This is a genomic window from Actinosynnema sp. NPDC037264, from assembly GCF_055603705.1.
This window is the reverse complement of record NZ_JBVJVK010000001.1, coordinates 56,150-243,856: the sequence shown is the minus strand read 5'-3', so window position 1 is coordinate 243,856 and position 187,707 is coordinate 56,150. Positions and strand designations below refer to the sequence as shown.

At 71.8% G+C, this 187,707-nt stretch carries 180 protein-coding genes, 4 tRNA genes and 1 pseudogene; 112 read left to right on the top strand and 73 right to left on the bottom strand.

All coding sequences use genetic code 11. The annotated features are described in order from the left end of the window. The first annotated feature begins 237 nt into the window (after nucleotides 1-237). From ACZ7GX_RS01195 to ACZ7GX_RS01185, 3 genes are all read left to right on the top strand, one after another. Complete coding sequence (locus ACZ7GX_RS01195) at nucleotides 238-510, top strand: hypothetical protein (protein WP_498771480.1); 273 nt, start codon at nucleotides 238-240, stop codon at nucleotides 508-510. Between the two features lie 64 nt (nucleotides 511-574). Further along, nucleotides 575-1,756 (top strand): hypothetical protein, encoded by a 1,182-nt coding sequence (locus ACZ7GX_RS01190; protein ID WP_498771478.1) that lies wholly within the window; start codon nucleotides 575-577, stop codon nucleotides 1,754-1,756. Between the two features lie 90 nt (nucleotides 1,757-1,846). Further along, entirely contained in the window at nucleotides 1,847-3,442 is a 1,596-nt protein-coding gene (locus ACZ7GX_RS01185) for a glycosyltransferase family 87 protein (protein WP_498771476.1), read from the top strand. 1 nt (nucleotide 3,443) lies between these two features. Here ACZ7GX_RS01185 and ACZ7GX_RS01180 read toward each other — a convergent pair whose 3' ends face one another. Both ACZ7GX_RS01180 and ACZ7GX_RS01175 read right to left on the bottom strand, forming a co-directional pair. Beyond that, nucleotides 3,444-4,826: a glycosyltransferase family 87 protein gene (locus tag ACZ7GX_RS01180; protein WP_498771474.1), complete on the bottom strand. Its 1,383-nt coding sequence runs from the start codon at nucleotides 4,824-4,826 to the stop codon at nucleotides 3,444-3,446. A 23-nt stretch (nucleotides 4,827-4,849) separates the two neighbouring features. Continuing rightward, nucleotides 4,850-5,620, bottom strand: a complete 771-nt coding sequence (locus ACZ7GX_RS01175; protein ID WP_498771472.1) for a deoxyribonuclease IV — start codon at nucleotides 5,618-5,620, stop codon at nucleotides 4,850-4,852. Between the two features lie 156 nt (nucleotides 5,621-5,776). Between ACZ7GX_RS01175 and ACZ7GX_RS01170 the strand changes: the two genes are divergently transcribed. The 12 genes from ACZ7GX_RS01170 to ACZ7GX_RS01115 all read left to right on the top strand — a co-directional run bounded on the left by ACZ7GX_RS01170 (nucleotide 5,777) and on the right by ACZ7GX_RS01115 (nucleotide 16,000). Further along, entirely contained in the window at nucleotides 5,777-6,784 is a 1,008-nt protein-coding gene (locus ACZ7GX_RS01170) for a hypothetical protein (RefSeq protein WP_498771470.1), read from the top strand. 84 nt (nucleotides 6,785-6,868) lie between these two features. Then, nucleotides 6,869-7,804, top strand: a complete 936-nt coding sequence (locus ACZ7GX_RS01165; protein ID WP_498771468.1) for a trypsin-like serine peptidase — start codon at nucleotides 6,869-6,871, stop codon at nucleotides 7,802-7,804. Between the two features lie 127 nt (nucleotides 7,805-7,931). Further along, nucleotides 7,932-8,273, top strand: a complete 342-nt coding sequence (rpsF, locus tag ACZ7GX_RS01160) for a 30S ribosomal protein S6 (protein ID WP_123748234.1) — start codon at nucleotides 7,932-7,934, stop codon at nucleotides 8,271-8,273. A 12-nt stretch (nucleotides 8,274-8,285) separates the two neighbouring features. Next, the gene (locus tag ACZ7GX_RS01155) at nucleotides 8,286-8,783 is read left to right on the top strand and encodes a single-stranded DNA-binding protein (RefSeq protein ID WP_498771465.1); all 498 of its coding nucleotides are present in this window, start codon (nucleotides 8,286-8,288) and stop codon (nucleotides 8,781-8,783) included. 51 nt (nucleotides 8,784-8,834) lie between these two features. Next, on the top strand, nucleotides 8,835-9,074 hold the full coding sequence (gene rpsR / locus ACZ7GX_RS01150; RefSeq protein WP_015805710.1) for a 30S ribosomal protein S18: 240 nt from the start codon (nucleotides 8,835-8,837) through the stop codon (nucleotides 9,072-9,074). Nucleotides 9,075-9,087: 13 nt separating this feature from the next. Continuing rightward, entirely contained in the window at nucleotides 9,088-9,546 is a 459-nt protein-coding gene (gene rplI / locus ACZ7GX_RS01145; protein ID WP_498771960.1) for a 50S ribosomal protein L9, read from the top strand. Nucleotides 9,547-9,959: 413 nt separating this feature from the next. Then, entirely contained in the window at nucleotides 9,960-11,321 is a 1,362-nt protein-coding gene (gene dnaB / locus ACZ7GX_RS01140; protein WP_073897890.1) for a replicative DNA helicase, read from the top strand. Between the two features lie 112 nt (nucleotides 11,322-11,433). Beyond that, nucleotides 11,434-11,844 (top strand): VOC family protein, encoded by a 411-nt coding sequence (locus tag ACZ7GX_RS01135; RefSeq protein WP_498771462.1) that lies wholly within the window; start codon nucleotides 11,434-11,436, stop codon nucleotides 11,842-11,844. A 16-nt stretch (nucleotides 11,845-11,860) separates the two neighbouring features. Beyond that, entirely contained in the window at nucleotides 11,861-12,241 is a 381-nt protein-coding gene (locus tag ACZ7GX_RS01130) for a helix-turn-helix transcriptional regulator (protein ID WP_498771460.1), read from the top strand. 1,442 nt (nucleotides 12,242-13,683) lie between these two features. Beyond that, nucleotides 13,684-14,241 carry a TetR/AcrR family transcriptional regulator gene (locus tag ACZ7GX_RS01125; protein WP_498771458.1) on the top strand — a complete coding sequence of 186 codons (558 nt, stop codon included), beginning with the start codon at nucleotides 13,684-13,686 and terminating at the stop codon, nucleotides 14,239-14,241. A gap of 25 nt (nucleotides 14,242-14,266) precedes the next feature. After that, nucleotides 14,267-15,151: an exonuclease domain-containing protein gene (locus ACZ7GX_RS01120; protein ID WP_498771456.1), complete on the top strand. Its 885-nt coding sequence runs from the start codon at nucleotides 14,267-14,269 to the stop codon at nucleotides 15,149-15,151. Between the two features lie 66 nt (nucleotides 15,152-15,217). Continuing rightward, a complete protein-coding gene (locus tag ACZ7GX_RS01115; RefSeq protein ID WP_498771454.1) occupies nucleotides 15,218-16,000 on the top strand; it encodes a GGDEF domain-containing protein in 783 nt (260 codons plus the stop codon). Nucleotides 16,001-16,078: 78 nt separating this feature from the next. On the opposite strand, the gene ACZ7GX_RS01110 is transcribed toward ACZ7GX_RS01115, so the two are convergent. The 3 genes from ACZ7GX_RS01110 to ACZ7GX_RS01100 form a co-directional block, all read right to left on the bottom strand. Beyond that, nucleotides 16,079-19,510 carry a beta strand repeat-containing protein gene (locus ACZ7GX_RS01110; protein ID WP_498771452.1) on the bottom strand — a complete coding sequence of 1,144 codons (3,432 nt, stop codon included), beginning with the start codon at nucleotides 19,508-19,510 and terminating at the stop codon, nucleotides 16,079-16,081. Nucleotides 19,511-19,709: 199 nt separating this feature from the next. After that, nucleotides 19,710-20,507, bottom strand: coding sequence for a hypothetical protein (locus ACZ7GX_RS01105; protein WP_498771450.1), 798 nt, complete (start codon nucleotides 20,505-20,507; stop codon nucleotides 19,710-19,712). 169 nt (nucleotides 20,508-20,676) lie between these two features. Next, entirely contained in the window at nucleotides 20,677-22,872 is a 2,196-nt protein-coding gene (locus ACZ7GX_RS01100) for a hypothetical protein (protein ID WP_498771448.1), read from the bottom strand. A gap of 170 nt (nucleotides 22,873-23,042) precedes the next feature. Between ACZ7GX_RS01100 and ACZ7GX_RS01095 the strand changes: the two genes are divergently transcribed. Then, a complete protein-coding gene (locus ACZ7GX_RS01095; RefSeq protein WP_498771958.1) occupies nucleotides 23,043-24,224 on the top strand; it encodes an AI-2E family transporter in 1,182 nt (393 codons plus the stop codon). Here ACZ7GX_RS01095 and ACZ7GX_RS01090 read toward each other — a convergent pair whose 3' ends face one another. Beyond that, nucleotides 24,225-25,421, bottom strand: a complete 1,197-nt coding sequence (locus ACZ7GX_RS01090; RefSeq protein ID WP_498771446.1) for a GGDEF domain-containing protein — start codon at nucleotides 25,419-25,421, stop codon at nucleotides 24,225-24,227. Nucleotides 25,422-25,644: 223 nt separating this feature from the next. Between ACZ7GX_RS01090 and macS the strand changes: the two genes are divergently transcribed. The 6 genes from macS to ACZ7GX_RS01060 are packed head-to-tail and all read left to right on the top strand — an operon-like array spanning nucleotide 25,645 to nucleotide 31,726. Next, on the top strand, nucleotides 25,645-26,751 hold the full coding sequence (macS, locus tag ACZ7GX_RS01085; protein ID WP_498771444.1) for a MacS family sensor histidine kinase: 1,107 nt from the start codon (nucleotides 25,645-25,647) through the stop codon (nucleotides 26,749-26,751). Then, the gene (locus tag ACZ7GX_RS01080; protein ID WP_498771442.1) at nucleotides 26,748-27,398 is read left to right on the top strand and encodes a response regulator; all 651 of its coding nucleotides are present in this window, start codon (nucleotides 26,748-26,750) and stop codon (nucleotides 27,396-27,398) included. Before macS ends, ACZ7GX_RS01080 begins: the two co-directional genes overlap by 4 nt. Before the next feature lie 3 nt (nucleotides 27,399-27,401). Then, nucleotides 27,402-27,971 carry a DUF1707 SHOCT-like domain-containing protein gene (locus tag ACZ7GX_RS01075; RefSeq protein ID WP_498771440.1) on the top strand — a complete coding sequence of 190 codons (570 nt, stop codon included), beginning with the start codon at nucleotides 27,402-27,404 and terminating at the stop codon, nucleotides 27,969-27,971. A gap of 42 nt (nucleotides 27,972-28,013) precedes the next feature. Beyond that, nucleotides 28,014-29,477: an SDR family oxidoreductase gene (locus ACZ7GX_RS01070; RefSeq protein WP_498771438.1), complete on the top strand. Its 1,464-nt coding sequence runs from the start codon at nucleotides 28,014-28,016 to the stop codon at nucleotides 29,475-29,477. A 36-nt stretch (nucleotides 29,478-29,513) separates the two neighbouring features. Beyond that, nucleotides 29,514-30,548, top strand: coding sequence for an L-threonine 3-dehydrogenase (tdh, locus tag ACZ7GX_RS01065; RefSeq protein ID WP_498771436.1), 1,035 nt, complete (start codon nucleotides 29,514-29,516; stop codon nucleotides 30,546-30,548). Continuing rightward, the gene (locus ACZ7GX_RS01060; RefSeq protein ID WP_498771434.1) at nucleotides 30,548-31,726 is read left to right on the top strand and encodes a glycine C-acetyltransferase; all 1,179 of its coding nucleotides are present in this window, start codon (nucleotides 30,548-30,550) and stop codon (nucleotides 31,724-31,726) included. Before tdh ends, ACZ7GX_RS01060 begins: the two co-directional genes overlap by 1 nt. Before the next feature lie 4 nt (nucleotides 31,727-31,730). On the opposite strand, the gene ACZ7GX_RS01055 is transcribed toward ACZ7GX_RS01060, so the two are convergent. Beyond that, on the bottom strand, nucleotides 31,731-31,925 hold the full coding sequence (locus ACZ7GX_RS01055; protein ID WP_498771432.1) for a hypothetical protein: 195 nt from the start codon (nucleotides 31,923-31,925) through the stop codon (nucleotides 31,731-31,733). A gap of 51 nt (nucleotides 31,926-31,976) precedes the next feature. On the opposite strand from ACZ7GX_RS01055, the gene ACZ7GX_RS01050 reads away from it, so the two are divergent. After that, complete coding sequence (locus ACZ7GX_RS01050) at nucleotides 31,977-32,849, top strand: LysR family transcriptional regulator (RefSeq protein WP_498771430.1); 873 nt, start codon at nucleotides 31,977-31,979, stop codon at nucleotides 32,847-32,849. Here ACZ7GX_RS01050 and ptsP read toward each other — a convergent pair. Next, nucleotides 32,843-34,474, bottom strand: a complete 1,632-nt coding sequence (ptsP, locus tag ACZ7GX_RS01045) for a phosphoenolpyruvate--protein phosphotransferase (RefSeq protein WP_498771428.1) — start codon at nucleotides 34,472-34,474, stop codon at nucleotides 32,843-32,845. The genes ACZ7GX_RS01050 and ptsP overlap by 7 nt on opposite strands. A gap of 277 nt (nucleotides 34,475-34,751) precedes the next feature. After that, on the bottom strand, nucleotides 34,752-35,612 hold the full coding sequence (locus tag ACZ7GX_RS01040) for a ribokinase (RefSeq protein WP_498771426.1): 861 nt from the start codon (nucleotides 35,610-35,612) through the stop codon (nucleotides 34,752-34,754). Nucleotides 35,613-35,708: 96 nt separating this feature from the next. On the opposite strand from ACZ7GX_RS01040, the gene ACZ7GX_RS01035 reads away from it, so the two are divergent. Both ACZ7GX_RS01035 and ACZ7GX_RS01030 read left to right on the top strand, forming a co-directional pair. Continuing rightward, nucleotides 35,709-37,751, top strand: a complete 2,043-nt coding sequence (locus ACZ7GX_RS01035) for a DUF2339 domain-containing protein (protein ID WP_498771424.1) — start codon at nucleotides 35,709-35,711, stop codon at nucleotides 37,749-37,751. A 297-nt stretch (nucleotides 37,752-38,048) separates the two neighbouring features. Continuing rightward, nucleotides 38,049-39,035: an outer membrane protein assembly factor BamB family protein gene (locus ACZ7GX_RS01030; protein WP_498771422.1), complete on the top strand. Its 987-nt coding sequence runs from the start codon at nucleotides 38,049-38,051 to the stop codon at nucleotides 39,033-39,035. A gap of 16 nt (nucleotides 39,036-39,051) precedes the next feature. Here the strand turns inward: ACZ7GX_RS01030 and ACZ7GX_RS01025 are convergent, their stop codons facing one another. Then, nucleotides 39,052-41,181, bottom strand: a complete 2,130-nt coding sequence (locus ACZ7GX_RS01025; protein WP_498771420.1) for an MMPL family transporter — start codon at nucleotides 41,179-41,181, stop codon at nucleotides 39,052-39,054. Between the two features lie 122 nt (nucleotides 41,182-41,303). Here ACZ7GX_RS01025 and ACZ7GX_RS01020 point away from each other — a divergent pair, with 122 nt between their 5' ends. Continuing rightward, nucleotides 41,304-42,053, top strand: coding sequence for a TetR/AcrR family transcriptional regulator (locus tag ACZ7GX_RS01020; protein WP_498771418.1), 750 nt, complete (start codon nucleotides 41,304-41,306; stop codon nucleotides 42,051-42,053). A gap of 164 nt (nucleotides 42,054-42,217) precedes the next feature. Next, nucleotides 42,218-42,823, top strand: coding sequence for a hypothetical protein (locus tag ACZ7GX_RS01015; protein WP_498771415.1), 606 nt, complete (start codon nucleotides 42,218-42,220; stop codon nucleotides 42,821-42,823). A 21-nt stretch (nucleotides 42,824-42,844) separates the two neighbouring features. Here the strand turns inward: ACZ7GX_RS01015 and leuS are convergent, their stop codons facing one another. Then, nucleotides 42,845-45,646, bottom strand: a complete 2,802-nt coding sequence (gene leuS, locus ACZ7GX_RS01010; protein WP_498771413.1) for a leucine--tRNA ligase — start codon at nucleotides 45,644-45,646, stop codon at nucleotides 42,845-42,847. Nucleotides 45,647-45,896: 250 nt separating this feature from the next. Here leuS and ACZ7GX_RS01005 point away from each other — a divergent pair, with 250 nt between their 5' ends. After that, on the top strand, nucleotides 45,897-46,301 hold the full coding sequence (locus ACZ7GX_RS01005) for an SdpI family protein (protein ID WP_498771411.1): 405 nt from the start codon (nucleotides 45,897-45,899) through the stop codon (nucleotides 46,299-46,301). On the opposite strand, the gene ACZ7GX_RS01000 is transcribed toward ACZ7GX_RS01005, so the two are convergent. After that, nucleotides 46,298-46,879: a YqgE/AlgH family protein gene (locus ACZ7GX_RS01000; protein ID WP_498771409.1), complete on the bottom strand. Its 582-nt coding sequence runs from the start codon at nucleotides 46,877-46,879 to the stop codon at nucleotides 46,298-46,300. The genes ACZ7GX_RS01005 and ACZ7GX_RS01000 overlap by 4 nt on opposite strands. A gap of 283 nt (nucleotides 46,880-47,162) precedes the next feature. On the opposite strand from ACZ7GX_RS01000, the gene ACZ7GX_RS00995 reads away from it, so the two are divergent. Next, nucleotides 47,163-48,470, top strand: a complete 1,308-nt coding sequence (locus ACZ7GX_RS00995; protein ID WP_498771407.1) for an MFS transporter — start codon at nucleotides 47,163-47,165, stop codon at nucleotides 48,468-48,470. Between the two features lie 33 nt (nucleotides 48,471-48,503). Here the strand turns inward: ACZ7GX_RS00995 and ACZ7GX_RS00990 are convergent, their stop codons facing one another. Together ACZ7GX_RS00990 and ACZ7GX_RS00985 are read right to left on the bottom strand one after the other, a co-directional pair. Further along, entirely contained in the window at nucleotides 48,504-48,764 is a 261-nt protein-coding gene (locus ACZ7GX_RS00990) for a response regulator transcription factor (RefSeq protein WP_123744844.1), read from the bottom strand. Nucleotides 48,765-48,861: 97 nt separating this feature from the next. Further along, nucleotides 48,862-50,319 carry a CCA tRNA nucleotidyltransferase gene (locus ACZ7GX_RS00985; RefSeq protein ID WP_498771404.1) on the bottom strand — a complete coding sequence of 486 codons (1,458 nt, stop codon included), beginning with the start codon at nucleotides 50,317-50,319 and terminating at the stop codon, nucleotides 48,862-48,864. A gap of 117 nt (nucleotides 50,320-50,436) precedes the next feature. On the opposite strand from ACZ7GX_RS00985, the gene ACZ7GX_RS00980 reads away from it, so the two are divergent. The 4 genes from ACZ7GX_RS00980 to ACZ7GX_RS00965 are packed head-to-tail and all read left to right on the top strand — an operon-like array spanning nucleotide 50,437 to nucleotide 56,411. Beyond that, entirely contained in the window at nucleotides 50,437-50,955 is a 519-nt protein-coding gene (locus tag ACZ7GX_RS00980) for an NUDIX hydrolase (RefSeq protein ID WP_123744843.1), read from the top strand. After that, nucleotides 50,952-53,216, top strand: a complete 2,265-nt coding sequence (locus ACZ7GX_RS00975) for a DUF6049 family protein (RefSeq protein ID WP_498771402.1) — start codon at nucleotides 50,952-50,954, stop codon at nucleotides 53,214-53,216. Before ACZ7GX_RS00980 ends, ACZ7GX_RS00975 begins: the two co-directional genes overlap by 4 nt. A 14-nt stretch (nucleotides 53,217-53,230) precedes the next feature. Further along, complete coding sequence (murJ, locus tag ACZ7GX_RS00970) at nucleotides 53,231-54,844, top strand: murein biosynthesis integral membrane protein MurJ (protein WP_498771400.1); 1,614 nt, start codon at nucleotides 53,231-53,233, stop codon at nucleotides 54,842-54,844. 37 nt (nucleotides 54,845-54,881) lie between these two features. Beyond that, nucleotides 54,882-56,411, top strand: a complete 1,530-nt coding sequence (locus ACZ7GX_RS00965) for a protein kinase family protein (RefSeq protein WP_498771398.1) — start codon at nucleotides 54,882-54,884, stop codon at nucleotides 56,409-56,411. Between the two features lie 3 nt (nucleotides 56,412-56,414). Here ACZ7GX_RS00965 and ACZ7GX_RS00960 read toward each other — a convergent pair whose 3' ends face one another. Next, nucleotides 56,415-57,053, bottom strand: coding sequence for a TetR/AcrR family transcriptional regulator (locus ACZ7GX_RS00960; RefSeq protein ID WP_498771396.1), 639 nt, complete (start codon nucleotides 57,051-57,053; stop codon nucleotides 56,415-56,417). Nucleotides 57,054-57,309: 256 nt separating this feature from the next. Here ACZ7GX_RS00960 and ACZ7GX_RS00955 point away from each other — a divergent pair, with 256 nt between their 5' ends. The 7 genes from ACZ7GX_RS00955 to ACZ7GX_RS00925 all read left to right on the top strand — a co-directional run bounded on the left by ACZ7GX_RS00955 (nucleotide 57,310) and on the right by ACZ7GX_RS00925 (nucleotide 62,138). Beyond that, entirely contained in the window at nucleotides 57,310-57,684 is a 375-nt protein-coding gene (locus tag ACZ7GX_RS00955; RefSeq protein WP_498771394.1) for a VOC family protein, read from the top strand. 92 nt (nucleotides 57,685-57,776) lie between these two features. Beyond that, nucleotides 57,777-58,394, top strand: a complete 618-nt coding sequence (sigM, locus tag ACZ7GX_RS00950; RefSeq protein ID WP_053714533.1) for an RNA polymerase sigma factor SigM — start codon at nucleotides 57,777-57,779, stop codon at nucleotides 58,392-58,394. Further along, nucleotides 58,391-59,149 carry an RsmA family anti-sigma factor gene (locus ACZ7GX_RS00945; protein WP_498771392.1) on the top strand — a complete coding sequence of 253 codons (759 nt, stop codon included), beginning with the start codon at nucleotides 58,391-58,393 and terminating at the stop codon, nucleotides 59,147-59,149. Before sigM ends, ACZ7GX_RS00945 begins: the two co-directional genes overlap by 4 nt. Before the next feature lie 116 nt (nucleotides 59,150-59,265). Next, nucleotides 59,266-60,264, top strand: coding sequence for a thioredoxin-disulfide reductase (trxB, locus tag ACZ7GX_RS00940; protein ID WP_498771390.1), 999 nt, complete (start codon nucleotides 59,266-59,268; stop codon nucleotides 60,262-60,264). 29 nt (nucleotides 60,265-60,293) lie between these two features. Then, entirely contained in the window at nucleotides 60,294-60,620 is a 327-nt protein-coding gene (gene trxA / locus ACZ7GX_RS00935; RefSeq protein WP_498771388.1) for a thioredoxin, read from the top strand. A gap of 170 nt (nucleotides 60,621-60,790) precedes the next feature. Then, nucleotides 60,791-61,933 (top strand): N-acetylmuramoyl-L-alanine amidase, encoded by a 1,143-nt coding sequence (locus ACZ7GX_RS00930; protein WP_498771386.1) that lies wholly within the window; start codon nucleotides 60,791-60,793, stop codon nucleotides 61,931-61,933. 25 nt (nucleotides 61,934-61,958) lie between these two features. Continuing rightward, nucleotides 61,959-62,138, top strand: a complete 180-nt coding sequence (locus ACZ7GX_RS00925; RefSeq protein WP_498771384.1) for a hypothetical protein — start codon at nucleotides 61,959-61,961, stop codon at nucleotides 62,136-62,138. Between the two features lie 289 nt (nucleotides 62,139-62,427). On the opposite strand, the gene ACZ7GX_RS00920 is transcribed toward ACZ7GX_RS00925, so the two are convergent. Beyond that, nucleotides 62,428-62,652 (bottom strand): hypothetical protein, encoded by a 225-nt coding sequence (locus ACZ7GX_RS00920; protein ID WP_230569500.1) that lies wholly within the window; start codon nucleotides 62,650-62,652, stop codon nucleotides 62,428-62,430. Nucleotides 62,653-62,692: 40 nt separating this feature from the next. Between ACZ7GX_RS00920 and ACZ7GX_RS00915 the strand changes: the two genes are divergently transcribed. Next, nucleotides 62,693-63,112 (top strand): hypothetical protein, encoded by a 420-nt coding sequence (locus ACZ7GX_RS00915; protein WP_498771382.1) that lies wholly within the window; start codon nucleotides 62,693-62,695, stop codon nucleotides 63,110-63,112. Here ACZ7GX_RS00915 and ACZ7GX_RS00910 read toward each other — a convergent pair. Together ACZ7GX_RS00910 and ACZ7GX_RS00905 are read right to left on the bottom strand one after the other, a co-directional pair. After that, entirely contained in the window at nucleotides 63,109-63,861 is a 753-nt protein-coding gene (locus tag ACZ7GX_RS00910) for an ArsR/SmtB family transcription factor (RefSeq protein ID WP_498771380.1), read from the bottom strand. The genes ACZ7GX_RS00915 and ACZ7GX_RS00910 overlap by 4 nt on opposite strands. Nucleotides 63,862-63,930: 69 nt before the next feature. Continuing rightward, the gene (locus ACZ7GX_RS00905; protein WP_498771378.1) at nucleotides 63,931-64,569 is read right to left on the bottom strand and encodes a GNAT family N-acetyltransferase; all 639 of its coding nucleotides are present in this window, start codon (nucleotides 64,567-64,569) and stop codon (nucleotides 63,931-63,933) included. Nucleotides 64,570-64,738: 169 nt separating this feature from the next. Between ACZ7GX_RS00905 and ACZ7GX_RS00900 the strand changes: the two genes are divergently transcribed. Further along, nucleotides 64,739-66,031: an aminotransferase-like domain-containing protein gene (locus ACZ7GX_RS00900; protein ID WP_230569496.1), complete on the top strand. Its 1,293-nt coding sequence runs from the start codon at nucleotides 64,739-64,741 to the stop codon at nucleotides 66,029-66,031. Nucleotides 66,032-66,044: 13 nt separating this feature from the next. Beyond that, nucleotides 66,045-66,989: a D-alanine--D-alanine ligase family protein gene (locus ACZ7GX_RS00895; RefSeq protein WP_498771375.1), complete on the top strand. Its 945-nt coding sequence runs from the start codon at nucleotides 66,045-66,047 to the stop codon at nucleotides 66,987-66,989. 401 nt (nucleotides 66,990-67,390) lie between these two features. On the opposite strand, the gene ACZ7GX_RS00890 is transcribed toward ACZ7GX_RS00895, so the two are convergent. The 4 genes from ACZ7GX_RS00890 to ACZ7GX_RS00875 form a co-directional block, all read right to left on the bottom strand. Beyond that, nucleotides 67,391-68,401 carry a ParB/RepB/Spo0J family partition protein gene (locus ACZ7GX_RS00890; protein ID WP_498771373.1) on the bottom strand — a complete coding sequence of 337 codons (1,011 nt, stop codon included), beginning with the start codon at nucleotides 68,399-68,401 and terminating at the stop codon, nucleotides 67,391-67,393. After that, on the bottom strand, nucleotides 68,398-69,294 hold the full coding sequence (locus ACZ7GX_RS00885) for a ParA family protein (protein WP_170185177.1): 897 nt from the start codon (nucleotides 69,292-69,294) through the stop codon (nucleotides 68,398-68,400). The genes ACZ7GX_RS00890 and ACZ7GX_RS00885 overlap by 4 nt, the downstream gene beginning before the upstream one ends. Nucleotides 69,295-69,422: 128 nt before the next feature. Next, nucleotides 69,423-70,100, bottom strand: a complete 678-nt coding sequence (gene rsmG / locus ACZ7GX_RS00880; protein ID WP_498771371.1) for a 16S rRNA (guanine(527)-N(7))-methyltransferase RsmG — start codon at nucleotides 70,098-70,100, stop codon at nucleotides 69,423-69,425. 164 nt (nucleotides 70,101-70,264) lie between these two features. Continuing rightward, nucleotides 70,265-70,723 carry an NUDIX domain-containing protein gene (locus tag ACZ7GX_RS00875; RefSeq protein ID WP_498771369.1) on the bottom strand — a complete coding sequence of 153 codons (459 nt, stop codon included), beginning with the start codon at nucleotides 70,721-70,723 and terminating at the stop codon, nucleotides 70,265-70,267. 45 nt (nucleotides 70,724-70,768) lie between these two features. Between ACZ7GX_RS00875 and ACZ7GX_RS00870 the strand changes: the two genes are divergently transcribed. Then, complete coding sequence (locus ACZ7GX_RS00870) at nucleotides 70,769-71,758, top strand: methyltransferase domain-containing protein (protein WP_498771367.1); 990 nt, start codon at nucleotides 70,769-70,771, stop codon at nucleotides 71,756-71,758. 88 nt (nucleotides 71,759-71,846) lie between these two features. On the opposite strand, the gene ACZ7GX_RS00865 is transcribed toward ACZ7GX_RS00870, so the two are convergent. Genes ACZ7GX_RS00865 through rpmH form a run of 5 tightly spaced genes read right to left on the bottom strand, consistent with a single transcriptional unit; the run spans nucleotide 71,847 to nucleotide 74,222 of the window. Continuing rightward, nucleotides 71,847-72,389, bottom strand: a complete 543-nt coding sequence (locus ACZ7GX_RS00865; protein WP_498771365.1) for a Jag family protein — start codon at nucleotides 72,387-72,389, stop codon at nucleotides 71,847-71,849. Nucleotides 72,390-72,407: 18 nt separating this feature from the next. Beyond that, nucleotides 72,408-73,451 (bottom strand): membrane protein insertase YidC, encoded by a 1,044-nt coding sequence (gene yidC / locus ACZ7GX_RS00860; protein WP_498771363.1) that lies wholly within the window; start codon nucleotides 73,449-73,451, stop codon nucleotides 72,408-72,410. A 3-nt stretch (nucleotides 73,452-73,454) separates the two neighbouring features. After that, a complete protein-coding gene (yidD, locus tag ACZ7GX_RS00855; RefSeq protein WP_230569489.1) occupies nucleotides 73,455-73,727 on the bottom strand; it encodes a membrane protein insertion efficiency factor YidD in 273 nt (90 codons plus the stop codon). After that, nucleotides 73,724-74,065 (bottom strand): ribonuclease P protein component, encoded by a 342-nt coding sequence (gene rnpA / locus ACZ7GX_RS00850; RefSeq protein WP_230569488.1) that lies wholly within the window; start codon nucleotides 74,063-74,065, stop codon nucleotides 73,724-73,726. Before rnpA ends, yidD begins: the two co-directional genes overlap by 4 nt. 13 nt (nucleotides 74,066-74,078) lie before the next feature. Continuing rightward, nucleotides 74,079-74,222, bottom strand: coding sequence for a 50S ribosomal protein L34 (gene rpmH / locus ACZ7GX_RS00845; RefSeq protein WP_073897783.1), 144 nt, complete (start codon nucleotides 74,220-74,222; stop codon nucleotides 74,079-74,081). 465 nt (nucleotides 74,223-74,687) lie between these two features. Here rpmH and dnaA point away from each other — a divergent pair, with 465 nt between their 5' ends. The 11 genes and pseudogenes from dnaA (at nucleotide 74,688) to ACZ7GX_RS00790 (ending at nucleotide 88,676) form a co-directional block, all read left to right on the top strand. Next, nucleotides 74,688-76,247, top strand: coding sequence for a chromosomal replication initiator protein DnaA (gene dnaA / locus ACZ7GX_RS00840; protein ID WP_498771360.1), 1,560 nt, complete (start codon nucleotides 74,688-74,690; stop codon nucleotides 76,245-76,247). A gap of 1,193 nt (nucleotides 76,248-77,440) precedes the next feature. After that, nucleotides 77,441-78,577, top strand: a complete 1,137-nt coding sequence (gene dnaN / locus ACZ7GX_RS00835) for a DNA polymerase III subunit beta (RefSeq protein ID WP_498771358.1) — start codon at nucleotides 77,441-77,443, stop codon at nucleotides 78,575-78,577. Between the two features lie 41 nt (nucleotides 78,578-78,618). Then, nucleotides 78,619-79,533, top strand: a complete 915-nt coding sequence (gnd, locus tag ACZ7GX_RS00830) for a phosphogluconate dehydrogenase (NAD(+)-dependent, decarboxylating) (protein ID WP_498771356.1) — start codon at nucleotides 78,619-78,621, stop codon at nucleotides 79,531-79,533. 4 nt (nucleotides 79,534-79,537) lie between these two features. Continuing rightward, nucleotides 79,538-80,653, top strand: a complete 1,116-nt coding sequence (recF, locus tag ACZ7GX_RS00825) for a DNA replication/repair protein RecF (RefSeq protein ID WP_498771354.1) — start codon at nucleotides 79,538-79,540, stop codon at nucleotides 80,651-80,653. Between the two features lie 58 nt (nucleotides 80,654-80,711). Next, complete coding sequence (locus ACZ7GX_RS00820) at nucleotides 80,712-81,272, top strand: DciA family protein (RefSeq protein WP_498771956.1); 561 nt, start codon at nucleotides 80,712-80,714, stop codon at nucleotides 81,270-81,272. 236 nt (nucleotides 81,273-81,508) lie between these two features. Continuing rightward, entirely contained in the window at nucleotides 81,509-83,479 is a 1,971-nt protein-coding gene (gene gyrB, locus ACZ7GX_RS00815; RefSeq protein ID WP_498771352.1) for a DNA topoisomerase (ATP-hydrolyzing) subunit B, read from the top strand. Nucleotides 83,480-83,528: 49 nt separating this feature from the next. Further along, nucleotides 83,529-87,383 carry an intein-containing DNA gyrase subunit A gene (gene gyrA / locus ACZ7GX_RS00810; RefSeq protein WP_498771350.1) on the top strand — a complete coding sequence of 1,285 codons (3,855 nt, stop codon included), beginning with the start codon at nucleotides 83,529-83,531 and terminating at the stop codon, nucleotides 87,381-87,383. A gap of 26 nt (nucleotides 87,384-87,409) precedes the next feature. Continuing rightward, nucleotides 87,410-88,279 (top strand): DUF3566 domain-containing protein, encoded by an 870-nt coding sequence (locus ACZ7GX_RS00805; RefSeq protein WP_498771348.1) that lies wholly within the window; start codon nucleotides 87,410-87,412, stop codon nucleotides 88,277-88,279. A gap of 63 nt (nucleotides 88,280-88,342) precedes the next feature. Then, nucleotides 88,343-88,416: transfer RNA gene (locus ACZ7GX_RS00800), tRNA-Ile, on the top strand. Between the two features lie 35 nt (nucleotides 88,417-88,451). Further along, nucleotides 88,452-88,568, top strand: a pseudogene (locus ACZ7GX_RS00795) (DLW-39 family protein); the annotation flags it as partial. Nucleotides 88,569-88,603: 35 nt separating this feature from the next. Further along, nucleotides 88,604-88,676 (top strand) — tRNA-Ala (locus ACZ7GX_RS00790). Nucleotides 88,677-89,030: 354 nt separating this feature from the next. Here ACZ7GX_RS00790 and ACZ7GX_RS00785 read toward each other — a convergent pair. Continuing rightward, a complete protein-coding gene (locus ACZ7GX_RS00785) occupies nucleotides 89,031-89,408 on the bottom strand; it encodes a DoxX family protein (RefSeq protein ID WP_498771346.1) in 378 nt (125 codons plus the stop codon). 165 nt (nucleotides 89,409-89,573) lie between these two features. Between ACZ7GX_RS00785 and ACZ7GX_RS00780 the strand changes: the two genes are divergently transcribed. After that, entirely contained in the window at nucleotides 89,574-90,125 is a 552-nt protein-coding gene (locus tag ACZ7GX_RS00780; RefSeq protein WP_498771344.1) for a DUF2020 domain-containing protein, read from the top strand. A 60-nt stretch (nucleotides 90,126-90,185) separates the two neighbouring features. Here ACZ7GX_RS00780 and ACZ7GX_RS00775 read toward each other — a convergent pair whose 3' ends face one another. Then, nucleotides 90,186-90,791, bottom strand: coding sequence for a hypothetical protein (locus ACZ7GX_RS00775; RefSeq protein WP_498771342.1), 606 nt, complete (start codon nucleotides 90,789-90,791; stop codon nucleotides 90,186-90,188). Between the two features lie 96 nt (nucleotides 90,792-90,887). Between ACZ7GX_RS00775 and ACZ7GX_RS00770 the strand changes: the two genes are divergently transcribed. From ACZ7GX_RS00770 to ACZ7GX_RS00760, 3 genes are read left to right on the top strand one after another with little or no spacing between them, the layout of a single operon-like run. Then, entirely contained in the window at nucleotides 90,888-91,436 is a 549-nt protein-coding gene (locus ACZ7GX_RS00770; protein WP_498771340.1) for a peptidylprolyl isomerase, read from the top strand. Then, on the top strand, nucleotides 91,437-92,321 hold the full coding sequence (locus ACZ7GX_RS00765; protein ID WP_498771338.1) for a rhomboid family intramembrane serine protease: 885 nt from the start codon (nucleotides 91,437-91,439) through the stop codon (nucleotides 92,319-92,321). 2 nt (nucleotides 92,322-92,323) lie between these two features. Next, nucleotides 92,324-93,043 (top strand): MBL fold metallo-hydrolase, encoded by a 720-nt coding sequence (locus ACZ7GX_RS00760; protein ID WP_498771336.1) that lies wholly within the window; start codon nucleotides 92,324-92,326, stop codon nucleotides 93,041-93,043. 7 nt (nucleotides 93,044-93,050) lie between these two features. Here ACZ7GX_RS00760 and ACZ7GX_RS00755 read toward each other — a convergent pair whose 3' ends face one another. Then, nucleotides 93,051-93,464 (bottom strand): PH domain-containing protein, encoded by a 414-nt coding sequence (locus ACZ7GX_RS00755; protein ID WP_498771334.1) that lies wholly within the window; start codon nucleotides 93,462-93,464, stop codon nucleotides 93,051-93,053. A 216-nt stretch (nucleotides 93,465-93,680) separates the two neighbouring features. Next, entirely contained in the window at nucleotides 93,681-93,947 is a 267-nt protein-coding gene (gene crgA / locus ACZ7GX_RS00750) for a cell division protein CrgA (RefSeq protein ID WP_053714567.1), read from the bottom strand. A 509-nt stretch (nucleotides 93,948-94,456) separates the two neighbouring features. Between crgA and ACZ7GX_RS00745 the strand changes: the two genes are divergently transcribed. Continuing rightward, nucleotides 94,457-96,238 (top strand): class E sortase, encoded by a 1,782-nt coding sequence (locus ACZ7GX_RS00745; RefSeq protein ID WP_498771332.1) that lies wholly within the window; start codon nucleotides 94,457-94,459, stop codon nucleotides 96,236-96,238. Continuing rightward, the gene (locus tag ACZ7GX_RS00740; RefSeq protein WP_170185175.1) at nucleotides 96,238-96,396 is read left to right on the top strand and encodes a hypothetical protein; all 159 of its coding nucleotides are present in this window, start codon (nucleotides 96,238-96,240) and stop codon (nucleotides 96,394-96,396) included. The genes ACZ7GX_RS00745 and ACZ7GX_RS00740 overlap by 1 nt, the downstream gene beginning before the upstream one ends. A 2-nt stretch (nucleotides 96,397-96,398) precedes the next feature. On the opposite strand, the gene ACZ7GX_RS00735 is transcribed toward ACZ7GX_RS00740, so the two are convergent. Beyond that, on the bottom strand, nucleotides 96,399-97,754 hold the full coding sequence (locus tag ACZ7GX_RS00735) for an FAD-dependent oxidoreductase (protein ID WP_498771330.1): 1,356 nt from the start codon (nucleotides 97,752-97,754) through the stop codon (nucleotides 96,399-96,401). Between the two features lie 65 nt (nucleotides 97,755-97,819). On the opposite strand from ACZ7GX_RS00735, the gene ACZ7GX_RS00730 reads away from it, so the two are divergent. Next, a complete protein-coding gene (locus tag ACZ7GX_RS00730; protein ID WP_498771328.1) occupies nucleotides 97,820-98,464 on the top strand; it encodes an aminodeoxychorismate/anthranilate synthase component II in 645 nt (214 codons plus the stop codon). Between the two features lie 64 nt (nucleotides 98,465-98,528). Here the strand turns inward: ACZ7GX_RS00730 and pknB are convergent, their stop codons facing one another. The 7 genes from pknB to ACZ7GX_RS00695 form a co-directional block, all read right to left on the bottom strand. Further along, on the bottom strand, nucleotides 98,529-100,532 hold the full coding sequence (pknB, locus tag ACZ7GX_RS00725; protein WP_498771326.1) for a Stk1 family PASTA domain-containing Ser/Thr kinase: 2,004 nt from the start codon (nucleotides 100,530-100,532) through the stop codon (nucleotides 98,529-98,531). A gap of 72 nt (nucleotides 100,533-100,604) precedes the next feature. Next, complete coding sequence (locus tag ACZ7GX_RS00720; RefSeq protein WP_498771324.1) at nucleotides 100,605-102,050, bottom strand: serine/threonine-protein kinase; 1,446 nt, start codon at nucleotides 102,048-102,050, stop codon at nucleotides 100,605-100,607. Beyond that, nucleotides 102,050-103,513 (bottom strand): peptidoglycan D,D-transpeptidase FtsI family protein, encoded by a 1,464-nt coding sequence (locus tag ACZ7GX_RS00715; protein WP_498771322.1) that lies wholly within the window; start codon nucleotides 103,511-103,513, stop codon nucleotides 102,050-102,052. Before ACZ7GX_RS00715 ends, ACZ7GX_RS00720 begins: the two co-directional genes overlap by 1 nt. Continuing rightward, nucleotides 103,510-104,973, bottom strand: a complete 1,464-nt coding sequence (locus tag ACZ7GX_RS00710) for an FtsW/RodA/SpoVE family cell cycle protein (protein ID WP_498771320.1) — start codon at nucleotides 104,971-104,973, stop codon at nucleotides 103,510-103,512. Before ACZ7GX_RS00710 ends, ACZ7GX_RS00715 begins: the two co-directional genes overlap by 4 nt. 4 nt (nucleotides 104,974-104,977) lie before the next feature. After that, a complete protein-coding gene (locus ACZ7GX_RS00705) occupies nucleotides 104,978-106,363 on the bottom strand; it encodes a PP2C family protein-serine/threonine phosphatase (RefSeq protein ID WP_498771318.1) in 1,386 nt (461 codons plus the stop codon). Continuing rightward, nucleotides 106,360-106,821 carry an FHA domain-containing protein FhaB/FipA gene (locus ACZ7GX_RS00700; RefSeq protein ID WP_498771316.1) on the bottom strand — a complete coding sequence of 154 codons (462 nt, stop codon included), beginning with the start codon at nucleotides 106,819-106,821 and terminating at the stop codon, nucleotides 106,360-106,362. Before ACZ7GX_RS00700 ends, ACZ7GX_RS00705 begins: the two co-directional genes overlap by 4 nt. Nucleotides 106,822-106,876: 55 nt before the next feature. Next, nucleotides 106,877-108,061 carry an FHA domain-containing protein gene (locus ACZ7GX_RS00695; RefSeq protein ID WP_498771314.1) on the bottom strand — a complete coding sequence of 395 codons (1,185 nt, stop codon included), beginning with the start codon at nucleotides 108,059-108,061 and terminating at the stop codon, nucleotides 106,877-106,879. A gap of 116 nt (nucleotides 108,062-108,177) precedes the next feature. Between ACZ7GX_RS00695 and ACZ7GX_RS00690 the strand changes: the two genes are divergently transcribed. The 3 genes from ACZ7GX_RS00690 (at nucleotide 108,178) to ACZ7GX_RS00680 (ending at nucleotide 109,975) form a co-directional block, all read left to right on the top strand. Next, a tRNA-Leu gene (locus ACZ7GX_RS00690) sits at nucleotides 108,178-108,263 on the top strand. Nucleotides 108,264-108,710: 447 nt separating this feature from the next. Next, complete coding sequence (locus tag ACZ7GX_RS00685) at nucleotides 108,711-109,328, top strand: hypothetical protein (RefSeq protein WP_498771311.1); 618 nt, start codon at nucleotides 108,711-108,713, stop codon at nucleotides 109,326-109,328. Between the two features lie 14 nt (nucleotides 109,329-109,342). Next, entirely contained in the window at nucleotides 109,343-109,975 is a 633-nt protein-coding gene (locus tag ACZ7GX_RS00680) for an SDR family oxidoreductase (RefSeq protein ID WP_498771309.1), read from the top strand. 354 nt (nucleotides 109,976-110,329) lie between these two features. Here ACZ7GX_RS00680 and ACZ7GX_RS00675 read toward each other — a convergent pair whose 3' ends face one another. After that, nucleotides 110,330-111,616, bottom strand: a complete 1,287-nt coding sequence (locus ACZ7GX_RS00675) for a D-arabinono-1,4-lactone oxidase (protein ID WP_498771307.1) — start codon at nucleotides 111,614-111,616, stop codon at nucleotides 110,330-110,332. A 73-nt stretch (nucleotides 111,617-111,689) separates the two neighbouring features. Between ACZ7GX_RS00675 and ACZ7GX_RS00670 the strand changes: the two genes are divergently transcribed. Beyond that, nucleotides 111,690-112,877 (top strand): amino acid deaminase/aldolase, encoded by a 1,188-nt coding sequence (locus ACZ7GX_RS00670; protein ID WP_498771305.1) that lies wholly within the window; start codon nucleotides 111,690-111,692, stop codon nucleotides 112,875-112,877. 119 nt (nucleotides 112,878-112,996) lie between these two features. Here the strand turns inward: ACZ7GX_RS00670 and ACZ7GX_RS00665 are convergent, their stop codons facing one another. After that, entirely contained in the window at nucleotides 112,997-113,611 is a 615-nt protein-coding gene (locus ACZ7GX_RS00665) for a TetR/AcrR family transcriptional regulator (protein WP_498771303.1), read from the bottom strand. A gap of 119 nt (nucleotides 113,612-113,730) precedes the next feature. On the opposite strand from ACZ7GX_RS00665, the gene ACZ7GX_RS00660 reads away from it, so the two are divergent. Genes ACZ7GX_RS00660 through ACZ7GX_RS00650 form a run of 3 tightly spaced genes read left to right on the top strand, consistent with a single transcriptional unit; the run spans nucleotide 113,731 to nucleotide 116,979 of the window. Next, entirely contained in the window at nucleotides 113,731-114,957 is a 1,227-nt protein-coding gene (locus ACZ7GX_RS00660; RefSeq protein WP_498771301.1) for a glycoside hydrolase family 1 protein, read from the top strand. Between the two features lie 47 nt (nucleotides 114,958-115,004). Further along, entirely contained in the window at nucleotides 115,005-116,177 is a 1,173-nt protein-coding gene (locus ACZ7GX_RS00655; protein ID WP_498771954.1) for an MFS transporter, read from the top strand. Between the two features lie 16 nt (nucleotides 116,178-116,193). Then, nucleotides 116,194-116,979 (top strand): SDR family NAD(P)-dependent oxidoreductase, encoded by a 786-nt coding sequence (locus ACZ7GX_RS00650; protein ID WP_498771299.1) that lies wholly within the window; start codon nucleotides 116,194-116,196, stop codon nucleotides 116,977-116,979. Nucleotides 116,980-117,374: 395 nt separating this feature from the next. Here ACZ7GX_RS00650 and ACZ7GX_RS00645 read toward each other — a convergent pair whose 3' ends face one another. Together ACZ7GX_RS00645 and ACZ7GX_RS00640 are read right to left on the bottom strand one after the other, a co-directional pair. Continuing rightward, a complete protein-coding gene (locus tag ACZ7GX_RS00645) occupies nucleotides 117,375-117,737 on the bottom strand; it encodes a hypothetical protein (protein ID WP_053714584.1) in 363 nt (120 codons plus the stop codon). 13 nt (nucleotides 117,738-117,750) lie between these two features. Next, a complete protein-coding gene (locus tag ACZ7GX_RS00640; protein ID WP_498771297.1) occupies nucleotides 117,751-118,074 on the bottom strand; it encodes a hypothetical protein in 324 nt (107 codons plus the stop codon). A 275-nt stretch (nucleotides 118,075-118,349) separates the two neighbouring features. Between ACZ7GX_RS00640 and ACZ7GX_RS00635 the strand changes: the two genes are divergently transcribed. From ACZ7GX_RS00635 to ACZ7GX_RS00625, 3 genes are all read left to right on the top strand, one after another. Beyond that, nucleotides 118,350-119,672 carry an NsdA family TPR-like regulatory protein gene (locus ACZ7GX_RS00635; protein WP_498771295.1) on the top strand — a complete coding sequence of 441 codons (1,323 nt, stop codon included), beginning with the start codon at nucleotides 118,350-118,352 and terminating at the stop codon, nucleotides 119,670-119,672. Nucleotides 119,673-119,691: 19 nt separating this feature from the next. Next, on the top strand, nucleotides 119,692-120,582 hold the full coding sequence (locus ACZ7GX_RS00630; protein WP_498771952.1) for an aminoglycoside phosphotransferase family protein: 891 nt from the start codon (nucleotides 119,692-119,694) through the stop codon (nucleotides 120,580-120,582). A 96-nt stretch (nucleotides 120,583-120,678) separates the two neighbouring features. Then, nucleotides 120,679-120,963: a hypothetical protein gene (locus ACZ7GX_RS00625; protein ID WP_498771293.1), complete on the top strand. Its 285-nt coding sequence runs from the start codon at nucleotides 120,679-120,681 to the stop codon at nucleotides 120,961-120,963. Nucleotides 120,964-121,009: 46 nt separating this feature from the next. Here ACZ7GX_RS00625 and ACZ7GX_RS00620 read toward each other — a convergent pair whose 3' ends face one another. From ACZ7GX_RS00620 to ACZ7GX_RS00600, 5 genes are read right to left on the bottom strand one after another with little or no spacing between them, the layout of a single operon-like run. Next, nucleotides 121,010-121,804 carry an NAD(P)H-binding protein gene (locus tag ACZ7GX_RS00620; protein ID WP_498771291.1) on the bottom strand — a complete coding sequence of 265 codons (795 nt, stop codon included), beginning with the start codon at nucleotides 121,802-121,804 and terminating at the stop codon, nucleotides 121,010-121,012. Between the two features lie 58 nt (nucleotides 121,805-121,862). After that, complete coding sequence (locus ACZ7GX_RS00615; RefSeq protein WP_498771289.1) at nucleotides 121,863-122,885, bottom strand: CopD family protein; 1,023 nt, start codon at nucleotides 122,883-122,885, stop codon at nucleotides 121,863-121,865. After that, nucleotides 122,882-123,445, bottom strand: a complete 564-nt coding sequence (locus ACZ7GX_RS00610; RefSeq protein WP_498771287.1) for a copper resistance CopC family protein — start codon at nucleotides 123,443-123,445, stop codon at nucleotides 122,882-122,884. Before ACZ7GX_RS00610 ends, ACZ7GX_RS00615 begins: the two co-directional genes overlap by 4 nt. Further along, entirely contained in the window at nucleotides 123,442-124,200 is a 759-nt protein-coding gene (locus ACZ7GX_RS00605) for a YcnI family copper-binding membrane protein (protein ID WP_498771285.1), read from the bottom strand. The genes ACZ7GX_RS00610 and ACZ7GX_RS00605 overlap by 4 nt, the downstream gene beginning before the upstream one ends. A 48-nt stretch (nucleotides 124,201-124,248) precedes the next feature. Further along, a complete protein-coding gene (locus ACZ7GX_RS00600) occupies nucleotides 124,249-124,773 on the bottom strand; it encodes a hypothetical protein (protein ID WP_498771283.1) in 525 nt (174 codons plus the stop codon). Nucleotides 124,774-124,898: 125 nt separating this feature from the next. On the opposite strand from ACZ7GX_RS00600, the gene ACZ7GX_RS00595 reads away from it, so the two are divergent. Continuing rightward, nucleotides 124,899-126,548, top strand: coding sequence for a BCCT family transporter (locus tag ACZ7GX_RS00595; RefSeq protein WP_498771281.1), 1,650 nt, complete (start codon nucleotides 124,899-124,901; stop codon nucleotides 126,546-126,548). Here the strand turns inward: ACZ7GX_RS00595 and ACZ7GX_RS00590 are convergent. After that, entirely contained in the window at nucleotides 126,529-126,960 is a 432-nt protein-coding gene (locus ACZ7GX_RS00590; protein WP_498771279.1) for a DUF6474 family protein, read from the bottom strand. The two genes, ACZ7GX_RS00595 and ACZ7GX_RS00590, sit on opposite strands and share 20 nt — an antisense overlap. A gap of 105 nt (nucleotides 126,961-127,065) precedes the next feature. Here ACZ7GX_RS00590 and ACZ7GX_RS00585 point away from each other — a divergent pair, with 105 nt between their 5' ends. Beyond that, a complete protein-coding gene (locus tag ACZ7GX_RS00585) occupies nucleotides 127,066-128,700 on the top strand; it encodes a TM0106 family RecB-like putative nuclease (protein WP_498771277.1) in 1,635 nt (544 codons plus the stop codon). A 173-nt stretch (nucleotides 128,701-128,873) separates the two neighbouring features. On the opposite strand, the gene ACZ7GX_RS00580 is transcribed toward ACZ7GX_RS00585, so the two are convergent. Then, nucleotides 128,874-129,626: an SDR family NAD(P)-dependent oxidoreductase gene (locus ACZ7GX_RS00580; RefSeq protein ID WP_498771274.1), complete on the bottom strand. Its 753-nt coding sequence runs from the start codon at nucleotides 129,624-129,626 to the stop codon at nucleotides 128,874-128,876. 281 nt (nucleotides 129,627-129,907) lie between these two features. Here ACZ7GX_RS00580 and ACZ7GX_RS00575 point away from each other — a divergent pair, with 281 nt between their 5' ends. Next, nucleotides 129,908-131,206 carry a UDP-glucose dehydrogenase family protein gene (locus tag ACZ7GX_RS00575; protein ID WP_498771272.1) on the top strand — a complete coding sequence of 433 codons (1,299 nt, stop codon included), beginning with the start codon at nucleotides 129,908-129,910 and terminating at the stop codon, nucleotides 131,204-131,206. Nucleotides 131,207-131,291: 85 nt separating this feature from the next. Next, on the top strand, nucleotides 131,292-133,088 hold the full coding sequence (locus ACZ7GX_RS00570; protein WP_498771270.1) for a gamma-glutamyltransferase family protein: 1,797 nt from the start codon (nucleotides 131,292-131,294) through the stop codon (nucleotides 133,086-133,088). Nucleotides 133,089-133,191: 103 nt separating this feature from the next. Here ACZ7GX_RS00570 and ACZ7GX_RS00565 read toward each other — a convergent pair whose 3' ends face one another. Both ACZ7GX_RS00565 and ACZ7GX_RS00560 read right to left on the bottom strand, forming a co-directional pair. After that, on the bottom strand, nucleotides 133,192-133,461 hold the full coding sequence (locus tag ACZ7GX_RS00565; RefSeq protein WP_498771268.1) for a hypothetical protein: 270 nt from the start codon (nucleotides 133,459-133,461) through the stop codon (nucleotides 133,192-133,194). A gap of 65 nt (nucleotides 133,462-133,526) precedes the next feature. Further along, nucleotides 133,527-133,799, bottom strand: coding sequence for a hypothetical protein (locus ACZ7GX_RS00560; protein WP_498771266.1), 273 nt, complete (start codon nucleotides 133,797-133,799; stop codon nucleotides 133,527-133,529). A gap of 111 nt (nucleotides 133,800-133,910) precedes the next feature. On the opposite strand from ACZ7GX_RS00560, the gene ACZ7GX_RS00555 reads away from it, so the two are divergent. The 4 genes from ACZ7GX_RS00555 to ACZ7GX_RS00540 all read left to right on the top strand — a co-directional run bounded on the left by ACZ7GX_RS00555 (nucleotide 133,911) and on the right by ACZ7GX_RS00540 (nucleotide 136,474). After that, nucleotides 133,911-134,729: a helix-turn-helix domain-containing protein gene (locus tag ACZ7GX_RS00555; RefSeq protein WP_498771264.1), complete on the top strand. Its 819-nt coding sequence runs from the start codon at nucleotides 133,911-133,913 to the stop codon at nucleotides 134,727-134,729. A gap of 16 nt (nucleotides 134,730-134,745) precedes the next feature. Then, on the top strand, nucleotides 134,746-134,922 hold the full coding sequence (locus tag ACZ7GX_RS00550) for a DUF397 domain-containing protein (protein ID WP_498771262.1): 177 nt from the start codon (nucleotides 134,746-134,748) through the stop codon (nucleotides 134,920-134,922). A 93-nt stretch (nucleotides 134,923-135,015) separates the two neighbouring features. After that, nucleotides 135,016-135,918 carry a sensor histidine kinase gene (locus ACZ7GX_RS00545; RefSeq protein WP_498771260.1) on the top strand — a complete coding sequence of 301 codons (903 nt, stop codon included), beginning with the start codon at nucleotides 135,016-135,018 and terminating at the stop codon, nucleotides 135,916-135,918. Beyond that, the gene (locus ACZ7GX_RS00540) at nucleotides 135,815-136,474 is read left to right on the top strand and encodes a response regulator transcription factor (RefSeq protein WP_498771258.1); all 660 of its coding nucleotides are present in this window, start codon (nucleotides 135,815-135,817) and stop codon (nucleotides 136,472-136,474) included. Before ACZ7GX_RS00545 ends, ACZ7GX_RS00540 begins: the two co-directional genes overlap by 104 nt. 142 nt (nucleotides 136,475-136,616) lie before the next feature. Here the strand turns inward: ACZ7GX_RS00540 and ACZ7GX_RS00535 are convergent, their stop codons facing one another. Beyond that, a complete protein-coding gene (locus ACZ7GX_RS00535) occupies nucleotides 136,617-136,991 on the bottom strand; it encodes a hypothetical protein (RefSeq protein ID WP_141979792.1) in 375 nt (124 codons plus the stop codon). A gap of 363 nt (nucleotides 136,992-137,354) precedes the next feature. Here ACZ7GX_RS00535 and ACZ7GX_RS00530 point away from each other — a divergent pair, with 363 nt between their 5' ends. Further along, nucleotides 137,355-138,632, top strand: a complete 1,278-nt coding sequence (locus ACZ7GX_RS00530; protein WP_498771256.1) for an alginate O-acetyltransferase AlgX-related protein — start codon at nucleotides 137,355-137,357, stop codon at nucleotides 138,630-138,632. Here ACZ7GX_RS00530 and ACZ7GX_RS00525 read toward each other — a convergent pair. The 6 genes from ACZ7GX_RS00525 to ACZ7GX_RS00500 form a co-directional block, all read right to left on the bottom strand. Continuing rightward, on the bottom strand, nucleotides 138,629-140,671 hold the full coding sequence (locus ACZ7GX_RS00525; RefSeq protein ID WP_498771254.1) for an acyltransferase family protein: 2,043 nt from the start codon (nucleotides 140,669-140,671) through the stop codon (nucleotides 138,629-138,631). The two genes, ACZ7GX_RS00530 and ACZ7GX_RS00525, sit on opposite strands and share 4 nt — an antisense overlap. Beyond that, nucleotides 140,632-141,747 (bottom strand): acyltransferase family protein, encoded by a 1,116-nt coding sequence (locus ACZ7GX_RS00520; RefSeq protein ID WP_498771252.1) that lies wholly within the window; start codon nucleotides 141,745-141,747, stop codon nucleotides 140,632-140,634. Before ACZ7GX_RS00520 ends, ACZ7GX_RS00525 begins: the two co-directional genes overlap by 40 nt. Continuing rightward, a complete protein-coding gene (locus ACZ7GX_RS00515; protein ID WP_498771250.1) occupies nucleotides 141,744-142,712 on the bottom strand; it encodes a hypothetical protein in 969 nt (322 codons plus the stop codon). Before ACZ7GX_RS00515 ends, ACZ7GX_RS00520 begins: the two co-directional genes overlap by 4 nt. Further along, nucleotides 142,705-143,343, bottom strand: coding sequence for a hypothetical protein (locus ACZ7GX_RS00510; RefSeq protein ID WP_498771248.1), 639 nt, complete (start codon nucleotides 143,341-143,343; stop codon nucleotides 142,705-142,707). The genes ACZ7GX_RS00515 and ACZ7GX_RS00510 overlap by 8 nt, the downstream gene beginning before the upstream one ends. Before the next feature lie 95 nt (nucleotides 143,344-143,438). After that, a complete protein-coding gene (locus ACZ7GX_RS00505) occupies nucleotides 143,439-147,146 on the bottom strand; it encodes an FkbM family methyltransferase (protein WP_498771246.1) in 3,708 nt (1,235 codons plus the stop codon). After that, on the bottom strand, nucleotides 147,139-148,263 hold the full coding sequence (locus ACZ7GX_RS00500; RefSeq protein ID WP_498771244.1) for a hypothetical protein: 1,125 nt from the start codon (nucleotides 148,261-148,263) through the stop codon (nucleotides 147,139-147,141). The genes ACZ7GX_RS00505 and ACZ7GX_RS00500 overlap by 8 nt, the downstream gene beginning before the upstream one ends. 371 nt (nucleotides 148,264-148,634) lie before the next feature. Between ACZ7GX_RS00500 and ACZ7GX_RS00495 the strand changes: the two genes are divergently transcribed. Together ACZ7GX_RS00495 and ACZ7GX_RS00490 are read left to right on the top strand one after the other, a co-directional pair. Further along, complete coding sequence (locus tag ACZ7GX_RS00495; protein WP_498771242.1) at nucleotides 148,635-149,576, top strand: glycoside hydrolase family 6 protein; 942 nt, start codon at nucleotides 148,635-148,637, stop codon at nucleotides 149,574-149,576. A 140-nt stretch (nucleotides 149,577-149,716) separates the two neighbouring features. Further along, the gene (locus ACZ7GX_RS00490; RefSeq protein WP_498771240.1) at nucleotides 149,717-151,468 is read left to right on the top strand and encodes an ABC transporter ATP-binding protein; all 1,752 of its coding nucleotides are present in this window, start codon (nucleotides 149,717-149,719) and stop codon (nucleotides 151,466-151,468) included. Between the two features lie 59 nt (nucleotides 151,469-151,527). On the opposite strand, the gene ACZ7GX_RS00485 is transcribed toward ACZ7GX_RS00490, so the two are convergent. Then, nucleotides 151,528-152,253, bottom strand: coding sequence for a hypothetical protein (locus ACZ7GX_RS00485; protein WP_498771237.1), 726 nt, complete (start codon nucleotides 152,251-152,253; stop codon nucleotides 151,528-151,530). 34 nt (nucleotides 152,254-152,287) lie between these two features. On the opposite strand from ACZ7GX_RS00485, the gene ACZ7GX_RS00480 reads away from it, so the two are divergent. Then, on the top strand, nucleotides 152,288-152,776 hold the full coding sequence (locus ACZ7GX_RS00480) for a hypothetical protein (RefSeq protein WP_498771234.1): 489 nt from the start codon (nucleotides 152,288-152,290) through the stop codon (nucleotides 152,774-152,776). 47 nt (nucleotides 152,777-152,823) lie between these two features. Here ACZ7GX_RS00480 and ACZ7GX_RS00475 read toward each other — a convergent pair whose 3' ends face one another. From ACZ7GX_RS00475 to ACZ7GX_RS00465, 3 genes are all read right to left on the bottom strand, one after another. Beyond that, nucleotides 152,824-153,252, bottom strand: a complete 429-nt coding sequence (locus ACZ7GX_RS00475) for an OsmC family peroxiredoxin (RefSeq protein ID WP_498771232.1) — start codon at nucleotides 153,250-153,252, stop codon at nucleotides 152,824-152,826. Between the two features lie 116 nt (nucleotides 153,253-153,368). Continuing rightward, nucleotides 153,369-153,441: transfer RNA gene (locus ACZ7GX_RS00470), tRNA-Gly, on the bottom strand. Between the two features lie 26 nt (nucleotides 153,442-153,467). Continuing rightward, a complete protein-coding gene (locus ACZ7GX_RS00465) occupies nucleotides 153,468-153,866 on the bottom strand; it encodes a DUF7674 family protein (protein WP_498771230.1) in 399 nt (132 codons plus the stop codon). A gap of 249 nt (nucleotides 153,867-154,115) precedes the next feature. Here ACZ7GX_RS00465 and ACZ7GX_RS00460 point away from each other — a divergent pair, with 249 nt between their 5' ends. The 5 genes from ACZ7GX_RS00460 to ACZ7GX_RS00440 all read left to right on the top strand — a co-directional run bounded on the left by ACZ7GX_RS00460 (nucleotide 154,116) and on the right by ACZ7GX_RS00440 (nucleotide 158,742). After that, nucleotides 154,116-155,516 carry an RNA polymerase sigma factor gene (locus tag ACZ7GX_RS00460; RefSeq protein WP_498771228.1) on the top strand — a complete coding sequence of 467 codons (1,401 nt, stop codon included), beginning with the start codon at nucleotides 154,116-154,118 and terminating at the stop codon, nucleotides 155,514-155,516. A gap of 86 nt (nucleotides 155,517-155,602) precedes the next feature. Next, complete coding sequence (locus tag ACZ7GX_RS00455) at nucleotides 155,603-156,037, top strand: DUF983 domain-containing protein (RefSeq protein ID WP_498771226.1); 435 nt, start codon at nucleotides 155,603-155,605, stop codon at nucleotides 156,035-156,037. A gap of 27 nt (nucleotides 156,038-156,064) precedes the next feature. Next, on the top strand, nucleotides 156,065-156,928 hold the full coding sequence (locus tag ACZ7GX_RS00450) for an Fpg/Nei family DNA glycosylase (RefSeq protein ID WP_498771224.1): 864 nt from the start codon (nucleotides 156,065-156,067) through the stop codon (nucleotides 156,926-156,928). 92 nt (nucleotides 156,929-157,020) lie between these two features. After that, a complete protein-coding gene (locus ACZ7GX_RS00445) occupies nucleotides 157,021-157,299 on the top strand; it encodes a hypothetical protein (RefSeq protein ID WP_498771222.1) in 279 nt (92 codons plus the stop codon). Nucleotides 157,300-157,482: 183 nt separating this feature from the next. Then, nucleotides 157,483-158,742 carry a histidine kinase gene (locus tag ACZ7GX_RS00440; RefSeq protein WP_498771220.1) on the top strand — a complete coding sequence of 420 codons (1,260 nt, stop codon included), beginning with the start codon at nucleotides 157,483-157,485 and terminating at the stop codon, nucleotides 158,740-158,742. A gap of 5 nt (nucleotides 158,743-158,747) precedes the next feature. On the opposite strand, the gene ACZ7GX_RS00435 is transcribed toward ACZ7GX_RS00440, so the two are convergent. Then, nucleotides 158,748-158,915 (bottom strand): hypothetical protein, encoded by a 168-nt coding sequence (locus ACZ7GX_RS00435; RefSeq protein WP_498771219.1) that lies wholly within the window; start codon nucleotides 158,913-158,915, stop codon nucleotides 158,748-158,750. Nucleotides 158,916-158,968: 53 nt separating this feature from the next. On the opposite strand from ACZ7GX_RS00435, the gene ACZ7GX_RS00430 reads away from it, so the two are divergent. The 8 genes from ACZ7GX_RS00430 (at nucleotide 158,969) to ACZ7GX_RS00395 (ending at nucleotide 166,644) form a co-directional block, all read left to right on the top strand. Next, a complete protein-coding gene (locus tag ACZ7GX_RS00430) occupies nucleotides 158,969-159,835 on the top strand; it encodes a S49 family peptidase (RefSeq protein ID WP_230569419.1) in 867 nt (288 codons plus the stop codon). 61 nt (nucleotides 159,836-159,896) lie between these two features. Then, on the top strand, nucleotides 159,897-160,757 hold the full coding sequence (locus tag ACZ7GX_RS00425) for a LytR/AlgR family response regulator transcription factor (protein ID WP_498771217.1): 861 nt from the start codon (nucleotides 159,897-159,899) through the stop codon (nucleotides 160,755-160,757). Beyond that, entirely contained in the window at nucleotides 160,754-161,194 is a 441-nt protein-coding gene (locus ACZ7GX_RS00420; protein ID WP_498771215.1) for a hypothetical protein, read from the top strand. Before ACZ7GX_RS00425 ends, ACZ7GX_RS00420 begins: the two co-directional genes overlap by 4 nt. A gap of 35 nt (nucleotides 161,195-161,229) precedes the next feature. Then, nucleotides 161,230-162,987: a sodium/solute symporter gene (locus tag ACZ7GX_RS00415; RefSeq protein ID WP_498771950.1), complete on the top strand. Its 1,758-nt coding sequence runs from the start codon at nucleotides 161,230-161,232 to the stop codon at nucleotides 162,985-162,987. 379 nt (nucleotides 162,988-163,366) lie between these two features. Further along, complete coding sequence (locus ACZ7GX_RS00410; protein ID WP_498771213.1) at nucleotides 163,367-163,714, top strand: DUF485 domain-containing protein; 348 nt, start codon at nucleotides 163,367-163,369, stop codon at nucleotides 163,712-163,714. Then, nucleotides 163,711-165,297, top strand: a complete 1,587-nt coding sequence (locus ACZ7GX_RS00405) for a monocarboxylic acid transporter (RefSeq protein WP_498771211.1) — start codon at nucleotides 163,711-163,713, stop codon at nucleotides 165,295-165,297. The genes ACZ7GX_RS00410 and ACZ7GX_RS00405 overlap by 4 nt, the downstream gene beginning before the upstream one ends. A 101-nt stretch (nucleotides 165,298-165,398) precedes the next feature. Then, nucleotides 165,399-165,737: a rhodanese-like domain-containing protein gene (locus ACZ7GX_RS00400; RefSeq protein WP_498771209.1), complete on the top strand. Its 339-nt coding sequence runs from the start codon at nucleotides 165,399-165,401 to the stop codon at nucleotides 165,735-165,737. Nucleotide 165,738: 1 nt separating this feature from the next. Further along, nucleotides 165,739-166,644 carry a DUF4328 domain-containing protein gene (locus ACZ7GX_RS00395; RefSeq protein ID WP_498771207.1) on the top strand — a complete coding sequence of 302 codons (906 nt, stop codon included), beginning with the start codon at nucleotides 165,739-165,741 and terminating at the stop codon, nucleotides 166,642-166,644. A gap of 121 nt (nucleotides 166,645-166,765) precedes the next feature. On the opposite strand, the gene ACZ7GX_RS00390 is transcribed toward ACZ7GX_RS00395, so the two are convergent. Further along, nucleotides 166,766-167,530: an SDR family oxidoreductase gene (locus ACZ7GX_RS00390; RefSeq protein ID WP_498771205.1), complete on the bottom strand. Its 765-nt coding sequence runs from the start codon at nucleotides 167,528-167,530 to the stop codon at nucleotides 166,766-166,768. A 65-nt stretch (nucleotides 167,531-167,595) separates the two neighbouring features. On the opposite strand from ACZ7GX_RS00390, the gene sigJ reads away from it, so the two are divergent. The 4 genes from sigJ (at nucleotide 167,596) to ACZ7GX_RS00370 (ending at nucleotide 170,862) form a co-directional block, all read left to right on the top strand. Next, nucleotides 167,596-168,510 (top strand): RNA polymerase sigma factor SigJ, encoded by a 915-nt coding sequence (gene sigJ, locus ACZ7GX_RS00385; protein WP_498771203.1) that lies wholly within the window; start codon nucleotides 167,596-167,598, stop codon nucleotides 168,508-168,510. Nucleotides 168,511-168,760: 250 nt separating this feature from the next. Continuing rightward, nucleotides 168,761-169,588, top strand: coding sequence for a helix-turn-helix domain-containing protein (locus ACZ7GX_RS00380; RefSeq protein ID WP_498771201.1), 828 nt, complete (start codon nucleotides 168,761-168,763; stop codon nucleotides 169,586-169,588). Between the two features lie 14 nt (nucleotides 169,589-169,602). Then, on the top strand, nucleotides 169,603-169,797 hold the full coding sequence (locus tag ACZ7GX_RS00375) for a DUF397 domain-containing protein (protein WP_498771199.1): 195 nt from the start codon (nucleotides 169,603-169,605) through the stop codon (nucleotides 169,795-169,797). Nucleotides 169,798-169,821: 24 nt separating this feature from the next. Further along, on the top strand, nucleotides 169,822-170,862 hold the full coding sequence (locus ACZ7GX_RS00370) for a glycerophosphodiester phosphodiesterase (protein WP_498771197.1): 1,041 nt from the start codon (nucleotides 169,822-169,824) through the stop codon (nucleotides 170,860-170,862). Here the strand turns inward: ACZ7GX_RS00370 and ACZ7GX_RS00365 are convergent. Next, a complete protein-coding gene (locus ACZ7GX_RS00365; protein ID WP_498771195.1) occupies nucleotides 170,852-171,529 on the bottom strand; it encodes a hypothetical protein in 678 nt (225 codons plus the stop codon). The two genes, ACZ7GX_RS00370 and ACZ7GX_RS00365, sit on opposite strands and share 11 nt — an antisense overlap. Nucleotides 171,530-171,585: 56 nt before the next feature. Further along, nucleotides 171,586-172,818 (bottom strand): cytochrome P450, encoded by a 1,233-nt coding sequence (locus ACZ7GX_RS00360; RefSeq protein WP_498771193.1) that lies wholly within the window; start codon nucleotides 172,816-172,818, stop codon nucleotides 171,586-171,588. A gap of 92 nt (nucleotides 172,819-172,910) precedes the next feature. On the opposite strand from ACZ7GX_RS00360, the gene ACZ7GX_RS00355 reads away from it, so the two are divergent. The 7 genes from ACZ7GX_RS00355 (at nucleotide 172,911) to ACZ7GX_RS00325 (ending at nucleotide 177,493) form a co-directional block, all read left to right on the top strand. Then, nucleotides 172,911-173,618, top strand: coding sequence for a glycerophosphodiester phosphodiesterase family protein (locus ACZ7GX_RS00355; RefSeq protein ID WP_498771191.1), 708 nt, complete (start codon nucleotides 172,911-172,913; stop codon nucleotides 173,616-173,618). A 15-nt stretch (nucleotides 173,619-173,633) separates the two neighbouring features. Continuing rightward, entirely contained in the window at nucleotides 173,634-174,584 is a 951-nt protein-coding gene (locus ACZ7GX_RS00350) for a DUF5926 family protein (RefSeq protein ID WP_498771189.1), read from the top strand. A gap of 61 nt (nucleotides 174,585-174,645) precedes the next feature. After that, nucleotides 174,646-174,969, top strand: a complete 324-nt coding sequence (locus tag ACZ7GX_RS00345) for a DUF952 domain-containing protein (protein ID WP_498771187.1) — start codon at nucleotides 174,646-174,648, stop codon at nucleotides 174,967-174,969. Between the two features lie 86 nt (nucleotides 174,970-175,055). Further along, on the top strand, nucleotides 175,056-175,577 hold the full coding sequence (locus ACZ7GX_RS00340) for a SigE family RNA polymerase sigma factor (protein WP_498771185.1): 522 nt from the start codon (nucleotides 175,056-175,058) through the stop codon (nucleotides 175,575-175,577). Beyond that, nucleotides 175,574-176,314 carry a hypothetical protein gene (locus tag ACZ7GX_RS00335; RefSeq protein WP_498771184.1) on the top strand — a complete coding sequence of 247 codons (741 nt, stop codon included), beginning with the start codon at nucleotides 175,574-175,576 and terminating at the stop codon, nucleotides 176,312-176,314. Before ACZ7GX_RS00340 ends, ACZ7GX_RS00335 begins: the two co-directional genes overlap by 4 nt. Continuing rightward, nucleotides 176,311-176,949 carry a hypothetical protein gene (locus ACZ7GX_RS00330; protein WP_498771182.1) on the top strand — a complete coding sequence of 213 codons (639 nt, stop codon included), beginning with the start codon at nucleotides 176,311-176,313 and terminating at the stop codon, nucleotides 176,947-176,949. Before ACZ7GX_RS00335 ends, ACZ7GX_RS00330 begins: the two co-directional genes overlap by 4 nt. Before the next feature lie 37 nt (nucleotides 176,950-176,986). After that, the gene (locus tag ACZ7GX_RS00325; RefSeq protein WP_498771180.1) at nucleotides 176,987-177,493 is read left to right on the top strand and encodes a hypothetical protein; all 507 of its coding nucleotides are present in this window, start codon (nucleotides 176,987-176,989) and stop codon (nucleotides 177,491-177,493) included. Nucleotides 177,494-177,563: 70 nt separating this feature from the next. Here ACZ7GX_RS00325 and ACZ7GX_RS00320 read toward each other — a convergent pair whose 3' ends face one another. Together ACZ7GX_RS00320 and ACZ7GX_RS00315 are read right to left on the bottom strand one after the other, a co-directional pair. Further along, nucleotides 177,564-178,124: a ferritin gene (locus ACZ7GX_RS00320; protein WP_498771178.1), complete on the bottom strand. Its 561-nt coding sequence runs from the start codon at nucleotides 178,122-178,124 to the stop codon at nucleotides 177,564-177,566. A gap of 105 nt (nucleotides 178,125-178,229) precedes the next feature. After that, entirely contained in the window at nucleotides 178,230-179,477 is a 1,248-nt protein-coding gene (locus ACZ7GX_RS00315; protein WP_498771176.1) for an arginine deiminase, read from the bottom strand. 199 nt (nucleotides 179,478-179,676) lie between these two features. On the opposite strand from ACZ7GX_RS00315, the gene ACZ7GX_RS00310 reads away from it, so the two are divergent. Then, nucleotides 179,677-180,036: a hypothetical protein gene (locus ACZ7GX_RS00310; protein ID WP_498771174.1), complete on the top strand. Its 360-nt coding sequence runs from the start codon at nucleotides 179,677-179,679 to the stop codon at nucleotides 180,034-180,036. Between the two features lies 1 nt (nucleotide 180,037). Continuing rightward, nucleotides 180,038-182,101, top strand: a complete 2,064-nt coding sequence (locus ACZ7GX_RS00305) for a caspase, EACC1-associated type (RefSeq protein WP_498771172.1) — start codon at nucleotides 180,038-180,040, stop codon at nucleotides 182,099-182,101. Nucleotides 182,102-182,115: 14 nt separating this feature from the next. On the opposite strand, the gene ACZ7GX_RS00300 is transcribed toward ACZ7GX_RS00305, so the two are convergent. The 3 genes from ACZ7GX_RS00300 to ACZ7GX_RS00290 all read right to left on the bottom strand — a co-directional run bounded on the left by ACZ7GX_RS00300 (nucleotide 182,116) and on the right by ACZ7GX_RS00290 (nucleotide 184,985). Further along, nucleotides 182,116-183,339 carry an alpha/beta hydrolase family protein gene (locus ACZ7GX_RS00300; RefSeq protein WP_498771170.1) on the bottom strand — a complete coding sequence of 408 codons (1,224 nt, stop codon included), beginning with the start codon at nucleotides 183,337-183,339 and terminating at the stop codon, nucleotides 182,116-182,118. 98 nt (nucleotides 183,340-183,437) lie between these two features. Then, nucleotides 183,438-184,202 (bottom strand): CPBP family intramembrane glutamic endopeptidase, encoded by a 765-nt coding sequence (locus ACZ7GX_RS00295; RefSeq protein ID WP_498771168.1) that lies wholly within the window; start codon nucleotides 184,200-184,202, stop codon nucleotides 183,438-183,440. Between the two features lie 24 nt (nucleotides 184,203-184,226). Further along, on the bottom strand, nucleotides 184,227-184,985 hold the full coding sequence (locus tag ACZ7GX_RS00290; protein WP_498771166.1) for a DUF2470 domain-containing protein: 759 nt from the start codon (nucleotides 184,983-184,985) through the stop codon (nucleotides 184,227-184,229). Between the two features lie 261 nt (nucleotides 184,986-185,246). Between ACZ7GX_RS00290 and ACZ7GX_RS00285 the strand changes: the two genes are divergently transcribed. Together ACZ7GX_RS00285 and ACZ7GX_RS00280 are read left to right on the top strand one after the other, a co-directional pair. Then, on the top strand, nucleotides 185,247-185,720 hold the full coding sequence (locus ACZ7GX_RS00285; RefSeq protein ID WP_498771164.1) for a hypothetical protein: 474 nt from the start codon (nucleotides 185,247-185,249) through the stop codon (nucleotides 185,718-185,720). Nucleotides 185,721-185,780: 60 nt separating this feature from the next. Further along, a complete protein-coding gene (locus tag ACZ7GX_RS00280) occupies nucleotides 185,781-186,245 on the top strand; it encodes a hypothetical protein (protein WP_498771162.1) in 465 nt (154 codons plus the stop codon). 3 nt (nucleotides 186,246-186,248) lie between these two features. On the opposite strand, the gene ACZ7GX_RS00275 is transcribed toward ACZ7GX_RS00280, so the two are convergent. Beyond that, nucleotides 186,249-187,439: a VWA domain-containing protein gene (locus ACZ7GX_RS00275; protein ID WP_498771160.1), complete on the bottom strand. Its 1,191-nt coding sequence runs from the start codon at nucleotides 187,437-187,439 to the stop codon at nucleotides 186,249-186,251. Nucleotides 187,440-187,707 lie beyond the last annotated feature (268 nt).

Here is a 187,707-nt window from a genome sequence, read left to right as displayed (position 1 = left end):
GGCGCGTCTCCCCCCCCCAGCCCCCCCCCCCCCCCCCCCTCCCCCCCCCCCCCCCCCCCCCCCCCCCCCCCCCCCCCCCCCCCCCCCCCCCCCCCCCCCCCCACCGCCGGCTGTGCCTCCGAGGCCGACCAGGCGTTCGACTACGCCACCCGCCACGCCCGCGACGACGCGGAACGCGGTCGGGATCGGGTCGAGGGAACCGTCCGCAGGACGCGGGGCCAGGGCCCCGGGGCGGCGTTGGCGGAAGCCGTGGCCGGCGACCCGGATCGGGTTTTCGGCAGCCGCACCACGCCGACCGGGTTCGAGTTGGACGTCGTGTACTACGGCCAGGGCCAGGCGGGCGGCGGGTGGACCGCCGAAAGCCGATCGGTGCGACTGTGCGTCCGGTTCACCGCACGCCTGGACCCGGAACCGGTGGTAGAGGCCGCGGACGTGGAGTGCGCCGCTTCGCTGCCGTCGGCGGCGCCGGGGTTCGGCACGTTCGACCGAACCGTCCGACTCACCGATTAGTCGTCGCCGTCCCGCGGTGGGACGGCGCGCTTTCACCGAACGAACGACAGTAGGGGGATTTGGCGTGCGCAAGAACAGGGTCTTCGTGGCGGGAGTGCTCGCTGCGGCAGGGGTCGCGCTGCTGGGTGTCCAACCCGCCGGCGCCGACACGACCGGGCCGATCGACCTGGGCACTTTGCCCGGCGGAACGGAGAGCAAGGCGGTCGACATCAGCGAGACCGGTGTGATCGTGGGTGAGGCGACCACGGCCGGTGGCCAGACGCACGCCGTGCGCTGGGGCGCCGACCACACCATCAGTCAGCTCGGGACGTTGGCGGGCAGCACGTGGAGCACCGCCGTCGACATCAACGACACGGGCACCGCGATCATCGGCGTCGCACGGTTGTCGGGTCAGCGGCGGCCGGTCCGGTGGGACGGGAACGGCGCGATCACCGCGCTGTCGCTGCTGCCCGGCGGTATCACGGGCGAAGTGTCGGAAGTCAACGCGTCCGGGGTCGCGGTCGGCCACTCGTTCGCCGCGGACGGCCGGTCACACGCGGTGAAGTGGGCGGCCGACGGCACGGTGACCGACCTGGGCGTGCTTCCCGGCGGCCCGTTCGTGCCGGGAGGTTTGCCGATCATCTCCGATCGAGCGACGTCGATCAATGACGCCGGCGTCATCGTCGGCACGGTGTTCACGCCCGACTCCGACAACCACGCGGTGCGGTGGGATGCGAGCGGGACGATCAGCGAGCTCGGCGCACCGGGCGGTGAACTCGCCTGGACGGACTCCGTGAACGAGGCAGGCGTTGTGGTCGGTTCGATCCTGACGAACACGGGGCTGGTGCCGGTGCTGTGGACCGGCGCCGGCGCCGGCACGCTGAACACGGCGGGCAGGAACTTCGCCGGCGTGACGGGGCTGAACGAGGCAGGCGTGGTCGTGGGCAACGCCGTGGTCGGCAGCTGGCGCTACCTGGCGATGTCCTGGGACGCGGCCGGGCAACTGACCGAACTGCCCCCGCTGGCGGAGGACGTGTCGAGCCGTGCCGTGGCGGTCGCCGAGGACGGCTCCATCGTCGGCAACTCCGGCTCGGCCGGTGAGACCGACCGCCCGGTGCGCTGGACCGCCGGCGTCGCCCAGGACCTCGGCGCACCGTCCGGTGCGACCTCGGCCAGCGTGTACGGGGCGAACGACGGCGGCACCGCGGTCGGCCTCGCGGTCATGCCCGGGTTCGTGGCGCACGCCGTGCTCTGGCCTGCGAGCTGACCCGCGGGCCCGCCACGACCTCGGGGATTCGTGGCGGGCCCACCCCGACCTCACAACGCCCGTTGACCCCTGCCCGTAGCATCCGTCACCGTGGCCAGCCCTTCGCAGCACTCGCAGGCGACCCCCGACGGCTCGCAGGCGAACGCCGACGACACCGACTCGCTCAGCCCCGACGAGCGGGTCAACCCGACGTGGACCGAGCCGCTGGCGCGCGCGGCGAGCAAGCCGCTGGGCGGACCGGTCGGTCGGCACGCGTCGGTCGGGCGGCAGTGGTTCTGGACGCCGCTGCGGGTCGTGCTGCTGTTCGCGGTGGTGACGCTGGCGCTGGCGTGGTTCCAGAAGTCGCCGTGCGTGCAGCAGTACGTCGACGACAACGGCGTGGTGCAACTGGACTGGCGCGGCAGCAAGCAGTTCACCGCGATGTGCTACTCCGACACGGTGCCGCTGTACACCGCGGAGCGGTTGGACAAGCCGGACACGTTCCCCTACAAGACCTCGTGGGTGGACGACGAGGGCAAGCCGACGGCGCACGTGCGGTACATGGAGTACCCCGTGCTGACGGGCATGTTCCAGCTGCTCAACGCGCGCATGGCGCAGGGCTGGACGGTGATCGCCTCGTCCGGGTGGCTGCCGAACCCGATGACCGTGATCGTGTACTTCAACATCACCGCGCTGTGGCTGGCGCTGGCGTGGCTGGTGACCGCCTTCGCGGTGGCGCAACTGGCCAGGCGACGGCCGTACGACGCGGTGCTGGTGGCGGTGTCGCCGCTGGTGGTCGTGCACGCGTTCACCAACTTCGACACGCTCGCCACGGCGTTCGCGACGGCGGGCATGCTCGCGTGGGCGCGCAAGAAGCCGGTGCTGGCGGGCGTGCTGCTCGGGCTGGGCGGCGCGGCGAAGCTGTACCCGCTGTTCCTGCTCGGACCGTTGCTGCTGTTGTGCTGGCGGGCTGGCAAACTGCGGGCCGGGTGGACCACGCTCGGCGCGACCCTGGCCACCTGGGGCCTGGTGAACGCGCCGATCGCGTGGCTCTACCCGGACGGCTGGCGCGAGTTCTTCCGGCTGAACACCGAGCGCGGCGTCGACCCCGACTCGCTCTACAACGTGGTCGCGCAGTGGACCGGGTGGCAGGGCTTCGACCCCGGTCTGCTGCACGGGCAGGCGCCCGAGGTGTTGAACACGGTCAGCGCGGTGCTGTTCCTGGTGTGCTGCGCGGCGGTCGGGTTCGTGGCGATGTCCGCGCCGCGGCGGCCGAGGTTCGCGCAGCTGGCGTTCCTCGTGGTGGCCGCGTTCCTGCTGACGAACAAGGTGTGGAGCCCGCAGTACTCGCTGTGGCTCGTGCCGCTGGCCGTGCTGGCGCTGCCGCGGTGGAAGCTGCTGCTGGTGTGGATGACGGTGGACGCACTGGTCTGGGTGCCCCGGATGTTCTTCTACCTGGGCGTGGACAACAAGGGCCTGCCGATCGACTGGTTCCTCGGCGCGGTGGTGGCGCGCGACGTCGCGGTGATCGTGCTGTGCGGGTTCATCGTGCGCGAGATCTACCGGCCCGCCCTGGACAAGGTGCGCCAGGCCGGCGACGACGACCCGTGCGGCGGCTTCATCGACGGCGCGCCGGACCGGTTCGCGCTGCGGTTCGGCCGGCGCCGCCGGGACGACGCGCCGGTGCCCGCCGGCGTGGGCGGCTGACCTACGCGGGGGTCCTGGGCGCCGGACGTCGGCGGGTGGGCAGGAGGTGGTCGGTGAAGGTGACCTCGGAGCGCAGGAAGACGAAGAACAACGCCACCAGCAGCGCCGCCCGGCCCCACACCCCGATCACCACGGCCTGCGCCGAGAACCCGTCGTAGATCCCGGACGGCTCGCCGAACTCGATCGCGTAGAACCAGCGGAAGATGCCGACGCCCATGGCGAGGTCCGCCACGAAGTACGCCGCCACCCAGCCCCAGTCCACCCGCAGCAGCACGAACATCGGCACCAGCCACAACGTGTACTGCGGCGAGTGCACCTTGTGCAGCAACAGGAAACCGCACAGCATCGCCGCCGACACGGGCACCCACGGGTAGCTGCCCTCGCTCAGGTACCGCCGCCACCCGAGCCCGCACGCCAGCGCGAACGACAGCAGGATCCCGACCGGCGACAGCACTGCCACCAGCGACTGCATGACGCCGTCGGACAGGAACGGCCGCATCGACCAGAACCAGATCGAGTTCGTGGTGATGTCGACCCGCCGCAGGCCCTGGAACGCGAACGACGCCTTCCAGCCCTCCAGCCCGGCCACCGCGAACGGCAGGTTGACCAGCACCACCGTCACCACGGACGCCAGCGCCACCTTCACCGCGCCGGCGAGGTCGTACCGGGCGCCGCGCGGCAGCCACCGGCCGCCGGGACCGCCGGTCAGCACGTACAGGCACAGCGGCAGCACGAAGATCGCCGGGTAGATCTTGAACGCGAACCCGAGGCCCAGCAGCACGGACGCGGCCACCGCGCGGTCGACCAGCGGGCGCTCGCGCCGCCCCCAGCCCCGGTGCACCACGTACACCGCCGCCACCGCGCAGAGCACGACCGGCAGGTCCCAGTTGTGGAACGCGTAGAGCACCATCGGCGGGCCGAGCGCCCAGATCAGCGCGCGCCACCGGCTCAGCTTCCCCAGCAACCACCCGGTGGCCAACCCGAACGGCGCCATCAGCAGCGCCGAGAACAGCAGGAACGCGGCGTCGTCGTCCGCGAGGATCGCGCCCGCCCAGATCGTCAGCCCGGTCAGCACCGGGTACTCGACCACGCCGCCGACCAGCACGCCCTTGCTGTTGATGCCCCCGTTCACGTACGGGAAGACGTGCCGGTCGATGTCACGGCCGATCCACAGGTGCTGGATGTCGGAGTAGCAGACCTCGGCCTTGTTGCGCCGCTCGTAGTCCGGCGCGCTGCGGCCCCACTGGTCGAACTCCGGTCCGGTGCAGCGGTCCTTGTTGAGGAAGCCGGCGAACATCGTCAGCCCGCACAGGAGGACGACCGCGGCCAGCGCCACCCGGCCGAACCGCGGCGGGGACGACCCGGCGTCCGCGCGTTCCGCCACGGCCACCACCTCCCGGGTCACGCTCAGCCGCCCAAGTGCTCGCGGAGGAACGCGATGTCCGCCGCCTGCCCTTCGTCCGGTGTCTCGACCAGCACCGGCGACCCGGCGGCGGCGGCCACCGCGACCAGCTGCTCGGGCTCGATGGTGCCGGACGCGATGTTGGCGTGCCGGTCCCGCGAGGAGCCGAACTCGTCGCGGGAGCTGTTGAGGTGGACCAGGTCGATGCGCCCGGTGATGGCCTTCACCCGGTCCACGATGCCGACCAGGTCCTCGCCCGAGGCGAACGCGTGGCAGGTGTCCAGGCAGAACCCCGCGCCGAACTCGCCGACCGCGTCCCACAGCCTGCCGAGCATGTCGAACGTCCGCGCCATGGCGTTCTCGCCGCCCGCGGTGTTCTCGATCAGGATCGGGACCGCGAAGCCACCGCTGTCGGCCTGGCGCTCGAACATCTTGCGCCAGTTGGCGATGCCGTCGCCCGGGTCCTCGCCCTTGGCGACGTGCCCGCCGTGCACGATCAGGCCCTTCGCGCCGACCTCGGCCGCGCCCTCGGCGTGCTGGAGCACCATCTTCCGCGACGGGATGCGGATGCGGTTGTTGAGCGACGCGACGTTGGCCAGGTACGGCGCGTGGATGAAGACGTCCAGGTCGGAGGCCAGCAGCCCCTCGGTCTGGGGGTGCGGCTTCGGCGCCTTCCACCCCTGGGGATCGGCCAGGAAGAACTGCACGACGTCGGCGCCGCGGTCGACGGCGGCGCCGAGCGGGTCGTCGTCGCGGACGTGGGCCCCGATTCGCATGGGTGTGGAGGGTAGTCGGGCGCCGAAACGCACCGCCGCCCGCCGCCGATACCAAATTTGTCGTCGAGGGGGATGGCCCGCGTCACCACGAGCACCTACGCTCGTTACTTGCAAGTAGGAAACGAGAAGCGCAGCCGCCACGCCAGGAGGCCAGACATGCGGATCCGGCTCATTCGGCTGGTGAGCGCGGCGGCCGTCGTGCTCGCGGTCGGCACGGCCGGCGCCGCGGCCGGTTCCGGTTCGGCCGTGGCCGCCGAACCCGTCGTGGTGGGCAGCTGCGCGACCACCGTGCAGGGCGAGCCGGGCACACCGGTGGCGCTGAGCCCGACCGCGGTCCTCGACCCGATCGTGCAGCTGATCCGCGCGATCCCGCTGCTCGGCCCGCCGCTCGCGGAGCCGTTCCGCCAGGCGTTCTCGGCGCTGCCGCCCATCGCGATCGGCGCGATCCCCACCGGCTCGGGCGTCATCACCGGCGGCGACATCGCGAACAAGGTCAACGCGGAGCTGATCAAGCTGCCGCTGCTCGGGCCGATCATCGTCACGCTCTCCAACGGGGTGCGCGCCGAGCTGACCAAGCTGTGCGGCGTCACCGTGCAGGGCGTCAACGCCGCCGCCGCGCCCGTCCAGGACGGGTCCAAGGCGCTCGCGGACGCCTCCCAGCAGGCCACCGGCCAGCTTCCCGGGCTGCCCGGGACCAAGCCGACGCCGAACCAGCCACCGCAGACCGGCCGGCCGGGCGCGAACCCCGGCACCTCGAACCCCGGCGCCACCCCGAACGGCCAGGCGCCGGCGAACAGCCCGGTCGGCGGCGTCGGCGGGCTCGACGTGCCGCTGTACGGCTCGAACCCGTGGGGCGGCAACTTCGGCCGCGTGCCGCTGTTCAGCTACGGCTCCCTGCCGTTCGCCGTGCCCGGTCAGTACGCGCCGTCACCGGGCGTGCGCTACGGCGGCGGCGTGAGCGGCTACCGGCCCGGCTACGGCGTGCCGGGCGGGGACGACTCCGACGGCGTGCAGACCGCCGGCCGGGCGCAGGCGCTGCCCGGCTCGGGTCGGATGGGCGGCGGCGTGGCGGCTCCCGTGCTGCTGGCCGTGCTGCTGCTGTCGTGCGTGACGGGCGCTCTCGTGCGCACCTGGGTGCTGCGCCGGGCCGTCGCCTCCGCGTAAGGCCCCAGAAGGACCAACCGGACGCCCGTTCTTCGTGCGTCTGCTCGCTGTCCAGCGGCCTCGGGTGCTGGGAGCGTTCCCAGCATGATGATCACGAGAACCGTGCCCGCGCTCGCCGCCTTGTGCCTGACCCTGACCCTCGCCTCGGCCCCGACCTCGGTCGCCGCGCCCGCCCTCGACCCGAACACGCCGGTCTCCGCCGACGGCCGCGTGGGTCCGGCGATCAAACGGATACCCGCGGGCGAGCTCGGCACGAGCGACGGGTTCACCGGCACCGGCGACCTGTCCGACGCCAAGGGCGTGCGCCGGGTGGCCGGGCCGGAGCCCGCGACGGTGAACCCCGACGAGTTCTCCGTCCAGTCGATCATCGCCCCGGACGAGCGCGTCCAGGCCACCTACACCTTCGACTACCCGGCCCGCGCCACGGTCCGCTTCACCTACACCAAGCCCACCGGCACGACGAGCTGGTGCACGGGGTGGCTGTACGAGGCGGACGCGGTGGCGACCGCGGCCCACTGCGTCTACAACCTCGACGCGGCCGCGTGGAACACCGACTTCACCGTGTACCCCGGCCGCAACGGCGACTCGTCGCCGTACGGGAGCTGCGGCGTGTCCAACGCCTACACCGTCACCGGGTGGACCCAGGACCGGAACACCGAGTACGACTACGCCACCCTCAAGCTCACCTGCACCATCGGCGACACCACCGGCTGGTTCGGCCTGAGCACGTCCACCGCCTCGCTCGACGGCACCACGGTCACCACCCGGGGCTACCCGCAGGACAAGCCCTACGCCACGCAGTGGTACACCTCGAACACCGTGACCGCCACCAACGCCCGCCAGCTCCACTACTTGCTGGACACCATCGGCGGGCAGAGCGGCTCGCCCGTCTACAACTACGACAGCGGTTGCTCCGCGGCCTGCGCGGTGGCCATCCACGCCTACGGCTACACCAGCCACAACCGGGGCACCCGGATCATCGAGGAGGTCCGCCAGAACCTCCTCAGCTGGGGCCTCTGACCTGCGTGAACAGGCCGCCGGGAAGCACCGCCCGGCGGCCTGTTACCCTTCACGGGTTGCTGACGCGACGACCCTCCTGCCACGGAACGTCCGTGGCCGCCGAGTCCACAGGAGGTGAGTGGTCTTCATGCGTCATTACGAAGTGATGGTCATCCTCGACCCCAGTCTCGACGAGCGCACGATCGCGCCGTCCCTTGACACGTTCCTCAACGTCATCCGCACCACGGGTGGCAACGTGGAGAAGGTCGAGGTGTGGGGCAAGCGCCGGCTGAGCTTCGAGATCAACAAGAGCGCCGAGGGCATCTACGCCGTCCTCGACCTGATCTCGACCCCCGACGCGGTGAAGGAGCTGGACCGCCAGCTCGGCCTGCAGGAGACGGTGCTCCGGACGAAGGTCATCCGGCGCGATCCCGCCAAGGCCGCGAAGACCGCGGCTCGGATCGCCGCCAAGGCCGCGGCCAAGGCCTAGGAGCGCCGAGACATGGCAGGCGAGACGACGATCACGGTGGTCGGGAACCTGACCGCCGATCCCGAACTCCGCTTCACCCAGTCCGGCGCCGCGGTGGCGAGCTTCACCGTGGCCTCCACCCCCCGCACGTTCGACAAGGCGAGCGGCGAGTGGAAGGACGGCGAAGCGCTGTTCCTGCGGTGCAACGTGTGGCGGCAGGTCGCGGAGAACGTGGCCGAGTCCCTCACCCGCGGTTCGCGCGTGCTCGTGTCCGGGCGGCTGCGCCAGCGCTCCTTCGAGACGAAGGAAGGCGAGAAGCGCACCGTCATCGAGCTTGAGGTCGACGAGATCGGCCCCTCGCTGCGCTACGCGACCGCGAAGGTCAACAAGGTCAGCCGTGGAGACGGCGGCGGCGGCTTCGGCGGCGGCGGTCAGTCTCGCGGTGGCGGCGGCGGCGCACCGGCCGACGACCCGTGGGGCTCCGCGCCCCCGGCCAGCTCCGGTGGCTTCGCCGACGAGCCCCCCTTCTAGACCGGCACCGGTCCACTCCACACTTCACTGCGTAATACCAGGAGTCCACACATGGCCAAGCCGCCTGTGCGCAAGCCCAAGAAGAAGGTCTGCGCGTTCTGCAAGGACAAGAACGCCAACCTGATCGACTACAAGGACACCACCCTGCTCCGGAAGTACATCTCGGACCGGGGCAAGATCCGCGCCCGCCGGGTCACCGGCAACTGCTCCCAGCACCAGCGCGACGTCGCGGTCGCCGTCAAGAACGCCCGCGAGATGGCGCTGCTGCCCTACACCTCGACCGCTCGCTGAGAAAGGGGACGGCATCGTGAAGCTCATCCTCACCGCTGACGTGACCGGCCTCGGTGGCCCCGGCGACATCGTCGAGGTCAAGGACGGCTACGGCCGCAACTACCTGCTGCCCCGCGGCCTGGCGATCATGGCCACCAAGGGCGCGACCAAGCAGGTCGAGGTCATCCGCCGGGCGCAGGACACCCGCCGGGTGCGCGACCTGGACCACGCCAAGGAGATCAAGGCCACGCTCGAGGGCCTCGGCTCCGTGACGCTGAAGGCCAAGTCCGCGGCCGGCTCGAAGAAGCTGTTCGGCTCCGTCACCTCGTCCGACGTCGTGTCGGCCGTGCGCGCGGCCGGCGGCCCGACGCTGGACAAGCGGTCCGTCGAGATCGCGGGCCACATCAAGACCCTCGGCAAGCACTCGGTGAACGTCCGGCTCCACCCGGAGGTCACCGTGTCGCTCTCGGTCGAGGTCGCGAGCGCGGTCTGACGTTTTTCCCCGGAAGCGCCGTTCGACCAGGTGTTCTGGTCGGGCGGCGCTTTCGCACGTCCGGCTGTGGACAACTCTTGTGACACGTTGTGCGCGACACGCCGTGCCGGCGGTTACACGCGACACGCCGAAGGTGTGACGCACTACTTTTCCACAAACTTATCCACAGGACTTGACCAGGCCAAACTTTTGTCTGGGCCTGAGTTGTACCCAGGTTGTCCACAGGTTTCCCCAGCCCTGTGGTCAGCTGGGCGCGACCATCCCCAAGCTGTCCACCGAGTTGTCCACAGGTGGGTTTGCCTACGCCATCCAGGTGGCTCTAGCGTCGCTGGACCACGGGGCGTGGCGCGGCGGACTTTGTCGGACCCACGAGGTACAACATCCGCACGGCAGCAGATTGGGGTGAGCTCACGGTGGCGCTGGTGGACGACCGGGGCATGGCCGAGCCCGGCTTCGAACGGCAGCCGCCGCAGGACCTCGCCGCCGAGCAGTCGGTGCTGGGCGGGATGCTGCTGAGCAAGGACGCGATCGCCGACGTGGTCGAGGTCCTGGCCCCCAACGACTTCTACCGGCCCGCGCACCAGGCCGTGTACGACTGCATCCTCGACCTGTACGGGCGCGGCGAGCCGGCCGACCCGATCACGGTGTCCGCCGAGCTGGAACGCCGGGGCGAGCTGCTGCGCGTCGGCGGCGCGCCGTACCTGCACACCCTGATCGCCACCGTGCCGACGGCGGCCAACGCCTCCTACTACGCCGAGATCGTGGCGGAGAAGGCCGTGCTGCGGCGGTTGGTGGAGGCGGGCACGAGGATCGTGCAGCTCGGCTACAACGGCGCCGAGGGCGCGGACGTGGACGAGGTGGTCGACCGGGCGCAGGCGGCGATCTACGAGGTCACCGAGCGCCGCACCACCGAGGACTACGTGGTGCTGGAGGAGCTGCTCCAGCCGACCATGGACGAGATCGACGCCATCGCCTCGCGCGGCGGCTCGTCGCTCGGCATCCCCACCGGCTTCGCGGACCTGGACGAGCTGACCAACGGCCTGCACCCGGGCCAGATGATCATCGTCGCGGCCAGGCCCGGTGTCGGCAAGTCGACGCTGGGCCTGGACTTCGCCAGGTCGTGCTCGGTGAAGCACGGCTTGACCAGCGCGATCTTCTCGCTGGAGATGTCGCGCACGGAGATCGTCATGCGCATGCTCTCCGCCGAGGCGCGCATCCGGCTCGGCGACATGCGCGGTGGGCGGATGAGCGACGACGACTGGACCCGGTTGGCGCGGCGGATGAGCGAGATCAGCGAGGCGCCGCTGTTCGTCGACGACTCGCCGAACCTGACCATGATGGAGATCCGGGCCAAGGCGCGGCGGTTGAAGCAGCGCCACGACCTGCGGCTGGTGGTGGTCGACTACCTCCAGCTGATGTCGTCGGGCAAGCGCACCGAGTCGCGTCAGCAGGAGGTCTCGGAGTTCTCCCGGAACCTGAAGCTGATCGCCAAGGAGCTCGAGGTGCCGGTGATCGCGATCAGCCAGCTCAACCGCGGCCCGGAACAGCGCACCGACAAGCGCCCCCAGCTGTCCGACCTGCGTGAGTCCGGCTCGCTGGAGCAGGACGCCGACATGGTGATCCTGATCAACCGCCCGGACGCCTGGGAACGCGACGACCCGCGCGCCGGCGAGGCGGACCTGATCATCGCCAAGCACCGCGCCGGCCCGACGGCCACCATCACCGTCGCCCACCAGCTCCACTACAGCCGCTTCGCCGACCTGGCCCAGGGCTGACGCCCGGCGGCGGCGGTCGGCGGGTCGGGTGGACGGGTTGGGCCGCTGACCCGACCCGTGAGCGATCACGAATCGAGAAGCGCAGGTCAAGAGGCGTGCTTAGGCTGAACGCATGGACCTCACGATCAACACCAGCTTCCTCCCGCACGACGACCCGGAGGCGTCCCTCGCCTTCTACCGCGACACCCTCGGCTTCGAGGTCCGCAGCGACGTCGGCCAGGGTCGGATGCGCTGGATCACGGTCGGTCCCGTCGGCCGGCCCGACACGTCCATCCTCCTCGCGCCGCCCGCCGCCGACCCCAACGTCACCGAGGACGAGCGCCGCACCATCACCGAGATGATGGCCAAGGGCACCTACGGCTGGATCCTGCTGGCCACCCGGGACCTCGACGCGACGTTCGAGAAGGTGCAGGCGGGCGACGCGGAGGTGGTCCAGGAGCCGACCGTGCAGCCGTACGGCGTGCGCGACTGCGCCTTCCGCGACCCCGCGGGCAACCTGATCCGCATCCAAGAGCTCCGCTGAACGGGGAGGTCCCGCCATGTGCCACCCCGCGTGGGCGCGCGCACGCGCCGAGGCGAAGCGACTCGAAGACCTGGCGCGGTTGCGCCGGGTGCGCGACCGGATCGACCGCGAGCACGCACGGCCGCTGGACGTCCTGGCGCTCGCCCGCGCCGCGGGCCTGCCCGCCGGACTCCTCAGCCGCGAGTTCCGCAACGCGTACGGCAAGTCCCCGCACGCGTACCTGGTGGCGCGGCGCGCCGAGCGGGCGGCGGCCGCTCTTCGTCAGCCGCCGATCGCGGTCAGGACGGTCACCAGGTCCGCGACCAGGGCCTCCTCGGGCGGTGCGACCAGGTCACGGCCCTTCTTGACCCGGCTGGTGACCTTGACCACGACGTGCGTCGTGCCGTCGACCACGTAACCGGCCTGCACGTAACCCGAGCTGCTGCCCCCGCCACCCTTCAGGGTGTAGTAGACGGCGTACCCGGTGTCTCCCACCGGGAGCTCGCACACCTTCCCGAACTCGTACTTATCGTCGGAGGTCCGTCCCAGCAGGCTCCTCAGCTCCCTCGCCAGCTCTTCCTCGGCGGGGGTGTTGGAGTCCTTCTCCTCCACTCCGACGGCGATCTCGACGGTGCGGTGCACGGAACCTTCGCCGTACGACGCGCCGTCCGGCGGGTCGTACACGCAACCACCGCGGTTGGGCACGGCGGCGACACCGAGTTGCCCGGCCGCCGCGTCGAACTTCGCGCACACGTCCTTGGTCGTGGTGCCACCGGCAACCGGCTTCGCCTTGGTCGCGGCCAGGGTCGGCTGCTGCGCCAGTTCCGGCTTGGTGATCCGCGGCGCGCCCGGCTGCCCCTCGCCGCTGAGCGACTTGACGATGTCGGAGATCTCCCCGTAGGTGACCTCCTCGGTGAGCGGGTCGGCCAGGACGCGCTCGCCGCCCTTGGCCGCGCGGTGCACGTTGCCCCAGAGCGCGACCCACATGAGGTCCTCACCCGACCGGAACACCGCCTCGGTGTCGGTCCGCGCGCCGGTGGCGCCGACCGCCTTCGTCTCCCGGTGGAAGACGTACCCCCCGTCGCCGGCGGGGAAGTGCTCGATCTTGCTCGACGCGTAGCCGGGGTTCTTCAGCTGCGCGTCCCGCTGCCGCACGGCCAGGTCGTAGAAGCGCTGGTAGCGGTCGTCCGCGTCGCCTCGCCAGGTGGCGACGTCGGAGCTCATCATGAGCGCGCCGTCGGTCAACAAGGACAGCCCGGGCGTGATGAATCGGCAGTTGATCCCGCCCTCCGTCTTCCCCCGGGAGATCGGCCGGTAACCGCGGCCGGTCATCACCTCCGCCATCGAGCCGCACAGCGCGTCGACCCCGTCGCCGTGCCGGAGGGCGCCCAGGTCGGGGAACGCGAGCCGGTCCAGCGCCGGGTTCTTCGGGAGGTCCTCGCCGACCGCCGACGAGCCGCCACCCGACTGCCAGAACCACACGCCGCCGGCGCCGGCGAGCACCACCAGCACCACGACGACCACGGCGACCACGCGGCCCGTGCGCTTCTTCGGCGGGCCGGGCGGAACCCCGGTCCACGGCGACGGCGGCTGCGGGTAATGCGGTGGCGGGTACGGCGGCTGCGGGTACGGCTGTTGCGGGTGGTGTTGAGGACTTCGAGGTTGGTAGGACAAGCTGCGATCCCCCTGGGAGTCACGACGGGCGGGTAGGGCCGCCGGGCGACTCCGGCACCATACGATCTCCGCGACGGCCGCGATGTCAGGCGAACTACCGACACCGGGGCCCGGCGTTCGGGGTGCTCCGGGGCCACCGGTTGCGTCCGTGGTGAGTCATTCCCCGACTGCGCCTACGATCGATGGATGCCACCCGACGCGGCGCGGCGCAGCGACCGTTCGAGGCGGGCGATCCTCTTGGCCGCGTTGGAGTTGGTCGAGGCGCTCGGCCACTCCCGGTTGACCATCGAGGCGGTGGCGGCGCGGGCCGGGGTCGGCAAGCAGACGATCTACCGGTGGTGGCCGTCGAAGGGGCCGTTGCTGTTCGACGCGTTCGTGGAGTTCGGGCCGGCCGGTGCGGACGAGTTGCCGAGCGGTGTGCTGGCCGTCGACCTCAAGCGGGAGTTGCGGGCCGCGGCCGAGGAGCTGGCCGAACGGCGGTTCGACCAGGTGTGCCGGCTGTTGGTGCACGAGTCCCGCACGGACCTGGTGACGTTGCTGCTGATGCCGCGCCGGATGGCGCTGGAGGAGCGATTACACGCGGCCCGGCGGTTGGGGGACGTGCGGCCCGACGTCGACGTGTCGGCGGCGGTGGAGTTGTTGTTGGGACCGGTCTACCAGCGGTGGTTCTTGCGCACGGCCCCGCTGACCGGTGAGTTCGCGGACGCGGTGGTCGATCTCGTGCTCCGCGCGCTGAGCACGTGACCATGATCGGTAGGGTTCGTCGATCATGGGGTACGCGGTGGTCGACGTGGAGACGACCGGGTTCGCCGCGCGCGGTGCGGACCGGGTGGTCGAGGTGGCCGTCGTCGGGCTGGACGACGCGGGCCGGGTGACCGACGAGTGGTGCACCCTGCTCAACCCCGGGCGCGACCTCGGGCCGCAGCACGTGCACCGGATCCGCGCGGCCGACGTGTGGCACGCGCCGACGTTCGCGCAGGCCGCGGGCGCCCTGGCGGCACGGCTCGCCGAACGGGTCGTGGTCGCGCACAACCTGTCGTTCGACGCCCGGTTCCTGACCGCCGAGTTCGCCCGCGCCGGGGTGGACCTGCCGGTGACGGGCCTGTGCACGATGCGCCTGGCCGACCGGTACCTGCCGGGCCGGGCCGGCCGATCGCTGGCGGCGTGCTGCGAGGCGGTCGGGGTGACGCTCGACTCGGCGCACTCCGCGTTGCACGACGCCCGCGCCACGGCCCGGTTGTTCGCCCACTACCTGGGGTTCGGCGTGCCGGAGGCCGAACCCGTGCCGCGCGTGCCGCCGGCCGACGACGTGGTCGAGGTGCGCCGCGGCACGGCGGCTCCGGCGCCACGACGGCCGGAGCTGGTGACGTTGGTGCGCGGCGACCGGGTCGTGTTCACCGGCCAGATGGACGCGCCGCGCGAGGAGTGGGTCGACCGCGCCGCGTCGGCCGGGCTGGTCAGCCAGGGGTACGTCACCAAGTCGACCCGCCTGGTCGTGGCCGCCGACCCGTTCACGCTGTCGAGCAAGGCGCGTCGGGCGCGGGCGTACCGGGTGCCGATCGTGTCCGAAGAGGACTTCGCCGGGATGCTGGACCTGCTCGGCGTTACACCGCCGGCCAAAGATCACCGGACCGGGTGGCGTCGGGCCTATTGAAAAGCCCGCTACCTGCGGGGAGGCTCTTCACGGACAGGCCATGCCTCAGCGGAAGGCACGAGTCCTATGAGTACCGTGCAGACAACGGCTTCCCGTGCGGTGTGGGACGAGTTCGTCTCGGAACTGCCGGTCGGGGTACTGCTCCAGGACGAGAACGGCGTGGTGCTCGCCGCGAACCCGATGGCGTCGTCGCTGCTCGGTGACGCCTGCGCCCGCGACGACTCCGGCGCCCCGCTGCCCAGCTGCGCCGAGCTGGCCGCGCAGGTGCTGCGCACCGGATCACCGCTGACCATCCCGATGGTGCTGCCGCACGCCAACGTGTGGGCCGAGTACTACCCGATCGGGGTGCGCGGGCAGGTGCTGGTGCTGCTGCGGCCGGTGCAGGCGGACGTGCCGCACAGCGCCGGGCTGCTCGACGCGCTGACCGGGCTGCCGGGACGGGCGCTGCTGCTCGACCGGCTGGACCAGGCGTTGATCCGGGCGCGGACCCAGGGCACGTTGGCGACCCTGGTGCTGGCGGACGTGCACCGGATGGCGGCGGTGAACGCGGCCCACGGCTTCAAGCGCGGCGACGAGCTGCTGGCCGTGCTGGCGAAACGGCTGCGGCAGGGTTTACGGGCCGACTACACGGTGGCGCGGTACGGCGGCGACTCGTTCGCCGTGGTCGCGGAGCACCCGAACGGCAGCGGCGAGGCGGTCGCGGCCCGGGTTCGCGAGCTGGCCGGGCGGGCGGTGCGGCTCGGCGGCGAGCGCGTGCGCACCGGGGTCCGGGTGTGCTGGGTGACCAGCGACGGCGAGGCGCCGCTGCACTCGGTGATCGCGCACGTCGAGGAACGCCTGCGCCGCTGAGCCGACCCCCGTGAACGGGACCGGGCCCCTGGCACTGAGGTGCCAGGGGCCCGGTCGCGGGAGGTGTGGATCGGTGGATCAGATCCGCGGCATCACGGTGGTGTCCTCGAGCGAGCTGAACGCGCTGCGCGCGTCGATGCCCGCCAGGGCGGGCGCCTGGGTCTCGGTGAACCGCGCCGGACCGGCGCCACCCTGCACCGGGTTGACGTTCATACCGCTCAGCGCCAGCGGCGGCACCATCGGGGACTCGCTGCGGGGCTGCGCCACACCGGGCACGGGCAGCACGAACGGCAGGCCGGCCGGCGCCGCGACGGGCAGCGACGACAGGGCGCGACCGTCCGGGGTGATACCGGCGGGCACGCTGTGCAGCGGCAGGTCCTCGACGACCGGCAGGCCCTGCGTCGCGGTGAGGTCACCGGCCAGCGGCAGGCTGCCGCCGAACGAGCGCTCGTCCGACTCCGAGGACACCGAACGGGTCAGCACCCCCGCGAAGGGCGCCGCGCTCAGGGCGGCGCGGGTCGCCTCGGCGACCGGGGGCAGGCCGTGGCGGAACACCTGCTCGAGGGTGTCGAGCCGGGGCAGCTGCTGGGTCGGCAGCTCGGCCTGCGACAGCGCGCCGACCGGCGCGGACGCCTCGGGCAGCCGGGCCTGGGACAGCGCGCCGATCGGCGCGGACGCCTCCGGCAGCTCCGCCTTCGACAGCGCGGCGACCGGCGCGGCCTTCGACAGCTCCCGCTTGCGCAGGTCGGGCTTCGGCGCGTCCAGGTCCGGCGCGTCGAGGTCCGGCGCGTCCAGGTCCGGCGCCTCCGGCTTCGGGACCGCACGGGCCAGCAGGCCGCTGCCCGGCAGCTGGACCTGGTGCAGGCGGTCGAGGGGCAGACCGCGCAGCTCGCCGATCCCCGGCAGGCCCAGCGGCACGGAGTACTGGGCCAGTGCGCCCACGAGGTCCAGCGCCGGCAGCTCGGTGACCCGCATCAGGCTGTCGAGGCTCGCCGGGAGCTGGATGCCCCGGCTCGCGTCGGCGACCGGCGCGGGCTCGCCCCGGTCGTCGCCGGTGCGCACGTCGTTGCTGTCCTGCGTGTTCGTGGTGGCGGTGCCGAGCACCTCCACCGGGATGCCGAACAGGCGGGCGAACGCCTCGGTCGGCGCTTCGACGTCGTAGGAGGTGACCGAGCCGCTGCCCTCGGTGGTGGTCACGCCACCGGACTTGCTGCTCGACCGGCTGGCGGTCGCGGCGTCCGCGAGACCGGCGACGGTCACGGCGTCACCGTGCACCGACGGCGTGAGCGCGGCGGGGGCGGTGAGCAGGTTGCCCGACCACGCGCTGTCCTCGGCGGAGGTCAGGTGCCGGCCACCGGCGATCAGGCCGGTGGTGTTGTCCGTCCGGGACTCGCCGTTGCCCGCGGCGGTGACGGCGTCGCCGAACACCTGCAGCGGGATCGACGGCTGCGCGCCGATGCCGTTGCCCGAGAACGACGCGTCGTCGCCGGAGGTCTGCACGTCGCCGCCGGAGTGCGAGCCGAACTGGTTGCGGCTCTCCGACTCGACGTTGCTGCCCGCGCCGATGGCGCTGCCGAACACCTGCGGCGAGGACGCCTCGGGCAGCGACAGCACGTTGCCCGACAGCGAGCCCTCGTCGCCGGTGGTGGTGGCCGCGCCGCCGGAGCGCGAGTCGAGCTTGCTGTCGGTCTCGGCCGAGCCGTTGCCGACCGCGACCGCGGAGTCGCCGAAGACCTGAGCCGGGTTCGAGGTGGGGACGTGCACGATGTTGCCCGACGCGGAGCCGTGCTTGCCGTTGGCCGTCGGCGCGTTGCCGAGGTCGATCTCGGTGTCGCTGTCGGTCCTCGACGTCGGGTTGGCGACCACGCCGCCCGCGTTGCCGAACACCTGGCCGCCCAGCGCGGTCGGCGCGGACACCACGTTGCTGGAGACGGTGCCGTTGTCGTCGACGCTGGTCGCGACCTTGCCGGAGCGCACGGTCTTGTTCTCGGTGGCCCGGCCGGTGGGCGTGCCCGCCGCGCCTACGCCGTTGCCGAACGCCTCGGCGGGCGCGCCGAGCGGCACCTGGCCGATGTTGCCGGAGCCGACCGCGTCGTTGCCGGTCGTGCCGTTGTAGCCGCCGGAGTCCGCGACGACGTCGTTGTGGCAGTCCGCGTCGGCGATGCCGCCACCGGCCACGCCGTTGCCGCACAGGTCGGCCGCGCCGGCCGGCGGCAGGTTCGCCGCGTTGGCCGACAGCACGGACCGGTCGCCGTTGGTGTAGGTGTCGCCGCCGGAGACCGCGGTCGCCTCGTTCGAGTGCCGGGCCGACGTGGTGCCCACGCCCGAGACCGAGTTGCCCGCGCCGGAGACCGGCAGGGCGACGGGCGCGTCGGCGAAGGTGCCGGACAGCACCGCGTCCTGGCCGGAGGTGTAGCTGTTGCCGCCCGCTTCGGCGTCGTGCGCCATCGCGTTGGCGACCTGCGCGTTGCCGCCGCCGGCCACGGCGTTGTCGCCCGCGGCGACAGGGCCGGCGAACGCGGGCTGGACCACGTTGCCCGCGAGGGTGCCGTCGTCACCCGTGGTGGACGACCACATCGGGAGGTCGGTCCGGTCGCGCTGGGTGGTGCCCGCGTCGGCGGACGCCCGGTTCTCGGTGGCGGTGTCCGCGTTGCCCGCGGCGCCGACGCCGTTGCCGGTGACCGCGACGACCGGTGCGACCGGTGCGCCGAGGACGTTGCCGGCGCCGGTGCCGCGCTCGCCGGTGGTGCTCAGCGAGCCGGTGGCCTGGGCGTCGTTCGACGACGAGGCCCCGCTGAAGGAGTTGCCGCCCGCGGCGACCGCGTTGTTGGTCACCTGCGCGGGCACCGCGCCCTGCACGGCGGCGATGTTGCCCGACAGCGAGCCGTCCTCGCCCGAGGTGTGGACGCGGTCGCCCGCGACCGCGCGCTGGTAGGACGTGGCGTGCGACTCGGCGTTGGCCAGGACCGCGACGGCGTTGCCGTTGACCTGGGGCGAGACGGCGGCGGCGGCGTGCGCCACGTTGCCGGACAGCGTGCCGCGCGAACCGTCGGCCCTGATCTCGCCGGCGCTGGTGGCCGACTGGGTGCACACGCCGTCGCTGTAGGCGTTGCCGCCGGCGGCGACCGCGTTGCCGCAGACGCTGACCGGCACGACCACGTCGGCGTCGGCGGTGTTGCCGCGGGTCAGGCCCGTGGCCTCGACGCCCGCCGTCCGCTCCTGCGCGGTGCGGACCAGGGGGTTGGCCGGGACGGCGACGTCGCGGACGGGCAGGTCGGCCGCGCTCGGCGTGCCGATCTCCTCGTGGATGGTGGGCAGGTCGTGGTTGCCGACCAGGGTGCCCAGGTTGTTGTGGTCGACGTCGACCGGCACGCGCACCTTCGCGTCGAGCGGGTTCGGTTTCGCGTCGGGGTTGACGTTCTCCTGGGCTGAAGCGATGCCCGTGCCGAGCATCAGCAAACCACCAGTGACAAGTGCGGTCTGGAGACCGCGCTTGGCCCAGGTTTGCATGGGTTCTCCTTCTTCCGGTGTCCCTTGCGGGAGGTGAGGGGTGGTCGGACGCGGCGACCGCGTCGGGGGCGACGACCACCCGGGTCTGTTCTTCAGGGGGAGCGCGGCATCTCGACCGGTGTGGGAGCGCACGCGAGCGGCGCGACGGTCGAGCACCGGGTCAGCTCGTCGATGAGCTGCCGCGGACCGCGCGCTGTGGTCAGTCGGGCGTGCTGCCGGGCTGCTTGCCCGGCGTCACGGTGTTCCGCTCGGTGGCGGGGGACGAGGCCCGGGCCACCGCGGGGTCGAGGCGGTCGGCGGAGGCGGCCGTGTACGAGCCGTTGCCGCCGCCGGAGGAGCCGGAGCCGTCGCCACCGCAGGAGCAGTGGGCCGGCGCGCCGAGCGGCGCGAACGGCATGGACGGCAGTCCGGACGGGTCTCCCGGCAGGGAGGGCCCGTCGTCGCCGGACGGCGCGACGACCTGCGGCCGCGGCGCGTCCAGCCAGGATCGGCTGAGCTTGCCGAACACCCCCTGCACCACCGGGGTGCCGGCGGGAACCGGCACGGCGGTGGCGGCCGGGGTGGTCTCGGTGACGTGCCGCGTCACGGTGCCGCCGACGACCACGTCGACGGGCGCCTGCTCGGACGCGGGGTGCCGGAACCAGTCGCGCACGCCCCCGACGGTGTCGCGGATGTCCTCCGCGACCCGACGCAGGTCGGGCGGGCTCGGCTCGGGCACCCGGGGGGTGCTCAGCGCCGTGTCGAGGTCGTGCACGGCCCGGCCGACCGGGGCCAACGCGGCCTCGACCGGGCCCTCCGCCGCACGTGGCGGCAGCGAGTCGTGCGCGATCCCGGTGACCGGGTCGACGACCGGGATCTGCGCCGACGCCGCCGTGGCGGACAACGCCCAGGCCGCGGCGGTGCCGGCCAGGGTGCCGCCGACGACCAGCAGGGCGCGGGAGAGCAGCCGCCGAACGCGGCCCGCCCCCGTTCCCGCTCGCTGGTCAACGCACGACATCGCTGGAACCTCCGCCGAAGAGCACTGGGATTCGCCGGCGACGTGATCGAGGTGATCAAGCCGACGACGAGAGACTGCCAGCAGGCGAGGCGCGGGCGCACTCCATTCACACCTGGTTCGCCGGATCGTGTGACGAACACACTGTGTTCCCGACCGTGACGGTGAGTGATCAGACGCGCTTGAGGACCCTGGCCGCGCCGGCGGCGGCCGTGGACGCCAGGATCCAGCCGACCGCGATCAGGGTGCTGGAGATCCACTGCGAGGCGCCGCTGAACTTCCACTTGCCGTCCTGGCCGAGGTCCACGATCGGGATCAGCAGGTCCATCGACAGCAGCCAGGCGTTCCAGGACGGCGACTCGTCCTCGTTGAGCTTCGGCATCTCGTGCCCGAGGAACCAGGCCGTGCCCACCAGCCAGAACGCGGTCAGCCAGGCGATCGCGAGCCACGGCCGGTAGCCGTAGCCGACCGTCCAGCGCTGCAGGAAGCCCCAGACCCGGCCGGCCACGCCGAGCTCCGAGTAGCGCCGGTGCTGCTTCTCCAGCTGCACGAGCTGCGCCAGCTCCTCCTCGCCGCCGTCGCGGTACACCGCGGCCAGCTGCTCGTAGGGTCCGGGCGCGAAGTCCGGCTGCACCTCGCGCAGCCAGCGCAGCCGGGTGCGCACGTCCACGTGCGGCGTGGACGAGATCGAGCTGAACGTGAAGTCCTCCACGTCGACGCCGCCGGTGGCCGCCCACAGCCCCGGCCCGTCCATCACGGTCGCCGCGCCGACCCGCGTCAGCACGACCCGGCCCACCGGGATCCGGTCCTCCGAGAGCCTCAGCACGAGCTGGCTCACCGTGAGGCCGTAGGCGTTCAACGCGATGTCGCTGCCCGGACCGCCCAGGCGCGCGCCCGCGAACGTGGCCATCTTGCCGACCTCGGCGAGCCTGATCCGGACGCCGCCCGCGGCGGTGAACCCGTGGCTGCACAGGAAGTCCTTGCCGATGGTGGCCACGCGGGCGTCCAGCGACGGCTTCACCGTGCCGTCGGGGCGGCGGCGCGGCGCGAGCAGGGACGCGCCGGAGCAGTCGAGGGTGGAGCCGATCTCGGCGTTCTGCAGGCGCAGCGAGCCGCGGGCGCGCAGGTCGCGGAGGAACAGCGTGCCGCCGACGCGCAGCCGGTCGGCGAACAGGACGTCGATGCCCGGCCCGTGCAGCTCGACGCCGGACAGGGACGCGCTCCCCCGCACGTGCGCGTCCACCAGGCGCACCTGGCCGTAGGCCTTCAGCGCGGCGTCGCGCTCGCCGTCGCCGTGGAAGCCGCCGTTGACCGCGCCGCGCGCTTCGAGGTCGCCGCGCACCTGGATGCCGTCCGCGTGCAGGGCGACCGGGATGCGCTGGACGACCTCGCCGGTGTCCTCCGCCTGGTCCTCCACCGCGTCCCGGCGGCCGATCACCGCGCCGGACAGCCGCAGGTAGCCGCCGATCTCGGCGTTGGGCAGGCGGACCGTGCCGGAGGAGGTGAAGCCGTCGTCCAGCTCGACGTTGCCCTCCACCCGCATCCGGTCGGCGACGAGCGCGGCGGCCTCGTCGGCGGTGCCGCGCGGGATCACCAGGACCGGTCGGTCGACGACGCTGGCGTGCAGGCGGGCGCCGGAGAACACGGCGCTGCCGCCGATCCGCGCGCCGTCGAGCAGGATGCGGCCCTCGGCGGTGAACCGGCCGCCCTCGGCGTCGCAGAACAGGGTGCCCGCGATGGCGACGCCGGTGGCGTCCAGGGCGTTCTGGCCGGCGTTGAGCAGGCGGGCGCCGCCGAGGTGCACGTTGCCGCCGACGTCCGCGCCGCGCAGCCGCACCTCGCCGCCCGCGCGCAGCGCGATGGCCTGCAACGAGCCGGACAGGCGGATGCGCGCGGCGAGCAGGGCGTGGTCGCCGCCCCGGTTCCGCAGCACGGCGCCGGCCAGCCGGAACGTGCCGTCGACCGAGGCGTCGGTCAGGTCGACCACGCCGTCGCTGGTGAAGCCCGCCTCCAGCACCAGGTCGCTGCCGACGCGCAGGTTGCGGCCCCACAGGCCGGGCACCTTGCAGCCGCGCATGCGCAGGCCGACCAGGCGGGCCATGCGCAGGTCCGGCGGCCGTTCGAAGGAGCAGTCCAGGAAGTCGACCACGTGGTCGACCCGCGCGCCCTCCAGCGCGAACGAGCCGACGACGTTCGCGCCGACCAGCCTCAGCGCGGCGGTCCGCGGGCCGCCCTCGGTGAGCAGCCCGGACAGCAGCTCGCCGCGGACCGTGCGCTCGCGCTGGGGCCTCCTGGGGTCGAACCGCAGCGAACGTCCGGCGGCGAACGCGGCGCGGACGGCGTCCTCGGCAGTCTCCTCGGCGGTCACGCCTGCGATCCGATCACCCGCCGCGCCGGTTCCGCCGGCGTTTGCCGCAATCCGAAACGTGGCTTTCGACATGCACCCGACCGTCTCCGACCGGCCCACTCGCGAGGATCGGTGCGGCTACCGTGATCGGCGTGACCAGGAGTGATGAGATCAGCGAGAGGGTGCCGCGGATGCTGCGCGTCTCGGCTGCCCTGAGTTGGCGGTTCGTGGCCGTGGTCGCGGCGCTCTACGTGGTGTTCCACGTGGTCGGGTTCATGGCCACGATCGTCATCCCGACCGGGGTGGCGCTGCTGCTGGCGGCGCTGCTGTCGCCCGCGGTGTCGCAGTTGAACCGGGCGGGCATCCCGCGCGGCGTGGCCACGGGCGTGGTGCTCGTCGGCGGCATCGCGGTCGTGGGCGGCGTGCTGACGTTCGTGATCACCGAGTTCTCCAAGGGCCTGCCGCAGCTGCAGGAGCAGGTCAGCGCGAGCCTGGACACCATCCGCGGCTGGCTCAAGGACGGGCCGCTGCACCTGAGCGACGTCCAGCTCCAGCAGTACCTGGACCGGGTGGTGGAGACGGTCAAGGAGAACCAGACCGAGATCACCTCGGGGGCGCTCACCACGGCGGCCACCGTCGGCGAGCTGCTGACCGGGCTGATCCTCGCCCTGTTCACGCTCATCTTCTTCCTGCACGACGGTGACGCGATCTGGCGGTTCCTGATCCGGATCGTGCCGCGCGACGTGCGCGGTCGGGCCGACGTGGCGGGGCGGCGCGGTTTCGCCTCGCTCGTGTCGTACGTGCGGGCGACCGCGCTGGTGGCGGTCGTGGACGCGGTCGGCGTCGGCATCGGCCTGTGGATCGTGGACGTGCCGCTGGTGGTGCCGCTGTCGGCGCTGGTGTTCCTCGGCGCGTTCATCCCGATCGTGGGCGCGGTGATCACCGGCGCGGTGGCGGTGCTGGTGGCGCTGGTGGCCAACGGGCCGATCGAGGCGCTGATCATCCTGGCCGTGCTCATCGGCGTGATGCAGCTGGAGAGCCACGTGCTGCAACCGCTGCTGCTGGGGCGCGCGGTGAAGCTGCACCCGCTGGCCGTGGTGCTGGCGATCACCACCGGCCTCGTCGTGGGCGGCATCGCGGGCGCGCTGCTGTCCGTGCCGCTGCTGGCGGTGCTGAACTCGGGGATCAGGTCGTTGCTGTCGGAGTCGGACCGGGACGTGGAGCCGCGCCAGGTCGACGTGCTGGAGCCGCAGGAGAGCGGTCCGGTCGACACGGGCGGTGAGCGCGTCGACGACGAAGGAGTCGTCGACCGGATCCAGGACGCCCTGTCGGACGACACCGACCGCGGGCGCCCGGACGCCGGGCGGCCGTAGTCAGGCCATCTCGACCAGGTTGCGGCCGTAGCCCTTGGCCGCGAGCAGCGCGGCGTCGGCGGCCACCAGCAGGTCCGGCAGCTCGTAGCCGAACCGCTGGGTGGTCGCCACGCCGATGCTCACGGTGAGGCCGGTGAGCAGGTGCTCCCGGCCGTCCGTGCCGACGGTGGGCACGGCCAGGCCGGCCACGGCGTGCCGCACGCGCTGGGCGACGGACCGGGCGACGGCGGGCTCCGCGTCCGGCAGGAGCACGACGAACTCCTCGCCGCCGAAGCGGCCGACCAGGTCGCCGCGCCGGACCGTGCCGGTCAGCAGCAGGGCGACCGCGCTGAGCGCCGAGTCGCCCGCCAGGTGGCCGACCTCGTCGTTGACCCGCTTGAAGTGGTCGAGGTCGAGCAGCATCACGGCCATCGGACGCTCGCGCGCCCGTGCCTTGGACAGCTCGTACCGGGCCCGGCTGTCCCAGTGCACGGCGTTGGCCAGGCCGGTCTTCGCGTCGCGCTGGGCCGAGCGCCGCCACTGCGGCAGCTGCGCCGCCCGTTCCAGCAGGGCCAGCGGCGGGCCGGCCATCAGCGCGTGCACCGGGGTGGTGACGGCGACGAAGCCCATCAGGCCGCCGATGCTCACCGCGACGATGCCGAGCACCACGTCGATCGGCTCGCCGATGACCTCCTCGCCGCGGGCGCGCGGGCTGCGCAGCTTCAGGCCGGTCGCGATCACGCCGGCGCGGAGCACCAGCAGCACGGTCGCGCCGAGCACCATGACGACGAGGTCCGTGCGCGGCTCGGCCCAGCCGATGACGTAGCGGGTGGCGAACACGGCCAGCGTGGTCGCGGACAGCGTGAACACCCAGCGGTGCGACTCGGGGCGCTGGGTCAGCACGCCGTGCAGCGCGGGGCCGAAGAGGAGCAGGACGAGCAGGTTGCACGGCAGCGCGACCAGGCCCGCGGTGAGGTAGCACAGGTGGGCGGCCCACGGGTTGCGCGCGGCCTCGCCCGCCCGGTGGCTGTAGATCGAGCTGCCGATGATCACCGCGCCGGCGGTGCCCGCGATCGCCGCGAACCGGCCGACCTCGCCGGGCGAGGGCTGCGGCGACGTGACGATCGCGTAGACCACGACGGCCAGCGCGAGCAGGTCCACGAGCAGCCAGTAGGCCAGCGCGGAGCGCTTCAGCGTCCACAGTGGCCAGTGGCGCACGCTCGGCCCTCCCTCGCCGCAGCAGCCCGCCGACGTGATCCCCACCCCCGGAGACGATCAGACCCGTGAGATCACGCTCGGTGACTCCCGCCAGCCTTCCACATGTGTCGGTATCGGAACAGACGGCCACCTGGGGGTTAGCTACGCCACTCCGACACGGCAATATTGGGGGTGAAGGGAGCACACCGTGCACACAAAGCCATCCGACCAGGGGACAGCGGCCATGGAGGACCCGGTCGCGCACCTCTGGCGGGGAACGGTAGCGCTACGCGTAGTGACGTTCCTGTTCGCTTTGGGCAACGTGATCGTCCAGCACAACTACTACGAGCGCCAGTGGCTCGCGTGGGCGACGATCGCGGCGATGGCCCTCTGGTCGGTGTTCACCATCCAGGCGTACAGCCGGGAGAGCGGGCGTCGGACGTGGATCGTGGTGGCGGACGTCGCGGTCACGTGCGGCCTGATGTCCCTCTCGCCGCTGATCATGACGGATGCTCAGTTCCTGTTCGACGTCCCGCTGATCACCACGATCTGGGCGGCCGGGCCGCCGGTGGCGGCGGGCGCGCTCGGCGGGCAGGTCGCGGGCGCGGTGTCCGGGTTCGCGGTCGGCCTGAGCACCTACCTCAACCGGGGCGGGCTCACCGTCGACCTGGTGCGGGACGTGGTCCTGTTGGCGGGCGCGGGTTTCGTGGTCGGCATGGCGTCGTCCACGGCGCGCCGCACGGCGGTGCGGCTGGCGCAGGCGTTGCGGACCGAGGCGGCCACGGCGGAGCGCGAGCGGCTGGCCCGGTCCATTCACGACGGTGTGCTGCAAGTGCTGGCCCGCGTGCGCAAGCGCGGCGCGGAGCTCGGCGGCGAGGCGGCGGAACTGGCCGAGCTGGCCGGTGAGCAGGAAGTCGCGCTGCGGTCGCTGGTGGCCGCCGCGCCGACCGAGTCCACCGTGGACGGCGACGCGGACCTGCGGCCGGCGTTGCAGCTGCTCGCCACGTCCCGGTTCCACGTGTCCACACCGGCCACCCGGGTGATGCTGCCCGCGGGCACGGCGTTCGAGCTGACCGCCGTGGTGCGCGAGGCCCTGTCCAACGTGGACAAGCACGCGGGCCCGGACGCGCGGGCGTGGGTGCTGCTGGAGGACCTCGGCGACGAGGTCGTGATCAGCGTGCGCGACGACGGCCCCGGCATCCCCGAGGGCCGGCTGGCATCCGCCGAGGCGGAGGGGCGGATGGGCGTCGCCCAGTCCATCCGGGGCCGGGTCGAGGCGCTGCGTGGGACCCTTGAGCTGCAGACGGGGCCGGGGGAGGGCGCCGAGTGGGAGGTGCGGGTCTACAGATGAGCGTGTCCGTGATGGTGGTGGACGACCACCCGCTGTGGCGCGACGGTGTCGCGCGCGACCTGGCCGAACGCGGTTTCGAGGTGGTCGCGACCGCGGGCGACGCCGCGTCGGCCGTGCGGATCGCCCGCGCGGTGCGTCCCGACGTGGTGCTGATGGACCTCAACCTCGGCGAGACGACGGGGGTGGAGGCGACGACGATGATCACCGGGTCGCTGGAGGGCACCCGGGTGCTGGTGCTGTCCGCGAGCGGCGAGCACAGCGACGTGCTGGAGGCGGTGAAGGCGGGCGCGTCCGGTTACCTGGTGAAGTCGGCGTCGGCCGAGGAGCTGGTGGAGGCGGTGAACCGGACCGCGGCCGGTGACGCGGTGTTCACCGCCGGGCTGGCGGGGCTGGTGCTCGGCGAGTACCGGCGGATGGCCGCCACGCCCGACGACGACAAGCCGCAGCTCACCGAGCGCGAGACCGAGGTGCTGCGGCTGGTGGCCAAGGGCCTGACGGCGCGGCAGATCGCGAACCGGCTGGTCATCTCGCACCGCACGGTGGAGAACCACGTGCAGTCCACCCTGCGCAAGCTGCAACTGCACAACCGCGTCGAGCTGGCGCGGTACGCGATCGAGCACGGGCTCGACGTCGAGCCGGAGGGCTGACCCATGACCGACCCCAGGGACTTCCGGGTGTCCGACGCCGAGCGGGAGCACGTCGTCGGCCTGCTGCAGAAGGCGATCGGCCGCGGCCTGATCACGCTGGACGAGTTCACCGAGCGCACCGACACGGCGCTGGCCGCGCGAACCCGCGGCCAGCTCAACGCCGTGCTGCTGGACCTGCCGGGCATGGTGCACAACGAGCAGGTGCTCGCCGTGCCCGCCGACCGGCAGGAGCTGAAGGCGACCATGTCGACGGTCAACCGCAAGGGCAACTGGACGGTGCCGCGGCAGCTCGTCGTGCGCAGCCGGATGGGGTCGACGGACCTGGACTTCCGCGAGGCGTCCATCCCGCACGCGGTGGTGGACATCGAGCTGGACGTGACGGCCGGTTCGGTGAAGCTGGTGCTGCCGGAGGGCGCGACGGTCAACGCCGACGGCGTGGAGCTGGCCGCGAGCAACCTGAAGGACAAGGTCGGCACGGGCGTGAACGGCCGACCGCACTTCGTCGTGCACGGCCTGGTGCGCGCGGGCAACGTGGAGATCAAGAAGAAGACCCGCTGGTTCCGGCACGCCTGACCCCGTCGTGCGCTCCGGCCGTCGCGCGGTGAGGATCGTGGGGTGCACTGCCTCGTCACCGGCGCGACCGGCTACCTCGGCGGACGGCTCGTGCCCCGGCTGGTCGCGGCGGGCCACCGGGTCAGGTGCCTGGTCCGCGACCCGCGCAAGCTGCGGGACGTGCCGTGGGCCGGGCAGGTCGAGGTCGTGCGCGGCGACGTGCTCGACCCGGCCTCGCTGGACGCCGCGATGCGGGACGTCGACGTCGTGCACTACCTCGTGCACTCGTTGAGCGATCCGGACTTCGTCGACGCGGACCGGCGTGCCGCGGAGAACACGGCGCGCGCCGCGGCGGACGCGGGGGTGCGGCGGATCGTCTACCTGGGCGGACTGCACCCGCCGGGCGTGGCGCTGTCGCCCCACCTGGCCTCGCGCAAGGAGGTCGGGGACGTGTTCCTGCGCGGCCCGGTGCCCGCGGTGGTGCTGCAGGCGGCGGTGGTCATCGGGTCCGGCTCGGCGAGCTTCGAGATGCTGCGCTACCTCGCCGAACGCCTGCCGGTCATGGTCACGCCGCGCTGGGTGCGCAACCGGGTCCAGCCGATCGCGGTGCGGGACGTGCTGCGGTACCTGGTCGACGCGGTGGGGCTGCCGGCCGAGGTGAACCGGACGTTCGACATCGGCGGCCCGGACGTGCTGACCTACCTGGAGATGATGCTCCGGTACGCGGAGGTGGCCGGGCTGCGCCGGCGGCGCGTGCTGCCGGTGCCGGTGCTCACGCCGCGCCTGTCCGCGCACTGGGTCAACCTGGTCACGCCGGTGCCGCGGTCGATCGCGTCGCCGCTGATCGAGTCGCTGGTGCACGAGGTGGTGTGCCGGGAGCACGACATCGAGGCGTACCTGCCGGGCGCGAACACCGGCTACGACCGGGCGGTGGCGCTCGCGCTGGCGAAGGTCCGCGACGCGGACGTGGAGACCCGCTGGTCGGGGGCGTCGGTGCCGGGTGCGCCCGCCGACCCGCTGCCGTCCGACCCCGACTGGTCCGGCGGCTCGTCGTACGTGGACGTGCGGGAACGGCGGACCGCCGCGTCACCGGAGCGGCTGTGGCAGGTCGTGGAGGGCATCGGCGGCGAGCACGGCTGGTACTCGTTCCCCCTGGCCTGGGCGGTGCGCGGGTGGCTCGACCGGCTGGTCGGCGGTGTCGGGCTGCGGCGCGGGCGGCGTGACCCCCGGCGCCTGCACGTCGGCGAGGCGCTGGACTTCTGGCGGGTGGAGGAGCTCGACCGGGGACGGCTGCTGCGGTTGCGCGCGGAGATGCGGGTGCCGGGGCTGGCCTGGCTGGAGCTGCGGGTCGCGGCGGCCGACGGCGGCGGGTCGACCTACCGGCAACGGGCGGTGTTCGTGCCGCGCGGGCTGGCCGGGCACGTGTACTGGTGGCTGGTGTGGCCGTTCCACGGGGTGGTGTTCGGCGGCATGGCCCGCAACATCACCTGTGAAGCTGAACTTACGAGTGAATTCAGAAAGTCCTGATGGACTGCACAAGAGGGTGGGAGCACACTCGCCCGCATGAAGGCACTGGTCAAGGCGACCGCCGGGCCGGGGTTGTCGTTGACCGACGTCCCGGACCCCACCCCCGGCACCGGTGACGTGGTGGTCCGGGTCCTGCGCACCGGCATCTGCGGCACGGACCTGCACATCGACTCGTGGGACGAGTGGGCCGCGCACAACATCAGCGCGCCGCTCGTGCTCGGGCACGAGTTCGTCGGCGAGGTGGTCGAGACGGGCGCCGCGGTGACCGGGGTGAAGGTCGGCGACCTGGTCAGCGGCGAGGGCCACCTGGTCTGCGGCACGTGCCGCAACTGCAAGGCGGGCCGCCGGCACCTGTGCGCCAACACCCGCGGCCTCGGCGTGCACAGCGACGGCGCGTTCGCGCAGTACGTGGTGCTGCCCGAGCAGAACGCCTGGGTGCACCGCGCGCCCGTCGACCTGGACGTGGCCGCGATCTTCGACCCCTTCGGCAACGCCGTGCACACCGCGCTGTCGTTCCCGGTCATCGGCGAGGACGTGCTGATCACCGGCGCCGGCCCGATCGGGATCATGGCGGCGGCCGTGGCCAAGCACGCGGGCGCGCGCAACGTCGTCATCACGGACGTCAGCGAGCACCGGCTGGACCTGGCCCGCAAGGTCGGCGTCGACCTCGCGCTCGACGTCACCGAGCGCACGATCGCCGACGCGCAGACCGAGCTCGGCATGTCCGAGGGCTTCGACGTCGGCATGGAGATGTCCGGCAAGCCGGTCGCGCTGCAGGAGATGATCGGCAACATGGCGCACGGCGGCCGGGTCGCCATCCTCGGCCTGCCCGCCGAGGAGTTCGCGGTCGACTGGAGCAGCGTCGTGCTCAAGATGCTCCAGATCAAGGGCATCTACGGCCGGGAGATGTTCGAGACCTGGTACTCGATGTCCGTGCTGCTGCAACGCGGCCTCGACCTGTCGCCGGTGATCACGCACCGGTTCGACTACACGGCCTTCGACGAGGCGTTCGCGACGGCGCGCGAGGGCAAGTGCGGCAAGGTCATCCTCGACTGGACGGGAGCTCACTGATGTACGGCGCGATGCGCGAGGACCTGCGGACCGGCCTGGACGAGATCCGCGCGGCCGGGCTCTACAAGGCGGAACGGGTGATCGGCACGCCGCAGAACGCCGCCGTGCGCGTCGGCTCCGGCGCCGAGGTGCTGAACTTCTGCGCCAACAACTACCTGGGCCTGGCCGACCACCCGCGGCTGGTCGAGGCCGCGCACGAGGCGTTGGACCGGTGGGGCTTCGGCATGGCGTCCGTGCGGTTCATCTGCGGCACGCAGGAACCCCACAAGGAGCTGGAGCTGCGGCTCTCGCAGTTCCTGGGCACCGAGGACACGATCCTCTACAGCTCGTGCTTCGACGCCAACGGCGGCCTGTTCGAGACCCTGCTCGGCGCGGACGACGCGATCATCTCCGACGAGCTGAACCACGCGTCGATCATCGACGGCGTGCGGCTGTCCAAGGCCCGCCGGTACCGGTACAAGAACCGGGACATGGACGACCTGGAGCGGCAGCTCAAGGACTCCGCCGACGCCCGCTACCGGCTGGTCGCGACCGACGGCGTGTTCTCCATGGACGGCTACCTCGCGCCGCTGGACGAGATCTGCGACCTGGCCGAGCGGTACGACGCGCTGGTGATGGTCGACGACTCGCACGCGGTCGGCTTCACCGGCCCGAACGGTCGCGGCACCCCCGAGCTGTTCGGCGTGCAGGACCGGGTGGACATCGTCACCGGCACGCTCGGCAAGGCGCTGGGCGGCGCGTCCGGCGGCTACACCTCCGGGCGGGCGGAGATCGTGGAGATGCTGCGGCAGCGGTCGCGGCCGTACCTGTTCTCCAACTCGCTGGCGCCGTCGATCACCGCCGCCGCGATCGCCGCGCTCGACCTGCTCAGCTCGTCCGGCGAGCTGCTGACCAGGCTGCGCGAGAACACCGCGCTGTTCCGCTCGCGGATGACCGAGGCGGGCTTCGACCTGCTGCCGGGCGAGCACCCGATCATCCCGGTGATGATCGGCGACGCGGCCGAGGCGTCCCGGATGGCCGACCTGCTGCTGGAGCAGGGCATCTACGTGATCGGCTTCTCGTACCCCGTCGTGCCGCACGGCAAGGCGCGGATCCGGACCCAGATGTCGGCGGCCCACTCGACCGACGACGTGAACCGCGCCGTGGACGCGTTCATCGCGGCCCGCGACCGGATGTGAGGGCTCACTTCTTGCCGCCGGGGCCCCAGATGCCGGCGAACACGAGCAGGATCGCCGACACCAGGATCGTGAGGGTCACCACGACGCCGTTCATCTCCGGCTCGCCCGCCCGGGCGCTGGGCACGACGAAGCCGAACACGACCAGCACGAGCAGGCCGAGACCGGCGATGATCGATTCCGTGGCGCGGAGCGAACGCATGGCTCTTGGTACCGCACGCGGGCTGGGCGTGCACGTCGTGGCGACGTACCCGTGATCGACCCACGACGGCTGCGGGTGCTGCGCGCGCTCGCCGACCACGGCACCGTGACGGCGGCGGCGCAGGCCCTGCACCTCACGCCGTCCGCGGTGTCGCAGCAGCTGGCCGCCCTGGAGTCCGAGGTGGGGCACGAGCTGCTGCGGCGGCGTGGCCGGCGGGTGTCGTTGACCGCCGCCGGCGAGCTGCTGGTCCGGCACGCCAACGCGGTGGCCGCGGAGCTGGAGCGGGCGCAGGCGACGCTGGCCGCGTTCACCTCCGGCGCGACCGGGCGGGTCGAGGTCGGCAGCTTCGCGTCGGCGATCACGCAGGTCGTCGCGCCCGCGCTGGCCGCGCTGCGGGTGACCGCGCCGGACGTGACGCTGCGGGTGCGCGACGTGGAGGGGCACGCCAGCGTGCCGCTGCTGCTCGACGGCGAGATCGACCTGGCGATCACCGAGGAGTACCGGCTGCGCACCGACGACCGGCGGCTGACCCGGTTCCCGCTCTACACCGAGCCGTTCGACGTGGTGCTGCCGCCGGCGCACCCGTTGGCCGGTCGGGCGGAGGTGGACCTGGCCGACCTCGCGGACGACGACTGGGTCGTGACGCTGCCCGGCAACCCGGTGCGCGACGTCGTGCAGCTGGCGTGCGAGGACGCCGGTTTCGCGCCGCGGATCACGCACACGTCCGACGACTTCCGGGCCATCGGCGCGTTGGTGCGGGCGGGCGCGGGGGTGGCTCTGGTGCCCCGCAACGCCGTGCGCGGCGTGCCCGTGCGCGGCACGGCGCCGTTGCGGCGGGTGGTCGCGGCCGTTCGCCGGGGCAGCGAGGACCACCCGTTGATCCAGCTGGTCCGGGACGCCCTGCTGGACGCCGTCGGTCAGTGAGGGGCGCGGGCCGCCAGCTTCGCCGACGCCGGGTCCGCCGCCGCCACCGCGCCGCGGGCTGCCAGCTGGCACAGGTCGAAGCTGGTCGAGGCGAGCTTCGCGCCCACGCCCGCCAGCGCCGTGTGGTTCATCGACAGGCTCGTCACGCCCAACCCGGTCAGCACGCACGCCAGCAGCGGATCGGCGGCGGCCTCACCGCAGACGCCCACCGGCTTGCCCGCGGCCGTGCCCGCGTCGCCGACCAGCTTGATCAGCCGCAGCAGGGCGGGCTGCCACGGGTCGTTGAGCGCGGCCACCGCGCCGACCTGCCGGTCCGCCGCGAACACGTACTGGGCCAGGTCGTTGGTGCCGATGGAGACGAAGTCGACCGCGGCCAGCACCTCGTGGGCGCTCAGGGCCGCCGCCGGGATCTCGATCATCACGCCCGCGCGCCGGATGCCGGCCGCGCGCGCCCGTTCGGCGAACCACGCGGCCTCGGCGGCGGTGGCGACCATCGGCGCCATCACCGACACGTCGGCGTCGGTGTCGGCGGCCGCGAGCGCGATCGCTTCGAGCTGGCGTTCCAGCACGTCGGGGCGGTCGAAGGCGACCCGGAGGCCGCGCACGCCCAAGGCGGGGTTCGGCTCCGGCTCGGGCGCCAGGAACGGCAGCGGCTTGTCCGCGCCCGCGTCCAGCGTGCGGACCACGACGGGCTTGCCCGCGAACGGCGCCAGCACCGCCGCGTACGCCTCGCGCTGCTCGGCCACCGACGGCTCGGTCGCGGCGGACAGGAAGCAGAACTCGGTCCGGAACAGGCCGACGCCCTCCGCGCCACCGGCCGCCGCCGCGACCGCGTCGGCGGGGGAGCCGACGTTGCCGAGCACCTTCACCCGGTACCCGTCGCGCAGCACGCCGACGCCGTTCCACTCCGCCCGGCCCGCGACGTGCGCCGCGCGGACCGTGCCGTCGGAGGCCTGCACCACGCCGGTGTCGCCGTCCACGAGCAGGGCGGGCACGTCGAGGTCGAGCACGCCGCGGCACGCCACCACGGCCGGGATGCCGAGCGACCGGGCCAGGATCGCGGTGTGCGAGGTGGGTCCGCCCTCCTCGGTGACCAGGGCCAGCACCTTGGCCGGGTCGAGGCCGGCGGTGTCGGCGGGGGCCAGGTCGCGGGCCACCAGCACGGACGGCGAGGCAAGCGACGGCACACCGGGCGCGGCCACGCCGAGCAGTTCGGCGACCAGCCGGTCGCGGACGTCGCGGACGTCGCGGGCCCGTTCGGCCATGTACCCGCCCGCCGCTTCGAGTGCCGTGATGAACCCGCCGGCGGCCTGGTGCACGGCCCGTGCGGCGGGCAGGGAGTCGGACGTGACCAGCTTCTCGGCCTGGGACAGCAACGCGGGGTCGGCCGCCATCGCCGCCGTGGTCTCCAACACGTCCTTCGCGTCACCGCTCGCCGCGGCGGCCCGTTCGCGCAACCGGGCCACCACCACCTCCGCCGCGGGCCTGATCCGCGCCGCCTCGGCCACCGGATCCGCCGGCGCGGGCCCGACCGGCGGTTCCCCCAGGGGCTCGGCGACCCGGACCACGGGCCCCGACGCCCGCCCGGAACTCACCCCGACACCACTCAGCCGCGCACTCGACATGGTCTAGACCATACCCTCAGGTCGACGGGACGTGAAGGACAAGCCAACGCCACCGACCCCGAACCCGCTACCCGGCCCGCTACATCGGCAGCCCGGCCACGGCAGCAGCGCCCAGCCACCCCAGCACACGCCCACCCCTGCCCTCGCCCCGCCTTCGCCCCGGCCGGAACCGGCCGGAACTGTGCGGAAGGGCTTCGCAGGGGTCCCCGCCAAGGGGATCCCTTGCTTTCATTCTGCCGGCGAGGTCCGACATTTCCGGGTGGTCGGTGGTGCGGGTTCATCCGGTTCGCAGTTGGGCCAGGGTCGGGTAGGAGGGTTGGGCGCCGGCCGAGGTCACCGAGTGGGCGGCGACGCGGGCGGCGAAGGTGGCGGCTTCCGGTAGGGACGAGTCGGACGACAGGGCGACCGCCAGGGCGCCGGCGAACGCGTCGCCGGCACCCGTCGTGTCCACAACGGACACCGCGGGCGCGCCGACCTCGACCACACCGGACGGTGTGATGACGGCCGCGCCGCGGGCGCCCAGCGTGACCACGGCGGACTTCGGGCCCAACGCCAGCAGCCCTTCGAACGACGACGCCAGCGACGCCGCCTCGTGCTCGTTCACGATCAGCGGGTCCAGCAGCGCCATCGTCTCCGCGGGCACCTCGACCACCGGCGACAGGTTCAGCACCGGCCGGACGCCGTGGGACGCCGCCACCCGCACGGCGTGCGACACGGTCGGCACGGGCACCTCCAGGGAGCACACCAGCACCGACACGTCGTCCCAGGTCAGGGCGTCCACATCGGACACACCGAGGTCGGAGTTGGCGCCGGGGGCGACGACGATCGAGTTCTCACCGTCCGGCGTCACGGTGATGTAGGCCAAGCCCGTGGGCCGGGAGGACGTGCGCACGAAATCGGTCCGCACACCCGACGACGACAGGGAGCCCAACAACAACTCCCCGTACTGGTCCCCGCCCACCGCACCTGCGAACGCCACCGACGCGCCCAGCCGAGCGGCGGCCACGGCGGTGTTCGCGCCCTTGCCACCGGGCAGGACGACGGTGTCGCCGCCGAGCACAGTCTCACCGCCGGCGGGTCGGCGTGGCACCGAGACGACGAGGTCCGCGTTGGCCGAACCGAGCACGAGAACAGTCACGGTGGCACTGTGCCAGGTCCCGGCGTGACCGGTTCGGTACCGGGTTGAGTAGTGGTACGGATTCCGGATACACCGGATCCGGGCGACTCTGGTCACATGACCGGTACTGGGCAGGACCCGTTGACGAGGCTCGCGGACGAACTCGGGCACCTCGGCCGCCGCTTGGAGGCGGTGGGCCAGGAACTGCACCGGGTCGGCAGCGCCCAAGCGGTGACGACGTCGACCGCTCCGCTCGCCCCCGGCACGGCGGCCGCACCTACCTCCGGCACGCCCGTGACCAGCGCGCCCGTGACCGATGCGCCAGTGGCCAGTGCACCGGTGACGGGCGCGCCCGCGAGTGAGCCGACCGCGCCCGCCCCACGGCAGACCGAACCGGCCCAGACCGCGCACGCGCCGGCCCAGACCGCGCACGCCCCGGCCCAGCCGGCCGCTCCCACCTACCCGACGGCGCCCCGACCGCCCGCCCACCCGAACGGCCCGACGGCCTACCCCGCGCCCCAGCCCGGCTACGCACCACCACCGCAGGGTCCACTCCAGGGCCCGCCGCAGGGCTGGGGCCAACCCGCCCCGTACTGGCCACCGACCCCTCCGCCGCCGCCCGGCCCCACGCTCTTCGACCGCCTCGCCAAGGACGGCGCGGGCAGCAAGCTCCTCGCCTGGGTCGGCGGCGCGGTCACGCTGCTCGGCGTCGTCCTCCTCCTGGTCCTGGCCGTCCAACGCGGCTACCTCGGCCCCCTGCCCCGCGTCCTCGGCGGCGCCGCGCTCGGCGGCGTGCTGGTCGGCCTCGGCCTGTGGCTGCACCGCACCCCGGCCGGCCGCACCGGCGCGTTCGCCCTCGCCGCCACCGGCATCGCCGTGCTCTACCTGGACGTCATCGCCGCCACCTCGATCTACGACTACCTGCCCGAAGGCGGGGGTCTGGCCGCGGGCCTGCTCATCGCGGGCGGCGGGCTGCTGCTCGCGCTGCGCTGGGACTCGGCCGCCCTCGCCATCGGCGTGGTCGCGGCCTGCGCCGTGTGCGCACCCGTCCTCACGCAGGGGTTCACGCCGCTGCTCGTGGCGTTCCTGCTGGTCCTGAAGATCGCGGCGAGCCCGGTGCACCTCAAGCGCGACTGGCCGTGGCTCGCGGTCACCGCGGGCGTGCCGCCGCTGATCGCCTCGGTCCTGGTGATCGGCCGCACGGACGAGTACGCGCTGGCCGGGATCTCCTTGCTCGCCGCCGTGATCGGCGTGGCCGCCGCCGTGCTCACCATCAACGCCCGACCCGCCGACACCACCGCGCTCGCCCTCGCCGTCGGGTCGCCGCTGCCCGCCCTGCTCACCACCGCCGTCCTGGACCGCACCCTCGGCGCGGGTGTCGCCGGCGCGGTCGCGGTGCTGATGCTCGCGCTGTGGGCGGCCGGTCGGCGCTCGTTGCCGAAGAACTTCACCGCGGCCGTCGGCGCGGTCGGCGTGTTCGCGTTGTTCCAGGCCACGACGATCGCCCTGGACGGCGGCACGCGGGCCGCGGTGGTGCTGGCCGAGGCCCTGGTGCTGGCGTTCCTGGCCAAGGTCCTCGCGTCGCGCGGTCCGCTGCTCGGCTCGCTCGTGTTCGGCGCCATCGGTTTCCTGCTCACCGTCGCGCACGCCGTGCCGCCGCGACTGCTGCTGGACGAACCGTGGCGCGTGGACAGCTCGGGGTTCCTGGTGTCCGGCATGCTGACCGCGCTGGTCCTCGGGGTGCTCGTGGTCGTGCTGCCGTGGGTCGCTTCGGGCCTGGGGATCCTGGGCAGGCACCCGTTCCCGTGGATCGTCACGGGTGTCGTCCTGCTGTACGCGGCGGCCGGTGTCGTGTTGTGCGGTGCGCTGCTGGTGTCGCAGGACGTGACCGGATTCCTCTTCGGTCACTCGATCGTGACGGTGTCGTGGACGGTCGCCGCGCTGGTGCTGCTGGTGCGCGGCATCGACCGGAAGTCCCTGCGGGTGGCCGGGTTGGTGCTGGTCGGCGCGGCGGTGGCGAAGTTGCTGCTGTTCGACATGGCCGCGTTGGACGGCATCGCGCGCGTGCTCGCGTTCATCGGCGCGGGCCTCGTCCTCCTGACGGCGGGCACGCGTTACGCCAAGCTGGTGGCAACTCGGCGAATTTCGGCTGATTCGTAGCTCTCGGGATCCAAAACGGCCCGGACTGCGTCAACCTGGTGTAGAGGTCTACGTCGTCGGGGTACGACCACCGGTGCTCCGGCACCGGCAGGGGTCCGGCGTCGGTCGTTTCGCCCCCCGAGCGACCGGCGCCGGGCGCACCGCCGCCGTTGCCGCCCGTCCCGCCGCCGCGGGCGGCAGCCCGACCCCATCACCCGGTCCGGCACCAAAAGGCACCCGTCCGTAGGACGAGGGTGGAACCCGACCGCGCGGCGGTGTTCCCATCCAGCCATGTGGGGACGACGACGCACCGCAGCCATGGGCACCGCAGCCGTCCTCCTCGCCGCCGCGCTCTCCGCCGCCGGCCAGGAGCGGTCGCACGTCGTCACCGTCGCCGGCACACCCGCGCCCCGGGCCTACGTGATCACCCACGACGGCCGGGTGCAGGTGCTCGACACCACCGACGGCCGGGTCGTGGCGAGCGCCAACACCGGCGCGTGGACCACGGGCGCGGCGGTCGCGCCGGGTGGCCGGCGGGTGTACGTGGTCAACGGCTGGGCGGGCGTGATCACGGCGGTCGACCCGGTGGCGGGCAAGGTCGTCGGGCGCATCGACGCCCGCGCGCAGCTCGCGCAGGCGGTGCTGCGCCCGGACGGCGAACGCCTCTACGTCACCGGCAGCGGCGCGGTGGCGGTGGTCGACCCGTCGACGTTCCGCCTGGTCGCGGCGATCAGGGCGGGCGGGCAGCCGCAGGGCATCGCGGTCACGCCCGACGGCCGCCGGCTGTACGTGGCCAACGCGCAGGACGGCACGGTGAGCGTGCTCGACACCGAGACCGCGAGCCCGCGGACCACGATCGACGTCGAGGGGATGCCGCAGCACGTCGCGGTCAGCCCGGACGGCGCCGCGGTCTACGTCAGCTCGCTCGACGTCGGCGAGGGCGGCGGCACCGTCTCCATGATCGACGCGCGCACCGACGAGCTGCGCTGGTCGACGCCGGTCGGCAAGGGCGCGGGCAGCATCGCGGTCACCCCGGACGGCCGCCGCGTCTACGTGGCCCTCAACCGCCGCGTGGCCGTCGTCGACACCACGACCCGCGCCGCGAAGTCGTTGCGGCTCAGGGCGAAGGCGCTGGCCATCGCGCCCGGCGACCGCCGCGTGTTCCTGTCCAGCGGCAACACCGCGACCGTGCTGGACAGCGCCGACAACCGGGTGCTGACCACGTTCCAGCTCGGCGGGTTGAACGACGGTGGCCGCGGCGTCACCGCCACGGCCATCGCGTTCGAACCGGTCGACCACTCCTGAGACGCCGACCGACCGCCTAGACGTGCTGCGGCAGCCGCTCGTCCTCCACCGGCGCCTCCTCGTGGATCGCCATCCGCTCCTGGATCCGCCGCAACGGCCCCGGGGCCCACCACGCGGCGTCGCCGAGCATCTTCATCACGGCGGGCACGAGCAGCATCCGCACCACGGTGGCGTCCAGCGCGAGCGCGAGGATCATGCCGACGCCGACGAACCGCATCATCGTGATCTGCGAGAACGCGAACGCGCCCGTCACCACGATCAGCAGCAGCGCCGCGGCCGTGATCACCCGGCCGGTCTTCGCCAGACCGGTGGTCACCGCCTCCTCGGTCGACGCGCCGCGACCGCGCGCCTCGACCATCCGGGACAGCAGGAACACCTCGTAGTCCGTGGACAACCCGAAGACCACGGCCGCCATCAGCACCACGATCCCGGACTCCAGCGGCGCGGGCGTGACGCCGAGCAGCGACGCGCCGTGCCCGTCCTGGAACACCCACACCAGCACGCCGAACGTGGCCGACAGGCTCAGCGCGCTCATCACCACGGCCTTGATCGGCAGCAGCACGGACCCGAACGCCAGGAACATCAGCACGAACGTCGCGCCGACCAGCAGCACGATCATCAGCGGCAGCTTCTCGCCGATGGCGTCGAGGCTGTCGCTCACCATCGCCGTGCTGCCGCCGACGAGCACCTCGTCACCGGGCCCGGCGAGCGCCCGCACGTCCCGCAGCGCCTGCTTGGACTCGTCGCTCAACGCGTCCTGGTCCAGCCCGGCGTTGACCAGCCAGACGCCGTCGGCCGGCTCCGCCGCGACCTGCGCCTCGCCGACACCGGGCACCGCGGCGACGTCGCCGACGAACTCCTGCACGGCGGCGGGCGACGGGTCGCCGGTGATCACGATCTTGAAGCCGGAGTTGGACAGCGCGGCGAAGTCCTCGTTGACCGTCTCCGCGGCGACGCGCGCCGGGTTGCCCTCGGGCAGCACCTTCTCGGTGACCTCGCCGAACTTCACGCCGAGGAACGGCGAGCCGAGCGCGAGCAGGACCAGCACGATCGGCAGCGCGAACAGCACCGGCCGCTTCATCACCCGGGCGGCGAGCCTGCGCCAGCCTGCCTCGGACGGCACCTTCGGCTGGTTGCCGGTTCCGCCGGCGGCCTTCTTGCGCCACGGCAGGGCGAGCTTGTCCACGCGGTGGCCCAGGACGGCCAGCAACGCGGGGAGCAGGGTGAGCGACACGACCGCCGCGATGGCCACCGCCGACATGCCGCCGTAGCTCAGGGACTTCAGGAAGCCGTGCGGGAACAGCAGGAGCCCGGCGAGCGCGATCACCAGCAGCGTCGCGGAGAACAGCACGGTGCGGCCCGCCGACATGACCGTCCGGCGCACGGCATCCGGCGTGTCGCGGCCGGCGGCCAGCTCCTCGCGGAACCGGCCGACCATGAACAGGCCGTAGTCGATCGCCATGCCGAGGCCGAGCAGGCTGGCCACGTTGACCGCGAACGAGTTCACGTCGGCGACCAGCGAGACGGCGTGCAGCACGCCGAGCGAGCCCATGATCGCGAGACCGCCCACCAGCACCGGCAGCGACGCGGCGACCAGGCCGCCGAAGATGATCACCAGCAGGATGAGCACGATCGGCAGCGAGACGGCCTCGGCCTTGGTCAGGTCGGAGGCGGACATGTCGCTGATCGCCTTCTGGGTCGGCACCAGGCCGCCCACCTGCGCCTCCAGCCCGTCGACCTGGAGCCGGTCGGCGATCTGGTCGTACTGCTTGAGCTGCGTGTTCGAGTCACCCGAGGTCAGCGTGATCACGACGAGCGACTTGCCGCTCTGCGGCGACGGGAACGGCGGCTGCACCTTCAGCACGGCGTCCGCCGGGAGGTCGGCCAGCTCGCCGGCGATCTGCTGGAGCTTGGCGGGGTCGGTGGTGTTGTAGACCACCAGCACGTCGCCGCCCTGTCGGCCGAACGCGTCCTGCGCGACCTGGTTGGCCCGCGCGGCCTCGCTCGTCGGCGCCTCGTAGCCGCCCTGGCTGAGGCGGTCGAACACGCCGAGTCCCCAGATGCCGCCGACCACCGCCAGGGCCACCGTCGCGATCAACACCACCCATCTGCGGCGGTACGCCAGCGATCCCCACTTCGCGAACACGCGTCCTCCCAGGCAGATGGGTTACGGTTGGGTGAATGGCGTCAACTACGTAAACGGTGTTCACTCACCTGTCCCGAAGTTATACCCGGGTGAACGGTGTTTACAACCTGATTGGGTGACTTATGACCGAGGCCACTCGCCGTGAGCGGCTACGCGCTGAGACCGAGCGTGACATCCGGCGACAGGCCCGTGCCCTGCTCGTGGAGCACGGCCGGGACGCCGTCACTCTGCGTGCGATCGCACGTGAAGTCGGCATCACCGCCCCCGCGCTGTACCGGTACTACGACTCGCGCGAGGACCTGCTCCGCCGGCTCGCCGAGGACATCTGCACGGACCTGGCCGCCGAGCTCGACGCCGACCTCGACGGCATCGACGAGGACGACGTCAGCGCGCAGGTCTACGCGGTGTGCCGGGGCTTCCGGCGCTGGGCGCTCGCGCACCCGCAGGAGTTCACGCTGGTGTTCGCCTCCACCGAGGACGCGCTCGGCTCCTGCGCCCCGGACGGCCGAGGCCAGGTCGGCGACCAGTTCGGCCGGGTGTTCCTGGAGGTCGCGGGCAGGCTGATCGCGAGCCACCCGCTGCCGGAGGACCTCGGCCACGACGCGCCGGAGAACCTGCACGCCGACCTGGCGGCGTTCCAGCAGGTGCTGCTGGCCACCGTGAACGACCGCGGCGTCGCGGTGGACGCGAGCGTGCTGCCGCTCGGCGCGGTCTACCACATCACGCAGTCGTGGGTGCGGATCTACGGTCACGTGGCCCTGGAGGTCTTCGGCCGCTTCCCGTTCGCGGTGTCCAACCCCGAGCCGATGTTCGACTCGATGCTCGCGCAGATCCTGGGAGAGATGGGTTTTCGTCACCTGACGCGTCCGTGAGCTGCGACTTCCGGGCATACCTGCTGGGCCGTTCGAGGGCTTTTCGCGTCCGCGGCGCAACCAGGGGCACCCGGGCGGGGTTGCATGTGGTGGCCGCAGCGGCGAGAACGACTCGGGGCGGGGGGATGGTGGCGGGGAAGAGTTCCGACAAGGGATCCGGCGGCGTGGCGTTAGTGGCCGCGGTGCTCGTCGTCCTCGCGGGCGCGGGCGGGGCCGGTGGCGCGGCGCTGAACTCGGGCGCGAGCGGCGGAGGCGGGGCGGCGGCCCCGGTGGAGAGCATCGGCGTCCGCAAGTGGGACGCCAAGCGCGCGGCGCGCGGCGGTGACACCGAAGGCGCGATGAGCCACCTCGGTGTCGGGATCAGCAAGCAGGCGGTCAAGCAGGAGCTCGACTGCGTGGCGAACTCGTTCGGCCAGGTGCGCGACTTCCTCGCCCAGACCCCGTGCACGTCGCTGGACCGCCTCCTGCTCGCCGTCGGCGACCAGGCGGGCAACGCGGCCGTGGTGTCGGTGGTGTGGGTGACGTTCCCGGGCCGCAACCACGCCCGGCAGTTCGACCGGGTCATCGACGTCGCGGGCTCCGGCGACGTGCAACCGCTCGGCGGCGGGGTGGTCGGCATGCCGGACGTCCGGTTCACCGCCACGCACTACTGGTCGGAGATCAAGGACACCACGATCACGATCGCCGAGTCCGAACCGGCAACCGGGCACGTCGAGCCGGACCTGCTCGACGCGATGACCGAAGTGGCCGCCCAGTTGCCCCGTCCGTGAACCGGCTGTCCGCGAACCCCGCTACAGCACCACGTTGACCAACCGGCCCGGCACGACGATCACCTTGCGCGGCGAGCCGCCGTTCAGCAGCTCGGCCACCTTCTCCTCGGCCAGCGCCGCCGCCTCCACCTCGGTCGCCGACGCCGACGCCGTCACGACCACGCGCGCCTTCACCTTGCCGTTGACCTGGATCGGGTACTCGACCGTGTCCTCGACCAGGTACTTCTCGTCCGCCGCCGGGAACGGGCCGTGCGCCAGCGAGTCGGTGTGGCCCAGCTTGGCCCACAGCTCCTCGGCGACGTGCGGGCTCAACGGCGCCAGCATCAGCGCCAGCGGCTCGGCCAGCGCGCGCGGCGCGCCGCCCGGGAAGTGCTTGGTGACGTGGTTGTTCAGCTCGATCAGCTTCGCGCCCGCCGTGTTGTAGCGCAGGTTCGCGAAGTCGTCGTGCACGCCCGCGATCGTCTTGTGCAGCAGCCGCAGCGCGTCCTCGCCCGGGTCCTCGTCGGTGACCCGCGGCTCGCCCGTGGTCTCGTCGACCAGGTTGCGCCACAGCCGCTGCAGGAACCGCTGCGCGCCGACGACGTCCTTGGTCGCCCACGGCCGCGAGACGTCCATCGGGCCCATCGACATCTCGTACAGCCGGAACGTGTCGGCGCCGTACTTCTCGCACATCTCGTCCGGCGTGACGACGTTCTTCAGGCTCTTGCCCATCTTGCCGTACTCGCGCTTGACCTCTTCGCCGTCGAAGAAGTACTTGCCGTCGCGCTCCTCCACCTCCTCGGCGGGCACGGGGGTGCCGCGCGAGTCGCGGTAGGCGTAGGCCTCGATGTAGCCCTGGTTGAACAGCCGCCGGTACGGCTCGTCGCCGGACACGTGGCCCAGGTCGAACAGCACCTTCTGCCAGAACCGCGCGTACAGCAGGTGCAGCACCGCGTGCTCCACGCCGCCGATGTACAGGTCGACGCCGCCGGGGTCGGACGGGCCGTGCTCGTCGGTGCGCGGGCCCAGCCAGTACCGCTCGTTCTCCGCGTTGACGAACCGCTCGGACTCCGTCGGGTCCACGTACCGCAGCTGGTACCAGCACGAACCCGCCCAGTTGGGCATGGTGTTGGTCTCGCGCCGGTACTGCTTGGGCCCGTCGCCCAGGTCCAGCTCGACGGTGACCCAGTCCTCGGCGCGCGACAGCGGCGGCGACGGCTCGGAGTTCGCGTCGTCCGGGTCGAACGTGCGCGGCGAGTAGTCGTCCACGTCGGGCAGCTCGATCGGCAGCATCGACTCCGGCACCGCGATCGGCGTGCCGTCGGCGTCGTACACGACCGGGAACGGCTCGCCCCAGTACCGCTGCCGGGAGAACAGCCAGTCGCGCAGCTTGAACTGCACCGTGCCCTCGCCCCGGCCCTGCTCCTCCAGCCAGGCGATGATCTTCTTCTTGGCCTCGTCGACGTCCAGGCCGTCCAGGCTCACGCTGCTCTCGTGGCTGGAGTTCACCGCCGGACCGGAGCCCGTGTACGCCTCGCCGTCGAAGTCCTCCGGCGGCTGCACGGTCCGGATGATCGGCAGGTCGAACGCCTTGGCGAAGTCCCAGTCGCGCTGGTCCTGGCCGGGCACCGCCATGATCGCGCCGGTGCCGTAGCCCATCAGCACGTAGTCCGCCAGGTACACCGGGATCCGCGCGCCGTTGACCGGGTTGACCGCGTGCGCGCCGGTGAAGACGCCGGTCTTCTCCTTGTTCTCCTGCCGGTCCAGCTCGGACTTGCGCGACACCTCGGCGCGGTACGCGGCGATCGCGTCGGCCTGCTCGGCGGACGCGATCACGTCCACCAGCGGGTGCTCGGGCGCCAGCACCATGTACGTCGCGCCGAACAGCGTGTCGGGCCGGGTGGTGAACACCTCGACGTCGACGCCGTCGTGCCCGGCCACGGCGAACTTGACCCGGGCGCCGTGCGAGCGCCCGATCCAGTTGCGCTGCATCGCCTTGATCTTGTCCGGCCAGTCCAGCCGGTCCAGGTCGTCGATCAGCCGGTCGGAGTACGCGGTGATCCGCATCATCCACTGGCGCAGGGAGCGCCGGAACACCGGGAAGTTGCCGCGCTCGCTGCGGCCGTCCGCGGTGACCTCCTCGTTCGCCAGCACGGTGCCCAGGCCGGGGCACCAGTTCACCGGCGCCTCGGACAGGTACACCAGGCGGTGCTGCCCCAGCAGCTTCTCCCGCTCCGGGCGGGTCATCTCGGCCCACGGCTTGTCGGGCGTGGCCCGCTCACCGGACGCGAACTGCGCCTCCAGCTCGGCGATCGGCCTGGCCTTGCCCGCCGCCGGGTCGTACCAGGAGTTGAAGATCTGCAGGAAGATCCACTGGGTCCACTTGTAGTAGCCCGGGTCGATGGTGGAGATCCGGCGGCGCTCGTCGTGGCCCAGGCCCAGCCTGCGGATCTGCCGCAGGTAGGTCTGGATGTTGTCCTCGGTGGTCTTGCGCGGGTGCTGCCCGGTCTGCACGGCGTACTGCTCGGCGGGCAGGCCGAACGCGTCGAAGCCCATCGTGTGCAGCACGTTGCGGCCGTTCATCCGGTGGTACCGGGCGAACACGTCCGTGCCGATGAAGCCCAGCGGGTGGCCCACGTGCAGGCCCGCGCCCGACGGGTAGGGGAACATGTCCTGCACGAACAGCTTGTCCGCCGGCACCTCGCCCTTGAGCGGCCCGACCGGGTTCGGCGCGTGGAAGGTCCCCTCCTCCTCCCAGTGCTGCTGCCAGCGCCGCTCGATCTCGCCCGCCAACTGGGCGGTGTAGCGGTAGGCGGGCGTCGCGTCCGCCGCGTCGGTGCTCATCGGGATGTCCCTCTCCATCGGTACCTGCCCCTGACATGACGAAACCCCCCAGCCCGGAAGGGCATGAGGGGTTGCCGCGCGGACCTGGCTGACGAGGTCTGCGCGGCTAGCTAAGGAGCAGGCGGGCCTTGCTCATGTCCTCCACGGTATCAGCGCAGCGCAAGTGCGTTGCACCGGGTGAGGCCGCGGTGGGCCCGCGAACCCGGGGCCGGCCCCACCCGGATCGGAGGACCGGCCTACCCTCGTCAGGGTGAACATCGTGCTGCCAGTGGTGCTGGGTCTGATCGGTGTCGCGTTCGCGACCATCGGCTTCCTCGGCGTGCGTGGCCTGCTGCGGCGCAACCGCTTCTTCGGTGTGCGCACCAAGGCCACGCTGCGCGACGACGAAACGTTCGCGCTGGCCAACAAGATCGCCGGCGTGCCGACCGCGACCGCGGGCGCGATCGCCCTCGTGGCGGCCTTCGCGGCGGCGGTCAACCCGGCGTTGGCGCTGGTCATCGGCCTGGTCGGGCTGGTCGGCAGCGTCGTGGTCGCGAGCGCGGGCGGCGTGCTCGGCCACCGGGCCGCCGAGGCGATGCCCGAGCAGGCGGCGCCCGCCGGCTGCGGCGGCTGCGCGTGCGGTGGCGGCGGCTGCAGCGTCCTGACCCGCGCCTAGTTCCGGCGGATGTCCGTCGGGAACGTCGCCATCAGCGCCGTCGGCATGCCCTGACGGCGCAGCACCCGTCCCCACAGGTCGACGTTCGGCGGCGTGAGCACGTCGTCGGGCAGGCCCTTCACCACGATCCAGTCGCCGCGCGCGACCTCGTTGCCGAGCTGGCCCTCGCCCCAGCCGGAGTAGCCGGCGAACACGCGCATCCCGCGCACCTTCGCCACCAGCACGTCCGGGTCCGCGTCCAGGTCGACCAGCGCCACCGGCCCGTGCACGCCGACCACACCGTCGAGTGACGCCAGGTCCTCGCCGGTGCGCAGCGCGGCCAGGCACAGCGCCGTCTTCTGCTCCACCGGCCCGCCGATGTAGACGGCCTGCGGCCTGCTCACGTGCGGGCCCCACGCGGGCAGCACGTCGTGGACGGCGACCTCGCTCGGGCGGTTCAGCACCACGCCGAGGCTGCCCTCGTCCCGGTGGTCGATGACGTAGACCACCGTCCGGAGGAAGTTGGGGTCGGTCAGAGTCGGTGCCGCGACCAGCAGGGAACCCGGTTCGACGTCGGCATCAGGGCGCACACCACGCATGATCCCAGACGACGACCGCGGGCCAGGCGACGCAGCACGCGCACCGCGCGGACGCGCCATTCCGCCGTCGGCGGAACATCCGGGTTACCGTGTTCGTTGTAGTGAGCGTCAGGCGCCATCGAGTCCCCCGGGCCCACTGAAACGCCTACGCGGAATACCGTTCGGCTGGAGCCGCGTAGTGCCACCCGCCGAGAGGCGACCGGGCGCCTGGCACCAGGGAGGCCGGACCCCACGCGGGTCCGGCCTTCGTGGTCCGGAGGTCCGGAGGCATAGGCTCACCACCGTGACCACTGCCGGCACCACCGCGGCGAAGCACCACCTCGGTGTCCGGAAACTCCTCGCGCTGGCGGACTTCCGCAGGTTGCTGGCCTCGCGGCTGGCCGCCCAGTGGGGCGACGGCCTCTTCCAGGCGGGCCTCGCCGGCGCGGTCCTGTTCAACCCCGAGCGCCACGCCGACCCGCTCGCCGTCGCGGCCGGGTTCGCCGTGCTGCTGCTCCCGTACTCGGTCGTCGGCCCGTTCGCGGGCGCCCTGCTCGACCGGTGGGACCGCCGCCGGGTGCTGGTGGTGGCGAACCTCACCCGCGCGGTGTTCGTCCTGCTCACCGCGGCGGCCGTCGGGCTCGGGCTCGCCGGCGTGCCGCTGTACGCCTCGGCGCTGTTCGTCACGGGGGTGAGCCGGTTCGTCGGCTCCGGCCTGTCCGCGTCCCTGCCGCACGTGGTGGACGGCGACCACCTCGTGGAGGCGAACGCGTTCGTCACCACGCTGGGCGCGTTGACCGCGGTGCTGGGGGCGGGCTGCGCGGTGGGGTTGCGGTCGGTGTTCGGCTCCGGTGACGGCGGCTCGGCGTGGACCACGACGTTCGCCGTCGTCGGCTCGCTCGGGGCGGCCTTAGTGGCCTCCCGCTTCGCGCGTGGCGCGCTCGGACCCGACGAGGTGGACGAGCCCAGCCGGACCGTCACCGCGGTCGCCCTGGGCCTGCTGGACGGCGCACGGGCCGCGTGGCGGGCGCCCAGCGTCGCCGCCGCCCTGGTGGCGCTGCTCGCGCACCGGCTCGCGTTCGGCGCGTCGTTGCTGCTCACGCTGCTGCTGATGCGCAACTCGTTCACCGACTACGGCCCGCTCAAGGCGGGCATGGCGGGGCTGGGCGAGGTCGCCGTCGCCGGTGGCGCGGGCATCCTGCTCGCGGGACTCGTGACCGACCGGGTGGTGGACGTGCTCGGCCGGCGGGGCACGGTCTGCGCCGCGCTCGTGCTGGCCGCCGCCACCCAGCTCGGCCTCGGCCTGCCCATGCTGCTGCCGACCATCCTGGTCGCGTCGTTCGTGCTGACGTTCGCGGGCCAGGTGGTGAAGCTCTGCGTGGACGCGGCCGTGCAGGGCGACATCGGCGACGAGGTCCGCGGCCGGGTGTTCGCCCTGTACGACACGTTGTTCAACGTCACGCAGGTGGCAGCCGTCACCGCCGCGGCGGCCGTGGTGCCCTTGGACGGTCGGTCCCCGGGCCTCGTGATCGCCGCGACGGCGGCCTACCTGCTCGGTCTGCTCGGCTACTTGTTGCTGGTCAAGCGATCGGCGACAGCCCCCACCCACTGACCTGCCCCGCCCGTCTGCGGAGCAGCGGCCAGGTCACCGCGGCAGCGGCAGGCGGATGATCCCGGTCTCGTGCGCGTAGACGACCGCCGCCATCCGATCACGCAGGTTCAGCGCGCGGAGGATCTCCGACACCACCGCCCCCACCTGGTGCTGGCTCAGCGCCAGCACTCGCGCTATCTCGTGGTCCGCGAGCCCCCTGGCCAGGCAGCGGAGCACGGCCCGCTGCCGGTCGGACAGCTCGTCCAACCCCTGTTGTGCCCGGGTGCCCCCCTCGGACAATCCCCAAGCGTTCATGCGACACCACCCCCAGTGCGCGTCTGACGCACACAGTCATGGTCCCGCAACAGGCTGTCACTGGCCAAGCCCGAAGTCGGAGATTGGTCACTTGGTGTCAGTCACCAGGCGGCCGGACGCCCTCCGCGCGCGCCCACTCGAGCAGCTCGGCGACCGCCTCGTCGTGCTCCAGCGGGCCGCGGTCCAGGCGCAGCTCCTTGAGGAACTTCCACGCCTTGCCGACCATCGGCCCCGGTGGCAGGCCCAGCAGCCGCATGATCTCGTTGCCGTCGAGGTCCGGCCGGACCCGCTTGAGGTCCTCCTCGGCGGCGATCCGCTCGATGCGGCGCTCCAGGTCGTCGTACGTCCGCTGCAGCGCGTTGGCCTTGCGCCGGTTGCGCGTGGTGCAGTCGGCGCGGACCAGCTTGTGCAGGCGGGGGAGCAGGTGCTCGGCGTCGGTGACGTACCGGCGCACCGCCGAGTCGGTCCACTCGCCGCTGCCGTAGCCGTGGAACCGCAGGTGGAGGTACACGAGCTGGGCGACGTCCTCGACGATCTCCTTCGAGTACTTCAGTGCGCGCAAACGCTTGCGGACCATCTTCGCGCCGACCACCTCGTGGTGGTGGAACGACACCCCGCCGCCCTCCTCGAACCGCCGGGTGTCCGGCTTGCCGATGTCGTGCAGCAACGCGGCCAGCCGCAGCACGAGGTCCGGCTCCGGGCCGTCCTCCAGGTCGATGGCCTGGTCGAGCACGACCAGCGAGTGGTGGAACACGTCCTTGTGCTGGTGGTGCTCGTCGATCTCCAGCTTCATCGCGGGCAGCTCGGGCAGCACCACGTCGGCGAGCTTCGCCTCGACCATCAGCTCCACGCCCGCCCGCGGGTGCGCGCCCGTGAGCAGCTTGGACACCTCGACCTGCACGCGTTCGGCGGTGATGCGGGTCAGCTCGCCCGCCATGGCCGACATGGCGTCGAGCACGCGTGGCGCGACGGTGAAGCCCAGCTGGGACACGAACCGGGCCGCGCGCAGCATCCGCAGCGGGTCGTCGGAGAACGACTCCTGCGGCGTCGCGGGGGTGTCCAGGGTCTTGGCCCGCAGCGCCTCCCGCCCGCCGGTCGGGTCGATGAGCTGCCGGTTCACCACGTCGTAGGCCATCGCGTTGACGGTGAAGTCGCGGCGCACCAGGTCGCCCTCGATGCTGTCGCCGAAGGTCACCTCGGGGTTGCGGGTGACGCCGTCGTAGCTGTCCGCGCGGAACGTGGTGACCTCGACGGTCTGCCCGTGCTTGGTCGCGCCGACGGTGCCGAAGGCGATGCCGGTGTCCCAGATCGCGTCCGCCCAGCCCTTGAGCAGCGCCATGATCTGCGGCGGCCGGGCGTCGGTGGTGAAGTCGAGGTCGCCGGACAGCCGGCCGAGCACGGCGTCCCGCACGCTGCCGCCCACCAGGTACAGGCGATGACCGGCCGCGGCGAAGCGGGCGGCCAGGTCGTCGGCGACGGGGAGCGAGCTCAGCAGTTCCACCACGGCATTGTCCTGCCCAGGAGAAGTGGTGGTGGAGGCGATGGGTCCGGACACGAGCAGCCAGCCTACTGGTCGGCGGCGTGCGGCTCGAACGAGTTGCCCGGCGGTCGATCACCGCCCGCCACCGGGCGGTCACGTCCGGTACCCGCTGGTCGCCACTACCATCAGGGCATGCCCCAGTCGTCCGGTCGCTCCGGCGGTCCCAAGCCGAGGCGCCGGAACCGGCGTCGCGGTCGGCGGCTGAAGACCGTCGACGAGACCTCGGCGGGTGGACTGGTGCTCGACTTCGAGCAGCACGTCGCCGCGATCATCGGGCGGCTCGACCGGCGCGGCAGGCTGTTGTGGTCGTTGCCGAAGGGTCACATCGAGGCCGGTGAGACCGCGGAACAGACCGCGGTGCGCGAGGTCGCCGAGGAGACCGGTATTCATAGCAAGGTCCTGCGCCCGCTCGGCTCGATCGACTACTGGTTCGTCGCCGAGGACCGGCGGGTGCACAAGACCGTCCACCACTTCCTCCTGGAAGCGCTGGGCGGCGAGCTTTCCGACGAAGACGTGGAGGTCACCGAGGTGGCGTGGGTGCCCCTTGGCGAGCTGGACGACCGGCTCGCCTACGCGGACGAGCGTCGACTCGTGCGCCGAGCCGCCGAACTGCTCTCCGAGTACCAGACGGACGGAGCGGAGTCCGCGTGAAACGGCTGCTGTCCGCACTAGCGGCGGCGGGGGTCCTCCTCGTGACGACGGCGTCCGCGGCGCCCGCCGCGCCCGCCGACAGCGGGCGGCTGCCGGTGCGACCGGCGCCCGCCACGCAGGTGTGGGCGACCAGGGCGCTGTCCAGCCAACCGGGCCAGCAGTCGCAGGTGTGGCTGCGCCTGGACGTCGAGGAGATGACCCCCCGGGTGATCACCGCGGACGGGCCGGACTCGATCACCATCTCCGGCAAGGTGGTCAACGTCGGCGACCGGCCGATCGAGGACATCGAGCTGCGCCTGGAACGCGGTCAGCCGCTGACCGGCGAGGACGAGGTCCGCGAGGCGCTGCGCGAGCCGACCGACGCCGAGTTCGTCCAGCCGAACTTCACCCCCGTCACCGACCGCCTCGAGCAGAACGAGTCGAAGCCGTTCCAGCTCACCGTGCCCCTGCGCGGCACGGGCCCGACCTCGCTGCGCATCACCGAACCGGGCATCTACCCGATCCTGGCCAACATCAACGGCGTCCCGGCCTACGGCGGGCGGGCCCGGCTGGCCGCGCTGAGCACCCTGCTGCCGGTGCTCGCGATGCCCGGCGGGCAGGCGCCGTCCCCGCCCGCGAACCCGGCCAAGCTCACCCTGCTGTGGCCGCTGGCCGACCGGCCGCGCGTCCTCACCGCCAACCCGACCGTGCTCACCGACGACGAGCTGGCGGGCTCGCTGGCCATGGGCGGCAGGCTCTACGGCCTGCTCATGGCCTACGAGTCGGCGCTGACCGGCCCGTTGGGCACCGGCGTGTGCCTGGCCGTCGACCCCGACCTGCTGCGCACCGTCGAGGCGATGACCCAGGGCTACGAGGTGCGCGGCCAGGGCGCGGGCAAGGGCAAGAGCGCGGCCGAGCTGTGGCGCGACCGGTTGCGCCTGCTGGTCGCCGGCCGGTGCGTGATCGCGCTGCCGGACGCGGACGCCGACCTGGTCGCGCTGTCCCGCGCCCAGCTCGCCGGCCTCACCGACCTCGCGCTCAACGGCGCCGAGGTGGTCCGCGACGTCCTCGGGGTGCAGCCGACGCAGGGCCTGACCTGGCCCGAGGACGGCGTGCTCGACCAGCCGACGCTGGCGGACCTGACCAATCGGGGCGTCACGTCCCTGGTGCTCGACCAGTCGGCCGTCGCCGGCACCCCCGGCACGGGACCGGTCCGGTTCGACGTGGCCGAGGGCAAGCCGGTCACGGCGGTGCGCGTCGACGGCATGGTGTCCGACGCGTTGTACGGCGCGGCGACGACCAGGCCGGTCGCGGGCGTGACCACGCCCAGCGAGACCCGGCCGGTGTCGGTGCAGAACGCGCTGGCCGCGCTCACGTTCCGGGCCGGGTTCCAGAACACCGGCCAGCACGTGGTCATCGCACCGCCCCGCCGGTGGAACGCCCCGACCGGCGAGGTCGACACGCTCCTGCGCGCGGCGAAGTCCCTGGTCGCGGACGGGTTCGCGACCCCCGTCGGCCTGGAGTCCCTGCTGGCGGCGCCGCCCGAGCAGACCGCCGCGCTGAGCTACCCGGTCGAGGCCGGCGCCCGCGAGGTGCCGCCGTCGGTGACCGCCTCGGTGGCCGAGTCGTGGGCCCGGTTGCAGCAGCTGTCGGAGTCGATGAGCCAGCCGGACGCGGCGTCCGCCGAGGTGGGCGACCTGATCGACCCGCTGCGGCTGGCGCTGCTGCGCGCGGTGTCGGGCGCGTGGCGCGGCAACGAGGACGGCGCGCGGGCCGCGCTGGCGGCGGGCCGCGAGCAGATCGACGGCTTGCGCGGCCAGGTCACGGTGACCGAGCCGAACAGCCCGATCCTGCTCGGCTCGGGCGACAGCCCCATCCCGCTGTCCATCAAGAACCGGCTCGACGTGCGGATCACGGTGCGGATCGTGATCGAGGACACGCCGGGCATCGTGGCCAGGGACCTGACCGACATCGAGCTGCCCGCGCGCGGCGACCGGCTGGTGCGGGTGCCGGTGGAGGTGCAGCGGTCCGGGCGGTTCCCGGTGCACATCCGCCTGGTCACCACCAGTGGCGTCGAGCTGGGCGAACGGGCTCGGCTGGAGGTGTCGTCCTCGGCGTACGGGACGATCACGGTCGTCATCACCGGTCTGGCGGGCGCCGCGCTGGTGCTGCTGTCCGCCAGGCGCATCTACCGTCGGGTGCGCGCCGCCCGGGCCGCCTCCGCGCAGGTGCCGAACGACGCGAGTGGGGTCACGCCGCCGGAGAGGTCGAGCACGAGTTGAGCGGAACAACAACGGTGACGCAGGAGCAGTCGCAGGGCCCGTCGCTGGCGCGCGCCGGCGGCTCGATGGCCATCGCCACGATCGTCAGCCGCGCCTCCGGGCTGCTGTCCAAGCTGCTGCTGATCACGATCCTCGGCGTCGACGCGCTCAACGACTCCTACCAGGTCGCCACCACGCTGCCCACGATGATCAACGAGCTGCTGCTCGGCGGCGTGCTGACCAGCGTGGCGATCCCGCTGCTGGTGCGCGCCGAGAAGGAGGACGGCGACCGCGGCGAGTCCTACGCGCAGTGGATGATCACGATGTCCACGGTGATCCTCGGCGTCGGCACGATCATCGCCGTCGCCTGCGCGCCGCTGCTGACCGCGCTGTTCATCGACTCGCCCGAGGCCAAGCCCGAGCTGGTCACCGCGTTCGCCTACCTGGTGCTGCCGGGCATCGTGTTCTACGGGCTGTCCGCGCTGATCGGCGCGGTGCTCAACACCCGGCACGTGTTCGGCCTGCCCACGTGGGCGCCGGTGCTGAACAACCTCGTGGTGATCCTGACGCTGGTCGTCTACTGGCTGATGCCGGGCGAGATCTCGCTGGACCCCGTGCGGATGGGCGAGCCGAAGCTGCTGGTCCTGGGCCTGGGCACGATGCTCGGCGTGGCGTTGCAGGCGTCGGTGCTGGTGCCCGCGCTGCGCCGGACCGGGTTCCGGTTCCGGTGGCGGTGGGGCTGGGACCGGCGGCTGTCGGAGTTCGGCGGGCTGGCGTTCTGGGTGCTGCTGTACGTGGCGCTCGGCTTCGCCAGCATGGTCGTGCTGACGAAGGTCGCCACGCACCACGACGGCGCCATCACGGTCTACAACATGCAGTGGTTGATCGCCCAGGTGCCCTACGGGGTGCTCGGCGTGTCGCTGCTGACCGCGTTGATGCCGAAGATGAGCCGCGCGGCGGCGGCGCACGACACCGACGCGCTGGTCGGCGACCTGGCGTTCGGCAACCGGATGTCGTCGATCCTGCTGATGCCGTTCAGCGCGTTGATGACGGTGTCCGGCGTGTCGATCGGCCTGGCGCTGTTCGCCCACGGCCGGTCCGGCGTCGGTGGCGGCGAGGCGATCGGCACGGCGCTCGCGCTGTCGGCGTTCGGGCTGGTGCCGTACGCGATCACGTTGTTGCAGCTGAGGGTCTTCTACGCGTTGAAGGACGCCCGGACGCCCACGATCATCCAGGCGATCATCGTGGTGGTGCGGATCGGGCTGCTGTACGGGTTCCTGGCGATCTCGCCGCCGGACAAGCTGGCGGTCGGCGTGTCGATCGCGATGTCGCTGAGCTTCGTGGTCGGCGCCCTGGTCGGGCAGCTGTGGCTGCGGCTGCGGCTCGGCCGGCTGCGCACCGGTTACACAGCGTGGACGATCTGCCTCACGGTCGTGGCGTCCGCGATCGCGTTCGGAGCAGCGACCGGGCTCGCGTGGCTCGCCGTCCGGGTGGTGGGAATCGAGTCCCCCGTGGCGGGTGCCTGGGTCGAAGTGGTGATCCAGGCGGTCGTCGGGCTGCCGTTGAGCTTCCTGCTGCTGGCGCTGTTCCGGGTACCCGAAGTGAAGCCCGCGATCGGCAAGATCAGTCGTTTGGTGGGTCGGCGATGACACCTGTGACACCACGCGGTCACGTACCCTCGGCCCCGTGAGCAGCGGTCCGATCCAGAACGCCTCGCTGGTGCCCGGCGGGGTGATCGGCGACGGCCGGTACCGGCTGCTGGCCCGGTCCGGTGTGGACCGGCGGTGCGACGCGCACCTGTGGCGGGCCAGGGACGGGCAGCTCAACCGGGACGTGGCGCTGACCGTCCTGGTGGGCGACCCGGCCGACCACGCCGCCGCGGCGCGGGCCAAGCGGACCGCCGAACGCGCGATGCACGCCGCCAGCTTCACCCACCCGGGCGTTTCCCGGGTGATCGACGTGTTGACGCCGGGCGCCGGGATCAGGCTCGACGAGGGCATCCTCGGCGTGATCGTCGCCGAGTGGACCCAGGGCACCGACCTGCTGGACCTGGTCGCCGAAGGGCCGCTGCCCGCCGGCGCCGCGACGCGGCTGCTCGAGCCGCTGGGCGCGGCGATCGAGGGCGCGCACCACGCCGGTCTCGTGCTCGGCGCGGACCACCCGCAGCGCATCCGGGTGACGGCGGACGGCAGGCTGCGGCTCGCGTTCCCCGGACCCCGGCCGGACGCGATCGCCCGCGACGACGTCAAGGGCCTCGGCGCGATCCTGTACCTGCTGCTGACCGGCAAGTGGGCGCTGCCGAACGGTCCGGACGGCGTGCCCGCCGCGCCGACGGGCCCGGACGGCTCCGTGCTCGCGCCGAGCGCGCTGCACCCGTACGTGCCGCACGAACTGTCGTCGGTCGCCGTGCGCAGCCTGGAGGACACCAGCGTCGGCGGCATCCGGACCAGCGCGGCGATCCTGCAGGTGCTCGACCAGATCGCCCAGTCCGAGGCCCAGACCGCGCTGATCCAGCCGGTCCAGGAGGACGCGGCGGACGACGGCGCGGTGTGGACCACCCAACGGCCGGTCCGCGACAAGGACCGCAAGCGGAAGCTGATGATCAGCGTGGCCGTGCTCGCGGTCGCGACGCTCGCCGTGATCGTCTGGCTCGGCGTGCAGATCGTGAGCTTCTTCAGCGACGAGCCGACCGGCGGCGGAGGGCCGACCGTGGTGATCGGCCAGTCCACCACGCCGGGGCAGAGCGGCCAGCCCGCGCCGCCCGCGCCCCAGCCCGCCGGTCCCGTGCAGCCCGCGTCCATCGGCGTGTACGACGCGACCAACCAGCCCGACAACGCCAACCGGGCCAACCGCGCGGTCGACAACAACCCGACCACGGTGTGGCAGACGGAGAACTACTTCCAGCCGTTCCCGGCGCTCAAGCCGGGCATCGGGCTGATGGCGGGCTTCGCCGAACCGGTGAAGCTGTCGTCGGTGACGATCACGTCGCCGAGCGAGGGCACGGTGGTGGAGATCCGCGTCGCGGGCGCGCCGGGCGCGCCGCTGCCGGAGACGAAGGTCATCGCGACCGCGACCCTGTCGCCGGGGCAGACCCAGATCCAGCTCACCGACCACGACCCGACCCAGCACCTGCTGGTGTGGATCACGAAGCTCTCGGGCAGCGGCAAGAACAACCGCTCCGAGATCGCGGAGCTCGTCTACACCCGCGCGCAGTAGCCCTCAGGCGCGGGTCGCGTAGTCGCCCAGCGCCGGTTCCAGCAGGTCGAAGACGCGCCGTGCGGACCGCGCCACGGTGGCCGCGATGTGGTCGTTGTCGTGACCCTCGACGGTCAGCCGGAGCACCTCACCGAACAACAGCCGGTTCGCGCCGCCGAGCTGGGTGGCGGCGGCCCTCGGCGTGATGTCGTCGGGCTCGGCGCCGGTGGCCTCGGCGAGGGCGGCGGCCAGTGCCTCCTCGCGGGCCTCGTGCAGTTCGCGCAGGCGGGCGGTGAGGGTGGGGCTGTCGACGATCATCCGGGCGAACGGCAGGCCGGAGAACCCGATCACCGGGTCGTGCCGGGCCGCGGCCTGGAGGAACGCGGTGCGCAGCGCGGCCAGCGCCGACGCGCCGACCGCGCGTTCGACGACCGTGCGGGCGAGGCCGGCGGTGAACTCCTCGTGCTGGTCGAGGGCCAGGTCCTCCTTGCGCGCGAAGTAGTTCGTGACGGTCTTCTTGGCCACCCGCGCCGCGTCGGCGATGTCGGCGATGGTCGTCTCCTCGAACCCCCGCTCGATGAACAGCCGGGTGGCGTGGTCGGAGATCGCCTGCCGCGTCTCCTGCTTCTTCTGCTCGCGCAGGCCGGTGTTGGTGCTGGTCATGAGCCTAGCCTGGCAGAGTTTTACGTCGGGGGCAAACTTCCTCTTGACGTTTCGTACCACCGGGCTATAATTACACTCGTAGCAAGCACAACGGAGGAGACACCTTGCGACGAGAGCACCAGGGCCGCCGCCCGGTCCGGATCAACCACCAGCCGTTCGGCGGCAAGCACCAACCGACCAGGCCGACGCGGGCACCGGGCGTGCCGCGCCGCCGCTCGTACTGACCCGCGCACGACCCACACCCGAGGAGACCCGCTTGATCACCAAGTCCACGCTGTCGCTGAACGTCGACGACGTCACCGCGTCCAGCGACTTCTTCACCGCCCACTTCGGCTACACCGAGCAGATGGCCGCCGACGGGTTCGCGTCGCTGGCCCACGACGACGCGGTCGACCTCGTCCTGCTGCGCCGCGGCACCGAGGTGCTGCCCGAGGGCTTCCGCGACCAGCGCGCCGCCGGGCTGATCGTCGCCTTCACGGTCGCCGACCTGGCCGCGGAGCACGACCGGCTCCGCGCGGCGGGCGTCGGGATCACCATGCCGCTGCGCGAGGAACCGTGGGGTGAGCGCCTGTTCCAGGTGACCGACCCGAACGGCGTCATCGTCCAGCTCGTCGAATGGGTGAAGTTGTGACGCGCGGTCGCGGCGGGCGAGTGCCGGTACCCGAGGCACTCGCCCGTGCAGGTGAACGGAGCGGGGTTGCCCAGGCCCGATAGGCTCCCGGCGTGACCGCCGCAGCCAGCTCGGACGCAGACCTCATCACTGCGCACGCCGCCGGTGATCCGCACGCCTTCTCCGAGCTCGTGCGCAGGCACCGAGATCGCATGTGGGCCGTCGCGCTGCGCACGCTGCGCGACCCCGAGGAGGCCGCGGACGCGCTGCAGGAGGCGTTCATCTCCGCCTTCCGGGCAGCGGCCAGCTTCCGGGCCGAGTCCCAGGTCACGACCTGGCTGCACCGAATAGTCGTGAACGCCTGCCTGGACCGGATGCGCAGGCGACAAACCAGGCCGACCGTCCCCCTCCCCGAGGCAGGCCCCGGCGAGCCCGTGGCGCCCAGGGACGCGATGGCCGAGCGCGAGACCCGCCTGGTCGTCCAGGCCGCCCTCAACGAGCTGCCGGAAGAGCAGCGCGCCCCGATCGTGCTGGTCGACGTGGAGGGCTACTCGGTGGCCGAAACGGCGCAGCTGCTGGGCATCGCGGAGGGCACCGTGAAGTCGAGGTGCGCCCGCGGGCGTGCCAAGCTCGCCAAAGTTCTGGGACACCTCCGGAACCAGAGTGCAGATGCGAACGTCCCAATGAACGATGTGCAGGTGCAACAGGGACGTCAGTTGGAGGAACGATGACCGGCAATGCGCGGCGTTCAGGGCCGCCGTGGTCCGTCGACCTGCTGGCTGATCTGCACGCGGGGGCTCTGGACCCGCGGACCGAGGCCGAGTTGCGGCCACTGGTCGAGAACGACCCCGAGGCCCGCGAGATCCTCGCCGCCCTCGACGCGACGCTCGACGACCTGCACAACCTGCCGCCGATCCCCATGCCGCGCCACGTGGCCGAGCGGATCGACGCCGCCCTCGCCGAGGAGGCGCGCCCGGTCGCGCCGGTGGTCGACTTCGCGCAGGCCAAGGCCCGTCGCGCCAAGCGCCTCGGCTGGGGCGCGGGGCTGCTCGCGGCGGCCGCGGTCGCCGTCGGCGTCGCCGTGGTGACGCTGCCCGGGGACAACACCGCCGGTGACAACGTCGCGCAGCAGGACAAGACCACGAACGCGCCGGTCACGGGCAGCGCCGTGCCGCCCGGCAGCACCGACCGGATGCCCGCCGTGCGCGGCGAGAACTTCGGCCCGGTGTTCGGCGACGTGCTCAAGGCGCAGAACTACGGACCGCTGGAGAACCAGGAGCAGCTGGCCGACTGCCTGCGCGGGGCGAACATCACCGCGGGCAAGCCGCTCGGGGTCAGCCCCATCACGCTGGACGACAAGCCGGCCGTGATGGCGATCCTGCCCGCGGGCGCCCCCGGCGCGTACCGGATCGTGGTGGTCGACCCCCAGACCTGCGGCCCGGACAACCCCGACGGCGTCCTGGCGAACAGCACGATCGAGCCGTAGCCGGGCCGCGTAGCCCAACTCACCTCGACGGGGCGGAATTACCGCACCCTACGATCCGTTGTGCGAAGAGCCGGGCCGGGTGATCCGGGCCCGGGAGCGACTAACGGAGGTCGAGGGTGTCGGACGTTCGGAACCTGATCGTCGTGGGATCGGGGCCCGCCGGGTACACCGCGGCGGTCTACGCGGCGCGTGCCCAGCTCGAACCACTGGTGTTCGAGGGCTCGCAGTACGGCGGCGCGCTGATGACCACGACCGAAGTCGAGAACTACCCCGGTTTCCGCGACGGCATCATGGGCCCCGACCTCATGGAGCAGATGCGGGAGCAGGCGAAGCGCTTCGGCGCCGAGCTGCGCGCGGAGGACGTCGAGCAGCTCGAGCTCGACGGCCCGGTGAAGTACGTCACCGCGAACGGCAAGCGGTACGCCGCCCGTTCGGTGGTCCTCGCCATGGGCGCCGCAGCGCGCTACCTGCACGTTCCCGGTGAGCAGGAGCTGCTCGGCCGCGGCGTGTCGGCCTGCGCCACGTGCGACGGCTTCTTCTTCCGCGACCAGGACATCGCGGTGATCGGCGGCGGCGACTCGGCGATGGAGGAGGCGACGTTCCTCACCAAGTTCGCCCGGTCCGTCACGGTCATCCACCGCCGCGAGGAGTTCCGCGCCTCCAAGATCATGCTGGAGCGCGCGCGGGCCAACGAGAAGATCAAGTGGCTGCTGAACGCCGAGGTCGTCGAGGTGCTGGGCCAGGACGCGGGCTCCGTGTCCGGCGTGAAGACCCGCGACACCCGCACCGGTGAGGTGACCGAGCACCCGTTCACGGGCTTCTTCGTCGCCATCGGCCACGACCCCCGCAGCGAACTGGTCAAGGGCCAGGTCGAGCTGGACGGCGAGGGCTACGTCCAGGTCGTCGGCCGCACGACTCACACGAACGTGGACGGGGTGTTCGCCGCGGGCGACCTCGTCGACCACACCTACCGCCAGGCGATCACCGCCGCCGGGTCGGGCTGCGCCGCCGCGATCGACGCGGAGCGCTGGCTCGCCGAACACGGGACCACGGAGGCAGCCGTCACCGCCGAGCACGTCGGCGGCGGCTACGGCGAGCCCGTCTCCACCAGCTGAACCCACCTTTTCCGAGGGAGAAACACGACATGGCAGGCACCCCCGTGGTCACCTCCGACAAGACGTTCGTCGATGACGTCCTGACCAGCGACAAGCCAGTTCTGGTCGACTTCTGGGCGACCTGGTGCGGCCCGTGCAAGATGGTCGCCCCGGTGCTCGAGGAGATCGCCGCCGAGAACCCCGACAAGATCACCATCGCGAAGCTCGACATCGACGCCAACCCGTCGATCGCGCGGGACTACCAGATCATGTCGGTGCCGACGATGATCCTGTTCCAGAACGGCAAGCCGGTGAAGCAGATCGTCGGCGCCAAGCCGAAGGCCGCGCTGCTCAAGGACCTCTCCGACGTCCTCTGAGCGCAACCGATCAAGTGACCCGTCCGTCTTCAGAGGAGATGGGCGGGTCACTCGTTTGTGGACTCGCAACCACTCGCAGTAGCCCCGTCCGTGGCATCGGCGCGAGCAAGGCACAATAGGTCGTCAAGTTCGCGTCGACGGATGTCGGCGCCTTAGTGAGCGAGGGGTGCATGCTGCTACTCCGCCGCGGGGATTTCGGTCCGGACGTCGCCGAGGTCAGGGCAACGCTGACGAAGCTCGGTCTGCTGTCCGATCCGCAGCCGTCCCAGGTGTTCGACCTGCCGGTCGAGCACGCGGTGCGCGCGTTCCAGCAGCAGCGGGGTCTCATCACCGACGGTGTCGTCGGCCCCGCCACCTACCGCGCCCTGCGCGACGCGACGTACCGGCTCGGCGACCGCCCGCTCGCGTTCCTCATGGCGCAGCCGGTGACCGGTGACGACGTGTTCGCGTTGCAGGAGCGCCTGCTGGAGCTGGGTTACGACGCCGGCCGGGCCAACGGCGAGTTCGGTCACCAGACCGAGCTGGCGTTGCGGAGCTTCCAACGCGACTACGGCCTGATCGTCGACGGCATGTGCGGCCCCGACACGGTCCGCGCGCTGCGCCAGCTGCAGCCCAAGGTGCGCGGCGGCCGACCGGTGTTCCTGCGCGAGCAGGAGCGGGTCCGCCGGGCCGGGCCGAGGCTGTCCGGCAAGCGCATCATCATCGACCCCGGTCACGGCGGCGAGGACCGCGGTGTCGTGGTCGACGGCGTGTCCGAGGCCGACGTCATGCTCGACCTGGCCAGGCTGCTCGAGGGCAAGATGGCCGCCACCGGTATGGAGGCCCTGCTCACGCGGGGGCCGAACCACAACCCGGACGAGGGCGAACGGGCCCGGTTCGCCAACGAGGCGGGCGCCGACCTGATCCTGTCCCTGCACACCGACCGCAACTCCTCGCCCCTGGCCTCCGGCGTGGCGACGTTCCACTTCGGTACGGGCAACGGCACGTCGTCCACGGTCGGCGAGGCGCTGGCGGGGTTCATCCAGCGCGAGATCGTCGCGCGCACCGGCATGCTCGACTGCCGCACGCACCCGAAGACGTGGGACATGCTCCGGATGACCCGCTGCACGGCGGTCCGCGTCGAGGTCGGCTACCTGACCAACGCGGGCGACCGGCAGCGGCTGGCCAACCCGTCGTTCCGCGACGTGGTCGCCGAGGGCATCCTGGTCGCGGTGAAGCGCCTGTACCTGCTGGGCAAGGACGACCAGCCGACCGGCACGTTCACCATGGACGACCTGCTGCGGCACGAGGTGGCCACCGGCAAGCTCCGCTGACGTCAGGGTCCGCCGCCGTGACGGCGTGGACCTGATCCTCACCCGTGAGGACCGGGTGCGGTCGGCCGCGGAGGGCTCGGTCGCGGCGGCAGTCCGGGAGTGGCAGAGCACCGCCGCGATCCACGCGGACCCGACCCTCGCGGGTCGACTCTCCGGCCCGCTGAACGACGACTCCGGCCCCGTCCCCGCCCCTGCCGGGAGTTGACGGCGTGCCCGCGAAACGAGGGGTGATCGGGTCGCGCCGCCCGGCCGCCCCGGACACTGGGAAGCGCGCTTCGCCACGTCCGAGGCGGCCAAGGGCTGGGAAGAACTCCGCCAAGCCGCCCGATCGAACGTCCGGGAGGCGTGGATCGTGCTCGCCGGGCGACCGCTCGTTCAGCGGCAGTACGAGGTCACTGCCGGTGGGCGGATCTGGTTCTGCCCCGACCCGGACAGGTGCATCGTGTGGGTCGTGGCGGCCGGCACAGGGCACCCGAAGGCGACGGAGTAGCCGACTACCAGCCCGTCAGCACGTCCAGCACCTCGGCCACGGCGTCCTCGTCGTCCGCGCGGTTCTGGGCGCGCAGGTCCAGCATCAGGTCGGTCAGCTCGTCGACCAGCTGCTCGGCCGGGATGCCCTCGGCCTGCCACCCGTCGAGCAGTGTGCGAATCTTCACGAAGTCCCGCGAGCCCTCGATGATCGCGAGTACTTTGCCCTGGATCTCGACACCCACGTCCACGAGTCGATCTTATTGGCCGGCGCCGCCGGTGAGGAGCACGATGGAGTTCTACCGCCTCGAACCCGAGGTCGCCGGCGCGTTGGACGAAGGAACCGTGATCGACGCCGCGGCCCAGCCGCCGCGCATCGAGGCGGTGCACTACGAGATCACCGACTGGGCCGGCGACGACCTGATCGAGGCGTTCCCCGTCTACCTGGTCACCGACGACCTGGCCGACACGCTGGTCGACAGCGGGCTGGACGCGTTCCGCATCCGCCGCGCCACGGTGACCGTCTCGGACGAGGCGCAGGAGATGCTGGAGGGCAAGGAGCTGCCCACCTTCCACTGGCTGGAAGTGACCGGTCAGGCGGGCGTGGACGACGTCGGCGTCACCGACCAGGGCCAGCTCGTCGTCAGCGAGCAGGCGCTCGACCTGCTGCAGTCCGGCACGCTGGAGAACTGCGACGTCGACCGCTTCTAGCGGGCGGGCATCTCCCACGGGATGCTCGGCAGCACGTGGCCGGTCTCCAGCAGCGACTTCAGGTTCGACAGCACGGCCGCCCAGCCCGACGCCGCCTGCGCGCGCTCGGCCTCGTCGGCCAGGTCCGCGTGCGTCACGGTCAGCCGCACGATCTCGCCGTACACGTCGACCCGGAACGTCACCGTCGACGTCACGGCCGGCTCCGCCGGGTCGGCCCACGTCGTCACCAGCAGGCGCGGCGGGTCGGCCTCGACGACCTGGCCCACCACGTCGTCCACCTCCGACCCGTCCACGCGCCGGTGCGCCCACGCCGAGCCCACCTGCCAGTCCGAGACGTTGCGGTGGCCCCAGTACTGCGCCGTCACGTCCGCGTCCGTGAGGGCCTCCCACACCCGCTCAGGCGTGCTCTCGATGTACGTCACGTACACGAACTCCGGCTTCACCGGTTCCTCCGCTCGTCGTTTCACGTCGCTGAGCAGCCGCAACCGCGGCCGCTCGAACTTGTCGATCCACCGCTCCTGCACCTCGTGCAGCGGCACCGGGTTGAGGTAGTGCAACTTCTCCCGGCCGCGGCGGGTGGTGCTCACCAGGTTCGCCGCCTCCAGCACGGCCAGGTGCTGGGTGACGGACTGCCTGGTCATGCCCAGCCGGGCGCACAGCTCGCCGAGGGTCTGGCCGTTCTCCTCGTGCAGCCGGTCCAGCAGGTAGCGGCGGGTCTCGTCGGCCAGGGCCTTGAACACCTTGTCCACGCCGCACGTTATGCAGGCATTTACCTGCATGTCAACCCACGACGAAGAACCCGCAGGTCACCGCGGGTCTCACACAGGCTTGAAACTGGGCTCCGCGGGCGCGGCGGTCACCGTCACCGAGCTGAGCAGGCGCTCCAACGCCGCCTCCACGTCTTCCTTCCAGGACGACGCGCTGCGCAGCTCCAGCCGCAACCGCGGCCAGCGGGGGTGGGGGCGCACCGTCTTGAAGCCGACCTGCAACAGGAAGTCGGCGGGCGTGACGCAACTCGGCCCGTCGACCTCCGGCCGGTTGTCGCCGAACGCCTCGATCGCCTTCACGCCGCGACGCGTGAGGTCCTTGGCCACCGTCTGCACCAGCACCCGACCGAGACCGCCACCGCGGAACTCCGGCAGCACCTCGAGCCCGGTCATCAGCACCGCGTCGGGGCTGGCGGGGGAGGTGGGGAAGGCCAACGACCTCGGCACGGCCGCGGGGGGCGCATAGAACACGGACCCGGCGGGAATCCCGTCCAGGTAGATGATCCGACCGCAGGAACCCCACTCCAACAGCACGCTGGAGACCCAGGCCTCCTTCTCGAACTCGGTGTCCCCGAATTCCTCGGCCTGCTCCTTCAGATGGGGCGCGAGCTCCCAGAACACGCAGGTCCGACTGTGCTTGGAGAGGTGCTCCAGGTTGTCCAAGGTGACGCCAACGACACGACGCGACACCCCGACCTCCAAGCCCCCGAACAGATCCCCCCACGAGGATAGGCGGATGTGACCCCCGCCCGGAAGGCAGATGCCCCGAACGGGACGGCCGTTACACTCGGGCGGGAACAAACCCGCCGGTAACGCCCCACCTACGGAGTTTCCCGTGAACCTACCCGGATTGCCCCCTATGCAGGGAGCCAGAAGCCTCGACCCCCACCTGCGCCGGTACGCGGCGCGCACGGCGGGCATGACGGCATCGGAGATCCGGGCGCTCTTCGCGGTGGCGAGCAGGCCTGAGGTGGTGTCCCTGGCGGGTGGGATGCCGCACCTGGCAGCACTGCCGCTGGAGTCCCTCAGCGCGGAAGTGGCCGACGTCGTGGCCACCGAGGGACTCGTCGCGCTCCAGTACGGCAGCGCGCACGGCGTGCCCGAGCTGCGTGAGCAGATCTGCGACGTGATGGCGCTGGAGGGCATCAACGCCCACCCGGACGACGTCGTGGTGACCGTCGGCTCCCAGATGGGCCTGGACATGGTCACCCGCATCTTCTGCGACCCCGGTGACGTCGTGCTGGCCGAGGGCCCGTCCTACGTGGGGGCCCTGGGCTCCTTCGCCGCCTACCAGGCCCAGGTCGTCCACGTGGGCATGGACGCCGACGGCCTCATGCCCGAGGCCCTCCGCGAGGCCATCGCCTCGGTGGAGCGCTCCGGCCGCCGGATCAAGTTCCTCTACACGATCCCCAACTTCCACAACCCGGCCGGCGTCACGCTCGCCGTCCAGCGCCGTGCCGAGGTGCTCGACATCTGCCGCACGCACGGCATCCTCGTGGTGGAGGACAACCCGTACGGCCTGCTGGGCTTCGACGGCGTCACGTACCCGGCCCTGCGCGCGACCGACCCGGACAACGTCGTCTACCTGGGCTCGTTCTCCAAGACCTTCGCCGCGGGCCTCCGGGTCGGCTGGGTCCTGGCGCCGCACGCCGTCCGCGAGAAGCTCGTCCTGGCGGCCGAGTCGGCCACCCTCTGCCCCCCGACCCTGAACCAGCTGATCGTGTCGCGCTACCTCAAGACGCACGACTGGCAGGGTCAGATCAAGACCTACCGCGAGGCCTACCGGGAACGCCGTGACGCGGCGATCTCGTCACTCGAACAGCACATGCCGCTTGGTTCCACGTGGAACAAGCCGAACGGCGGCTTCTACGTCTGGGTGACCGTCCCCGAGGGCATCGACACCAAGGCCATGCTGCCCCGCGCCATCACGCAACGCGTGGCGTACGCCTCGGGGACCGGCTTCTACGCCGACGGCCTCGGCAGCCGCCAGCTCCGCATCTCGTACTGCTACCCGACGCCAGAACGCATCCGCGAGGGCGTGCGACGGCTCGCGAACGTCATCAAGGACGAGATCGAGCTGCACGAGACGTTCGGCCCGACCGTGGGCCGCGCCGTCTCCGGCCCGCACAGCCCCTCGCCCGACACCGCTTGATCAGGAGCACACGTTGTCCAACCGCTGGGTCGCAGTCCTGTCCGGGGGCCTTTCGCACGAGCGGGAGGTGTCCCTGCGATCCGGTCGCAGGCTGTCCGCCGCGCTGCGCTCGGTCGGCCTGGTCGTAGAGGAGTGGGACGCCGACGGCACCCTGCTCACCCGGCTGAAGGAGCACCGTCCCGACGCCGTCGTGGTGGCACTGCACGGCGGCGAGGGCGAGAACGGCTCCGTGCAGACCATCCTGGAGCTGATGGACGTCCCGTTCGTCGGCACGGACTCGCGCGCCTGCCGCCGTGCCTGGGACAAGCCGACCGCGAAGGGCGAACTGGCCCGCGCCGGCCTGGCCACCCCGGAGTGGGCCGTGCTGCCGCACGCCACGTTCCGCGAACTCGGCGCCCAACCCGTCCTGGACGCCATGGTCGACCGACTCGGCCTGCCACTGATGCTCAAGCCGGACCAAGGCGGCTCCGCCCTGGGCGCCCAGGTAGTGCGGGACGCGGCCGAACTCCCGACCGCCATGGTCGGCTGCCTGGCCTACGGCAACACCGTCCTGGCCGAACGCTTCGTGGAAGGCGTCGAAGTCGCCGTCTCGGTCGTCGACGGCCCGGACGGCCCCTACGCCCTCCCGCCGGTCGAGATCGTCCCGGAAAACGGCGTCTACGACTACACCGCCCGCTACACCGCCGGCCTGACCGACTTCCACGCCCCGGCACGCCTCGACGAGAAGGCCGCCCAAGCAGTCGGCGAACTGGCCGTCTCCGCCCACCGCCTCCTGGGCCTGCGCGACGTCTCCCGCACCGACGCCATCGTCGCCCCGGACGGCACCGTCAACTTCCTGGAAGTCAACGTCTCACCCGGCCTCACGGAGACCTCCCTCCTCCCGATGGCGGTGGAGGCCGCCGGCCAGTCCTTGGGCGACATCTACGCCAGCCTCATCGAGCGCGCAGTCACCCGTTAAACCCTCCAACCAACCACAACGGCCCGTGTCCAATTGGACACGGGCCGTCATCGTCACCGTGACAAAAGACCCCTGGGGATCCCTTACACCCCAAACGAATCCCATTTGTCCGTTTCCACCCAAGATCCAACCAACCCTCAAAAATCACCCCAGCGGACCCGCAGCGCACCCCACCGAGGCCCGATTTGACATGGGTTCGGGTGCTTTAGGCTGGTCGAAGCCGGCAGGCCTGGCGGGACGCTTTTCCCCGCCGGGCCTGCCGGCTTTGGCCTGCCTGGAGTGCCCGTACGGGCCCCATGTCAAATCGAGCCGGACCTGACCCGAGCAGCCGGACCTGAGCGTGACCACCGACCCGAACCCGCCCCGAGCAGTCACACCGACCCCGGCCTCACCTCAACCCGTCACACCGACCCAGGCCCCGACCGCTCCCTCTGCCCAGCCTCCGGCGACATGAGCTGAATGATCCGCTCCAGATCGTCGACGGACCCGAACTCCACCACGATCCGCCCCTTCCGCTGCCCCAACTCGACCTTCACCCGAGTGTCGAAGTTGTCCGACAACCGCTCCGCCAGCTCCTGCAACCCGGGCGCCTGCATCGGCTTGCGCCGCACGGCCTTCGCCTTGGCCGGCTCCGCGCCCTTGGCCAGCGTCACCGCTTCCTCGGTAGCCCGGACCGACATGCCCTCGGCGACGATCCGGGCAGCCAGCTCCTCCTGCACCCCTGGGTCCTCGACCCCCAACAACGCCCGGGCGTGCCCCGCCGACAGCACCCCGGCCGCCACCCGCCGCTGCACCGGCAGCGGCAGCTTCAGCAGCCGGATCGTGTTCGTCACCACCGGCCGGCTCCGGCCGATCCGGTCGGCCAGCTCCTCGTGCGTCACCCCGAACTCCTCCAGCAGCTGCTGGTAGGCGGACGCCTCTTCCAACGGGTTCAGCTGCACGCGGTGGATGTTCTCCAGCAGCGCGTCACGCAGCATCACGTCGTCGGCCGTGTGCCGGACGATCGCCGGGATCGTCTTCAACCCCGCCAGCTGGGTCGCCCGCCACCGCCGCTCGCCCATGACGAGCTCGTAGGTGTCGGTCCCGGTCGCCCGCACCACGATGGGCTGCATCAGCCCGAACTCGCGGATCGAGTGCTCCAGCTCCCGCAGCGCCTCTTCGTCGAACACCTGCCGCGGCTGCTTCGGGTTCGTTCGAATAGCCGTGACCGGCAGCTCCTGGTACACCGCGCCGGCCACCTCCCCGGTCGGGCCAGGGGAGGGCGCAGGGGTGGACGCCCCGTTGGACGACCCGTTCGCCGACCCGTTGGAACCCGACCGCGCCGGCGACGGCGACGGTGTGCCGGGCGGTGGGCCGCTCGGGATCAGGGCCGCGAGCCCGCGGCCGAGGCCACCCTTGCGCTGTTCCGTCATGCCGACCCCATCTCCGCGCCGAACTCGGCGATCTCCCGTGCCGCGTCGAGGTAGCTCATCGCGCCCCGTGAGCCGGGATCGTAGGTGAGCACCGTCTGACCGAATCCTGGTGCCTCGGAGACCTTCACGCTGCGCGGGATCACCGTTTTGAGGACCGTGTCGCCGAAGTGGCCGCGCACCTCGCTGGTCACCTGGTCGGCCAGCTTCGTGCGGCCGTCGTACATCGTCAGCAGGATCGTGGACACGTTGAGCGTCGGGTTCAGGTGCGCCTGCACCAGCTCGATGTTCCGCAGCAGCTGACCCAACCCCTCCAACGCGTAGTACTCGCACTGGATCGGGATCAGCACCTCCTGCGCGGCGACCATCGCGTTGACGGTCAGCAGGCCGAGCGACGGCGGGCAGTCGATGAACACGTAGTCCGGCTTGATGGAGTCCAGCGCCTCGGGGCTCAGCGCTTCCTTCAGCCGCGACTCGCGGGCGACCATCGAGACCAACTCGATCTCCGCGCCCGCCAGGTCGATCGTGGCCGGCACGCAGTACAGGTTGGGGGACTGGTTGCTGACCTGAGCCGCTTCGGCCACGGACAGCTCACCGATGAGCACCTCGTACACCGACGGCGTGCCGGAGCGGTGCTCGACGGCCAGCGCCGTGCTCGCGTTGCCCTGCGGGTCGAGGTCGATGACGAGCACCTTGAGACCGTGGATGGCGAGCGCGGCGGCCAGGTTCACCGTGCTCGTGGTCTTGCCGACGCCACCCTTCTGGTTGGCGACCACCATGACCCGGCGCCGGTCCGGACGGGGGAGTTGGAGGGAGTCGGGGTGCAGGACGCGGGTGGCGCGTGCCGCTTCTTCCGCGATGGGGGTCCACACGGTGCTGTCTCCTGCCGGTTCCACGTTGTTTGCCAAGTTCGACTCGGATGCGGGACGGAGCACTTCACCCGCGCCCACCACGCCTTCGGGTTCGGTTTCACGTGAAACACCGGCCGCTTGGAACACCGGTTGCAGGGGGTCGGGGTACACGTTCACCGATCCTTCCTTCTGCGACGCGCGCCTTCACGGCGGCTCGCCTGCTCATCGCGCTCCACGAGCACGACCGTCGTCGGCAGTTCGAGTACTTCACCACCGCAGGTGATGACGCGCGGTCGGATCCCTCCGGCCCGGCGCACCGCCTCGGCGTCGCGTTCCAGTTCTTCCGCGGCGCTCTCGCCCTTGAGAGCGACCAGACGTCCACCCGGCCGGAGCAGCGGCAGGCACCACCGCGTCAGCCGTTCCAGCGGGGCCACCGCGCGCGCCGTCACGACGTCGCTGTCACCCAACTGCTCCCGCACCGGCGGCTCCTCGGCCCGGCCACGCACCACGGCGACGTTCAGCCCGAGCGCGTCGACGCACTCGGTCAGCCACGCCACCCGCCGTGCCATCGGCTCCAGGAGCGTCAGCTCCAGGTCCGGCCGCGCGATCGCCAGGGGGATCCCCGGCAGGCCCGCGCCCGAGCCCACGTCCACGACGCGCGAGCCCTGGGGCAGCAACTCCGCCACGACGGCCGAGTTGAGGATGTGCCGCTCCCAGAGCCGGTCGACCTCCCGCGGGCCGATGAGCCCGCGTTCGACGCCGTGCTCGGTGAGCAGTGCCGTGAAGGCGACCGCCTTGTCGTAGTGGTCACCGAAGACCTTCTTCGCGCGGTCTTCCACCTCTGCGGCCATGTCTCCGTCCGGGACGTTTCACGTGAAACCACACCAGACGCCGGCGGCGGCCGGGTGTGGGCGATGGGGTGGGCGTCTCGCCAAGGAGGCGATGAGCCCCACGAGATGTGCCGGTCCCCACTATGACGGATCACCCCGGCGACACGCCAAATCCGAGTCGCGTTTCACGTGAAACTTTCAATCCGACCGTCCTTGGGGAGCACCCGGAGGAGCTCCAACGCGTAGTCGACCGACTCGACGTGATCCAACCCCGGCACTTCCTCGAGCGGGAACCACGCCGCCTGGTCCGTGCTCCCGCCGACCTCGAACGTCAGCTCGCCGCCGACGACGTGCGCCTCGTACATGATCCGGATGCGGTGGTAGTCCAAGTCGACCCCGTCCCGCGCCAGCGGACCGTGGACGTTCTGGATGCCGAGCAGCCGGTCCACCTCCGCCCGGTAGCCGGTCTCCTCGAACACCTCGCGGACCACCGCGTCGTACGGGTCCTCACCGTGGTCGAGCCCGCCGCCGGGCAGGATCCACATCGGCCGGTCCGGTCCGAGCCAGCGGGAGAGGAGCAGCCGGCCGTCTTCGATGATCACGGCGTAGGCGGCGACGCGGAGCTTGCGGATGTTCCCAGTCATGCCGCGACCGTTTCACGTGAAACACGACGAGGGGAAGAGACAGGGATGTACAAGATCAGACCGGGGGTGCTGAGCACGATGGGTCACCCCTACGGCCTCCAGCACATCGCCGACCTCGCGGCGGCCGGCGTGGAGGTGATCGTGTGCGCGCTCACCGAGACGGAGCTGGCCGAGCTCGACCTGACCGACGAACCCGAGGCCGCCCGCGACGCCGGCATCGCCTTCCACTGGCTGCCGATCCCGGACTTCGGCATCCCCGCCACCACTCCGGACCTCGACCCCGTGCTCCGCGACATGCGCGCGGGCCGGCACGTCGTCGTCCACTGCTGGGGCGGGATCGGCCGCTCCTCGTTGCTCGCCGGCGCGCTCCTCGTCATGGACGGCGCGTCACCGGAAGCGGCGTGGCAGGCGATCTCCGAGGCGCGCGGCCGGGACGTGCCCGAGACCGACGAGCAGCGCGCGTGGCTGACCACCTTCGCCCAAGCCCGGTTCTGGGACGCCCAGGCCGCGACGTTCGACGAGGACGCCGACCACGGACTGCGCGACCCGTCCGTCCGTCAGGCGTGGGCCGACGTGCTCCTCCCACGGCTCCCACCCGCTCCCGCCGCGGTGGTCGACCTCGGGTGCGGCACGGGCAGCCTCACCGCGTTGCTCGCCGAGGCCGGCCACCACGCGAGCGGCCTCGACCTCTCCGAACGGATGCTCTCGGCGGCCCGCGCCAAGGCTCCCGGCGTCGACTTCCGCCAGGGCGACGCGGCCGACCCGCCGTACCCGCCGGGCAGCTTCGACGTCGTGCTGGCCCGGCACGTCCTCTGGGCGCTGCCCGACCCGGCCGCCGCACTCGACCGGTGGCGCGCGCTCCTCAAGCCGAACGGCCGCCTGATCCTGATCGAGGGCCGCTGGTCCACCGGCGCCGGCCTCACCGCCGCCGAGTGCGTGGCGCTGCTGGGGGAGGGCAACGTCCACCCGCTCACGGACCCGACCCTCTGGGGCCGGGAGATCACCGACGAGCGCTACCTGATCGAGTCTTCTTAACCCCACCCACCGACCGCCCACCCACGAGAACGACCCCGGTCCCACCAGGGGACCGGGGCCGTTCGGCCAAACCGCTTCGAGCACCCGCTCAGGGCTTCGGCAGCACCACCACGCGGCGCTGGGGCTCCTCGCCCTCGCTCTCGCTGTGCACGCCCGCCACGGCGGCGACGGCGTCGTGCACGACCTTCCGCTCGAACGGGGTCATCGGGTGCAGCCGCACCTTCTCACCCGTCGCCACCACCTTCTCCGCCGTGGTCCGGCCGAGGTCGGCGAGTTCGGCACGTCGTCCGGCGCGCCACCCGGCGATGTCGAGCATGAGGCGGCTGCGCACACCCGTCTCCTGCTGCACCGCGAGCCGGGTCAGCTCCTGCAACGACTCCAGGACCGTGCCGCGGGGACCGACCAGCTTCTCCAGGTCGTCACCGCCGTCGATGCTCACGATCGCCCGACCCGCCTCGACGTCGAGGTCGATGTCGCCGTCGTAGTCGAGCAGGTCCAACAGCCGCTCGAGGTAGTCCCCGGCGATGTCGCCCTCCTGGACGAGCAGGTCCTCCGAACTCCCCGAGCGCGCCGGCGGAGCCTTGTCGGCCTCCGGTGCGTCCACGTCGGCCGCCTGCAACGTCTCCGACACGATGTCTCCTCTCCAGGGTCAACGACGCTTCTTGTTGCCCTGCTTCTTGCCTGGGGATCGGTCTGGGCTCAGACCGGGAACCTCGGTGGACGGCTTCGCGGTCGGCGTCGACTCGCTCGCGTCCGGGGTGGCCTTGGCCTCGGAGGCAGCACCGGAGGCGGGCTGGGCGCCCGCGGGCTTGCGCTGCGGCTGCGGCTTCTGGCCGGGCTTGGGCTTGGTCGCGGGCTTCACGCCCGGCTTCGGCGCGAGCGCCGACCGCTGCGCGGTGGCCTCGACCTTCTTCGCCTCTTCCTCGCGGTCGATGCGGTGGTACACGACGTACTGCTGGCCCAGCGTCCACGCGTTGTTGCTCAGCCAGTAGAGCAGGATCGCGACGGGGAAGAAGAGACCACCGACGAGCACGCCGAGCGGGAAGATGTAGAGCGTCAGCTTGTTCATGATCGCGGTCTGCGGGTTGTCCGCCGCCGCCTGCGTCTGCCGGGCCACCGAGTGCCGCGCGGTGAAGTGCGTCGCGATCGAGGCGATGATCATCAACGGGATCGAGACCAGCAGCACCGCGTTGCGGCTGGTGGCGAACTGCTCCAGCTCCTGGGCCGGCATCGTGATGAAGGTCGACAGGTTCGCGCCGAACAGCTTCGCGTTGACGAACGACTCCACGCCCTGCGCGTCGAAGAAGTAGACCTCGCCCCAGCCGGGCCGGAACGAGCGCAGCACGTGGAACAGGCCGATGAAGACCGGGATCTGCACCAGCATCGGCAGGCAGCCGCCCAGCGGGTTGACGCCGTGCTCCGACTGGAGCTTCTGCATCTCCTGCGCCTGGCGCTGCTTGTCGTTCGCGTACTTCTTCTTGATCTTCTGCAGCTCGGGCGCGAACTCCTGCATCTTGCGCATCGAGCGGACCTGGCCGACGAACGGCTTGAACAGGATCGCGCGCAGCGTGAAGACGAGGAACACCACGGCCAGGGCCCACGCGAACCCGCTCGACTCGCCGAAGATGTGGCCGAACACCCAGTGCCAACACCACAGGATGAAGGACACCGGGTAGTAGATGAAGTTGAGCACTAGCTACTCCTCGGCAGGAAGGTCGGGGACCGCGTTTCGCCTCGGCGGAACCGGGTCCAGGCCACCAGGGTGCCAGGGTCCGCAGCGACCCAGCCGGCGCAGGGTCAGCCAGGATCCGCGCAACGCACCGTGGACGGTCAACGCCTCCACCGCGTACGCACTGCAACTCGGGTGGAAACGGCAGGTCGGGGGCAGTGCCGGTGAGATGAACTTCCGGTAGAAGCGCACCGGTAGCAGCAGCACCCGCACGACGGGGCTCACCTGGACGGTCGTCATCGCAGCACCTTGTGCAGCGCCGCGTCGAGGTCACGGCCGAGCTCGGCGCTGTCCGCATCGGCTGACGGTGCCAACGCGCGCACGACCAGTGAAGTTCCGGGCGGCAGCACGTCGAGCCGGTCCCGGACCACGTGCCGGAGCTTGCGGCTCACGCGGTGCCGGACCACGGAGTTGCCCACGGCCTTGCTCACGACGAAGCCCACCTTGGACGGGTCCAAGGTGGGCTGCGCCGACGTCAGGACGTGCACCACCAGCCGGGACCGGCCGGCCCGGCGGCCTCGGCGGACCACCAGGCCGAAGTCCTGGCTGCGGGTCAGCCGATTGGCCGCGGGTAGCACGGCGCTGCGGCGATCAGGCGGACAGCTGCTTGCGGCCCTTGCCACGGCGCGCGGCCAGGATGGCGCGACCGGCGCGGGTGCGCATGCGCAGCCGGAACCCGTGGGTCTTGGCACGGCGGCGGTTGTTGGGCTGGAAGGTGCGCTTACCCTTGCTCACGGTCGGACTCCCGGTGCTTAACTGCCAAGCAGGTCTGTGGTTGTCCCCAGCGATCAAGCCTTAGGCGCGCGAAAAGCACCCCACGCAAGCGGGAGACGGTTACGAGGGTACGCAGCCCCGGGGGCGCGGGCCAAATCGGGGTGGCACCCGGGGCGGGCCGGGCGGCGTTCCAGGCACGGAAAGGGCTTGCGCGGCGGTACGCCTTGTGGCAAGGCCCGCACCTTGTTAGCGTGCTGCCTTCGCGGGTGATGCGGGTTGGCGCGGGCCGGGTTGCACGAGGGACGACAGCCCCCGCCACGCCGGCCGCAGGTGCTCGGGAGCAACGGGGGGATCCGCTGCGCTCCGGGCCGCGTTCGTGCACAGTTGTGGATAACTCTGTGGATGCCTCTATTCTCCGTGTCCACGTCGTGGAAGTTCCCCGGGGACTGACCGCGGAGACGTCACCGAGGGGAGGGGAGCGCGGAGGTGTCCGACCACCAGACCGATCTGGGTCTCGTGTGGGAGCAGGTCGTGCAGGAGCTCGCAGCCAGCACGTTGTCCCCCCAACAGCGCGCTTGGATGCGCGTGACCCGGCCCATCGGGCTGCTCGACGGGACCGCGCTGCTCGCCGCGCCGAGTGACTTCGCCAAGGAAGCCATCGAGCGCGCGCTGCGCGAACCGATCACCGCCGCCCTCTCCCGCCGGCTCGGCCGAGCCGTCTCGCTGGCCGTGAAGGTCGACTCGCCCGACCCGCCGACGGCGCAGATCCCGGTGGCCGTGCCCGTGCCCGGACCGGTCCCCGGACCGCCGCCCGGCGCCGTGCCCATCAACGGTGTGCCGGCCTTCGACGCGGAGACCGAGGGCGACACCGAGGGCGAAGGCGAAGAGGTCGACGAGGAGGGCGAGGCGCTCGCCGCCGTCACCGAGATCTGGCCCACGTTCAGCGGTGGTCACGCCGCGCCGAGCGGCATGCCCTACACCCGGCCCGCCAACCCGGTGGCCTCGCAGACCAGGCTGAACGAGAAGTACAACTTCGACACCTTCGTCATCGGCGCGTCCAACCGCTTCGCGCACGCCGCCGCGGTGGCCGTCGCCGAGGCGCCCGCCCGCGCGTACAACCCGCTGTTCATCTGGGGTGAGTCCGGGCTCGGCAAGACGCACCTGCTGCACGCGGTCGGGCACTACGCCCAGCGGCTGTTCCCCGGCATGCGCGTGCGGTACGTGTCGACGGAGGAGTTCACCAACGACTTCATCAACTCCCTGCGTGACGACCGCAAGGTCGCCTTCCAACGCCGGTACCGGGACATCGACGTGCTGCTGGTCGACGACATCCAGTTCCTGGAGGGCAAGGAAGGCACGCAGGAGGAGTTCTTCCACACCTTCAACACGCTGCACAACGCGAACAAGCAGATCGTGGTGTCCTCCGACCGGCCGCCCAAGCGGCTGGAGACCCTGGAGGACCGGCTGCGGACGCGGTTCGAGTGGGGCCTCATCACCGACATCCAGCCGCCCGAGCTGGAGACGCGCATCGCCATCCTGCGCAAGAAGGCCGCGCAGGACCGGCTGGCCGCGCCCGCCGAGGTGCTGGAGTTCATCGCGGCCCGGATCGAGCGGAACATCCGCGAGCTCGAGGGCGCGCTCATCCGCGTCACCGCGTTCGCCTCGCTCAACCGGCAGCCGGTCGACGTGCAGCTGGCCGAGATCGTCCTGCGCGACCTGATCCCGGACTCGCACGCCCCGGAGATCACCGCGCCCACGATCATGGCGGTCACCGCGGAGTTCTTCTCCGTGTCTATAGACGACCTGTGCGGGCCCGGCAAGACGAAGGTCCTGGCCCAGGCGCGGCAGATCTCCATGTACCTGTGCCGCGAGCTGACGGACCTGTCGCTGCCGAAGATCGGCCAGACGTTCGGCGGCCGCGACCACACGACCGTCATGCACGCGGACAAGAAGATCCGCAAGGAGATGGCCGAGCGCCGCCGGGTGTACGAGCAGGTGCAGGAGCTGACGTCGCGCATCAAGCAGCGCGCCCGCCACACCCCCTGACCCGCAAACGCTTGCGCCCACCCTCCCGCCGCCGCGCCTGACGGTCAGCTCGGTCCAAGCGCCGGACGCCCCTCAACCGCGCCTGGACCTCCTGCACCCGGCGCCGCGCATCCCGGCGGACCCGGCTTCTCCCACCCCGGCCCCACCGCTCCGGCGGTCGACAGCCGTCCTCGCATCCGCCGTACCCGGCCGCCCGCATCCGGCAGACCGCCATGGCGGCGTCCCGGCACGCCCCCCAGCAGTCGGGCCGGCGTGCGGTCGCGGGCACCCAGTCGACGGCCATCCGGCAGCCGGCTCGGCGGGCGGCCGGCGTGCTCGGCGGGCAGGTGGCTCGGCGGGTGGCGGTCGGCCGGACATCGTCCGCCGCGGATCCGGGTCGCACCCGGGTGCCGCGGTCCGCTCCTCCTCGCACCCGGGTGCCGCCGTCGCACCCGGGTGCGACCCACACCGCACCCGGGTGCGATCCGGATCCGCCGCCGGCACCCGGGTGCCGCGCCCGCGGCACCCCACCGACAGGCCCCGAGGAGGCCGCGACACCCGGGCGTGGGGGCCGGGACCAACGGGGGTCGTTTCGTGTCACCCGTGTGAGGTACCCCCGCCCCACCGGGGCCGGGTAGAGGGCGTTCTCGGTGCGGCCCAACGGCCCCGTCGCAGGTGCCGTCGCTGGTGAACGGCGGGCGAAAAGTTGTCCACAGGCCCGGAGAAGTGCCCCGTCGGGGGAGATTCGGCCCACCATCACCCTGTGCAGCACCCGGGTACAACCCGGCCCACACCCGGGGATTAACCCGGGGACAACTCGGCCCGCCTGTGGACCGAACGGACGAGCCGGATAGTTCTCCCCGGGTGCGCCGACTTGTCCCCGGGTGACACCCCGTGTCCATCCACACCTCCAAGCGGGCGACACGCTGCGGAAACCGGGGTTGTCCACACAATCCACAGCCCCTACTGCTGTTGCTGTTGTCTTCCCTTGAAGATGAAGAACAAAGAAAAAACAGCCGGCGGTCGAGCCCGGGGACGAACGCTCGGCAGCGCCTCGTCCCCGGGCAGCCCCGAGGTGACGAGGACCGGGCCGACGCTCTACGGTGGGGAGCCTCCGCGCCGAGGGTCGGAAGATCCGGCGAGGGCCGCGGCTCCCCAACCCCCACCGCAACGCATGCTGTTGTTGGTCATGCCGACTTGAGGAAGGACGCCTCATGAAGATCCGCGTCGAGCGCGACGGCCTGGCCGACGCCGTCGCCTGGGTCGCCCGCAGCCTGCCGTCCAGGCCGCCTGTCGCGGTGCTCGGCGGAATCCTGCTCGACGCCGGGGCGGAGGACGGCTCCGGCGAGGCGCTGACCGTCTCCGGGTTCGACTACGAGGTGTCCGCCCAGTGCGGCGTCCCGGCCACGATCGCCGACGGGGGCAAGGCGCTCGTCAGCGGACGGCTCCTGGCCGACATCACCAAGGCCCTGCCGAACCACCCGGTCGAGATCGCGGTCGACGGCTCCCGGATGACGATCTCGTGCGGCAGCGCCCGGTTCAGCCTGCCGACCATGCCGGTCGAGGACTACCCGCAGCTGCCGTCCATGCCGCAGCTGGCCGGCGAGCTCCCGGGCGAGGTCTTCGGCGAGGCCGTGAACCAGGTCGCCGTCGCGGCGGGCAAGGACGACACGCTCCCGATGCTGACCGGCGTCCGGCTGGAGATCGGCGAGGGCAAGGTGACCCTGGTCGCCACCGACCGCTTCCGGCTCGCCATGCGCGAGTTCCCGTGGGAGCCGAACGAGGCGCTCGGCGACGTCGCCGTCCTCGTGCCGGCGAAGACCCTCAACGACGCCGCGAAGACGCTGGGCGCGTCCGGCGCGAAGATCGAGCTGTCCCTCGCCGCGAACGACGGCCTGCTCGGCCTGTCCGGCACGAACCGCCGCACGACCACCCGGCTGCTCGACGCCGACTTCCCGAAGTACCGCCAGCTGCTGCCCACCGAGCACTCGGCCGCCGCGATCATCGAGGTCGACGCGCTGGTGCAGGCGATCAAGCGCGTGTCGCTGGTCGCCGAACGCGGCACGCAGGTCCGGCTGGAGTTCGTGGACAACGGCCTGCGCCTGTCCGCGGGCGGCGACGACGAGGGCAGCGCCGAGGAAGAGCTGCCGGTCGACTACACCGGCGACCCGGTCACCATCGCGTTCAACCCGACGTACCTCCTCGAAGGGCTCCAGGCCGTCCGCACGCCGCGGGCGCACTTGTCCTTCACCACACCCAGTCGCCCCGCACTGCTCAAGCCGGTGGACGAGGATGGGAACGTGGCGCCGGGCTACCTCTACCTGCTGATGCCCGTGCGCCTGCCCGGCTGATCCACCACGCCATCCACAGACGCTAGGGAAGAGGAACGACCGTGCAGCTCGGACTCGTCGGCCTCGGCAAGATGGGCTTCAACATGCGCGAGCGCATCCGCCGCGCGGGGCACGAGGTGGTCGGCTACGACCGCAACCCCGAAGTCACCGACGCCGACTCGCTCGCCGACATGGTGGGCAAGCTCGCCGCACCCCGCCTGGTGTGGGTCATGGTGCCCGCCGGTGACATCACCCGGCAGACGATCGCCGAGCTCGGCGACCTGCTCCAGCCGGGCGACCTGGTGATCGACGGCGGCAACTCGCGCTTCACCGACGACGAGATCAACGCCAAGGCGCTGGGCGACAAGGGCATCGGCTACGTGGACGCCGGCGTGTCCGGTGGCGTGTGGGGCCTGGAGAACGGCTACGGGCTGATGGTCGGCGGCGACGCCGAGCACGTCGAGCGCGCCATGCCGATCTTCGACGCCCTGCGCCCGGAGGGCCCGCGCGAGGAGGGCTTCGCGCACGCGGGCCGCGTCGGCGCCGGCCACTTCGCGAAGATGGTCCACAACGGCATCGAGTACGGCCTCATGCAGGCCTACGCCGAGGGCTTCGAGCTGCTGGAGGCCTCCAAGCTGGTGGACGACGTGCCGGCCACGATCAAGGCGTGGCAGCGCGGCACCGTGGTCCGCTCGTGGCTGCTGGACCTGCTGGTCCGCGCGCTGGAGTCGGACCCGGAGCTGGACGACCTGCGCGGTCACGTCGAGGACTCCGGCGAGGGCCGGTGGACCGTCGAGGAGGCCATCAAGCACGCGGTGCCCGCGCCGGTGATCTCCGCCGCGCTGTTCGCCCGGTTCGCGTCCAGGCAGGACGACTCGCCCGCGATGCGCGCGGTCGCTGCGCTGCGCAACCAGTTCGGCGGCCACGCCGTGCAGGCCGCGGGTCCTTCGTCCGGTTCCGGCTCGACCCAGAGCTGACGAGTTGTACGTCCGGCACCTGCAAGTCACCGACTTCAGGTCGTGGGAGCACGCGGACCTGGTGTTCGAGCCGGGGGTGAGCGTGCTGGTGGGGCGCAACGGCCAGGGCAAGACGAACCTGGTCGAGGCGCTGGGGTACGTGGCCACCCTCGGTTCGCACCGGGTGGCCACGGACGCTCCGCTGATCCGGCACGGCGCCCCGCGCGCGGTGGTGCGCGCGGCGGTGGTCAACGAGGGGCGCGAGCTGCTGGTCGAGCTGGAGATCACGCCGGGCAAGGCGAACCGGGCGCGGGTCAACCGCGGCCCGGTGCCGCGCCCGCGCGACGTGCTCGGCATCCTGCGGACGGTGCTGTTCGCGCCGGAGGACCTGGCGCTCGTGCGCGGCGACCCCGGTGAGCGCCGGCGGTTCCTCGACGAGCTGCTGACGACGCGCGCGCCGCGGTACGCCGGGGTGCGCAGCGACTACGAACGCGTGCTCAAGCAGCGGGGGGCGTTGCTCAAGACCGTGCGCGCGGCGCGCAACGCCGACATCAGCACGCTCGACGTGTGGGACGGGCACCTGGCCCGGCACGGCGCGGAGCTGCTGGCCGCGCGGCTGGACCTGGTCGCGGACATCGCGCCGCACGTGGCGGCGGCGTACGCGGAGGTGGCGCCGGAGTCCCGGCCCGCGCGGATCGCGTACCGGTCGAGCCTGGGCGAGGCGTTCCCGGAGTCGCACGACCGGGACGTGCTGGAGGACGCGTTGCTCGCCGAGCTGCACCGGGTGCGCCCCCAGGAGGTCGAGCGGGGCGTGTGCCTGGTCGGGCCGCACCGCGACGACCTTGACCTGGCGCTCGGCGAGCTGCCTGCGAAGGGCTACGCCAGTCACGGTGAGTCATGGTCCTTCGCCTTGGCCCTGCGTCTCGGCGGGTACGAGTTGCTGCGTGTCGAGGGGGCCGAACCGGTCCTCGTGCTGGACGATGTGTTCGCCGAACTGGACCGCGGCAGGCGTCGCCAGTTGGCGAAGGTGGCCGCCGGCGCGGAGCAGGTGCTGATCACGGCGGCGGTCGCGGAGGACGTGCCCGAGGAGCTGGACGGGCTGCGGTTCGACGTTCGCCACGGGGAGGTGCACCGTGTCTGACGAGTTGCCCCGAACGGGTGTGACCCGACGCACATCTGGGGACAACCCTGTGGATGGTGTGGATAACTCGGCTCGAGAACCGGACATATCCACAGCCGGTAGTACACAAGAGGGTGCTTTGCGGGGTCCGGACCTCGCCCGGGCCGCCCTGGAAGCGGCTCGCGCCTCCGCCAAGGAGCGCGGGGTACGGGGCGTGCGCAAGGGTGGGACGGGTGCGACCGCCCGCCGCCGGCGTCGTCGCTGGTCCGGGCCGGGCCCCGACGACCGCGACCCGCAACCGCTCGGCAGGCTCGCGTCGAGGATCGCCGCCGACCGCGGGTGGGCCGACCGGCTGGCGGGTGGCCAGGTGTTCGCCCGGTGGCCGAAACTGGTCGGCGAGGACGTGGCCGAGCACGCGCAGCCGGTAGCTCTGAGTGACGGCGAACTGACCGTCCAGGCCGACTCGACGGCGTGGGCCACGCAGCTGCGGCTGCTCCAGCGCGACCTGCTCAAGCGGATCGCGGCGGGGGTCGGCCACGGCGTGGTGAAGAACCTGAAGGTCCAGGGTCCGGCGGCGCCCAGTTGGCGCTACGGCCCCAGGCACGCTCCGGGCCGCGGACCACGTGACACCTACGGGTGACGAGCGCCAGGGCCGCAGCGGCGATCCTGTGGCGCGGTGAGCGCTCACCAGTCGATTTTGACCCCGTGACCAGCGGTCGGCACCCATCTGCGTTCACTTCGGGCCGCCTGTGAGCAAACCAGGGGTGTCCTAAGTGGGTTTCTGTCGGTATGCCCCGGTAGAATCGTGGGGTAGCGCAACCCAGCGTCGCCCGGCGACGGTCCCAGTCGCGTGAAGTCCGAGGAGACACCAGGCCCGTGGCAGCCAAGAAGAATGAGTACAACGCGTCCTCGATCACCGTCCTGGAGGGCCTGGAAGCGGTCCGCAAGCGGCCAGGCATGTACATCGGTTCCACCGGCGAGCGCGGTCTGCACCACCTGATCCAGGAGGTCGTGGACAACTCGGTCGACGAGGCCATGGCGGGCTTCGCGACGGTCGTGGACGTGACGCTGCTGGCCAACGGCGGCGTCCGGGTCATCGACGACGGCCGCGGCATCCCGATCGGCATGCACCCGGTCGAGAAGCGGCCCACGCTGGAAGTGGTGCTGACCAAGCTGCACGCGGGCGGCAAGTTCGACAGCGACTCCTACGCGGTGTCCGGCGGTCTGCACGGCGTCGGCATCTCCGTGGTGAACGCGCTGTCGACCGCCGTCGACGTCGAGGTCAAGACCGAGGGTTTCACGTGGAACCAGCGGTTCGAGAACACCAAGCCGGCGCACGAGCTGGCCAAGGGCGCGCCGACCGACGAGACCGGCACGGCCATCACGTTCTGGGCCGACCCGACGATCTTCGAGACCACCGACTACAACATCGAGACGATCTCCCGCCGCCTGCAGGAGATGGCCTTCCTCAACAAGGGCCTCACGATCATCCTGCGCGACGAGCGCGTCCAGGCGAGCGACGAGGAGGCCGACGCCGAGGGCCACGTGGCGGCCGTGCGCGAGCGCACGTTCCACTACCCCGGCGGCCTGGAGGACTTCGTCCGCCACATCAACCACACCCGCGAGGCCGTGCACCAGAAGGTCGTCTCGTTCGAGGCCAAGGGCGAGGACCTCGAGGTCGAGGTGGCGATGCAGTGGAACACCGGCTACACGCCGTCGGTGTACACGTTCGCCAACACGATCAACACCCACGAGGGCGGCACGCACGAGGAGGGCTTCCGCGCCGCGCTGACCCGCGTGGTCAACGAGTACGCGCGCGAGAAGAAGTTGCTCAAGGAGAAGGACTCCAACCTCACCGGCGACGACATCCGCGAGGGCCTGGCCGCGATCATCTCGGTCAAGCTCAAGGAGCCGCAGTTCGAGGGTCAGACCAAGACCAAGCTGGGCAACAGCGAGGCCAAGTCCTTCGTGCAGAAGTCGACCAACGAGCACCTGGCCGACTGGTTCGAGCGCCACCCCAACGAGGCCAGGGCGATCGTCACCAAGTCCGTGTCGTCGGCGCAGGCCCGCATCGCCGCCCGCAAGGCCCGCGAGCTCGTCCGCCGCAAGGGCGCCCTCGACATCGGCGGCCTGCCCGGCAAGCTCAAGGACTGCCGGTCCACCAACCCGGAGGACTGCGAGATCTACGTCGTGGAGGGCGACTCCGCGGGCGGCTCGGCCAAGGAGGGCCGGGACTCCATGTTCCAGGCGATCCTGCCGATCCGGGGCAAGATCATCAACGTGGAGAAGGCGCGCATCGACCGCGTGCTGAAGAACAACGAGGTCCAGGCCCTGATCACGGCGTTCGGCACGGGCATCCACGAGGACTTCGACATCGCGAAGCTGCGGTACCACAAGATCGTGCTGATGGCCGACGCCGACGTGGACGGCCAGCACATCCGGACGCTGCTGCTGACCCTGCTGTTCCGCTTCATGCGCCCGCTGATCGAGCACGGTCACGTGTACCTGGCGAACCCGCCGCTGTACAAGATCAAGTGGCAGCGCGCCGAACCGGAGTACGCCTACTCCGACCGCGAGCGGGACGGCATCATCCAGGCCGGTCTCGCGGCGGGCAAGAAGATCGGCAAGGACGACAACATCCAGCGCTACAAGGGCCTCGGCGAGATGAACTCCTCCGAGCTGTGGGAGACGACGATGGACCCGGCCAACCGGGTGCTGACGCAGGTGACCATGGACGACGCCGCGACGGCCGACGAGCTGTTCAGCGTGCTGATGGGCGAGGACGTGGAGGCCCGCCGCGCGTTCATCACCCGCAACGCCAAGGGCGTCCGGTTCCTCGACGTCTGACCCCTGTCGTTCCCGAACCCGCAGGCGTGCCCTCTAAGGAAGTAGAACTGTGAGCGAGACGACGCTGCCCCCGGCTGGTGGAGACCGCACCGAGCCGCGCGACATCCAGCAGGAGATGCAGAACTCGTACATCGATTACGCGATGAGCGTGATCGTGGGACGAGCGCTGCCCGACGTGCGCGACGGCCTGAAGCCCGTGCACGTCCGCGTGCTGTACTCGATGTTCGACTCGGGCTTCCGCCCGGACCGCAGCTACAACAAGTGCGCCCGCGTCGTCGGCGACGTGATGGGCAACTACCACCCGCACGGTGACTCGGCCATCTACGACGCACTGGTCCGCCTCGCCCAGCCGTGGTCGCAGCGCTACCCGCTGATCGACGGCCAGGGCAACTTCGGCTCTCCCGGCAACGACCCGGCAGCCGCCATGAGGTACTGCATCGATTCAGATGTCCGTATCAGGCTAGCAGACGGCTCGACGCCGCGCATCGGCGACATCGTGCCGGACGCCAAGCCGAACAGCGACAACCCGATCGACCTGAAGGTGCTCGACCGCAACGGCAACCCGGTGCGCGCCGACATGCTGTTCCACTCCGGCGAGCACCCCACGCTGAAGCTGCGCACCAAGAACGGCTACGAGCTGGCCGGCACCCACAACCACCCCGTGTTGTGCCTGGTGAACGTGCTCGGCGTGCCGACCCTGCTGTGGAAGCTGCTGGAAGAGGTCCAGCCGGGCGACCGCGTAGTCCTCCAGCGCATGCCGCAAGAAGTCGACCTTGACGGGCTATCGCCGGAGCAGTTCAGCTCCGCGTTCCTCGCTGGGGCATTCGTCTCGGAGGGCTGGACGGGCGTAAACGGGCAGGCGGGGTTCGACAACACCGACACCGACTACTTCAAGTCGGTGGTCAGTGCTTACGACCTGTGCGTCGGCAAGCGTCGCGGTATCGGGACTGAGATCACCAGTACCGGCAAGGTGCTGCACAAGCTGCGCTTCAGCAGGGCGGTGCTCCAGGGGAGCGTGCTCCACGAGTTGGCAGACTTGCGCAGCGCCGCCAAGCGCGTGCCCGAGTTCGTGTGGCGGCTGGAGGCGACTGGCAAGCGGGCGTTCCTCGCCTCGCTATTCCAAGGTGACGGCTCGGCGTCGGCCCTGCCGCGCAACTCCGTGCAGGTCAGCTACTCGACCCGCAGCGCGCAGCTGGCCCGTGAAGTGCAGCAGCTCCTGCTGGAGTTCGGCGTCGTCAGCACGCTGGTGAACTACGAGAACGGCGAGATCAAGGTCGTCATCACCAACCGGCGTGACGCGCGCCTGTTCGCCCGCAACGTGGGCTTCCTCGGCGCGAAGCAGGACAAGCTGAACGCGATCCTGGACGCCCTCCCGCTCGAGAGCCGGGCGATGAGCAGCGACCACGTGCCGTTCGTCGGCGACTACATCCGGGCGCACGGCGCGACCCGCTGGACGGAGCGCGACTGGCTCCGGCGGCACAACGTGGACCGCGTCGAGCGGTGGGAGCGCGACTACGAGGAGATCGCCGCGCGGATCACGAACCGCGAGGTGCTCGACGTGGTCGAGCCGCTGGTCGACGGCCGGTTCTACTACGCGCCCGTCGAGTCGGTCACCGACGCGGGTGTGCGGCCGGTGTACAGCCTGCGGGTCGACACCGACGACCACGCGTTCATCACCGACGGCTTCGTCAGCCACAACACCGAGTGCCGCCTCACGCCGTTGGCCATGCAGATGCTGGCCGACATCGAGGAAGACACGGTCGACTTCCGCGACAACTACGACGGTCGCATCCAGGAGCCGACGGTCCTGCCGTCGCGCGTGCCCAACCTGCTGATCAACGGCAGCTCGGGCATCGCGGTCGGCATGGCGACCAACATCCCGCCGCACAACCTGCGCGAGGTCGCCGACGGCGTGGTGTGGGCGCTGGACAACTGGGACGCCTCCGAGGAGGAGACGCTGGAGGCGATGATCCAGCGGATCAAGGGGCCCGACTTCCCGACCCACGGCCAGATCCTGGGCACGGCCGGCATCGAGGACGCCTACCGCACCGGCCGCGGCTCGGTGAAGATGCGCGCGGTCGTGGAGATCGACGAGGACGCCAAGGGCCGCACGATCCTGGTCGTCACCGAGCTGCCCTACCAGGTGAACCCGGACAACCTGGTGGAGAACATCGCCACCCTGGTCCGCGACCAGAAGCTGACCGGCATCGCGAACATCGCCGACGAGTCCAACCGGCGCTCGGGCATGCGGATCGTGGTCACGCTGAAGCGCGACGCGGTCGCCAAGGTCGTGCTGAACAACCTCTACAAGCACACCCAGCTGCAGTACTCGTTCGGCGTGAACATGCTGTCGCTGGTCGACGGCGTGCCGCGCACGTTGCGCCTGGACCAGATGATCCGGCACTACGTGAAGCACCAGATCGAGGTCATCGTCCGGCGCACGCGCTTCCGGCTGCGCAAGGCCGAGGAACGCGCCCACGTGCTGCGCGGCCTGGTCAAGGCGCTCGACCAGCTCGACGCGGTGATCGCGCTGATCCGCCGGTCGGACACGCCCGAGGTGGCGCGTACCGGCCTGATGGAGCTGCTCGACGTCGACGAGATCCAGGCCAACGCGATCCTGGAGATGCAGCTGCGCCGGCTGGCCGCCCTGGAGCGGCAGAAGATCGTCGACCAGCTGGCCGAGATCGAGCTGGAGATCGCCGACTACAAGGACATCCTCGAGAAGCCGGAGCGGCAGCGCGCGATCGTGCGCGAGGAGCTGCTGGCGATCGTCGAGAAGCACGGCGACGACCGGCGCACGAAGATCGTGCCGTTCGACGGCGACGTGTCGATGGAAGACCTGATCGCGGTCGAGGACGTCGTCGTCACGATCACTCGGACGGGTTACGCGAAGCGCACGAAGACCGACCTGTACCGCTCGCAGAAGCGCGGGGGCAAGGGCGTGCAGGGTGCCCAGCTCAAGCAGGACGACATCGTGCAGCACTTCTTCGTGTGCTCCACGCACGACTGGATCCTGTTCTTCACGAACAAGGGCCGGGTGTACCGGGCGAAGGCCTACGAGCTGCCCGAGGCCAACCGCAACGCGCGCGGCCAGCACGTGGCGAACCTCCTGGCGTTCCAGCCGGAGGAGGAGATCGCCCAGGTCATCCAGATCAAGAACTACGAGGTCGCGCCGTACCTGGTGCTCGCCACCAAGAAGGGCCTGGTCAAGAAGTCGAAGCTGTCCGACTTCGACTCCAACCGGTCCGGCGGCCTGATCGGCATCAACCTGCGCGACGACGACGAGCTGGTCGGCGCGGTGCTGTGCTCGGCGTCCGACGACCTCCAGCTCATCTCGGCCGACGGCCAGTCCATCCGGTTCCACGCGAGCGACGAGGCGCTGCGGCCGATGGGGCGCGCGACCTCGGGCGTGCTGGGCATGCGCTTCAACAGCGGGGACGAGCTGCTGTCGGTGGGCGTCGTCCAAGAGGGTCTGTTTGTTTTGGTGGCGACCGATGGTGGGTACGCCAAGCGCACGCCGATCGAGGACTACCCCGTCCAGGGTCGCGGTGGGAAGGGTGTGCTCACCATCCAGCACGACCGCAGGCGTGGCAGGCTGGTCGGCGCGCTCATCGTCGACGTCGACGACGAGCTGTACGCGATCACCTCCTCGGGCGGGGTCATCCGGACCAGCGCCAAGGAGGTGCGCAAGGCAGGGCGGCAGACGAAGGGCGTCCGGTTGATGAACCTCGGCGAAGGGACCACCCTGATCGCGGTGGCGCGCAACGCCGACGAGCCCGCGGACGTCACCAGTGGTGACGGCGGTGTCGTGGACCCCGCCGAAGCGGGTCCGACGGTCGACCCCGCCGGCGCGGGTCCGGTCGTGGACTCCGCCGAGGGCGACCAGGCTGAGCCTGCCAACTAGCGCGAACGAGAGGTTGAGGACTGCTCGTGACTCCACCCGAGAAGCCAGAGGACAAGACCGCGGTGATCACCCGGCCCGGCGCCGAGCCGACACCGGCGGCCGGCGATGAGCCCGCCGGCGCCGAGAAGCCGGCGGTCGACGCCTCGGGGGCGTCCGAGCAGGCCGAGACGCCCGCGGCCGACGCGACGACGGCGGACGGCAAGACCGAGACGGTCGAGCGGCCGGCCGCCGAGCACGACAGCCACCAGGCCGCGGCGCCCCCGCCGTGGCAGCGGGTGACGAGCGACGCGCAGTACGCCGAGGCGCAGCAGGTCGGTCCGGCCGACCTGATGTCCTCGCCGGAGCACCCGGCGGCCGAGGGGTCGCAGCCCGCGTACCCGGCCAGCGACCCGGACACGGTGGCGGTGGCCCGTCCCGTGGTGCCGGGCGCGGCCGGGCCGGGTGCGGCGGGTTCGGCCCGCACGCAGGTGAACCTGGGCGCGGCGAACGGTCGTCCGGCCGCCGCCGCGCCGTCGGCCCGCCGTCCCGGGCGCGGACCGCGGCGGGCGAGCCTGCAGGTGAAGCGGGTCGACCCGTGGTCGGTGCTCAAGCTCGCCCTGGTGCTGAGCGTGGCGCTGTTCTTCGTGTGGCTCGTGGCGGTCGGCGTGCTGTACGGCGTGCTGAACGGCATGGGCGTCTGGGACAAGATCAACAACACCGCCAGCGACCTGCTGCAGGGCAACGAGACCGGCAGCGACCCGCTGATCAGCGCCGGTCGCGTGTTCGGCGTGGCGGCGATCGTGGGTGCGGTGAACATCGTGCTGTTCACCGCCCTGGCGACCGTCGGCTCGTTCGTCTACAACGTCTCGGCCGATCTTGCCGGGGGCCTGGAAGTGACGTTGTCCGAGCGGGAGTGATCTACGACCAGCCGATTTGGGGCCGCGACCGGAGGTGCTGTAGTCTTGCCGTCGTTGCCCCGAGGGCCTATAGCTCAGACGGTTAGAGCGCTTCGCTGATAACGAAGAGGTCGGAGGTTCGAGTCCTCCTAGGCCCACCGGAAGTTCACAGGTGTTGCAGAGGGGAATCGCCGTGAAGAAGATCATCGCACTTGTCGCTGTCGCTGGTGCGGTTCTGTTCTTCGTCAAGCGCAGCCGCTCGGCCAAGGCCGACGCGGACCTGTGGCGCGAGGCCACTGCTCCCACCGACTGACCCGCGAGGGCGGTAAGTCTGCCGCCCCGTGAGGGGACGTAGCTCAATTGGCAGAGCACCGCCTTTGCAAGGCGGGGGTTAGGGGTTCGATTCCCCTCGTCTCCATCCGCTTCTGGGCGAGGTGTGCCGACGAACAGCGTCGGCCACCTCGCTCCTTGTGTTTTGTGGGGGTGCGACCCCCACACCCCGCCCGGGAGGCTTCGCCCCCGGACCCCTTTCGGGGCCGCAGGCCCCGGGCCCCGCGAAGATCGCTTGGCGCGCCGGTTCCCCTTTGGCTGGGTAAAAGTCCGATTTGTCGGGTTGGTGGGGGCGCGAAAGTTTCGCGTTTGGTGTTTACTGGGGTGTAACCGCCGGGTCATCCCCTGCGTGAGGGCTGTCCGGCGGTGGCTTTCGCGGTAAGTCGACAAGTGAGGGCCCGCACCCAATGCCGCTGGGTGCGGGCCCTCGTCTTGCCCACTGCTATGCGTTGACGAGCGCCTGTTCCTGCTTCCGTGCGGAGATCACCTTGTCGACGGCCCAAGCGCCGGGACCGGTGAACGCCAACAGCAGGAACACCCACGCGTACACCGCGGCCAGCTCGCCCTTGTTCTGGATGGGCAGGAGCCCGGCGTGCTGGTGGACGACGAAGTACGCGTAGGCCATCGCACCGGATGAGATCAGCGCGGCGATCCGGGTGCCGAGGCCGATGACGATCAACGCGCCACCGACGAACTCGATCAGGCCGGCCGGGCCGGACGGCCAGTCGGTGATCGACACGGCACCCTTGGAGCCCAGCACGCCGAACAACTTCTGCGCGCCGTGGCACATGAACAGCACACCGACGACAATCCGGAACACAGCGATGGCGTGGTCTCGACCGCGGTCAAAGATGTTCATCTTGACTCAGTCCTCACATTGCAGGGGCGGCCGGCAGGGTAAGACAACCGTAATGTGGTTTACGTTGCGTGCCTAGGTGGTCACGTTGTCGATTCGCTGTCCGTCATCTGATTGACTGGCTGCCCTATGAACCGAGTGCTGCTCACCGCCCTGCCCTCCCTGCTGGTCCTCGGCGCGCTGACCGCCTGCGCGACCCCCGAGCCGACCCCCGCTCCCGCCGCCGGGACGACCACCAGCGCAGTGGCGAAGACGACGACCACACCCGTCGGGCCGCCGCCCGCGCCGGAGCCCGCGACCGACGGGCAGTGCCCCTACCTGGCCTCTTCGGTCGTGCAGGAGGCGAACGGGCAGCTGGTGCGGAAGGTTCGGCTGTCCGCAGGCCAACCCGACCCGGCCTGCTTCTTCTACGCCAACGCCACGGACGTGCAGTTGTCCGTCTGGGTGTTCCGGGGTGAGCCGGAGACCGCGAAGGCGGTGGTCGACCGGGCCGCGCCGGTTGCCGACTCGAGCCCGGCGACGGTGCCCGCCGGGTGGAGCGGCGGCTCGCTGACCACCCCGACGGGCGCGGTGTACGCCGTGGCCAAGGGCGGCAACGCGGTGGTCGTGACCAGCAACCAGAAGCAGACGATCAAGACCCGGCGGATCGCCGAGACCGTGGTGGGCAACCTCGGGCTGTGAGCGCGCACGACTTCGCGCCCGACCCCGGACGGGGCGGGCGCGAAGGTGTTCTTCTTCCGGTCAGCTGCGGCTGTGCTGGTCGGAGACCTGGCCGTTGCGGGCCGCGTGCGGGCGGACGGACTCGGCGGTGCCGGTCGTGGTGGGCTCGGACGTGATGTCCACGTCGTCCTCCTCCAGGTGCACCTCCTGGGGCCGCTTGGTCAGCGCGAGGTACCCGGCGACCGCGGCCGCGGCGAACACGCCCAGCACCCACGGCCAGCGGCGGCGCTTGGGGTGCCTGGCCGCGGCCATCTCCTTGCGCGCCTGCTTCGCGGCCTTGCGCACGTCCTTCGCACGCACCTTGGCCTCCTTGCGAGCCCGCTCGGCGGCCTTGACGACGTCCTTGCGGACGCCCTTGGCCTTCTTCGCGAGCTGCTTGCGACCGCGCCTGGTGGACTTCTCGTACTCCTCGGCCTTCTCCACCAGCGCGCCCGCCTTGTCGGCGACGACACCGCGGACGTAGTCCTTGGTCACGCCACGCTCGGCGAGCTTGCCCTCGGCGCGCTCCGCGAGTTGAACAGCCGCGTCCGCACCGACGTGACCAGCGCGGACGGCGCTGCGGCGAACAGCCCGCACCGCCTTGCCGACCGACTCCCCGGCCCGGGTCATGGCGTCTACCTCATCCATATCGCGCTCCAGAAGCTGTCGGTCAGTCACGTTCCAGGCAATACCCATCGTGCCCCTTCCCCAACCACCTCGCCCGGTGATGGCACGATGGGTGGCGTGGCAGACAGCAACGAATCGTTCGTCGGGACCAAGCTGACGGCGACCCTGCACACCTCGCAGGGCGACATCCGCGTCAACCTCTTCCCCGACCACGCCCCCAAGACGGTGGCCAACTTCGTCGGCCTGGCCGAGGGCACGAAGAGCTACTCCGACCCCAACGCGAAGGGCGAGACCTCCGGCCCGTTCTACGACGGGTCGATCTTCCACCGGGTGATCGCGGGCTTCATGCTCCAGGGCGGTGACCCCACGGGCACCGGGCGCGGCGGCCCCGGCTACAAGTTCGCCGACGAGTTCCACCCGGAGCTGCAGTTCAACAAGCCCTACCTGCTGGCGATGGCCAACGCCGGGCCCAACAGCAACGGCTCGCAGTTCTTCATCACGGTCGCGCCGACCACGTGGCTGAACTTCAAGCACACGATCTTCGGCGAGGTCGCCGACCAGGAGTCGCGCAACGTGGTGGACGCGATCGGCGCCGCACCCACCGGCGCCGGCGACCGCCCGGTCACCGACGTGGTGATCCAGAAGGTCTCGGTGGAGCGGGCCTGAGTGGCCGACTCGCCGATCTCCCCGCCGCCCGGTGAGCCGATCGGGGCGCGACCAGACCTGCCGGTCTGCGTGCGCCACCCCGATCGGGCCACCGGGCTGCGGTGCGTCCGCTGCGACCGGCCGGCGTGCCCGGAGTGCCTCCGCGAGGCGTCGGTCGGCCACCAGTGCGTCGACTGCGTGAACGAGGGCCGGGCCGCGGTGCGCCGGCCGCGCACGTTCGTCGGCGCGGAGTACTCCCAGCGCATGGTGGTCACGCCGGTGCTGATCGCGGTGAACGTGCTGTTCTTCGCGATCACGGCGGCCCAGGCGGGCAGCGTGGCGACCAACCAGCGGTCGGCGTTGTTCCTCGACCTCGTGATGTACACGCCGTCGGTCGCCTGGGACGGCGAGTGGTGGCGGCTGGTGACGTCGGGGTTCCTGCACTTCGGGCCCCTGCACCTGGCGTTGAACATGATCGCGCTGTACGTGCTCGGCCGTGACCTGGAACCCGTGTTCGGCAAGCTGCGGTTCTCCGCGGTGTACGGGGTGTCGCTGCTCGGCGGCGGGCTCGCGGTGTACCTGTTCGGCGGGATCGACACCGTGGTGGCCGGCGCGTCCGGCGCGGTGTACGGCCTGATGGGCGCGATGCTGGTGGCGGTGCTGCGGCTCAAGCTCAACCCCGGCCCGGCGCTCGGCGTGATCGGCTTGAACGTCGTGCTCAGCTTCACCCTGCCCGGCATCTCCCTGCTCGGGCACATCGGCGGCCTGGTGATCGGCGCGGCGCTGACGGCCGGGCTGGTCTACGCGCCGGCCGCGAAGCGGAACAACTGGCAGCTGGCGGCCGTGATCGCCGCGGTCGTGCTGCTGGCGGTGCTGGCGGTCGTGCGGACCGGGCAGCTGGCCTGACGGTGCGGCTGACCGTCCTGGGCGGTGTCGGCGCGTGGCCGACGGCCGCCCAGCCGTGCAGCGGCTACCTGGTGGAGCACGACGGGTTCGCGCTCCTGGTGGACCCGGGTTACGCGACGTTCCCGGCGTTGCAGGCGGTGCTGCCCGCGGCGGCGGTGGACGCCGTGCTGGTCAGCCACGGGCACCCCGACCACTGCGCCGACCTCAACCCGTTGCTTCGGGCCCGCGCGCTCGGAACTTCGGCGCCGGTGCTGCCCGTCCACGCGCCGGAGGGCGCCTTGGACCGCGTGCTGGCGCTGGACCAGGTGCCCGTGGCGCGCGCGTGCTCGGTGCACGTGGTCGAGCGGTCGTTCGAGGTGGGGCCGTTCCGGGTGGACACGTGGGACCTGCCGCACTTCGTGCCGAACGTGGGGCTGCGGCTGACGGCCGGCGGACGGGTGATCGCCTACACGGGTGACACCGGGCCGAGCCCGGCGCTGGTCGACCTCGCGCGGGACGCGGACGTGTTCGTGGCCGAGGCGACGTTCGCCCGGCACGTGCTGCCGGCGGACAACGCGCCGTACCTGTCGACGGCCGAGCAGGCGGGCGCGAACGCGCACCGGGCCGGTGTCGGCAGGCTCGTGCTGGCGCACCTGTGGCCGGGCGTCGACCCGGCGGAGCACCTGGAGGCGGCCGGGCACCCGGCCGACGTCGCCGTGCCGGGCCTGGTCCTCGACCTCTAGCGGCTCGTCAGGGGCGCAGGGCGTGCAGGACGTCCGCCACGTCGCGCGGGTCCGTGCCCAGGTCGAGCGGGGTGAAGACGTACAGCTGCTCGTGCTCGCCGCGGTGCCAGTCCAGCTCCAGCGTGGCCGTCTCGCGGCCGAGCCTGCGGGTGCGGGCCAGGCGCACCTTCACCTCGTGCCACGGCAGTTGCCGCGCGCCGCTCAGGGTGCGCACGGTGAGGCCTGAGTCGTCCACCAGCAGCCTGGGGCGCACAAAAGTGCCGTAGGCGCCCAGCGCGAGCTGGACGAGCGTGGCGAGGCCCAGGAACACCCGGCTGACGGGGTCCGAACTGAGGAACGTGACCAGCAGGAACACGGCGGCCAGGCCCCAGGCGAGGCCGACGAGGCCGGGTTGGGGCGACCAGGTGCGCGGTGGGTTCACGCTTTCGAGTCTGCCGCACTTGTGGACAACTAGGGCCTCCGACCGGGGCTTGTGCAAATTGGCGCAAAGTTGTCCACAGGAGTTGTCCCCATTGGGGATGACTTACAGCCGTGTGCTTCGGTGACCGTCAGGTGAACCGGGTGAACGACGGGGTAACGTGGAACGGCCCGGACGTGGAGCTCGTCCGGGCCGTCAGCCACTTGGCGTAGCGCGTGGTCAGCGCCATTTCATGGTCATCAGCAAGCCGACGATCATCAGGGCGAATCCGATGCCGAAGTTCCAGGACCCGAGGTCCATCATCACCGGGACCTTCTCGCCCGCGATGTAGTTGACCACCAGCCACGCCAGCCCCAACAGCATCATGCCGAGCATCACGGCGACGTAGACGGGGTGCGACGGCCCCGCTGCCTTGACCTTCACCGGGGTGCGGCGATCGGCAGGCGCCGTGTAGACGGCCTTCTTGCGGACCTTGGACTTGGGCATGCTGTCCTCGCCTGACGGGTGGATAGGCCTCCAGTGGCGCGAGTTCACGTCCACTGCTGGATGAACACGTTAACGTAACCGAGCAGGTCCCTGAAGCACCGTGTAGTCCTGGAACGTTCGGCTTGGGAGGTTTTCCGGTGAGCTACGACCCGCCCCCGCCGCAAGGCGGCCCGCCGGGCCGACCGCCACGACCCAGGCCACAGCCGCCCCACGTCACCGGCGAACCGCCGCTCCCGGGCCACCGTCCACCCACGCCGGCAAGCGGTTTCAGCAGGCCATCGACCCCTCCGGGTGGTTTCGACCGCCCGGCGGGCCCGAACCGGCCCGTCACCCCTCCCGGCGGTTTCGACCGCCCGCCGACGCCGCCGGGCGGGTTCGACCGGCCGGCGGGCCACTCCGGCGACCTCGACCGGCCGGCGACGCCCGCCGGAGGTTTCAGCCGTCCGGGGGAGTCCTACCCGCCCCGGCCCGAGCCGCCCCCGACCGGCCGCCGGGCGCGTCGCGACGAGGTGCCGCCTGCCGAGCCGTACCAGGCCGAGCCGTACCAGGCCGAGCCGTACGCCCCGGAGCCGCCGCCGACCGGCCGCCGAGCCCGCCGCGACGACGTCCCGCCGCCGGTCGAGCCGCCACCCACCGGTCGCCGGGCGCGCCGCGACGAGGCACCGCCGGCCGAGCCCCAGGTCGCCCGTCGCGCACGTCGTGACGAGGCCGAACCGGCCCGCGCGCGTCGTGCCGACGTGCCGCCGGTCGAACTGCCGCAGGCCGAGCCGCCGGTCGCCCGCCGTGCCCTCCGCGATGACGTCGCGCCGCCGGTGGAGCCCTACGGCGAGCCACCCGCCGTGCGCCGTGCCCGCCGGGACGACGCACCGACCCCGGTCGAGCCGCCGGTCGCCCGGCGCGCGCGCCGTGACGAGGCCGAACCGCCGTACGCCGAGCCGTCCCCGGCCGAACCGCCCGCCACGGGCCGCCGCGCGCGCCGTGACGAGATGGGCCCGCGCGTCGACCCGGCCGGCGCCGAACCGCCCGCCGGCCGCCGAGCCCGCCGCGACGACGTGCCGCCGCCCGTGCCGACGCACGCCGAGGAGACCTCGTACGTCGAGCCGGTCCGGGCCGACCCGCCGCCCGCCGGCCGCCGCGCCCTGCGTGACGAAGCGCCGGCCGCGGGCCGCCGCCGTCCGATCGACGACCCGTCCGTCCGGCCCGCCCCCTCCGAGGTGGCCGCCCGGCTCGGCGGGGCCGCGCCACCGCCCGGCGCGGCGCGCCCCCGGCCCGCACCGCCGGAGGCCGACGCCACCCGCTACACGAACGCGTTCTCCGGCAGCCTGCCGCCGCCCCCGGGCGCCCGGCCGCCCGCGCCGCCGCGCCGCCCTCGCCCCGTCGACCCGCCCACCGAGGTCATCGCACCCGTGGACGACTACGACGACGAGTACGAGGACTACGAAGACGAGTACTACGAGGACGACGACTACTACGACGACGAGGACGACCAGCCCGGCCCGCCGCCCGACAGCACGGCGCGCAAGGCGGTCCGCACCGTCGGCGAGCTGCTGATCACGGCCGGCCTGGTCATCCTGCTGTTCGTGGTCTACGAGGTGTACGTCACCGACCTCATCTCCGCCGGCAAGCAGGACGACGCCACCCAGGCGCTGGACGACCAGTGGAACGCGAACACGGTCGAGTCCGACCAGCAGCGCCAGGCCCAGTACGAGCTGCTCGACGGCCAGGCGTTCGCCAAGATGTACATCCCGGTGTTCGGCCCGGACTACAAGTTCTCCATCGTCGAGGGCACCACCGACAAGGACCTGGAGATCGGTCCCGGCCACTACAAGGGCACCGCGCTCCCGGGCGACCCGGGCAACTTCGCCGTCGCGGGCCACCGGGTCGGCAAGGGCGCGCCCTTCAACGACCTGGACCTGCTCAACTCGTGCGACGCGATCGTGGTCGAGACGCAGACCCAGTGGTTCGTCTACCGGGTGATGCCGAAGTCCGGCGAGGTGGCGGACTGGGCGGCGCGGCAGTCCGACCCGAAGTGCGCCAAGGTCTCGCCGCTGGGCGCGCCGTACGACAAGGCGGTCGGCCAGGCGATCGTGCTGCCCACCCAGGGCGAGGTGATCAACCCCGTGCCCTACTTCGAGGGCGAGGTGCCCGCGGCGCAGCAGGCGGCGCTGATGACGCTGACCACCTGCCACCCGCGGTTCTCCGACAAGCAGCGGCTCATCGTGCACTCGGTGCTGACGATGAGCTACCCGAAGGCGCCCGGTTTCGTGCCCGAAGAGATGAAGGAGCAGTGATGTACGGGTGGATCTGGCGGCACCTCCCCGGCCCGCTGCCCGTGCGCGTCCTCGAAGCGCTGGTGCTCGTGGCCGGGGTGGTGGCGCTGCTGATGTTCGTGGTGTTCCCGTGGGCGGAGCCGAAGCTGCCGTTCAACAACGTGACGACGCCCCAGTAGCCCTATGACCGGCAGATGTCGGTCATCTCCGCCCGGTCGACGACCTTCACCCGGTCACGGCCGCGCGCGGCGCCGAGGGCCAGCTCGTGGGCGTCGAGCCGGCGCCACCCGTCCACGGTGGTGAACGGCACGGCGCGCTGCTCCAGGAACCGGACCACGGCGTCGGGCGCGCGGCCCGGCGCGGCCGGCAGCAGCGGCGCGTCCGCGAGCAGGCTGGTGACGGTCTCCAGCGCGTCGCCCTTGGTGTGCCCGATGAGCCCGACCGGGCCGCGCTTGATCCAGCCGGTGACGTAGACGCCGGTCATCGCCTGCTCGTCCAGGTCGAGCACCCGGCCCGCCTGGTGCGGCACGGTGCCCGAGGCGTGGTCGAACGGCAGGTCCACCAGGTGCGTGGACAGGTAGCCGACGGCCCGGTACACCGCCTGCACCGGCCAGTCGGTGAACTCACCCGTGCCGCGCACGCCGCCGTCGCCGTCCAGCTCCATCCGCTCGGTGCGCAGGCCGGTGACCGACGACGAGCCCAGCACCTCGACGGGCGCTTCGAGGAAGTGCAGGTGCAGCCTGCGGGCACGCGAGCCGACGTCGCGGATCGCCCACTCCTGCAGCGTCTTGACCACCATCTCGACCTGCTTGTTCGACCGGATCGACGCCATGCTCGCCGCGTCGAAGTCGATGCCCTCCGGGTGCACGATCACCTCGACGTTGGGCGAGTGGTCGAGCTCGCGCAGCTCCAGCGGGGTGAACTTGGCCTGCGCCGGTCCGCGGCGGCCGAACACGTGCACGTCGGTGACCGGGCTCTGCTTCAGGCCCTCGTGCACGTTGTCGGGGATGTCGGTGCTGAGCAGCTCGTCGGCGGTCTTGGCCAGCACGCGGGCGACGTCGAGCGCGACGTTGCCGACGCCGAGGACGGCGACCTCGCGCGCCCGCAGCGGCCACGTGCGCGGCACGTCGGGGTGGCCGTCGTACCAGGAGACGAACTCGGCCGCGCCGTAGGAGCCGTCCAGGTCGATGCCGGGGATGTCCAGCGGGCGGTCCTTCTCCGCGCCGGTGGAGAAGATCACCGCGTCGTAGAAGTGCCTGAGGTCGTCGAGCTTGAGGTCGACGCCGTACTCGACGTTGCCGAAGAACCGGATCTCCGGCCGGTCCAGCACGCGCTGCAGGGCGTTGACGATGCCCTTGATGCGCGGGTGGTCCGGTGCGACGCCGTACCTGATCAAGCCGTACGGGGCGGGCATCCGCTCGAAGAGGTCGACGGCCACCTCGACGCCCGACTCGGCCGCGGACTTGGTCAGGATGTCGGCGGCGTAGATGCCGGCGGGGCCGGCGCCGACGACGGCGACGCGGAGAGAACGGGTCATACCACTAGGTTAGGTGAGCCTAAGCTCACTTCTGGCGAGAGGTTCGTCACGGCTACGCTGGCGCCATGCGCGTGCTCGTGGTCGACAACTACGACAGCTTCGTCTACAACCTCGTCCAGTACCTGGCCCAGCTCGGGGTCGAGTGCGTGGTCCGGCGCAACGACGCCGTCGAGCTGGACGAGATCGCCGAGGTCGGTGGCGTCCTCGTCAGCCCCGGTCCCAGCACGCCGGACAAGGCGGGCCGGAGCATGGACGTCATCCGCCACTGCGCGGACTCCGGCGTCCCGGTGTTCGGGGTGTGCCTGGGCCACCAGGCCATCGGCGCGGTGTGGGGCGGCACGGTCGACCTCGCGCCGGAGCTGCTGCACGGCAAGACCAGCGTCGTGCACCACAACGGCGGCGGCGTGCTCAACGGCGTGCCGAGCCCGTTCACCGCGACCCGCTACCACTCCCTGACCGTGCTGCCCGACACCATCCCGGCCGAGTTCGAGGTGACCGGGCGCACCGAGTCCGGCGTGGTCATGGCCATGCGCCACCGCGAGCTGCCGGTCGAGGGCGTCCAGTTCCACCCGGAGTCCGTGCTGACCGACGGCGGCCACCGGATGCTGGCGAACTGGCTCGCGGTGTGCGGGTTCGAGGTGCCCGAGGGCACCGTCCTCCAGCTCGAGAACGGCATGCGCCAGCTCGCCGCGGCGGCCCGGCGGAAGTAGCCGACCCGGCCCGTTGACGACGAAAGGCCCCCTCCGAGGTGGAGGGGGCCTTTTCGCGGTCCGGCTACCTGGTGGACGTGGGTCCGCCGACCTTGAACTCGGCCAGGATCACGTTGATCCGCGCGTTCTTGCCCGCCGGCGCGTTCGCCTTGATCTCCTGGTCCAGGATCTTGTTGTTCTGGCTGATGTCGGAGACCGTCTCCTTGTCGGTGACGGTGAGGTCGTTGCCCGTCCACCCGGCCTGGCTCAGCCTGGTGCGCGCCTGGTTCTCGGTGAGGCCGCGCAGGTCGGGCATGATGAACTGGTTGTTCTTGGACACGCTCAACGTCACCAGCGTGCCCTTCTCCGCCCGTCCCGGTCCCGGGTTCTGGGCCACGACCTCGTTGAGCGGTTCGGGGCTGTCGACGTCCTTGGTCTGCACCTTGAACCCGTTGCCCTCGAGCGTGGCGCGGGCGTTGTCCAGCGTCTGACCGGTCACGTCCGGCAGCTGCGCGGTCTCCGGCGCCTTGCCCAGCGTCACCGTGACCGCGCTGCCCTTGGCCGCCGAGACGCCGGGAGCCGGCGACTGCTCGACGACCTTGCCGACCAGGTTCGGGTCCTCGGTCTCGACGGTCTCGGTGGCCTGCTGGAAGACCCAGCCCTCGGCTTCCAGCTTCTTCTGCGCGTCGGTCGGGCTCAGCCCGGTGACGCTGGGCACCGGCGCGTTGTCGGCGCCCTTGCCGATCACCAGCTTGACCGAGCTGCGCTTCTCGACCTCGCGGTTGGCGGGCGGGTCGGTCAGGACCACCTTGCCGATCTGGTCCGCGTTGCAGGCCGGTTCGGAACCCGGCTGGCACGGCGTCAGCACGACCTCGACGGTCAACTGCCTGGCCTCCAACTCGGCCCGAGCCGCCGACTGCTCCTTGCCCACCAACGACGGCACGGTGACCTTGTCCGTGGCCGCGGTGTTGTCCTTCTCGCTGAGCAGCGTGGTGGTGATCCACGTGGCGAGGGCGAGCACGGCGATGCACAGCAGGACGACCAGGGTGACCATGATCGCCTTCTTGCGCCGGGCGCGCCGCTCTTCCTCTTCCTCGGCCAGCGGGTCGTACTCGGCGGGTTCCTCGCGCTGCGCGGAGGGCCGGTGCCGACCGCCGGCGGCCGGCGCGACCTCGGTGCGCGGCGACGACGTCTGGTTGAGCACCGCGGTGCGGTCCTCCGCCGTCATCACGGCGGGCGCCGAGGGCCGCTGACCGGACAGCACGCGCACCAGGTCCGCGCGCATCTCCGCGGCGGACTGGTAGCGGTTGGCCGGTCCCTTGGCCATCGCCTTGAGCACGATCGCGTCCAGCGCGGGCGTCACCTTCGGGTTCAGCGCCGACGGCGGCTTCGGGTCCTCCCGCACGTGCTGGTAGGCCACCGCCACGGGCGAGTCGCCGGTGAACGGCGGCTCCCCGGTCAGCAGCTCGAACAGCACGCAGCCCGACGCGTACACGTCGGACCGCCCGTCGACGGCCTCGCCGCGGGCCTGCTCCGGCGACAGGTACTGGGCGGTCCCTATCACCGCGGCCGTCTGGGTGACCGCGGCCTGGCCGTCGTGCACCGCGCGCGCGATGCCGAAGTCCATCACCTTCACCGCGCCCGCCCGGGTGATCATGACGTTCGCGGGCTTCACGTCCCGGTGCACGATGCCGTGCCGGTGGCTGAAGTCCAGCGCGGCCGACACGTCGGCCATGACCTCCATCGCCCGCTTGCCCGACAGCGGCCCCTGCGTCTTCACGATGTCGCGCAGCGTGCGGCCGTCGACGAACTCCATCACGATGTAGGGCAGCGGGCCGTACTCGGTCTGGGTCTCACCGGTGTCGTAGACCGCGACGATGGCGGGGTGGTTCAGCGCCGCCGAGTTCTGGGCCTCGCGACGGAACCGTTCCTGGAACTGGGTGTCACGGGCGAGGTCGGCGCGCAGGACCTTGATGGCCACGTCCCGGCCGAGCCGGACGTCCCGGCCCTTGTGCACCTCCGACATGCCGCCGTAGCCGAGGGTCTCACCCAGTTCGTAGCGGTTGGAGAGCAGTCGCGGAGTGCTCATCAGTGCTTCGTCCCGCTCCTCGTCAACGGTCTCACCATCAAGCCTTGCGTTCGCTTTCGTACCGTTTCAGCGTCAAGTCGGCACACACGTCACCGTGACCCGTGAGCCGATCGCAACCTCACCGGTCGGCGCCAGGTCCGACACCAGGCACCGCTCGGGCTCCAACGGCGCGCCCCCGTCCTCGGAGTGCACCTCGGGTTCCAAGCCGTGCCCGGAGAGCTTCTTCGCGACTTCGTCCACCGGGAGGTCGACGTAGTCGGACTTCGTGATCGTCACCTTCGGTTTGCCGGGGAGGCGATCGGTCGAGTCGTCCAACGGGCGGGCGCTCGTGGTGCCAGTGCCCTGCTGGTTCGCACCGCCGGGCACCTCGTCGCCCTTCAGCGCCCAGCGCAGGATGACCACGCCGAGCACCAGCAGCGCGACCAGCAGCACAGCGACCATAACCCACAGCGCGGCGCGGTTGCGCCCCGGCGGCCGCGGGCCCGGCGGCAACGGACGGAAAGCGCCCGTGTGCGGAGTGTTCATGCCTGGTGGGACGGGTTGCATGCCCGGTCGCGACCCGGGATGGGTCACCGGGTTGCCCAGATGGGGGTGCTGGGGATGGGGGTGCTGCGCGGGCGGCGTCATCGGCCCGGCCATCGGCGCGCCGACCGCCATCGCCAGGCCGGACGGCGCGGGCAGCGGCTGCCCGGCGCGCACCGCGCCCACCGCCGAGGCGAACTCGCCGCCGTTGCGGTAGCGCTGGCGCGGGTCCTTCACCAGGGTCGCCTCGATCAGCGCGCGCGGGCCCGGCGGCACGTCCGGCGGCAACGGCGGCGCGATGTCGCGGATGTGCATCATCGCGACCGTCACCGCGTTCTCCGACAGGAACGGCCGGTGCCCGGTCAGGCACTCGTAGCCGCACACCGCCAGCGCGTACACGTCCGACGCGGGCTCGGCGGCGTGGCCGAGGGCCTGCTCCGGCGCGATGTAGTGGGCGGTGCCCATGACCATGCCGCTGTGCGTGACCGGCGCCGCGTCCGCGGCCTTCGCGATGCCGAAGTCGGTGATCTTCACCTTGCCGGTCGGCGTCACCAGGATGTTGCCCGGCTTCACGTCCCGGTGCACCAGCCCGCGTTCGTGCGCCGCCTGCAACGCGTTGCCCGCCTGCTCCAGCAGGTCGAGCGTGCGGTCCGCGTTCAGCCTGCCGCGCGAGATGATCGCGGCCAGCGGCTCGCCCTCGACCAGTTCCATCACCAGGTAGGCGGTGTCCTCCGGCCCGTCCGGGATCGACGCGGTCTCGCCGTAGTCGTGCACCGCGGCGATGCCGGGGTGGTTGAGCGACGCGGTGGTGCGCGCCTCGATGCGGAACCGGTTGAGGAACTCGGCGTCGCCGCTGAGCTCCGCCTTGAGCACCTTCACCGCGACCTTGCGGTCGAGCCGGGTGTCGTCGGCCTCCCAGACCTCGCCCATGCCGCCGACGGCGATCCGCTTGCTGAGGCGGTACCGCTCGGCGAGCAACTGGCCGGAGGTCAGCATCAGCGTCCCCCGAGGTAGGCGCCGATGACCGCGCGTCCGATCGGGGCGGCGACCCGGCCGCCGGTGGCCGACAGGCCCTGCTGGCCGCCGTTCTCCACGATCACCGCGATCGCGATCTCCGGCTTCTCGGCCGGCGCGAACGCCACGTACCAGGCGTGCGGGTTGGTCGAGCGCACGTTCTCGCCGTGCTCGGCGGTGCCGGTCTTGGACGCGATCGTCACGCCGCTGAGCTTGCCGCCGCCACCGGTGTTGTTCTCCGAGGCGATCATCATGTCGCGCAGCGCCTTGGCGTGGTCGGCCTCCATGGCCTCGTCGACCTCGTCCGGCTTGGTCTCGCTGATCGCCTGGAGGTCGGGCGCCAGGATCTTGCCGACCAGGTGCGGCTGCATCCGCACGCCGCCGTTGGCGATGGTCGCCGCCATCACCGCGTTGGCCAGGGGCGTCACCCGGACGTCCTTCTGGCCGATGCCGGTCTGGTAGATCGACGGCTTGTCCGACATCGGGCCGAGCGTCGAGGGCACCACCGACAGCGGGATCGACAGGTCCTGCTCGCCGATGCCGAACTTGGCCGCCTGGTCGCGCAGCTTGTCCGCGCCCAGCTCGGCGGCCAGCACCGCGAACGCCGTGTTGCACGACTTGGCCAGCGCCTCCTGCAGCGTGGCCGTGACGCCGTCGCCGCACTGGGTGTCGTTGAAGTTCGGCAGCGGGGTGTTCGTGCCGGGCAGCGTGATCACCGGGCGGCCGTCGACCTTGGTGTCGTTGGTCTTGCCCTCGGCCAGCGCCGCCGCCGTCACGACCAGCTTGAACGTCGAGCCGGGCGGGTAGTTCTCGTGCACCGCGCGGTTGAGCATCGGCTTGGACTTGTCGGCGTCGTAGCCGGTCCAGGCCTCTTCCTGCACGTCGACGTCGTGGCTGGCGAGCACGTTCGGGTCGTAGGACGGCGTGCTGGCCATGGCCAGGATCTCGCCGGTCTGCGGCCGGATCGCGACGACCGTGCCGGTCACGCCCTGCAGCCGCTCGAACGCCGCCTGCTGGAGCTTCGCGTCGATGGTCAGCTGCAGGCTGCCGCCCTTGGGGTCGCGGCCGGTGATCAGGTCCGACACCCGGCGGGCGAACAGCCGGTCGTCCGAGCCGTTGAGCAGGTCGTCCTCGGCGCGCTCCATGCCGCCCGCGCCGTACAGAGTGGAGAAGTAGCCGGTCACGGGCGCGAACACCGGCCCGTTGGCGTAGGTCCGCAGGTAGCGCAGCCGGTCGTCCACCCGCTGCACGCTGGCCAGCGGCGTGCCGTCGGCGGCGATGATCTGGCCGCGTTCCCGCGAGTACTGGTCCAGGATCACCCGGCGGTTCAACGGGTCCTTGCGGTAGTCGTCGGCCTTGATGACCTGCACGTACGTCGCGTTGCCCAACAGCAGGAGGATCATCGCCATCATGGCGAGGCCGACCCGGCGGAGCGGTGTGTTCATTTCGGACGCTCCACCATGACTGTGAACTGGTCGGCGATCGCCGGCTGCTGCGGTCGCGGCTTCGGCGTCGACTTCGGCGCGCGTGCCGCGTCCGAGATGCGCAGCAACAGCGCCACCAGGATGTAGTTGGCCAGCAGCGAGGAACCGCCGTAGGACAGGAACGGCGCGGTGATGCCCGTCATCGGGATCAGCTTCGTCACGCCGCCGACGACGATGAAGATCTGGAACGCCACCGCGAACGCCAGACCGCCGCCGAGCAGCTTGCCGAACGTGTCGCGCACGGCGAGCGCGCTGCGCAGGCCGCGCAGGGCGAACACGGTGTAGATCAGCAGCACCGCGGCCAGCCCGACGAAGCCGAGCTCCTCGCCGATCACCGCGGTGATGAAGTCGGTGTTGGCCTCGGGGATCTGGTCCGGCCGCCCGCCGCCGAGACCCGCGCCGAACAACCCGCCGGTGCCGAGCCCGAACAGCGACTGCACGATCTGGTAGCCCGCCCCGGACGGGTCCGCGAACGGGTCGAGCCAGTTCTGCACCCGGATCTGGACGTGGCCGAACAGCTTCCACGCCACGAACGCGCCGACGCAGAACATCATCACGCCCAGCACGACCCACGCGGCCCGCTCGGTCGCCACGTACAGCAGCACCAGCACGATGCCGAAGAACAGCAGCGAGCTGCCCAGGTCCTTCTGCAGGACCATGATGCTCACGCCGACCGCCCACGCGGCGATCAGCGGGCCGAGGTCGCGGGCCCGCGGCAGGTCCAGGCCGAGGACCCGGCGGCCCGCGATGGTGAACAGGTCCCGCTTCGACACCAGGAACGCGGCGAAGAACACCATCAGCAGGATCTTCGCGAACTCGCCCGGCTGGATCGAGAACGCGCCGAAGCTCAGCCAGATCTTCGCGCCGTTGATCTCCGGCGCGATGAAGCTCGGCAGCACGCCGGGCAGCACCAGCGCCACCAGCCCGAGCAGCCCGGCCGTGTAGCCGTAACGGGCCAGCGTGCGGTGGTCGGACAGCACCTTCAACGCGGTGCAGAACAGCACCAGCGCGATCGCCGTCCAGAGCACCTGCTTCGGCGCGGCGGAGGACCACACCTGGTTGTTCGGCAGCTTCACGTCCGCCATGGCCAGGTCGATCCGGTGGATCATGACCAGGCCGAGGCCGTTGAGCAGCGCGACGCACGGCAGGATCACCGGGTCGGCGTAGGGCGCCCACTTGCGCACCGCGAGGTGCGCCACGGTCAGCAGCCCCAGGTACGCCAGGCCCAACCACAGGATCCTCATGCTGAGTTCCTGCTCCTGGTTGGCCTCCACCAGGATCAGCGCGCCCGTCACCAACGTGGCGGCGAACGCCAGCATGAACAGTTCGGTGCTTCGTCGCGTGGGCGGCCTCAACCCGGGCGACGTGCTGCTCGCCGCCGCGAGCGGTGTGCCCTCAGCGCCGGTGACCGGCGAACCCATGCGACTACTGACCCTTTCGGCAATCCGTGCCCGGCTGCTGCACGGGCGTGGTGAGGGGTGTCCCCTCCACAGTGGTGGACGCCGGCGCCTCGGTCGAGGTTGCCGTCGGCGGCGCGGCGGTGGTGGACGTCCCCGTGGTGCTCTCCGCGGTGTCCTTCGGGCAGAACGGCAGCGTCTGCTCGGTGCGCAGCCTGCGGATCGCCTCCCGGGCGCCCTCCAGGCCGTCCACGTCGGTGATGCCGTTGCGCACGACGTCCCTGGTGGCGACCTTCAGGTCCTCCACCGTGATCGGCTCGCACGCCTGCGCGCCCGGCGGGCACGAGCCCTCCACCTTGCGGTGCAGGTCGAAGCCGAACACGCTGCCGGTGACGCCGCGGAACACCGACACCTCGCCGTTGTCGCCCTCGCCGACGTAGTACTGGCGCAGGACGTACCAGCGCGTGCCCAGGCCGGCCGCGACCACCAGCAGGAGCAGGAACACCACCAGGGCGAGCGCCTTGAGCCGGTTGCCGCGCGCCCGCCGGGGGTCCGGCGGTGGCATCGGCTCGACCCGCTGCGGGATCGGGCGCGGCCCGGTGATGGAACTCGCCCGCGAGGCGGGCGAGTCGGGTGGTGGCGGGTCTTCGCTGCCGTCGCCGGCCGCGCCGCCCACTATGGGCGCGTCCTCCCCGAAGTCGACGTCGACCACGTCGGCGACGACGACCGTCACGTTGTCGGGGCCGCCGCCCTTGAGCGCCAGCTCGATCATCCGGTCCGCGCACGCCTGCGGGTCCGGGATGCGGATCGCCTCTTCCAGCGTCTCCATGCTGACCACGCCGGACAGGCCGTCCGAGCACAGCAGGTAGCGGTCGCCCGGACGGGCCTCCCGCACCATCAGCCTCGGCTCCACCTCGTGGCCGGTCAACGCGCGCAGCAGCAGCGAGCGCTGCGGGTGCGTGGCCGCTTCCTCTTCGGTGATCCGTCCCTCGTCGATCAACGACTGCACGAACGTGTCGTCGTGCGTGATCTGCGTGAACGTGCCGTTGCGGAGCATGTAGGCGCGGGAGTCGCCGATGTGCACCATGCCCAGCCGCGAGCCCGCGAACAGCACGGCGGTGAGCGTGGTGCCCATGCCGTCCAGGTCGGGGTCGCTCTGCACGAGCTCGGAGATGGCGCCGTTGCCGGCGATCACCGCGTCGCGCAGCTGGCCGAGCAGGTCGTCGCCCGGCTCGTCGTCGTCGAGCGGGGCCAGGGCGGCGATGACGACCTTGCTGGCCACCTCGCCCGCGGCGTGGCCGCCCATGCCGTCGGCGAGCGCGAGCAGGCGTGGACCCGCGTACACGGAGTCCTGGTTGTTCGAGCGGACCAGGCCCCGGTCGCTGCGGGCCGCGTATCGGAGGACGAGAGTCATGAGCGCAGCTCGATCACCGTTTTGCCAATTCGGATCGGGGAGCCGAGCGGAACCCGGATCGGGGCCGTGACCTTCGCCCGGTCGAGATACGTGCCGTTCGTGGAGCCGAGGTCTTCCACGTACCAGTCGGTGCCGCGCATCGACAGCCGCGCGTGCCTGGTCGACGCGAAGTCGTCGTCCAGCACGAGCGTGGAGTCGTCGGCACGGCCGATCATGATCGGCCTGCCGTCCAGGGAGATGCGCGTGCCCGCCAGCGCGCCGTGTGTCACGACGAGCTGTCGGGCCGCCTTGTTGCCCCGGGCGGCCTTGTTAGTGCCTCTGCCGAACTTGGGCGTCGGGACACGGAGCCCCGACGCCGCGTACAGGTCGGAGCGGACCACTCGAAGCGCAGCCAACACGAACAACCAGAGCAGGACGAGGAAACCCGCTCTGGTCAGCTGCATCACCAGCTCTGGCACCGGTTGTAACCGCTCCTGACTTGAGTGCCGTCACGCCTACGCCCGAATCGACCGCTCAGCCCTGGGTGCGGTAGACCAGCGAGGAGTGGCCGATGCGGACGACGTCGCCTTCCGCGAGCTGCCAAGTCTGCACTGGTGTGCCGTTCACCGTGGTGCCGTTTGTCGAACCGAGATCAGCGAGCATGGCACTGTGCCCGTCCCACGTGATCTCCAGGTGCCTCCTGGAGACCCCGGTGTCGGGGAGCCGGAAGTCCGCTTCCTGGCCGCGGCCGACCACGTTGCCGCCCTGCTTGAGGTTGTAGGTGCGGTTGGAGCCGTCGTCGAGGTGCAGCGTCGCGTTCAGCTGCCGGGGACCGGACTGGACCGCCGGCGGCGCGTAACCGCCCTGCGCCGGGTCGGCGTAGCCCTGCTGGCCGTACCCCTGGTCGTAGCCGGGCTGCTGGCCGTAGCCCTGCTGCCCGTAGCCCTGGTCGTAGCCGGGCTGCTGGCCGTAGCCCTGGTCGTAGCCGGGCTGTCCGTAACCGGGCTGCTGCTGACCGTAACCCTGGTCGTAGCCCTGCTGCTGCCCGTAGCCCTGCTCGTAGCCGGGCTGCTGCTGGCCGTAGCCCTGGTCGTAGCCGGGCTGCTGGCCGTAACCCTGGTCGTACCCGGGCTGCTGCTGGCCGTAGCCCTGGTCGTAACCGGGTTGCTGCTGACCGTATCCCTGCTGGTCATAGCCCTGCTGCTGCTGGCCGTAGCCGCCCTGTGCATAGGGGTCGTAGGCGGGCTGGCCCTGTCCTTGTCCGTAGCCGGGAGGCTGGCTCATGGATCCGTCTCCTGCAGTGCGAGGTGGTGCTGACCGTCGGCTGGCAACTTTCACGTCGGGGTCGACGGACGAGCTGGTTCGGAACTGTCCCGTGTGCAGCGCGTCGGAGCGCTCCAGGGAGACTACGACGTCACCATAGGTATCCCATCCGCTCTCTTCGAGGTGCTCCCGGATGGAGTCCCCCAGAAGCTGGGTGATGCGTAGTTCATCCTGACCGTCCCCGGCAAGCCGATCGTGGTCCTGCGGACCCAGCAGGACCTGGAAGTGGTTCGGAGCGAGCAACCTGCCACCCGCCAACTCGCGGATGTTGCTCTCCGCCTCCCGCTGCAGTGCCTGGGCCACTTCCTGCGGGACGACGTTGCCACCGAACACACGCGCGAAGGTGTTCCCGACGATGCCTTCGAGACGGCGCTCGAAGCGCTGTACGAGGCCCACGGCAACCCTCCGACCCGGTCGACTTCCAAGACCGATCGTATCCGGGCTGACGTGGCGGGACACGGGGCAATTGGTAACCCGGACGGGGACCATGCTAGTGTTCTCCACGTCGCTCCGGGCGAGTGGCGGAATGGCAGACGCGCACGGTTCAGGTCCGTGTGTCCGAAAGGACGTGGGGGTTCAACTCCCCCCTCGCCCACCAAAACCATGAAGTCCCATCCACGGTCGTGGGTGGGACTTCATGGTTTTTCCGTCTTTTCGCCGCCGGCGGTCGCGTGATGTCTGTCACCCGCACAGCCGCGGCCGAACGTGGCGGCTCGGGGGCGGTCGGTCGATTTCGCGCGGCGAGCGGTCGGCGGTGTGGTGGTCGGGCCGGCCGGCGGCCCCGGTCCGGCGGTCGTTCCAGGCGAGCGACGCACACGCTGAGCAGTCTTCCGGGCTCCGAGGGCCGCCCGGGTCACCCAGACGGCAGCACCGCCGGGCCGAAGTCCCCCCGCCGGTCGCCGACCGGTTACCGACCGCTCGACGCCGCCGATCGCAGGACGCCTTTTGCCCCGGGGGTGCGACCGGTCCCACCTGGTACGCCTTACCCAGAGCACGAGTCGAAACGCGGCGGACAGCCCGTCGTGGTTGCCGAGGAGGCCCTGGCGTGAGCAGCACACCAGCACGGATCGCGGACACCGACGACGCCAGGGCGCTGTCGGCAACCGCCGTTCCGGTTCCCGAACTGCCCGGCTCCGTCGAGGAGCTGGCCGCCTCCGCGGCGGTGCGCCTCGGCTGGCACGGCGTGGTGCTGCCCGAGATGGTCCTCATGGGGCGCAAGGTGATCGTGGTGGCGGAGCTGCTGGCCGACGCGCACGCCGAGCGGCTGTGCCTCGGCGCGGGCCCGGAGACCGACCGCACCACCGTGTCCACCTGGGTGTGGCCGGAGATGGACGGCCGCGTGCCGCCCGCCGCGGTGCGGATCGTCGGCGTCCTGGCGGTCGCCCGGCACTGGCGGACCGCGCTGGCCTCGGCGGTGCCGTTCGCCCGCTTCGGCAACGCCGCCGCCGTCCTGCCGACGTCGGTCGTCTTCACGCACGACTACCTGGCCAACTGCCTGCCGCGGGTGCGCCGCTACGGCGTCTCGGTGCTGCTGGCCGACGAGGAGCTCCAGCTGAGCACGGACGTCGCCGGCCGCAACGAGACCGTGCCGGTCGAGGACACCGCGACCACCCGTTGGGTGAACGAACTCGTCTACGAGCAGGTGCTGGCGACCGCGTCCTGACCTACGGTCGGACCATGCGGGTAGTGATCGCGGGCGGACACGGCAAGATCGCGTTGCGGGTGGAGCGGCTGTTGGCCGCGAGGGGCGACAGCGCCACGGCGCTGGTGCGCAACCCGGACCACCACGCGGACGTGCTGGACGCGGGCGGTGTCCCCGTCCACTGCGACCTGGAGGCGACCGACGTCGCTTCGGTCGCGGAACTGTTGACCGGCGCGGGTGCGGCGGTGTTCGCCGCGGGCGCCGGACCCGGCAGCGGGGTGGCGCGCAAGGACACGGTGGACCGCGCCGCGGCGGTGTTGTTCGCGGAAGCGGCGGAACGGGCGGGCGTGCGCCGGTTCATCCAGATCAGCGCCACGGGCATCGGCCGCACCACCGGCGACGAGGTCTTCGACGCCTACCTGGCCGCGAAGGGCGCCGCCGAGGAGGACCTGCGCGAACGGGACCTGGACTGGACGATCCTGCGCCCGGGCCGGCTGACCGACGACGAGCCGACCGGCCACGTCCAACTCTCCGAAAATCCGCTACGGGGTTCCGTACCGCGAGCCGACGTGGCCGCCGTCGTCGTCGCCCTCCTGGACCGCCCCGGCACCGTCCGCCGCACCTACGAACTGATCTCGGGCGACACCCCGATCGCCGACGCCTTCTAGCCCCACGACCCCCCGCGCCGTCCACTGACACGCCCTCCACCGACACGCCCTTCCCCAAAGGAAGGGCTTCGTGTCATCCCGCCGACCTGGCTCCGCTCTACCGCGCGTGTCAAGGGGGCCTGTTCACCGATACCTCGCGGCATTCACCGATGCCTGCCCCCTTGATACGTGTGGTAGCCCGTAGGGAGGTCGGTGGGATGACACGAAACCCGACCCACAACGGACCCGGCGCGTACCCACCCACCGGTCGTCATCCTGCTGATCTGCTGTCCGGCGAGGACTCTTTGATCTTTTCGCCCTAGCCTCACCGCACCCAACCGCACCCAACCGCACCCAACCGCACCCAACCGCGGCTTACCGAAGCTCACCGAGCACTCGGTCGAGGTAGGCGTTGGTGAACTTCCCCTCCGGGTCGACCTCTCCCCGCACCCGCCGGAAGTCGTCGAAGTGCGGGTACCGTCCCCGCAAGTCGTCAGCCGAGAGCCGGTGCATCTTGCCCCAGTGCGGGCGCCCGCCCACCGCGCCCGCGATCCGCTCGAACGCGTCGAAGTACCGCCGGTACGGCATCCCGAGGTACTGGTGCACCGCGATGTAAGCCGTGTCACGTCCGTGCGCCGTGGACAGCCAGATGTCGTCACCCTGGGCCACCCGCACCTCGACCGGCACGATGACGCCGTGCTCGAGGCCGCCCACCGCCGCCCGCAGCTCTCTCAGCACGTCGTGCAGCGCCGCCCGCGGCACGGCGTACTCGGTCTCCACGAACCGCACCCGCCGGGGCGTGACGAAAACCCGGTGTGAGACGTCCCGGTAGTCGCGCTCCGACAGCAGCGACCCGCACACCCGGTTGAGCGTCCTGGTGGTCGACGGCACGGCCTTCGCCAGCTTGCAGACCAGCCCGAACGCGCCGTTCTCCATCACCTCGTACTCGTAGAACCGGCGCAGCGCCGACAGCGGCGCGGCGGGCTCGTCGACCCGGTTGTTCCGCTTCACGATCACCCGGTCGGAGTGCGGGAACCAGTGGAACTCCACGTGGTCCTCGACCGCGGTCAGGTGGTCGAACTCCTCCAGCACCGCGTCCAACCGACCGGGGAACTCGCGGGCGTGCAGCACGAACGACGGCACGCACCGCAGCGTGACCGTGCTGATCACCCCCAGCGCGCCGAGCCCGACCCTGGCCGCGTGGAACAGCTCGGGCCGCTCCTCGGCCGAGCACCGCATCAGCGACCCGTCCGCGAGCACGAGCTCCAGCGCCACGACCTGCGTCGCCAGCCCGCCGAGCTTCGCCCCGGTGCCGTGCGTCCCCGTCGAGATCGCGCCCGCGACGGTCTGCGCGTCGATGTCCCCGAGGTTCGCCATGGCCAACCCGAGCACGTCCAGCAACGCGTTGAGCTGGTGCAACGTCGTCCCCGACCGGACCGTCACCAAGGTTCCGGACACGTCGACGATCCCGGTCCACGCGTCGAGGTCGATCGCCACGCCGGGCGCGACCGCGATCCCGGTGAACGAGTGCCCGCTACCGCGCGGGCGGACACTGGACGCGCCCACCACGACCGAAGCGAGCTCGTCGACGCTCGCCGGGTGCTCTACCCGGTGGGGGTTCGCGGACGCCGTGCGAGCCCAGTTCGTCCACGGGGACGCCATGCCCACCTCCGGATGTGACGCGTTCCACGAACCGTAGGTGAAAGCTATTCACCTTTCAAGTACGGTGAGGCCCATGCAGCACCGCACGCGCCTGGACGCCGCGACGGAGGAGCACGACCCCCCGCTCGCGATCGTCGACCTGGACGCCTTCGACAGCAACGCGGCCGACCTCGTGCGCCGCGCGGCCGGGCGGCCGATCCGGGTGGCGAGCAAGTCCGTCCGGGTCCGCGCGCTGCTGGAACGGGTGCTCGCACGGCCGGGTTTCGCGGGCGTCATGTGCTACTCGCTGGCCGAGGCGCTGTGGCTGTCGTCGGTCGACCTCTCCGAAGACCTCCTGGTCGCCTACCCGACCGTCGACCAGGCGGCGCTGACCGAGCTCGCCAAGGACGACAAGGCGCGGGCGAGGATCACGATCGTGGTCGACTCGACCGCGCACCTCGACCTGGTCCACTCCGTGCTCGGCCCCGACCACCCGGAGATCCGGGTGTGCCTGGAGCTGGACGTGTCCTGGCGGCCGGTGCCCGGGCTGCACATCGGCCCACGCCGGTCACCCGTGCACACGGCACGTGAAGCGCGTGCCCTGGCCGAGGCGATCGTGCGCCGGCCGGGGTTCCGGCTGGTGGGCGTGATGGGCTACGAGGGGCAGATCGCGGGCCTGGGCGACCAGCCGCCGGGCAAGCCGGTGCGCGGCGCGGTCCTGCGCTGGATGCAACGGCACTCGGCCGCCGAGCTGGTCGAACGCCGCACCGTCGCGATCGCCGCCGTGCGCCAGGTCGCCGAGCTGGAGTTCGTCAACGGCGGCGGCACGGGCAGCCTGGAGATCACCGCCGCCGACCCGTCGGTCACCGAGCTCGCGGCCGGGTCCGGGCTCATCGGCCCGACCCTGTTCGACGGCTACCGCGGCTTCCAGCCCAAGCCCGCCGTGCTGTTCGCCCTGCCGGTCGTGCGCAGACCGAAGCGGCACGTGGCCACGCTGTTCTCCGGCGGCTACATCGCCTCCGGCACCGCCACCGCCGACCGCCAGCCGACCCCGTACCTGCCGGTAGGGCTGAAGCTGCTGCCGCTGGAGGGCGCGGGCGAGGTGCAGACCCCGGTGGTGGGCCGGGCGGCCGACTCGCTGCGCCTCGGCGACCGCGTGTGGCTGCGGCACGCCAAGGCGGGCGAGTTGGCCGAGCGGTTCACCCACTACCACGTCGTGCGGGGCGGCGTGGTGGAGCGGACCGTGCCCACCTACCGGGGCGAGGGGCACTCGTTCGGCTGAACAACCCAACCCGACCGACCCAACCCAACGCAACCCGACCGAACCCGACCCGGCCGACCAAACCTGGCCGTGGACAGCCGACCCGACCCAACCCGACCCGACCTGGCCCGACCTGGGACCTAACTCGGAAGTCGTGTCGACAGGTACCCGCGCACCAACGCCTTGGCCTCCTCGAGGATCCGCTGGTCACCGGCCGGGTCGCGGCGGAACGCGAGGTTCAGCACGCCGTCCGCCGCCTCGACCGCGATCGAGATCGGCAGCTGCAGCTCGGTGAGCGGGATGTCGAACTTCGCCGAGATCATCTCCGCGATCCGGTCCGAGATGACCGTGTTGTTGTCGCGCCGGTCGTCGAGCAGCCGCATGTCGACCACGTCGCCGAAGTGCAGCTTCGAGAACGCGGGCACCTCGCGGTGCATCGAGACGTACACGTCGAAGATCGAGTCGACGGCGTCCCACCAGTGGTCGAGGGTGGTCGAGGTGAACCGGCCGTCCACCGTCTGGATGAACTTCTCCAGGTTGCGCAGGGTCAGCGCCTGCACGACGGCCCGTTTGTCGGGGAAGAACTGGTACAGCGAGCCGACCGCGACACCCGCGCGCTCGGCGATCAATGTCGTGGTGACTCCGTCGTAGCCGACCTCCTCGATGAGCTGTGCGCAGGCCTCGAGCATCCGCTCGACGCGCTTGGCGCTGCGCTGCTGCACCGGCTGACGGCGCAGCGGGGTCGTACTGGTCACGGCGACTCCTGCTGAATGGATGGCGGGACTCCATAGTGCCCGGTAATGGACCTTTCCACTTCACTTCACCGCGCAACACGCCTACGATCCGAATCACTTTCATGTTCTGGGAGGCTTGCGTGACCCTGTCCGACGACTTCCTGTGGGGCGTGTCGACCTCCGCCTTCCAGATCGAGGGCTCGTTCACCGCCGCCGGCAGGCAACCGTCCGTGTGGGACGCGTTCCCGGCGTTCGAGGGGCAGGACGCGTCCGTGGCGTGCGACCACTACCGCCGCTACCGCGAGGACGTCGGCCTGATGCGGTCCCTGGGCGTCGGCGCCTACCGGTTCTCCGTGTCCTGGCCGCGGGTGCTCGCGGGCGACCTGGTCTTCTACGACCGGCTGGTGGACGAGCTGCTGGAATCCGGCATCGCGCCCGTCGTCACGCTGTACCACTGGGACACGCCGCTGGCCGTCGAGGCCGAGGGCGGCTGGCTCGCCCGCGACACCGCCCACCGGTTCGCCGAGTACGCCGAGCGGGTCGCCGCACGCCTGGCCGACCGGGTCGCGATGTGGATCCCGATCAACGAGCCCGCGATGGTCACCCTGCTCGGGTACGCCACCGGGCAGCACGCGCCGGGCAAGGCGCTGCTCTTCGACGCCCTGCCGACCGCCCACCACCTCAACCTCGCGCACGGGCTCGCGGTGCAGGCGCTGCGGTCCGTCGGAGCGCGCGCCGTGGGCACGGCCAACAACCACACGCCCGCCTGGCCCGCCACCCCGGCCGACGGGCCCGCCGCCGACGCCTACTCCGATCTGCACAACTGGCTCTACGCCGACGCGCAGCTGGCCGGCCGCTACCCGGACTCGCTGGCCGACCGCTTGCCGATCGTGGACGGCGACCTGGCGATCACCTCCGCGCCGCTCGACTTCTACGGCGTCAACTACTACAACCCGACCCGGCTGCGGCTGCCGTCCGAGGGCAACCCACTGCCGTTCGAGCTGGTGGACGTCGACGAGTACCCGAAGACCGGCTTCGGCTGGCCGGTGGTGCCGTCCGGGCTGTCCGAGATGATCTCCCTGTTGCGAGATCGATTTGTCGACTTGCCGCCCGTCTACGTGACCGAGAGCGGGTGCAGCTACCCCGACTCGCTCGACGACACCGAGCGGATCGCGTACCTGGACGCGCACATCGCGGAAGCCCTGAAGGCCGACGTGCGCGGGTACTTCGTGTGGTCCCTGATGGACAACTTCGAGTGGGACTCGGGGTACTCGCAGCGGTTCGGCCTCGTCCAGGTCGACTACCAAACGCAGCAACGCACCCCGCGTGCCTCCTACGAGTGGTACCGCGATCGGATCAGGCAGTGACGGCGGAGGCGTTGGCGGAACCGGCCGTCCCGGTCCGCCGGTCGTGGATGACGTGGCTGTTCCTGGCCAACCTCGGCCTCTGGCTGGCCATCTACGCGCCCATCCAGGTGCTGCTGCCGCAGCAGGCCGAACTGCTCGACTCCACCGCGAAGGAAGCGGTGTTCGGCCTGGTCACGGGCATCGGCGCGGTCGTCGCCCTGGTCGCGAACCCGCTGATCGGGCTGTCGTCGGACCGCACCACGTCCCGGTTCGGCCGGCGGCACCCGTGGACGCTCGCGGGCGCGCTCGTCGGCGCCGTCGGCCTGGCGGTGCTGTCGTCCGCGTCATCCGTCGGTGTGATGGTGATCGGGTGGTGCCTGGTGCAGGCCGGGCTGAACGGGATGCTCGCCAGCCTCACCTCCGCCGTGCCCGACCGGGTGCCCGTGCGGCAGCGGGCCAAGGTGGGCGGGCTCGTCGGCATCTCCCAGATGCTCGGCACGGTGCTCGGCGCGATCGTGGTGACGGTGCTGGTCAGCGGCCTGGCGAACGGGTACCTGGCGTGCGCGGCGCTGGTCGTGGCCGGTGCGCTGGCGTTCGTGCTGATCACCCCGGACGTCCGCCTGCCGCCCGCCGCCCGCCCGGCGCTGCGGTGGCGCGAGCTGTGGGTGTCGCCGAGGCGGCACCCGGACTTCGCCTGGGCGTGGTGCGCGCACTTCATGATCAACCTGGGCAACGCGTTCGGCACGCTCTACCTGCTGTACTTCCTCGGTGACGTGGTCCGGCACCCGGAACCCGAGAACGGCCTGCTGGTGCTGATGCTGCTCTACGGCGTGGCGCTGGCGATCGGCGCGTTCGCCGTCGGCGCCCGCTCCGACCGCACCGGCCGCCGCAAGCCGTACGTGCTCCTGGCGGCCGGCGTGATGGCGCTGGCCGCGTTGCTGCTGGTCGCGTGGCCGACGTGGCCGGCCGCGCTGATCGCCGCGCCGCTGCTCGGGCTCGGCTTCGGCGCGTACTGGGCGGTGGCGCTGGCCCTGCTGACGCAGGTGCTGCCCGCCGCGTCGGACCGGGCCAAGGACCTCGGCGTGCTCAACATCGCCAACTCGCTGCCCCAGGTGATCGCGCCGCTGCTGACGACGTTCGTGCTGGCGTCGCTAGGCGGGTACCGGGGGTTGTTCGCCGTGTCGGCGGTCGCCACGCTGTGCGCGGCGGCGTTCGTGACCAGGGTTCGTTCCGTGGCTTAGGGGGAGTTCGTTGCGGTTGGCGGGTAAGGCGGTCGTGGTGACCGGCGCGTCGCAGGGCATCGGCGCGGCGACGGCCCGGACGCTCGCGGGGCGCGGTTCGGTTGTCGTGCTGGTGGCACGCGGCGGTGAAGCGCTCGATGAGCAGGTCGAACGGATCACGGCGACCGGTGGGCGTGCGCTCGCCGTGCCGGCGGACCTTGCGGACGTCGACGGGATCCGCACGCTCGCCGAACGGGTGGTCGCCGAGGTCGGCGTGCCGGACGTGCTGGTCAACAACGCGGGCGTCGGCCGCTGGCTGTTCCTCGACGAGACCCCGACCCCCGAGCTGGCCGGGATGATCGCCCTGCCGTTCACCGCCGCGCTGCACCTGACCAGGGAGTTCCTGCCCGGCATGCGGGCGCGCGGCTCCGGGCGGGTGGTCAACGTCAACTCGCCGGTGTCCCGCCTGCCGATCCCCGGCGCGACCGGGTACGCGGCGGCCCGCTACGCGTTGCGCGGGATGACCGCGGCGCTGCGGATGGACCTGCGCGGCACCGGGGTCGGGGTGAGCGAGGTCGTGCCGGGCAAGGTGAGCAGCAGGTACTTCGTCAACAACCCCGGCGCCGAGGAGCGGATCCCGAGGCTGGCCAGGCTGATCCCGACCGTCACGCCGGAGGTGGTCGCGGCGCGGATCGCCGACGTGGTGGAGCGGGAGCGGGACGAGGCGGTGTTCCCGTGGCAGTTGAAGGCGTTCGACCTGGCCGGCCGGCTGTTCCCGGGGGTGACCGGGTACCTGACCTGGCTGACCGGCACCCACCGCTGACCGCGCCGACCGGCCTCACCACCGACCCGGCTGATCACGCTGACCGGGCTGATCTCGCTGACCGGGCTGATCTCGCTGACCGGGCTGATCACGCTGAACGGCCCCGACGTCCGCGCGGGAGGTGCGGACATCGGGGCCGAGTGGTGCCCGCGGACCAGTGTCGGTCGGGGAGGGAAGGTGTGCACAACACCGGCCCGCGGATGTCTGTGTAGTTGGTTCCTGCTGCTGGCACTCTGGCTGGGTGGAGCTTTGGCTGGTGGAACTCTGGCTGGTGGAGCTTTAGCTGGCCGGCGGTCCGTTCGTCGCGGTCGGGGGTTCGCACGTCCCGGACCGCCGGCCAGTAGGCGGGTGCTCGACCTGGTCGCGTCGGGGGAACGACAGGTCGGGGCCGCCCGTTAGTGGGCTCGGACCACCATTCCCCGGCGCGAACGGGTGACAGGAGGCGTCACCGGCGCCGATCGGAGGTGCCGAGCCGGGCGCGGGGCCAAACCGCCCGCGACCAGGTGTTCGTACGCGGCGCGCCACACCGAGCAGGGGCTCTTCTGCTGCCGCCACCGTCCGGAGCACTCGGGGCAGTTGCCCTTCTCGTCCGGTTCGTGCGCGGCGAGCAGGGCCCGCCACCCCTCGGTCAGCCGAGGGAGCTCGGAACGTGCCACCGACAGGAGGGACGGGGCGTCGGCCTCGTTGGCCAGCTCTGTGAGCAGGTCCAACCGCTCCCACACCGCGTTGCGAAGAACTTGTCCGAGGATCTCGTCCACCGAAACGTCACCGTCACCTTTCCGCCTGCTCGGCGGCCTCACGTAGCGCGGCCCTGAGTTGTACGAGTTGGTCGGCCGAAAGGACCGCCGTCTCGCCGGGAGGACCGACCAGGACCACGCGGCCCCGGTCGACCATCACGGTGAGGCAGCGCTCCCGGTCGACCACGTCGCTGCAGCGGATGCGCCACCAGCGACGGTGCCCGGTCGTGCCGCGCCATCCGGAGCCGAGGTCGGTCGACTCCTGGACGGACAGGGGTGAGGGAGAGGCGTCGGTCGCGGCCACGGCAGGCGCTGCCGACCCACCAGGGGCCCTCACCGCCCGCTCGATCAGGTCCACGACATGTTCCTCTCCGTGCTCACTCGCTTACCGGAACTTAGATTGCGATGATTCAACCCGGATCGGGACGTCATAGCGCTGGCCGGTGGCCGTTCCACGGTAAGCGGTCAGTGGAGTTCGGCAGGGCCGATCAGCCTCGCCGATCGGTACTTCTCGCAGTCGGGGGAGTGCCCCTACTCTGCCGTTGACGCCCAAAGGACTGTGAGGGGGCGCAATTGAACACCATCGGTTCGCCAAGCTCTCCTGTTACCCCAGAGGTCTGGGACCAGCAGGAGATGCGTGACGCCCTGGCCAGACGAGAGATCAGCGCGGTCTACCGGCTGCTCCGACGGCACGGTGTCTCGCAGCGCCAGATCGCGGCGCTGACGGGCCAGTCGCAGTCCGAAGTCTCGGAGATCCTCAAGGGACGCCAGGTCATGGCCTACGACGTCCTCGCGCGGATCGCCGCGGGCTTGGGCGTACCCAGGGGGTACATGGGTCTCGCTTACGACGAGGCCACGGCAGTGAGGGTGGCCGCCACGGCGGAGTCACCCCATTCTGAGGAGGACGAGTCGGTGAAGCGAAGGAAGTTCCTCGCGCACGCCGCCGCCATCACCGTCGGCGCGGCCGTGTTCGGTACGGACTCCGGGTCTTGGGCTTCGTCGCCCGCGCAGACTCCGGCCCCTGGCCGCATCGGCATGACCGACGTCCGACAGGTCGAAGCGGCCACCAGGGCGTTGCGCACGCTCGACTACCAGTACGGCGGCGGCTCGTGCCGCGACGCGGTGGTCGCCCAGCTCTCGTGGGGCCAGCAGATGCTCGGCGCGAACGCGACCGACCTGGTCAAGGAACGCCTGTACGTCGCGCTCGCCGACCTGCACAACCTCGCCGGGTGGACCTCGTTCGACACCGGCCTGTACGACTCGGCCCGCAACCACTTCGGCCAGGCGCTCGGCCTGGCGAAGCAGGGGCGCAAGGAAGAGCTCGTGGCCAACATCCTGTACCGGATGGGCCGCGTCTACCTGCACCAGAACGCGCCGGACGACGCGTTGAAGGTGTTCCAGCTCGGCCAGCTGGCCGCGCAGAACTCCGGCTCGGAGCTCGCCGTCGGCATCCTGTGCGCCAACGAGGCGTGGGCCTACGCGAAGATGGGCTCCGACGACCAGGCGCTGAAGCTGCTCGGGCGGGCGCGCGACGAGTTCGCCCGCGCCAACATCGGCGAGGCGCCCGCGTGGGCGAAGTTCTTCGACGCCAACGACCTGTCCGCGATGATCGGCACCGTGCACACGGAGCTGGCGCAGACCGTGGACGCGAAGTACACGCGCACCGCCGTGCCCGCGTTGACCAAGGCCATCGGCGGCTACGGCGAGGACATGACCCGCAGCCGGTCGTTCAACCTCACCTCCCTGTCGATCAACCACCTGCTCGACGGCGACATCGACCACGGCGCGCGGCTCGGCCGGCAGGCGATCGAGCTGTCCGAGGGCCTGAAGTCGGTCCGCACGAAGGACCGGATGAAGCCGCTGCAGCACGAAGCCGAGAAGCGCCGGAACAACCCCGACGCCCGTGAGCTGGCCGAACGCCTGGCCAAGTTCACCGGCAACGACAGCGCGGCCTGAACTGCGGGGAGTCGGGGTCCTGGACGGCAGGTTCACCTCCACCGCGTTGACCGCCGTGCTGAGGCGGCTGTGCGCCGACCTGGGGTTCGCGCACCGCGGCGCGCGGCTGGTGAAGTTCACCAGCAACGCCGTGTTCGACCTGCCCGTCGACCGGGTGGTGGTGCGGATCGTCGGTTCGACGACGTTGCGCCACCGCGCGGTCAAGGTGGTCGAGGTCGCGCGGTGGCTCGCCTCGCACGACGTGCCGGCCGTGCGGCTGGTCGAGGGCGTGCCGCAGCCGTTGGCGATCGGCGAGCACCTGGCCACGGTGTGGCACACGGTGCCGTCCGGTGGCAGGCCCGTCGACGGCCGTGACCTGGGCCGGGTGCTGCGCCAGGTGCACGCGCTGCCCGCGCCGGAGTTCGACCTGCCGCGCTGGGCGCCGCTGGACGACGTGCGCCGGCGCATCGCGGACGCCGAGGAGCTGTCCGCGCCGGACCGCCGGTTCCTGGAGGACCGGTGCGCCGCGGCCGACGACCGCCTGGCCGAGCTGCGGACCGTGCTGCCGCAGGGCGTCCTGCACGGCGACGCGCACCTGGGCAACCTCATCCCCAGCCCCGACGGCCCGGTGATCTGCGACTTCGACTCCACCAGCGTCGGGCCGCGCGAGTGGGACCTGAGCACCCTGCCGGTCGGCGTCGCCCGCTTCGGCCATCCCGCCGAGTGGTACCGGCAGCTGGCCGACGAGTACGGCTTCGACGTCACCCGGTGGGCAGGCTTCCCGGTGTTGCGCGAGGTCAGGGAGCTGAAGCTGACCACGAGCGTGCTGCCGATCATGCGCAGCCACCCCGGCGTGCGCGAGGAGTTGCACAGCCGGCTCAAAGCGTTGCGCGCGGGCGACACCACCACTCCGTGGACCCCCTACCGCTGAAACGGGGGTCGTGGGGGAACGAACCGGTAACGCTCGGCGCGCGTTTCACGACTGAGGCATCGACGGATGGCGTGACGGGGTCGGCGAGGTGTGCGAGTGGTCGGGAATCTGCCGGTGTTGCGGCGAAGGCGAGCCCTGCGGGCCGCCCGCATGTTGGACGAGGTCGTGGACACGCAGCTGCCGTTCCTGGCGTCGTTCGACGAGCAGCGGCGGCGGCGCTCGGCGACCTACCTGGCCGAACTGGTGAAGCTCGCGCGGGACTACCGGTACTTCGCCAACGGTTGGATCGACGCCAAGGAGCTCGAACGGCGTGGTCAGGACGCGATGGCGGCGCTGACCCGGCTTCGCGAGGACTCTTCCGCCCGACCGGTCACCGACTAGGGCGTTCGGCGCAGCTCGTCGCACCGAACGGACCACTCGCCGACGGCTAGTCGCGCCATGCCCCTCCTTCCCACGCCTCCACCGCGTAGTCGTGGAAGCTCTTGGGCTCACGTCCGGTGATCCGGGCGACGGTGTCGGTCGGCTCGCCGTCGGCCAGCGCGTCCCACGCCTTGATCTGCTCCTCGGCCAGGTCGGCGGGCACGACGGCCCGGTAGTCGGCGGGCGTGCCGCGGAACTCCACCTCCCGGCCGGTGACCCGGGCGAGCACGTCGAGCGCCTGCGGGAACGACAACGCCTCGGGCCCGGTGACCTCGTACACCTCGCCCTCGTGCCCGTCCTCGGTCAGCGCGGCGGCGGCCACCGCGGCGATGTCGCCCGCGTCCACGAACGCCTGCTCCTTCTCGCCGAGGGGCAGCACCAGCTCGCCCGCGAGCACCGAGGGCCGGAAGAAGCCCTCGTCGAAGTTCTGGTCGAACCAGTCCGGCCGCAGCACGGTCCACCCGACGCCGGACTCGCGCACCAGCCGTTCGGCGGCGAGCAGCCGTTCGTCGCCCATCTCCACCACGCCGCGGGTGGACAGCAGCACGAACCGCCGCACGCCCCGCGCCACGGCCTCGGCCACGAAGCCGGGCTCGACCGGCAGCTCGTGCGGCGCCATCAGGTAGACCCGCTCGACGCCGTCCAGCGCGCCCGCCCACGTGCCGGGGTCGGACCAGTCGAAGCGCACCTCGCCCCGGCGTGACGCCCGGCGCACGGCGTGGCCCGCTCCGGAGAGCCGCGCGGCCAGCCGCCTGCCGGTCGAGCCGGTGGCGCCCAGTACCAGGATCGGTCGATCAGCCATGGATCGACCCAATCACAGGGGTCCGACATCCTCGCGCCGGCGCCGACCCGCCGACGGGTCAGGCGACCGGCGCCCGGGAGAGCACGACCGCCAGGCCGAACGCGATGCCCATGATCGCCAGCTCCACCGCGGCCCAGCCCACGATCGCCGTCGTCTTGTGCTGCGCGATGTGCGGCAGGAACCGCCACCGGATGTTCGCGCCGAGCACGGCCAGCGCCGCGGCGCACGCGACCTTGCCGACCAGGACCAGGCCGTAGGAGGTGGTGAACAGCGAGCCCGGCAGCCCGACGACCGGGTTGAGCGCCAGCTCCAGCAGGCCGTTGAACAACCCCGTCACCGACACCAGGACCAGCGCGATCGTGGCCAGCTTCGAGAACTTCGGCAGCGCCTCGGCCAGCAGTCCCCGCCGGTGGGCGACCAGCACGACCAGCGCCGCCAGGCCACCGGTCCACGCCGCCGCGCCGAGCACGTGCAGCTCCATCGAGATCATGGAGTAGTCGTGGTACTTCCAGTTCGACGCGTGGCCGGTCACGGGCAGCGGCAGCAGGCCGAACATGGCGATCAGGATGCGCAGCTCCGCCGGCACCGACTCGCCCCGGCGCACGGCCATGACGCCGATCCACAGGTACACCAGCGCGCACACCGCGCTGAACAGCAGTCCCTGCCCGGCGCCGACGCGCTGCACGTAGTCCACGACCATCGGCATGGTCAGTTCCGCGTCCGGGCGCGTCTCGTAGGCCCGGATCACGATCGACACCAGCGCGGTGAACGCCCACACCGCCGCCGCGACCACGGCGGCGGGTCGGGCGATCCGCATCACCGGCTCGGTGATGGCGGGCCGGCTGAACCCGAGCAGCTTCGGCAGCAGCGAGAGGCCGACGACGATCGTCGCGGCCAGGTCGAGCAGCGTTCGCACCAACGGGTGGCCGAACCGGACCACCACCCCCGGCTCGGCCACGCCCACCGCTTCCGGTGTGGTGGACAGGCCGAGGCCCAGGAAGACGCCGACGGCCCCGCCTGCCAGCAGGCCGCCGGCGACCCAGTACCTGTTCGCGGTGGTGGTGGTCCGGTTCGCCGTCATCGCCTGGTGCTCTCCTTGGCGCTGTCCGCGCCGCCGCGCAGCGCGAGGAACGCGCCACCGGCCAGCAGCACGGCCGCGCCGGCGATCCACACCCAGATGGGCACGCCGCCCGACCCGGGCGACGGTGCCGCCGGGTCCTGGGCGGCCGACGAGGAGGCGGGCGCGGGCGTGCCGCTGCCCTCCTTCGTCAGGGTGAACTTGAGCGAACCCGTCACCGGGTGCCCGTCCGCGGAGAGGACCCGGTAGCCGACGGTGTACTCGGCGGCCGGGCCCAGCGGGCGGACCGGGAAGACGACGCTGTTGTTCTTGACCGTCGGCTCGCCGTCCGCTTCCCAGCGCGTGCCCTCGGGCCCGGTGACGGTGATCGTGTTGAACTTCTCCCCGGCCTGCACGGCCTGGTCGAAGGTCAGCGTGATCGCCGCCGGCCCGGCCTCCAACCGCGACCCGTCCTTGGGGTCGCTGCTGACCAGCACGTTGTGCGCGAACGCCGGTGCGGCCGTGCCGAGCACGACCGCGCCCGCGACGAGGCCGGTCAGCAGCAGCGAGACGACGCGCCTCATGCCGTCGGCTTGCCCGCTCGGCGGGACCGCAGCACGGCTCCCGCACCCAACCCGAGCCCCAGCGCGCCGACCGCCAGACCGGCGCCGCCCAGCCAGCGGGCCGTGTCGTCGGTCGAGCCGGCCGCCGCCGGGTCGTGCCCGGTGTCCGCGACCGCCGTCGTGGTGGCCGTGCCGTGCGCGTCGCCGTCGGTCTTGGCGACGAGCTTCAGCACGGGCGCGGGGCGTTCCGGCTCGTCGGCGCCCTCGGCGGGCGGCGGCGCGTTCCAGTCGACGACCTCGCCGCTGTCGTAGGTCTGCTTGGTCGGCAGCAGCAACTGGTCGGTGTTGTCCGGCAGCGGCCCGATGGACAGGTCGAACTCGTTGAACTGGCCGGGCTCGATGCGGTTGCCCGGCTCCGCGGTCCACGTGACCGTGCGCACGGCCTCGGTGACCTCGCGGCCGTGGCTCTTGACCGGGGTGGCCAGCTTCTCCTTGACCGCCTCGACCTTCCAGCCGGGCGTCGGCTTCGTGCTGACCGAGGCCAGCGGGTACTCGGCGGGCAGGGTCAGCTCCAGCTTGACCGTGCCCGAGTCGGGGCGTTCGTTGGGCACGCGCAGCGTGACCTTGGTGTACCCGCCCTGCACGGCGTCCTTCGGCGTGGACGCGGTGACGTGGGCGGACGCCAGGCCCGCGGTGGTCAGCGCGAGGATCGCGGCGGTGCCGAGCACGGCGCCGCCCTTGGCGAGCGTGCGCGCGCCAAATCGCTTTGTCGACATGAAGTTGTGGCTCCTGAGACCTGAGGTGTGCTTCGGGGACCCGGGTGATCAGGAACCAGGAGGGCCGCGGCGGCCGTGCACCCGCCGCAACACCACGTCGACCAGCACGTTCGCCGTCGGCGAGGGGGTGGGCGCCCACAGCGCCCCGGCCGGCGCGACCGGCGTGTGGGGCGGCGGCAGCAGCCGGGTCACCACGCCGACCAGCGCGTGCAGCGCGGCGTCGGCGCGGGCCAGCAGCAGACCGGTGAGCAGGGCGGCGAAGGCGTGCGCGGCGGTCATGGCGGTCGGGCTGAACCCGAGGCCGGGACCGTCGGCGGCGTGGTGGCCGAGGTTGAGCAGCGCGTGCTGCCCGACTTGCGCGACGCCCAGCGTGGCCAGGATCGTCCACGGTCGGCGTCCGCGTTCGGCGAGCGCCGTGCCCGCGAAGGCGACGAGCAAGGTCAACGGCAGCGCGGGCGCGAACTCGGTCACCGAGCCGCCCGCCGCGCCGTGCGCGGTGACGCTGAGCGCCGCCGAGGTGACGGCCAGCAGCACGGCCCGCGCGAGGCGGGTCGGTGCGGGCCGGCTGGTCATACTCCAGAGAGTAGGAGGTCGTGCCGCCCCGGCGTCAGCCCCCACGGGGTGGCGTGGGTTTGCGCTACTCCGATCGGGGGTAGTGGTTACCCGTGACGACCGAGAGTAAACATGTCAAAGAGCCGTTGCCCGGTGATCCGAAGCTGGATCGACCAGGGCGGACGGACCGCGTGGTGTTCGGTGTCGCCGCAGTTGTCACCCTCGGGTTCGTCGCGTGGGGCATCCTCGGCACGGCATCGTTGGCCACGGCGTCGAAATCGGCCCTGACCTGGGTCATCGGCAACCTGGGCTGGGCGTTCGTGCTCAGCGCGTCGGGCTTCGTGCTCTTCGCCCTGTGGCTCGCGGTGAGCCGCTACGGCCGCATCCCGCTCGGCCGCGACGACGAGCCTCCGGAATTCCGCACGATCTCGTGGATCGCGATGATGTTCAGCGCGGGCATGGGCATCGGGCTGATGTTCTACGGCGTGAACGAGCCGCTGTCGCACTTCGTCAAGCCGCCGCCCGGCACCGTCGAGGGCGGGTCGGACCAGGCGTTGCAGACCGCGATGGCCACCACCCTGTTCCACTGGACGCTGCACCCGTGGGCGATCTACGCCGTCGTGGGCCTGGCCATCGCCTACGGCAGCTTCCGCCGCGGTCGCAGCCAGCTGATCAGCGCGGCGTTCGCCCCGCTGCTGGGCAAGCGCCGCGCCGAGGGGCCCGCCGGTCGCGCGATCGACGTGCTGGCGATCTTCGCCACCCTGTTCGGCTCAGCCACGTCGCTCGGCCTCGGCGCGCTCCAGATCGGCAGCGGCCTGCAGGTCGCGGGCTGGCTGGGCGAGGTCGGCAACGGCATCGTGGTCGGCGTCATCGCCGTGCTGACCATGGCGTTCGTCGCGTCGGCGGTGTCCGGCGTGGCCAAGGGCATCCAGTGGCTGTCGAACATCAACATGGTGCTGGCCGTGGTGCTGGCCGCGTTCGTGTTCGTGGTCGGGCCGACGGTGTTCGTGCTGAACCTCGTGCCCACCGCGATCGGCGACTACTTCCGCGAGCTGGCCGACATGGCGGGCCGCACCGCCGCGTCCGGCGGCGACGCCACCGAGACGTGGCTGTCCGGCTGGACGATCTTCTACTGGGCGTGGTGGATCTCGTGGACGCCGTTCGTCGGCATGTTCATCGCCCGCATCAGCCGCGGCCGCACCATCCGGCAGTTCGTGGCCGGCGTGATCGGCGTGCCCAGCCTGGTGAGCCTGGCGTGGTTCTGCGTGTTCGGCGGCACGGCGATCTTCGTGCAGCGGTCCGGCGCGGACCTCGCGGGCACGGCCTCCCCGGAGGGCCAGCTGTTCGGGCTGCTCGACCAGTTCCCGCTGGCCTCCGTCGCCGGGGTGGTGGTGATGCTGCTGGTGGCGATCTTCTTCGTGTCCGGCGCGGACGCCGCGTCCGTGGTGATGGGCACGCTGTCGCAGCGCGGCTCGATCCGGCCGTCGAAGCCCGTGGTGGTGTTCTGGGGCGTGCTCACCGGTCTCGTCGCGGCGGTGATGCTCCTGATCGGCGGGACGAGCGCGCTGACCGGCCTGCAGAACCTCACGATCATCGCGGCGCTGCCGTTCATGGTCGTCATGGTGGGGCTGTGCGTGTCGCTGGCCCGTGACCTGCGCAGCGACCCGCTGATCCGGCGGGAGGAACGGGTCGCCGAGGTGATGGAGGAGGTCACCGCGCACTACGACCCGCAGGACCCCAACCCGGAGGAGACCGCCTACCGGACCGTGGAGGAGCTCACACGCCGAGGCGTTTGAGCAGGTCGGCTTCCATCGCGTCCAGGTCGACCGAGACCGCGCGGTGCGCCGCCTTGCGCCGCGGTGCGGGCATCCGCTCGGACGCCCGCACCGCGGCCAGCAGCTGCGCCAGCCGCTTCTCGGTGTCCTGGACGTAGGTCGGCTCGGTGTCGCGGAGCTGGGCGAGCGCGTCGGCGAACCCGGCGATCCGGGCGTGCAGGCGCGCGCCCTTGCCCGAGTACCTGGTCAGCTGGTCGACGGGCACGCCGAGCCGCGCGGCCCGGTAGTGGTCGTAGCGGTCGCCCAGGAGCGCGGCGGCCCTGGCCGCGACCGGCGCCATCACCGGGATCAACGTCGGCGCCAGCACCTTGGCCACGCCGACGAGGTTCTTCACCCTGGCCGGGGTGAACCCCTTGCCCTTCTCGCGCGCCATGGCCGCACCTCCTGTGCCTGACCCTAGAGCCGTTCCGGCAAAAGATCGACTCGACTCCGCGAGGTTGCCGGTACAACAGCGCGCCCGGCGTCATACGCTGCACCGGTGACTTCCCAGGTGCAGCTCGACGCCGGTGTGGTCACTCGTTGCCGGCGGCGGGTGCACCTCGAACACGATCCGACCATGCGTGACGTGCCCAAACTGCCGCCGGACCCGACCGGTCAGCAGCGCAAGGCCGACGCGGACGACCACCGGCGCGCGGTCGCGACCGCCCTGGGCCGGGTGGTCGGGTCCGACCTGATGGAAATACCGCACGACGTGCCGTCGGCCGACCGCGAGCGCGTCACCGCCGCCGCGATGCGGGCCGGTGTGCCGTTCATCTGGGGCGCGGCGCTGCCCCGCGACCCGCTGGGCGGTCGGCGCGGCGGCATCGACCTGCTGGTCAAGGAGGCGACCGGGTACGTGCCGGTGCTCGTGGTCCGGCACAAGGTCAGCGACCCCGGCCAGGGCGCGCGCACGTCACCGCTGTCGCACCCGCTGCCGGGCGGCGCGCGGGTCGACCCGCTGCGCAAGGTCCGGCCCCAGCCGCGCGACCAGCTCCGGCTGGCGCACGCGCAGCGGCAGCTGCAGGCCTCCGGCTTCGCCGCGCAGGGCCGGGCGACCGGCGGCGTGATCGGCATGGACGCCGACGTCGTCGTGTGGCACGACCTGGAAGCGCCGACGTGGCCCGGCGGCAAGAACGCCCTCGCCGAGTACGACACCCGGTTCGCCGACCGGCTGGCCGTGGCGTCCGCCGCCGCCACCGGCGCCGACCCGCAGGCCCGCCCGACCCGGATCGTGGAGTGCCGCAGCTGCCCGTGGTGGCCGGTGTGCGAGGCCGACCTGAAGACCACTCGCGACGTCAGCCTCGTGGTGCGCGGCGAGGACGCCGCGGCGCTGCGCAAGGTCGGCGTCCACACGGTCGACGAGCTGGCCGCGCTCGACCCGGACGAGCAGCTCGTCCCCCTGGTCGGGATGCTGCACTCCGACGCGGTGATCCTCGCCCGCGCCTGGCTGCGCGACCTCACCGTGGTGCGCCGCGTGTCCCGGATGGAGGTGCCGCGCGCCGACGTCGAGGTCGACGTGGACATGGAGAGCTTCGGCGACCTGGGCGCGTACATGTGGGGCTGCTGGCTGTCCGGGCAGGACGTCGGCGAGGAGCACGGCTACCGCGCGTTCGCCACCTGGGACCCGCTGCCGTGCGCGGACGAGGCCCGGTCGTTCGCCGAGTTCTGGGGCTGGTTGACGGGCGTGCGGCTGCGCGCCCGCGCACGTGGCCTGTCGTTCAAGGCCTACTGCTACAACGAGCTCGCGGAGAACCGCTGGCTGCTGGGGTCGGCCGAGCGGTTCAAGGGTCAGCCCGGCATCCCCACCGTGGCGCAGGTGCGGGAGTTCATCACGTCCGACTCGTGGGTCGACCTGTTCGGCATCGTGCAGGACCAGTTCCTGTGCGCGCACGGCAAGGGCCTGAAGACCATCGCGCCGGTCGCCGGCTTCCGCTGGCGCGACCCGGAGGCGGGCGGCGAGAACTCGATGCGCTGGTACCGCGACGCCGTGGGCATGGACGGCAAGCCGGCCGACCCCGCCCAGCGCCGCCGGCTGCTGGAGTACAACGAGGACGACGTCCGCGCCACCCACACCCTCAGGCTGTGGATGACGTCGGACGCCATGGACGACCTGCCGTTCGCCGGGGATTTGTGATTGCGCCGCCTCCGGCGTCGCGGGCGAGGTCGCCCTACCGGACCACCACGCGAGGTCGCGTCGATCGTTCGTGACTCATTTCCCGGCGATCACGCTTTTCGATCGTCGGGAAATCAGGCGCGAGCGGTCGACTCCCGGGCGACCGAGCCGCCGCCTGCGGAGCAGCGGCCATGTCACCGCGGAGCCATCCGCAGTGCGCCGTCCATGCGGATGACCTCGCCGTTCAGGTAGTCGTGCGCCACGATCGACACGGCCAGCTGCGCGTACTCCTCCGGCAGCGCCAGCCGCTTCGGGAACGGCACGCCCGCCGCCAGGCCGGCCCGGAACTCGTCCGACACGGTCGCCAGCATCGGCGTGTCCACGATGCCCGGCGCGATCGTCATCACCCGCACGCCCACCGACGACAGGTCGCGCGCGGCGGGCAGGGTCATCCCGACCACGGCGGCCTTCGACGCCGCGTACGCCACCTGCCCGATCTGCCCGTCGAACGCCGCGATCGACGCCGTGTTGATCACCACGCCCCGCTGGCCGTGCGCGAGCGGCTCGGTCTTGCCCATCGCCGCCGCCGCCAGCCGCAGCACGTTGAACGTGCCGACCAGGTTGACGTCGATGACCTTCCGGTACAGGTCGAGCGGGTGCGGGCCGGACTTGCCGACCGTCCGCGTCGACGGGCCGATGCCCGCGCAGTTCACCACGACCCGCAGCGGCGAGCCGGAGCCGGCGGCCGTGTCGACGGCGGCCTGGACGTCCTCCTCGGAGGTCACGTCCGCCGCCAGGTAGGTGACGCCCTCGACGTCAGGGGCGTTGTCGGTAGAGAGGTCCAGCGCGAACACCGCCGCACCACGTGCCGCCAACGCCCGTGCGGTCGCGAGGCCAAGCCCGGACGCGCCGCCGGTGACGATCGCCGCGGTACCCGAGATCTCCATACATCCTCCTGTCCTGGGACCAGGAGGTTAACGGTCGTTCAGCCCCCGGCGCTCGGAGAAGTGGAGCAATGCGACCAACGGCACGGCCGCCAGCAGCGCAAGGCCCACGAAGAGCAGGGAGAACAGGACGAGTTCCATACCTACGACCTTGCCTTCGGCCAGGCGAAACCGCGTCCGCCGCGAGGGGTGTTTCCCCGTACACCCGGGGGACTACCCAGCTCACTCTCCGCATACGCCTGGTGTTTGACCCACGGTCAACTTCGGGTGCCACCGTCATACCCATGTTCGTCCGGCGGATCGCGGTCGTGGGAACGGGTTACGTGGGCCTGACGACGGGGGCGTGCCTGGCCTCCCTCGGGCATCGGGTCGTGTGCGCCGACGTGGACGCGCTCAAGGTCGCGCGGCTGCGTGCCGGGCAGGTCGACATCCTCGAACCGGACCTCGCCGACCTGGTGGCGGCGGGCCAGTCGGCGGGACGGCTCGCGTTCGTGGAGGGCGCGCGGCACGCCGTCGGCGACGCCGAGGTGGTGTTCCTGTGCCTGCCGACGCCCATGGGCGCGGGCGGCGCGGCGGACCTCGGCGCGGTCGAGGCGGTGGCCCGGGAGATCCGCGACGTGCTGCCCTACGGGGCGGTCGTGGTGTGCAAGTCCACCGTTCCGGTCGGCACGTCGACCAGGGTCGCGGCCCTGCTCGGGCGCGAGGACGTCGCCGTCGTCTCCAACCCGGAGTTCCTGCGCGAGGGCAGCGCCGTGCGCGACTTCCTGCACCCCGACCGGATCGTGGTCGGCTCGGACTCGCCGCAGGCCGCCGAACGCGTCGGCGCGCTGTTCACCAGGCTCGGCGCGCCCACGGTGCTCATGGACGCGGCCAGCGCCGAGATGGTCAAGTACGCGGCCAACTGCTTCCTGGCGATGAAGCTGTCCTACGTCAACGCGGTCGCCGAGCTGTGCGAGCTCGTCGGCGCGGACGTCACCTCCGTCACCGAGGGCATGGGCTACGACAAGCGCATCGGCCAGTCGTTCCTCAAGCCGGGCCCCGGCTGGGGCGGGTCGTGCCTGCCCAAGGACACGCACGCCATGGTGCGCATCGCCGATGCGGTCGGCGTCGACTTCTCGCTGGTCAAGGCCACCATCGAGACGAACGGGCGGCAGCAGCGGCGGGTGGTGGAGAAGCTGCGCCGCGCCATCGGGCCGCTCGCCGGCGCCCGCATCGGCGTGCTGGGGCTGGCGTTCAAGGCGGGCACCAACGACCTGCGCGACTCGCCCGCGCTGGCGGTGGCGGAGCTGCTCGCGTTCGAGGGCGCGGAGCTGGTCGCGCACGACCCTGAGATCAGCCGGCCGCTGGTGGGGATGACCGTGGTCGACTCCCCGTACGCGGCGGTGCGCGACGCGGACGCGGTCGTGCTGCTGACCGAGTGGCCGGAGTTCCGCGCGCTGGACTGGGCGCTGGTGGCGTCGGTGATGGCCGGTTCGACGGTGCTCGACACGCGCAACCACCTCGACCCGGACGCGCTGGCGCGGGCGGGGCTCGTGCTGCACGGCCTGGGGCGTGAGCTGCGGGTGCCCGACCAGGCGAGGTGAGCGCGGTTCGGGTTCAGCTGATCTTCAGGACACGGTCTCGTTAGCAGGGGTAACAAAATTCGGCGAGCCGACGTAGGTTGTCGAAATGTTCACCACGCGTCCTGAACTCGTCGGCACGCACGGAATGGTCGCGTCCACGCACTGGCTCGCCTCCGGCGCGGGCATGGCCGTCCTGGAGGACGGCGGCAACGCCTTCGACGCCGCGGTCGCGGTCGGCTTCGTGCTGCAAGTGGTGGAACCGCACCTCAACGGTCCCGGCGGCGAGGTGCCCGTGCTGTTCGCCGCCGCCGGCGAGTCCGCGCCGCGCGTGCTGTGCGGCCAGGGCGTGGCGCCGGCCGGTGCCACGATCCCGCACTACGCGGGCCTGGGGCTGGACCTCGTGCCGGGCAGCGGGCTGCTGGCGGCCACCGTGCCGGGCGCGTGGGACGGCTGGCTGACGCTGCTGCGCGACTACGGGACCAAGTCGCTGCGCGAGGTGCTGGGGTACGCGATCGGGTACGCGCGGGACGGGTTCCCGCTGCTGGAGCGGGCGGCGTTCACCATCTCGACGGTCGCCGACCTGTTCCGGGACCACTGGACGTCGTCGGCGGCGCTGTGGCTGGCCGGCGGCAAGCCGCCGCAGGCCGGCGCGCGGTTCCGCAACACCAAGCTCGCGGACACGTGGGAGTGGCTGCTCGCCGCCGCCGAGGCCGCCGGGTCGGACCGCGAGGCGCAGATCGAGGCGGCGCGGCGGGCGTGGTCGCAGGGCTTCGTGGCGGCGCAGGTGGACGAGTTCTCCCGGATCGCGCACCGCGACGACTCGGGCGCCGATCACGCCGGCGTGCTGACCGGCGAGGACATGGCGTCGTGGGAGGCGTCGTACGAGGACGCCGTGTCGGTGGACTTCGGGTCGTGGAGCGTGGTCAAGCCGGGGGCGTGGACCCAGGGACCCGTGCTGTTGCAGCAGTTGCTGCTGCTGGAGGGCTTCGCGGACCGGTTGTCCTATGCGGACGGCGTGCCGTCGGCGGAGACCGTGCACCTGGCGGTGGAGTGCGCGAAGCTGGCGTTCGCCGACCGGGAGGCCTGGTACGGGGACAGCGGCGACGTGCCGTTGGACGTCCTCCTGTCGAGGGAGTACGCGCACCAGCGCCGGCAGCTCGTCGGCGATCAGGCGTCGCTCGACCTGCGGCCCGGTTCACCCGGTCGGCTCGAAGCACGTCTTCCCGGGCACGTCCTGCGCGGCCCGCGCGTCGTGAGCGGGGAGGACGGTGGCGGCGCGATCGGCGAACCCACCGTGTCGAGCGCGGGCACGGTCAAGGGCGACACGGTCCACGTGGACGTGGTCGACCGCTGGGGCAACATCGTGTCGGCGACCCCGTCCGGCGGGTGGTTGCAGTCCTCGCCGACCATCCCGTCGCTGGGGTTCTGCCTCGGCACCCGGGCGCAGATGTTCTGGCTGGACGAGGGCCTGCCGAACTCCCTGGCGCCCGGCAAGCGCCCCCGGATCACCCTGTCCCCGAGCCTGGCCCTGCGCGACGGCCTGCCCGCGATGGCCTTCGGCACCCCCGGCGGCGACCAGCAGGACCAGTGGCAGCTGGGCTTCTGGCTCGCCCACACCGCGGGCGGGATGAACCTCCAGGAGGCCATCGACTCGCCGATGTGGCACACCAACGCGTTCCCGAGCTCGTTCTACCCGCGGTCGTGGACGCCCGGCGAGGTCGTGGTCGAGTCGCGGATCGGCGACGGCGCGATGGCGGAGCTGCGCGAACGCGGTCACGCGGTGCTCGACGCGGGGCCGTGGACGCTGGGCCGGATGTCGGCCGTGGCCCGGGACTCGCGCGACGGCCTGCTGCGCGCGGCGGCCAACCCGCGCGGCGCCCAGGGCTACGCCGTCGGCCGCTGAACGGCGCGTCGGGGTTCGGGTGGTTGGAACGGCCCCGGCCCGAGGGGGAGGGGGCCGGGACCGCTCCGGCTCGAGGTGGGCGTCGGCGTGCCCGGGTGGCGCGTCAGCGGCCGAGGCTGAGCCTCAGGTCGAGCGGCCCGCCGGCGCCGTTGCCCAGGAGCAGGGGACCGGTGACGATCGGACCGGCCGGGTTCGAGAGGTCGATCCGGATCGCGTCGCCGACGTTCGCGATCTTGCCCAGTTCGGCGTCGACGTCGGGCCGCGTCTCCGCACCGAGGTCGTGCTCGGCGTGCGCGGTGCCGCCCAGGCCGAGCATGACGGCCGTGCCACCGAGCGCGACCGCTGCTCCGGCGATGGTCTTCCTGAGGTTCATGGGCGGGAAAGTTTCCCAATCCGGGTGCCCGGTTCAAGCGCCCTAACTCCGGCGAGTGGATTACTTCACCCGGCCAGGTGCACCCCGGTCCACCGCAAGCCCACCATGCAGACCCGCGTGCCACCTCGCCACACCGCCACCGAGTAGACGCCCGTCGGCGCGCCCGCGCGTGCCAGGAAGTCCTCCGCACACCCCCGCGTGTACCGGTCCTTCCACTGGGGGCCGCGCTCGATGTACCAACCGTGGTCGCTGATGGTTTCGACGTGCTCGCACACCAGCGCACCGTTGTCCTGCCGCCGGAAGTACTCGATCCGGTGCAGGTAGGCCGTGTCCGTCATGGAGTGACGGTCACCGCCGGAAGCATCCCGTGGGATTCCCACCCGCTGTTTCCGCCGCCGTAGCGTTGCGCGATCGGATGATCACGGACTGGGTCGACGGAGGTGGTGCGGGTGAGCAGGAACGAGCCGACTCACCGGATGCGCAGGCTCGGCGAGGTCCTGCGGGAACTGCGCCAACGGGCGGGCCTCTCGCAGCAGGAAGCAGCCGACCGGCTCAACTACGACCACCGCAAGATCAGCCGGATCGAGAAGGGCCAGCGACCCGACTACCACGGCATGCGCGCCATGCTCGACACGTACGGCGTCCCGTTCTCCCAGTGGGAGCCCTACATGGAGATGTACGCGAGGGCGTTGGAGAAGGGCTGGTGGACCAAGTACGACGTAGAGGATCAGGGCTACATCAGCCTCGAGCACGACGCCGCGAAGGTGCGCGACTTCCAGTCGTCGTACGTCCCCGGCCTCCTGCAGACGGAAGAGTACTTCCGCGCGAACTTCGCCAAGGCGAGGGTGCAGCGGTCGAGGAAGTGGTTGGACAACCAGGTTCTGGTGCGACTGCGCAGGCAGCAGCGCCTGCTCGCCGACGATCCGCTGCGACTGCATGCGGTCATGTGGGAGAGCGCGCTGGCCCATGCATCGAAGGCGCAGTTGCTTCACATCACCGAGCGCGCTCGGCTCGCCAACGTGACGGTTCAGGTGCTGACTTTCGCGAGCGGTCCGAACGATGGGCAGATCGGCCCGTTCACCGTGCTCGACTTCCCGATGAAGACGGAGCGGTCCGTGCTGTACGTCGAGCACGCCGCCGGTTCGCTGCATGTAGTGGACCCATCGAGGGTGAAGGTCGCTAAGCTGACCTTCACCCACCTCGCGAAGTCGGCGTTGACCCATGAGGAGTCCGCTGAGTGGATCGAGAGGCTGGCAGCTGAGCGATAGGGATCGAGGTGTCACCGTGTGGCGCAAGAGCAGCCGCAGCAACACCAACGGCAACGGCAACTGTGTCGAGGTCTCGCTAGCGGGCAGTTCGGCGCGGGTGCGGGACTCGAAGAACCCCGCCGGGCCGACCGTGGCGCTGCCGGACTGGACCGCCTTCGTCGCGGCGGTGAAGAAAGGCTCGTACGACGGCTGACGCGCTCCCCGCGACGTACGCCCGCCGACGTAGGGGCGTGAGTCGCTCCTGACACGACGCTGACCTGCCGGACCCTCCCGTACCGTCATCGGCATGGCGTGGCTGGCGTGGGTCTGGTTCGCGGCGACGTTCGCGCCGCTGATCTGGCGCAAGCGCTTCCCCGTCGCCGTCATCGCGGTCACCGGCGCGTCGACGTGGCTGTACTACGTCACCGGCCACTGGGGTCCGCTGATCGCCGCACCCGCCATCGCCGTGTTCTCCCTGCGCCGCACCCGTGTCCACGAACAGCGGAGCCGCCAGGTGGAAGAAGAACGGTTGCGCATCGCGCGGGAGGTGCACGACGTGGTCGCGCACAGCCTCGCCATGATCAACGTGCAGGCGGGCGTCGCCGCGCACGTCGCCGACCGCCGTCCCGAAGAGGCGGTGAAGGCCCTCAAGGCGATCAAGGAGGCGAGCGGTCACGCGTTGGACGACCTGCGCGCGACCCTCGGCGTGCTGCGGACCGGTGAGGGCACGACGCCGGCGCCCAGCCTCGACCGGCTCGACGAGCTGGTCCGACCGGTGCCGGTGGCCAAGGTCGTCGGCACGCCGGGGACGTTGCCCGCACCCGTCGACGCCGCCGCGTACCGGGTGGTGCAGGAGGCGCTGACCAACGCGCTGCGGTACGCGCCGGACGCGTCCGAGATCGTCATCTCGTTCGAGCACACCGAGGACGCCCTGGTCCTGACCGTCACCGACGACGGCGCGGCCAGGGGCGTCCAGGCGCCGCAGGGCGCGGGCTCCGGCATCCGCGGCATGCGGGAACGGGTCGAAGCGCTCGGCGGCACGCTGGACGCGGGGCCGTCGACCGAGGGCTTCACCGTCAGGGCGGTCCTACCGTGGGAGGTTCGTGGTGATCAGGGTGGTGCTGGCCGACGACCAGGCGTTGGTGCGCGCGGGTTTCCGCCTGCTGCTCGACACGGAGGACGGCTTCGAGGTCGTCGGCGAGGCCGGTGACGGCGCGGAGGCGGTCCGGCGGGCGCACGAGCACCGGCCGGACGTCGTGGTGATGGACATCCGGATGCCCGGCACCGACGGCCTGGCCGCCACGCGGCAGATCTGCGCCGAGCTGCCGGACGTGAAGGTGCTCGTGCTGACGACCTTCAACGTGGACGAGTACGTCTTCGAGGCGTTGCGCAGCGGCGCGTCGGGCTTCCTGCTCAAGGACACCGATCCGGTCGAGCTGCTGCACGCCCTCACCGTCGTCGCGGAGGGTGAGGCGCTCCTCGCACCGAGTGTCACCCGGAAGTTGATCGAGGAGTTCGCGAACCGGCCGGAGCACCGCCGCCCGGACCCGAAGGCGTTGGGCGTGCTGACCGCTCGGGAGCGGGAGATCCTCGCGCTCGTGGCCGCCGGCATGTCGAACGAGGAGATCGCCGAGCACCTCGTGATCAGTCCCGCGACGTCGCGCACGCACGTCAGTCGGGTGATGACCAAACTGGGCGCACGGGACCGCGCACAACTTGTCGTGCTCGCCTACGAATCAGGTTTGGTGTCACCGCGCAGAGGGTGAATATTCATTGTTGTGAACGCGCGGGGTGCACATAGACCGGCAGCGAAACTTCTGCGTAAAACAGTGAAAAATCACGGACAGTGACCGAAACGCCGATACCCGCCGCATTGTGTGTGCGGCGGGTGACGTTAACGGAAGATGTCTAGGCGATAGCGCCGGGCGGCAGCTTCAGCTTGAACGGCAGCGTGGTCACGACCGCGAGGTCGGACGCCGTCTTCTTCATCAGCGTCGGCGCGTTGCGCGAGCCGGGCTCGGGCAGGTCGAGCAGCCGGTCGACGGCCTCCACCAGCGGTCCCTCGTAAATCCAGACCGCCTGGGCGGCGCGCTGGCTGTCCCGGACGGCCGGCAGCCTGCCCGCGCGGGCCTCGGTCTCCGACCAGAACAAGATCGAGTCGATGAACCCTCTGCGCTGCTTGAACGCCATGATGCGGTCGAGCTGTCCGTCCTCGTCCCGGAGGTGGAGGAACTGGAACCCGCTTTCGCGCAGCTCGATGACCTTACTCAGTGCGAGATCCATGACGCACCTACCTCTGTTCTGAGGTCCCCTAGCAGGCACAGGTCGTACGACCCGAAATGATCGTACGGCAAGTGGACAAGCCGCCATAGGGACTAGGCCGGCGGGGCGGTCTCAATACGGGTTCGCCCACCTTCGGATTTCGATACGGATCGCAGGACTCGAACGGTTCGCACTAAAAACGCCAGTGCCCCAGAGGTGACCAGGATCACAGTGGGCCACATACGATCCTCCGCTGCGTGAGGTGCCCTGTCACCCGAAGAGACGTCTGCCATGGGCGCGGGGTTGCACGCGCAACTGTTCTTGAATCCCCTCCTTGAGGTGAACCACGAACAGGTGATGTGCGCGCCGGCTACGCTGTTCGGCGTGAGCATCGACCCGCCCAAGAGCCTCCCGGCGGTGCCGGAGTCGTTGCTCCCCCGCGAGCACGCCCTCTACCGGCCGCGGCACAGCAGCCGCCAGCGCACCGCGCTCACCCTCGCGATCCTCTTCTTCTGCGCGCCCGCCCTGCTGCTGGTCGTCGGCGTGCGGCCCGCGGAGTTCGAGAACCGCAAGCTCGCCGAGTTCCCGTCGATCACCGACGGCTGGGGCTTCTTCACCGGGCTGAACGCGTGGGCGAGCGACCACGTGCCGCTGCGCGACAAGGCGGTGGCCGCCGCGAACGGCATCAGCCGCGGCCTCTTCGGCGAGGCGCCGGACCTCGACCGGCGGCAGGACGTCGTCGGACCGGTGCCGACGCCCCCGAAGGACCCGTCCGCGGACCTGCCCGACCCGACGGCGTTCGTCGACGTGATCGAGGGCAAGGACGACTGGCTGTTCCTCGGCGCGGACGTCGAGGGCGCGTGCGACCCGGTGATGCCGGTCGCCGAGGTGCACGCCCGCCTGTCGCGCCTGCGTGCCGCGGTCGAGTCGTCGGGGCGCAGGTTCCTGCTGGTCGTCGCGCCGAACAAGAGCACGATGGTGCCCGAGTTCCTGCCGTCGAAGTTCTACGGCAAGGACTGCTTCAACAAGGCGCGGGACGAGTTCTGGCAGGGGATCGGCAAGACGGGGGCGCTCGACCTGCGGTCGCGGATCGAGCAGACGGCCGAGCTGACCAACCGCCTGCCCTACCCGAAGTACGACAGCCACTGGACCCACGAGGGCAGCCTCGTGATGGCCCGCGTCATCACCGACACCGTCAAGCCGGGCACGTCCAAGGGCTGGAAGGTCGAGCCGACGAAGGTGGTCCACCGCGAGGGCGACCTCGCGCCGCTGCTGGGCCGGACCGCGACGGACCCGGTCCAGTCCTACGACCTCGCGCCCGACGGCAGCACGGTGCGCAACCACGAGATCCCGCTCGACCCCAAGCCGCAGCGGTTCACGCAGGCGCCCTCGGAGGGCGTGGCGACGGCGAAGGTGGGGCTGCTCGGCGACTCGTTCGCCTACTACGCGGCGCAGTACCTGGTGGCCTGCTTCACCGACTTGACGATGGTGCACGTCGAACGCCTCACCCACAACGCCCGTGAGGTCGCCCGGGCCCTCGCGGAGACCGACGTCGTGGTGCTGGAGGCCGCGGAACGGCTCCTCGTCAGCGGGCTGGACCCGGTGCTCGAACCGCCGGTCATCGACATCATCGCCGAGGAGATGGCCAAGAACCCGCGTTAGCGGTGGTGGCCGTTCTCCTTGGCGTGGTTGGCGAGCAGGGACGCCACCGTCACCGACGGGCCGCTGTCCTCGCGCAGCCGCCGGCGCCGGGGCGCTTCGTCGACCTCGGGGTCCTCGGCCGGCCAGACCGCCGCGGGCAGGTGCTGGGTCGCGTCCTCGACCCGCGGGGGTGCGGGCGTCGGGCGTGGGGCGGGCGGGCGCGGCGGGGGTTGGGCCGGGGTTCGCTGGGCCGGGGTGCCACGCGGGGGTGTGCCGGGGACCGGTGAACCGTTGGCGGGCACACCGCGAGGTGGGGTGCCGGGAGCCGGCGTGCCGTTGACGGGCGTACCGCGCGGCGGTGTGCCCGGAGCCGGCGTGCCGTTGGCGGCTGCGCTTCGCGGTGGCGTGCCGTTGACCGGTGAGCCGTTGACCGGCATACCGCGCGGTGGCGTGCCGGGAACCGGTGTGCCGTTGACGGGCACACCTCGGGGTGGCGTGCCCGGGACCGGCGCGCCGTTGACCGGCGCGCCGTTGACCGGCGCGCCTCGGGGTGGCGTGCGCGGCGGCGGGGTGCGCTGGAGCGGTGTGCCTTGTAGTGGGGTGCCTTGAGGTGGGGTCGGGGTGCGTGGAGGTGTGCGCTGGGGCGGTGGCGTGCGCAGGCGGACCGGGCGGATCACCACGGTCGGGGCTTCCCGCACGGGCTCCGGTTCGTCCGGTTCCTCGGACTCCTCCGGCCACTCGGCGTCCTCGGCATCGTCGAACTCGTCCTCGAAGTCGTCGTCCTCGAACTCGTCCTCGACCTCCGCCGACTCCGCCTCCGCCTCGACCTCCGCCTCGACCTCGGGCTCCGGCTTGGGCGCGGGCTTGCGGGACAGCTTCCGGGCCAGCGCGTGGCTCGGCTTCTCCACGAACCGGTAGCTCACCTCGACCACGCCGAACGTGAGGGCCACCGCGAGCGGGATCGCCAGCCACAGCGGCACGGCCGGCCGCATCAGGTCCAGCGACACGAACGCCACGAGACCGTGCAGCAGGTAGATCGAGTAGCTGCGCTCCGAGAGCGCGATCCAGATCTTGCGCTCCTTGAGCCGCGACTCCGCGAAGTACCCGACCATGAAGAACAGCAGCGCGAACGCGAGCGCGAGGTTGTAGGAGGTGTCGAGCCGGCCGAGCTTCAGGTGCTCGGCGAGCACGTACAGCGACCACGCGATGCCGACGTACACCCCGCCCAGCCACAGCGGCACGCGCTTGCTCGTGGTCGCCCAGATGATCTGGCCGATGATCGGGATGGGCAGGTACGACACGTTCACCGCGAACAGCGCCCACGACGCGCCGAACTCGCGGGCGCTCATCATCACCACGAACACGAACGTCAGCTGCGCGCCGATGGCGAGCCACGTCCAGCGCCGCATCACCGGCAGCAGCAGCACCAGCAGGATGTAGAAGACGACCTCGACGACCAGCGTCCACGCGACGCCGACCATCACGACCTGCGGCACGATCAGGTAGTTGATCACCAGTGAGTTGGTGATGATGGTCCACCAGGTGATCACCGGCTCTTTCGCGCCGATCAGCGTCTGCGCGCCGAGCAGGATCACCGCGGCGGTCAGCAGCACCACGAACGTCATCGGGATGTAGACGCGCACCAACCGGTTGAGGCCGAACCGGCGCTGGCCCTGGCGCAACGCGATCGGCGTGACCACGAACCCGCTGACCAGGAAGAAGAACGGCACCGCGATCTGGCCGATGCCCTGCAACCCCATGTGCATCGGGTCGCTGGTGAGCGCGTCGATGAAGTCGACGCCCGGCGTCGGCCCGACCTCGCGCTTGGCGACCCACTGCTCGGCGATGTGGCTGTAGAAGACGAGCAGCGCAGCCAGCCCGCGTCCGATGTCGATGAACGCGATGCGAACCTTCGGCGGTGCCGTCTGACCGTCCAGGGGTCCGCCCCTTCCCCGTCGCCGCCGCCTCCCCGCCGTCCAGCATGGTAACGGAAGGCTCTCGATCAGACGGCGGATCGTGACTATCCCGAGCGGCCGGTAACGCTGCCCCGCCGTTCCCAACGGCGGACCGCCCGGTCGGCGGGCATCTCGACCCAGCGGTGCAGCGCCTCGGCCGCCAGCGCGGTCGTCACCAGGCCGAGCACCGCGACCAGCGTCGGGTCGAGGTGCGGCATCAGGGCGTCGTACAAGGGGTACATCGCGCTGAGGTGGATCAGGTAGATCGCGTACGTCCGCTTGGACCAGCCGCGGATGAACGCCGACCGGCTCACCGGACCGCTCGCGGCCACCAGCAGCACGGTCAGCAGCACGGCGAACAGCAGCGTGCGCGGCACCGAGCCGCCCTGGTCCGTGTGGCCGCCGACCTTGTCCACCCAGACGAACAAGGTGAAGTGGACCGCGCCGATGGCCGTGCCCGCGACCGGGTGCACCTTGCCGGAGTGCACCAGCGAGATCAGCTGCCCCAGCACCAGCACCGGCAGGTACACGCCGAACTGGGCGATCCCGTGGCTGAGCATGGTCGGGAAGTGATCGGTGATCAGCAGCACGGTGAAGCACAGCGGCGCGGCGGCCAGCGGCGGGATCCAGGCGCGCTTGCGCAGCACGGGGATGGTCAGCGCCACGTAGCAGTAGAAGACGACCTGCACCTGGAGTGTCCACGTCACCGCGACCAGCGCCACCTGGGGCGTCTGGAAGAAGTTGACCAGGACCATGCCGCTGAGCAGGTCGCCGACGTCCAGGTTCGACTCGCGGGCCGACGACACCCGGTGGCCCAGGTTGATCAGGACCCACACGATGATCGTGACGACCCAGAGCAGCGGGATGAGCCGCACGACGCGGCGGCGCAGGAACTGCAGCGGGCGCTCGCGGTTCGCCACGTGCGTCACCACCACGCCGCTGACGACGAGGAACAGCGCGACGCCGAGGAACGACAGGCGCGGGTTGAGGTGCAGCGTCTCGACCACGCCGCGCTCGACCGCCGTCGCCAGCCAGAACTCGCGGTCGTTCAACGTGAACCAGGCGATCAGGTGGGTGAGCACGACCGCGCAGGACGCGACGACCCGCAGCAGGTCGAGGCCGTGCAGGTACCCGGCGCTCTTCGGGATGACCTCGGTCCGTTCCAGCGTGCCCGCCGTCATGCCACCTTCTCCAAACCCCGGTGCAACGCCTCCGCGGCACCTCCCGCGCACACCGTCCCGAGCAGCAGCGCGAGCAGCACCGGGACGCCGTTCGCCAGCACGCCGGTCACCGCGTAGCCGACGACCGGGACGGACACGTACAGCGGCACCGCGCGGCTGCTCAGCCAGCGCACCGGCCGCGTCGACGCCAACGCCGCGCCGCGCGGCAGCGCGATCAGGAACAGCAGCAGCGCCAGCACGCCGCCCAACGGGTGCCAGTACCCGGCCAGGTCCGGCGCCATCCGGTCGGCCAGCGCCAGCACCACCACGGCGAGCAGGCTGAGCCCGACGCCGCGCGCCGCGCTCAGCCGTCCCGCCCGCACCTGCCACGCCACCTGGCCGAGCGCGGTCAACGGCAGGAGCCCGCCGACCAGGCCGAGCAGGCGCAGCACGTCGGGACCCCCGGCGCCGGCGGCCCAGCCGCCCGCCATCACCAGCACGCAGGTGATCTCCAACTGCACCGGCACCGCGAGCCACGGCGCGCCGCGCTCCACCGGCCGCAGCACGAGCACGAGCAGCCCCGCCAACGCCACCGCCGCGACCGGTGTCGTCACCGCGGCGTCGGTCAGCGGCTCCGCGCCGACCAGCGACAGCAGCGCGCCCACCAGCACCGCGCCCACCACCGCGGGCACGACCCGGCGCAGCAGCCGGACCGCCACCGACCACCGGTCGACGCCCGCGACCGCGTACCCGGCCGCCATGAGGAGCAGCGCGATGCCGAGGAAGCCGAAGTCCTCGCCGATCCCGGTCGGTTGGTTGACCCAGCTGCGGATCACCACGACCAGCTCGGAGTCGTGGCCGTGCCGGTTGGGCCACAGGCCGAACAGGTAGCTGTAGGCGATCAGGCACACGGCGGTCGCGGTCACCACGCGCACACCGGGCAGGGTCGTGCCGCCGGTCTCGACGGACGTTTTGGTCTCAGCCATCGGCGGGCAGCGCCTGCAACTGCATGGCCAGCAACGGACCGAACTCGGAGGTGAGGTCGAACGACTTGGCGTTCAGCTCGACCCGCACCAGCAGGTCCCGGTGCACGTAGTAGCCGCGCGCGGTCGGCCGCGGCGGGGGCTGGACGTCGAGGTTCTGGATCACCCGGGTCACCCTGGTGACGCCGTGCTCGGGCGGTACCCGCTCCAGGCCGAACGCCAGCTGCAGCTCGTCCAGGCGGTCGGCGGCCCGCAGCGCGGCGTCCCGGTCGGCCATCCGGATCACGGCGACCAGCACCCGGCCCTCGGGCCGCTTCGACGACACGGTCATCCGCGCCGCGCCCGCGCCCTCCTCCTGGTAGACCGCGACCTCGGCCTCGTTGAGGAACTCGAGCCTGATCAGGTCCGGGAACGCGCGCACGTAGTCGTAGGACTCGGTGCCCGAGTCGAAGTCCGCCAGCGCCAGCGGATCGGCGGCCAGCCGGCCCGCTTCGCCGGTCGGCGGCACGTTGCGCGCGCTGGCCGGCAGCGGCTGCCCGCCCCACAGGCTCCACGCGCCGAAGGCGACGGCCGCGAGCAGGCCGACCACCAGCAGCGCGCCGAGCGTGGACGTGCGAGTCCGAACCTCACCCACGCGGCGCTACCTCCACACTCGGAACCCGGCCCCCTTACCGGAACCGGGATCGAGTGTCGCAGGACCGGCACCTCGAAACACAGCGAATGCTGTGGTCAGAGTGGCCGAAGCCACAGCGTGACGAAGCCGGTGTCGGCCGCGTCCGCCTGGCGCACCAGGTCTTCGTCCACGTGCTCGGCCTCCGGGTCGGCGCCGAGCGGCACGGGGGCGTAGCCCATCTTGCGGTAGCCGAGCAGCACCTGGAGCGGGTCGTCGCCGAGTTCCGCGATCGCCGCCGGGCAGAACTCGCACACCACGTGCGGGCGGTCGCGTTCCAGCACGGCGGTCAGGCCGGCGAGCGCCCGGTGGTCGCGGCCCTGCAGGTCGACCTTCACCAGCGTGACGCGGCGGTCGGCCACCTCGGGCCTGCCGTCGAGCCGGACCGCGGGGATCACCACGCCGCCCGCGCCCTCGTCGGACACCTCGTGCGCCCGGTGGTCGCCGCTGTTGTCGTCCTCGGCCTGCACGAGGCGGATGCTGCCGTCCTCGTCCCACGCCGCGACCGGCAGCACGTCGACGGTCTTCGCGCCCTCCGCGCCCAGGTTGGCCACGACGTTGCGGCGCAGGTACTCGGCGTTGACCGGGTTGGCCTCCACCGCGACGACCGACGCGACGCCCTTGGCCCGCTGGAGCAGGCGCAGCGTGTGGTAGCCGACGTGCGCGCCGATGTCGAGGAACGTGCCGTCGCCGACGAGCCCGGCCATCAGGTCGGCCTCCTCGACCTCCCACGACCGGTGGTAGGCGAGCCACGGCAGCACGACGTTGTCCACGGGCAGCAGCAACGCGCCCGCGTCGCACACCACCACGTCCGCGCCCGCGGGCACCGGCGCGTGCCGCAGCCGTGCCGTGTCCTGCACCGCGGACAGCGTCCGGGCCAGCTCGGTGATCCGCTGCTCGTCGCCGTCGAGCCGCTGGTCGCGCTCGGCGAACCGGGTGAACGTCGTGCGCTCGTCGTCCGCGAGCCGCGACCACACCCGCTCCAGCGTGTTGTCGAGCTGCTGCTCCAGGTTCGTCAGGTTCGCCGCGTTGTCCTCGACGGCGGAGCGGACCTCGTCCTGCACGCTCGCGAGCCGGTTCTTGAGGCCCTCGTTCGCCCAGCGCGTGGACTCGACGTTCGACTCGACCGCCTCCAGCCGCGCGACCACGCTGTTCAGCGTGTCCTCGACGCCGCCGACGAGCGTGCCCATCACCTTGCGCTGGTGCACGTCGTAGTGGTCGATGGCGCGCAGCACGGCCTTGCGCAGCGCGGGCGCCAGCGGCGTGCGCGACGCCGTGCCCACCTCGGCCCGCCACAGCAGCGCCTGCTTGGACTCGCGCAACGGCCGCAGCAGGTCCGCGCCCGGCAGCTCGGCCCGGTAACCCGCGCCACCGCTGCCCCGCCAGCTCTCGTGCGCCGCGCGCAGCTGCTCGGCCATCCACGAGGCGGCCCGCTTCACCGAACGGGTGCGCAGGATGTGCTCGCGCGCCGCACGACCGCGGCGGGCGGCCTCGGCCGGGTCGTCCGCGACCTCGCGCATGGCGCGGGCGGCGGCGTCCAGGTCGGGCTCGGCCCACACCGCGTTCGCCGGGTACGGGTGGTTGCCCGGCCCCACCGGCACCAGCTTGTGGGGCACCGGCCAGCCGGTCTTGGCGTCCAGGAACTCCGTGGTGCTGGAGTAGTCGGTGGAGATCACCGGCATGGCCCGCGCCATCGCCTCGGCCACGGTGAGGCCGAAGCCCTCGCTGCGGTGCAAGGAGACGTAGGCGCTGCTGGACGCGTAGAGGTCGTCGAGCTCCTGCACGGACAGGTAGCGCTCGACCAGCTCGATGCGCGGGTCGTCCATGACCTTCACCCGCAGCCGCTCGGCGGTGTGCGGGTTCTTGTCGCCGTTGATCGCCTTGAGCACCAGGCGCACGTCGTCGCGGCCCTCGAAGGCCCGCTGGAACGCCTCGACCAGGCCCCACGGGTTCTTGCGCTGGCCGATGCTGAAGAAGTCGAACGCGAACAGGAACTGCACCGGGTCGCCGGGGCGGCGTTCCGGCCGGGCCACCGGACCGGGGTCGCGCACCGGCACCGGGATCGCCTTCACCGGCACCGACGTGTGCTTGGCGATGGCGTCGCGGCAGAACTCGCTGACCGTCCACACCTCGTCGACCAGGTCGAACGCGTGGTGCATCTCGCCGGGGAACTCCTCGAGCTCCCACGCCCACAGGCCGATCCGGTAGCGGTGGTGGCCGACGTGCGGCTGGTGGTCGAGCACCGCGCGGGTCTGGTCGGCGTTCACGCACAGCAGGCTGACCGGGAACCGCGGCTGACCGACCGTGCCCGGCTCGGCCAGGCCCGTGCGGTTGGACACCAACCGGTCCTCGACCACCGAGACGACCGGCACGCCGGACTCGCGGATCGCGTCGTGCACCAGCCGGGCCATCTCGCCGACGCCCAGCTCCGCGGTCAGGTAGCCGACCACGTTGACGCCGAAGTCGTCCGACGGCTCCGACGGCTCGACCGGCTCGGCGGGCAGCGCCCACGCCGGCAGCGACGCCTCGACCACGCCGGAGCTCGCGCACCAGGAGCGGAACGGCGCGGCGTCACGGCTGTGCGGCAGCGGGAACGCGGTCTTCAGGTCGGGCCGCGAGTCCCACACCGCCTGCACCAGGCGGCTCAGCGCGGTGCCGACGGGCGCGTCGTCCGGCGGAGCGGCGAGCCACTCGCGCAGCGCCGCGCCGCCGTCGGCGTCGAACGCGTGCGGCGGGACCGCCGTCGGCCGCTCGCCGGTCAGGCCGAGGGCCTCCCAGCGCTCGGCCCTCACCCACGCGTCCCGGTACAGGGTGCGCATGGCCGGGCTGATCTTCGTGCCGTCGGCCATCTTCGCGAAGCCGTACGGGATCGACTCCAGCGTCTCGGCGTAGCCGTTGCCCTGCAAGGACGCGCGGTAGCCGTCGCACAGCTCGCGGACGGTGGGGTGCTCGGACAGCACCACGCGCGGCCGGGTCGGCGTGTGGTGCGACAGCAGCCACGGCTTCTCCGGCCGGTAGCCGCTGTAGTGGAAGAACCGCAGCCGGTGGCCGCCCGCGGTCAGCACGCCGTCCGCGTCGCGCTCGACGGGCCGCTCGTGGATGTTCCAGTAGGCGACGTTGAAGCCGGGGTCGCGCAGCACGGTGTTGTCGAACAGCGCGGGCACCTGGTCCACCCACCGCTGGTCGGTGAACAGCTGCTTCTCCGGCGCCACGATCGCGTCGTGGCGCAGGCGCTCGGCCCAGAAGTCCAGGAACGGCTCGGAACCGGGACCGGTGGCCACGAAGCCGAGGTTGAAGATCCCGGCGCCCATGATCGCGGCTTCGCTCGGGTCCTTGCCGTCGCGCGGCAGCGGGTTGAGGAAGTGCGGCGTGAGCACGATGCCGTGCGCGAGCGCCAGCTCCTCCAGCTCCGGCATCGGCGCGAAGACCTCGATGTCCGGGTCGAGGTAGATCACCACGTCGGCCTGCGAGCGCAGCTCGCGCAGCAGGTACGGCTTCACCGCCGTGGCCATCTCGGTGACGTTGTAGGCGGTGGCCATGCGCAGGTAGTCGTCCGCGTCGATGCCGGTGGCCTCAGGGCCGACCGTGCGCAGCCGGCCCTGGCGCTCGCCCGTGCCGCGCGGCACGTCGATCACCGCGATCACGAACTCGTGGTCCGGGTGGTGCCGGAGGTAGGACGCGGCGAGGACGCGCGCGGCGGGCAGGTAGTTGCGGGCGACGACGGTGCACGCGGTCACGGCACCGCCGTCGTGGCGCGGGTCAGCCATCGGCGGCGAGCACCTCGAGCTGCGCCTTCAGGGCCTGGTCGAAGGCCTTGCGCGCGAGGGCGAGCGTGGCGGCGGAGGCGTCGACCCGGACGATCAGGTCCTTGCTGCTGTAGTGGCCGCGGACGCGGGCCTTCTGCCCGTCCTTCACGTCGACCTGGGCCGCCATCACGCCGGCGGGGCCGTCCGTGATCTGCGTCATGCCGTTGTTGAGCTGGGTGTTGTGCAGTTCGAGCGCGGCAGCGGCGGCCGCTGTGGCGTCGGTGCCCTGCACGATCAGGACGACGCCCGCGGAGCCGTCGTCCATGACGAACTGCGAGAGCTTGGTCTTCGTGGCGCCCGCGGTCGTGTAGAGCGCGGCCTCCGTGGGCAGCAGGTAGTTGAGGCCCGGGACACCCGAGAAGTCGGTCACGGCCTTGTTGGTGCTCATCCTGCCGGGGAGCTTGCCGACCGGCAGCGGGTCCGGCGGTGGCGGCGGCGTGGTGGTGGTCGCGGCCGTGCTGGCCTCGGTGGTGTTGCCACCGGCCGTCGGCGACGACTCGCCGCGGCCCCAGATCCAGTAGGCGCCGAACGCGATGCCCGCGAGCAGCACGACGGCCAGCACGATGCCGATGACCTTGCCCTTGCCGCCGCCGCCGGTGTCGTCGAAGACCTCGGGGCCCTGCGCGATCCAGCTCGGGTTGGCGTCGCCGATCGGGCTGTAGCTGTCGCCGCCCCACGGCGGCGTGCTCGACGGCGGGCCGGACTGCCAGCCACCCTGCTGCTGCTGTTGCTGCTGCTGAGGCGGCATCTGCTGCTGCGGCGCGATCGGGGTCACGTACTGGGTGCGGTCGGCGTCGGGCGGCCGCTGGCTCACCACCTGCGTCCGGTCCGGGTTGGCCTGCGGGACCGCTCCGGGCGTGACGATCTGGGTGGCGTCGGGGTTCTGGTTCGGCTGCGACGGCGGCACCGCGTCCCACCGCACCGGCGGCGCGAACGGGCCGCTGTTGGGCGGTGCGGCCGGGCCGCCACCCGAGGCGGCGGCGAGGAGTTCATCCCGGCGTCGGCGGTAGTCGTCGGCGCTGATCCGACCCTCCGCCAATGTGCGGTCCAGCTCTGCCAGGTCCTCTTGCCAGGACATTCCGCTCCTCCAGGGGTTGCCGCGCGAGCGCCATTGTTGCTTATGCGTCCGTGGCCGGTGCGGGCATCCGGCACTTGTGATGCGGTCGTTGCCGGCGGTTGGTCCCTCCGGTCGCGACGAGGCCACCGAACAGCACGTGGACCGGGGTGCGGCCGTGACGAAAGCGGAGTGATCGATCCAGCCGGAGCCGGCTCCGGCGCCCTCGCGCCGGGCGGCTATGCCACAGGTCACACGCCGAGTCCCGGAGCACTCGGGGATGACGATGAGCCACGGCCCGGCACTCGGAGTGTCCAGATGGTCGAACCGGTTCGCGGACCGGAGTGCTTTGATCGGTGAGCCGCCGCCGCGTTCTTCGAGCGGAAGGACCGTCAATGCGCTTGCTCGCGACAGCGCTCGCCCTGCTCGCGGCACTGGTCGTGCCCGGCCAGGCGAACGCCGCCAGCCCGATCGGCATGACCAGTGGTTTCTACGTGGATCCCAACTCGAACCCCGCCGTGTGGGTGCGCAACAACCCCAACGACGGGCGGACGTCGGCCATCAGGTCCAACCTCTCCACCAAGCCGATGGCGCGGTGGTTCGGCAGCTGGAGCGGTGACATCCGCACGGCCGTGGGCAACTACGTGGCCGCCGCCGACGCGGCCGACAAGCTGCCGGTCCTCGTCGCCTACAACATCCCCGGCCGGGACGCGTGCGGCGGCCACTCCGGCGGCGGCGCGGGGTCGCCCGAGGCCTACCGGACGTGGATCTCGGCCTTCGCGGGAGCCATCGGCGCGCGGCCCGCCGTCGTGGTGATCGAGCCTGACTCGCTGGCCGACTTCAACTGCATGACGCCCGACGCCGTCACCACGCGCAACGCGATGATCCGCTACGCCACGGAGCAGTTCCGCGACCGCGCGCCCAACACCTGGGCCTACCTGGACGCGGGCAACGCCCGCTGGGTGGCCGCGAACACCATGGCGGGCCGGTTGGACGCGGCCGGCGTGCGCAACGTCCGCGGGTTCGCGATCAACGTCTCCAACTACCACACCACCAGCGAGTCGGTGTCCTACGGCAACTCCGTGAACGGCTCCCTGCCCGGGTACGCCAAGGCGTTCGTCGTCGACACCAGCCGCAACGGCAACGGGTCCAACGGCGAGTGGTGCAACCCCGGCGGGCGCAAGCTCGGCGTGACCGCGCAGACCGGCGGCGGCGCCGAGATGCTGCTGTGGGTGAAGGTGCCCGGCGACTCCGACGGCAACTGCGGCACCGCGCCGAACACGCCCGCGGGCACGTTCGACCCGGAGATCGCCTACCGGCTGGTGTTCGGCTACTGACCGGCAGGGGGCGGGTGTCCCGCGGCACCCGCCCCGGCCAGGGCAAATGCGGTGGACCGGCCACCTACGATGTGAGAGCGCTCCCCACACGGCGCGGTGTGGGCGTCTCGTGACCCCCCGTTCGCAGGAGCCCTCGCCCCATGCCCCACGGTCCGCTCGACCACCGCTACCGCGGCGAGCACCCCGTCCGCACCCTCCTCTACCTCTTCCGCGAGGACCGCGCGAAGCTCGGCCTCGGCGCCGGCGCGTTCTTCGTCAAGCACAGCCCCACCTGGCTCACCCCGGTCATCACCGCCCACGTCATCGACGTCGTCGTGGAGCGCCGACCGGTCACCGGCATCTGGCTCGGCGCGGGGTTGTTGCTGGTCACGCTGGTGCTGAACTACCCGTTCGCGATCCTCTACACGCGCTGGTGGTACGGCAGCGCGCGCCGGATGGGCATGCGGATGCGGTCGGCGCTGAGCCGGCGCATGCAGCAGCTGTCCATCGGCTACCACGCGCGGGTCAGCGCGGGCGTGCTGCAGACCAAGGTCATCCGGGACGTCGAGAGCATCGAGACGTCCACCCAGCAGGTCGGCGACCAGGGCCTGGCGGCGTTGGCGACGTTGAGCGGCGCGCTGGTCGTGATCGGGTTGAACGCGCCCGCGTTCCTGCCGGTGTTCCTGGTCGTCGTGCCCGCGGCGGCGGTGCTGGTGATGTGGCTGCGCGGCCGGCTGCGCGCGTACAACGAGTCGTTCCGGCAGGAGGTCGAGCAGCTGTCGTCCCGGGTCGGCGAGATGACCACGCTCATCCCGATCACCCGCGCGCACGGCCTGGAGAGCACCGCCCTCAACCGGATGGACGGCACCCTGCGCCAGGTCTTCGCGGCCGGCATGAAGCTGGACGGCCTCAACGTCCGCTTCGGCGCGCTGGCCTGGATCCTGCTCAACGCCCTCGGCGTCGGCTGCCTCGCCGGCTCGGCCCTGGCCGCCTACCACGGCCGGCTGTCCGTCACGCCCGGCGACGTGGTCATGCTCAGCGCCTACTTCGCCTCCCTGACCGGCGCGGTCACCACGTTGATGAGCCTGACGCCGCTGATCAGCAAGGGGCTGGAGTCGGTCCGCTCGCTCGGCGAGGTGCTCCAGGCCCCGGACCTCGAGCACAACGCGGGCAAGGCGCAGGTCGACGCCGTGCGCGGCGGCGTGCGGTTCGAGCGGGTGGGGTTCGCCTACCCGGAGTCCGCGCGGAACTCGGTCAGCGACTTCGACCTCGACGTGCGGCCGGGGGAGACGATCGCGCTGGTCGGCGCGTCCGGCGCGGGCAAGTCGACGGCGTTGAACCTGGTCATCGGGTTCCTGCGGCCGACCGAGGGCCGCATCCTGCTCGACGGTGTCGACATGGAGACGTTGGACCTGCGCAGCTACCGGCGGTTCGTGTCGGTGGTGCCGCAGGAGTCGATCCTGTTCGAGGGCACGATCCGGGACAACGTCACCTACGGCCTGGACGACGTGTCCGAGGACGTGGTGCGGCAGGCGCTGGCCGACGCCAACGCGCTGGAGTTCATCGACCGGCTGCCGACCGGGCTGGACACCGTGGTCGGCGAGCGCGGCGCGCGGCTGTCCGGCGGGCAGAAGCAGCGGCTGGCGATCGCGCGGGCGCTGATCCGCGACCCGCGCGTGCTGGTGCTGGACGAGGCGACCTCGGCGCTGGACACCAAGTCCGAGGCGCTGGTGCAGCAGGCGCTGGCCCGCCTGGTGCACGGTCGCACGGTGTTCGTGGTGGCGCACCGGCTCTCCACGATCCGCAACGCCGACCGCATCGTGGTGATGGAGGACGGTCGGATCGAGGAGATCGGCTCGCACGACGAACTGCTCCGGTCGGGTGGCCTCTACGCGCGGGCGCAGAGCGCGTAGCCGGGGACCGCACGGGCTTCGGCGGGGCGAAGGGGCGGTTCCCGGCCGGCGGGCCGCCCTCAGTTCTTCTTGGTGAGCAGGGTCGGGCCGACGATGCGGCGCGCGATCCGGCGCAACCGGCTGCGCGGGGTGGCCGGCGGCGTCGGCTTGGCGGCGGGCGCCGGCGCTGCGGCGGGCTCGGCGACGGGCGCCACGTCGGGTGCGAACGCTCCGGCCGCGGGCTGGGCGGCGGCCGGCGTGGTCGCGGGGTGCGCGGGTGCGAACGCCGGGGCCTGGTCGGCGGCTGCGGGGGTCGCGGCGGGCTCGAAGAGTGACGGCCCGGCGGGCGCGGGGGCGAACGCGGGCGCGGCGGTGGTGGACGACGTGGTGGGTGCGGCGGGTGACGGAGCTGCGGCGGTCACGGACGCGGCGGGCTGTGCGGGTGCGGAGGCGGCGGCAGGCGCGGGGGTAGCGGGCCGACCGGGAACCGCGACGGGCGCTGCGCCGGCCTGGCCGTCGAGCTTGCCCTTGAGCGCGTCGACGAGCCTGCCGTTGCTGTGGCCGTTGCCGTTGGTCTGGCCGTTGCCGTTGGTGTGGCTGCCGTTGGCGTGGCCGTTGAGCGTGCCGTTCGGCGTGCCGGTCACCGGCTCGAACTTCGTGGTCGCCGCCGCGACGGGCGTCAGGTTGGTCGCGGTCATCGGCTCCGTGGTGGGCCAAGCGGGTTCCCGCACGGCGACGGGCTGCACGCGGACCGTGGGCGTGTCGTTGGTTCGCTGGGGCTGGGTGGGCACCTGGCTGGACGTCACGCCTCGATCTTGCCAAAACACGTTCGGTTATCCAGTGCCGGGCGATCAGCAGAAGATGAGCCCGCACTGCCTGCGGGTCGTCGTCGTGGTCGTCGTGGTGGTGGGGCGCCGCGTCGTGGTGGTCGTCGTGGTCGGCCGCGCGGTGGTCGTCGTCGTCACGTCCGTCGTGGTGGTGGCCGTGGTGTCCGTCGTCGTCGTGGTGGTCGTGGCCGAGGACGTCGACGTGGCGCCGGCCCCGCTGGACGAGCTGGTGCTCGACGACGTCGTGCCGGTCGCGGTGATCGTGCGGTCCGGCTGCCGGCTGCCCTTGACGATCACGATCTCGCCGCCACCGCCGGTCGGTTCGAGGCCTCGCGGCGACTTGGCCATGCTCCCCTGGGCGACCAACAAGGCGGCCACCGCCGCGCCGATCAAGGCGCCGAACGCGAGCCGACCGGGTCCACCCAACGCCGTGAGCATCCCCAACGACTACCGGCCTCACTCATTCGGGTCAAATCCCCGCGGACAACTGGTACCGGCCTGACACTTTGAGGTATCGGACCGGTACCAGAGCTCATCCGGGAACCCGGGTCACGCCTGGAGCTCGGCCGTCAGCGTGATCTCCGTGCCGGCCAGCGCCTTGCTCACCGGGCAGTTCTCCTTGGCGCCCTCGGCCGCGGCGGCGAAGCCCTCGGCGTCCAGCCCCGGCACGGTCGCGGTGACGGTCAGGTGGATGCCGGTGATGCCGGTGCCGGGCTGGAACGTCACCTCGGCCGAGGTCTCGACCTGCTGCGGCGGGGTCCCCGCCTGCGCGAGCGCGTGCGACAGCGCCATCGAGTAGCACGACGAGTGGGCCGCGGCGATCAGCTCCTCGGGGCTGGTCTTGCCGTTCGCCGCCTCGGCCCGGGAGGGCCAGCTCACGTCGAACGTGCCGACGCCAGACGACTCGAGGGCGACGCTGCCCTTGCCCTCCAGCAGGTTGCCTTCCCAGTGCGTGGTCGCCTTGCGGGTGGTGGCCATGTCTGCAACTCCGTCTTCGACGAGGAAAACCTTCGCCGCCAAACCTAATGGTGGTCGTCGGAGCGCGCCGTGGCGCATGCGAAAGGCCCCCGGTGCGATACCGGGGGCCTTCGAAGAGCGGATGACGAGACTCGAACTCGCGACCCTCACCTTGGCAAGGTGATGCGCTACCAACTGCGCTACATCCGCCTGTTGGTGACAACTATAGACCACGTTCAAACCGCGTTTCGACCGGGGGGTCCCGTCTGCGCCAGCAGCCGGTCTACCTCGGTCAACCGCTCCTTCGGCCAGCGCCACTCCCACAGCGGCCTGACCCGGTCGACGACCTCGGCCGGCAGCCACGGCGCCACCTCGTCGCGCAGCTCCCACTCGTCGAACACGTGCTCGTAGAAGCTGACCACGGACGCGTCGGAGAGGAACCGCTCCGGCTGCCGGAAGCACCAGTGCGCGAAGCCGTACACCCGGCCGAGCACCTCGCGGTCGCCATCGCGGTGCGCCTCCAGCGCGAGTTGCCACAACTCGGACAGGAACACGTGGCAGGACCAGGACTCGCGCTCGACAACGGCGCTCAGCTCGGGGAGGAGGGCGGAAGCCCTTGTGCGCCAATCGACCACGCGGCAGGAGACTACTCGTCACCGGGCGGTCCGCAGCGCGATCGGCCACCAGCCGACGCCCACCCGTGACCGCGCCGTCACCGACCGCAAGCAACCTTGATCCGGTGCACAGGTGCTCTGACTAGGCCGAACGGTCGACGTCGTCCGTCGGGTGTTCGGTATCGGCTCGCTATCACTTCGGCGCGAGACCAGCCGACTGTGGCATCTTGACCAGTGGACCACAGGCAGGGCGGGAGGTGCCGGGGCGGGATGGCCGGAGATGCCGATTTCGACCGGGAACTGCTCGCCAGGGTCAGGGCGGGCGACGACGGCGCGTTCGGCGAGCTGTTCACCCGTCACGCCGACGCCGTTCGTCGGTTCGCCCTCCGGCACGTGCGTGAACACGCCGAGGCCGACGACCTGACCGCCGAGGCGTTCTTCCGCGTGCTCCAGGCGATCCGCCGGGGCAACGGGCCCACCGAGCACGTCCGCACCTACCTGCTGACCGTCGCGCGCCGGGTGGCGTGGGAGTGGAGCGGGCGGCGGCGGGACGTCCCGGTGGAGGACGAGGAGCTGAGCCTGCGGGTCGAGCCGTTCCCGGACGTCACCGCGAACCGGCCGGAGCACGCGCTGATCTCCCGCGCGTTCACCAGCCTGCCCGAGCGGTGGCGCACGGTGCTGTGGCAGGTCGAGGTGGAGGGCGAGCGGCCGGCCGCGGTCGCGCCGCACTTCGGCCTGAGCCCGAACGCGATGGCGGCGCTGGCCCGCCGCGCCCGCGAGGGGCTGCGGGCGGCGTACCTCCAAGCGCACCTCGCCGAGGAGACCGGGTCGCGCGCGTGCGGCTCCGTGGTCGCGAAGCTGGGCACCTACACGGCGGGCGGCGCGCAGGGCACCGAGCACCGGCGCATCCGCAAGCACCTGCAGACCTGCTCGTCCTGCAACGCCCTGCACGCCGAGCTGGTCGAGGTGTGCTCGACGTTGCGGGCGCACGCGGCGAGCATCGCGGTGCCGGTGGCCGCGACCGCGCTGCTGGGTCCGGCGGCGCTCGGGTCGTCGGCGCTGGGCTCGTCGGCGCTGGGCTCGTCGGTGCTGGGCCCGGCGGTGCTGGGCAAGGCGGTGCTGGGCAAGGCGGCGTGGCTCAGCGGGCGGGTGAAGCTGGCGTTGGCGGCCACCGCCTCGGCCGCGGCCGTCGGCCTGTTCGGGGTGGTGGCCGGGACGTTCACCGGCGCGCCCGGCCCGGCGCTGGTCCAGTCCGGCCCGGACGGCGCGCCCGGCGAGAACGTGCTGGCCCTGTGCACGACCGAGCCGACCACGACCGCGACCGGCACGGCCACCAGCGCGACGTCGCCGACGCCGGTCGACGCGCGGCGGGTCGTGCACACGAAGGCGGAGCAGGCGGGGCGCTCGACGCCGACGACGTCCACCTCGGTCCCGCCGCGGGTGGCGCCGACCACCTCGACCGCGCCGGCCGAGCCGCGCGACCTGGCGCCGACCACGACGTCGACGCCGGTCACCACGACCGACTCGCGCACGGTCCTGCTGGACACGACCACCGCGACGACGACCACTACCACCACCGAACCGGACAAGTCGGCCGGCACGGCGACGCCCACGGTCACGCCGACGACCGTGACGCTGCGCCCGACGACGAGCGCCCTCGACCCCGCGTGACCGCCGGCTTTCACCCACGAGGTGCAAGACTTTGCCGGTAGCGTGGAGAACGCTGAGTGATCGCTCGACGTCTTGAGGAGACGGTGATGACGCGGCTGGTGCGCGGAGCTGACGGCCGGATGTGGACGGTGCGCAGCCAGATCGAGTGGCGCAACCCGTCCACCGAGGAGGACTTCGAGCACGACGTGAGCGGCGGTCACGGCCCGGGCGTGCTGATGCTGGCGATCGTCATCGGCATGGCGGTGGTGCTGGTCGCGTGGACCCCGCCGGAGGTCGTCGTGCCGGGGTGGCTGCTCGTGGCGCTGGTCCTGGTGTTCCTGTTCTTCCCGGTGCGCTGGGCGGTGCGGCGGCCGTGGCTGGTGGCGGCGGAGTCGAAGAAGACCGAGGAGCTGCCGCCGGAGCGGTGGGTCGGCTCGGTGCGCGGCTTCCTGACCGTGCGCAACGAGGTGGCCAACGTGGCCCGCAAGATCGAGATGTACTCGCTGCCCGACCTGGACGGCCCGCTGCAACCGGTCGACTGATCGCCGTTCGCGGGTGACACTGTCCGGGTGCCGGAACTGCCCGAGGTCGAGGCGCTCGCCCACCACCTGCGCGAGCACGCCGTTGGACGGCGCGTGCACCGGGTGGACGTCGCGTCGTTGCAGGTGTTGAAGACGTTCACGCCGCCGTGGACCGAGCTCCAGGGGCGCGAGGTGACCGGCGCGGGCCGGTTCGGCAAGCACCTCGACCTGGACTGCGACGGCCTGCACCTGGTGGTGCACCTGGCGCGGGCCGGGTGGCTGCGCTGGTCGGAGCACCTGTCGGCGGCCCCGCCCAAGCCGGGCCGCGGCCCGCTGGCGCTGCGCGTGCACCTGGGCCCGCCGGGTGAGGGGCCCGGGTTCGACCTGACCGAGGCGGGCACCAAGAAGGGCCTGGCCGCGTGGGTCGTGAACGACCCGGCGGACGTGCCGGGCGTCGCGCGCCTCGGTCCGGACGCGCTGTCGCTCACGCGCACCCAGCTCGAGGACCTGTTCGCCGGCCGCACGGAGCGGCTGAAGACCGCGTTGACCGACCAGACGGTGATGGCGGGCGTCGGCAACGCTTACTCCGACGAGATCATGCACACCGCCCGGCTGTCGCCGTACGCGACGGCGGGCAAGCTGCCGGCGGAGGCGTTGGACCGGCTGCACGAGGCGTTGATCGCCGTGCTGAACGACGCCGTGGCCCGGTCGGTCGGCCAGTCGGCCGCGACACTGAAGGGTGAGAAGCGGTCCGGGCTGCGGGTGCACGCGCGGACCGGCCTGCCGTGCCCGGTGTGCGGTGACACGGTGCGCGAGGTCTCGTTCGCGGACAAGGCTTTCCAGTACTGCCCGACCTGCCAGACGGGCGGTAGGCCGCTCGCCGACCGGCGGATGTCGCGGCTGCTCAAGTAGGTCACACGGACGAGTGGCTTGGCCCGTTCGTCGGCTGAGCCGCGCCGTCGGGGGAACTCCTCCGGGGTCCGACCGACCTACTTGGAGGAGTCATGAACCAGCGCATCGCCGCCGCGCTGATCGGGGCCACGATGGGACTGGCCACGTTCGCCGGCTCGACCATCGCCGTCTCGGTCGCCGCGCCGGAGGACGAGCAGCCGCCCCGGTTGCAGCAGGACCAGGTGTCCGAGGTGATCTGCCGCGTGCTGGAGGACCTCGACCTGCTCGACGAGCCCGCGCTGGCGGACCTGGTGGAGAAGCTGCAGTGCAAGAAGTCGGAAGACCCGAGCGAGACGAAGCCGTCCGACCCGGGCGAGAGCGGTCGGCGCTGACGCGGGGTGAGCGCCGGGGCGGGGTGCGCGGCCCGAGTGATCGGGTCGCACCCACGCTCCGTGATCGTGAACGTTCTTGATCACCCGTTCGGGTAAGCACTCTGCCACGGTTGCCCGCAATTCATCGGATGTGCACGTCTCGCACCGCCCATCCCCTTGCCTATACCGCCCCCACGGCACAGCATGGACGCCGTGCGGGACCTCCTGACCGAGCGCGCTGTGCTCGGACTCATCGCGACCCTGGCCGTTCTCGGCCTCTTCGTGATGCTGTGCCGCGCCCGCCGCGTGAGCACGTCGGTCGAGGACGCCGTGATGGACATGCTGCACCGCATGTCGAAGGCGTCGGCCGACCTGCGCGAGGGCTTGACCGAGGACGCGGCGAACAAGGCGACGCCGCACCTGCGGGAGATGCTGCGGTGCGTCGCGGTCGGCATCACCGACCACGAGGGCACGCTGCTGTCGTGGGACGGCGGCGCCAACGACCACTACGAGTTCCTCCGCGCCTACATCGAGCGCGCCATCGGCGAGGGCCACAAGGAGCACGTCGAGCACCGCAAGCTGGAGTGCGAGCTGCCCGGCCCGTGCTCGATGCACAGCGCCGTGATCGTGCCGCTGGTGGTGGAGGGCGACGTCGCCGGCACGTTGATCGTGATCAGCGGGGTGGCGAACAAGCGGCAGATCCGGATGGCGGAGGAGACCGCGCGGTTCGTCTCCACGCAGCTGGAGCTGGAGGTGCTGCAGAAGTCCCGCCAGGCGTTGGCGCAGGCCGAGGTCAGGGCGCTGCGGGCGCAGATTTCGCCGCACTTCGTCTACAACGCGCTGAACACGATCTCGTCGCTGATCCGCACCGACCCGGGGCACGCGCGGGAGCTGCTGCAGGAGTTCGCCGAGTTCACCCGCTACTCGTTCCGCACCGACGGCTTCTTCACCACGCTGGCCGACGAGCTGACCAACATCCACCGCTACCTGACCATCGAGCAGGCGCGGTACGGGTCGAGGCTGAACGTCCGGCTCAAGATCGCGCCCGAGGTGCTCCAGGTCGTGCTGCCGTTCCTGGTGCTGCAACCGCTGGTGGAGAACGCCGTGCGGCACGGCCTGGCGAAGAAGCCCGGCGGCGGCGAGCTGACGATCATCGCCGAGGACAACGGCGCGGAGGCGTTGATCTCGGTCGAGGACGATGGCGTCGGCATGGACCCCGACCGCCTCTTCGACGACCTCAAGGACGCGCACCAGACCGGCGCGCACGTCGGCCTCGGCAACATCAACCACCGGATGCGCGCGGTGTTCGGCGACGACTACGCGCTGGTCGTGGAGACCGCGCCGGAAGCCGGCATGAAGATCATCCTGAAGATCCCGAAGTACCGGCCGGGCGTGCAGACGAACCTGCCGCTGGTGCCGCCGCGGCTGGAGGACACCACCGAGCAGCCCGTCGTGCGCGCCTGATCAGCTCAGGCGGCGGCGATGGCGAGGACGGTCACCACCATGACCGCGCAGACGCTCCACGTGATCCACATCCAGTAGACGTGCATGGCGGTGGGACCGTCCGCATTCTTGCGGCCCCGGTCGTCCCACCACTCGACGTAGCGTTCGAGCCACCGGAACGGGTTGAACGTCACCGGTCGATGTTAGCCGTGTCACGCCACCTCCGTTCACACGTAAGGTCGGAGCCATGAGCGTGACGGACAAGATCGCGGCCCGGCTGCCGAAGATCGTGAGCGAGCGGACCGAGCGCGGCCCCGTGGTGGCCGCCGTCCGACTGCACGGCGTCATCACCCCGACGCCGACGCCGATGGCCCGCAACACCATCAGCATGCAGACCGTGGAGAGCGCGCTGACCCGCGCGTTCGAGCACGACCGGCTGGTCGCGGTCGCCCTGCTGATCAACTCGCCCGGCGGCGCGCCGACGCAGTCCGCGCTGGTCGCCGAGCGCGTCCGCGAGCTGGCCGCCAAGAAGAAGGTGCCCGTCCTGGCGTTCTGCGAGGACCTGGCGGCCTCCGGCGGCTACTGGCTGGCCTGCGCGGGCGACGAGATCTACGCGCACGGCACGTCGCTGGTCGGCTCGATCGGCGTGGTCAGCGCGGGCTTCGGCCTCAACGGCCTGATCGAGCGCTACGGCGTCGAGCGGCGCGTGCACACCGCGGGCGAGGCCAAGGTCCGCCTGGACCCGTTCAGCCCGGAGAAGCCCGAGGACGTCGAGTGGCTCAAGGGCTTGCAGGCGCAGCTGCACGAGCAGTTCGCCGACTGGGTCAAGCAGCGCCGCGGCGCGAAGCTCAAGGCGACCGACGACGAGCTGTTCAACGGCGAGGTGTGGACCGGGGCGAAGGCGGTCGAGCTCGGTCTGGTCGACGGCCTCGGCACGCTGCGCGGCGTGGTGGCCAAGCGCTACCCGGACGCGGAGATCGCGATCGCCGAGCCGCGCCGACCCCTCCTCGCCCGTCTCGGACTGGCCGGCGCGACCACCCGATCGGGCGACTTCCTGGTGGAGGGGTTGGCGGCGCTGGAAGAGCGGGCGCGCTGGTCGCGATTCGGCTTGTGAGGTCACGGCCCCGCGGCCGTCCGGCAACCGGCGTAGACAGCGACCCCACCGGGTCGGCAAGATGCGCGGCACAGTGAGTACCCCAGTGAACAATCGCACGGACAGCAACGGCCTCCTCGTTCTGGCGGTGGACGACGAGGCACCCGGTCTGAGCGAGATCAAGTACCTGCTCGAAAGCAGCCCGCACATCCGACGCGTGCTCACGGCCTTCGACGCGGCCGAGGCACTGCGCATCCTCCGGGGTGACTACGACGTCGAGGTGATGGACCGCACGCGGGCAGGGCTACCGCCGGTCGACGCCGTGTTCGCCGACATCAACATGCCCGGGCTGAGCGGCACGGACCTCGCGCGCGTGCTCGGCGCGTTCCGGCAGCCACCGGCGTTGGTGTTCGTGACCGGGGTCGAGCACTCGGAGGCCGTGGTGGCGTTCGAGGTGGGCGCGCTGGACTTCGTGACCAAGCCGATCAACTCCGACCGGATCAACAAGGCGATCTCGCGCGTCGTCGACCGGGTGGCCGCGACACCGGCGATCACGCCGGAGCCCGCCGCGGCGGAACCGCAGGACGACGAGGTGATCCCGGTCGAGCTGGGTGGCACCATCAAGCTCGTGCCGCGGGCCACCGTCCGCTACGTCGAGGCGCAGGGCGACTACGCGCGCCTGCACACCAACGACGGCGCGAGCCACCTCGTGCGCATCCCGCTGGCCCAGCTGGAAGAGCGCTGGGAGAACGCCGGGTTCGTCCGGATCCACCGGTCCTTCCTGGTGGCGCTGCCGCTGGTGACCGAGCTGCGGATGACGTCGAACGGGTACGCGGTGGTGATCGGCTCCGGCGAGGGCGCGAAGGAGCTGCCGGTCAGCAGGCGGCACACCCGCGAGTTGAAGGAGAGGATCGTGCGTCCCCCCAAGAGCAGTTGGGGATGACCAAGCACTCCGGCCCCCCCGGGCAACCGGACCAGCCGCAGCCGGCCGAGCGCGACGCCTGGCTGTCGGTCTCCGCGCGCAAGAACCGCCGGCGGCGCGTGGTGCTGGCGGACCCGCGCGGGCGCGGCCGGGTGCTGCGCACGATCATCGAGCTGGAGGAGCAGACCAGCGTCGGCGAGAAGCTGATCCGCGACCTGATCCGGACCCAGCTGCGCACGGGCCTGGCGCTGGGCGGCGGCACGTTGCTGCTGCTGGCGCTGCTGCCGCTGGTGTTCTACCTGCTGCCGTGGCTGGCGGAGGTGGAGCTGGTGGGCGTGCGGCTGCCGTGGCTGCTGCTGGGGCTGGTGCCGTTCCCGCTCTGCTACGGCGTCGGCTACGCGTACCGAAGACTCGCCGAGCGGCACGAGCACGACTTCGTGAGTTCGGTGGACCGGTGATCGACAACCCGTGGAGCCTCGTGCTCGTCGGCGTGATGGCGTTGCTGACGTTCTCGTTGGGCTACGTGGGTTCCCGCCGGGCGAACACGACACCGGACTTCCTGGTGGCCCGGCGCGCCATCCCGGCCACCCGCAACGCCGCCGCGATCTCCGGCGAGTACCTGTCGGCGGCGTCGTTCCTGGGCGTGGCGGGGCTGGTGCTCAAGGACGGCATCGACGCGCTGTGGTACCCGATCGGCTTCACCGCGGGGTACCTGGCGATGATGCTGTTCGTGGCGGCGCCGCTGCGGCGGTCGGGCGCGTACACGCTGCCGGACTTCGCCGAGGCGCGGCTCGGCCCGTCGAACCTGCGGAGGGTCTGCACGTTCTTCGTGATCTGCATCGGCGTGCTGTACCTGGTGCCGCAGCTGCAGTCGGCCGGGTTGACGCTGAACACGATCACCGGCCTGCCCGCGTGGCTCGGCGGCGCGGCGGTGACCGTGATCGTCGTGGTGAACGTCCTCGGCGGCGGGATGCGCGCGATCACGCTGGTGCAGGCGTTCCAGTACTGGGGCAAGCTGTTCGCGATCGCCGCGCCGACGTTCGTGCTGTTCGCGCTGTTCCTGACCGGTCCGGGCAACGGCGCGCAGCCGGTGGACTCCGCGGGCGTGCTGCGGTTCCCCGAGGACGTCGAGGTGACCACGGTCGACCCGGTGCGGGTGCGCGTCGACGTGCCGATGGAGCTGTCCGCGACCGGCCGGGTGAACGGCTCGCCCGCCGACGGCCCGGCGTACTGGACGCCCGGCCTGTACGAGGTGGGCGCGGAGACGAAGCTGCGGTTCGCCGCGGGCTCGCCGGTGCCGGTGGTCGAGGGGTCGCCGACGTCGAACCACGACTGGCTGCGGCCCCAGACGGAGGGCCTGTCGGGGCTGTTCGAGACGTACTCGCTGATCTTCGCGACGTTCCTGGGCACCATGGGGCTGCCCCACGTGCTGGTGCGGTTCTACACGAACCCGGACGGGCGGGCGGCGCGGCGCACGGCGCTGCACGTGCTGTACCTGCTGGGCCTGTTCTACCTCTTCCCGACCGTGCTGGGCGTGATCTCGCGCCAGTACCTGCCGCAGCTGCTGGTCACGGGCAAGACGGACGCGGCGGTGCTGCTGCTGCCGGACACGATGCAGCCGAACGTGCTCGGCCAGGTGCTCGGCGCGATCGTGGCGGCGGGCGCGTTCGCGGCGTTCCTGTCCACGTCGTCGGGGCTGCTCGTGTCGGTGGCCGGGGTGGTGTCGACGGACATCCTGCCGGGCAAGGTGCGCGACTTCCGGTGGGCGACCGTGCTGACCGGCGCGGTGGCGATCGGGTTGGCGCTGCTGCTGCCCCGGTCGGACGCCTCGTTGACGGTGGCGATGTCGTTCGCGCTGGCGGCGTCCACGTTCTGCCCGTTGTTGTTGTTGGGCATCTGGTGGCGCGGGCTGACGTGGGTCGGCGCGATGGCCGGTCTGCTGGTCGGCGGCGGGCTGGTGATCGGCGCGCAGGTGGCGACGGTGGTCAGCTCGTACACCGGGGATTGGGCGCCGTCGGTGTTCTCGCAGCCGGCGCTGGTGACCGTGCCGGCGGCGTTCCTGACCATGGTGATGATCAGCAGGCTGACCGCGCGCCGCAAGCCCGACGACGTGAACCAGATCCTGCTGCGGTTCCACGCGCCGGATCCGCTGGGTTTCATGCGCGACCGGGAGTCGCAGTTCGGCGCCGGCGAGGAGAAGGCGCGCGCGGCGGACCGCGAGCCCGGCGCCGGCGGGCCGGCGCAGTCCTGAGCCGGTGTGAAACGGCTCACAGTGACGTTTGAGCACCCGGCTGCCGGTTAGGCCTTCGGGCAGGCCTGTCGCCGGTGCTGCCCCGCGATGACCTGCGGTGGACGGGACGACCCGACGGTCTGTCGCTGAGAGTGGAGATAGGTCTCAATCGGGTGAAGATAAAGACACCGATCCGGCTATCGGTGACTTCGATCACCCGAGTGGCAGTTCGTCTCAGAGTTACTACCGCTCATCGCATCACTCGACTGTTGAGCGCAAGGTCACACAAAAGGTCTTTCAGGCGTGAGCCAGGTCTCCCTACGGTGCACGGCGTATCAGGAACGCACCAGGAGGACTTACGTGCCGTTCACACCGTCGTCAAGTACGCGAGGAGGGGACCGTGAGCACCTCTGAGCAGCACACCCCCGACGCCCAGGACAACCACAACTGGGTGGATGTGCAGGACAGCCCCGACTTCCGCGAGTTGCGCCGGCGGCTGCGCAGTTTCGTCTTCCCCATGGCCGGTCTCTTCCTGGCCTGGTACCTGCTGTACGTCCTGCTCGCCGACTACGCCCACGGGTTCATGTCGACGAAGGTCATCGGCAACATCAACGTCGGCCTGATCCTCGGGCTGCTGCAGTTCGTGTCGACCTTCGCCATCACGACGCTGTACGTGCGGCACGCGAACAAGAACCTCGACCCCATGGCGGAGAAGCTCCGCAACGAGCTCGAAAGGGGTCAAGCGTGAACGGCAACGCCCTGCTCAACATCGGCATCTTCGGCATCTTCGTCGCGGCAACCCTGGTCGTCGTCATCCGGGCCAGCCGCAACACCAAGACGGCCGCCGACTACCTCGCCGCGGGCCGCTCGTTCACCGGCCCCCAGAACGGCGTCGCGATCGCGGGCGACTACCTGTCCGCCGCGTCGTTCCTCGGCATCGCGGGCGCCATCGCGCTCAACGGCTACGACGGCTTCCTGTACTCCATCGGCTTCCTGGTGGCGTGGCTCATCGCGCTGCTGCTGGTCGCCGAGCTGCTGCGCAACACCGGCAAGTACACGATGGGCGACGTGCTGAGCTTCCGCATGCGCCAGCGCCCGGTGCGCGCGGCGGCGGCGACGTCGACCATGGCCGTGTCCTTCTTCTACCTGCTGGCCCAGATGGCGGGCGCGGGCGGCCTGGTCGCCCTGCTGCTCAACATCACCGGCAAGCTCGGCCAGGCGATCGTGATCGCGATCGTGGGCGCGCTGATGATCGCGTACGTGCTCATCGGCGGCATGAAGGGCACCACCTGGGTGCAGATCATCAAGGCGGTGCTGCTGATCGTCGGCGCCGGCGTGATGACGCTGTGGGTCCTGGCCAAGTTCGGCCTGAACCTGTCCAGCCTGCTCGGCTCGGCCGTGGAGAACGCGCCGAAGGCCGGCGAGAAGCTGCTCGGCCCCGGCCTGCAGTACGGCGCGACCGGCACGTCGAAGCTGGACTTCCTGTCGCTGGCCCTCGCGCTGGTGCTCGGCACGGCCGGCCTGCCGCACATCCTGATGCGCTTCTACACCGTGCCGACCGCGAAGGAAGCCCGCCGCTCGGTGGTCTGGGCGATCTGGCTGATCGGCCTGTTCTACCTGTTCACGCTGGTCCTGGGCTACGGCGCGGCGGCGTTGGTGGGTCCGGACAAGATCAGGGCGGCTCCGGGTGGGGCGAACTCGGCGGCTCCGCTGCTCGCCGAGGCGCTCGGCGGACCGCTGCTGCTCGGCCTGATCGCCGCGGTCGCGTTCGCCACGATCCTCGCGGTGGTGGCCGGTCTGACGATCACCGCTTCGGCGTCGTTCGCGCACGACATCTACGCCAACATCATCAAGAAGGGTGAGGCGGAGGACAAGGACGCCGAGGTCAAGGTGGCGCGGCGGACGGCGATCGTGATCGGCATCGTGTCCATCGCCGGCGGTATCGCGGCCAACGGCCAGAACATCGCGTTCCTGGTGGCGCTGGCGTTCGCGGTGGCGGCGTCGGCGAACCTGCCGACCATCCTGTACTCGCTGTTCTGGAAGCGGTTCAACACCTCCGGCGCGCTGTGGAGCATCTACGGCGGTCTCGCCGTCACGATCACGCTGATCGTGCTGTCGCCCGCGGTGTCCGGCAAGTCGACCTCGATGTTCAAGAACGTCGACTTCGCGTTGTTCCCGCTGTCCAACCCGGGCATCGTGTCGATCCCGGTGGCGTTCCTCCTCGGCTACCTCGGCACCGTGCTGTCGAAGGAGAACGACAAGGACAAGTACGCGGAGATGGAGGTGCGCGCCCTCACCGGCGTCGGCGCCGAGAAGGCGGTCGCGCACTAGCCCGCCGTTCCGCGCTCACCACGCCGGCCACCATCCTTTCGGGGGAGGTGGCCGGCGTGCTCCTTATCCCCGGTTTATAAGCCGCGTGGCAGCATGGACCCGTGACGGTTCCCAGCGTTGAAGTGTCCGAGGTGCCGGCCGAGCTGCCGGAGGGCAAGGTCCTGCTCGACGTGCGCGAGGCCGACGAGTGGGCGGCGGGCCACGCCCCGGGCGCCCTGCACATCCCGATGAGCGAGTTGGCGGGCAAGCTCGACGAGCTGCCGGGCGACTCCGAGTTCTACGTCGTGTGCCGCTCCGGCGGCCGTTCCGCGCGGGTCACGCAGTACCTGAACGCCAACGGCTGGGAGGCGAGGAACGTCGACGGCGGCATGCAGCTGTGGGCCGCGACCGGCCGTCCGCTGGTCGGTGAGGTCGACGGCGCGGAGCCCGAGGTCATCTGACATGGCGCTGCGACCGCTGCGGGTGGACTGGGTGGCGACCCCGCCACCCGGCGCCTACCCGCACCGTCGCCAGGGCGCGCCGCGCCGGGTCTACACCGGCCCGCCGTCGTACCCGGTGCCGCCGCGCTGGGGCTTCCCGCTGCTGGCGTGGCGCTGGCCCACGTCCGTGGCGATGGACGACGACCGGTCCGCGGACACCGTCGAGCACGTGCAGCGGCTGGCGCGCACGGCGTCGCACGCCTTGGGCCTGGCCGCGCTGACGGCGCTGTGGGCGGCGGGCAGCGAGCTGTGGCGTTACGCGTTGTTGCTGCTCAGCCGCTACGGCGCGATGTCGGAGACCACGGTGGGCGTGTCGGACGCGATGGTCGTGGCCTCCTCGGTGGTGACGATCGTGGCGTCCGCGGTCGCCCTGGTCTTCACCCTGCTGTGGCTGCGCCGCGCCCGCAACGCGGCCGCCGCCGAGGCGGGCTACGGCCCGTCGAGGTCGGACCGGGAGGTGCTGGTCGGCCTGGTGGTGCCGGGGGTGAACCTGGTGGTGCCCGGCTCGGTCCTGGCCGAGCTGGAGCACGCCGCCCTGCGCGAGCCGGCCACCGCCCGCCCGGCGCCGTCCAAGCTGGTCCGCTGGTGGTGGGGCCTGTGGGCGTTCACCGGCCTGTTCGTCGGGTTCACCGTGGTCTGGGGCTTCCGCTCCAGCGTGCAGGCCATGGCGGACGGCGTGCTGTTCCACGCCGTCGCCGACCTCCTGGCCGCCGCCGTGGCGATCGTGACGGCGGTGCTGGTCCGCCGCATCACCACGCTCCTGCTGCCGGTGGACGCGGGCGCCATCCGCCGGATGCGGGTCGTGGACGTCAAGGACGCCCCGACCCCGGTCCTGCGCCCCGTCCGCTCCTCGGGCTCGCCGCGCTGACCGCTCCGGCCGCTGGGGACTGGGGCTGTCCGCCTCTCGGGTGCGCGGTCGTCGCGGTTCCCCCGTGGGCGGCTGGTCCGCGTGGCCCGGAGGGACGCGCCCTCGCACGCCGCCGACCACGTCACCGGTTCGCCGGCACCCGTTCGGCCAGGAAGTCCTCCCAGGTCCGGGCGCCCCTCGCGGCTCCCTCGCCCGCCAGGTTCTCGCCCGCGCGGTAGGCGCGGCCCGCCTTCCCGGGCATCCGCACGGGGACCAGCAGCCGGCGCTTGTCCCGTCCTGCCAGGTAGCCGCGGACCAGGTCGGCCAGGCCGTGGACCTCCGGGCCGGCCAGGTCGGGCACCAGGCCGGCCGGTGCGGCGAGCGTCAGCTCCGCCAGGCGTTCGGCCACGTCACGGGCGTCGACCGGCTCGAACCGCAGCACGCCCGGGATCGGGACGACCGGCATCTTCGCCATCTTCTCGACCACGGTCAGGACCAGGTCGTGGAACTGGGCGGCGCGCAGGGTCGTCCACGGCAGGCCCGACCCGGCCACCGCGCGCTCCGCGCCGAGCTTCTCCCGGAACCAGGCAAGCGGCACGCGGTCCGCGCCGATGGCCGAGATGTGGACGAAGTGCCGCACACCGCCGGTCGCCGCCGCCGTGCGCACCAGCCGCTCGGTCGCCTCCGCGTCACCCTTCGGGCCGCCGGCCAGGTGCAGGACGACCTCGACGCCGTCCACCGCCGCCTCGACGCCCTCGCCGGTGAGCAGGTCGCCGGTCAGGTGCTCGACGCCGTTCACCGGCCCGTGGCCGCGCCGGCTGAGCACGCGCACCCGGTGTCCCGCGAGCAACGGCGTGACGAGCCGTCCGAGGGTGCCGGTACCGCCCGTGACCAGGATGGATGTCATTGTTCCTCCGAACATGTCGAATGGGTCTACTGCCTCGACCCGCGGCGCGGAGGGAACGTGACACGGTGGACGACCGGGAGCTGCGCGCCGAGCGCTTCGAGGAGCACCGGACCCACCTGCGTTCGGTGGCGTACCGGATGCTCGGCTCGGTGGCCGAGGCGGACGACGCCGTGCAGGACGCCTGGCTGCGGTTCGACCGCGCCGACACCGACGAGGTGGAGAACCTCGGCGCGTGGCTGACCACGGTCGTCGCCCGCCTCTGCCTGAACGTCCTGCGCTCCCGCGGGCAGCGGCGCGAGGACCCGTTCGACGTCCACGTGCCCGACCCGGTCATCAGCTACGACGGCGGCGCCGACCCCGAGTACGAAGCGGTGCTCGCCGACTCGGTCGGCCTGGCGCTGCTGGTCGTCCTGGACACCCTCACGCCCGCCGAACGCCTCGCGTTCGTGCTGCACGACCTGTTCGCCGTCCCGTTCGACGAGATCGCCGCGGTGATCGAGAAGTCGACGGCCGCGACCCGCCAGCTGGCCAGCCGCGCCCGCCGCCGCGTCCAGGGCCGGGTCCCGACCCCGGACACCGACCCGACCCGGCAACGGGAGGTCGTGGACGCCTTCTTCGCCGCCGCGCGCGACGGTGACCTCGACGCCCTGGTCGCGGTGCTCGACCCGGACGTCGTGCTCCGCTCCGACGGCGGGGCGGGGTCACGCTTCAGCGTCACCCTGTCCGGCGCGCGCACCGTGGCCGGCCAGGCCGTCACCTTCGGCCGGCTCTTCCCGCTCGCCCGTCCCGCCCTGGTCAACGGTGTCGCCGGGGTCGTCGTCGCGGCCGACGGCCGGGCGCTGTCGGTCATGGCCTTCACCGTCACCGGGGGCCGGATCGCCGCCATCGACGTGCTGGCCGACCGCGAACGCCTCAAGGACGTGCTCGTACTCCCAGACCAGGGCCAGGGGGGCGCGCCTGCCGTAGCGCTTGAGGGCTGATTCGGCGGACACGTGCTGCCCGATGAACGTCCGGCCGGTCTCGGGATCACGCCGGTAGACGACCGCGTCCGACCGGTCCTCGTCCACGATTTCCATGCCCCAGGCGAAGATCCGGCGGCGGTCGGTCGCGTCCACCAGGCTGAAGAGGTTCGCTTCCACGGGGACCACTGTGCGGCCGGGAGATCCGCCCGATGCGGTGACGCGCGGCGGGAATCCCGCATCCGCGAGTCCCACCGGATCATGCTGCCCTGTGCCCACTCCGCCACCGTTCCGCCGCCGTCGGCTGGGGCGCAAGCTCGCCCGGATGCGGACCCAGGCCAAGTTGACCCTCGACGAGGCCGCCAAAGCCCTCTACCGCACCAAGTCCACCCTCCACCGGCTGGAGAAGGGCGAGACGATCCTCGACGTCCACCTCGCCAAGTCGATGATGGACCTCTACGACCAGTACGACCCCGACCTCATCGACCAGGCGCTGCGGGCCCGCGAGCCCGGCTGGTGGACCACCTACGGCATCGAGAACCAGGGCTACATCGACGTCGAGACCGAGGCCGACCACGTGCGCGACTTGTCGCCGCTGATCATCCCGGGCCTGCTCCAGACGACCGCTTACATGCGCGCGCTGTTCGAGGCGCACCGGCTCAAGCGGACCAAGCGGTGGCTGGAGAACGACATCCGGGTCCGCCAGATCCGCCAGGACCGGCTGACCGAGCCGGACCACCCGCTGCGCCTGCACGCGATCGTCGAGGAAGCCGCGCTCCGCAAGGTGGTCGGCAGCCGCGAGGTCATGCGGGAGCAGTTGGCGCACCTGCTCGACATGGCGAAGCGGCCCAACGTGACGATCCAGGTGGTGTCGAACGGGCAAGGGGTTGTCGACGGCATGGCGACCGCGTTCACACTCCTCGGCTTCTCGGGGCCGGACGAGCCGGAGGTCCTGTACATCGAGTACCTCACCGGGGCGCTGCACATCGAGCAGGAGCGCGAGCTGCGGGAGGCTAGACTGACGTTCGGTTTCGTGGCCTCCCGGGCGTTGGACCCGAAGGATTCGGTGGCCTTGATCGAACGGGTTCTGGCCGAGTGAAAGAGGCGGTGGCCGTGTCCACAGTGGACCTCTCCGGCGTGACGTGGCGCAAGAGCAGCCGGAGCAACGGTGCCAGCAATGCCAACTGCGTCGAGGTGGCGTTCGCGGGGCCGGCGGTCGCCGTGCGGGACTCGAAGAACCCGGACGCCGCAACGCTCGCGTTCCCCGCTGTTCAGTGGTCGTTCTTCCTCCGGCACTTGGGCTCCTGACCGGCCACGTGCCACCGTGACCCCATGCGGGCACTCGCGGCGGCACTGATCCTGACCCTGCTGACCTCCGGGCTGACCTCTGGGCTGAGCTCCGGCGTGGCGAACGCCGACAGCGGGCGCAAGTTCGACCTCCAAGCCCACCGCGGCGGGATCGGGCTGACGGTCGAGAGCACGTTGGCGGCGTTCGCCAAGGCGCTCGAACTGGGCGTCACGACGCTGGAGCTGGACGTCCAGATCACCAAGGACGGCCGTGAGGTCGTCACGCACGACCGCAGGACGAACCCGGCGAAGTGCGTCGACACCGCGCCCGCGTTCCCCGGCGACCCGGCGTTCCCGTACGCGGGCAAGTACGTGAAGGACCTGACGTTCGCGCAGGTCCGCACGCTGGACTGCGGGTCGCGGCGGTGGGCGCAGTACCCGGAGCAGGAGCTGTCGCCGGGCGCGCGGATGCCCACGTTGGCCGAGGTCTTCGCGCTGGCCCGCGACTACCGCGCGTTCACCGTGAAGTTCAACATCGAGACCAAGGTCGAGGCCGCCGCGCCGCACGAGACCGCGCCGCGCGAGCAGTTCGTCGAGGTCACGGCCCGCGAGATCCGCAGGTCCGGCTTCTTCCGCAACGTCACCGTGCAGTCGTTCGACTGGGGCACGCTGATGCTCTGGCGCAAGGCCGAGCCGCGCCTCCCGCTGGTCGCGCTGACGCAGCCCGAGTTCCTGCGCCCCGGCTCCCCGTGGACGGGCGGACTCGACCTGGCCGACTTCGACGGCAGCGTGGTCAGGGCGGTGAAGAGCTTCGGCGCGTCCGCGCTCTCCCCGGTGCACGGCAACCCGCAGAACGGCAAGGTCGGCGACCCGGACTACGTCCCGTTCACCACGAAGGCCCTGGTGGACGAGGCGCACGCGCACGGCCTGAAGGTCGTCCCGTGGACGGTCAACGACCCGGCCACCATGCACAAGCTGATCGACGACGGCGTGGACGGCCTCATCACCGACTACCCGGACCGCCTGCGCGCGGTGATGGCCGAACGCGGCTTCAAGCTGCCGAAGAAGCACACGCTCAAGCGCTAGCGGCCCGCGCCCAGCGGCTCTTGTGGAAGATCGGGTCGCGGCCGTAGACGTCGAGCGCCACGTCGGGCTCGGCGAACACCCTCCGCAGGCCGGTCAGGTGCGCGTGCCCGTGCCGGTGGACCTCCCGGTCCGCGGCGACCAGCTCGCCCGCCTCGGTGAACAGGTCGCCGAGGCGGAGCAGCGAGCGGCTCGTGCTGGAGACGACGAGGGTGGCCGCGTGCTCGGCGAGGGTGATCCGGTGCGACCCGGTCCACTCCCGGTCGCGCCACTCCTCGTCCGTGCGCGCTGGTGGCGTCGTGAACCGCGCGGGACGTGCCGTCGACCGCCGCAACGCCCGCCGCACCTCGGGCCACCCCGACGGCCTCAGCCCGACGTCACGCCGCACCACCAGCAGGTCGACGGGCCGGGCGCAGCCCATCCGCCACCGCTCTCCCTCCGGCACGTTGTCCCGCGCCGGGACGAACAGCGCGCTGTGCCGACTGGTCGCCGCCAACCGCACCAACGCGCCCAGCCGCAGCAGGTCGGCCCGCGACCCGGTCACCGTCGCCGTGCCGACGATCGGCTCAGGGGGCCGCACCCAGAGGTTGCGCAACCGTGCGGCGGGCACGAGGACGCGGTGCAGCGGCGAGTGCCGCACCACCGGGTGCGCGATCACCGACAACCTCATCGACGCAGGGTGGCGGCCGGTTGCCGTGCCGTCCACCGGATTACCGGGTCACCGGATCACGCGGACGTCAGCGGCAGGTCGTGCAGGCCCCGGATGACGAACTCGGCCCGGCGGCGCGGTTCGGCGGCCAGGGTCGCGTTCGGCAGCTTGCGGATCAGGGAGGACAGGGCCGCCTGGACCTCGATGCGGGCCAGGGGCGCGCCCAGGCAGTAGTGGATGCCCATGCCGAAGCCCAGGTGGGGGTTCGGGTCGCGGGTGATGTCGAAGGTGTCCGGGTCGGTGAAGACCTCGGGGTCGCGGGCCGCCGCGCCCAGCAGCGCGGCGATCTTCTGCCCCGGCTCGACCCGGTACCCGGCGATGGTCACGGGCTCGGTGGCGGTGCGCTCGAACAGCTGCAACGGCGAGTCGTAGCGGATCAGCTCCTCCACCGCCGTGGGTAGCAGAGCGTGGTCGTTCACCAGGCGTCGCCACTCGTGCGGGTGGTTCATCAGCGCTTGGACGCCGTTGCCGATGACGTTGACCGTGGCCTCGTGTCCGGCCATGAGCAGCAGCACGGCGGTCGCCACCAGCTCGTCCTCGGTCAGCTTCGCGCCGTCGGTGTCGGTGACCGCCACGAGGTCGGACACCAGGTCGTCACCGGGCGACGTGCGCCGCAGCGCGACCAGCTCCCGCAGGTAGGCGACGAACTCCGCGGCCGCGCGCTCGGCCGCCTCCTGCTTGTCCGGGGCCAGGTCGTACTCGTACATCTTCACGATGGCGTTCGACCACGGCTGCAACAGCGCCCGGTCCCGCGCGGGCACGCCCAGCAGCTCGGCGATCACCTCGACCGGCAGCGGCGCCGCCACGTGGGACAGCAGGTCGGCCTGCCCCTCCGACGACACCTTGGCCACGAGCTCGTCCACCAGGCGGTCGGCCAGCTCGACGATCCACGGCCGCAGCCGCTCGACGTGGCCGCGGCCGAACGCGGCGGCCACCAGCCTGCGCAGCCGGCTGTGCGTGGGCGGCTCGTTCTCCAGCATCGAGTTGCGGTGCAGGAGGTTGAACGACGCGAACCGGTCCACCGGCTTCGCGTCGGTCCAGATGCGGCCGAGGGACCGGTGCCTGAGCACGGCCGACGCCGCCGCGTGCGACACCGCCACCGCCACGCCCAGGTCCTCGTGCCAGTGCACCCCGCCCTGCGCGCGCATCGCGGCGAACGCGGGGTACGGATCCGCGATGAATGCCAGATCGTGCTGGTCGAAGGACGCCACGGTGACGGACGGTAGGTCTTGAGCGCGGCTCGCGTCCATCCGAGTGTGGTTGTTGTTTCAAATATTCAGCGAGCTGTGACATCGGGTAGTCAGGTTGACCCCGTGCGTGCCCCACCAGGAGCATCCCTGACGTGTCACCTGACGTCATCGCCCACCGCGGCGCCTCCACCCGCCGCCCCGAGCACACCCTCGCCGCCTACGAGCTGGCCCTGCGGCAGGGCGCCGACGGGCTGGAGTGCGACGTGCGGCTCACCAGGGACGGGCACCTCGTGTGCGTGCACGACCGCACGATCGACCGCACCAGCGGCGGCGAGGGCAAGGTCAGCGCGATGACCCTGGAGGAGCTGCGGCGGCACGACTTCGGCAGCTGGCACGGCGGCGAGCCCGCCGAGGTGCTGACCCTGGACGCGCTGCTCGGCCTCGCCGCCGATTACGGCAAGCGGCTGTTCGTCGAGACCAAGCACCCCGTCCGGTACCGGGGCCTGGTCGAGCGCCGCCTCGCCGAGGAGCTGGGCCGCCACCGGGTCGACGCGGTGATGATGTCGTTCTCCGTCTTCGCCGTGCACCGGTTCAAGAAGCTCAGGCCCGAGGTGCCCACGGTCCTGCTCTACGACCGGCTGTGGCCGAGGACCAAGCCCCACTTCGCCGACTACGCCGGACCTGGAGTTCACCTGCTCAGACGTCACCCGGGCAGGGGAGAGGGCGCCTACGTGTGGACGGTGGACGACCCGGCCGACATCGCGTTGTGCCGTGAGCGCGGCGTCCGGTTCCTCGCCACCAACAACCCGGAGGAGACGCGCGAGCACCTTGCGGATAACTTGACGCCCGACCAGCCCTGAGACCGAGGAGGCGCGGTGGCGAAGCGGACAGCCGTGAAGAACAAGCCGGCGGACGGCGTCAACCCGCGGCAGCCGTGCCCGTGCGGCTCCGGCAAGCGCTACAAGGCCTGCCACGGTTCGGCGGGCGGCGCGGCGGACGTGATCGTCTCCCGACCGTTCCAGGGCCTGGCCGCCGAGGCGGAGCTGATCGCGCTGCGCGAGTTCGTGCCCTCGGCGACGGTGAAGCTGCCGCTCAAGGCGACCGACGGCGGTCGTGAGGTCGTGCTGGCGACCGTGCTGCCGATGGCGGCGGCGGGCCTGGTGCGCTCGGACGGCACCGCGTTCGTCGGCCTGCAGGTGCAGACCCGGTCCGGCGACCTCAGCCGCGACCTGGCGCGCGCCGTGCGGTGGGCGCAGACCGCGAAGACCGGTGACGCCCTCGCGGTCGTCGGCCCGGACGACGGCTCGAACCCCGGCCGCCTGCAGGACCTCCTGGACGTCGAGGCGACGCTGAGCCCGGAGCTGCACGCCGACTTCGCGTGGTGGCTGCCGCCGGACAACGAGCCCGCCGGCGAGGTCGCCCTGTCCCTGGAGCGCGCCAACGCCGCGATCCTGCCCACCGAGCGCCTCGACGCGCCCGGCGTGGCCGCCGCCTACTGGGTGGACGCGGGCGACAAGGCGCACCTGCGCTGGGTCCGCCCCGAGCCGGAGGAGACGCTGCTCGCGGCGCTCGCCCGGCTGTCCGTGCGCGGCGAGCTCGACCTGGGCGAGGGCTCCCGGTACGCCGGGTCGTTCCGCGCGCACGGCCTGCTGGTCCCGGTGTGGGACCTGGACCGCGAGCTGCACTCCAGCGAGTGGGCGCCGGGCGCGGAGGCGTTGGGCAACCGTTTGCGGGACGCCCTGACCAGCCTCGACGACGAGCCGCTCACCGAGCAGGAACGGCGGGCGCGCGACGGTCTGCGCGGGCGGCAGATCACCCTGCGCTGAACCTGTCCACAGGTATCCCCAGCTTTGTCCACAGGGTCCTGTGGACAAGTGAGGAGTCGGAGTGATCCTGCGGATCAGCCCGAAGGAGGACTGGAGGCGGGCCCGCGAGGACGGCGCGATCCCGCTCGACCTCGACGGTTTCGTGCACTGCTCGGACCCCGGGACGGTGCACCTGCCCGCCAACCGCCTGTACCCGCACCGCCACGACCTCGTGCTGCTGGTGATCGACCCCGAGGGCCTGCCCGTGCTGTGGGAGCCGGGCGAGACCGAGGACGGCCCGTGGTTCCCGCACGTCTACGGGCCGATCCCGGCCGACGCGGTGGTGGCCGTGCACGAGTTCACGCCGGACGCCGACGGCGCCTTCCGGCCGTTGCCCGTTTTGTGACCTCGGTCTGAGGCAACCGACACCCCCTCTCGAACGTGTCCTCTCCGACGGTGGCCGAGGGGCCGCCGCCGGAGGGGGTTGTCGAGGTGACCGCGGTCTTGCCGGGGGAAAGAGCCACCGATCGGGGTGGGGGGACGACGGCCGACTTCGCCGACTTCGTGCGGATGTCGTTACCGGGCCTGTTGCGCTACGGGCACGCCTTGACCGGCAACCCGCACGACGCGGGAGACCTGGTGCAGACCGTGCTGGAGAAGGTCGGCGCGCGGTGGGCGGCGGTGCTGCGCAAGGGCGACCCCTTGGCGTACGTGCGGCGGTCCATGGCGAACGCCAACACCAGCCGGTGGCGCCGTCGGCGGCGTGAGGACCTGGTGGCGGAGTTCCCCGACGGGGTGGCCGCGGCCGGGCACGACCGCCTGGAGCACGAGCCGCTGTGGCAGGCGCTGCGGTCGCTGCCGCCGCGTCAGCGCGCCGTGGTCGTGCTGCGCTTCTACGACGGTCTGTCCGAGGCCGAGATCGCCCGCACGCTCGGCGTGTCCGCGGGCACGGTCAAGAGCCAGAACAGCAAGGCGATGGCGACCTTGCGCGCACGACTGGGGGACGCGGGGTGAACCTCGAGGAGGAGCTGGGCCGGTTGCTGCACGACGACCGGTTGGACGTGCGGCCCAGGCCGGACGCGACCGAGGTGGTCGTGGCGGGTGCGCGCCGGGCGCGTCACCGGCGGACCGCGGTGGTGGGCGCGGTCACGGCGGTCGCGCTGGTGGCGAGCGGGTGGGGCGTGACGGCGCTCGGCGGCTCGTTGAGCCTGCCGCCGGTGGACCCGGCCGTGCTGCCGACCACCACCACGACCGCCACGACGGCGACGCCCGCCGGCGGGACGGAGGTCGCGCCGCCACCGCACACCGTGGTGGAGACGGTCACGGTGGTGGTGACCGTGGGGCCGACGCGGCCGAACGTGGGGTACGGCGCGGTGAAGTTCGGCATGACCGCGCAGGAGGTGGCGGCCACCGGTCTGGTGACCGGGGCGCCCGGTGGCGAGTGCGCGGCGTTCACGTGGACGAGCGACCCGGGCACCGCGAACGCCGTGCTCGTGGCGCCGGGACAGGGCGTCGTGCGCATCACGTTGCCCGCGGCCGGCACGACGTCGAAGGGGATCGGCGTCGGCTCGACGCTGGAGCAGGTGGAGGCGCAGTACCCGCAGGGGGAGCCGACCCACGGTGGTTACCAGGTCTCCATGACCGGTGACGTGGGCTGGATGTACGTGTTCGCGCTGGACGCGGAGCGGGTCGTCGGTATTCGGATGCAGCGGCTCACCGCCGACTGCGCGCAGCAGGGGGAACAGCGATGAAGGTCAGGGGTGTCGTGGTGCTGGTGGTCGCGGGTCTGGCGCTGGTGGGGTGCACGGCGGGCACGGACGCGTCGATCGGCTCGGCGTCGTCGGCGTCGGCCACGACCACGACGGCGGTCACGACCACCGCGCCGTCGAGCGCGTCGGGCACGTCGAGCGCGTCGGCCGTCGCGCCGAGCACCGTCACGGTGCGGTCGACGGTGACGAGCACCGTGCAGGAGACCGTGGTGGTGGACACGACGCCGGTGCTCGGCCACTCCGCGTTCGGCGCGATCAAGCTCGGCATGACGCGCGAGCAGCTCGTGGCGACCGGCCTGGTCGGGGAGCCGACGCTGCGGATGAGCGCCATGTGCGACATGTACCCGCTCAAGTCCGGTAACGGCTCCGCGTGGATCCAAGACGGCCAGGGCCTCATGGCGATCTTGATGAACCACGGCGCCGTGACCGCGGAGGGCCTGCCGGTCGACATCGGCCCGGCCGACCCGCGGCTCGCCGAGACCTACCCGAGCGGCGAGCCTTGGGAGGATGGCGGCGGAGTGACGGCCGCCTTCAAGGTGTGGGTGAGCGACGACGTGAGGTACACGTTCCGGGGCAGCACGTCGCTGGCCCGTCGGGGTCAGGCCTGCTTCAGCTGATCCTGCCGCGGGTGGGGCCGAGCGGGAGGATGGACGGATGAAGTGGCTGGTCGTGGTGGCGGCAACCCTGCTGCTGACCGCCTGCGAGTCGTCCGCGCCGCAGGTCGTGCCACCCGTCACGAACGTGAGCGGCACGTCCGGGGCGGGTGACGCGGCCGTGCTCGACGCCCGCGGCATCGGCGCGGTGCGGCTGGGGATGTCGTTGGAGCAGCTCAAGGCCACCGGCGAGGTCGGCGAGGAGATGACCGAGCCGGAGTTCTCGTGCCCGGTGCACGAGCTGCGGACCGTGGAGGGCTGGGTGGGCCTGCACGACGGCGTCGCGGTGGACCTCCGGGTCGAGTCGGGCGCCCGCACCCCGGAGGGCCTGCGCCTCGGCGACTCGCGGGCCCGCATGCACGAGGTCTACCCGGACGTGGAGCAGACACCGCACGGGTTCGTCCGGGCGGCGGAGAGCGGGACCTGGTCGTGGTTCTACTTCCGCGACGCGGGCGACACCCTCACCGGCATCGGCCTGACCAGGGAAGGCCACGGCTGCCTGAACTGACCGCGACGCCCGCCACCCCCAAGGGTGACGGGCGTCGTCCGCTGTCTGCGGCTCGGCCTGTGCGGGCCCTTTACAGGGCGCCACCCGCGGCGCGCGGCGTGCCGTTGTCGGCTTCCTCGCCCACGCTCTCGCGGGTCAGGAAGGCCTCCACGTGGAACAGGTTGCCGTCGGCGCGGTCGATCACGGTGAGCAGCGTGCTCATCGACGCGACCTCCTCCACCTGCTCCTTCAGGAACCACTGGAGGAACTGCTCGCCGATGTAGTCGCCCTCGTCGCGGGCCGTCTTGGCGAGCGTGACGATCTGCTCGGTGACCTTCTTCTCCTGCTCCAGCGCGAGCGCGACCGGCTCGCGCGGCGCGGTGAAGTCGTTGCGCACGTCGTCCACACCGGGAATGGCCACCGGCAGTCCGCTGTCCATCAGGTACTGCACGATCATCATGGCGTGGTTGCGCTCTTCCAGCGCCTGCTTGTAGAAGTGCGACGCGAGGCGCGGCAGGTCGGCGGCGTCGAACCAGACCGCGATGGCCACGTACTGCTGCGAGGCCGTGAACTCGTTGCGCACCTGCTCCTGAAGCAGGTCGTGGAACTTCGAGGAACGCGCGGCGGTAATCTTCTTCAAGTTGACAGCCATACTCGCAGAATAACCGAAAGTGCGCTTTAATGCATTTCAGGTAAGGCTTACGAAGGTAAGGAAAGGGTTGCCGAAGAAAGCTTAGGCAACCCTTTCCGTTACGTTTCAGACGAGCGGCGCGCGGTCGATCGGGCACGACATGCAGCGCGGTCCGCCGCGGCCGGAGCCCAGCTCGGAGCCGCTGATCCGGATCACCTCGACGCCCGCGTCCTCCAGGCGCGCGTTCGTCTCCACGTTCCGCTCGTAGGCCACCACCAGGCCGGGGCCGACGGCCAGCGTGTTGTTGCCGTCGTCCCACTGCTCGCGCTCGGCGGTCACCGGGTCGAGCCCGGTGTCGATCACGCGCAGCCGCTCGATGCCCATCGCGTCGGCCGCCGCCTCCAGGAACGGCCGCCGGTCCTCGACCACGACGCCGCCCCCGCCGTCGGACCGCACGGGGTAGGCGAACAGGTTGTCCCGCACCGCCGGGTACATCACCACGGCGTCCCGGTCGACCATCGTGCACACGGTGTCCAGGTGCATGGTCGCCCGCTCCTGCGTGATCGGCACCGCCAGCACGGTGTGCGCCAGGCCGTCGGCCAGCGCGGACCGGGCGAACGACTCCGCGCCCGCGGGCGTGGTCCGCTCGCCGACGCCGATCGCCAGCACGCCCGGCGCGAGCAGCAGCACGTCACCGCCCTCGACCGGCGCGGAGTGCGCGCCGTACGCGCGGCCGGTGCGGCGGAACCGCGGGTGGTAGGCGTAGATCAGGTCGGTCAGCGCGGTCTCCCGGTCGCGCGCGGGCAGCGCCAGCGACGTGATCGCGACCCGGTCGCCGACCCACACCGACGAGTCGCGGGTGAACAGCAGGTTCGGCAGCGGGTCGACCGCGAAGTCGATCGGGTGGTGCATCTTGCGCACCAGCGACGCGCCCTCGGCGGCGGGCAGCTCCTCGAACGTCATCCCGGTCATCAGCGCGGTGGCCAGCTGGTCGGGGCTGATCGAGGCCAGGTGCGAGCGCAGCGCGTCGGCCAGGTCGATGCCCAGCCGCCGCTCGTTGACCGCGCTGTGGATCCCCGCGATCCGGGCCCGGTCGTCGTGCAGCGCGTCGACCAGCAGGTCCGCCAGCAGCAGCACCTCGACGCCGCGCCCGCGCAGCAGCTCGGCGAACGCGTCGTGCTCCTCCTGGGCCCGGTCGACCCACGGCACGCCGTCGAACAGCAGCTGGTCGTTGTTGCGCGGGGTCAGCCGCTTGAGCTCGGCGCCGGGACGGTGCAGCAGCACCGTGCGCAGGGGTCCGACTTCGCTGTCGACGCGGGGCGCCGCTGCCGGCTCGCCGTCGGTGGACGCGGTCTGGGCGATGTGCGCAGTCACGGATCGAGGGTAACCCGAGGTCGGTCGGATCAGCAGCTCTGAGTGGCCTGTTCCGGCGAGACTCGATCGTATGACCGCCTTCGAACGGCGATTCATTGCGTGATCTGGTGCCGGGGCTTTGTGAACGTTGCGTTGTCACGTGGACTACCGGTCCGGGGGTGCGGTTGCGGGATGATCGTGTTCTACCGGGGGAGGATCAGTGTCGGACTTCCGCTTGTTCGTCGACGCGCCTGGCCACGCCGCCTCGGCGACGAGCCAGTTGCTGCAAGAGCTGGTCAGGGGCGCGAAGGTCGACGCGCGGCCCGCGCCCGCCGCGTCGCCGGAGGGCTCCAAGAGCGGCGCGGGCGCGACCGTCGCCGAGCTCGTGCTCAACGGCGCGCTGCCCGCCGCGGTGGCCGCCGCGGTCGCGTCCGTGGTCACGTCGTTCGTGCAGCGCGGCAGCGCGCGCAAGGTGACGATCAAGACCCGTGACGACGAGATCACCGTCGAGGGCGTGGACGCCCGCTCGCAGAAGGCGCTGCTGGAGGCGTGGCTGCGCGAGCACGAGGGCGAGGGGTGAGGTGGGCCGGCACGCGCTCCTGGTGGCGACCGGCGAGTACGAGGACGTCCGGCTGAGCCGGCTGCGCGCGCCGGAGCAGGACGTGGAACGGCTCGCCGCCGTGCTGGAGGACCCGGACGTCGGCGGCTTCACGACGGTCGAGGTGCTGCGGGACCGCGCCGACCACGAGATCCGGCGCGCGGTCGAGGACCTGCTCGCGCCGCGCGAGGCCGACGACCTGGTGCTGCTGTACTTCTCGTGCCACGGCCTGACCACCCCCGCGCGGCGGCTGTACTTCGCCGCGTCGAACACCGTGCAGGACCGGCCCGCCGGCACCGCGATACCGCGCTCGTTCCTCAACGAGCAGCTGGAGGACTGCCGGGCGTCCGGGCGGGTCCTGCTGCTGGACTGCTGCTTCAGCGGCGCGTTCGTGGAGGGCTTCAAGGCGGGCGGGACCGGCGTGCTCGACGGCGGGGGCCTGGACGGGGCGGGCTCCGGGTACGTGGTGATGACCGCGTCCAACGCCTACGAGTACGCGTTCGAGCAGGACTCGCTGTCCCTGGACGCGCCGCTCGCGTCGCTGTTCACCGACGTGCTGATCGAGGGCCTGGCAGGCGGCGGCGCCGACCTCGACGGCGACGGGTGGATCGACGTCGACGAGCTGTTCAAGTACGCGCAGGCCGAGGTGCGCGCCAGGCGCCCCGACCAGACGCCGCAGTACTTCGCGCACGGCTCGTCGCAGCCGCTGCGGATCGCCCGCGCCGGTGGCTCCTCGGGACGTCGGCCGCGCGGCACGGCGTCGTACACGTCCGCGCAGTTGCTGGTGGCGCGTGGTTTCCGGGCCGCCGCCGAGCCGGTGTGCCGGACGCTGGGCCCGATGGGGCGGCGGGCCGTGGTGTTCGTCGACCGGCGGCCGGTGGAGCTGTCCGACGCGTCGGCGATCGCGGACGCGTTCGAGCCGGACGACCCGCGTGACCGGCTCGGCGCCGGGTACGTGCGCGACCTGGTGCGGGAGGTCCGACGGGAGGCCGGTGACGGCGCGGCGTCGGCGGTGGCCGTGGCGCGCGGCGCGATCGGCGGGCTGGTCGACGCGATGCGCGACGGGCACCACCCGGTGCGGCTGCTGCGCGGCGTCACGGCCGCCGCCGCCCGTGCGGACGAGCTGATCGAACTGTCCCTGGCGCGGCCGTTGCAGCCGGACGAGCTGACCCTGCTGGCCACCACCGCTTCAGGTGACCCCGAGGTCGGGCGGCTCGTCGGGTCCGTGGCCGTCGGCCCCGTCCTGGTCGAGGAGAGCAAGCGGTTCGAGCTGGAGCTCGAGTTCCACCGCGGCCTGCGCCTGGACCGCGGCTACGCGTCCGACCGGTTCGTCACCGACACCGTCGGCGGCACCGTCGTGCTGCAGGACGCCTGGGTGTTGCTGGCCGCCGGTCGGCTGACCGACGTCGACCGGTTGACGGGAGGGCTGGAGCTCGGCGAACACCCGCTGCTCGTGGTCTGCGAGATGCTGCCGCACGCGGAGCTCGCCGAGCTGCTGCGGGTGGGCGGGACGCGGGACGTGGTCGCGGTGACCGCCGAGCTGGACGAGGTGGAGCGGCTCCAGCGCGTGGTCGGCGGCGCGATCCACTACCCGTACTGGGGGAGCGACCCGGCGTTGAAGTCGTCGTTGGGCCGCGCGGCGAGGGTCGTGGTGACCGAACGGGACACAACGGTGCTGGCCCACCCCGGGGCGAACCGCGGTCACACCGCCGCTCTCATCCGGGCGCCCGCCGCTGACGTGGAGAAGGTGCGGCGGGCCGTGCGCGCGGTGGACAGCGCGGTGCAGGAGGGCGTGATCCGCGGCGGTGGCGTGGGCCTGGCCGAGGTGGGCGCCCTGCTCGCGCGGGACGCCGCCGGCGGCCCGGAGGAGATCGCCGGCTGGCGCGCCTTCGCCGCCGCCCTGTCGGAACCGGCCGCCCGGATCGCCGAGAACGCCGCCCTGGCCGTCGCCGACCTGGACGAGACCCTGCTGGACTCGGCCGGCGTCGCCCGCACCGTCGTCACCGCCGCCGCCCACACCACCTCCCGCTTCCTCCTCGTCCACTGACCCGGGTCGAACGCTCAGGCGATGAACCGCACGTCGGGGTGCTGCGGCGAGTCGCCCCGGAACAGCCCGGTGTCGCGCCCCTTCAGGTGCAGGTCGAAGTACCCGGCGAAGTACTCGTGCTGCGCGGCCGACGACCGGGTCGCGTCGATCTCGCCCACCAGCTCCCGCTGCTTGTCCGGGCTGAGCACCCCGCCCAGCTGCGGCACGGCGAACTGCAGGTCGGTGAAGCTGTAGTGCGTCGCCCCGTCGAAGTGCAGGTCGCGCTTCCACCCGCGCTGGTTCACCCAGAAGTCCGCCCACGTCGGGTCGAACTCCGGCGTCAGGTGCGAGTGCTCGACCCGCCCGCCCGTCACCGGGTCCACGAAGTCCGCGCCCACCAGCATGAACGGCCGGTCCAGCCCGCGCGTCACGACCTCGCCCGGCCGGTAGCCGTCACCGAAGCCGTGGGACATGGCGCCGTCCACGTTGATCCCCGCGTCGATCCGCCGGTCGTGCACCATCGTCTCGCCCGCCGTGAACCCGCCGTACGAGTGGCCGAACATGCCGACCCGCGACAGGTCCAGCGCACGGCCGAGCCCGCGCGGCAACGGGTCGCGTTCGGCGTCCGGGTTGTGCCCGCGCGCGATCGAACCCAGCTGGTCGAGCACGAACCGGGTGTCGGCCACCCGCGCGTCGAGCGCGGTCTTGAACTGGGTGGGGTCGTCCTCGTCGATCATCGGCGGCTCGACCCGCCCGTCGGGGAACTCGACCGCGAGCGACTCGTGCGTGTGCGACATCGAGACGACGACGTACCCGCGGCTCGCCAGGTCGTCGACGAGACCCGCGCCCAGCTCCCGCGCCGAGCCGAAACCGGGCGAGTGCAGCACGACGGGCCACCGGCCGAGGACCGGCGCGCCGGTGCGGGCGTGCCGCCGGGTCGAACCCCAGTCGACCGCGCCGGGCGGGATGTCGAGGAGCCCCGCCTCCCGGTCGACGGCCGCCGCCACGCCCGAGGTCATCCACGGCGCGCGTTCGCCGCCGGAGCCGTGCGCCGGGTAGGTGACGGTGACCATCACCTCCCGGTCCTCCGCCGGTCGCCACGGGTCCGGCCGCCGGTCGACCAGGTGCAGCTCGGTCGTGCCGACGGCGTGCCGGCCGCTCAGCTCGGGCATCGTGATCCGCAAGCCGGTGTCGGCGGCCGCGGGCGCGGCCAGACCGAGAGTCGCGACGGCCGCGACGGCGAGTGCTGTGGTGCGCATCAGGTCCCCCCTCTTGTCGGGTCACCTGATGCTGTCGGGAGCGGCTGTCGCCACGCGTCCGCCTCGCGGCTGACCGGGCGTCGTTCGCGCGGAGGACCTCAGGGCAACCAGGACACGTGCCCGCGCAGCAGCGTGTAGCCGACGAACGCGACCACGTCGAGCAGCGCGTGCGCCACCACCAGCACCCACAGCCGGTTCGTGCGCTGCCACACCTTGCCGAACACCAGGCCCATCACCACGTTGCCGATGAACCCGCCGAACCCCTGGTACAGGTGGTACGAGCCGCGCAGCACCGCGCTGGCCAGCAACGCCGTGTTCTCCCGCCACCCGAGCTGCCGCAGCCGGGTGATGAAGTACCCGACGACCAGCACCTCCTCCGCCCACGCGTTGCCCACCGCGGACAGCACCAGCACCGCGCTGCGCCACCACGAGGAGTCCAACGTGGACGGCAGCACGGCCAGGTTCAGCCCCAGGTTCCACGCGACCAGGTAGAACACCAGTCCCGGAACGCCGATCACGGCCGCCAGCCCGAGGCTGCCCAGCGCGTCCGGCCCGACGCGGGTCCGGTCCAGCCCGAGCGCCTTCAGCTTGATCCCGCCCTGCCACAGCAGGTACAGGCCGAGCCCGCCCCACGCGGCCAGCTGCACGACGCCCAGCAGCTGCGCGATCAGGTCGAGCAGGTCGAACCGCGCCTGCGGGACGTTGATCGCGACCTTCTGCTCGTTCAGCGGCACGGGGTCGAGCAGGCTGTCGAGCAGCCGCACCAGGCTGCGCGCCCCGGACAACCCGAGCGTCACGGCGAAGACGAGCAGCAGTTCCAGCCGGTAGCCGCGGCGCGTCCGGGCGTCGAGGTCTTCGATCACGCCCCTACGTTAACCGCGCGGGCGTCACCGGCGTTGGGCCAGGAAAGGGCAGCCCATCAGGCGACGCAGCTCCGCGGCCAGCTCCTGCGCCGTGCCCACCGGGCGGGAGAACGCGATCCGCACGTCGTGGTCGGAGTCCGCCATCTCCACCCGCAGCCGCAGGCCGAAGCGGTCCAGGCCGAGCGGGCGCACGTGACCGCCCCTCAGCTCCTCCGGCAGGTGCTGGGAGAGCAGGCCCACCACGTCCCGGTGCGACAGCTCCAGGTGGCGCAGCCAGTGGTCCTCGTGCGCGGCGAACGGGTCCGGCTCCGCCTGCGCGAACAGCTCCGGCCGCAACGACGTGGTGCCCTCCGCGTCGGCCACCACCAGCGACGCGGGCGAGAGCCGCAGCGCCGACGCGCCGTGCCCGACGTCGAGCAGCCGAGGGTCCGGCCGCGCCTCCGCGACCTGGAGGCTCGCCTCGCGCGCCTCCCCCGGCGTGAGCGTGCGCAGCCAACCGGTGATCCACAGCAGCCCCCGGACCGGCTCGCGCAGCTGCACGGGCGCCTGGTCGGCGAGCTCCAGCATCGCGGTCACCTCGGTCCCGCGCGCGGCCTCGACCAGCGGGTGCCCGTCGGGCAGCACGATCGTCGCGTCACCGTCCGCGTGGACGTGGTGCAGCACCGGGGTGATCCGGTTCTCCGTGCCGCCGGAGGGCAGCAGGGCCGCGCGCCCACCACGGGCGGCGATCGTGCGGGCCCGCTCCGCCGGATGCGGCGCCGGCGGACGACGTGTCTCGTTCACCCGCTCACCTCCCAACTTAGGGCAGCCTAACTTGATGGGGCCCCGCGGCGGTAGTCCCACGACCGGCTTACCGGCGCTCCGCCGGGCCGGAGTCGTCCAGGCAGGTTAGGGGGTCCGCCGCGGCCGTGCCGACCAGGCGCGCGGGAAGAGCGCCGCGGATCGCCCCGGTCGCCCCCGGTCGGGTCCGCGGTTCGGTCCGGTTGGCCGATTCGGCGGGCCGCGCGTTCGTCGTAACCTTGGCACGCCTGGCGGAGGTGGCTCGTGGTCGTGCCGAACAAGCCGTCCACCCGGGGAGCGGCCCTCGACGACCGGTGGACCCGGTACTGCATGGAGATCGCGGGCCGGCGGGCGTTCGGCTGGGTCGTGGTCGGCGCGCTCGCGTTCGTGCTCCAGCTCGCGCTGATCTTCGTGTTCACCGTGTCGTCCGCCCTGCCGCTCGTGCTGCTGCTGTTCTCCGTGCTCGTCCTCGGGTTCGGGCTGACGCGGCGGCAGGTGCTGCCCGAGGTCCTCGGCGAGCACGCGTGGGTCTACGTGCGCATCCACTGGCGCGGCGGGCTGCTCGTCGTGCACGGACCGCGGCCGCTCGTGCTGGACGTCAGCGCCGGACCCCTCGCCCGCGGGCGGATCAACCGGCACCGGCGCGCGTGGGTCGTCGCCCCCGACCGCGCCGGGAACACCGTGGTCACGTTCCGCGGCGTGCCGAAGCTGTTCCCGGCGAAGGTCGTCCGCCGGTGAGTTTGCTGATCATCTATTCGGTTACCCACCGGGGGGACTTCTGGTTTGCTGGGAGCGGTGGTGGGCGAGGCTTGGGTGGACAAGTGCCTGACCAGTGCGGATCGCCGCGCGGTCGGGTTCCTCGGGCTGGCGGTGTTCGCCTTCCTGACGCTGTGGGTCGTCTCGGAGTGGGCCGGGTCGCGCTGGGTGTTCGTGCTCACACCGCTGTGCGTGGAGCTCGCCGTGCCCGGGCTGCGGCACTTCTTCTCGCGGCGCGCCCTGCGGCGGCTGCTCGACACCTACCCCCGGCACGCCGTCTCGGTGCACTTCGTGCCGGGGCGCACCCGCGTCGGGCGGCAGACGTACCTGGAGACGGCGGGCTCCGACCGGACGTTCCTGCGGCTGGCCGAGATCCCCGAACGCGTCCGCGAGAACATCCGCCGCGGCGGCCGGGTGTGGCTGGCCGGACCCGACCCGCGCGGCCGGACCGCCGTGCTGACCAGGGGCGCGCCGTTCACGACGCTCGGCCGGATCGTCATCCGCTGAGGCTCACCGGCCCACCGGGATCCCGCTCTGCTCGGCCCACGCGGCGACGTCCTCGCGGCGCAGGGCCGTGGCCAGCAGGTCCGGGAACCGGTCCGGGGTGCACGCGAACGCCGGCGCGCCCAGCTCGGACAGCTTCGCGGCCAGCTCGTGGTCGTAGGCGGGCGTGCCGCCGTCGGACAACGCGAGCAGCACCACCACCGTCACCCCGCTCTGCACCAACTCCCGCACGCGCCGCTGCAACTCCCGCGCCACACCGCCCTCGTACAGGTCGCTGATCAGCACCATGACGGTGTCCGTCGGGCGGCGGACCAGCGACTGGCCGTAGGCGACGGCGCGGTTGATGTCCGTGCCGCCACCCAGTTGGGTGGAGAACAGCAGGTCCACCGGGTCCTTGAGCTGCTCGGTCAGGTCCACCACCTCGGTGTCGAACACGACCAGCTTCGTGTCGACGGCCTTCAACGAGGCCAGCGAGGCGCCGAGCACGGCGGAGTAGACGACCGACTCGGCCATCGAGCCGGACTGGTCGACCAGCAGGACCACGTCCCGCAGCGAGGCCTGGCGGCTGCGCCTGCTGTTGCCGACCAGGTCCTGCACGATCACCGTGCGCTGGTCGGGCTGGTAGTGGCGCAGGTTCTTGCGGATCGTGCGATTCCAGTCCACATCGGACAGCCGCGGGCGGCTGGTGCGGCGGGACCGGTCGATCGCGCCGTGCACGGCGGCCAGGAGGCGGTCGGCGAGCTTGCGCTCGATGTCCTCGACCACCTTGCGCACCACGGCGCGGGCGGTCTCGCGGGTGCGTTCGGGGATGGCGCGGGAGAGCGAGACCAGCGTGCCGACCAGGCTCACGTCCGGCTCGACGCTGGAGAGCAGTTCCGGTTCGAGGAGCAGTTGGCGCAGGCCCAGGCGTTCCACGGCGTCCTTCTGCATCACCTGGACGACCGAGCTGGGGAAGTACGTGCGGACATCGCCCAACCACCGGTGCAGGACGGGCGACGACCCACCCAACCCGGCACCGCGCTTGCCACCGGCGTCCACCGCGTCCCCACCACCGCCGTACAACCCGGTCAACGCGGAATCCCGCCGCTGGTCGTCGTCGCCGAGCGCACCGAGATCCCCGGCCGCCCCACCCAACAACAACCTCCACCGCCGCTGCCGCTCAACCGCGATATCCTGCGTCACGCGCCCACCTGCCATCCCGGCCACCCCAGGGCCCTCAGTCACACCATCGGGTGATCATCGCCCGAAAATGTACGGAAACACTGTTACCGCCCCTCGGTTAAAACATGAGGAGCCCCGACAACCACCACCCATCCCAACCCCCCGGACCCCTGGCCCCACCCACCCCACGACCCCGACCCACCGCCTCCCGACCCACCGCCTCCCGACCCACCGCCTCCCGAACCGGGCCGCCTCACCCCGCACCCCGCCCGCCTCACCCCGCACTCCGCCCGCCACCTCCTGC

Excerpts from the sequence above, each read along its gene's own strand:
- ACZ7GX_RS01080 (WP_498771442.1), top strand. The coding sequence starts at position 26,748 with ATGAGCGTGTCCGTGATGGTGGTGGACGACCACCCGCTGTGGCGCGAC.
- ACZ7GX_RS00670 (WP_498771305.1), top strand. The coding sequence starts at position 111,690 with ATGCAGCACCGCACGCGCCTGGACGCCGCGACGGAGGAGCACGACCCC.
- ACZ7GX_RS00680 (WP_498771309.1), top strand. The coding sequence starts at position 109,343 with ATGCGGGTAGTGATCGCGGGCGGACACGGCAAGATCGCGTTGCGGGTG.
- tdh (WP_498771436.1), top strand. The coding sequence starts at position 29,514 with ATGAAGGCACTGGTCAAGGCGACCGCCGGGCCGGGGTTGTCGTTGACC.
- ACZ7GX_RS00390 (WP_498771205.1), bottom strand. The coding sequence starts at position 167,530 with ATGACATCCATCCTGGTCACGGGCGGTACCGGCACCCTCGGACGGCTC.
- ACZ7GX_RS00330 (WP_498771182.1), top strand. The coding sequence starts at position 176,311 with ATGAAGGTCAGGGGTGTCGTGGTGCTGGTGGTCGCGGGTCTGGCGCTG.
- dnaN (WP_498771358.1), top strand. The coding sequence starts at position 77,441 with ATGAAGATCCGCGTCGAGCGCGACGGCCTGGCCGACGCCGTCGCCTGG.
- ACZ7GX_RS00300 (WP_498771170.1), bottom strand. The coding sequence starts at position 183,339 with ATGCGCACCACAGCACTCGCCGTCGCGGCCGTCGCGACTCTCGGTCTG.
- ACZ7GX_RS00325 (WP_498771180.1), top strand. The coding sequence starts at position 176,987 with ATGAAGTGGCTGGTCGTGGTGGCGGCAACCCTGCTGCTGACCGCCTGC.
- ACZ7GX_RS00780 (WP_498771344.1), top strand. The coding sequence starts at position 89,574 with ATGAACCGAGTGCTGCTCACCGCCCTGCCCTCCCTGCTGGTCCTCGGC.
- ACZ7GX_RS00960 (WP_498771396.1), bottom strand. The coding sequence starts at position 57,053 with ATGACCAGCACCAACACCGGCCTGCGCGAGCAGAAGAAGCAGGAGACG.
- ACZ7GX_RS01130 (WP_498771460.1), top strand. The coding sequence starts at position 11,861 with ATGTGCCACCCCGCGTGGGCGCGCGCACGCGCCGAGGCGAAGCGACTC.
- ACZ7GX_RS01120 (WP_498771456.1), top strand. The coding sequence starts at position 14,267 with ATGGGGTACGCGGTGGTCGACGTGGAGACGACCGGGTTCGCCGCGCGC.
- ACZ7GX_RS00455 (WP_498771226.1), top strand. The coding sequence starts at position 155,603 with ATGACGCGGCTGGTGCGCGGAGCTGACGGCCGGATGTGGACGGTGCGC.
- pknB (WP_498771326.1), bottom strand. The coding sequence starts at position 100,532 with ATGAGCACTCCGCGACTGCTCTCCAACCGCTACGAACTGGGTGAGACC.
- ACZ7GX_RS00475 (WP_498771232.1), bottom strand. The coding sequence starts at position 153,252 with ATGGCCACCACCCGCAAGGCGACCACGCACTGGGAAGGCAACCTGCTG.
- ACZ7GX_RS01170 (WP_498771470.1), top strand. The coding sequence starts at position 5,777 with ATGCGGATCCGGCTCATTCGGCTGGTGAGCGCGGCGGCCGTCGTGCTC.
- ACZ7GX_RS00675 (WP_498771307.1), bottom strand. The coding sequence starts at position 111,616 with ATGGCGTCCCCGTGGACGAACTGGGCTCGCACGGCGTCCGCGAACCCC.
- ACZ7GX_RS00515 (WP_498771250.1), bottom strand. The coding sequence starts at position 142,712 with ATGGCTGAGACCAAAACGTCCGTCGAGACCGGCGGCACGACCCTGCCC.
- ACZ7GX_RS00490 (WP_498771240.1), top strand. The coding sequence starts at position 149,717 with ATGCCCCACGGTCCGCTCGACCACCGCTACCGCGGCGAGCACCCCGTC.
- ACZ7GX_RS00535 (WP_141979792.1), bottom strand. The coding sequence starts at position 136,991 with ATGGATCTCGCACTGAGTAAGGTCATCGAGCTGCGCGAAAGCGGGTTC.
- ACZ7GX_RS00605 (WP_498771285.1), bottom strand. The coding sequence starts at position 124,200 with ATGTCGACAAAGCGATTTGGCGCGCGCACGCTCGCCAAGGGCGGCGCC.
- ACZ7GX_RS01055 (WP_498771432.1), bottom strand. The coding sequence starts at position 31,925 with ATGCGTTCGCTCCGCGCCACGGAATCGATCATCGCCGGTCTCGGCCTG.
- ACZ7GX_RS01035 (WP_498771424.1), top strand. The coding sequence starts at position 35,709 with ATGACCGGTACTGGGCAGGACCCGTTGACGAGGCTCGCGGACGAACTC.
- ACZ7GX_RS00600 (WP_498771283.1), bottom strand. The coding sequence starts at position 124,773 with ATGACCAGCCGGCCCGCACCGACCCGCCTCGCGCGGGCCGTGCTGCTG.
- ACZ7GX_RS00565 (WP_498771268.1), bottom strand. The coding sequence starts at position 133,461 with ATGAACCTCAGGAAGACCATCGCCGGAGCAGCGGTCGCGCTCGGTGGC.
- ACZ7GX_RS01110 (WP_498771452.1), bottom strand. The coding sequence starts at position 19,510 with ATGCAAACCTGGGCCAAGCGCGGTCTCCAGACCGCACTTGTCACTGGT.
- ACZ7GX_RS00655 (WP_498771954.1), top strand. The coding sequence starts at position 115,005 with ATGACGTGGCTGTTCCTGGCCAACCTCGGCCTCTGGCTGGCCATCTAC.
- ACZ7GX_RS00775 (WP_498771342.1), bottom strand. The coding sequence starts at position 90,791 with ATGGATGAGGTAGACGCCATGACCCGGGCCGGGGAGTCGGTCGGCAAG.
- ACZ7GX_RS00370 (WP_498771197.1), top strand. The coding sequence starts at position 169,822 with ATGCGGGCACTCGCGGCGGCACTGATCCTGACCCTGCTGACCTCCGGG.
- macS (WP_498771444.1), top strand. The coding sequence starts at position 25,645 with ATGGAGGACCCGGTCGCGCACCTCTGGCGGGGAACGGTAGCGCTACGC.
- ACZ7GX_RS00705 (WP_498771318.1), bottom strand. The coding sequence starts at position 106,363 with ATGACTCTCGTCCTCCGATACGCGGCCCGCAGCGACCGGGGCCTGGTC.
- ACZ7GX_RS00545 (WP_498771260.1), top strand. The coding sequence starts at position 135,016 with ATGGCGTGGCTGGCGTGGGTCTGGTTCGCGGCGACGTTCGCGCCGCTG.
- ACZ7GX_RS00930 (WP_498771386.1), top strand. The coding sequence starts at position 60,791 with ATGCTGCTACTCCGCCGCGGGGATTTCGGTCCGGACGTCGCCGAGGTC.
- ACZ7GX_RS00870 (WP_498771367.1), top strand. The coding sequence starts at position 70,769 with ATGTACAAGATCAGACCGGGGGTGCTGAGCACGATGGGTCACCCCTAC.
- ACZ7GX_RS00440 (WP_498771220.1), top strand. The coding sequence starts at position 157,483 with ATGGACGCCGTGCGGGACCTCCTGACCGAGCGCGCTGTGCTCGGACTC.
- ACZ7GX_RS00445 (WP_498771222.1), top strand. The coding sequence starts at position 157,021 with ATGAACCAGCGCATCGCCGCCGCGCTGATCGGGGCCACGATGGGACTG.
- ACZ7GX_RS01105 (WP_498771450.1), bottom strand. The coding sequence starts at position 20,507 with ATGTCGTGCGTTGACCAGCGAGCGGGAACGGGGGCGGGCCGCGTTCGG.
- ACZ7GX_RS00875 (WP_498771369.1), bottom strand. The coding sequence starts at position 70,723 with ATGACTGGGAACATCCGCAAGCTCCGCGTCGCCGCCTACGCCGTGATC.
- ACZ7GX_RS00320 (WP_498771178.1), bottom strand. The coding sequence starts at position 178,124 with ATGGCTGTCAACTTGAAGAAGATTACCGCCGCGCGTTCCTCGAAGTTC.
- leuS (WP_498771413.1), bottom strand. The coding sequence starts at position 45,646 with ATGAGCACCGACGCGGCGGACGCGACGCCCGCCTACCGCTACACCGCC.
- ACZ7GX_RS00430 (WP_230569419.1), top strand. The coding sequence starts at position 158,969 with ATGAGCGTGACGGACAAGATCGCGGCCCGGCTGCCGAAGATCGTGAGC.
- ACZ7GX_RS00590 (WP_498771279.1), bottom strand. The coding sequence starts at position 126,960 with ATGGCGCGCGAGAAGGGCAAGGGGTTCACCCCGGCCAGGGTGAAGAAC.
- ACZ7GX_RS00980 (WP_123744843.1), top strand. The coding sequence starts at position 50,437 with ATGCCCCAGTCGTCCGGTCGCTCCGGCGGTCCCAAGCCGAGGCGCCGG.
- ACZ7GX_RS01115 (WP_498771454.1), top strand. The coding sequence starts at position 15,218 with ATGAGTACCGTGCAGACAACGGCTTCCCGTGCGGTGTGGGACGAGTTC.
- ACZ7GX_RS00735 (WP_498771330.1), bottom strand. The coding sequence starts at position 97,754 with ATGACCCGTTCTCTCCGCGTCGCCGTCGTCGGCGCCGGCCCCGCCGGC.
- ACZ7GX_RS00395 (WP_498771207.1), top strand. The coding sequence starts at position 165,739 with ATGGCGCTGCGACCGCTGCGGGTGGACTGGGTGGCGACCCCGCCACCC.
- ACZ7GX_RS00945 (WP_498771392.1), top strand. The coding sequence starts at position 58,391 with ATGACCGGCAATGCGCGGCGTTCAGGGCCGCCGTGGTCCGTCGACCTG.
- ACZ7GX_RS00275 (WP_498771160.1), bottom strand. The coding sequence starts at position 187,439 with ATGGCAGGTGGGCGCGTGACGCAGGATATCGCGGTTGAGCGGCAGCGG.
- ACZ7GX_RS00990 (WP_123744844.1), bottom strand. The coding sequence starts at position 48,764 with ATGAACGCTTGGGGATTGTCCGAGGGGGGCACCCGGGCACAACAGGGG.
- ptsP (WP_498771428.1), bottom strand. The coding sequence starts at position 34,474 with ATGTCGAGTGCGCGGCTGAGTGGTGTCGGGGTGAGTTCCGGGCGGGCG.
- ACZ7GX_RS01060 (WP_498771434.1), top strand. The coding sequence starts at position 30,548 with ATGTACGGCGCGATGCGCGAGGACCTGCGGACCGGCCTGGACGAGATC.
- ACZ7GX_RS00730 (WP_498771328.1), top strand. The coding sequence starts at position 97,820 with ATGCGCGTGCTCGTGGTCGACAACTACGACAGCTTCGTCTACAACCTC.
- ACZ7GX_RS00420 (WP_498771215.1), top strand. The coding sequence starts at position 160,754 with ATGACCAAGCACTCCGGCCCCCCCGGGCAACCGGACCAGCCGCAGCCG.
- ACZ7GX_RS00365 (WP_498771195.1), bottom strand. The coding sequence starts at position 171,529 with ATGAGGTTGTCGGTGATCGCGCACCCGGTGGTGCGGCACTCGCCGCTG.
- ACZ7GX_RS01095 (WP_498771958.1), top strand. The coding sequence starts at position 23,043 with ATGCTGCGCGTCTCGGCTGCCCTGAGTTGGCGGTTCGTGGCCGTGGTC.
- ACZ7GX_RS01165 (WP_498771468.1), top strand. The coding sequence starts at position 6,869 with ATGATGATCACGAGAACCGTGCCCGCGCTCGCCGCCTTGTGCCTGACC.
- ACZ7GX_RS00520 (WP_498771252.1), bottom strand. The coding sequence starts at position 141,747 with ATGACGGCGGGCACGCTGGAACGGACCGAGGTCATCCCGAAGAGCGCC.
- ACZ7GX_RS00620 (WP_498771291.1), bottom strand. The coding sequence starts at position 121,804 with ATGGCTGATCGACCGATCCTGGTACTGGGCGCCACCGGCTCGACCGGC.
- ACZ7GX_RS00915 (WP_498771382.1), top strand. The coding sequence starts at position 62,693 with ATGGAGTTCTACCGCCTCGAACCCGAGGTCGCCGGCGCGTTGGACGAA.
- rpsR (WP_015805710.1), top strand. The coding sequence starts at position 8,835 with ATGGCCAAGCCGCCTGTGCGCAAGCCCAAGAAGAAGGTCTGCGCGTTC.
- trxA (WP_498771388.1), top strand. The coding sequence starts at position 60,294 with ATGGCAGGCACCCCCGTGGTCACCTCCGACAAGACGTTCGTCGATGAC.
- ACZ7GX_RS01075 (WP_498771440.1), top strand. The coding sequence starts at position 27,402 with ATGACCGACCCCAGGGACTTCCGGGTGTCCGACGCCGAGCGGGAGCAC.
- ACZ7GX_RS00710 (WP_498771320.1), bottom strand. The coding sequence starts at position 104,973 with ATGGGTTCGCCGGTCACCGGCGCTGAGGGCACACCGCTCGCGGCGGCG.
- ACZ7GX_RS00575 (WP_498771272.1), top strand. The coding sequence starts at position 129,908 with ATGTTCGTCCGGCGGATCGCGGTCGTGGGAACGGGTTACGTGGGCCTG.
- ACZ7GX_RS00740 (WP_170185175.1), top strand. The coding sequence starts at position 96,238 with ATGTACGGGTGGATCTGGCGGCACCTCCCCGGCCCGCTGCCCGTGCGC.
- ACZ7GX_RS00715 (WP_498771322.1), bottom strand. The coding sequence starts at position 103,513 with ATGAACACACCGCTCCGCCGGGTCGGCCTCGCCATGATGGCGATGATC.
- ACZ7GX_RS01030 (WP_498771422.1), top strand. The coding sequence starts at position 38,049 with ATGGGCACCGCAGCCGTCCTCCTCGCCGCCGCGCTCTCCGCCGCCGGC.
- ACZ7GX_RS01020 (WP_498771418.1), top strand. The coding sequence starts at position 41,304 with ATGACCGAGGCCACTCGCCGTGAGCGGCTACGCGCTGAGACCGAGCGT.
- ACZ7GX_RS00425 (WP_498771217.1), top strand. The coding sequence starts at position 159,897 with ATGCGCGGCACAGTGAGTACCCCAGTGAACAATCGCACGGACAGCAAC.
- ACZ7GX_RS01135 (WP_498771462.1), top strand. The coding sequence starts at position 11,434 with ATGGACCTCACGATCAACACCAGCTTCCTCCCGCACGACGACCCGGAG.
- ACZ7GX_RS00580 (WP_498771274.1), bottom strand. The coding sequence starts at position 129,626 with ATGGAGATCTCGGGTACCGCGGCGATCGTCACCGGCGGCGCGTCCGGG.
- ACZ7GX_RS00635 (WP_498771295.1), top strand. The coding sequence starts at position 118,350 with ATGCGTGACGCCCTGGCCAGACGAGAGATCAGCGCGGTCTACCGGCTG.
- crgA (WP_053714567.1), bottom strand. The coding sequence starts at position 93,947 with ATGCCCAAGTCCAAGGTCCGCAAGAAGGCCGTCTACACGGCGCCTGCC.
- ACZ7GX_RS01175 (WP_498771472.1), bottom strand. The coding sequence starts at position 5,620 with ATGCGAATCGGGGCCCACGTCCGCGACGACGACCCGCTCGGCGCCGCC.
- ACZ7GX_RS01125 (WP_498771458.1), top strand. The coding sequence starts at position 13,684 with ATGCCACCCGACGCGGCGCGGCGCAGCGACCGTTCGAGGCGGGCGATC.
- ACZ7GX_RS00570 (WP_498771270.1), top strand. The coding sequence starts at position 131,292 with ATGTTCACCACGCGTCCTGAACTCGTCGGCACGCACGGAATGGTCGCG.
- yidD (WP_230569489.1), bottom strand. The coding sequence starts at position 73,727 with ATGACGACCGTCCAGGTGAGCCCCGTCGTGCGGGTGCTGCTGCTACCG.
- ACZ7GX_RS00500 (WP_498771244.1), bottom strand. The coding sequence starts at position 148,263 with ATGTCCTGGCAAGAGGACCTGGCAGAGCTGGACCGCACATTGGCGGAG.
- ACZ7GX_RS01000 (WP_498771409.1), bottom strand. The coding sequence starts at position 46,879 with ATGCGTGGTGTGCGCCCTGATGCCGACGTCGAACCGGGTTCCCTGCTG.
- rsmG (WP_498771371.1), bottom strand. The coding sequence starts at position 70,100 with ATGGCCGCAGAGGTGGAAGACCGCGCGAAGAAGGTCTTCGGTGACCAC.
- ACZ7GX_RS01155 (WP_498771465.1), top strand. The coding sequence starts at position 8,286 with ATGGCAGGCGAGACGACGATCACGGTGGTCGGGAACCTGACCGCCGAT.
- ACZ7GX_RS00900 (WP_230569496.1), top strand. The coding sequence starts at position 64,739 with ATGCAGGGAGCCAGAAGCCTCGACCCCCACCTGCGCCGGTACGCGGCG.
- ACZ7GX_RS00890 (WP_498771373.1), bottom strand. The coding sequence starts at position 68,401 with ATGACGGAACAGCGCAAGGGTGGCCTCGGCCGCGGGCTCGCGGCCCTG.
- ACZ7GX_RS00505 (WP_498771246.1), bottom strand. The coding sequence starts at position 147,146 with ATGGCTGACCCGCGCCACGACGGCGGTGCCGTGACCGCGTGCACCGTC.
- ACZ7GX_RS00560 (WP_498771266.1), bottom strand. The coding sequence starts at position 133,799 with ATGACGGACACGGCCTACCTGCACCGGATCGAGTACTTCCGGCGGCAG.
- ACZ7GX_RS00610 (WP_498771287.1), bottom strand. The coding sequence starts at position 123,445 with ATGAGGCGCGTCGTCTCGCTGCTGCTGACCGGCCTCGTCGCGGGCGCG.
- ACZ7GX_RS00415 (WP_498771950.1), top strand. The coding sequence starts at position 161,230 with ATGGCGTTGCTGACGTTCTCGTTGGGCTACGTGGGTTCCCGCCGGGCG.
- ACZ7GX_RS00460 (WP_498771228.1), top strand. The coding sequence starts at position 154,116 with ATGGCCGGAGATGCCGATTTCGACCGGGAACTGCTCGCCAGGGTCAGG.
- ACZ7GX_RS00720 (WP_498771324.1), bottom strand. The coding sequence starts at position 102,050 with ATGCTGACCTCCGGCCAGTTGCTCGCCGAGCGGTACCGCCTCAGCAAG.
- ACZ7GX_RS00360 (WP_498771193.1), bottom strand. The coding sequence starts at position 172,818 with ATGGACGCGAGCCGCGCTCAAGACCTACCGTCCGTCACCGTGGCGTCC.
- ACZ7GX_RS00495 (WP_498771242.1), top strand. The coding sequence starts at position 148,635 with ATGCGCTTGCTCGCGACAGCGCTCGCCCTGCTCGCGGCACTGGTCGTG.
- ACZ7GX_RS00615 (WP_498771289.1), bottom strand. The coding sequence starts at position 122,885 with ATGACGGCGAACCGGACCACCACCACCGCGAACAGGTACTGGGTCGCC.
- rpsF (WP_123748234.1), top strand. The coding sequence starts at position 7,932 with ATGCGTCATTACGAAGTGATGGTCATCCTCGACCCCAGTCTCGACGAG.